Below are 230,686 nucleotides of genomic sequence, written 5' to 3' on the forward strand. Positions count from 1 at the left end.
TCAAGGAAATTTATTTGCATCGGTATTAGGTTTTGTGAAACCTTCACTGCGCTTTTCCTTTGAAGGCCTTCATCAAATTTACGTTTGGTTTCATCCAAATAAATTTTTGTTGTGTTGATAAAAAGTTCTTCCTCAGGCAACACAGGTGAATGTGTAATAAAATTTGTATCTATTGTAGAGAGAAAGTTATTTTCATGACCCGAACTGCTGTCGGCTTGTAAGGATAAATTTAAGTTCTGAGAAATAGACTCCAAGGCTGTAGCTATTCGGTCAAGATGATACTCTAGATTTTTCATAAAAGAGCCTCCTTTTAACTAAGAAACAACTCTTGCTAATTAAAAATATACCACAGCAAAACTTTATTTGCAATGGCAAACATGAATTGGATGAAATGAAAGTATCCTCAACTATTTAAAATGCAGTCTTAGTGAAAGGTGGTAATGAAGTGTCAACCCCAAACTATACGTCAATTATGTGCTTAAAGCTATAAGAAAAATTAATATTGAAGGAGTTCCTTTGAAAAGAGAAACTACAAAATATAGGCTTTTATATGAAGGAAAGTATTATCCGCCCAAATATGTATTCGTTTTTAAAATTATTGAAGGTTCACTTTAATAAAAGTACTCCAGAAATCGAAAACATACTTCTCTATTTATACAGAGGGGATGACCTCTCTAAAACTCCTACTACAATTAATAATGGCTTCAACTTAATAAAGGTGGATTACTCAGGAGGGTTATTTGAAGATAGTAACTACATAGATCTTAATAGATAATAACTCAACTCCCGTACCCCATTGAAAATTGAATAAATGTTTAGTTTACAACGTTCAGCTTGCTTCCCCTAGGCAACTGGGTCCAATTGAAGCCGTTTCTTCAAGAAAACGAGCAACTGATCAAAAAACGTGTCCAAAAACTGCTCGATTTTCACATGGGTAAGTAGAAGTGCAGAAGCATCGTGTCACAGAAAAAATCCAGTAAAATCCAGAGGGATTCGGTGTATTTCATATCTTCTAATTCATCGCAACATGAATAAATAATTTTGGAGGTAACAAGATGACACAAACACTGAATAAGCTAGGTTTAAATGATGAGCAGGCACAAATACTTTACAGTTGGCAATACAGGATAACTGAAAGAGAAATTGAAAATGGGAATAATTACGCAAAAAAAGCATTAAAGAGGGAATGGTTACAAGATTGGGCAGATGCGATCGATTCTATGATAGAAGAACAGAGTAATGGTAAGTTAATTATTCGTAATAAAAAAGATTTGTTGGAAAAGACAAAGTATCTAGAATATAATTGCGGTAATTTTAGGACCCCATTGTTTTTAATATTATTCGAAGCAACCTTATTTACAGCATATTTCCCAGTGAATCCTAGCGACATGAAGAAATATAAGAAAATTAAGTTTAAAAGTAATTCGAAAGAAGTAGAAAATGAATTAATAGAAATGGCTCGCGCTTTAAAATTGGACAAAAAGTTGCCAAAATCTTATCAAGCATCATTCAAAAAATCTGTAAATTCGATATCTGGATTATATAAGAATTTGGTCATTGGAGGAAGTGCGGGTGCAGTAGCAATAGCATTAACCGCTGGATTTGCTACACCTTACATAGCAGCACTGGCTGCTCCATCGGGCTTGGCGGGAGCGGCAGCAGTAAACGCTGGTCTAGCGACTCTTGGTGGAGGAGCAATAGCAGCGGGAGGCACGGGTATGGCTGGAGGTATCGCAGTAATCGTTGGTGGAGGAGCGGTGATTGGGGGTCCTACAGGATTAGCTGCTGGAAAAATGCTGAGTAAATCATCTGATCTAGCATTGATAGAAAGCGCAAAAATACAAGTAGTAATGAAAGAGATTGTACTATTAAGTCAAAAAGATGTTCGTTTTGCTCAAGAATTAATTGCGGAGCAAAAGGAAGCAATAAAATTATTGGAAATCGAATTACATGAGATGAAATCGAAAAACGAAAAAAACTCTAATGATATAGTAACTTTACGAAAATCAATAAAATATATGAAAGAATCATATAAGTACAATGAGAAAATGTTGGAATTCTAGTATGGCTCTATTTGAGAGGGAGATGTACATTAATGAAAAAAAGAATTGATTTTGATAACGATCTAGAATCAATTAGAACTTCTGTCAATTCACTCTCCGACAATGTAAGCTCGACATCAACTGAGATGAATGAGCATGAAAAAGAGTTAGATGATTTATTTAGAGAGCTTAATGAACTAATAGGCGCAAATATTAAAACTGTAGAAAAACAAGAAATCAATGTAATAGAAGAGAATAAGATATTTTTAGAATTAACTAATCAATCGCTTGATTCCAAATTAACTAAAGAAATTCAAAGTAATAAATATTCTTTAAATAAATTAGATCGGAAAGTAGTAATAATAACATCACTCGTTAGTGTGATAGTAGAAATTTTAATTGTTCGTATACCCCGGGATATAAATTACATAAGTGAATACAAGCAAGCAGGAAGTGCGATAACTGAAAAATTAAAAAGCATAGGCAGCAACGAAGATTTGAAATTTTCTAAGGTGATGGCTTTTTTAGAAAAAAGAATGAAAGTTCCCTATGATTGCAGTATAAATAATGTTCAAAAAGGTGTAGATGTTGAAGGACTGACACCAAGAACTCATAGAATGATGAATCCGGCACATGATCCTCTGGTAGGTATGATATTTGCTATAGTTGACACTGTTAATGGTCAAACATCACTCATTGATTCTAAAGGTAAAATTAACACCATAAAAACGTTTGATGTACCTCTTGCAGAAAAAATGTTATCTCCACTTATATGGTTGGGTCACCTACTATCAGATATTTCCTCTAAAATGGGGTTGCCTGCTCCAGGATGGGGATTTACTCAACTTCTACAATTCGGAGAATTAGGAGATAAAAATAGAAATATAGCAGAGATTGCTAGGTTTATGTATTTAAAAGGGTATGATTTGAGGCATTTTGCAACGATGTCATTAGTACCAGGAATTATTGAATTAACTATTCGTGGGTACTACTACTTAAGTAAAATTAGACCAGAAAAATTGACATTAAAGATTGATGAACCACTTTTTGAAAAGGAAATGGAGAAGGTAGAAAATGCAGTATTACTAAATAAAATGCTATTATTTTCTCATTCTATAGTTTCAACTGGAAACGCAATAAAACTAATAATATATAGGAGAAATCCTCTAGCTATTAATTATCCTCAGTGGTTGGCTCTATTAAAAGAATCATCTAAGTCAGCAAAAAGATTATGCATAGATAGTTATGGAGAAAAAATTATACGGAATAGAATAACAATTGATGAAAGGTGGAGTGATTTAGGGTTTTGAATTAATTCGAAAAAATAAGTTGATTTTTGGAGTTGTTGGTACCGGCAATACGTTTTTTGAATTTTAGGGTAATCCCCAGAGGAGGAGATTCAGTTTTTCTCCTTGCTTACGGTATTGTTATTTTTAGACTAGACAAAAAATCAAGTATATTGAGTTTTAGATCATTATATAGGCGTTAAGGTTTTAACGATTTTATTTTAGGAAAAGTCTAATCCAAAAAAACCTTCAAATAAAATTTAAAATTTGAAGGTTTTTTGGATACAGTCAATCTATGTTAAACATATTGTTTTCTCTCATCTATTTCAAAAGAAAAACGACTCTTAATAGTATTATTGATAGCCTTTGTCGAATCAACAAAGCTAAGGTTTTCCTTAATGAACTGAAAGTCATAATCATTTAATAGCTCAACAAAAGCACTATTGATAAAAGAAGAATTTAAAGCTTTAATATCTTGGAAAGAAACAGAAACTTTGTTGGAATTCTCTAATTCATTTTTTAGTATTTGATAAATAACAACCCCGTCATCATTCGAATAAACTTGATCAACATAATCCTTAATGTGAAGTTTTACTAATCGTCCCATGAAAATCCCTCCTCTTCGATATCAAAGATATCTTCCGCATTTGTTTTGAAAGCTAATTCAATGAGTGTCCCTGGATAATGACCAAAAGCATCATTAGTTTTATATTGAATACTATTATTTCCATTTTGACAAGATAAAATACCATTAAGTGAGTGTATGTAAACGCTTCCTTTTCCGTTTAAAACAACATTAGAAATTAGGTTGTCTAAACCAAATCCCCTATTGTAAGGCTGAGTTTGAGTTGAAAATCCTCTTTCTACAGCTTTTCGAATTGCTTCTTTTTCCGTAAGTTCGGGATGTTTTTCTTGTACATTATACGGGATTCCGACACCGAAATCAGATATAGAGATCAACACCTCATGATTGCCAGGGATAAATTGAGCAAAAACGCAACCCGTAGTATTATCAGCATGATCTTTAATATTATTCAGAATTTCTTCCATACATACCTGTATAGTGGCTAAACGATTAGGAGGTACACCCAATTGTCTGGATAGCCAAGGAGTGAATTTATAAGAAAGCCATCCCGTTGGATCTTTAGCATTAACATGCTGTAAAGGGAGTGTGGTAACTCGTACCTGTGAGTATTCATTTAACTTTTCCCCTAAATGTTGTTCAAAAAACATCGAATCATCGAGAAATTTATTAGGGCTATCTTCCCAACGACTGACTTCTCCTGGAAGAATGTCTACTGTAACACCTCTGTTTTCTAGCCAGTGTATGAGGTTGCTTAAAATAGTCACACCGCAAGGTTCAATAAATTTAGATAAAGTACTGAAATTTAGCACAAGTTCATCCGAAACCGGATTACGGTCTCTAGTAATAACTTTTTGAAGTAAAGTGTACATTGAGTCTCTATTTAATCTTCTAGGTAAATCTATTTTCATACCTTACCTTTAGCCCCCTCTAACCTACTAATAATTATATATTATACCATTTTTTTGAACTTTTGAGGATCATATTGTTTATTTGATAGAACAATTGTAGGCTTACAAGGATACTTTCTCTCATCTGTAATGTTGGTAATAAATGGAGTAAGGGTAGTATAATTATTATAGATAGAAACGTGAAGAAAGGTGGAGTTTAAGATAGCAGTGCATAGTATTAATATTGAATACAATATTAACGGTATAGGGGTGGTAACACCCGTGATATACCCGTTTGTTAATAGATTGTATAGTAATAGTAAACTACAAATTGAACCTAGATTAAAAGACATTAATCAACTAGGAGCAATAAAATATATTCATAATGGAGCACACTACACAAGGTACGAGTACGTGTTGTTGCAATTTATGTTGATCAATTTTATGAAAAATAACAGTGAGTGGGGGCTAGGGTCAAAGTTCAATTTCTCATTTTTAGAAAACCCAGTATTATCTTATGAAAATAAGATAACAGGGGGTGAAATCTTAGAATTAATAGTTTTGTTTGGAAACATTGGTCATTTTAGAGAGACGTTTTCAAGTAATAAAGTGTGGTTTCATTACCTGTTTACAAACAAACATGATTTAAGAAATTCTTTAAAAAAAGGATTGAAAAGTAACGGGAAGACTTTATTAGATGAAATGTTAAATAGTGCTAATTCCTATAAGATCCAATGGATTAATACATTGTTTATTTTATCTAGATCTGAGAAGTTAAATGATTATAGACTAATATGTGAGAGGGTTTTCGATAAAATATTATCCAATAAAAGCGATAAATGGTTGGATCTATATTATAAGATCAGAAAAGTATCATACGTAGTTTTAGATAGTCATTATTCTCACATTCCTATTTCCATTAGTCTACAGAATGTGTTATTCAACGAAAATCTTTTCGTTGATGAATTAAGTAAATATAGCTCTGGATTAATGGGGGCTTTTGATAGAGTAAATGATTTATTAGAAGACACCCTTTATCTAGAAAACAACACTTTGTTAATGGGTACATATAGAAGTATAGATATATATACTAAAGTGCAGAAATTTTTAGAAAATAACCAAAATACTAGAGCAATTTCTAAAGTCAATATGTTAATTAACGATGAAAATACATCTCCTTTTTATAAGGATTTCAAAATTTCGGATGGTGAAATACCATGGGATAAAGAAAAGAATTTGAGCATTACTTTTTTTGTAAAGCATAGAGACCATTTCCCGAGAGATGTATTCCAGAAAGAGATAGATATAGGGCGGAAATTAGGAAGAGAATGTTATATAGCATTTAATTTCTCCCCTAGTTTTTCAAAGTATAGAACAGTATATTCGATGAATAAAGGTTTAGATCATAATAAGAAGATTATAGTGTGTTTGAAAATAATACGTGTAGCATTGGAAGATTATATGTTGTACCGTAAGTATTCTTATGACGATGTGAGTAATGGTAGACTTGAAGAAGTGGCGATAAAAAAAATAATTACATATTTCTTTAGGAATTTACTTGCAGATGATTACTTTTGTGAATTTGAGTACCCTAAGAATACATCACCTTTTATCGTTGAGAATGGATGTAAAAAAACAATAAAGAAGGTTGACGATTATATTGATTATTATGAATTACACCATCCAAATGATAAAGATGCTATACATGAATTAAAGGCTGTTAGGGCAAGTTTAGAATCAATAACTTATAAAGGACTAATAATTGTTTACTTGGGTTCCCTTAGGTTTATCAACAATGACAAAAAATCAGTTTGTGAATTAGATGGTTTAATCTTCACACCCAAGCATAAGGATGAAAATATTCGAGTAATTGAAGCAAAGAATTTAAGGAAAAAACAAAAAAGGTACGTAGTGGCTGCTAAACAATTAGAAAAGCAATTTATACCTTTGTTACCAAATTTTTTGACAAATAAAATTGTAACAGAAGAGATTGAAGGTTTTGGAGCGCAAACAAAAATCGGAAAATAGAAAATCACTTTCATTTTTGGAAACTTCCTATTAAATGACATACGTTATGACATACTTTTAGATATATACACTTATTCCCTATTCTTATTTAAATTGAGTACACACCATTTAACATAGCTTTATATCAATCTCACAGGCTTTATTTTTCTTTATTTATCTAGGTGAAACTATGGGCGGCATGATGTGATAGCCCCCAAACCCCTTTCATTATAGGGTTTGAACACAATTTGACTGGTTTTTAAAATCGTCTACTAAAATTAAAAGCCTCTCAAGAGTTTATCAACTTTTGAGAGGCTTTTCTTTTATCCTTATATAGGAGATGCATGTGGCAAAGGGATGATTTTGAGTCTTCAAGTATAGGGTAGTTTAGTTCAAAATCAATATTAAACAAATGTATAATATAATTAATTGCATTTTAGGAGATGTTACAATTTGGATTTCTTAGGTTTTATTACACTAATAATAGCGGGATTCACTGCTTGTGCTGAGTTTACTTCCTACGCTTTAGTACACCCTATAATCCGTCAATTACCTCAAAGGCAACACATACGTTTTGAACAAGGTTCACTGAAAACCTATGGACTTATTATGCCAATATTTATGCCTCTAAGTGTTATTCTAACTTTGTCTTTCGCATTATTTACTAATGAACTTGGGAGTATCGAGCTGACAAGTCGTTTTTCCTCTGCTGGAATGTTCATTTTAGCAACAATAATAACTATTAGATATAACGTTCCTATTAACAAGGCAATCAAACAGTGGGATGCAGACAATCCACCCGCTGATTGGAAGAAGATAAGAAAACGGTGGATGTTTTTTCAATCTATTCGTTCTTGGTTGCTTCTTATTGGCTTCGTGTTACTTTGTTTCTCAGTTACAATTTAATTCATCTATATACTAAGGATTAGACTTTTTATACATTACTTTATTACACAAACGGGTGCGTCAGTTAAATTTAAATAAACTCTTCAGGTAAAGTAGGGCGATTATTCAATAACGTAATCGCCCTTTATTTATACAAGAATTGGGAAGGGCAGGGGCTGTTAACCCAGATTGAGATAAAAAGAGTTTAGAGTTAAACGCTAACACTATTATATTAAATTAGTTTTGAGTTTTAGTGATAATTGTGAAGGTTACACCGAACATGTCTCATTACATATCCTTGAGCAGGAGTGAATGGATAATGGGTCTTGGAAACTTACAAAGACACGTAGAAGAATCTGATTGGTAAACACGAGACCGGTCCTGTTTTCCCTCCAGAACAAACCCACAACCAGAATAGCACGCTAAATAAGAGAAACAATAGTTTTGTCATAACAAGTGCGACAAAATTAGTTTTCATTGTCATTGAATGCGCCTACATAACTCCTCTATGATGAAATTAAGAAGTTATTATTATTATTTATATTGAAAGGAAGAGTTTAATGGCTCAATCAAATATTAAAGTTGCAGTACAGAAGTTCGGTAACTTCCTCAGTTCCATGGTTTTACCGAATATTGGTGCTTTTATTGCATGGGGATTAATCACTGCGTTATTTATTCCTACTGGTTTCATTCCAAATGAAAACCTTGCCCAACTAGTTGGCCCAATGGTTACCTATCTACTGCCACTGTTAATCGGTTATACAGGAGGAAAATTGGTTCATGATCAGAGGGGTGGCGTAGTAGGTGCGATTGCAACGATGGGTGTTATCGTTGGAGCACCCGATACGCCGATGTTTATGGGTGCCATGGTAATGGGGCCGCTCGGGGCATTCGTCATAAAGAAATTCGACCAGGCGATCGATGGAAAAATAAGATCTGGCTTTGAGATGCTTGTTAACAACTTCTCTGCAGGTATCATCGGTGGGATTCTCGCTATTCTTGCATACTTAGGTATAGGGCCGGCTGTTGAAGGTTTTACAAAGGTGCTTGTTATAGGAGTAGACTGGTTAGTTGGAGCTGGATTACTACCTCTAACCAGTATTCTGATCGAGCCTGCTAAAATTCTATTCCTAAATAACGCGATCAACCATGGTGTCCTATCACCAATCGGACTGGATCAAGCACAAGAGACTGGGAAGTCGCTCCTTTTCCTTTTAGAGGCAAATCCAGGGCCTGGTCTTGGTGTGTTGTTGGCTTTCATGCTGTTTGGAAGAGGAACTGCCAAGCAGTCAGCTCCAGGAGCTGCGCTCATTCACTTTCTTGGTGGAATTCACGAGATATACTTCCCGTACGTGTTAATGAGACCTATGCTGATTCTATCTGTAGTTCTTGGCGGAATGAGCGGCGTCTTCACGCTTGTGCTTTTAGGCGGAGGGCTTGCAGCGCCAGCATCCCCGGGCAGTATCTTAGCGATTTCAGCTGTTACCCCTCCAGAAGGTATGGTTTATGTGGCAAACTACGCAGCAGTTATCGTAGCTGCGGCCGTTTCCTTCATCATTTCTGCTGTCGTGCTCAAAACGGGCAAGCAAACGGATGAAGATATTAACGAAGCGACGAAGAAGATGGAACAAATGAAAGGTAAGAAAAGCTCTGTTGCCGGGAATGTAACTGGTGAAGCAGCGGTTAATAGCGGTGAGTTCCCTCATGAAGTCAACAAGGTTATTTTTGCCTGTGATGCTGGTATGGGATCAAGTGCCATGGGAGCTTCCCTGCTTAAGAAGAAAGTAAAAGAAGCTGATCTCGATGTAGCGGTTACAAATACAGCAATCAGCAGTATCCCGGCTGATACGGACATCGTAATCACTCAGGAAGAATTAACACCTCGTGCGAAGAGCAAGATGCCAAATGCTTATCATATTTCAGTGGATAATTTCTTATCAAGCCCTGAGTACGATAAGTTGATTGCAAGCTTGCAAAATAAGATTACAGAAGAGCAAGCGGAACTTGTGGAAGAGTCTGAAACCGACGCTATAGATGTAGAACCTGACATGCAAGAAGATGATGATTTACTGCTGGAAGAAAACATCTTTATCGGCAAGGAATTCTCTACAAAAGAAGAGGCTATCCGTTTTGCGGGAGAGGCGTTAGTCAAAGCTGGTTACGTCAAAGACAGCTATGTGGATGCGATGGTTGAACGTGAAGAGATTACATCTACTTATATGGGCAATAACGTGGCAATCCCTCATGGTACAGAAGAAGCGAAAAAGGCCGTACTCAAATCCGGGTTTACGGTTATCCAGGTGCCGAATGGGGTGAATTTTAACGGAGAACAAGCGAAAATGATCTTCGGAATCGCCGGAAAAGATGGCACACACTTAGAAATTCTTTCAGGCATTGCAGTAATTTGTTCCGAACAGGAAAATGTTAACCAGATGGTTCAGGCCAAAACTGCAAAAGAAATAAAGGATATCATCAATAGCAAATAAGCAACTTAAATAAGAAAGGCGGGTTTATTCCTGCCTTTCTGTTCTGCTTTTCATGCTTTTTTTCTCTTGAAAGAGGGACATTTTAATAATTGAAATGAGTGAGAAGAATGTTTATTACGTCGAGGGAAAAGTCCATTATTGATTTGATCGTTCGAACATCGGGTAAGCATACCGTCCACTCTCTAGCTTCATTCTTAAAAGTTAGCGTGAGAACTATTCAAAGAGACCTGAAATCAATCGAAAAGATCTTACAGCAATTTAATTTGGAGTTGAACCGTAATGCGAACGATGGTCTTTTTATCGATGGTAAAAATGAAAATATTTTCAGGCTCATACAGGAACTGACCGGTGTTAATCCGACTGATGAAACACCGGAAGAAAGAAAGCTGAGATTACTTATTACATTGTTGCACGAAGGTCCTTCTATTAAACAACAGGTGCTCGCCAACGAGCTTGGGGTAAGCGGGACGACATTATCTGCCTATTTGGATGATCTGGCGGAATGGTTAAATAAATTCTCGATCATCCTTACAAGAAAAAGGGGAGTAGGAGTCGAACTGATCGCAGAGGAAGCTAATAAACGGCATGCACTTACCAGCTACTTCTTAGTCTATTTCTATGAAGAGTTAATCGAAAACTTGTACTTGCTGGAACAAGGGGAAGAGCTGAAGGGGAAAATACTCGGATATTTTTCACCTCAAAACTTAATAGTGATAGACAGGCTGGTTAATCAAACAATCAATAAAGGGCAAACAAGATTATCAGACAGCGATTACATCGGGCTTATCCTGCATATTTGCCTTACGCTCCAGCGAACCCAAAATGGTTTTATGCTGAAGGAATATAAATCAGAAAATGAAGCTACTAGTGAATTTCAATTAATGAAAAACATATGCGAAGAACTGAAAGAAAAACTTTCAATTCCGATTACAAATAGCGATGTTCATTTCTTAACAATTATCTTAAAAGGCTCAAAATTTCATGATGCGGAGGTTGCCTATTATGACAGCGTACAGCTTGGAAAGTTAATTAAAAATATCATCCACGGTGTTTCTTCCATGCTGAATGTTGATTTGTCCAATGACTTCTCTTTGTTTCAAGGATTGCTGGCACACATGGAGCCTTCGATTTTTCGATTAAAACAACAACTGGAGTTATTTAACCCTTTGACAGAAGAAATAAAAAGAAAGTATCCGTTCTTATTCATGGCGGTTAAGAAAAGCATGGAAAAAGAATTTAAAGATATCGACTTTCCAGACGATGAAATTGCCTTTATCGTCCTTCATTTTGGTTCAGCCCTGCTGATGCATGAAGAGAAAGTAAGAATCAACGCCGTCGTCGTATGCCCGACAGGAATCGGTGCTTCTAAGATGCTGGCAAGCCGTATTCAAAAAGAACTGTCAGAGATAACGAACGTTGATATTCTATCGATAAAAGATTTCGAATCAGCAAACCTGGATAAATATGATCTCGTAATTTCCACTGTCCGACTTCCTTTTACGGATGTTGAATACATTCTCGTCAGTCCGTTGTTAAGTGAGAAAGATATCGGGTTTATCCAGAATTACCTGCAAAATAATCTGGAAAAGCTGACAAGAAAAAATCAGTATTTGAACTCGAAGGAAAAGCAGGATACCCTGCCTGTAACCAGTCAGCAGGATGTAAAGGATCTCTTGCAGGAAATAAAAGACGTTCATACCAGTATGGATTCCATCCTTCAGAATCTGAAAGTTTATCAAACGCAAACTGTCAGAGATCATTGGAAGGTCCTTAAAGAGATGATTGAACAGGCAGAACAGGAGGGACTTCTCACAAATTCCCCTAATGTCATGCAACAGTTGGAGGAACGAGAGAAGAAAGGCGGTCTTGGGATACCGAATACAAACATGGGTCTTTTCCATTGCCGTGATGACAATGTCCGGGAGCTCATCTTTCGTGTATCTCATTTAGATCATTCATGTAAGATAATGGGGATGGATGGCCAGGAAATGCAAATGAAGAATCTCCTCTTAATGCTGGCGCCTGAGAACATGAGCAAGCGGGAGCAGGAGATCCTTAGCATCATCAGTACAAGCTTGATCGAAAGTGACGTCGCAATGATGATATTCTCCTCATCCAATGAGGCAATAATCCGAAAAAAATTGGAAGATTTATTTTTAGACTATCTGAAAAATAATTTGATAAAGGAATGATGATAGTGAAGCAAACCGTACATTTTGGAGCAGGAAACATTGGCAGAGGATTTATTGGAGCGCTATTTTCTAAGTCAGGTTATCACGTAACATTTGTGGATATCGCAGACCAGATCATAAATAAATTAAATCAAGAGAAAAGCTATCAGGTTAAATTAGCGACCGAACAGAGAGAGACCGTTACGATTGAAAATGTCTCTGGGTTAAATAACATGAGTCAGGAAAGAGAAGTTATGGAAGCGATAAAAAAAGCAACCTACCTGACCACAGCGATTGGCCCTGACATATTGCCAAGGATTGCACCATTGATTGCCCGTGGGATTGCTGAGCGCGTGGCTGATACTGATGAAAAGCTCTATATCATTGCGTGTGAAAACCAAATTGGAGCGACAGAGATTTTAAAAAGTCATATATTCGGTAATTTTGATGAAGAAACGAAGGGAAAAATTGAAGGAAGAGTATACTTCTTTAATTCAGCTGTTGACCGCATCGTCCCCATTCAGGACCAGGATTCCCTGGATGTACTTGTAGAACCTTATTATGAATGGGTCGTGGAAACAAAAGAAGATATCCCGACGGTAGAAGGAATGAAAATTGTAGAGGACCTTGATCCTTTTATCGAAAGAAAATTATTTACGGTTAACACGGGGCACGCGGTCATTGCTTATCTTGGTTATATTGAAGGTAAAGAAACGATCGATCAGACGCTTTCGGATGAGGAAGTTGCCAATCAAGTCAGGAAGACACTTAAGGAAACTGGCTCCTATTTAATTAAAGAATATGGTCTGGATGAAAAAGAACATCTAAACTATATCAACAAGAATATTGAACGCTTCAAAAATCCATTTCTTAATGATGGTGTTACAAGAGTAGGTCGTGCGCCAATGAGAAAACTGGGTCCTGAAGACAGATTGATTCGCCCAGCAACGCAGGCCCAAAAAGCAGGATTATCTTATACGAATCTGGCTAAAGCAATCGCAGCAGCGTTATTGTTCGATCATCCAGAGGACGAAGAAGCAATGAAAATCCAGCAAATGATTAAAGAGCACGGACCTGGATATGTTCTGAACACAGTAAGTAATCTGGATGAAAATAGTGAGATCACAAAAGAAGTCGTCCGGCAGTACGAAGAACTAAAAAAATAATTACCATCTTATTAAAAAACACGTTCATCTATTGAGTAATTAAGACTATTCCCTTTTATAAGGAAATAGTCTCTTTTTTGTTTATAGTAATGCTTTAGCTTGATAGCATGCCCAGGTCAGGAACCGTAATCCGGGCTTACGCTTTTGTTTATTAAAATTCGTGTTACACAAATTTTAAAAGAAAGGTTGGCAAGGGGGAGTGAGTTGTGTAAAATAAAACACGTACATTATAAGTTATATATTTATTAACGTTCGTATTTTTAGGTGGGAGGAGTAATGACATGAGTTTAAAACAAAGTATAAGTAGTTTAATTGGGATTGTGATCTTAGTTTTCATGCTTACGGGTTGTGGGGATCAGTCAGAGGCTACAGGAGCAGCTGATAAAGGGGAAGAAAATGTAGTAGGGATCATAGGTCCAATGGAAGTGGAAATCGACATTCTTCATTCTCATATGGAAGTGGAAGAGACAACTGAAAAAGGGGAATTAACCTTTTATGAAGGAAATCTAGAAGGCCAGCCTATTGTACTTGTTAAGTCTGGAATAGGGAAAGTGAATGCAGCTTCCGCAGCTCAAATGCTCATCAGCGATTTTGATGCGGATGTATTGATTAACTCCGGAGTTGCAGGCGGTATTCATCCTGATCTGGGTCTTGGAGACATCGTTATTTCTACAAAGACCGTGCATCATGACATGGACGAAACGGCTAAAGATTATAAACCAGGACAAATCCCATACATGGACACAAGGTATTTTGAAGCGGACCAAGAACTGATTAAGCTGGCTAAGCAAGGTACGAAAGGTCTTCCTGATTACGTTGATGTATTCAAGGGACCGATTGCAACAGGAGACCAATTCATTGCAAGCAAAGAAAAAACGAACTGGATTTATGAAACGTTTGATGCGTATGTAGTTGAGATGGAAGGAGCGGCTGTTGGCCAAGTAGCCTACTTAAATGAAATCCCGTACGTAGTCATCCGCTCAGCTTCTGATGATGCAGGGGAAGAAGCTGCTGGTATTCAAGAAAACTTTGTAGAAGAAGCAGCGAAGAATTCCAGTCATGTGATTGAGGAAATGTTAAAAAGTATGTAGGAATAGGAAAGAGTATACTGATTACCGGCAGTGGATATATTGTTCACTGTTATTGGAAGATGGCGAGCGATTGCTCGTCATCTTTTTTGAAACTGAGTCTTCCAGTATAGGGCAGTTTTCTTTGGAATATTAATTTAGAGATATTAGAGTGAAGCCATGTTAAATTGACCTTGAATAATGGGACAGCCCTTACGTTACATCTCGCAATCTCAATCGGTTCCATACATAGGTAACCTATAGTCAAACTTCCTTAAATCTTCGTGATTCTACCCAATTCCATATTTACCGTATTTCAGAAAGATTATAGTACTAGGTGTACGCCTTAAACACCATCTCTTGCTTTTTTGCCCATGCAGCAAATTAATTTATTTCATACGATAACTATAAGAAAAGGAGTTGAAAAACATGGCACATAGAAGAATGATAAACAGTAGCTGCTGTCCTCCCTTACCAAAAAGCTTGAGGTCTGACTGCGACTGTCCACCTGGTCCTATGGGGCCTCAGGGACCCCAAGGTGAAACTGGGGATATTGGCCCTCAGGGTCCTCAAGGTGAACCAGGGCCCCAAGGCGAGCAGGGACCTCAAGGGTTACCCGGTTCCATTGCTATCATTCCGTATGCATCCGGTACTACTCCCGCTGAATTAACTACTCTTGGAGATGGACTGATCGGGACTTCAAGTCTTGTAGGGTTTGGAGATTCTGTTAGCGGGGTGGAAGCTATAGAGGGGCAAATAAATCTAGAAAACGTTGGAGGGTTGCCTAACTTCGCGTTTTCGGTCCCTCGTGATGGTGAAATTACATCCATTGCTGCATTTTTTAGTACTACAGCAGGATTAAACCTCATCGGATCAACAGCAACGGTCACAGCAGAATTATATATTGCCCCTCAAAATAGCAATATTTTTAGTCCTACAGGGGCCTCTGTAACATTATCTCCGTCCTTCTCAGGTATCATCAATATTAATGATACTAGTAGCGGAATAAATGATACGTTGTCCTTCCCGGTAACTGCAGGAGAACGCCTATTAATGGTTTTCTCTGTTGAAATTACGGATGGAATTCCACTTGCAGTTACTCTCACAGGTGCAGCGAGTGCAGGCGTTTCAATTAGTTGATTAAGGGTTTGCTGGATTAGGTAGGTACTTCCTTTAATTTGACTGGATATAGTGGATTAATATTGATATGCTACTTAACGTCGCTCTAATTCTAAAAGGTTTAAGCACCGATCGTATGGGGTGTTTTGGGCTTTATATTTAAGTATTGCATTTATTCAGTGAATGGGCTGCATGATATAAAGATTTCCTTACAAAGCCCTTTTATGTGGAAACTACCAAACTAAAGAGACTGCTTCCTTTTATTGGGAGGTAGTCTCTTTTTTGTTTTTAATACTATTTTAGCATGATAGTGGTCCGAGGATAAGTTATCCATCTAATGTTAAATCCTTAGAAATTATTCTTAATCATTTACTACACAAAAACAAAAAAGCCTACATATATAGACTGTTGTGACATTGTGGTTTTTCAATTTATTGTATTTTCTAAATTATTTTAATTTTTTAACATTTGTTCCGTATAGAGAAATCTCAACCTTATCTTATCAAATGCATGCCAATATAATAGGTTTACTGTTAGGAAGGAGTGAGGTGATACCTATTATTAAAAGAGGATAATTATTGTTTTTTCAACACAATAGCACTTGAAAAGTTTTAAAAATCTTTTAATGGAAAGAGGAGATGTGTATGGCAAAAGTAAATCCAGATCAAATTATTGGTGACAGTAAATTTAACCGCTTACATTTAAGTCTATTCTTATGGAGTTTTTTTATAATTTTATTCGATGGATATGATTTAGCTGTTTATGGGACAGCTTTACCACTCATAATGGAAGATTGGGGGTTAAATGCTGTTGAAGCAGGATCAATAGCAAGTTATGGTCTCTTCGGAATGGTGTTTGGAGCCATTATCTTTGGTATACTGGCGGATCGTATCGGAAGAAAGAAAGTTATTATTATCAATGTACTTCTATTTAGCTTGTTCACTCTACTATGTGGTTTGGCAAGCTCAGCAGTGACTTTCTCTATTTATCGTTTTATCGCAGGGTTAGGTCTCGGAGGCATTATGCCGAATATTGCCGCTTTAGTTTCGGATTATGCTCCTAAAAAAATGAAAATTAAGTTAGTATCTTATACATTAGTTAGCTTTGCCATTGGTGGAGCACTTGCCCCGACTGTTGGAGTTCTGTTAATTGAGGGATTTGGATGGCGGTCTGTTTTTATGGTTGCGGGCCTGCCGCTATTAGCCATTCCTTTTATGATGAAGCAACTACCGGAATCTTCTAAATATCTTATCCGTACTGGTAAAAAAGAAGAACTATTTTCCACTCTTGCCAAAGTAAGTCCTGGCTCAACATTCAAGATTACTGATGAAATTGAGGAAGTAAAAGCAACTCAAACGAAGGTTCCTGTTGCAGGATTGTTTAAAGAGCATCGTGCTTTCAGTACTATCGGATTCTGGATAGCATTCTTCTGTGCTCTTTTAATGGTATATGGATTAAATACTTGGTTACCCAAGCTAATGATCGAAACTGGTTATGGATTAAATTCAAGTCTGGGTTTCCTGATTGCGCTTCAAGGCGGAGCTATCATCGGGATTCTCGCTCTTAGTAGTCTTTGTGAAGAATATGGTTCTAAAAAGGTTATTATGGCATCTTATATTTCCGGAGCTATTGCTTTAGCTTTACTAGGATTTGGCGGGAGTACATTCTATATCTTCATATTAGTAGCAATTGCAGGTGCTGCTACAACAGGTGCTCAAGTTTTGATTCAAGCTTATGTTACATCGTTCTACCCTTCAGAAATGAAATCAACAGGTTTAGGGGTGGCTTCAGGAATTGGTCGATTCGGCGGTATGACTGGACCGATTTTAGGGGGATTCTTGTTGACCTTAGCTTTACCTAACTTCATGAATTTCCTCGTATTCTCCATTGTTAGTATTGTCGCTGCAATCGGGTTATTATTAATCGCTGATAAATATTCAGCTTCTAATATAAAGGCACGAGCAACTACTCAAAATACTAGTCTATCCAGTAAAGGTGAAATACGTGAAAAAGGAATCGGCTGATTCCGCTCAGATGGGTACGAGCCTTCTTGAACATCTTCTTCGAGATTAACACTTATTTGGCATTATTAGAAAGGAGATTATATGGAAGAGAATCGTTTTCCGACAAATCTAAAAGAGCTACCTCAGAATTTGAATATTAATGCCATTAGTTCGGGTTTAGTCGCAGCCATTTTTGGATGCACTGGGCCTGCATTAATTATCATCGGAGCGGCAACGAATGGTGGATTAACGTATACACAAGCGATCAGCTGGATTTTTGCTGTTTATTTTTTTAGTGGATTACTCGGTATCTTTATCGCATTAAAGTACCGCCAACCTATTTCCGTAGCCCATACAATTGCTGGAGCTGTATTAATGGCAGGGTCCTTAACTCACTTTTCTATCCATGAAGCGGTTGGGGCATATATCATTGCAAATATTCTTGTTATCCTTCTTGGTTCTACCGGCTTAATTGAAAAAGTCTTGAAATGGATTCCACTTCCGATTGTTATGGGTATGATTGTTGGTGTGATGATCCAATTTGCGATAGACATGATTACATCGATAACTCTCGCACCATTACTCGCAGGCTCAGCGATCCTCGCGTTTTTACTTTCATCACGATACCTTAAAAAGGTTCCACCTGTGTTGTCGGCGTTAATCGTTTCGGTAGTTGTGGCGACCTTTACAAATGCTTTTGAATATCCAGCCGCTCAGAGTATGTTTGTTCTTCCAGAACTCGTGATGCCCGCATTTAGTTGGGAGGCGATTGTGTCGATTAGTATTCCACTTACACTCTTGATTATCTGTGCAGAAAATGCTCAAGCGACAGGGATACTAATGGCTCAAGGTTACAAACCGCCAACGACAGGCATGGCGGTATATGGATCTTCCGTTGGACTATTCGCTTCACTGTTTGGAGGGCATGCCATCAGCATTGCTGGACCAATGACGGCCATCTGTTCTGCAGACGAAGTCGGTATAAAAGATAGCCGCTATGCAGCATCGGTCATGAACGGCGTGTTCTTCGCAAGCTTTGGCCTATTTGCAGCGGTCGTTGTTCCATTTGTCACTGCCATGCCGAGTGTCATCGTTACGGTCATTGCCGGCTTAGCTATGCTAAGGGTTCTCATCAACTCACTCAAAACAGCGTTCTCCGATACTAAGTTTCAAATGGGTGCATTCTTTGCCTTAATCATCGGAATGTCAGGAGTGAAGTTCTTCAATATCGGTGCACCATTATGGGCCATTATCGGAAGTCTGTTTGTCTCCTTACTCGTTGAAAAAAATCACTTCGCATTTAACAAAAAGAAAGAGGTCAAAGTGAGAAAAGAAAGAATAGAAACAAGTGCTTAATCTAATCATCCAAAACCAGGTTTATTGGAAACCTGGTTTTTTAGTATAAAATTTAGTGCCTGACACCCAGGGCGGTAACGCTTTTGTGAAATGGGTGTCAGGCTACAATTTTTCAGTAGTAATCAAATCCCCGAAAATTACACTAAAAGTACGGCAAATAAAAGTTATTATAATGCTAATGGGATTTTCTCATGTATAGTTAAAGTATAATGCAGGAAGAATGAACGCAGCCCAAACTTAACCAAGGGGGAAATAGAATGCGAAGGATAATCTTATCGACCGAAAGCGGAGCCGACTTACCGGGTGATTTAGCTGAAAAGTACGAGGTTCAAGTAGTTCCCATGCACATTATTATGGATGGAAAGGATTATTTAGACGGTTCTTTGCCAGTCCAGGATATTTATGACTATTACAGACGGACGAAGAAGATACCCTCTACTACCTCCACCAACGTTCATGAGTATCAAGAGTTTTTTGCAACTATAAGAGAGAATTTCCCAGATTCCATCATTATTCATATTGGTTATACATCAAAAGCGTCTTCTTCTTTTCAAAATGCCGTCATTGCTGCGGAAGAATTTGAAGACATTGTTCTGATTGATGCTCTGAACGTTACTGGCGGGTTAGCTGCAATTGTATTGTATGCCGCTGAGTTATTAGAGAAAGAACCAGGCATGGAACCGGAACACTTCGTTGAAAAAATAAAGGCAATCGTTCCTAAATCAAGGCTGGCTTTCATCCCAGGTAACCTGGAGTTTCTTAAAGCGGGAGGACGGGTAAGTAATATGGCTTCTCTGATAGGAGCTCTGTTGAAAATAAAGCCATGCATAGAGCTGAAAGATGGGAAGCTTATGTCTACAAGGAAATACCGCGGGAAAATGAGTAGTGCTACTGAAAAACTCTTGAGTGATTACTTAAATGAATATAACATAGATCGACAGCAGCTTTATTTTATCTACTCCATCGGACTCGATGAAAGGATCAAGCAGCGGATGGATGAGGTTGCCAAAGAAAACGGATTCCAAAATATAAGATGGATCCAAGCTGGAGGTATGATTTCTACTCATTCTGGATCCGGAGGTTTTGGGGTAGCAGGATTAGAGCAATAGTACGGGTTAGAAATCAATGAATAGGGACGTAGAGAGCGGACTCGTTTTCTCTGGAGCAAAAGTCCACGAAATTAAGCAAATCCTTCCTGTTAAACAAATCATAGATAAAATTATAGCAGAATATGTTAAAGCAATAACGTGGTGGGGGAGCAGGTATCTTAAATTCTTTCCTGACAAAAAAAGAGAGAAAAGCACAATTGTACTTTTCTCTCCTGGGATAAGATTTATTACGAAATAGAAAAACTTTTTTCTTCCTTAACTCCACCATATTCCTCTTTAAATTCATCAAGCAGGGCACGTACTTCATCGGTGGATTTTGTATTCATCAGCTGATTTCTTAACTCACTTGCTCCCCGGAATCCGCGGACATATATCTTGAAGAAACGGAGGAGCGGTTTGAAGAGACGCGGCTCGAGTTCTTCGGAATATTTATCATGAAGATCAAGCTGCAGGCGAAGGAGGTCGAGCAGTTCTTCGCTTGTGTGCTCTTTTTTCTCTTTTTCAAAAGCGAATGGGTTATGGAAGATACCGCGGCCGATCATTACGCCGTCCACGCCGTATTTTTCCACGAGTTCAAGCCCTTTCTGACGATCAGGAATATCCCCGTTAATCGTAAGAAGCGTATCAGGTGCCACTTCATCGCGAAGTTTCTTGATCTCGGGAATCAGCTCCCAGTGTGCCGGGACTTTACTCATTTCTTTTTTCGTACGGAGATGAATGGAAAGATTGACGATATCCTGTTCCAGCAGGTGCTTCAACCAGTCATGCCATTCATCCACTTCCGTATAACCGAGACGGGTCTTCACACTGACAGGAAGTCCTCCCGCTTTGGCAGCCTGGATAAGTTCCGCTGCGACATCGGGACGGCGGATTAGGCCACAGCCTTTCCCTTTCGTTGCGACATTGGGGGCGGGGCAGCCCATGTTGATATCGATGCCTCGATAGCCCATCTCTGCCATGCCGATACTCATTTGACGAAAGTATTCGGGCTTGTCACCCCAGATATGGGCGACAATCGGCTGCTCATCTTCCGTGAACGTCAGACGTCCCCGCAGGCTGTCTTTTCCTTTTGGATGGCAGTAGCTTTCCGTATTCGTAAATTCTGTAAAAAACACGTCAGGTCTTGCTGCTTCACTCACGACATGACGAAAAACGACATCCGTCACTGCTTCCATTGGCGCCAGAACAAAAAACGGTCGCGGCAACTCATGCCAAAAGTTATCTTTCATACTATATCTAAACCTTTCCTTAAGGAACGCAGTCGTTCCAAAATTAAAAAGTGAAAATGTTTTTGCTTTCTTATCTATATCCACTTAGGCTGGATTTCAACCAATATATACTTTAATGGTATCAAACGAAAAGTGCAAGAGAAAGTCGACGTGAAGAGCACTGGAAATGAGTGGTGCAGGTTCTTGAGCTTCATAACCTAAAGAATAAACGTGTAAATTTGAGCCGATCCGGGAACAAGAAGAAAAAGATAGAAGGTTTACTGCTTTGATTTTTTGGAATAGGAGAGCAGTAGCTGATAACGATAAGGAGGGAAATATAAATGGCAAACCAAACTTCAGAAAACCAGGAAACCATCAAGAAGATTAAGGACTTGATTAAAGATGAGAAAGTGGCAATGCTGACTACGTTAACTCCAGAAGGCAAGCTGATGTCCCGGCCGATGCGTACCCAGGAAGTAGAAATGGACATGGATAAGGAAGAAATCTGGTTCATTACCGAAAAAGATACCGAAAAATATAGAGATATCGAACGTAATTCTGCCGTTAACCTGGCATACGCAGGCAATTCCTATGTATCGATCAGCGGCTCTGCGGAATTTGTTCAAGATGAAGATAAAAAGAAAGACTATTGGAATAAGATACTAGGACGATTATTGAACACTTCTCCCGATGATCCGAATGTTGTACTGGTCAAAGTGACACCCGAAATCGCTGAATACTGGGAGTCCGGCGTGAACGTCAAGACCGTTAAAGAATTTGTGAAAAAAATGACCAGCAGTAAATCATTAGATGATAGCAATGATTTAAAAGATACGGTCCACTTTAATGAAAACACAAGATAACTTATAATCTGAGCAAAACGAAGGAAGCAGGAACCTATGCAGGTCCCTGCTTTTTTGATTTGTTAAAAAGGTAAATGAGTATTTTACCTCCCATTCATGATTCACTTATAGTATAATAGGTGGGAATGTATGTTCTTAGAAATGATGTTTTATCTTCTCAATTCAACCCCCGGACATCTCTTTCAAATACCCTTATCACCATACCCCCCCCTTTATTAATTTTTTATTGCACCTCAACAGTCATTCATCGAAAGGAGTACGAGGATGTGGCAAAAGTAGTCATCTTAGCGGAAAAACCCTCGCAGGCAAAAGCATATGCCGAAGCGTTTACGATACAGGAGAAGACAAAGACATACATCCAGCTTAAGGCAGACGATACGTTCCCAAATGGGGCGACGATTACGTGGGGAGTAGGACATCTTGTGGAATTGAAGGAACCCCACGATTATAAACCCGAGTGGAAGAAATGGAAGCTGGACCAATTGCCGATTGTTCCGGAACAGTTCCTGGAAAAAGTGGCGAAAGGCAAATGGGAGCAATTCCAATCGGTCAAGAAGCTGTTCCAACAGGCGGATATCATCGTCAATGCGGCGGACGTCGATCGGGAAGGATCGAATATTTTTTACAGTATCCTTAAGCTGACTGGAGTTAAAGGAAAGCCGATTCAACGCCTGTGGATCAACTCGCTTGAAAAGGATGAAGTGCGGAAAGGGTTCAGGCAGCTGCAAAGTAACGAGAAAGATTTACGTTTATTTGATGAAGCGAAAGCCCGTCAAATCAGTGACTGGATGGTGGGGATCAATGCAAGTCGGCTGTTCACCCTCCTGCTTCAAAAGAAAGGGTATGGAAGTTACCTTACCATCGGACGAGTACAGTCGCCGACAGTTTATTTGATTTATCAACGCCATAGGGAGATAGAGAACTTCAAGCCGGAACCGTTTTATCAGATCGAGGGACTGTTCAATGCCCAGGCAGGTACATATAAAGGACTGGCTGAGATAAAGGAAAAGGATAAAGCGAAGGTCAAGGCCGTGCTGGACAAGCATCAATTGCAGGAGAAGGAAACTTACAAAGGTATTGTCGAGCGGCTGGATAAAAAAACGAAGCGGATAAAGTCACCGAATCTCCACTCCCTTTCCACGTTGCAAAGTGTCGCGAATCGTCGTTGGAAATATTCTCCGTCGCAAGTACTCAAAACGATGCAGAAGCTCTATGAAAAGCGTCTTGTCAGCTATCCTAGAACGGATTGTAATTTCATCACCGACAGCGAGTTTTCCTATTTGGTTAAGAATTTAAAAGGGTACCAGCAAGCGTTGAATGTTTCTTTTACAGCATCGTCCTTGAAACCTAGCAAGCGGTATGTGGACAGCAGCAAGGTGCAGGAGCACTACGCGATCATTCCAACAAAGTCTGTTCCAACCGAAAAGAAGCTGAGTGGTTTAAGCCGTGAAGAGCGTAATATTTACAATGAAATTATGGCGACGACCCTTGCGATGTTCCATAAGGATTATGTTTATGAGGAGACGACGATTTTTACCCATGTGCATGACTTACCGTTCAAGTCTACCGGAAAAAGAGATGTCGACAGAGGGTGGAAGGAACTGTTTCCAAAGCCGGTGAAGTCGAAGCAGGAGAAAGAAGCTGATCTTCCAGGGGTTCAAAAAGGAGAGCAGGTAGACGCCCAACTTCATATTAAGGAAAGTATGACCCAGCCACCTAAGCCGTACACCGAAGGTCAGCTGATCAATATGATGAAGACATGTGGGAAATTGGTGGATGATGAAGCGGATGTCGAGATTTTGAAGGAAGTCGAAGGGCTCGGGACAGAAGCCACCCGCTCGAGCATTATTGAAACAATCAAAGCGCAGAAATATATAGAAGTGAAGCGGAACAACGTGGCTATCACCGAGAAAGGGATCATGCTCTGTGAGGCGATTGAAGGAACGCTCCTATCCAGTCCCTCGATGACAGCCAAATGGGAGTCCTATTTAAAGAAAATCGGAAGTGGCGATGGCTCGAAGCAAGTCTTCATCATGCAAACCCGCCAATTCATAGATAAATTGATTCAGGAAACGCCGGATGTCATCCAACAGGTAAACGTCAGGAATACTGGGGAGCCTGAGAAACGTAAGTGGAACGAACCGATTGCCCAATGTCCAGCCTGTGAGAATGGATCGATTGTCGACCGTTATAAATTCTACGCTTGCTCGGACTACAAAAAAGAATGTACAGTGACTTTCCCAAAGAAGCTGGCAGGGAAGACACTGACGCAGAATATGATAAAGACATTGTGCGAGAAGAAGCGTACCAAGGTTTTGAAAGGATTTAAAGGAAAGAAAAGATTCAGCACGGCACTAGTATTGGATGAAAACTATAAAATCACATTTGATTTCGCAAAGAAAACGTAAATTTTTACATTGACTCTTCATTAAAATTATTTCATACTATTCTAATAATATAGAAAATTAATAAGTAAAGATGTAAACAGATAAAAAAGCAGATTCATTGCCTGAAAGATTTTACAGCCTGCATGTGATAAACCGTATATGAAGGAAGTACTGGTGAGACAATGCTCTTCTGTCCCTTGTAGAAGGGGCAGAAGGGCGTTTTTTACACTTTAAGAAATTTGAATACTGTTAAAGGATAAGAAAATCCGAATGCTTTCGCCATAAACAGGCGACAAGCCAAGTTTTCTAACAAGAATTTGGGTGGTGAATGGAGAATGAACAAACAAAGGATCGTTGTCAAAATAGGTAGCAGCTCTTTAACAAATGCAAATGGGGGACTAAGTAGTGAAAAGCTGTGTGAGCACGTAGGTGCGCTGGCACATTTAAAGAAGCTTGGGCACGAAGTGATTTTGATATCATCCGGGGCAGTTGCGGCCGGCTTTAAGGACCTCGGTTATTCCTCACGTCCGGTAACGATTCCTGGTAAACAAGCAGCAGCAGCTGTGGGCCAAGGACAATTATTGCAAGGGTATACGGAAGAGTTTAAAAGACATGGTATTGTGGCGGCCCAATTACTGTTAACGAGACAAAACTTTCTGTACAAAGATCAATATCAAAATGCCCATGCCACCTTATCTGAACTTTTAAAGCGTAACGTCACACCGATTATCAATGAAAATGATTCTGTGGCTATTGAAGAATTAACCTTTGGCGATAACGATATGTTATCCGCGCTCGTTAGTGGACTTGTGCACGCTGATTTCTTAATGATACTCACGGATATCAATGGCATATATGATCAAAATCCAAACACGCACCCAAATGCAAAAAAGTATAACTTCCTTCAAGAGGTAGATGATGATTTAGTAAAAGGTGCTTCCGGAGCCGGTTCAAAAGTGGGCACAGGCGGGATGAAATCGAAAATAGAGGCAGCCCGCACAGCGTTAGCTTTAGGTGTGAAAGTATTTATTGGATCTGGAACAGGGCATGATAAACTGGTTGATATCCTGGCTGGGAAAGGCGATGGCACATATATCGGCAGCAGTTCACAGACCAGTATGAAGAATTCTAAACAGTGGCTGGCCCTACATTCTATACCTAATGGCAAAATAGAAGTGGACTATGGGGCTGAAGCGGCTATAGTAAGACATGGTAAAAGTCTCTTGCCTGCAGGTGTAACCAACATCATTGGTAACTTTAGAGCCAATGATGTAGTAGAGGTAGTTAACGTAAAGGGGCAGCTTATTGGAAGGGGCAGTGTGAACTTTTCTTCTAATCAACTGTTAGAAATTAAGGGATTATCCAGCACAGAGGCAATGAAAAAAGCCAATAGTAATCAAAAGGTTGTTATTCATAGGGACTATTGGGTAAGTCATCATAATAAAATATGATTAAAAAGTGAGGAGTTATGATTTTGAAGAAATCAAACAACAACCACTTGTCGGAAGAAGAAAAAAGAGCGATTTTACGAGCAGCCGATGAAATTATAGCAGCAGGAGGACGAACGCTTCTTGCTAAGATTTTGAAAGGATCACGTGAGAAAAAGGTATTGCAATTGGAATTGGATAAGTGTCCAGTATACGGCTATTTTAAATCAGAAAAACTGGAAGAGGTCCAGAATAAAATTGATTGGATGTTTGATTACGATTTTCTGGATATACAATACAGTGGAAATTTACCGATGATTGTTTTTACGGAAAGAGGTTGGCAGATTGAGCGTGACCAGCGGGCCGATGAATTTTTGCGGGAATGGCAGCAGTGGGCAGAGCAAGGGATTAGTCAACCAGACATGAGTTATTTAAAAGATCGTAATCGAGAAATGATTTTGTTATTTCTTGAAAAAGTGAAAGAGACACAAGACAAAAGGTACATACCATACTTGAAAACTTGGGCTGAAATTGATTACAAAAAGGTGAAAGCTAAAATTCAGGAGATTATCAAAGCACTAGCATCAAATGAACCAATTGATCATCAACTGAAATTAAAAAGAGAAGAATCAATGAAAGAAATGTTGAAGGGAGAGGCCCCCCAGGATCTCCTATTAAAATGTTATGAATGTGGGGAACGCTTCCTCTTTACTGTAGGGGAACAGAAATTTTATAAACAAAAAGGCTTTGTATACCCAAAAAGATGTAACGAGTGTCGAAACCAAAGAGATGAAGAAGAATTCTTATGGTAATTCTGAGAGAAGAAGTACCATTAAAATTCGGTGCCTGTCCCCAAGCGTGATAATGCTTTAATAAAGGGGGCAGGCGCCTTTTTTGTATTTAGTCCTTTGATAATATGAAATGATTAAAAACGCTTAAAATACCGTTCATCATACCCCAATCGTTCAGATGCCTCTTTTCCAGCTTCCATCACTTTTTTGGCGATATCCGGTATTTTTTTTTCTTTCATCCGCTGGATCGGTCCAACAACGGTAATTGCACTGACCACTTTTCCCTGATAGTCCCGTATCGGGGCAGCAACAGACTTCGTTCCTTCTGTTAATTCCTCTGTACTTACCGCGTATCCTTTTTCACGTATCGATGTCAGTTCCTCTTGAAGGAGGTCAGGGTCCGTGATGCTGTTCTCTGTATAGGGAACTAACCCCTGGTTGATGACAGCTTCTACCACATGATCTTCGCTAAAAGCGAGTAATACTTTTCCTGAACTTGTACAGTAGGATGGGTTTCTCCTTCCGAGGTGTGTAAGAATGCGGACAGGATGATTGCATTCCTCTTTATGGATATAAATCGTATCCAGTCCGTCCATGATCGCTAAGTGTGCCGTTTCCCCGGTATCACTGACCAGTTTATATAGAACAGGAGCGGATTCTTTATGGATTTCCAGATTGTTGGTCACGATACCTCCGAGCGTGAGGACGGACATACCTAATCTATAGGCATTGGTTTTTGGATCTTTAATGACAAACCCTTCACTGGCAAGTGTGGACAGTAATCGGCTGACGGTGCTTTTTGCCAGGCCTAAGGATTCTGCCAGTTCGCTCACTTTTTTCGTAGGCTCATAGGTGGAAAAGCTTTTTAAAATAAGTAATGCATTTTTTACAGAAGACAGTGTTTGCGGCTGCTTCTTTTTTGGCATGTTTTTCACCTCTATTAAATCGAGTTCTTTATAAGGGAACGCTTCTGTGAAGTGGTTGATAGTTAATTATAAGCTAATTATATAGAATAATAGTCACTTTCTAAATAGTAATCGTAGAAAATTTTGATTATTTTCAATTTTGTTGCGTATAGAGGAACAGTAATCTTTTTAAAATTCTGTATGGTTTCTATAATGAACCTGTGCTCAACAAAAAGGATTTTTTGAAAGATTATTGTTATCCATTTATCGGAACCTGTGTTTAGGTTTCCGTAAAATTAAGGAGGCTTTCTATATGCAAACGACAAAAACAAAAGCGATTGATTGTACCCATTTCATTGATGGTGCTTATGTGCAGTCAAACAATGGGAAAGCGTTTGAGAATGTTAATCCGGCAACAGAAGAAGTGCTGGGTACTGTGGCAGAAGGTGGGAAAGAAGAAGTCGATAAGGCAGTATGTGCTGCCAGAAAGGCGCTTAAAGGTGAATGGGGCAATATGCCTCTAAAAAAACGATCAAATATCATCCGTAAAATCGGTGATTTGATTTTGGAGAGAAAAGAAGAACTCGCCGAGCTTGAATCTTTGGATACGGGTAAACCACTATGGCTTTCTAATAAAGTTGATATTGATCGGGCAGCCAATAATTTCTATTTCTTTGCTGACTATATGACTACTGTTGGCACGGAGGCTTACCAGCAAGATGATATCGCCATTCATTATGCCGTGCGCCGCCCTGTCGGTGTTGTGGGGCTCATTAATCCTTGGAATTTGCCACTCTTCCTCATGACCTGGAAATTGGCTCCGGCTCTAGCAGCAGGCAATACCGCTGTCATGAAACCATCTGAAGTGACTCCAATGACAGCAACTGTTCTGGCTGAGATTTGTAAGGAAGCTGGTGTGCCGGATGGCGTGGTCAATATGGTTCATGGTTTTGGTGAAACAGGTGCTGCTCTGTCTTCTCATGAAGATGTGGATGCCATCGCCTTTACTGGTGAAACGGTAACTGGTACTGCCATTATGAAGGCTGCCGCACCGACATTGAAGAAACTATCCTTTGAACTTGGCGGTAAGAACCCGAATATTATTTTCGCCGATGCCGACCTGGATGATGTCATTGAAACTACGATTAAATCCAGCTTCATTAATCAGGGGGAAGTTTGCTTATGCGGTTCAAGAATCTATGTAGAACGTTCTGCTTACGATGAGTTCCTGGAAAGGTTTGCAGAGAAGACGAAAGAACTTAAGGTTGGCGATCCTTTCGATCCGAATACAAACGTCGGAGCATTGGTCAGTGAAGAACACTATAACAAAGTGGTCAGCTACCTTGATATTGCCAAAGAAGAAGGCGGAACATTCCTGACCGGCGGTAAGCCTGCGGAAGGCTTTGATAAAGGATTCTTCGTGGAACCGACGATTATTACAGGGCTGGGAAGTGATGCCAGATGTGTACGCGAAGAAATCTTCGGACCGGTGGTAACCGTTGTTCCGTTTGATACCGAAGAAGAGGTACTCGAACAAGTGAATGATACGCATTATGGTTTAAGTGCAAGCCTTTGGACGAGTGACATCAAACGTGCTACCCGCTTCAGCGGACAAATCGAAGCTGGTATGGTTTGGGTGAACACATGGTTCCTGAGAGACTTACGTACACCATTCGGAGGAATGAAGCGTAGTGGTATTGGCCGCGAAGGTGGCGCTCACAGTTTTGATTTCTACTCTGAATTAACTAATATCACGTTAAAAATGTAGGAGGATGACAGTGAAAACAGATAACGTAACGAAAAAGGAAACTCATGCGAAGCACTTGTTAGATGCGTGGAGTAAAGGGGAAGGGGTCCAGCCGATTACGGAGCTGGATCCTGAGATCTCCCTTGATGAAGCTTACCAGGTGCAATTACAAACGGTAGACCAAAAAGTAAAACAAGGGCAGCGGATAACAGGGAAGAAAATCGGCCTGACATCCAAGGCCATGCAAGAATCGTTAGGTGTCAACGAACCGGACTATGGCCATTTATTAGACGAAATGGAATGTCCGAACCGAGGTGAGATTTCCTCCAAGCAAGTGTTACAGCCAAGAGTAGAAGGGGAAATCGCCTTTATCTTAAAAGAAGATTTAGTGGGCCCCCATGTAACGTCATTAGATGTATTAAAGGCAACGGATGTTATTGTTCCGGCACTTGAAATCGTAGACAGCCGTATTAAAGATTGGAACATCACGTTAGCGGATACCGTAGCTGATAATGCCTCTTCCGGAATGTATATCCTCGGAGGAAAACCGAAAAAAGTGGAAGACGTAAACCTGAAACAAATGGGAATGGCGCTCTATAAAAATGATGAATTACTGAACACAGGTGTTGGTGCCGCGGCCTTAGGAGATCCGGTAAAATGTGTGGCCTGGCTCGCCAACAAACTGGCTGATTATGATATTACATTAAAAGCAGGGGAAATTATTTTATCAGGAGCATTATCTGCAGCCATGCCTGCTGAACCTGGTGATCATTATTACGCAAAATTTGCCGAGTTGGGAGAAGTGCATGTTTCATTCACGGAGTAAAGGAGGGGTATAATTATGGATAATAATCAAATCAAAGAGCTTGCTGATTATGTACATCGTGCAGAAAAAGAAAAGCGTGAAATAACAAAAATTACGGCCGATTTATATCCGGAACTTTCTATTGATGAAGGGTACATCATTCAAGAAGAACTGATCCGCCAAAAAATTGCTGAAGGCCATCAGATCATTGGTCCAAAGATGGGAATAACCAGTGAGGCTAAGATGAAGCAGATGGATGTAGATGATCCGATCTATGGATATGTATTCGACAATATGGTCGTCGAGGATGGAGATTCCATTTCCATCTCTGATTATATTCATCCCAAAGTCGAACCGGAAATCGGCTTTATTTTAGCAAGGGACCTGGAAGGACCAAACGTGACCGCATTGGATGTGCTGCGAGCGACAGAATATGTATTCCCGGCAATAGAGATTATCGACAGCCGATATGAGAACTTCAACTTTACACTGCCGGATGTTATTGCCGATAATACCTCTGCAGCTGGTGCTGTATTTGGAACCTATTTTAGAAAACCTGATGAATTAGACCTTGATGTAGTCGGTGTGACGTTATCGATAAATGGAGAGATTCAATCATTGGGAGCAGGAGCCGCTGTGCTTGGAAACCCAGCCAATTCAGTAGCCAGACTCGCCAATATGTTAAGTAAAAAGGGAGAAAAAGTAAAAGCGGGACAGCCGATTTTAACCGGGGGTGTCACCGCAGCGGTTCGACTATCTCCTGGTGACTTTGTCCAAGCCGAATACGGCGGGTTAGGTAACGTCTCATTTTTCGTGAAAGAATAATTGGAACTCTTTAAAGGTGGTGATGGATGTGCCGATTATCAATGTACAAATGATGGAGGGAAGAGATCCCGAACAAATTGAAACATTGATGAAGAACCTGACTGACACTGTCAGTGAGTCACTGGGTGCTCCCAAAGAAAATGTACGCGTTCTTGTCAACGAAGTGCCAAAAACGCATTGGTCCATCGGTGGTACAAGTGCCAAAGCATTAGGAAAATAAGAAAAGCACAGAGGCGATTCTCTGACTTCCAACCTACTTTAAGTGTTTGGAAGCTGCAGAATCGTCTCTGTGCTTTATTAGGCCTCTGTATATTTGTGGTTGATGATGGAGTAAATGATTTTTTTAGCCAGACTCTCGATGCGGGAATTATTGCGAAATTGAACGTACACATGATTAGGTATATTATAAATTTCATCGATTTCCCGGACTTCCACTTCCTCTTCATATCTCCTATCAACTCCCAATTTAGGGATAATACCTATCCCAATTTCATTGGCCACAGCATTCAGGAGCATTTCGTTATTATCGACATCCATGCGGGTAATATTCTGGGCGCCATTAAGTTGTTTATCAATTAAATTCCATAGGGTGGAATTTCTTCTATAACTGATGATTGTTTCTCCGCTTAAATCTTTTACACCCAGAGATTGTTTTTGACATAACGCATGCTCTTTAGGCATGACAACCACCAAATTATTTTCAAATAAGTATTCGGAAGTAATGTCTTGATTATTTGATAGTGCATTTCTAGTAAAGATTAAATCAACTTCTCCTGATAAAGCCCGCTCATTTAAGCTGACAGAATCATATCCTTCTATCACTTGAACATCGATATCTCCAATCGATTTAATTGTTTTTAAAAGTTCTACAATAAATGAATGCGAGTATCCGGGAGAGAAGCCAACTTTGATGATAGGATCTTTAACCATGTTGGGAATCTCTTTGGAATGATTGATATATAATAGAATGTTTTTTGCGTATTCGATGAACAGATTTCCTTCTTCTGTCAAGTATATTTCGTGTCCAATTCTTTTAAAAAGCTGGCATTGTAAGATTTCTTCTAAAGCCTTTATTCGTGAGGTAACGGTCGGTTGGGTCACATCAAGAACTTCAGCAGCTTTTGAATAGCTTTTATATTTCACAATGGTAAGAAACGTATTCAATTGGCATTCATTCATCTGGTTTCCTCCTAAATCTAAAGGGTCTGAATGTTAACGGAAACAACTTATCTGAGTCTTCATATAAAGGAATATTAACTGTTTCACTGAGACTATAAAAAAAGGGTGGTAAATCGGAAAGCGCTTTCAAATATGGCTAAACCATTAGAGTTGAAAGTAATCACCTTGGTTACAAGGCAGAAAATGGAGGATTCATTATTCTGGAATCTACTAGTTAATGGGGAAGGTCCCCTCAGAAAATAAGCATACGATGATTATATTTTTAATGAAGATAACTTGTCAACTGTGATTACAGATAATTCTGTATTTTAAAAACTATTGTATAAATTATTTTTTGATATTAGTCGCAAACCAAAGAAATATTCGATTGGTATCTAAAAATTCTGACTTTTATAATAAAAAGTAAGCAATTTAAACAACATGAATTTAGTGATAACCAGCTAAGGAGGAAATGAGAAAAATTGTGTAAGTGTTTACAAGGTGTAAGTGAAAAAAGGAAGCCTTAATTTGGAAGACAAGGTCAACAACTTTCGAAGAAATGCAAGCGCTAACAAAAACGGGAGTTAAATACTACACCTGCGATCTACACTATGCTTTGGAAATCTAAAAATGAGGTGAATAAAATGGAAGAATTAATCCGGGATAATCGGGAGAAAAATGAATTTCTTGTTCATCGAAGTGTTTTTACCGATAAAGAAATGCTGGCAAGAGAACGTGCGGAAATTTTCAATAAATGCTGGTTGTTTATTGGCCATGAAACGGAAGTTCCTGAAAAAGGGGATTACAAAAGGAAAAAAGTAGGTGGACGTAACTTACTGCTTGTCCATAGTCAGGACGGTGAAATTAGAGCCCTGTATAATACATGCCCACATCGCGGTGCACTTGTCGCCAGAGAAAGTGAAGGTAATTCAAGGGTGTTTCGTTGTTTCTATCATGCCTGGAGCTTTAAAAATGATGGCCAATTGAATGGTATGCCGGGTAAAGATGGGTTCCCTGATGATTTTAACTGCGATGGCGAGAAAGACATGAAAGCGGTTAATCGATTAGAAAGCTATCGTGGGTTTATATTTGTGAACTTTGATGATCAGGCTATTTCCCTGGATGACTACTTAGGGGATGCCAAGGAATATATTGACCTGGCAGCAGATCAATCCGAAGCAGGATTGGAAGTTCTCGGAGGAGTACAGGAATACAGTGTCCGGGCAAATTGGAAGCTGCTAGCTGAAAATAGCGTCGACCTCTATCACGGCATGCCTACCCATAAGACTTATTTCGATATTAAACAAGCCCAGGATCCCGGTTTAAAACGCGTGAAGCTGGAAGGAAGGGGCAAAGACCTGGGTAACGGTCACGCTGTTATGGAATATGTGGCACCGTGGGGAAGACCGGTTGCTCAGTGGACACCTATTTGGAGCGAAGATTTAAAACAAGATATGGAGAGAATGAAAGAAAAATTAGTGGAAAGGTTCGGAGAAGAACGTGCCGATAGAATCGCGAACTACAACCGGAACATTATCATATTCCCTAATTTGGTTATCAACGACATTATGGCGATTACAGCAAGAACGTTCTACCCGTCGAGTCCAGGATATATGGAAGTTTCCGGCTATTCCTTAGCTCCTGTAGGAGAAGATGAAGAGCATCGAATGGCCAGAAATAATAACTTCCTTGAATTTTTGGGACCGGGCGGATTTGCTACTCCGGACGACAACGAAGCATTGGAACTATGTCAGGAAGCCTATAACAATAACGAGGAAGTTCAATGGAATGATATCTCCAAAGGCATGGTCAGAGGAGAAGAAAATGCCATGGCAACCGATGAACTCCAAATGAGGAGTTTCTGGAGGCAGTATAAGGTCAGAATCGAGGAATCCATGAAGAAGGAGGTTGCACAGCCATGACAGTAGTAGCGCTAACACGCCAAAATGTGGTTGATTTCCTTTATAAAGAAGCCAAATTACTCGATGAATGGAAGCTTAAAGAATGGGCGGCATTATTTACGGATGATGGCACCTATAAAGTTCCACCAATAGGCAAACCTGAAGCCAGCCCAACGGAATCGCTATTTTATGTGCATGATAATCGTTCACGACTGCAAGAGCGGGCAGAACGCCTGTTGAAGAAAGAAGCCCATGTGGAATATCCGCACTCCACCACACTTCGAAATTACCATAACATTCTGGTTAGTGGTGTCGAGTCTGATGTGATTACAGTGGAGTGCAACTTTACAACACACCGGACCAAAAGAGAAGTGTTAGATACGTTTGTTGGTAAACACAAATATGAAATTGTTCAGCAAAATGGAGAACTTGCTATCAAAAGTAAAAAAGTGATCTTACATCTCGATAGTTTAAGGCCGCACGGAAAAATCAGTTTAATTCTCTAATAGTTTCCTAAGGAGAGGTGGTGAATGGTATGAGTAATCAGCAAGAAGTATACGACATTACCATTGTAGGCGGTGGTCCAGTGGGTATGTTTACTGCTTTCTACGCAGGTATGCGCCAGGCGAGCGTCAAAGTTATTGAGAGTTTACCTCAACTAGGCGGTCAACTAGCTGCGTTATACCCGGATAAATACGTCTATGATGTCGCTGGATTTCCTAAGGTAAAAGCGAAGGATCTAGTCAAACAGTTAAAAGTACAAATGGACCAATTTGAGAATGAGGTTTGCCTTGGTGAAGAAGTCACAGAGGTCTCAAAAGAAGATGATATTTTTACAATCAAGACAAATACTCAGACTCATTATTCAAGGACGATTATTGTAACGGCCGGGAATGGTGCCTTTAAACCGCGCAATATGAATTTAGAAAGAGAAGAACACTATACAGGGAAGAACCTTCATTACAGTATTGAGGATATTAATGATTTTAAAGATAAAGATGTAGTGGTGTGCGGCGGAGGAGATTCTGCGGTAGATTGGGCGCTCATGTTAGAGAATATCGCTACCTCCGTGAACATTGTCCATCGAAGAGACAGATTCAGAGCTCATGAACATAGCGTCAATTTATTAAAAAATTCGTCTGTTAATATTCTAACTCCGTATAGTCCCTGTGAATTATTGGGAGAGGAAAAAATAGAATGTGTAAAACTGAAAAAAGCCAAAACGGAAGAATTTATGGAATTAAAGGCAGATGAATACCTGGTCAATTATGGATTTATATCCAATCTGGGTCCTATTAATGATTGGGGCCTTGAGATAGAAAAGAATTCTATTCTAGTAAACTCAAGAGCTGAAACTAATATTCCTGGAATTTATGCAGCAGGAGATATTTCAACCTATCCAGGCAAAGTCAAATTGATGGCGACCGGTTTTGGAGAGGCTCCGATTGCTGTGAGTAACGCAAAAGTTTATATCAATCCAGACGAATCCTTACACGCTGCTCATAGTACATCGATCATGAGCAGGAAGGATAAGAAGAAGAAAGAAAAAGTAGTCACTTAATACAAAAAGGGCTGTTTTTATAAAAGAGGAGGAACATAATATGTCAAAAGTAAAAGAAGATATCATCAGTAAGGAATCAGCACAGGAGAGGCTGGAAGCTTATTTACGGACTGTTGCCCATATCGGCCATGTGGAAATCAGTGTAACCCATTTTGAACAATCGCTATGGTTTTTTACCGAAGTCATGGGCCTTGTATTGACTGAGACGGACGGTGATCGTGCTTACCTAAGGGCTTGGCAGGACTTTGACCACCACACGCTCGTACTGAAGGCTTCAAATACTTCAGAAGTAAACCGTATGGGCTGGCGAGTTAGCACAAAAGAGTCCCTGGAGCTATTCGAAAAGCAATTGCAGGTAATGAATATTGACTATAACTGGGTAGATGGCGGACAAAAGAAAGCGTTGGGAGACACGCTCCAGTTTAAATCCCCTGCTGGAATACCAGTTGAATTATATTGGGAAAAAGAATTGTTTGTAACGGATGATCCTGCTTTGAAATCAAACTTGCCAAGTCATCCAAGTAAGTATATGGCTAAAGGTGTCTCGCCTCGTCGTTTCGATCATGTCAATCTGATGGTTAATGATGTTGCAAAAGAACAACAATGGTGGACGGACTTGCTCGGTATTCACCATCGTTATTATATTCAAAACCAGGAAGATGTCCGTTTAGGGTCATGGTTGAGCCGAACGAATATCGCACATGAAATTGCATTGATGAGAAACTCCAATCAAGATGGGGCAGCTTTCCACCATTTAGCCTATTACCTGGATTCCCCGGATGAACTTCTGCGTGCTTCCAATATAATGGCTGAGAATGGCATTAAGATTGAATGGGGTCCTGGTAAGCATGGTACTAGTGGTGCGCAATTCATCTATGTGTTTGAACCTTCTGGCCACCGCGTGGAAATCTGGACTGGCGGCATCCTTATGTTCTCCCCTGATTGGGAGCCGATCAAATGGTCTTCTGATGTTGGTCAGCTAGGTCTGGAGATGTGGGGAAGCACACCGCCGGAATCTTATCTGACTTATGGAACGAAAATAGGAGAGTAATAGAAATGAGAGACTAGCTTGCTAGTCTCTCTATTCCGAAACTATGAAGGTTGGGAGAGTTCAGTTGTGAAACCAGACCTAAACATTGATTTTCATACACATATCATTTCCGAGGAATTTCTGAATTTGGCCGAAAAATATGGCGATGACCGCTGGCCTGTGTTAGAGAAAACGTGTGATTGCGGTGCCAATATCATGATTAAGGGTAATAAATTCAGGGAGATAACGGACCAGACCTGGGATGCAGAAAAGCGGCTGAGTGACATGGACAAAGAAGGTATTGATATTCAAGTTTTGTCCCCGATTCCAGTTACCTTCAGTTATTGGGCAGGTCCTGAGCAAGGCTTGGAAATGGCAAGGTTCCAGAATGATTTCATTGCATCCGTTACACGTGAACATCCGAATAGGTTCATAGGGTTAGCTACAGTCCCCCTGCAAGATGTTGATTCAGCTATAAAAGAAATGGACCGAGCGGTCAATGAGTTGGGGCTGAAAGGTATTGAAATAGGAAGTAACGTGAATGGAAAGAACCTGGATGATGACTCATTAGAGCGATTCTTCAAAGCGGCAAATGATCAGGAAGTACCATTGTTTATCCACCCTTGGGCAACATTAGGAAAAGAACGGATGCCACGGCATAACTTCATGTATATGGTGGGGATGCCTTCCGAAACCGCCTTGGCAGCAGGGAGTATCATTATGAGCGGGATGCTGGATAGGTATCCAAACTTAAAGTTATGTTTTGCCCATGGCGGTGGTTCTTTACCTTATTTATTACCAAGAATGGATAAAGGCTGGAATGTGTGGCCGCAGATCAGAAAGACGGAAAAGCCGCCAAGTCACTATGCGAAATTACTATATTATGATTCCCTGGTTTACGATGAAGATAATTTGCAATTTATGATTGAGAAATTTGGAGTCGATCAAATCATAGCAGGTTCTGATTACCCTTTCTTATTACGTGAAGCACCATCGGGAGAAGTTGTTGATCGATTGTCGACATTAAGTGACGCAGAAAAAGGAAAAATTCTCGGGCTTAATGCTTTAGATTTTTTAAATCTGAATAAAGAAGAATATACGAAGGCAGTCAAAGAGGAATTTAGTACGAAGTGAAAATAGATGATTAAGACAGATTTGAAATGCTGCATCAAAACAGAGAGAAAAGGAGAGGATCATCTTGGCTTTTGTAATAACGTCTCCGTGCCGTCATGAAAAGGCAGCAGAGTGTGTGGACGTCTGCCCGGTCGATTGTATTGAAAAAGGAGAGGATCAATATTTTATTGACCCGAATACTTGTATAGATTGTGGCGCTTGTGTTGCAGCTTGCCCGGTCGATGCAATCGTTGATGAGCATGAGTTATCACCCGACCAGGAAGAAATGCTGGAAAAGGCGGAAAGCTTTTTTGCGTAGGGAGAGTGTGATTGGCCTTTTGCTTTTAGTTTTTTGCGATATTCGCATGGTAACTCATTTTAAATAAAGTGTATAAAAAAGCTGTCATCAACTTAGGATGACAGCTTTTTTTAATGTCAGGAAATTATAAAATCTTCTTTTCGTGGATAACTTTACGTGGTGGGTCTCCTCCAGCTCCAGCGCCTACCCCCTCGAGGTCTTAAGTAAATCCTCTCTGTGATTAGAAAAACTTGGCTTATCGCCAATGGTTTATGGCGAAAGACTTAGTTTAACTTATACTTTAATCCTTCATAAAATGAATCAGTCTAAAAGTACAAAAAACGTCACGCCGAGGCTTTTCTTAAGCTTGTCGGGGGTGAGCAAGGCGCTTGCGCTTTTGTTCTAATGGTATTATTCCAAACCTTCTTTAATAGTCTTTATGTTTGATTCCATCATAGAAATATACGTATCGCCATTTTCACCGGGTTTGGCCAGAGAATCTGTAAACACTGTACCCCTGATCGGGACATTGGTTTCAGCAGCGACTGCCTCCATACTCCGCGGATCAATGCTGGTTTCTAAAAATAGACCGGTGATTTCTTTGTCGTTGATGATATCTACAATTCTTGTAATTTGATCGGGAGTTCCTTGGTTTTCCTGGTTGATCTCCCATATATATTCAGCCTGAAATCCATACGCGTCACTGAAATATTTGAATGCTCCCTCGCTTGTCACAAGTACACGTTCTTCTTCAGGAATTTGGTTGAATTCTTCTACAGCACTGTCGTGGAGTTCTTTCAGTTTCGTAATATACTGTTCGGCATTTTCTTTATAGACTTCTTCGTTTTCAGGATCTACTTTAATGAGGCCATCTCTTGCATTTTCCGCATATTTAATCCCGTTACGAATGTCCAGCCATGCATGAGGATCTTCCTCACCCTGATTACCTTTCGATGTTAAGTACATCGGATCGACCCCTTTACTCATAAGGAAAACAGGAGCATGATCTCCATTTTTTCCGGTTGTTTCCATCAGGTTGTCAAACCATGAGTTTCCTGCTTCGAGGTTTAAGCCATTATAGAAAACAGCATCTGCATCCGTTGTTTTCTTAACATCCTCAGGAAGTGGGTCATATTCATGAGGGTTAGATCCAATCGGTGCAAGGCTGTGAATCTCCACTAAGTCCCCGCCTACATTTTTTACAATGTCGTATACGATCGAGTAGGTCGTAACCACTTGAATCTTTCCATTATTATCCTCGGAATTCCCGGTGGCTTCCTCGCCACCGCAGGCAACCAACATCATAAGCGTTAAAATTGAGGCTGTTAAAAGTAAAATCCTTTTCTTGAACATTTATTTTTCTCCTGTTTTCTTTTATTTCACACTAAATAAGTGAGGCTCGCTTCTTTTTGACTCTTAACATCTTCCATAACAATCCATGCTTTGGAGAGAATAGGAAAACGAGAACGAAGATGGCGGTTGCTGAAATGACAATTGTTGCTCCTGATGCCAGATTGTATGTGAAACTGAAGTACAGACCAGCAATAGAGGAGATGACTCCGATTCCAGACGCAAGAAAAATCATCATCCATAAACGATCCGTTAAGAGATAGGCAGCCGCTGCTGGCGTGATTAACATCGCTACCACCAGAACAATACCTACAGTTTGGAGAGAAGCAACTGTGACCATAGTCAGCAATGTCATAAGAAAGTAATGAATCAACCGGACTGGCAGGCCATAGGCCGCTCCCATTGTTTCATCGAACGATGTAATCAGTAGTTCTTTATAAAAGAGATATACAGCTGCTAGCACGACAACCCCGATGGCAAGGGTGATCCACATATCTGATGAGCGTACAGCAAGCACGTTCCCAAACAGAATATGGTATAAATCCGTACTACTCTTTAGCAAGGTTATGATGATTATTCCGGCTGCAAAGGCTGCTGTGAACATAATGCCGATTGAAGTATCATGTTTAATTCGACTGTTTTGACTGACAAATCCGATTGCGATGGCTGTAACCACACCACTGAAAACAGCCCCGAAGAAGAAATTGATGCCAAGCATATACGAAATTGCAACGCCTGGTAACACCGCATGAGAGATGGCATCGCCCATAAGCGCCATACCTCTGAGAATAATAAAACAGCCAATAACACCACAGATAACTCCTACCATAATCGAAGTTAATAACGCTTTTTGTAAAAATCCGTATTGCATAATCGCTTCAATAAAAGCCATCCCTTACACTCCCATCTCTTTCATAAAAGCAAACTGGCCTTTATATGCTTTTTCAATGATATCGGCTTGAATTACTTCGTTAACTTCGCCGAAGCTGATCAACTCTTTGTTTAACAGGATGAGTTGGTTGAAATAATCGTTTGCCTTACTAAGGTCATGGTGCACGACAATGACCGTCTTTCCTTGCAGGCAAAGCTCTTTCAATATGGTTACAATCGTTTCTTCACTGGAAGCATCCACCCCGACAAAAGGTTCATCAAGGTAGAATAATTCGGCTTTTTGGGCTAAGGCGCGGGCAAGAAAGACACGCTGCTGCTGGCCGCCGGACAGCTCACCGATTTGTCTCTTGCTGAATTCTTCCATGCCGACCCGCTGAAGACACTCCAACGCCCATTCTTTTTCTTTTTTCTTAGGGCGCCTGAATAGTTGAAGGTTCGGGTAAGTGCCCAGAAGTACCGCATCGAGTACGGTAATCGGGAAATCCCAATCAATATCATTGCGTTGTGGCACATAGGCAATCTTTTTCCTTACTTCTTTTACGGTTTTCCCAAATACTTTGATATCACCTTTATCCTTTGGGATCAGGTTCAGCATCGCTTTTAAAAGCGTTGATTTCCCAGCACCGTTAGGGCCGATAATCCCAACCAGATTTCCTGGTTGTACGGATATGCTAACTCCTTTTATTGCTTCATTTCCATAATAGGAAACATGCAAATCTTTGATAGAAATAGCCTCTTTCTCCATGGCTCCTCCTCCTTTTAGTGATTCATGTACTTTAATAAATCACCTGTAGAATTTTAGCGTTCAACCATAAAAGTTTAAATTAGGAATATAATTTTCCTTAGTGCAACTTTTTGGGTAAAAAAATATTTCTTTTAGTATATAGGCGTTCTAAATAAAGGTGACTGATTTTTCCTTACACTTAAAAAGTTTCCTTAACGCAAAATATATACCTTTAATCACAATATGTCAACAGTAGGAGTAGGAAAAAATAAAAGGCATGAAATCGTACATAGAAACGATAACCTGCCTATCCGGTGACTGCACCGGAAACGAACCCTACTATAAGATTTTTTTCATACGAAAATTGGTAGTATAAATTGTCCTAATAATAATTTAACGATGCTCATCTAGAACAGCTTATTGTTAACGCTTACATGTTTTGCTTGACATTCTCTATCTCGCCAATTACTCTGAAAGTAATTAAAAATTTAAGATAGGCGGATGACCGTTGTGGGAGAGGCAGAAAAATGCTGCCGCCGAAGGAGCAAATTCCAAAAGATCCCTTGGAACCAATCTCTCAGGTACACAGAACCATAGCGGGACGCACCTCTGGAGAGCGCGTATAATTACGAGTACGCCACCAAAGGGGAAGACTTCACATGAATAGTGAGGTTAAACTCTCAGGTTAAAGGACAGAGAAGGGTAGTAGCACTGCCTTTTTCTGTCCTTTTTTGTATGCAGTAAAACAATTAAAAAAACATGGAACGGAGGAAGAATATTGTCTGCAAATAGTGATAGAGCAAGATTGTTAATTACTTGTCCTGAAAAACCGGGTATTATTTCAGCGGTGACAAGTGTACTGACGGATCATCACGCTAATATCGTAAAGTTTGATCAACACACCACGGACCCACAAGATGGCGTTTTCTTCATGCGGATTGAATTTGAATTGGATGATTATGAAGGTTCTTATGAAAAACTAACTGAGGACATACATGTAATAACGGAAGAGTATCCGATGGATTGGCATTTAAGCAGTAAGAAAAAACGAAAAAGAATGGCAATTTTCGTTTCAAAAATGGACCATTGCCTTATGGAGCTTATCTGGCGTTGGCGCTCAAACGAACTCCCGGTAGATATCCCGATGGTCATTAGTAATCATGCCGATTTAAAAGATGAAGTCGAATCCCATGGCATCCCTTACCACCATATCCCGATAACAAAAGAAACAAAAGGACAGGCGGAACAACAAGCTTTGGAATTACTGGAAGGGAAAGTGGATTTTATTGTCCTGGCAAGATATATGCAGATTCTATCTCCTAATTTTGTTTCCCAATTTCCTGACCAGATCATTAACATCCATCATTCCTTTTTACCGGCATTTGTGGGAGCCAATCCTTATGCAAGAGCATTTAACCGAGGGGTCAAATTAATTGGAGCGACTGCTCACTTTGTAACCAATGATCTTGATGAAGGACCGATAATTCATCAAGATGTAAAGCAAGTGGATCACCGCTATACGGTTGAGGACTTAAAAACTTCCGGGCGTCATGTAGAAAGAAGTGTTCTTGCCCAAGCTGTATCTTGGCAACTAGAAGATAGAATCACCGTCCATGGCAATAAAACAATCGTATTTACCTAAATAATAAGTGCCTGACCCTACGATACGCTATAAGTAGGGTCAGGCACTATTTTTTCCTATTAAAGCTGTTAGGCTTATGTCTTACGTCTCTGTCTTTATTTTACCCATTCATCAATCAATTCCTGATTTTCCTCCACCCATTTTTCAGCCCCATCAATAGGCTCTTCGGCACTTTCTACATATTCAATCAGTTCGCCGATTTGCTGATCATCCATCTTCCAATTTTTAAACCATTCGCTTATTTCTGGGTAATCTTTTTCAAACCCTTGTCTGGTAGCATGGTGAATTTTTTCTGTATCACCGAATGTGTTTTGTGGATCTTCGAGGAATTTCAGGTCGTACTTGGAGAATACCCAGTGCGGGCTCCAAAGTGGTGCCACGATAGGCTCCTCATTTTTTACTGCTTCTCCAATTTCAGCTATCATGGCAGATTCCGAACTTGGCAGCAGTTGAAGTTCAAGGTCATAGTCCTCAATTGCCTGTTCAACAATTTCCATTGTACCAGCGCCAGGATCAAAACCAACAATTTGGTTATCGAACAATTCTTTATGGTCATTTAAGTCTTCTATGCTATCCACTTCTTCTAAATATTCCGGAACAACAAGTCCTACTTTTGCATTGTCATACCAGGTAGCATCTGAGAAATTAACCGTGTCCTGATATTTCTCTAAGTAATTAGCATCCTGAACTGGAAGCCATATTTCTAGGCTGGCATCCAGATCACCACTATCTAACGCACTCATCGTAGCACCCATGTTCAAATTGTTTAATTTAACGTCATATCCTTTTTCTTCTAAAATCACTTTCCACATATTTGTTATGGCAATATTTTCAGCCCAGCTAATTTGACCAATGATTATTTCTTGATCACTTTCTTTTGATTCTGTCTCTGATTGGTCACTGCCTGATCCTCCACTAGTGTTTCCGCATGCTGTCAGTACAACAACCATTGTAATGGCGAAAATAAAGCTAAGACTTTTTTTCCAGTTGCTCATGTTGAAAAACTCCCTTTTTATTTTATATATTAATCCTTAATACATTCAAAAAGTTAAATGTATTAAGAATTTATTTAACGTAAATGCGTGAAGAAGCCAACTCTTTCAATAAAAAGAGTGGTACAACCAGGTAGTCGACGCTGTCTTTTCATAGACTACCTGATAATCGCTTCTCTGCTTAATCTTGTTGATCTTTCGGTAAGAATTCGAATATCTCACCACTTCTTATACTTTCTACTAAGTCTTCCAGCCAATGATAGTAGGTTTTAGATTCTTCTAATTGATCATAGTATCCCTTTGCTTGCGCAACAATTTCTGGTGTGCTGCTGGAATCTTTTATAACATCGATGAAATCTTCCTGCGCTTCTTCAATTGCATCCAAATTCATTTTTGCTTCGCGTTCCCACATCTGGCAATAGAAAGCCATAAACGAACGGAAGAAATTTTTTTCCGCTGCATACGTATGTTTCCTGGAACCCCGTGTAAATGTTTTTTTCACCATTTTTATTTCCTGGAGCCTGCGGACACTGGTGCTCATGCTTGGTTTACTCATTCCCAGTTCCTCACGCATTTCATCAAGCGTCATCTGATCTTCAAAGTACATCGTTGCATATAAATTGGCTGCGGCTGGTGTTACCCCGTATAAATCCATTGTCTCAGCAATGGCGCCAATAACTTTATCTTTGGCTTCTTCTATTTTGATTCTTGATTTTTCCGTGGATTCACTCATAAGGTCGCTCCTTCAGTTTAAAGTAAACCAAATTAAAAAATAATTAAATATTTTGTACAAACTTTATGTTAACGTCTTCAGATGAAATGTCAAATAGGAATTTTAATTTATTTTCAAGCAAATACCCGCTACATCACTCATCATAACCATTCCGGTTCCTGTTAATTCTTTTCGGAGTTTTTGTTTTGAAAGTATTTTTGACAACCTTTAAAAGGCGTGTTAGTGTTTTAAACGTTAAATAAATTCTTAATAAACTTAATTACTTCGAAAATGGAGTTGATAGATTTGGATTTAAAACTACAACAATACATTAATGGTAAATGGGTTAATGCGAACTCAGAGAATACGCGTAATATTATCAATCCATTTAACCAGGAAATCATAGCTGTTGTTCCGGAAGGCGACGAATCCGATACGAAAGCAGCCATTGCTGCAGCAAGAGAAGCATTTGATAACGGAGAATGGGCTTCTACCCCAGCGACTGAGCGGGGAGCTGTCGTAAGGAAAATTGCTGAACTGATTGAAAGAGATAAAGAGGAACTGGCTCATTTAGAATCATTGGATACTGGAAAAACAATGGAAGAAAGTCGCGGAGATATGGATGATATCGCCGGAGTGTTTCGTTATTATGGAGAACTTGCAGATAAAAATGGCGGGGAACTGATCGATTCTCCGGTGCCCGACTCTATCAGTAAAGTGGTTCATGAACCGGTTGGTGTTTGCGGGCAAATTACACCGTGGAATTACCCGTTACTTCAAGCGTCCTGGAAACTGGCTCCAGCCCTTGCGACTGGAAATACATTAATCATGAAGCCAAGTGAAATCACACCACTTACTACAATAAAAGTATTTGAACTGATGGAAGAGGCTGGACTACCTGCGGGTGTTGCCAACCTGGTTCTAGGTGCAGGTGATACCGTCGGTGCAGAGCTGTCCCGTAACACGGATGTAGACCTTATTTCTTTTACAGGTGGCATTGTTACCGGGAAAAAAATCATGCAAGCGGCAAGTGTGAATGTGAAGAAGCTCGCACTGGAGCTTGGCGGGAAAAACCCGAACATCATCTTTGCTGATGCTGATTTTGAGACAGCAGTCGACCAGGCATTAAATGGCGTATTCTTTCACGCTGGGCAAATCTGTTCTGCTGGTACAAGATTGATTGTAGAAGAGAGCATGCACGATGATTTCGTTAACGCCCTTGTGGAACGGGTGAAAAACTTCAAGCTGGGAAGCGGGTTTGATGAGGAAACTCAAATGGGGCCGCTTATTTCAGCGGAACACCTTGCGAAAGTCGAAAAGTATGTGGAAGCAGGTGTTGAAGAAGGGGCTACATTAGCAGTTGGTGGTAATCGCCCGGACGACCCTGAATTGGAAAAAGGATTTTTCTATTTACCTACGATTTTCACCGACTGCACAACAGCCATGAGCATTGTACAAGAGGAAGCTTTTGGTCCAGTTATCACGGTTGAGAAATTCAAAAAAGAAGAAGAAGCCGTAAAGCTTGCCAATGACTCGATCTACGGACTTGCTGGAGGCGTTTGGACAAACGATATTGCAAAAGCGGAACGATGTGCCGCGAAGATGCGTATGGGTACGGTCTGGATTAATGAATTCAACCTTTACTTCCCACACGCACCATGGGGCGGTTATAAGCAGTCTGGTATTGGTCGCGAACTAGGCAGACTGGGCATAGAGGAATATACAGAAACAAAACATATCTTCCAAAACCTGAAACCTGAACCGATGAACTGGTTCTAAGCTGACAATCTATTAAAAAATCCAGAAATAAATGAAGAAGGGTTTCTAATGCCTGAAGCCCTTGTTTCAACTTCGACATCAAGGAGGAACAGAAGATGACTGAATCATATGATATTGTAATCGTTGGCGGCGGGAGTGCGGGTTCTGTACTCGGCAACCGTCTAAGTGAAGATGGGAAAAAGAGTGTACTTGTTTTAGAGGCAGGGCGCAGTGATTATTCCTGGGACTTATTGATCCAAATGCCGGCAGCTTTGCCGTTTCCATCCGGCAAAAGCCTCTACGACTGGAAATACGAATCGGACCCGGAGCCATATATGAATGGCCGGCGTATTAAGCATGCCAGAGGGAAGGTGCTGGGCGGCTCCAGTTCCATCAACGGCATGATTTATCAGCGCGGAAATCCTAAGGACTATGAACGCTGGGGAGCGGACCCTGGGATGGAATCGTGGAATTTTGCGCACTGTCTTCCATATTTCAAACGATTGGAAAACGCACTAGAATCACCGGATGACGATCTTCGCGGTCACGACGGACCTATCAAGTTGGAGCGAGGACCTGCAAAAAATCCTTTATTCCAGGCTTTCTTTAACTCAGCTGTAGAAGCTGGTTATTCAAGAACCCCTGATGTGAACGGATTTCGCCAGGAGGGATTCGGACCGTTTGATAAGCATGTATACAAAGGTCAGCGGTTGTCCGCTTCACGTGCTTATCTCCATCCGGTCATGGACCGGGAGAACCTGACAGTGAAGACCCGTGCCTTCGTTACGAGTATCGACTTCGATGGCACTAAAGCCAAAGGATTGACGTATAAGCGAAATGGAAAGATTCATCAAGTGGAAGCCGGTGAAGTCATCCTCTCAGGTGGTGCCATCAACACGCCGCAGCTCCTTCAACTATCAGGAGTAGGAGACGCCGAGCACCTTCGCTCACTTGGTATTAAACCGGTCGTCGACCTTCCGGGTGTAGGGGAAAATCTTCAGGATCACCTGGAAGTTTATGTCCAGCATGCTTGTCCACTTCCTGTTTCCGAGCAGCCGAACTTGAATAAAGCGCGCATGCCTTGGATCGGTTTGCAGTGGATGCTTGGACGCACGGGACCGGCAGCGACCAACCATTTTGAAGGCGGAGGTTTTGTCCGCTCGAACGATGAGGTCGACTACCCGAACTTGATGTTCCACTTCCTTCCGGTGGCGGTACGGTACGATGGGCAAAAAGCGCCAACGGATCATGGATTCCAAGTGCACATCGGGCCGATGTACTCCGATGCCCGCGGTTCATTAAAGATACGTTCAAAAGATCCGAAAGAGCACCCAAGCATGGTCTACAACTATCTTTCTACAGAACAGGACAAACGCGAGTGGGTGGAAGCGATCAAAATTACTCGTGAAATCATGTCTCAACCAGCCATGAAACCTTATAATGCCGGAGAAATCTCTCCTGGTCCTACTGTTCAGACAGACGAGGAAATTCTGGATTGGGTGAGAGAAGATGCGGAGACGGCTCTTCATCCATCTTGTACGGCAAAAATGGGGCCGGAATCAGATCCGATGGCTGTCGTAGACCCGAATTCGATGAAAGTTCACGGTCTCGACAATGTACGAGTGGTCGACGCATCCGCTATGCCTTACGTTACAAATGGTAATATTCATGCACCTGTACTGATGCTGGCGGAAAAGGCTGCGGACCTTATCCTTGGACGCAAGCCGCTGGATCCAATCGATGCTGACTACTATCGTCATGGCGAACATCCAGCTGAGGCAGGTACTGTATCCGAATAATGCTCACTGATAAGAAGAGTTTCGCTCGTGGAATAGAAATGTAAATCAATAAGATAGGCCTGTCCCTGTGAAACAACCACACTCTACGTGGTAGGGGCAGGCCATTTTTATGTAGGTGTGATCTTATGGGGAACTTCACCAAAAGAGGGGAGTTCTTTTATGTTAACTGGTTGTTTTACTGCTAACTGTGGCTAGTATATAATGGAGTGTCAAGGATAAAGAAAGATGGGAAGTGCCTATGAATAAACGAAAAAATAAAGGATATAGAGATTCAGGAAAAAAACGCCAGGATAAGAAGGACAAGAAACAGAACTTCTCGCGGGGAAGTCAAAAGGGTGGTAAACCTATAGGTAAGCGGAAAACGGTAACCGCGAAGGTAACCTGTTCCGGTCTTACCAATGATGGCAAAGGCATTGTCCAGTGGGAAGGTAAACAGTTGGAGGTAGCGAACCTCTTGCCTGGGGAAACGGCTGAGGTTACCGTGTCTCAAAGAGGAGGCTTTGTAAACGCCGAGCTGAAGCAGGTGGTTACCCCTTCGAAAGACCGGGTAACCCCGCCGTGCGAGTATTATTATCAGTGCGGGGGATGTCAGCTTCAGCATATGAATGAAGAGAAGCAAATGCGTTTCAAGCAGGAAACGGTAGATGCGCTCATGAAGCCGTTCGGTAAGCCGGAAGCGATTATGACCATGGACCATCCGTATGATTACCGGAACAAGAGCCATACGACGTTCGGACTGAATCAGAATCGTCAGGTAATTGGCGGGCTGTACGCCCAGCACACGCATCAGATCATACCGATGGAACGATGTCTCATTCATGATCCGAAAGCGGACGAAATCGTGCATACGATCAGGGGCATCCTTCAAAACTCTAAAATGCAGCCGTACAACGAAGATACTGGGCAAGGGTTCCTAAGGCACGTATTGGTGAAAGTCGGCAAAGTCAGCGGTGAAATCATGGTGGTGCTGGTAGTGGCGTCACCGGTGTTCAAAGGCAAGAATAATTTTGTGAAAGCTCTTCGAAAGGCTCACCCGGAGATTACGACCCTCCTGATGAACGTCAATAACCGGGACACCAGTATGGTCCTGGGCGATCAGGAAAAAGTGTTGTTCGGCAAGGGGACGATTACGGACACTCTCTTTGGACTTAAGTTTGAAATCTCGGCGAAATCCTTTTATCAGATCAACCCTGTTCAGACCGAAAAGTTATATGGAAAGGCCATAGAAATGGCAGAGCTGACGGGTAAGGAAACTGTAATAGATGCATATTGCGGAATTGGTACCATCAGTCTGATCGCCAGCCAAAAAGCAGGGAAGGTAATTGGTGTAGAGCTGAATAAAGATGCCGTCCGTGATGCGATCCGCAATTCCAAACGCAACGGCATAAAGAATGCCAGGTTCTATCAGGGAGATGCCGGAGAGTTCATGGTACAGATGGCAGCGCGTGGGGAGAAAGCCGATGTGGTAATTATGGACCCGCCGCGAAGCGGGAGTGACGAAGCGTTCTTATCCAGTGTAGTGAAGCTGAAGCCAAAGCGGGTAATCTATGTATCGTGTAACCCTGAGACACAGGCACGGGATATGAAGTACCTGACGAAGAATGGATATAAGGTAGAAGGTATTCAGCCGGTGGACATGTTCCCCCAGACCCACCACGTAGAAGCTGTCGCAAAACTAGTGTTAAAAGAAGAAGCAGGTAACCGGTAAAGGGTTCCTGCTTTTATTTTTTACTTTAAAAATTTTGGCGATAAGCCAAGTTTTTCTAATATTATTTTTTCCCTTCAAGTTCTTCTCGGTCAGCAATTCTTGCTCGTTCCTGGGCTCTTGCAGCATCTACATCTGTAAATGTTTCCTTGCTTTCTCTTTCAGGCAGGCTTTCTGTAGGTGTCTGATTGTTTGTTAATGCACCATCTCTTAATGATTTTCGTTTCATTTGATACCCTCCTTCTTTCCGTTATCTTTTGTTATAAATTGATATAAAATCCTTAGTAAAAATATCCTTCATTGGTGCTTGAGATCTTTTAAAGTATAATAGGAATCGACTGAATGAACGCAGACATATATGAATGAGGAATGGGAACAAATAAAACACGGAGCCGGAAGCGGAAAAATTATATAAAATCTGAAGGTCTCTTGGTAGCCCTTATGATGAAGGTATGCTGTTAATTATGTAATTTTATTGGAGGTTTCTAAATGGATAACAATGATATATTAATTCGATTAAGGTATGCGTTAGATATAAAAGATCAGGATATGGTAGAGATATTTAATCTTGGGGGAGAGGACTTTACAAAAGAAGAAGTGGCAAAGATACTCACCAAGTCAGACGACAGTTACGAGGAGGAAGATGAGAACGCCTCGGAGAATGATGATCATATAAAATGCACAAATAGTATGTTGGAGTCATTTTTAAATGGCTTGATTACGTTCAAAAGAGGTCCACAAGAAACAAAACCCGGACAGCCTAATAAACCAGACAGGTCCATTAAAAATCATGCTAGCGTGAATAACGTGATGCTGAAAAAAGTGAAAATAGCATTGAAGTTAACAAGTGAGGATATCATAGAGATTTTAGATGAAGCTGGAGTGACGATAACAAAAGGGGAATTAAGTGCGTTATTAAGAAAAGAAGGGCACAAAAATTATAAAGAGTGCGGTGATAAGTACGCACGGAATTTCTTAAAAGGGTTAACGATTAAATATAGAGGATAGAAGTCTTGGTGAACTCACTTTTTACCCTGATATAAACTGCTTTCTTAGATTCGAATTCCCGAGGTTGTTCCCTTAACCGTCGAACACCAGTTGTTTCTAGTAAGCGAGATTATCTTCTAGTAAACAGCAGTCACTGTCTAGTTAATTCCAAAACATTTCTACTGAGGTTGTGAGCTAGGGAGAAGCGTATAAAGAAAATTCCCCCTACTTAAGCCCTTCCTATCAACAGCAACTTTTCTATCATTTTTTGTCAAGGCGGGCAGTTATCTAATAACCTGCCTTTTTCGTATGCTATTATAACTATAATCATTCCTATCAAAGGAGGGTACTCTGCCATGTCTATGCTGAGTAAAGCGATCTACATGCGCCTGGAGGATATTCAGGAGGAGAAGAAGCAGCTCCGGGAAATGTTGAACCAGCTTACCAAAGAGCAGCAGGAACTTATCGCTCGACTTGAACGGTTAGAGGAGAAAAGGGAAAATGGCGATCCTTCTGCTGTTATAGCGGAGTTAGGGAAGAATGATAGCGGATGGAAGGATATTAACCTGGATGTGCCGGCAGACAATGGGAAAGAAAAAACGGTGCGCCAAAAGAAAAGTCCGTTACCAAACGCAGCGGCAAAAAATGATTATATTCTCCCCACAGATCCCGAAGCAGTTTCCGAGGATGGAACGAAGCGAATGAGTTATAAGGAACTGACACGGATATTGATTGATTTTGCGAAGGAACATAATAACCAGGTGGACCACGAAGCGTTTGAGCAATATCTGATCGATACCTATGATTTCACTCCGAAGAATTTTTCCCAAATCATTTGGCGAGCAAGAAAAGAGGATTCACGGTTACGAAGCTTGATCAGTGGGAGCCGGAAAATTACTGTGTTGGATACGAGCATGGCAAAGTAAAAAAGCTCTGTGATCACTAAGACCAAGAGCCGCTTCGCTAATACTTGAACTTATATTTGTTTTTTATCTTTTGCGAGGCTGCGAAGGAGGGGGCTGCTCTTTAAATGGCAGTCCTTTTTTCTTACTTTTTCTCTATCGTAATATCCCCAACGCCCATATCAATATCAACCTCCATGATGACGTCCGCTCCATTTTCGTAAGCTTCATTTACAAAGGTATCGTCGCCTTTGGTGATGAAGTCCTTGATATTCAAATTCCCAACTCCGTTATCAATCTTTATTTTTACTCCGATTCCCTCAGGCAGGTATACTTTGGTATCCCCGACCCCAGAATCGATTGAGACATCAAAGCTTTCTTTTCTTTCTCCGGAGAGGTCTAAGGTCACATCTCCTACGCCTGTGTCGATATCCAAGTCGGTTAAGTTCAACCCTCGTAAATCCAAGCTGGAGTCGGAGACACCAGTCTCGACCTCCAGTTCAGTTGGGATCTCTTCGTTCAGTTGGATATTCCAATCACTTTTCTTGTTGAATCCGAAGATGCTTACCTGAAACCATCTTCGTTTCTCGCTGATTTCTAAATGCCCTTCTGTGCCACTTCGTTTATAGGTGACCACGGGTTCTTTTCGGGAATGATCATATTCGAATTGAGCTTCCATCCATTCTTTAGAACCAGGAGAAACCTCGAGACTTCCGACACCCATATCCAAATCTACTGATAAAAATTCCGCATCATCCCGTTCGACCACTTCCTTACTTTTTCCCTGTTTAGCACCTGCCATCTGGTATCCCGTAAACAACAAAACCAATCCGGCCATCACCGCAACAGAGAATAAAACCACCCTTTTCATAACCATCGCCCCCCTTAACCATCTACCTACATTATAGCGCTTAGAAAGAAAATAAATAACGTCTTTTGGTGTAAATGTTCCTAAGCCCCAAGACGTATTTTTCAGTTCCCTTTAATTAGATAGTGCTAAAAAGCGAGTGGTTTTCCTTCCCTGCTTTTATGGGAAGAATGAATTTTCAGAAACCTTGTTAGATAATCTGACAAATCAATTGTGACGCCCTTTCATCCATAGTAACTTAATAACTAACATTTAATGTTACAAAAACTAACATGAAAGGGAGAGGATTAAATGGAAACAGTTTTGATGGATAATTTGTGGGTGATTATCGGTACATTTTTAGTATTTCTCATGCTGGGAGGATTCATTTTGCTGGAGGCCGGATCTACCCGAATGAAAAACGCCGGCCATATTGCCGGTAAAACCATTTTCACCGCTGGAATCGGATCATTAATGTTTTGGGCGATCGGATGGGGATTCATTTATGGAGAAGGTAATGGCTTTATAGGTCTATCGGATTTCTTCTATGGCGATGCTTCCTTCAGTGGCGAAGGGCTATCTCCAGCGGTGGATTTCATGTTCCAGATGATGTTTGCGCTAGTGGCTATGACGATTGCGTTCGGTGGATTTGCGGAACGCGCGAAATTATCAGCTTATGTTATTTTCGCCGTACTATTTTCGGCTGTCATCTATCCGGTTGTAGCTCATTGGATCTGGGGCGGCGGCTGGTTAGCTGACCATGGGAAGCAGGACTTTGCTGGTTCGACAGTTGTTCACTTGACGGGGGCGATGGCTGCTCTTGCCGCAACCATTGTTTTGAAGCCTCGTATCGGAAAGTATAACAAAGATGGTTCTTCCAATGATCTTGCCGGTCATAACCAGGTATATACAGCGCTTGGTGTATTGCTGCTGTGGGTGGGCTGGTTCGGTTTCAATGGGGCAAGTACATTTGAAGTAGCAGATGCATTCTTCGGGTTTGTCATGCTGAATACACAATTAGCAGCTGCGGCTGGCGCCGTTTCGGCGATGCTGGTTGCCTATGTATGGACTGGTAAAGCGGACGTTCCGACGACTTTAAATGGCGCGTTAGCAGGACTTGTTGCCATAACCGCTCCTGCCGGTTTTGTTGCACCATGGGCAGCGGTGATCATCGGTCTTATTGGCGGGGTGATTGTCGTCTACAGTATGAAGTTGTTTGATCGAGCGAAAATTGATGATCCGATTTTTGCTTTATCCGTCCACGGTACCGTTGGTGTCTGGGGAACGCTTGCTAATGGATTATTCGCCGTACCTGCCTTCTCGACAGAAATCGGGTGGGGTCAAGCAGGATTATTCTATGGCGGCGGTTTTACCCAATTAGGCGTGCAGACGGTGGGGGTTGTGGCAAGTGGTCTATACGCCTTCGTTGTAGCATTTATTATCTTGAAAGTAATGGATAAAGTGATGGGCGGTATCCGTGTATCAGAAGAAGAAGAGATTGTCGGTCTTGACTTGAGTGAACACGGAGGCTATGGCTATCCGGAAAACATTCCTCATCCGGAAAAACAAAAGGGTGCATAATCAATGGAACGATTAGTTGGAACGGAGGGGTCTACCTTGAATAGCTACGAAGAAATCAGAGATTGGCGGCAAACATATATAAAAGACGTTTCAACTGATCATGACAAGCTGAATAGTTTTCACGATGAAGTCATCACAGCAACTGTGAAATGTGCTTTGGATTACGTGCAAAGAGAGCGGGGGAATCCTCCTGCTCCCTTTGCCTTCTTTTTAATGGGGAGTGCAGGAAGGTTTGAACAGTCGGTGTTTAGTGATCAGGACCACGGCATTATTTTTGCTGGGAGTCAGGGGTTCGAAGACTACTTTTTAACTTTAGGATTAGAAATAACGGTGGGCTTGGAAGTAGTCGGTTATCAGCGCTGTGACGGCAAGGTAATGGCGTCTAATCCATTGTGGTGCCAATCTCTAAGCAACTGGAACCAGCAGGTGAACGATTGGCTGACCGAAGCGAACTGGACATCGCTGCGTCACTTTTCTACTTTTTTTGATTCCCGGGTATTGATTGGTGAAGATAGTTTTCTTGAAGAAATCAAACGGGAAGCTTTGAGAATCATTCATGCCCGCCCGGAATTGTTTATCCGATTAGTAGAAAATGTAGATTTCATTAAAAAAGGAGTCGGTGTTTTCGGTCAATTGCTTCCGGGGGCGCACGGGGAGCAATCGGGTAAACTTCATGTGAAGCAGACCGCTTTCTTTCCTTATGTCAATGCTATGAGGCTGCTCGCCTTCAAAGAAGGCATATTAGCTCCTTCTACGTTAACGAGATTCAAAGAAATAAAAGCTGACTATCCATCGATGCATCGCTTTGAGGATTATTTCATGAAACTGTTGGATTTTCGACTTCGTTTTCAGCAAGACGTAGTAAGCTATGACGAAGCGCATCTGATTGCTATGGCACAGTTGACGAAAGAGGATAAGAAGGAGCTTAAGTTACTAATGAAGAAAGGCTATGAGCTTTTTTCTGAGATAAAGAAAGTGATAGATAATGAGTGTTCGGCATGGTCATGAATCACATGCTGCAATTCATCAGACAAGTGTCAGGCCGTCTTCATCCGGACGCTTCTGCCTCTGTAGCCGACCCTGGACAGCTTGCTTATATAAGGAACCTCCACCGGGAGATAAAAAAACAGGATGTACTGAATACCCCATTTGATGAATTAAGTGTCGTTGTTTTTGATATTGAAACAACCGGGTTTTACCCTTATAAAGGAGATCGTATGTTGTCAATCGGAGCAGTGAAGGTACAAGGTGAGCGAATGTTAGAAGAGACGTTTTATTCCGCCATTCGTAGTGACGCCGAGCCTTCAGAAGAAGTTCAAAAACTGACAGGCATTACGGTGGAACAGTTGAAAGGAGCGCCTCTGCTGCCTGACGTGTTAAAGAACTTTTATCAATTTGTGAAAAGTGATACGCTCGTCGCTCATCATTCCAGCCATGAGAAGCAATTCATGAAGCAAGCGAACTGGACTGCATTGAAATCCGATTTTCAGCATCGCATTATTGATACATCATTCCTGACAAAGATTGTGGAGCCTGATTCCGATTTATTTACCCTTGATGACTATTGTGAGCACTATGGTATTTGCAATCATCAAAGACACCATGCCTTGTATGATGCACTTGCAACGGCGCATTTATGGACGGAAAGCATTCACCATATCAAAAGGTTAGGCTACGACCACTTGAACGATGTGTATGCCCATATTGCCAAATTAAAATGAGGGAGGGGAGGGGATGTGAGTGATGATATTCCTCATCATGTCCAGACGTTTCCGATCAGTGTGGTGAAGAATGCTACGAAATTAACGGCAAGGCAAATACGTTATTACGAAGAGCATGGATTAATCAAACCGAATCGAAATGAAGGCAATCAGCGTGTTTACTCGTTGAACGACATTCAGCAGTTGAAAGAAGTGAAACTGCTTATCGAACAGGGGATTAATATTGCCGGCATTAAAAAGTTAATAAAGAAAGAATTTTGATTAAAAAAGCCTCTCAAACCCGGTTGGGTGCTGAGAGGTTTTTTTGGTTTATAAACCTTTGAGCAGCCTTGCGTCTAGTTCTCTGACTTTATCATAGGAATCAAGCAATTCTTCAGGAGCCAGGGTTCTGCCATATTCCCACGCATTTGTTTCAATTTCATTCTTTAATGCTTCTACTTCTTCATCTTCCCCATACATCAGTGTCCGTAAGTCATGCTTATGTTTTTTGAACGTAAGATAATAGCCGAGTTCGTGATAGATCATAATTTTCACCAGATTTTCATCGGATTCTTTAATTTTCATTTTACTGATATAACCGTTCACTTCCAGGTAATTGAATGTAAGTGTATTGGTCGATACGTTGAAACTCATGGGTGATGAGAGCTGGTTGTTCGCTTCAGAGTGGATGTCTAATTGGTTTTCATTTTTGGTCTGCTCGATGATCGTTTCAATATCCCAAATATATAACATCTGCCAGATCACGATCCTTTGTTCAGGTATTTTGTCTGTCTTGTTGGATAGTTAATTTTATTTAATCAAAATTAGCTATGTTTGCAAAGGTATTAGACTGTTATTCTTCTATTTTTTGGATTGGAAATATGGAATTAAATAGGAAGGTCACTTATTTCGAAGTTCGTTATAATTTATAGTTTTGGGGTAATGGGAAAGGGGAACCATTACGAGGCGAGAGAAAAATAGAGGAGGATTCGATGAATAAAAAGAAGCTGATTGACTACTCGATATTTGTACCATCCTTGTTAATTATCATAGCGATCAGTATTCCATTTGCCTTATATGAAAAAGAGTCCTTGGAACTACTAAATGCTATCTTTGATTATATTGTAGAAGTGTTCAGCTGGGGATATCTCTGGTATGGCATCATTCTGGTTGTCGCAGGACTTTATCTATCTTTTTCCAAATATGGACAAGTGGTACTGGGAGATCCGAACGAAAAACCACGGTTCAGCCTGTTTGAATATGCATCCATTTTGATAGCAATGGGTGTTGGGTCCACTATTATGCGGACGGGGATGCTGCAATGGACATCTGTAGCAAACGACCCGCCTGCAGGTGTGGATCCTGGATCAGCAGAAGCGCTGCTATGGGGTAACTCCTACAGTATGTTTTTGTGGGGTTTCCAGGTATTTGCGATATTCGTAATGGCCGCACCGGCGATGGCTTATATCCTGCACGTAAAGAAGCGTCCGTTGATGAGGATTTCCGAGGCTTGCCGGGATATTTTCGGTGACAAGTTTACGGACGGTATCGGCGGTAAATTTCTTGATATCTTATTTCTGATCAGTATTCTGGCTGGTGCTGCTGTAACATTAGGGCTGGGTGCACCAATCATTACCCATAATTTATCCAGTCTGCTTAATATGGACGTTACATTTACGATGACGATCATCGTCACTATCATTTGGGTATTCCTGTTCTCACTAAGTGCCTACTTAGGAATTGAGAAGGGGATTAAACGATTGAGTACCTGGAATATGTGGTTAGCCGGTCTGTTTGCTATCTTTATTCTGATAGCTGGTCCGGGCGTATTTATCCTGAATTACTTCTCGGATAGTCTTAATTTTCTCTTATCCAACTATCTGAACTTTTCTTTGAACACAGAATCCGTGTATGAAGGTTCTGCTTCTCACGTTCAGAGTAACACCGTCTTCTGGTTTGCTTACAGTGCGACGTGGGCGATGCTCCATAGTGTCTTCGCTGCTAAGATTTCCAGGGGACGTACTATTAAAGAAATGATTTTGACATACTTGTTGGCACCTACCTTGATCTCCTGGATTGCTACCGGGGTACTGGGTGGTCTCGGGGTCAACAGATATTTAGAAGGCGACCTGGGTATTCTGGAGTTTGTCGAGAATGAAGAAAGGATGGCGGCAATCCCGGAAATACTGAACACACTGCCATTAGGCAGTATGGCGATTGTCATCTTCATTATCGTTGCGCTTATCTTCCTGACGACCACTCTGGATTCCACCACCTATACGGTAGCGGCTTATACCAGTACCAGGGATATGAGTAAGTTCGAGCCTCCCAAAACACTGCGTATAATCATAGCGGCAGTTATTACCGGGCTTGCGCTTGTTCTGATGCGTATTGGCGGACTTGCTCCACTTGAGGTTATTTCCGGTCTGATGGGGCTTCCAATCATTGCCCTGCAATTCCTGCTGATTTATGCAGCTAAGCGGATGATTGATAAAGACCAGGCGTGGAAGCATAATATACGAAAACCATAAAACTTATAAAAAATCTCTCATCCATTCGCAGGTGAGAGATTTTTATAGGAATTAGAGTGGTGTCTGTTTGGGATGAAGTTTATTCTGCTGCAATCACCCCCCGACATATCAAAAAGATGGAAATTTTCTATAAATTTGTTATAATGTCAGAAAACATCATACTCATTATTGATGGAAAGGATGTTAGCTATGGAAACTCCAGAAGGTCACGAAGCAAATATTGGAGATATAATTTCATTTAAATTGAATGGTGTTGACGCGAAAGGGAAGGTAGTTACATCTTCCTGCCAGCGTTGTGTTATGGTGGACCTTAGTGTGATGGAGAACCTGGAAGATACAGGGTTCGAGCACACCCATACCGTAGTAGGTCCGGGAAAATACAAAGTAATTGAATCATCGAAATAATAACAACAATAATCTATAGAAAGAAGTCTGACTCAGTCCTGTGCTGGGTTCAGGCTTTTTCTTATGAAAGGTTGCCTGAGTGCTATAAAATTGTGACATAAACATAAAGTAGGATAGGTGAAAAAAATGAGTTATGTTGGTGAAATCCCTGGAAAGCTATCATTGTTGGATACATTAAACAGTATTGGAGAAAATGTATTAATTGCAGATACAAATTATGATGTGAAGTGGTTGAATAAGAATGCTGTAAAGCTGTTCGCCGCAATCGCCCCGTTGTTTAATTTGGATCGTGCTGAAGATTTCATCGGAATGAATATGGATCATTTTCACAAAAACCCCGCCTATCAGCAGGAGAAAATGGTGAACTTGACTGAGACGCATCGCGCCCGTATCAATATCCGTAATCAATTTGTCGCAGATATTGTAATTACGCCTGTTCAGGATGAAGCAGGTGAGGTGGACGGCTATGTGGTCATGCTGATGGATGTGACGACAAAAGCGGAAGAGGAAAGAAGGAAAGACAAGCTGATCGAGGAGCTCTCGACGCCACTGATCAAGGTTTGGGATAAAACGATAGCAGTGCCATTAATCGGTACTTTTGATCGAGAGCGTTCCGAACGCTTGACTTCGTTTGTTTTGAAAGAATGTGCATCTGCGGATATTGAGCATGCTTTAATCGATTTAAGTGGTATTCACACGTTTGATGAAGGCATCAGCCACCAGGTTCAGCAGTTGACGGAAACCTTGACGCTCGTTGGCACGGAGTGCATCCTTGTCGGCATCACGCCTCAGCTGGCCATGAGTTTTGAGTATCTGGATAGTGAACTCGCCACGTTCCGGAATGCCCATGCCGGGCTGGAACATATTATTGAAAAATCAAAGCGGACCTGAGTTTGCAGTTTCATTATAAAAATAGCATTGGCGTAGTCCTCCCGGATAGGCGACACGTCAACGCTATTTCTATGAAATGCAAATTTTACGAGACAATCCTGAAGCATGCTGGAAACTTTAACTGTTAAATGGACATTTCTATTAGTTTAGTAGACACACGCCACATTTATTAGATAACAGTTCTTAATAAATGCGGGATTATACTGGGTGGTTCTTAGCTGCATATTTGGGCTGGCGCTTGGCCTGGTACGTATAGAAAAGGCCGATTAACACGAGTACGACTACAGCGCTGATAAGATATAATTGCTGGAATCCTGCTTTTGCTACCACTAATCCCCAAATGAAGGAACCGGCAGCGATTCCAGTATCATAGAACATGAAGAAGGTAGCGGTCGAGTGTCCGCTTCGAGTAATTGGCGCTGATTGGACAGCCATAGTCTGGAAGCCTGGCAGCAGTGTCCCATAGCCGAGCCCTATTATAGCTGCGGAAACGAGCAGCATCCAGGCCGTACTTGTGAAGCTGATAAATACCAGTCCGAAAGCGAAGATGAATAAACACGGGATAATGACAAACTTCGGTCCCTTGATGTCATAGGCCCTTCCTAAATATGGCCGTGAGAGCAGCATGGCCATCGCGAAAACGAGGAAGAAATAGCTGGCAGCTGATGATAGCCCGGTTGCATCAGCATAAACGGGCAGGAATGAAAGGATGCTCGAATAGGATAATGCAGCCAGGCTGCTGATCAAAGCGATCGGCACTGCCTTTGTCTCGATCAAATCATGCAGAGATAATTTAAACGTGCCCGTTTTCCGGATCGCTTCGGTTGCCTGAGGTACCTTAACCAGAAAAGCAGATAGAGCCCCGCTGATCATAAATATACTTAACAGGATAAAAAGCACTTGGAATGGGGCAAACTGTAGGACCGACAGCCCGATAAATGGGCCGACAACGACGGCTAGGTTCATAGCCATAGCGAAATATCCGATACCTTCCCCTCGGCGTGACTCTGGGACAACATCGGCAGCGATAGCTCCGCTCACCGTAGTGAACAGGCCGAATGACAAGCCGTGGAATAGTCGCAGCCATAACAAAGGTATAAATTCTGTGATTCCTATATAAAGGAAGGTAGTCATTGTAAACACCATAATGCTGACGAATAATGTCTTCCTTTTGCCGATTACATCTATTAGCTTCCCTGAAAAAGGCCGGATGAGAATAGCTGCTACTAACATGGCAGTGACCGTCAAGCCGCCTTGGGCTTCTGTTCCGTTCATATCCTGAATCACATAAATAGGCAGGGTGGTCAAAAGGGCGTAAAAAACCAGGAAGACCGTGAATTGTGTCAATGAGATACTGATGAAACTCTTCGTCCAAATCGGTTCTCGCTTTCTTTGTTCCATGATGCATTACTCTCCTTCGGTGGCACCTAATTTCCTTAGTAAATGTTTTAAGTGTTGGATTTCCTCGCTGGAAAGCGGATGTGCCATTTCCTTTTCAATTTGATCGACCGCTTCATTGACAGCTGTAAACTTTTGTTTAGCGGCGTCCGTCATTTCGATGACGCGCTCCCGCTTATCCTCACCTTGCTTTCTTATAATCCAGCCGTTCTTTTCCATTCGTGATAACGTGCGAGTGACTGTAGGGGCTTCCACGTTCAAATACTTCCAAATTGCTGTTTGCGTCATCGGGCCGAATTGATCCAGACAAAAAATAATGGACCATTGGGAGTGGTATAACCCATGGTCGCTCAATACGTTGTTTACTTCTTTTGTGATTAGCCTTACCCGTTGGTTCAATAGATGAAATAATTCGCGGGTTTCGGTATTAATCAATGGATTCACCTCAAATATTTACCTAGCTAAGTAATTTATTGCTTTAGTTTAACGCTTTTCATAAAAAATGTAAACAAAAAGAGAAGCTTCTCTTGTGAAAAAGAAGCTTCTCTGGCGTCATTTAAATAACTTCCGCATAATTTTTCCGGTCGCTTTTCCTGCTGCCCTTCTTCCGACTCTGCGTCCGATTTTTCCTTTCCTGACCGCATCGACATCGTTCCAAATCCGCAGCACTTTGTAGATCGTGGATTTTACACTCACCCAGTTCTCTCCTTTCTGAATAATGGAATTACGTATGCTCTGATTACCCTAATAATATAACGGATGGCTTTGTTTTGAAAAGGTTATAAAAATGTCAGCGCGTTAAGTTAGAAGAGTGCTGCGACAGGACAGAATCTCACATTCTGGTAAATAAAATAATAACAATATTATCCCGTTCTCTCCTTATGAAGCAAATCAATAGAAGAATCCCTCTGTTAAAAGGTATTTTGATAGATCGACATTCGAGTGGTGCTTTTTGTCCCATGAGTCAGGATATAGTATAGTTGAAATATACGGAAAATTTAAATTTCCAGGAGTTATAGAAGGTGAGAGGAGTCGACAAATGACCCAGCAACTGTCCTTATACGAACCAAAAATATCGGAAGTAATGAAAAATGTGAATAAAGTAATGGTAGGAAAAGAGGAGGTCACCCTCCTTAGTATGGTAGCGCTGTTGGCGAAGGGCCATGTCCTGTTAGAAGATGTGCCAGGTGTCGGAAAGACAATGCTGGTACGGGCGATTGCAAAATCACTGGATTGTGAATTTAAGCGGATTCAGTTTACACCTGATTTACTGCCATCTGATGTGACAGGTGTTTCCATTTATAACCCGAAAGAAATGGCGTTTGAATTCCGGCCGGGGCCGATTTTAGGGAATGTCGTTCTGGCTGATGAGATCAACCGGACTTCACCGAAGACTCAGTCTGCCCTGCTGGAAGGTATGGAAGAGTCCAGTATAACGGTCGAAGGTTCGCCGGTGCCATTGAAGGAACCTTTCTTTGTCATGGCGACGCAGAATCCGATTGAATATGAAGGTACTTATCCATTGCCGGAAGCGCAGTTGGACCGGTTCCTGCTGAAGTTGAATATGGGTTATCCGACTGCTCAGGAGGAACGAGAAATGCTTAGCCGTACTTCCGGTGACCATCCGTTAACGAAAATACGGGATGTGATGACAAAAGACGAGCTTCTCGATATTCAAAACAGTGTGAAAGAGGTCTATGTCGATGATACGATCCGTCATTATATTGTGGATGTTGTGGCAGCGACGCGGGACCATGATAGTGTCTATCTTGGGGTCAGCCCTCGTGGCTCGATCTCCTTGATGAGAGCTGCGAAGGCCTATGCGTTCATCCAGGATAGAGATTATGTCATTCCCGATGATATCAAATACCTGGCACCATTCGTCATGCCGCACCGGATTATTTTGACCTCTGAAGCGAAATTTGAAGGATACACAGCAGAAGGGATTACTCAAGAAATTCTGGAGCATATTTCTATCCCTGTGCAAAGGAACAGGCATGAATGAAGCGCTGGGTAAGCTTTTCGCTTAAGCTATCGTTGATTGTGCTGCTGTTCGCAGTGATTTTTTCTTATGCCATGTTTCAGGGAGGCTTTGTCAGCTGGTTTTTGTTTGCTGCGTTTCTCCCCTTTCTGATCTATATGCTGCTGCTTCTGCTCTATCCGCTTGATAATTGGAAAGCTTCCCGGCAGTTATCCAAACGGATTGTGCAAGCGGGAGAATCTGTGGATGTCGAAGTTACGTTGAAACGGCGGATGCCTTTCCCGCTTTTTTATTGTGTACTCGAAGAATATTTTCCTGTGTCGTTAGCAAAAAGAGATACGCACCTGGAGAAGTTCAAGTGGATGAACAACCCGGAGAACATGCAGATGGAAAGAGTGATGAAACGAGTCGCTTTCCCGTGGTTTCAACGCTCCATCCATTACCGCTATGAACTCGATCATATCCCGCGAGGGGAACATCATTTACGGGCGTTACGAATCAGAACAGGAGATTTTTTTGGATTCATAAAAAAAGAGCACGTGTTCGAACTGGATAACCTGTTGGTAGCCTATCCTTATCGCCGCCAGCTGCAATTCAAAGAGCAGGCGTACAGCTATCAGCAGGGAGCCAGTCCCTCGTTATCTCTCAGCGATAATAATACAAGTATTGTAGCTGGTGTTCGGGAATATATGCCTGGCGACCGTCTTCAGTGGATTGATTGGAAGACGACGGCACGTAAAGACGCGATTATGACAAAAGAATTCGAACAGGAGAAAAGCATCGATATGCTGGTGGTACTTGATGCCGGCAGCCATGCCTCGCGGAATATGATTGCTTTTGAAGGTGCTGTCGAATTGACCGACTCGCTGCTGGCCAAGCTGCAACAGAAATCATCACAATTAATGCTGAAAACATTAGCGGATCGTACGGCTTCGTTCTCATTCCAGTTGAACAAAGCGCAGATGGATAATATCCGGCGGCACCTTTCCACCATCATGCCGGCGGAACATCAAACATTTTCCAAGCAATTAGCGCAGGAACGGCACAAGCTTCCGGCAGGGCTGATTACGATGGTAGTGACAACGAGCATGGATGAAGGTTTGCTGGAAGCGCTCATTCAAATGCAGCATAAAGCGAAGCGGGTGATTTTATTTTTCATTGCTCCTTCCAACCGGTTGACGCCCGAAGTACGGACATTGTTAAAACAATTGGATTACCGGGGGATCATGGTGAACGTGTTGGCAGAAGCTGAGCTGAGTAAGAAAGAATTCGAGGTGAAGGCATGAGAGGAGAAAACCGACAACAATTTTATTATCAGCTGATTCTGTATATCTGTGGGTTTCTGTTGTTTTGGGAATGGATGAGGCCGCTAGAGAAAGTTACGGACACGCAGAACATTACGGTTTTCATTATTTTTGCAGCCTTTAGCTTCTTCATTTCTTTTTTACAGGTCAGCTGGTGGCTGTCGATGCCTTTGAAGATGCTGGGGCTTGTTTTTATTTTAGATGGGCTGTTCCTGTATGAGCGATTATTTAGTAAAGAATGGTTCCTGATTATTTATCAGCAGTTCGCATATAATATCGATCTAATTTTGGCCCAGCAATGGGGAGAAATGACGGCGTTCTTCCGAAGCTTCTTATTCCTTGTTCTGCTTTGGCTGATGAGCTATTTGCTGTATTTCTGGTTTGTCATTGCCAAACGTATTTTTCTGTTTGTACTGATGACATTCTTTGTCATCACAATCATGGATACGTTTACGGAATACAACGGGCAGTGGGCAATCGTCCGAACCTTCATTATTGCTATGATCGCCCTGGGGGTATCCAGTTTTTCGAGAGAAATGGAGAAAGAGGGAATTTCTTTCGGGGGTATGAAGCGTATTCACCGTTGGATTCTTCCGATGGCGGCAATCGTCTTGTTTTCGACCGCTATCGGATATGCGTCCCCGAAGCCCGGACCGCAATGGGCGGATCCTGTCCCATATATTGAAAGTGCTGTAGGTGACTCTGGCGGCAACGGACCAGGTGGTGGAAGTATTCAGAAAATCGGCTATGGTGAAAATGACTCCGAGCTTGGCGGTGCGTTCATGCGGGACGACACACCGGTTTTTCGAGTGGCTGCCAAGAAAGAAAGTTATTGGCGGGTAGAATCGAAGAACCATTATACCGGTAAGGGATGGGAGGATACTATGGAAGAGGATATCCGGGTGGCTAATGGTGGCGACCTGGGGATTAGAACCTTTACCGATGAAGTGGAAACAGAAGAACAATACACCCTTGTAAATTTCAATGATGACGTGCAACTGAATAAACTGGTTTATCCGTATGGTGCAGCAGAGGTTGTATCTTATCCTGAACAGTTTCAATTTCTTGTTCATCAGCCAACGGGCGAAGTAGAAACGCAAGTTAATCAGAAAGCCCGTCAAATCCCCGGCTACCGGATGCACATCGATGTCCCTTCCTATGAATATGATCAATTACGAGAAGCGGGCGACGACGACCCCCGGGAAATCCGTGATGAATACTTGCAGCTTCCTGATGATCTGCCAGGAAGGGTCGGGAATTTGACCGAGCAGATTATTAAAGATGAAGACAATCGTTATGATCGGGTAAAAGAAGTGGAAAATTACTTTTCAACGAGTGGCTTCGAATATAATACCGAAGATGTAGCTGTTCCGGGAGAGAGCGATGACTATGTGGATCAGTTCTTGTTCGAAACACAGCAAGGATACTGTGATAACTTCTCGACATCGATGGTAGTCATGCTTCGTTCTGTCGGCATTCCGGCTCGATGGGTGAAAGGTTTTACCGGCGGTGAACTGGAAGATACGGATATCGAACTGCAGGACGGGGATTCCTATAACTTATACCAGGTGACAAATAATAATGCCCATTCCTGGGTGGAAGTACATTTTCCTGGAATCGGCTGGGTACCATTTGAACCCACCAAAGGGTTCTCCAACCCGACAGACTTTTATGTAGATACTGACGATTTAGACAGCAGTTCTGAGGAAGATAATTCCGAAGAAACGGACACACCAGAAACGGAATCGCCTAATCAGAAGCAGGAAATAGAGGAAGATTTTGATTCTGATGAAAGTGGTGGTGCTTCGGAAGAGGGAGGTAACTTCTGGAATTATATTGGTTTAGCGGTAGCTTTAGCAGGGATAGCTATTGTTTTGTATGTGACCCGATTCCGTTGGATGTCCGCCTTTTTGAAACGACGATACAAGCAAAGTGAAGATCCGGCTACTTATCAAAATGCCTACCATTATCTGTTGAAAGTTCTTGATAATAAAGGGCTGAAGCGGAAGCCGAACCAGACGTTACGTGAATATGCCAATGATGTTGACAGGCATTTCCAGACCAATGATATGAAAGTATTGACCCATCATTATGAACGGATGTTATACAGAAATGAACAGCAATCCGATCAATGGAGAAAGGTCACAGAATTATGGGAAAATTTAATCAACAAGGCATTGTCTTGATTCTTGTTATGTGGGTTGATAGAATTAATGAAAATTACACATGCTGCACCTTCATATATCCTCGATAATAGGGTTCGAGAGTCTCTACCGGGATGCCGTAAATATCCTGACTATGAAGGCGGATTTCCTGTTTTTTCAGTGGACTTCTGCCTTCCTGTGTTCAGGGGCAGAAGTCTATTTTATTACGGTGAGAAATTATATTTCTGTATAAAGCATGAAAGTGTAACAGAAACGAAGGTTTTCGCCGTAAGTGTTGGCGGCAATTCGGGCGTTTCTAATATTACAAGGTTAAGCTTTGGGAAAAGGGAGCTGAAGATATGAAACAGATCGATGATTTTATTCTAGTATTGGATTTCGGAAGTCAATACAACCAGCTGATTACAAGGCGGATCAGGGAGTTCGGTGTTTACAGTGAATTGCATTCTCATAAATTGACCGCTGATGAAGTGAAAGCGATGAATCCAACCGGTATCATCCTCTCAGGAGGACCGAACAGTGTTTATGGGGAAAATAGTTTTCGCTGTGACGAAGAGATTTTTGAACTGGGCATTCCTGTTCTGGGGATTTGTTATGGCATGCAGCTGATGACCCACCATTTTGGTGGTACGGTAGAACGTGCCAACGAACGGGAATATGGAAAAGCTGCGATTACGTTGAAGGAGCATGAACCTGTGCTGTTCAAAGATACCCCTCTTGTCCAAACAGTCTGGATGAGTCACAGCGATAAGGTGATCGAATCTCCGCCAGGGTTTACCACTGATGCTACCAGTCCTTCCTGTCCGGTAGCTGCAATCAGTGACGATGAACGGAAAATGTATGGTGTCCAGTTTCATCCGGAAGTACGCCATTCCGAATATGGCGATAACCTTTTAAAACAATTCGTGTTTGAAGTTTGTACATCTAAAGGCGACTGGACGATGGAAAACTTCATCGATATGGAAGTAGAAAAAATTCGTGAACAAGTTGGTGACCAGAAGGTATTATGTGCATTAAGCGGTGGTGTCGATTCTTCTGTTGTGGCTGCCTTGATTCATAAGGCGATTGGCGACCAGCTGACGTGTATTTTTGTCGATCACGGACTCTTGCGGGAAGGGGAAGCCGACAGTGTCATGACCACCTTCCGTGATGGCTTCAACATGAACGTCATCAAAGTGGATGCCAAAGAGCGGTTCATGAGTAAACTGGCTGGCGTTTCTGACCCGGAGCAAAAGCGGAAAATTATCGGCAATGAATTCATCTATGTGTTCGATGATGAAGCCGCTAAGCTGAAGGATACTCACTTCCTTGCGCAAGGTACGCTTTATACGGATATTATCGAGAGCGGCACCGATACCGCGCAGACGATTAAATCCCATCATAATGTTGGCGGGCTGCCTGAAGATATGCAGTTCAAATTAATCGAGCCATTGAATACGTTGTTCAAAGACGAAGTGCGTGTTCTAGGTTCAGAGCTCGGGGTTTCCGATGAAATCGTTTGGAGACAGCCGTTCCCTGGGCCTGGTCTGGCTATCCGCGTACTAGGGGAAGTGACCGAGGAAAAGTTGAAGATTGTTCGTGAATCTGATGCCATCCTGCGTGAAGAAATCAGCAACGCGGGTCTTGACCGTGACATTTGGCAATACTTCACGGTATTGCCTAATTTCCGATCTGTGGGTGTAATGGGAGATACACGCACCTATGATCATACCATCGGCATCCGGGCTGTCACTTCTGTTGATGGGATGACTTCTGACTGGGCTCGCATTCCTTGGGATGTTCTGGAGAAGGTTTCCACCCGTTGTGTCAATGAGGTTGAACATATCAACCGGGTTGTTTATGACATTACGAGCAAGCCGCCTGCTACGATTGAATGGGAATAAACGAACATTACCATTTTTTTAAATTTAAATGTTCGTCTTTTTGGTTGACAATTGCGAGGAAGGCTCGTACGATATAAGAGAAATAAATATAGAGACACCGTCGTATAATTTCGGGAATATGGTCCGAACGTTTCTACCAGGCTGCCGTAAATGGCCTGACTACGTTGGTGGATTGGACAGGCAGGGAAGATGTATATCTTTCTGCGTGTTCGAATTCCCCGCGTCAGTTCAGCACTCCTGGAGAAATCCATGGAGTGCTTTTTTGTAGATAACAAGAAGTGGGTTACATCCAGCTCCAGCGCCTACCCCCTCGAGGTCTCAAGTCAATCCTCTCTGTGACAAAAAACGTCACGGCGAGGCTTGCCTTAAGCTTGTCGGGGGTGAGCAAGGCGCTTGCGCTTTTGTACCTTTTATCGATGGTTAAATATAGAGGGGGAGAATCACCATGAAGAAGTATTTTAGATTTGAAGAATTGGGTACGAACTACCGTACCGAATTCATGGCTGGAATGACGACATTCCTGGCTATGGCTTATATTTTATTCGTTAACCCGGCTACTTTGGCCCTTGTAGGTGTTGAAGAACTGCCAGAAGGCGTGACCCGTATCGACCAGGGTGCTGTATTTACTGCAACTGCGATAGCGGCTGCTATCGGGACATTGATTATGGGTCTGTTCGCCCGTTACCCGATCGCTTTGGCTCCGGGTATGGGGTTGAATGCTTTCTTCGCTTACACGGTTGTCCTGGGGTATGGCATTCCATGGGAAACCGCACTTGCTGGGGTGTTAGCATCTGGACTTATTTTTATCATTTTAACGCTGACAGGACTTCGTGAACGAATCATTAATGCTATTCCAGCCAATTTGAAAATGGCTGTCGGAGCTGGTATCGGGTTGTTTATCGCCTTCATCGGATTTCAGAGTTCCGGAATCATTCAGGCTAATGAAGCCACACTGGTCGAGCTGGGCGACTTGACTTCGCCGACTGTTCTGCTTGCCATCTTTGGGATTGTCGCATCGGTTATTCTGTTGTCACTGGGTATCAAAGGCGGAATTTTCTACGGAATGATCCTGACGGCAATTGCTGGCATGGTCGTTGGGTTGATTGATCCTCCAAAAGGAGCTGGCGATATTGTTGGCAATGTACCAAGTGTCGCGCCTACTTTCGGACAGGCCTTTATCCATTTTGGAGATATTTTCACCATAGAGATGCTCGTTGTTATTTTGACATTCTTGTTTGTCGACTTCTTTGATACTGCTGGTACATTGGTTGCTGTATCCACCCAGGCAGGTTTTATGAAAGATAATAAGCTGCCGCGAGCAGGTCGTGCGTTGTTATCTGACTCTGCTGCTACTGTGGTTGGTGCCGCGGTTGGAACATCGACCACTACTTCTTATATTGAATCGACAGCGGGTGTAGGTGCCGGAGGACGAACTGGTTTCACTTCTGTTGTAACGGCAGGGTTCTTCTTATTAGCGTTATGGTTCTCGCCGCTGCTGGGAGTTGTGACGGCTGAAGTCACCGCTCCAGCATTGATTATTGTTGGTGTGTTGATGGCATCTTCTTTGAAAAATGTCGACTGGGACCAATTCGAAATTGCAGTTCCTGCCTTTTTCACTATTATCGCCATGCCACTGACGTATAGTATTGCGACAGGAATTGCTCTAGGTTTCATTTTTTATCCGATTACCATGATCATGAAAGGGCGGATCAAAGAAATCCACCCGATTATGTATCTGCTATTTGTGATTTTCATTCTTTACTTTATTTTCTTGTCCTAAAGATGATATTAAAATAACCAATGCTGCAGCTTGGTCAGCATTGGTTATTTTATCAACTGAGGGATCAGTCTTCTTCCAGGTTAGTAATTTGAATGCGGTTCTTTTGATTGGCATCTGAAATTAGGCGGTAAAGCTGTACGACGAGCAGGCCCTGTTTATAGGATGCCTGGATTTTATCGCTGCGGACCGGATAAGGCAGGTCAACTTGGCGGTCAAATGTGCCTTCCATGATTTCGCCTTTCACCTGCTGGCCGCCTTTTTGGTTGATCTCGACGATGCCTCTGATTTCCAGGGTGGCGTGGTTCACGTAGACATCCACCTTATTCAAATCTTTTAAACCTGGAATGTTAAAGATACAAAGCAACTCATTATCGTATTGATATAAATTCATTTGGGGCAGCGGGGGCTTGACCAGTCCTTCAAAATCTCCCCAGAAATCATGGCCGAAAAAACGATCTAAATTCTTTTTCCAATCATCGAATTGATTCATAGCAATTCCACCCTCTACCTTAAAATGTAAAAAAGTTATTGTGCAGACGATTCTTCCTGTTATATAGTGTATGCATATCTTTCACCTGTGTGAATGCCTATAACTGCAGGGGAGATGATAAGCTATAAAGGTTTGGAGGGGCTGCCATGCTGGATAATGCTTTGGTTATGATCGCTATCATCCTGGTCATCAACATTGTATATGTCTCCTTTTTTACGATCCGGATGATTCTGACGCTGAAAGGACAACGTTACTTAGCAGCTTTTATCAGTATGTTTGAGATTGTTGTGTATATCTTAGGTTTAGGGTTAGTGTTGGAAAACCTCGATCAGATTCAGAACGTCATCGCCTATGCGGTCGGGTATGCACTTGGTGTCATTGTCGGGATGAAAATTGAAGAAAAGCTCGCACTTGGCTACATTACGGTGAATGTCATTTCCTCAAGCCCGGACATTGAGTTTACGCGTAAGCTTAGAGATAAGGGCTACGGGGTAACGAGCTGGTTTGCTTATGGAATGGAAGGAGACCGGCTTGCCATGCAGATTCTGACACCGCGCAAGTATGAATTGAAATTATACGAAACAATTCGTACACTTGACCCGAAAGCATTCATCATTGCTTATGAACCAAAACAGATTCATGGCGGATTCTGGGTTAAGCAGGTGAAGAAGGGAAGGTTAAGTAATGGCGAAAAACAAAAAAATGCGCTTTGAAGTCCAGGAAGGTGAAACTATTGATCAATGCCTGGACCGTATGAAGAAGGAAGGCTACACACCGGTTCGACGAGCAGAAGAACCGATCTTCCAGGAAGTGAATCGAGACGGTGAGAAAACCTATGACCCGGTTGGACGGAAGATTGTGTTTCAGGCGGTTAAAAACGAACGATAATTTCTTTGTGGTTTTACAATGTTCGTTTTTTAACGTTGACACCTCTTTGGTGAAATTGTTATGATGAACGTAGTTAATTGAATAAAGCACCTCATATAAGACGGGAATATGGCCCGTTCGTCTCTACCCGGCAACCGTAAATTGCTGGACTATGAGGAAGATGAACCATTGTTGTGCAGCGATGGTTGTGTTCGGTATCCGCAAAAAGCGTCTGCCCATCTTCTCTCATAGTTGAGAAGGTGGTGCAGGCGCTTTTTTAGTTATTAGTGTGGGCGCGAAAATCCGAATAAAGGCGCTGAAAAATTGAAAAGAGCGCGGAAAACAAAATTGTTGCGCGAAAACAGCTGTTAACAGCTCGAAAAATTTAAAATAGGCGCGAAACCGTAATTTTAATGAAAAGAGGGATTCGATGGCTCAGGTAGGAGTAATCATGGGAAGTATCTCCGATTGGTCGACGATGCAGCATACATGTGAAGTACTGGATGAACTTGAAATAGTCCATGAAAAAGAAATCATCTCCGCACATCGCACGCCGGAAGATATGTTCCGCTATGCTGATGAAGCGAGAGAGAAAGGCTTGAAAGTGATTATTGCCGGTGCTGGCGGGGCCGCACACCTTCCGGGGATGGTTGCTGCAAAGACAACACTACCGGTTATTGGAGTCCCGGTCGAATCCAAGTCCCTCAAAGGGATGGACTCCTTATTATCAATTGTCCAAATGCCTGGCGGAGTCCCGGTCGCGACGGTAGCTATTGGAACAGCAGGGGCTAAGAATGCCGGCCTTTTGGCAGCTGAAATACTGGGGAGCTTTGACGAGGCGATAGCTGATAAACTAGCAGACTATCGATCCCGTATGAAAGAAAAAGTGGAAGAAATGAGGGGTGAGCTTCATGGCAGATAGACTCATACCGGGTGAGACAATTGGAATTTTAGGAGGCGGACAGCTCGGACGGATGATGGCTGTAGCAGCAAAACATATGGGTTATCGAGTCGCGGTCCTCGATCCGAAGCCGGATTGTCCGTGCACCCAGGTTGCAGATTACCATATCGAAGCAGCCTACGATGATCTTGAAGCAGCCCGGAACCTCGAAAACATCAGCGATGTAATCACATATGAGTTTGAAAATGTCGATCTGAATGTGGCCGATATGCTCGAAAAGGCTGGAAAGCTGCCGCAAGGAGCTCTGCCTTTAGAAATCACGCAAAATCGACAAAAAGAGAAACAAATCGCTGTCGAAACAGGGTTGAATGTGCCGAACTACGAGATTGTTCAAACGTTTGATCAAGTAAAAACAGCTATTCAATCGATCGGATACCCGGCGATCCTCAAAACAATTACCGGGGGATATGACGGAAAAGGTCAGGTTAAGCTGAATAAGGAAGAGGACCTGGCGGAAGTGGAAAGTTTTATCGCACCCGATTCTACTTACATTATCGAAGCCTTCATCGACTTTCAAAAAGAAGTATCAGTGGTGTTCACACGAAGCCAAACTGGAGAAATAACATATTTTCCTGTGGCAGAAAATACCCACAATAACCAGATTCTCCACCGGACCCAGATACCGGCAGCAATCAACGATAACGTGGCAGCGCAGGCTAAGGCGGCTGCAAAGCTTTTAGCAGAGCATTTACAAGTGGTCGGCACCTTCACTGTCGAACTTTTTGTGAAAGATGACCAGGTGTATGTCAATGAAATGGCGCCACGCCCGCATAACTCCGGTCATTACACGATTGAAGCGTGCAATGTCTCTCAGTTCGAACAGCATGTCCGGGCGATTTGCGGGCTGCCGCTATTAAAAGTCCAATCGTTTCCGGCAGCTGTCATGCTCAACATTCTCGGGAAGCATCGGGAGGAACTCTTTCAAAACCTTGCCCGTATTCAGGACTTTCACCTCCATGATTACGGTAAAGAAGAAGCGAGGCCAGAGAGGAAGATGGGCCATATCACGATAATTGGCACAAGCTTAGATGAAATTTTTCAACGGATGGAAGAAAATCAGCTTCCCACGTGGTAAAGTGTTGGGTGGGACAGTTTTAGGAGGAGTAACATGATTGAGCGTTACACACGTCCAGAAATGGGAGCCATCTGGACAGAAGAAAACAAGTACAAAGCCTGGCTTGAAGTCGAATTGCTTGCCTGTGAAGCTTGGAGTGAGCTTGGCATCATACCAAAAGAAGATGTCGAGAAGCTGCGCCAGCATGCAGCGTTTGATATCGAGCGCATCTATGAAATTGAAAAAGAAACACGGCATGATGTCGTCGCCTTTACCCGTGCGGTTTCCGAAACAGTGGGTGAAGAGCGGAAGTGGGTGCATTACGGTCTCACCTCCACGGATGTCGTGGACACCGCCCTTTCTTACTTATTGAAGCAGGCGAATGAAATTATCCGCAAAGATTTGGTCAACTTCATCGACATCCTGGCCGATAAAGCCCTGGAACATAAGCACACTGTCATGATGGGACGCACGCACGGCGTCCATGCGGAACCGACCACATTCGGTCTGAAACTTGCGCTTTGGTATGAAGAGATGAAGCGGAACCTGGAACGTTTGGATCTTGCCATCGACCATATCGAAGTCGGGAAGCTATCCGGAGCAGTCGGAACCTATGCCAACATCGATCCTTTTGTAGAAGAGTACGTTTGCCGCAACCTTGGTCTGAAGCCGGCACCCGTATCAACCCAGACGTTGCAGCGTGATCGCCATGCGCACTATGTTTCTGCATTAAGTTTGATCGCCACTTCCATTGAAAAAATGGCAGTCGAAATCCGCGGCCTGCAAAAAACGGAAACCCGCGAAGTAGAAGAGTTTTTCGCAAAAGGTCAAAAAGGATCATCAGCAATGCCGCACAAGCGTAACCCGATCGGTTCGGAAAATATGACAGGCATGGCCCGTGTCATTCGCGGTGAAATGATGACGGCATTTGAGAATGTTGCCCTCTGGCATGAACGGGACATTTCCCATTCATCCGCGGAACGTGTCATTTTGCCAGATGCAACGATTGCCATCAATTATATGTTGAACCGGTTTGGCAGCATCGTCAAAAACTTGACGGTATTCCCGGAGCAGATGGAAGCCAATATGAAGAAAACGTATGGGCTTATCTTCTCTCAGCGGGTACTGTTGACCCTGATTGATGAAGGCATGGTTCGTGAAGAGGCTTATGACCTGGTCCAGCCAAAAGCGATGGAAGCCTGGGAGAAAGGGATTCCATTCCGTGAATTGATTGAAGCAGACGAAAAAATTACATCAACACTGTCCCCTGAACAAATCGAACAATGTTTTGATTACACCCACCACTTGAAAAACGTGGATCGTATTTTCGAACGGATTGGATTGTAGTCAGCAGGAGGGGAGGAGCATCGTATGTTCCTCCTTTTACTTTTACTAAAAGAGGTGTTCTAAAAATGAAAGGCTCCCTATTATATGAAGGTAAAGCAAAGAAAGTCTATCATGTGGAAGGCAAACCGGAACAACTAGTCCTCTCCTATAAAAACGATGCTACTGCTTTTAATGGAAAGAAGAAGGATCAATTTGAAGGTAAAGGCCGCTTGAATAACTTGATTACCAGCCGAATTTTCGAACATTTACACCAGCAGCATATTCCCTCGCATTTTTTGAAGTCGCTGAACGATAATGAACAACTTGTTCAAAAAACAACAATAATTCCGCTTGAAGTGGTTGTTCGTAACATTGCCGCAGGAAGCCTGACAAGGCGCCTGGCGATACAGGAAAAAACAGTACTTCAACCTCCCATTATCGAACTTTTTTATAAAAACGATGACCTCGATGATCCACTCATCAATGATGATCATGCGAAACGGTTAGCGAATGTGACCGAGCATGACCTGGACAATATAAAAATTCTTGCACTTAAGATCAATGAAATATTAAAACGGTTATTTAAACAGGCTGATTTGGAGTTAGTAGATTTCAAATTGGAATTCGGCCGTTTGCATGACGGCAACATCGTCCTGGCTGATGAAATTTCGCCAGATACATGCCGTCTATGGGATGCAGCAACTGGAGAGAAGATGGATAAGGATGTCTTCCGGGAAGATATCGGCGATTTAATAGCAACCTATGAAACTATTTTACAACGACTGGAGGAGAGCATATGCGCAAAGTAAAAGTTTATATCACATTGAAAGAAGGGGTTCTGGATCCTCAAGGGAAGGCTGTCAAAAACTCTCTCAACACATTAGATTACGGCAACGTAAATGAGGTAAGGGTCGGAAAGTATATGGAAGTCATGATGGAAGAATCCGAGAACCTGGAAGCTCAGGTGGAAGAAATGTGCGATAAGCTGCTTGCCAACCCAGTCATTGAAGATTATTCCTACGAGATTGAGGAGGTCATCGCGTGAAGTTCGCCGTTGTTGTGTTTCCTGGGTCGAATTGTGACCGGGACATGTATCATGCCGTTAAAGAAGGGTTGAACGAAGAGGCGGAATTAGTCTGGTATCTGGACGCTGACTTATCTTCTTATGATGCGATTTTGCTTCCTGGAGGATTTTCATACGGTGATTATCTCCGTTCTGGATCGATCGCTTCTACCTCCCATATTATTCAGCAAATCAAAAAAGCGGCGGCTGACAAAAAGCCGGTCTTAGGGGTTTGCAATGGGTTTCAGATTTTACTGGAGTCCGGGCTATTGCCAGGTGCCATGCTGGCAAATCGTGATTTGAAATTCATGTGTCACCAGGAAGAATTGCGTGTAGAAAATAATAAGACGATGTTCACCTCTGAATACCAAAAAGACGGACTAATCCATCTGCCGATTGCCCATGGTGAAGGAAATTATTACTGTGACGATGCTGCTTATCAACAACTGAAGGATAATAAACAGATTGTTTTTACGTACGCGAATAATCCTAATGGCTCGACAGGAGATATTGCAGGTATCGTTAATGAAACCGGAAATGTACTGGGGATGATGCCTCACCCGGAACGCGCGGTCGAAAGCCTGCTCGGAAATGCGGACGGACTTCGTTTGTTTCAATCCATTTTAACGTATTGGAGGAATAACCATGCCATCCATGCTTGAAATCAGTCCTGATCAAATTGAACGGAATCGACTATATGCAGAAATGGGACTCAGCGACCAGGAATATAAGCAGGTTGTCGAACTGTTGGGCAGACGACCGAACCATACGGAAATCGGCCTATTTTCGGTTATGTGGTCCGAGCATTGCAGTTATAAAAATTCTAAGCCTTTGCTGAAAAAATTTCCTACGGAAGGCCCGCAAGTATTGCAGGGTCCTGGGGAAGGTGCCGGAATCATTGATATCGGCGATGATCAGGCTGTCGTATTCAAAATCGAAAGCCATAACCACCCGTCAGCCGTTGAGCCTTATCAAGGGGCGGCGACAGGTGTCGGAGGTATCATTCGCGACGTGTTTTCCATGGGAGCCCGTCCGATTGCTCTGTTGAATTCACTTCGTTTCGGTTCGTTGAAGCATCCGAGAATCAAATATCTGTTTGAGGAAGTAGTACGTGGAATTGCCGGCTATGGCAACTGTGTCGGCGTTCCAACAGTCGGAGGAGAAGTCCAGTTTGACGATGCTTATGAAGGAAACCCACTTGTCAATGCCATGTGTGTCGGTCTGATTGATCACAAAGACATTCAAAAAGGGATTGCAGCCGGAGTCGGAAACACGGTCATGTATGTGGGAGCTAAAACCGGGCGTGATGGTATACATGGTGCTACATTTGCTTCCGAAGAATTATCAGAAGAAGCGGAAAGTAAGCGCCCATCAGTCCAGGTGGGTGATCCATTTATGGAAAAACTGTTGATTGAAGCGTGTCTGGAGGTCATCAATCATGACGCCCTTATCGGGATACAGGATATGGGAGCGGCCGGACTGACCTCATCTGCCAGTGAAATGGCGAGTAAAGCCGGTACAGGAATGGAAATGAATTTAGATCATATTCCGCAGCGGGAGCTGAATATGTCGCCATACGAGATGATGTTGTCCGAATCCCAGGAGCGGATGCTGCTAGTCATTGAAAAAGGACGCGAGCAGGAGATTCGTAAGATTTTTGAAAAGTACGATCTGGAAGCAGTGGCAGTCGGGGAAGTCATTGAGGAGCGCCGTTTCCGTTTATCCCATAAAGGAAAGGTGGTCGCGGATGTACCCGTAGACGCATTGGCAGAAGATGCCCCTGTCTATCATCAGCCATCCCGTGTACCGGAATATTTTAAAGAATTTCAGGAGATGGAAGATTATCAGCCTATCATTAAAGACTATGAAAAAACCTTGATTGACCTCTTGAAGCAGCCGACAATTGCCAGCAAGGAATGGGTCTATGACCAGTATGATTCCATGGTGCAGACTAATACGGTAGTCACCCCGGGTTCTGATGCAGCCGTGCTTCGTGTTCGTGGCACAAAGAAAGCACTCGCGATGACGACGGATTGTAATTCTCGTTATATCTACCTTGACCCGGAAATGGGCGGTAAGATTGCTGTAGCAGAAGCCGCGCGGAATATCGTCTGTGCAGGTGCCCGTCCGCTAGGTTTGACGGACGGTTTGAATTTCGGCTCTCCGGAAAACCCGGAAATCTTCTGGCAGATGGAAAAGAGTGTCGATGGTATGAGTGAAGCATGTGAGCAGCTTGAAGCACCGGTCATCAGTGGAAATGTATCGCTTTACAACGAATCATATGGGAAAGCGATATACCCAACGCCGATTGTAGGGATGGTCGGTCTGATCGAAGATACTGACCATATAACACGTTCCGATTTCCAGCGGTCCGGAGATTTGATTTATGTGATTGGAAAAGCACAGGCGGACTTCGGTGGGAGCGAGCTGCAAGGTATATTGGAAGGTCGTCATTTTGGCAAACCTCCTCATATCGATTTAGGAGTGGAAAAAGAGCGCCAGAACCATTTGCTGGCTGCCATACAGGCAGGGGTTGTCCAATCAGCTCATGATATTTCTGAAGGTGGGTTGGCAGTGGCGCTGGCAGAGAATCTGTTTGCGCAACAGTTTGGTTGTAAAGTGGAGTTAGAAGGAGATACTGTGGCAGAGCTTTTCTCTGAAACACAATCCCGATTCATTATCTCTGTGAGTCCTGAAAAACAGAAAGAGTGGGAGCAGTTAATGACAGAGGCAGTTCTTATCGGGCACGTAACAGATGATGGGGAATACCGTTTAAACGTCAACGGTGAGCCGATCATTCATACGGCGACGAATAAATTGAAGGACGCCTGGAAAGGAGCCATTCCATGCTTGGTGAAATCAAAGGCCTGAATGAAGAATGTGGCATCTTTGGTGTATGGGGACATGAAGAGTCAGCACAGATTACGTATTACGGACTCCATGCCTTACAGCATCGCGGCCAGGAAGGAGCCGGAATTGTCGTCAGTGATGGAGAAGAGTTGAAACTGGCCAAAGGGCTTGGGTTAGTAAACGATGTTTTCCAGCAGGATATGCTGGATAATTTAGAAGGCCATGCCGCACTTGGTCATGTCCGTTATGCCACGCAAGGTGGTGGAGGTTATGAAAATGTCCAGCCGTTATTGTTTCGCTCGCAAAAAAGCAGCATGGCACTTGCTCATAACGGAAACCTCGTGAATGCCCAGGCGCTGAAAATGCAGCTGGAAGCACAGGGAAGCATTTTGCAGACGACCTCTGACACCGAGGTGATCGCTCACTTGATTAAAAGGAGCGGCCACTTGAATATGGAAGAGGCATTGGTACAAGCTCTTACAATGATTAAAGGGGCTTACGCATTTGCTGTCATGACGGAAAAACAATTATTTGTCGCCCAGGATCCGCGCGGCTTGCGGCCGTTATCGATCGGCCGGATCGGCAGTGCTTATGTCGTCGCTTCAGAAACTTGTGCGTTTGATGTCGTCGGAGCTGAACATGAACGGGACGTCGAGCCGGGAGAGTTATTGATCATCGATGAAAACGGCATCGAATCGAAGCGATTTTCTGCACCGATTCAACGGACACTATGTTCCATGGAGCACGTCTATTTTTCCCGTCCGGACAGCAATCTGGATGGCATCAACGTCCATGCATCAAGAAAGCGGATGGGAAAAGTGCTTGCTGATGAAGCACCGGTAGAAGCCGATGTCGTCACCGGTGTGCCTGATTCCAGTATATCCGCAGCAATCGGTTATGCAGAAGCTTCACGAACACCATATGAACTTGGGTTGATAAAAAACCGCTATGTCGGCAGGACATTTATCCAGCCTTCCCAGGAATTGCGGGAGCAGGGTGTGAAAATGAAGCTGTCCGCCGTTCGCGGCATTGTTGATGGGAAGCGCGTCGTCATGGTCGATGATTCCATCGTCCGGGGAACAACCAGCCGCAGAATCGTAAGGCTTTTAAAAGAAGCAGGAGCTATTGAAGTCCATGTCCGGATTGCATCACCACCGATAAAGAACCCTTGTTATTATGGCATTGATACTTCTACAGAGGGTGAACTGATTGCGGCTAATCATAGTCTGGAAGAAATGCAGGAGATCATCGGAGCTGACAGCCTTGCATTTTTATCTGTGCAAGGGTTGGAGGATGCCATCTACCAGGATGGCCAATCCCTAAACCACGGTCCCTGTGCTGCCTGTTTCACAGGCAACTATCCGACAGAAATCTATCCAAACACAGTGCCGCCCTACGTTAAAGCTTAATAGTCAAATACAAAAAAAGTGAGGGTTCATAATGAGCGAGCAATATAAACAAGCAGGTGTCGACGTTGAAGCAGGTTATCAGGCAGTTGAACAAATGAAAAAGCATGTGACACGGACATTACGCCCGGAAGTAGTCGGTGGTCTCGGTGCCTTTGCTGGTATATTTGATATCAGTCAATTTAATTACAATCATCCCGTACTTGTCACTGGCACGGATGGAGTCGGTACCAAGTTAAAGCTGGCATTCGAGATGGAAAAACACGATACCATCGGACAGGACGCTGTGGCGATGTGTGTGAATGATATTGTAGCTCAAGGGGCAGACCCGTTATTTTTCCTAGACTATATCGCTTGCGGAAAAAACAATCCGGATCAAGTTGAACAGATTGTCAAAGGGATCGCTGATGGTTGTGAAGCCTCCGGTTGTTCTTTGATTGGCGGCGAAACAGCTGAAATGCCTGGGATGTATGATCCGAAAGAGTATGACCTTGCTGGTTTCGCTGTTGGAATTTCTGAAAAGGAAGAGCTGATCACTGGAGAAGATGTACGTGCTGGCGATGCGGTAATCGGTCTTGCTTCCTCCGGTCTCCATTCCAACGGTTTCTCATTAGTACGGAAAATCATTGCAGAACAAAATTTAAATTTGAAGGATACCTACCCTGGATTACCGGAACCTCTGGGGGAAGTCCTTCTAACACCGACCAGGTTGTATGCCAATCAAGTTCAAATCATGAAAACACAATCGACCCTAAAGGGCGTTGCGCATATTACCGGCGGTGGTTTCTATGAGAACATCCCGCGCGCATTGCCGGATGGTTTTGGCGTCGAAATTGACCGCAACTCCTGGAAACAGCCGGCTATATTCCCATTCCTGCAGCAACAGGGGAATTTATCTGATGAGGAAATGTTTGGTGTATTCAATATGGGTATCGGCATGGTCGTCATCATATCGGAAGCTGTCAGGGAAGAAGTCATGAACCACTTGGAACAAGCTGGCGAAACTGCTTATCATATTGGTATGGTTACGGCCCAGGAAGGGATTCAATGGCTATGATAAAGGCTGCGGTTTTTGCCTCAGGTACAGGTAGTAATTTTGATGCCATTGTAAAGGCTTCAGAGGCAGGCGGCATTCCTTGTGATATCCAGCTGCTTGTGTGCGACCGAAAGGATGCTGTGGTTATTACGAAAGCCGAACAGAAAAATATCGACACGTTTGTGTTCTCTCCCAAAGAATTTGACGGAAAGGATGCGTATGAACGTCAGATTCTATTAGAATGTAGAGAGCGGGGGATAGAATGGGTATTTCTTGCCGGGTACATGCGTTTAATCGGCCCCGTCCTGCTCGAACCATTTAAGAACCGGATTATCAATATCCATCCTTCACTTTTGCCTGCTTTTCCCGGCAAAGATGCGATCGGCCAGGCTTTTGAAAAGCAAGTGAAGGTGACAGGGGTGACCATCCATTATATCGACGACGGGATGGATACCGGTCCGATCATCGAACAGGAAGCTATCCGTATAACGGCGAAAGACACGAAAGAAACGCTGCAGCAAAAAATCCAGGCAGTTGAACATTCCCTATACCCTAAAGTGATCCAATCATTATTAGTCGAGGAGGAAGTACATTGAGTGAGAAGAAGCGAGCATTATTGAGTGTTTCCGATAAAACAGGTCTGGCCGATTTTGCAAAGAAGCTAGTAGAGAGCGGGTATGAACTGGTATCTACCGGAGGTACGAAAAAAGCCATTGAGGAAGCTGGTATCCCGGTGCTTTCCATTAGTGATGTAACTAACTTTCCGGAGATTATGGATGGTCGTGTCAAAACGCTGCACCCTGCTGTCCATAGTGCCCTATTAGCAAAACGGGACAACGAAGTACACATGGATCAGCTTCGCAAATTAGAGCTGGATACGATCGACATGGTAGTCGTCAATTTGTATCCATTCCAGAAAACGATCGCGAAGCCTGATGTGACAGAAGAGGATGCGATTGAGAATATAGATATCGGAGGACCTACCATGCTTCGCGCGGCAGCTAAGAACTTCCAGGACGTCATTGTCGTCGTTGATCCGGCAGATTATGACATGGTTGCTGAAGGGTTGCAAAATGACGGACTTAGTGTCGATGTACGTAAACGTCTTGCCGGTAAAGTTTATCGTCATACCGCCAATTATGATGCGGCGATCGCAGCGTACTTTACAGAGATAACCGAAGATGATTATCCAGAAACCTACACCGCTACTTTTGAAAAAGTCCAGTCGCTTCGTTATGGAGAGAATCCTCATCAGACAGCGGCTTTTTATAAGCAGGAGAATGCGGAAGGGACGTCGCTTGCCAATGCCGAGCAGTTGAACGGCAAGGAGCTTTCCTACAACAATATTCAGGATGCCAATGCTGCTCTTGAAATCGTGCAGGAATTCAAGAAGCCAGCGGCTGTCGCAGTCAAACATATGAATCCTTGTGGGGTTGGAACAGGAAGCGGCCTGGCCGAAGCATACCAGAAAGCTTACGAGGGAGATCCGGTTTCTATCTTCGGAGGGATTGTTGCTGTTAATCAGGAAGTGGATATGGTTACTGCTGAAAAGATGAAAGAGATTTTCCTGGAAATCATCATTGCTCCGAAATTCAGTAAGGAAGCATTAAAAGTGCTCACCACGAAGAAGAACCTGCGCCTGCTGGAAGTGGATATCACAAAGCCGAAAAAGACAGCTCAAAAGCTTACTTCTGTCAGCGGCGGGCTGCTTGTCCAGGATGCCGATACGGGAAGCATCGATGGCGTAGAGTTAGAAGTAGCGACCGATCGTGAACCGACAGCCCAGGAATTAGAAGATTTGAAATTAAGCTGGCAGGTTGTTAAACACGTGAAGTCTAATGCGATCGTTGTCGCAAAGGCAGATCAGACGCTTGGAATTGGTGCTGGCCAGATGAATCGTGTCGGTGCAGCCAAAATCGCATTTGAGCAGGCAGGAGATAAAGCCAAAGGAGCCGTGATGGCTTCGGATGCCTTCTTCCCTATGCCGGACACCGTGGAAGCAGCTGCCGAAGCTGGAATCACCGCTATCATCCAGCCTGGCGGTTCGAAACGTGACCAGGACTCAATTGACGCCTGTAATCAGCATGGAATCGCAATGGTTTTTACTGGAATGCGACATTTCAAACATTAATTCAGACGGGAGTGGAAAGCGATGAACGTATTAGTAATCGGTCGCGGCGGTCGGGAGCATAGCCTTATCCAGAAAATCCACGAAAGCCCTCAGGTGGAGAAAGTCTTTGCAGCGCCTGGGAATGGCGGCATGGAAGCTTTAGCGGAACGAGTTGCCTTGAATGAGACAGATAGCGAGGCATTGGTTCAGTTTGCTAAAGATAATGATGTCGGCCTGACCATTGTCGGCCCGGAAAATCCGTTGACGGCTGGCATCGTAGATGTATTCCAGAATGCCGGACTAGCTGTTTTTGGTCCCAATCAAGCGGCTGCCCAAATAGAAGGCAGCAAGCACTTTGCCAAGGCGCTGATGGAGAAATACGATATTCCGACAGCTGCCTATCGTGTGTTTACGGATCCTGACACGGCAAAAGCGTATGTAAAAGGTCAAGGGGCGCCCATTGTCATCAAAGCGGATGGATTAGCTGCCGGTAAAGGGGTAGTGGTCGCTGAAACCGTAGAAGAAGCAGAGCAAGCAGTGGAAGCAATGTTAATCGACCATAAATATGGCGAAGCCAGCAAGGAAATCGTCATCGAAGAATTTCTGCAAGGGGAAGAGTTTTCACTCATGGCTTTTGTCAATGGAGAAGAGGTTTATCCAATGCTTCCATCGCAGGATCATAAACGAGCATTTGATGGCGATCACGGTCCCAACACAGGTGGTATGGGGGCTTACGCGCCGGTACCATTTTTATCAGGACAGTATATCGATACAGCGGTGTCTGCTATTTTGAAACCCGCCGCCAAAGCGATGGCAGCAGAGGGTACACCATTCACGGGAATCCTTTACGCCGGGCTGATTCAGACACAGGATGGACCGAAAGTGATCGAATTCAATGCCAGATTCGGGGACCCGGAAGTCCAGGTCGTCCTGCCGCTTCTTCGTAATGACCTGATACAGGTGATTAGTGATGTGCTTGAGGGAAGGGATCCTCAGCTGCAATGGAAACAAGGCTATTGTGGTGGTGTTGTTGTAGCTTCTGAAGGATATCCAGGCAGTTATGAAAAAGGAAAATTGCTGCCGGGATTGAAAATGGAAGAGGATGTAACCATAGTACATGCCGGCACGCAAAAGCAGGGGGACAGCTTTGTCTCAGATGGCGGACGTGTCCTGCTTGTACACGCTGTTGCGGATACATTAGATGAAGCGATGAACACGGTTTACCAGAACCTTGAAGTGTTCCAGGATTCTTCGGATTTTTTCTATCGTACGGACATAGCTGGCCAGGTCTTACGTTCTGCGCTTGTTCATAAAAACAAATAATAGCGCGATAATACTCCCGATAATGACTGCCAGGACAAATGTCGTATCCGTTAAATATTCCATTATATTCATGTGCCTTTTCACTCCTATCTAAAATAAATTCTATTTGAATTCACAGCTTTTGCTTAAGAGTGGTTTCGTTACTTATACGGGGAGAAAAATGGGGACTGGGAAATAGCTCGCTTTCCGCGGGGAAGACGGCAAGCCTCCTCGAGCTAAAGCTCTGCGGGGTCTTGCCAGTCTATCCTTTCCCGCAGGAGTCTCGCCATTTCCCAGTCCCCATTACTATGAATAGAATAACGAAACCATCTTCATAAATTATATTTAAGGCATACTCCAACATACATTTTGAAATAAAATCTTCGACTTTACAGCCCTTTATTTGCACCTTTTAAATTTGTTCAAGAGAGTCTTAAAGGAAACATCCAAGGCTGTCCTATAAGTCTGTACCGGACTTTCTAAGGGACAGCTTTTTGTTATGGATTCATAATACCTGAAAAGCAGGGCTGAGATTAAGAAGGATTGATGGCCTGGTCTTTCTCCTGATGGTCATCTTCTTGCATCGTTTGCTGTACGATTGCAGTGACTGGACAAAAGCGGACAATTCCTTCCGCAATCTTCATCGCTCCGATGATGATCCATAACACATTTGTCTCCGAGTACGGGCGTTTCAAGGCGCGGATGGTGCAAAAACTTAACATTGTTAATCCGGCAGTAATCCTTACTAAAGCATTTAAAATGCCGATATTAGGTTTGAGACGTTTGAACATAATGAACAAGCTCCTTTACTGTCATATTTTTGTCAAATAATACTTCAAAACGTTACTGCGTGAAAACGCTTCCTGTGTTAAGATAGAAAGAAACTCCAAACTGGGGGAAGGATAATGAATGAAAATCGTTTTCGCTGGCGCAATCGGCAGCTCAGGGAACACGCTGCCATCATCGATGGAAAACTCGCGCCTACTAAAGTAATCACAAACGCAACTTATTTGAATGTATATATGAAACAATGGATGGAAGGAAATATATGGATTGACAATGACCGAATTGTTTATGTTGGCGAAGCTATGCCGGACAAAACAGACGGGACGGAAATGATTGACGCTTCGGAAAGCTACATTGTCCCAGGGTATATTGAGCCCCATTCTCACCCATTCCAACTATATAATCCCCAAAGCCTGGGGCTTTATGCAGCTCAGACAGGGACCACTACCCTTATTAATGACAACTTGATGTGGCTTTTTTTATTGGATGAAAAGAAAGCGTTTTCTTTGCTGGAAGAATTCGTAGAATTGCCTTGTTCCATGTTCTGGTGGGGTCGTTACGACTCACAATCAGTGCTGCAGGAAACAGATCAGGAGGAATTCCAGGAAAAAGTAGTACCTTGGCTGAATCACGATGCTGTCATCCAGGGAGGGGAATTGACTTCCTGGCCGGAAGTGCTGAAGGGTGATGACCAGACCTTATACTGGATGCAGGAAACAACACGGCTTCGTAAACCGGTGGAAGGCCATCTGCCAGGGGCGTCCGAGCGCACGTTGACGAAAATGAAATTGCTCGGTGTCGATTCTGACCACGAAGCGATCTCGGCCGATGAAGTATTGAGACGGCTGGCGCTTGGATATAATGTCGGTCTCCGCAATTCTTCCATTCGCCCGGATCTGTACGGCATGTTGAAAGAACTGGTAGACCGCGGCCATAATCAATTCGACCATTTCATGATGACGACCGACGGATCTACTCCTGGTTTTTATGAACAAGGAATCATGGATCACTGTGTGAAACTAGCATTGGAAGCAGGAGTACCGACGATTGATGCCTACTTGATGGCTTCGTATCAGGCCGCCAGACACTTTGGCATCGAACACCGTGTTGGAAGTATCGCACCAGGACGCACCGCCCACTTGAATTTCCTCCATTCACCAGAAGAGCCAAGCCCCCACTCGGTCCTGGCAAAAGGAGAATGGATGAAACGGGACAATGAAACATACACTGTCGAGAAGCCGATTGATTTTCCAAGTTTCGGGGTGACACCGCTACAAATAGATTGGGACTTGAATGAGGAAGACCTCCAATTCTCTATGCCGCTCGGAATGAATATGAAGAGCTCTGTCATCATGCAGCCGTATGCACTCAGCAGCGATGCCTCGCGAGAAGAGCTGCCAGAGGGAAATGATGAATCCTTTTTAATGCTGCTTGACCGTGAAGGGGAATGGCGAGTCAACACGGTTTTGAAAGGCTTCACGAATCGATTGGGCGCTCTGATCAGTTCCTATTCGAATACGGGAGATATCGTACTGTTAGGGAAAAACAAGCAGGATATGAAGATAGCCTTTAACCGGATGAAAGAAATAGGGGGAGGCATTGTTCTTGTACATGATGGTGACATTATCTATGAAATGCCGCTGAAACTCGGCGGGGTCATGTCTGATGAAAAAATGGAAACAGTCATACAGAAGGAAAAGGAACTGCGCGAGCATTTGAGGAGCTTCGGATACCGCCACGAAGATCCTGTCTATACCTTATTGTTCTTATCCTCTGTTCACCTGCCATACATTCGTATTACCCCGGTAGGAATTTTGGATGTGAAAAAGAAAGAGGTACTCTTTCCTGCAATAATGCGTTAAAATGTTAATATAGAGAAATAATGATTTAAGGGTGGGACTACGTGAAAAAGATTATACTGGGGATTCTGCTGCTTATGATCTTGTTGCTGGCTGCTTGTACGAGTGAATCGGGTAAAGGGAAACAACCGGGAGATACTCCTGAATCCAACGATGCAGGTGAGTCAGAGAGCAGCAGTGAGGAAGAAACGGCGGAAGATACATATGCCAATGTATTTCCTTTTACGGGAGAGCCGACTAATGATCCGGTGGACCATCGGGCCCTCGCTGTGATGGTAAACAACCATTCAAAAGCAAGGCCGCAAACAGGGCTCAGCCAGGCGGACATCGTCTATGAATTATTGGCTGAAGGTGAAATCACTCGATTTTTAGCAGTTTTTCATAGTACAATTCCGGATGAAGTAGGGCCGGTGAGAAGTGCCAGGCCTTATTATTTCAATCTTGCCAAAGCCCATGATGCTATTTATACCTATCATGGAGCGGCTAATTTTATTGATGAACAAATTAGAAATGATGGCCATGACTACCTCAACGGAGCAACATACGATAATGATGGGCGCTTGTTTAAACGGGATAACACCAGGAAAGCTCCTCATAATTCCTACTTGCTGACGGAGGGGGTTGCATCAGTCGCTGACAGAAAAGGCTATGAAAGCAGCCGAAACATCGCCCCTTTTACTTTTACTAATGAGAAAACAGCTCTGAATAGTGGCGGAAAAGAAGTTTCTGATCTGAAGATTATCTATTCGGAACGTTTTGATAGCACTGTTTCTTACGCGTATGATTCAAAAGACGGGAAGTACATGCGTTACAGTGATGGCAAGCGAACCGAAGAGCGCGATGATAACGTGCCAATCAAGCTTGCTAATGTATTGATTATAGAAACAAGTCACCAAGTGATTGATTCTGCTGGCCGCAGGGACATTGATTTGATTTCCGGTGGTAAAGGGTACTTGCTTCAGGCAGGGAAGCTTCGGGAAATCACCTGGAAAAATGAGTCCGGCCGCATCATTCCATATGCAGGGGATGAAAAAGCGGGAATGCTTCCAGGGCGCACGTGGGTGAACGTGATTCCATCCAGCCCTGGACTTGAACAGTCTGTATCTTACCGGGTAACAGGAGAATAGGAGGATGAATGTTAATGCAAATCGATAAATTGCGGGGGAAAACCCTGGATCAACTTTTTGAGGCGATACTCGCATTAGAAAATGTAGAAGAATGCTATCGCTTTTTTGATGATCTGGCTACAATGAACGAAGTGCAATCGCTGGCCCAGCGTCTGGAAGTAGCCCGGATGCTACGCGAGGGTTTTACTTACCATAAAATCGAAACCGAAACAGGAGCTTCTACAGCTACCATTTCCCGTGTGAAGCGTAGTTTGAACTATGGTAATGACGCCTATCAGATGGCACTTGATCGTCTGACCGCACAAAAAAATAAATAAATGATATAAAATCGCGCCCGTATGATACGGAGCGCGATTATTTTTTCTGAAAAAAGACTGTTCGCGCCTAAATATGCTTTTTCGCGCATACCTCAGGATAATTCGCGCCTAATTTCAAACCTCCGCGCCCAAATATAAAAATTCGCGCTGGATTTTTGATTTTCGCGCTACATATCGGAAGCGGCTGTGCTGGTTCCTTTCTGGTACTAGTTTTTGCTATAATGAAATAATGGATTACAGGAGAAATTGGAGGACAGAATCGTGTACAATGTGAACGAGTGGCAGCATGTATTCAAGCTCGATCCGAATAAGGAAATTACAGATGAAGATTTAGAAAAAGTGTGCGAATCAGGGACAGATGCTGTCATCGTCGGTGGAACGGATCATGTGACCCTCGATGATGTATTGAATCTGCTGGCGAGGGTACGTCGGTATTCTGTACCATGTGTGCTGGAGATGTCGAATCTTGACGCGATCACCCCTGGTTTCGATTTTTATTTTATTCCGATGGTGATGAACAGCCGGGATAAAAAATGGATGATGGATATCCAGCACCAGGCGGTCAAGGAGTACGGAGACATCATGAACTGGGAAGAACTTTTGGTCGAAGGATACTGTATCCTTAATGAGGAAGCCAAAGCTTTCCGCTATACCGATAGCATCCTTCCATCGAAAGAGGATGTCATCGCCTATGCACGGATGGCGGAGCACATGTACAACCTGCCGATTTTTTATATGGAATATAGCGGTCTCTATGGAGATGCCGATCTCGTCAAAGAAGTAAAAGACACGCTTGAGCATACGTGCCTTTTTTATGGCGGCGGTATTACTACCACAGAACAAGCTAAGGAAATGAAACAGCATGCCGATGTCATTGTCGTCGGAAATATCATATATGAAGATTTGAAAGCTGCCTTGAAGACGGTAAAGGCAGCTAAAGGATAAATTAACAAAGGATGGTGTCAATATGGCCCAGGCAATTAACGGGTTATTAAAAGGCCTCAACGAACCCCAGCGGAATGCAGTGACACATACAGAAGGACCACTTTTGATCATGGCAGGTGCCGGAAGTGGAAAAACACGTGTACTTACCCATCGGATTGCTTATTTACTGCAGGAAAAAGAAGCATCCCCACGCAGCATACTGGCCATTACATTTACCAATAAGGCTGCTCGTGAAATGAAGGAAAGGGTGGAAGCGCTCGTCGGCCAGGAAGGCGAATCCATCTGGATGTCGACCTTTCACTCGATGTGTGTAAGAATCCTTCGCCGTGATATCGACCGTATTGGTATCGATCGTAACTTTTCTATTCTGGATTCCAGCGATCAGCTATCAGTCATCAAACAAGTGTTGAAACAGCTGAATCTTGATCCGAAAAAGTGGGATCCGCGTGCGATGCTCGGGGCAATCAGTGGGGCGAAAAACGAACTGATGTCGCCGGACGATTACACCCAGCAGGCGGGAAGCTATTATGAAGAGCAAGTAGCAGAGGTATACAAACGCTATACCAAAACGCTGCGAAAGAATCAGTCACTCGATTTTGATGACTTGATTATGCAGACGTTGAACCTGTTCGACCGGGTGCCGGAAGTGTTGGAATATTACCAGCGCCGGTTCCAATATATCCATGTTGATGAGTATCAGGATACCAACCATGCACAGTATCAGCTAGTCAACCAGCTCGCGAGCCGTTACCAGAATCTTTGCGTCGTGGGGGATTCTGACCAGTCGATCTATCGCTGGCGCGGAGCCGACATTCAGAATATCCTGTCGTTCGAAAAGGACTACCCGAATGCAAAGGTCATCATGCTGGAGCAGAACTATCGCTCGACGAAATTGATACTGGATGCAGCCAATAAGGTGATCGAAAACAACCCGGGACGTAAACCGAAGCGCCTTTGGACAGACAATGATGGCGGCGAAAAAATCTACTATCACGCAGCGGCTACAGAACGGGAAGAGGGATTGTTCGTCACCAATAAAATAGAAGAGATGGTGCATGACCATAAATGTCAGTATAAAGACATCGCGATTCTTTATCGTACCAATGCCCAGTCCCGTGCGATCGAGGAAACGTTCGTAAAAGCAGGCGTTCCTTACCAGATGATCGGTGGAACCAAGTTCTATGACAGAAAAGAAATCAAAGATATGCTCGCTTATTTGCGTCTGATTGCCAACCCAAATGATGATTTAAGTTTTACCCGAGTGGTCAACGAACCGAAACGCGGTGTCGGGAAAACTAGCATTGAAAAAATGCAGGCCTATGCGGCTGATCATGATATTTCTCTTTTTGAAGCAGCTGCAGAAGTCGATTTTGTCGGGGTGAGTGCCCGGGCAGCAAAGGCGATTATGGCGTTCCGTACCATGATTGATAATTGGACCAAACAGCAGGAGTTTTTATCCGCTACTGATATGGTTCAGGAAGTTATCGATAAGACAGGCTATGAGGAAATGCTGAAGAATGAAAAAAGCATTGAAGCACAAAGCCGTCTGGAAAACATTGAAGAATTCAAATCCGTTACTAAAAACTTCGAAGAGAACAGTGAAGATAAAACCTTGATCGCTTTCTTGACAGACCTTGCATTGATAGCTGATATCGACCAGATGGATGAGGATCCAATGGGAGATAATAAAGTAGTATTGATGACGCTTCATTCAGCGAAAGGACTGGAGTTCCCGACTGTCTTTCTGATCGGAATGGAGGAAAATGTATTCCCGCACAGCCGATCAATTATGGATGAAGAAGAAATGGAAGAAGAACGGCGACTTGCTTATGTGGGGATTACACGTGCGGAAAAACAGCTGTACATGACTCATGCAAAAATGCGCACGTTATATGGAAGAACGAACATGAACCCGGTTAGCAGATTTATCAACGAAATACCGGAAGATATGATCGAAGGCAAAGCGGAAAAAGACAACATCCCGTTTTTCAATAATCAAAAGCAACGGACCACAGGCTTTGAAGCTCCTGCCCAGCCAAAACGTGCTCCTCAGAAGCTGAAGCAAAAGACAACATCCGGGGGAGAAAAAATTACCTGGCAGGCTGGTGATAAAGCCCAGCATAAAAAGTGGGGCGTAGGCACTGTCGTCAAGGTGCAAGGTGAAGGAGAAGCGATGGAGCTTGATATCGCGTTTCCGGCACCGGTTGGCGTCAAGCGCCTGCTGGCCAAATTCGCACCAATCACAAAAGTATAAGGTGAGGTGTTCCCATGAACGAAGCAGAAGCTAAACAAAAACTTGAATCATTACGCGAACAACTAGACCGTTATAATTATGAATATCATGTCGAAGACAAGCCGAGTGTTTCGGATTATGAATACGATATGAAAATGCGGGAGCTGATCGAACTGGAAGGAAAGTTCCCGGAATTGATCACTCCTGACTCTCCGTCCCAGCGTGTCGGCGGGCCTCCACTGGATGCATTTGTGAAAGTCCAGCACAATGTACCGATGTTGAGCTTAGGCAATGCCTTTAATGAAGAAGAGCTTCGCGACTTTGACCGCCGTGCTCGTGGGGGAGTGGAGGAAGACATCGAATACGTCTGCGAACTGAAAATCGATGGACTTGCTGTATCACTGACTTATGAAGAGGGCTTGTTCGTGCGTGGAGCTACGCGAGGGGATGGGACGACTGGAGAAGATATTACGAAGAACCTGCGGACCATCCGTAATATCCCGCTCCGGCTTAAGGAAAATCATTCGCTTGAAGTCCGCGGTGAAGCTTATATGCCGAAAAAATCATTCCTGGCGCTGAATGAGGAAAAAGAAGCAAATGGAGATGAGCCATTCGCCAATCCGCGTAATGCCGCCGCAGGATCCTTACGTCAGCTGGATCCTAAAATAGCTGCGAAGCGCAACCTTGACATATTTTTATATGGAGTCGGTGAATGGGAAGACAGCCCCCTTGAATCGCACAGTGAAAGGCTGGAGAAATTGGAGGAACTCGGTTTAAAGACGAATCCAGAATGGAAAAAATGCAAGGATATCGAAGAAGTGATTGACTATGTCAATGGCTGGGTCGAGCATCGGATGAACCTCGATTATGAAATTGACGGCATCGTCATTAAGGTTGATCGTCTTGATCAGCAGGACGTATTAGGCTTCACGGCGAAAAGCCCTAGGTGGGCGATCGCCTACAAGTTTCCTGCAGAAGAAGCAATCACCCATTTGAAGGACATTGAACTCAGTGTCGGCAGAACGGGTGCCGTCACACCGACGGCGATTCTTGAACCAGTTAAAGTGGCCGGTACCACGGTACAGCGCGCCTCGCTTCATAATGAAGACTTAATCAAAGAAAAAGATATTCGTATCGGTGACACCGTAGTTATCAAGAAAGCCGGTGATATTATTCCGGAGGTGGTCCGTGTCCTTACCGAAGAACGTACCGGGGACGAGGAACCTTACGCCATGCCGGAAGAGTGCCCGGAGTGTGGCAGCGAGCTTGTCCGTTTAGAAGAGGAAGTCGCGCTACGCTGTATCAATCCGAATTGCCCGGCTCAGCTGCGGGAAGGCCTGATTCACTTTGTATCAAGAAACGCCATGAACATTGACGGACTTGGCGAAAAGGTCATCGCCCAGTTGTTCAAAGAGAATTTGATAGCAACGATTGCTGATCTTTATAAACTGGACCGGGAAGAATTGCTGAAGCTGGAGCGGATGGGAGAGAAATCTGTAGATAATCTGCTGCGTGCCATTGATGCTTCTAAAGATAATTCCTTAGAGCGACTGCTATTTGGTCTCGGCATCCGATATGTCGGTTCCAAAGCGGCAAAGACATTGGCGGAAGCTTTTGAGACAATGGACAATCTCCAGGAAGCCAATTATGAAGACCTGACTGCCATCAATGAAATCGGAGAGAAAATGGCCGATTCCATTTACCGTTACTTTGACGAACCAAAGGTTCAGAGTTTACTTGCTGAGCTAAAAGAACTTGGTTTGAATATGGAATATAAAGGCCGGAAGAAAAGCGATCAGCCGAGCGACTCGCCATTCATGGATAAAACGATTGTCCTTACCGGTAAAATGGAAAACTATACGCGATCCGAAGCGAAAAAGTTAGTTGAGGAACTTGGCGGGAAAATTACAGGAAGCGTCAGCAAGAAGACGGATTTATTGATCGCTGGGGAAGACGCCGGTTCGAAGTATGATAAGGCAAGAGATCTTGGAGTAGAGATTTGGGATGAAGAAACGTTCAAACAAGCATTGAATGCTTAGGGAGTGGAAATATGAGAAAGCTGCACGCATTATGGATGAGTACTCTCCTGGTGCTGACCGCCTGTATACCGGTTTATGATAATGACGAAGAAATAGTACAGGAAAACACGGAAGATAATAAGAATGAAACTGCGATCGTCCCCCGTCATAATATCTCCGAAGAACATTATAAAACAATTTTAACGGAGGACGGTCCAAAACAAGCGAAAGCTCGTGGGACGATAACCAGACAGCTGAACAATCGACTGGATATTGACGAGATGGAAACGGGCCTGCAACGGCATTCCAAAGAATATTTTGAGCCTGGCTCTCACTTTTATCAAGCAGGGCAATATTTAGAAAGAGATACTGTCCTTGGGTTGATTGATGGATTGAACCCAGACCGTGACAAGTTAGAGTCAGAAGACGACCATCGCGAAAATCCCAGAGTGCTTTCCCATATCCTGGAACAGAATTATTTGAAAGAAGAAGAGGAGGGTGTCGTTAAGCTGGCTGGCATTTCGATCGGATTGGCATTGAAGTCCACCTATTCCTTCCAAACAGAAATAGGAGGACCTACTTACGATGAAGATATTTCTGCGCAGGAAATTATTGAAATGGGACAGCGTGCTGCCGACCAGGTGATAGAGGAGATACGTAACACAGAAGGTCTTGAGAACGTACCGATCATGATTGCTCTTTATCGTGAGGAAGATTCCGGTTCCGCTGTTCCTGGTAATTTTATTAAAAAAGCGTACGTGAAAGGCGGAAGTACCAATTCTCCTGATTGGAAAGATGTTAACGAGGACTTCATTTTGTTCCCTTCTGGAGAAGCGGAAGAAAAACATTACCAGGATTCTCAGCTGCTAGGAGAATTCCGTAATGAAGTGTCGAAGTATTTCCCTAACTTTGTAGGGTTTGTAGGAGAAGGTTTCTATGTTAACGATACATTAGAAGAGGTATCGATAGAAATCCCGATCCAGTTTCAGTCGAAGAATGAAGTGGTCGGGTTCACCCAGTATGTATATGGTTTTGTAATGGAAATGTTCAATGAAGATTATGAGATAGAAGTGAAAATCAATAGTAATAGTCAGCCGGAAAGTGTCATCGTTAAAGAGCGAGGCAAGGAAGAGCCCTACGTCCATATCTATTAATCTCACACCCCACCCTGAGACATATCAGGGTGGGATTTTTAGTTCCCATGTTGAATTACAGTTAAGCTCATTTGAAGATTCAGCTTTAAGATAAGTTGTTTCCGTTTTGGTGTGAGCGTTTGGAGGGCCGGGAAATCCTCGCTTTCCATGGGCGTACGGTGAGCTTCCTCCTGCGGGTTCCCTCCCATAGGATAAACAACAAAAACATTTAAAAATCCTAAAGCTACTGTACTGGAAAAATAATTCAGATGTTAGATTTGAACAGTTAGTAGAGATAAGATAGAATATGTTATGGAAGCGCTTTAATAAGGTTACATAAGTGAGACGAAAGCGGGCTTCTATTTCTATTTCCCAAGGAGGCGTTTTAGAATGGTAGTACCTTACAAGCATGAACCCTTTACAGATTTCAGTGTTGAAGAAAATCGCAAGGCAATGGAAGAGGCGATTGCGCAAGTGGAATCTGATTTAGGTAAAGAATATCCACTGATCATTGGTGGCGAGCGTATTATGACAGACGATAAAATCGAGGTCGTCAACCCGGCCAATCGGAAAGAAGTCATCGGTTATGTGTCGAAAACAAATAGAAACCTTGCTGAAAAAGCGCATAATATTGCGGACGAAACCTTCGAATGGTGGCGCAAGACAGACGCGAGCTTCCGTGCAGATATTTTGTTCCGTGCAGCTGCAATTGTCCGTCGCCGCAAGCATGAGTTTACGGCTCATCTTATTAAAGAAGGCGGTAAGCCATGGAAAGAAGCGGATGCTGATACGGCAGAAGCAATCGACTTCATGGAATTCTATGCCCGCCAGATGCTGAGGATTGATGGTGGGGTAGAGATCAATTCCCGCCCAATTGAAAATAATCGCTTCAATTATATTCCGTTAGGTGTCGGGGTTGTCATTTCTCCATGGAACTTCCTGTTTGCCATTATGTGTGGTACGACCGTAGCTTCAATGGTTTCCGGAAATACTGTTCTATTAAAACCAGCAAGTGTGACACCAATCATTGCTTATAAGATGATGGAAGTTCTGGAAGAAGCGGGGATGCCTGCAGGAGTTATCAACTATGTACCTGGAAGCGGAAAAGAAGTGGGTGACTATCTGGTTGACCACCCACGCACACGTTTCATCAGTTTCACTGGCTCTCGTGAAGTCGGAACGCGTATCTTTGAACGCGCAGCCAAAGTACAGGATGGACAAAAATGGCTGAAGCGTACCATCATTGAAATGGGTGGTAAAGATACCATTGTTGTCGACAATGAGTCTGACCTTGAGCTTGCGGCGGATGCCATTACCTATTCTGCGTTCGGCTTCTCCGGGCAGAAGTGTTCTGCATGTTCCCGTGTTGTCGCTCATGAAGATGTTTACGATGAGCTGCTTGAACGAGTGGTTGAAAAAACGAAGAATGAAGTGAAATATGGCGATCCGACTGACCATGGTTCTTACATGGGGCCGGTCATCGATCAGGGCGCTTATGATAAGATCCTTGGGTACATTTCCAAAGGTAAAGAAGAAGGTCGCCTTGTCCATGGCGGTAAGGGGGACAACAGCAAAGGATGGTTCATCGAACCGACTATTTTTGCAGATGTTGACCCGGAAGCTGTCATTATGCAGGAAGAGATCTTCGGACCAGTGGTGGCATTTACAAAAGCTAAGTCATTTGATGAAGCCATTGAAATCGCCAACAATACCGAATACGGACTGACTGGTGCCGTAATTACAAATAACAGACAGCACCTGGAACAGGCCAGAGAAGATTTCCATGTTGGAAACCTTTACTTCAACCGTGGCTGTACAGCGGCGATTGTCGGCTACCATCCATTTGGCGGATTCAATATGTCCGGTACTGATTCAAAAGCTGGCGGACCAGATTATCTGCTGCACCATATGCAGCCGAAAACAACTTCTGAAATGCTTTAATCGTTTAAAAAAATCCTCCAATAAAGGAGGATTTTTTTTATGAAGACGGATATAATAAAAGCGCATACAAGCAAAGGAATATTTGTAAATATTTGTATAGGTAGATAGTAGTACCCACCTGAAACAGGTCCTGTTTAAATTTATTAAATTTTTTTTTATTACCTTTTATGAATATATATCGCATATAAAAAATATATGACGGTATATATAGTGTTTAAATGTATAATCATACATCCATTTGTCGATGATATAATTTTTGCAATGTTCAAATCATTTGTATATGATATAGTTGTACCTGCGTTTGTGTTTTATCACTCCTGTTACTTTTGAATCATAATTTTAAATTTTTAAAAAATTGCATGGGAGTGTATAACGGAGATACGGAACAAAAAATATGGAGGTGGAAACATGGAAGAATTCGCACTATCCGGGGCAACATGGTTCTGGCTGTTTGTCCCTATGCCAATATTAATCCTACTATCCGTCATTACTTTATTTACTGAAAGGAGCGAATAACAAACAATGGGTACAGCAACGTTAATAACGTTTATTATTTATTTATTAGGTATGCTGGGCATCGGTTTTGCCGCATACAAAATGACAAGCAATTTATCTGATTATGTATTAGGAGGCCGCCGTTTAGGTCCAGGTGTCGCAGCATTAAGTGCCGGAGCATCTGATATGAGTGGTTGGCTATTATTAGGTCTGCCTGGTGCTATTTATGCAGCAGGTCTTGGAGAAGCATGGATCGGGGTCGGACTTGCCATCGGTGCTTACTTGAACTGGCAATTCGTCGCTCGTCGTCTACGTGTTTATACGGAGGTTGCAAATGATTCGATCACGGTCCCGGATTACCTGGAGAACCGTTTCCACGATAATTCACACATCTTACGAGTAATTTCAGCACTTGTAATCCTTCTATTCTTCACCTTCTATACTTCATCCGGTATGGTAGCAGGTGCCAAACTTTTCGAAGCGTCCTTCGGATTGTCGTACACACAAGCACTATGGATTGGTGCAATCGTGACCATTTCTTATACTTTCTTGGGTGGTTTCCTTGCAGTAAGCTGGACGGACTTTGTCCAGGGTATTTTGATGTTCGCAGCATTGATTGCCGTGCCGCTCGTAGCTATTACGGAAATCGGCGGTTGGGATGCAACTATTAACGCTGTTGGTAATATTGAAGCCAGCAACTTGAACATGGTAAGTGGTGTAGGCCTGTTAGCAATTATCTCCTCCATGGCGTGGGGACTTGGTTATTTCGGTCAGCCGCACATCCTTGTCCGTTTCATGGCACTACGTTCACCTAAGGACGTGCCAAAAGCGCGTTTCATCGGTGTTACATGGATGGTTTTAGGACTATATGGTGCGATTTTCACAGGTTTAGCAGGTCTTGCTTACATCAATTCACAGGATGTTGGCATGTTGAGTGAATTTGGTATTACATTGATCAATGAAAATGGCGTTCAAATGCTGGATGACCCGGAGAAAGTATTTATCGCATTTTCCCAAGTATTGTTCCATCCTGTCATTGCCGGTATTTTATTGGCGGCAATACTGTCTGCTATCATGAGTACGATTGACTCTCAGCTGCTTGTATCTTCTTCAGCACTTGCGGAGGACTTCTACAAAGCGATTTTCCGTAAACAGGCGACTGAGCGCGAATTGGTTTGGGTTGGTCGTATTGCTGTTGCAGGTATCGCATTGATTGCCGTAATGCTTGCACAAAATCCAGACAGCACAGTGCTTGAGCTCGTGTCTTATGCTTGGGCAGGTTTTGGTGCGGCATTCGGCCCGATTATCATCTTGTCTCTATTCTGGAAAGGCATCACCCGTAACGGTGCACTTGCCGGTATGATCGTCGGTGCTGTTACTGTAGTTGTATGGGCTGATTTCTTAAACGGTGGCATTTTCGATCTTTATGAAATCGTTCCTGGTTTCATCTTGAACTTGATTGTTGCTATCGTTGTCAGTCTTGCCGGGCCTAAGCCTTCTAAAGAAATTATTGCTTCCTTTGAAGAAGCTTCCCGTCGTTAATGGTTAAAAAAACTCTTTCCTGTAACGCAACAGGAAAGAGTTTTTTTGTTGAATATTTTACAAAGCGACGGAGTTTTGAATCTTTTTCTTCTGGCGATACTTGTTGATGAAGTTAATGGCTAACTCGTTGAACTTGTCCGCTTGTTCAATGTTACAGACATGTCCGCATTCGGGAATTTCCACTAATCTTGCTTGTTCTATTTTCTCAACCGCCTTTCGCACATCTTTAATGCAAAGGTGATCTTGCGTCCCGGAAATATATAGTTTTGGAACTTTAGCCGCCCGGTGGATTTTTTCTAATGTCTTTTTCGGATGTCTCGCTACCTTGTACCAGGCCAGGAAGTCTTTTCGCTTCATTTTTTTCGCTTCGCGGACGAATGCTTCACGCCCCGACTTGTGGTTGGATCTTGGCATGAGAATTTGAGCGAACAACTTATAAAGGGTATGGTAGGGCATGAAGTTCTTAATTGATTCCCCAAACACCAGCAGCCCCTTTGATATCGCGTTCATCCTGACAATGGATCCGCCAAGAACCGTGGATCTAACACGTTCAGGGAAATGAGAGATTAAACTTTGAATCACCATTGACCCTAACGAAATGCCGACAAAATGTGCTTTAGGAATTTTTAAATGGTTCATTAAAGCGATGATCTCTTCGTTTACTGTTTGGAAAGTCATTTTTTCTGAATAAGACGTCGTGCTTGGGGATTTGCCATGACCAGGCAAGTGGATAGAAAGCACATTGAATTGCTTTCGAAAAGCCTTGATCTGTTTATAAAATATCCTGGAGTTTCCTCCAATTCCATGGACAAAAATAACATACTCAGATGTAGAATCATTTGTTTTCAAAACGTAATCTAGCATTGATGAACTCCTTTGTAACAGCACATTCAACATTACCCATACACCATTGGCAATAAACCAGGGGTGCGGTTTTATGTGCTGGTTATGAAAACAGGTGTACCTTGGGTATTATAGCATGTTTTTGGGTGAATTTCCTCCGGTAATGCCTTCCTTCCTATTTAATAGTTTCTGATGAGTCATCCGGTGTTTTATGTTAAGATAGGAAAGGTGAAAAAACTTGAACGTTGCTTATTGAATCAATCATTTGGTATCATCTAATATTATGTGAGTACGAAAACTCGATGGAGGGTTAGTTATGTCTAGAATCAGCAAGGAAGAAGTAAAGCACGTCGCCAATTTGGCGCGTCTTGCGATTAGTGAAAAAGAGGCGGACATGTTTACCAAACAGTTGGACGATATCATTACGTATGCCGAACAGTTGAATGAATTGGATACTACCGGTGTCGAACCGACGACGCATGTATTGGATTTGAAAAACGTCATGCGTAAGGACGAACCTAGAAAGTGGCTGGAGAAGGAAGATGTTCTGAACAACGCTCCAGATCATAAAGACGGACAATTCAAAGTTCCATCTATATTGGAATAAAGGAGGTACACTAATGTCATTGTTTGACTATACATTAAAAGAGCTTCAAGAGAAGCTACATAATAAAGAAATCAGTGTCACGGAGCTTGTAGAAGAATCCTATCAACGCATTGAAGCGGTAGATGGCGAAGTAAAAGCTTTTTTGACATTGAATAAAGAACAAGCATTGAAACAGGCGGAAGAATTAGATGCTGCCCGCGGATCGGATGATACAGAAGCATTGTTCGGTCTTCCTATTGGTGTGAAAGATAATATTGTCACAAACGGATTGCGTACGACATGTGCCAGTCAGTTTTTGGACAATTTTATAAATCCTTTGTATGATGCCACGGTCGTGGAAAAATTAGCAAATGCCAAAGCTGTGACGATCGGCAAACTCAACATGGATGAATTCGCTATGGGATCTTCTAATGAAAATTCTAGCTATTATGCAACTCGCAACCCATGGAATACCGACTATGTCCCAGGTGGTTCCAGTGGTGGTTCTGCAGCAGCAGTAGCCGCTGGAGAAGTGTTTTTCTCCCTTGGTTCTGATACAGGGGGGTCCATCCGTCAACCGGCAGCTTTCTGTGGCGTGGTAGGTTTGAAGCCGACATACGGCCGCGTATCCCGTTTCGGACTGGTTGCATTCGCATCTTCTCTTGACCAGATCGGCCCAGTTACAAGAACGGTAGAAGACAATGCTTACTTGCTTGAAGCCATTTCCGGGCATGACAAAATGGACGCCACTTCTGCTGATGTGGACGTACCAAAATTCACAGAAGCATTGACTGGCGATGTCAAAGGTTTAAGAATTGCAGTTCCTAAAGAATACCTCAGTGAAGGTGTTTCTGAAGAAGTAAAAGAAGCAGTCATGAGTGCTTTAAGAAAATACGAAGAGCTTGGAGCTACATGGGAAGAGGTTTCCCTGCCGCATTCCAAGTATGCGGTAGCCACCTACTATCTGATCGCTTCCTCGGAAGCGTCTGCTAACCTTGCCCGTTTTGACGGCGTACGCTATGGTGTCCGTACACAAAATGCGGAATCCATGCTCGATATGTTCAAGCGTTCCCGCTCTGAAGGTTTTGGTGATGAAGTCAAGCGTCGTATTATGCTTGGAACATTTGCGTTAAGTTCAGGCTATTATGATGCTTACTATAAAAAAGCACAGCAAGTGCGTACATTGATCAAGAACGATTTTGAAAAAGTGTTGGAAGACTACGATGTCATCATCGGACCAACAACGCCGACACCTGCTTTCAAAGTCGGTGAAATTGTAGACGATCCACTTACGATGTATGCCAACGATATCCTGACCATCCCAGTTAACCTGGCAGGTGTACCAGGAATCTCTGTGCCATGCGGATTCTCTTCTGAGGGTCTGCCAATCGGTCTGCAAATCATCGGTAAACACTTTGATGAAAGTACTGTCTACCGCACCGCACATGCGTTTGAACAGGCGACAGACTTTCACAAACAACGCCCATCCCTTGGAGGTGCGCAGTCATGAATTTTGAAACAATCATAGGCCTTGAAGTACACGTTGAATTGAAAACTAACTCGAAAATTTTCAGCCCGTCTCCGAATATGTTTGGGGATGAGCCGAATACGAATGTAAATCCAATCGACCTCGGCTATCCAGGAGTACTTCCTGTATTGAACGAGGAAGCTGTCAACTTCGCGATGAAAGCTGCTATGGCACTAAATTGCGAAATTGCTACCGATACGAAATTTGACCGAAAAAACTATTTCTATCCGGACAATCCAAAAGCTTATCAAATTTCCCAATTCGATCAGCCAATTGGGGAAAATGGCTACATCGATATCGAAGTAGATGGTGTACAGAAGCGTATCGGCATCACTCGTCTTCATTTAGAAGAAGATGCCGGTAAACTGACGCACAGCGATGAAGGGTATTCCCTGGTTGACTATAACCGTCAGGGAACTCCGCTTGTAGAGATCGTATCGGAACCCGATATCCGTTCTCCGCAGGAAGCCTATGCGTATCTTGAGAAACTGAAGAATATCATCCAATATACCGGTGTATCGGATTGTAAAATGGAAGAAGGTTCTTTGCGTTGTGACGCTAACCTGTCACTCCGACCTATTGGGCAGGAAGAGTTCGGAACTAAGACAGAGTTGAAGAACTTGAACTCATTCTCCTTCGTTCAAAAAGGTCTTGAGTTTGAAGAAAAGCGCCAGGCCCAGGTGTTGCTAGCTGGCGGAGAAATTTTGCAGGAGACACGCCGCTACGATGAACAGACAAAAGAAACACTCCTGATGCGTGTCAAGGAAGGCTCGGATGACTACCGTTACTTCCCGGAACCGGATTTGGTACCACTATATATTGATGAAGACTGGAAAGAGCGCGTACGTGCAGAAATTCCTGAGCTTCCAGATGCACGGAAGAAGCGTTATATTGAAGAACTTGAGCTTCCGGAATATGATGCAATGGTGCTGACAAATAACAAAGCGATGTCCGACTTCTTTGAAGAAACAATCGACCATGGCGCAGATGTTAAACAGGCATCCAACTGGCTGATGGGAGAGGTATCTGCTTATTTGAATAAGCAGCAGAAAGAATTTGATGAACTGGCCTTGACTCCTGAGTCGCTTGCCAAGATGATTAAGCTGCTTGAAGATGGTACAATTTCCTCTAAAATCGCCAAGAAAGTTTTTGCTGAGTTAGTGGAAAAAGGCGGCGACCCAGAGAAGATCGTTAAAGATAAAGGCCTTGTCCAGATTTCTGACGAAGGTCAGCTGACGGAAATCATCACGAAGATCTTAGATGAAAACCAGCAGTCCATCGAGGACTACAAGAATGGGAAAGACCGTGCACTTGGCTTCCTTGTTGGTCAGGTAATGAAAGCGACCAAAGGACAGGCAAACCCGCCGATGGTCAACAAGATTATCCTTGCAGAAATGGAAAAACGGTAAACGATATTTTCAAAAAACACGGCCCTGCAAAAGCACGCAAAGGACTGCGTGCTTTTGTATGTTTGTAAACAGTTTCCATATACTATATTAATGGCGAAATAACAGTAAACAAGCTATGATAGATAATGGTAGAAAGCCTGGATGAGGGGGAGACCTTATGAAACGTGCTCGGATCATTTATAATCCGACCTCCGGAAGGGAAGTATTCAAAAAAGTATTGCCTGACGTGCTGGTTCGCTTTGAGCAGGCGGGGTATGAAACATCGGCGCACGCTACGACCTGTGCGGGAGATGCGACCGAAGCTGCTACTATAGCCGTGCAGCGTGGTTTTGACATTGTAGTAGCGGCAGGCGGCGATGGCACCATCAATGAAGTGATCAACGGCATAGCAGAACAGGAAAACCGGCCGAAACTTGGTATCATTCCTGTTGGCACAACGAATGACTTTGCCCGTGCGTTAAGTGTACCACGGAATAATATCCATAAAGCAGTCGATGTCATTCTTAATGATCATTATGAAGCTCTCGATATCGGAAGGGTAAATGATCAATACTTTATGAATATCGCCGGTGGAGGAAAACTGACCGAACTTTCTTATGAGGTGCCCAGCAAGCTGAAAACAATGCTGGGGCAGCTGGCCTATTACTTGAAAGGCATCGAGATGCTCCCTTCCCTGAGACCAACTTGCGTAGAAATCGAATATGACGGCAAAGAATTCAAAGGGGAAATCATGCTATTCCTCGTCTCTAATACGAACTCAGTCGGCGGCTTTGAGAAGCTGGCTCCCGGGGCGGAAATGAATGACGGCTTGTTCGACTTACTAATAATCAAAAAAATGAATATCGCAGATTTTATTCGAATTGCGTCCATGGCAACACAGGGTAAGCATTTGAACGACCCGCATATCATTTATACGAAGGCAAGCCTGATCAAAGTTCATACAGAAGAGAAAATGCAGTTGAATATCGACGGGGAATTTGGCGGATTATTGCCCGGGAAATTTGTCAACTTGTATCGACATATCGACTTTTTTGTCCCGAAGGGTAAATTTGTGGCGGAAGAGAAGAAGCTGGAAGACATTGATATGAAATAAACTGGCTGGAAAAGGGTTGTAGATATAATTATCTGCAGCCTTTTTTCGCTATCCATATCGGCATGTGTTAAACTTTGGGCAAGGAACTTAGGTTTTTCTTGAAATTCGGCGTTAGTCCCCTGAAACTAAGCGTGCAAAATGATCGTATTTATTTAGATAAAACTAAGAAAAAGGACGATGTAAAATGGCTAAATCAAAGCCGCCTGTACAAAAGAATCAACGGGTGGAACTGACTTTTGAGGATTTGACCCATGAAGGAGACGGTGTAGGGAAAATCGACGGCTACCCGCTGTTTGTCCCTTATGGACTGCCGGGTGAAAAAGCAACAGTGAAAGTGATAAAAGTGAAGAAAAACTTTGGTTTTGGAAAGTTGCTCGATCTTCATGAAAAAAGCCCGGAGCGGGTAGAGCCGCCTTGCAATGTCTTTTTCCAATGTGGCGGATGCCAGATCCAGCATATGAGCTACGATATGCAACTCGAAATGAAACAGAAGCAGGTCAAAGCCGCTATGCGGAAAATCGGTCACTTGGAGCATGTCCCTGTCCACCCGGTAAAGGGAATGAAGGATCCATGGCGATATCGCAACAAGGTTCAGATGCCAGTGGGAGAACGTAATGGACGTCTGGTTGCTGGATTTTATCAAAAACGAAGCCACAATATCATTGATATGGACACATGTGTCGTTCAGGACGAATCAAATGATCGGATGGTTGAAGCAGTGCGCCGTATCGCCGAGCGATACGGAACCCGGGCCTACGATGAAGAAAACAACCGTGGTGTGTTGCGCCACATCATGGTACGTACCGGACAGAACACCAAGGATGTTATGGTTGTACTCGTTACCAGAACGGAAAAACTTCCGAATCAGGATGAGATCATAGATGAAATACGTGACGCTTATCCAAGTGTGAAATCCATTGTTCAAAACGTAAACCCAAAGCGTACAAATGTCATATTGGGTAACGATACAAAGGTTCTTTACGGGGAGGAATACATCTATGATACGATTGGTGATATCACATTCGCCATATCGCCTAAATCGTTCTATCAGGTCAACCCGACCCAGACAAAGACGTTATACGATCAAGCATTGGAGTATGCTGCGTTGACAGGGAAAGAACAAGTCATCGATGCTTATTGCGGTATCGGGACTATATCGCTTTTCTTAGCTCAAAACGCCAAGAAAGTTTATGGAGTCGAAGTGGTGCCGGAAGCCGTAGCGGATGCCAAAGCAAATGCAAAACTGAACCATATCGATAACGCAGAGTTCTATGTCGGACAGGCAGAGAAAGTGATGCCATGGTGGAAGTCGCAAGGGCTGGATCCAGATGTCATTGTTGTTGACCCGCCACGAAAAGGCTGCGACGAGCAACTATTGCAATCCATGATGGAAATGGAACCGGAGCGTATCGTTTACGTATCGTGTAACCCATCGACCCTGGCACGTGATTTAAGAACACTGGAAGATGGCGGCTATGAAACGAAAGAAGTTCAGCCAGTCGATATGTTTCCCCAGACATCTCATGTAGAATGTGTCTCATGGCTGGAGAAGAAATAAGTAATGCGTTACTATTAAAAAGAGATGGCTGACTCCCGAAGTATACAGATATCGGGAGCAGTCATCTCTTTTTAAAATGAATTTAATGCCTGGAAGCCCAGTTTATTCTTACGTATTTTTTAACTTAATCCTTACATGTTTTTGCTTTGCTGAAGAAGTTTAGATTCTCCAGTACGTTCCCATTCTTCTACAGTTTCGTAGGCTTTTTCTGGTGAATATCCTTTTCCAACAAGCAAACCCATTAGAATAAATTCTTGAAGAATGTGTGTTGGATTGATCCCTCTTTTTACATCCTCTAATCCTTCATTCACTAAAAATTCTGTGTGCTGGATCCATTGATCTGGAGTTTTGCCAAAAACGATTGTTTCTCTATTATGCTGAGCATAACCCAAAAAGCCTGCTTCATCATTTGAAGAGTGAACAGAATTTACACGGTTTACATGAGCTGATTCATAGGGAAAGCGCGAGTAACCAGGGTGCCTTTCATAGTTATAGAATGGCACATTAGCATAATACGGAGCTTGATATGGGTATCCATAAGGAGTATAGTACATGCCCTCATTCCCTTCACAGTTTTTCAAATTATCCTATGTATCTTCGGTCAGAGTGTACTCGAATTAATTTTCTATTGCACTAGTAAAATCGGACATAATCATTGGAGCAGCAAATAATAAACTGTTATTTATGAAAAATACCCTGCCTGATGCCCACAGCGGGAGAGTTCGCTGTAGGCATCCTGCCAGGGTTTGTTCATAATATATTATATAGACAATGTGGATTCCTGTTTTCTTTTAAGATCGAAGCGATCGGCGTTCATGACTTTTACCCAGGCGTTGACGAAGTCACGCACAAATTTTTCTTTGTTGTCGTCTTGTGCATATACTTCTGCCAGAGCACGAAGTTCTGAATTTGAACCGAAGACAAGGTCCACGCGTGTCGCTGTCCGTACAACTTCACCGGTTTTACGGTTGCGTCCTTCGTAAAGGTTATAATCTTTTGGCTTCCATTCTATGCCCATATCCAGGAGGTTTACGAAGAAGTCGTTAGTCAATGTGCCGACATGATTTGTGAATACACCATGGTCTGTTCCGCCATGGTTTGTACCAAGCACACGCATCCCGCCGATCAGCACGGTCATTTCCGGTGGAGTGAGGCCGAGCAGCTGAGATTTGTCTACCAACAATTCTTCCGGACTTAAGGTATAGGCTTTTTTCTCATAGTTGCGGAAGCCATCTGCCATTGGCTCTAATACATCAAAGCTTTCCGCATCTGTCATTTCTGCATCAGCATCTCCGCGTCCTGGAGCGAATGGAACGGTTACATCAACGCCGGCATCTTTTGCAGCTTTTTCTATTGCTGCGCCGCCACCCAGGACAATCAAATCTGCGATACTCACTTTTTTATCAAGCTGGTTTTGAAAATCTTGATAGACAGATAGCACGTGTTCCAGTTTTTCCGGCTCGTTCACTTTCCAGTCTTTCTGAGGAGCAAGGCGGATGCGGGCTCCATTCGCACCGCCACGCATATCAGAACCCCGGTATGTGCTTGCTGAAGCCCAGGCAGTTGTAACCAGTTCGCCGATTGTTAATCCAGTATTAAGGATTTTCCCTTTCAGCTCGGACACTTCCGCATCTGTCAATGTATAATCTACAGCAGGGATAGGGTCCTGCCAAATCAAATCCTCTTCTGGAACTTCAGGTCCCAGGTATCTTGATTTAGGGCCCATGTCACGGTGAAGCAGCTTGAACCATGCGCGGGAGAAAGCGTCTGCAAATTCATCAGGGTTTTCATAGTAATGGCGTGAAATCTTTTCATAATCGGCATCCATGCGTAATGCCATATCAGCTGTTGTCATAAAGGTAGGGACTTTGATAGCTGGGTCTTCTGCATCCGGAGCAAGGTCATCTTCCTTCGGGTTGACCGGAGCCCATTGGTTCGCGCCGGCCCGACTCTTCGTCAGCTCCCATTCATAGTTGAATAGCAGTTCGAAATAGCCGTTGTCCCATTTTGTTGGGTTGGAAGTCCACGCGCCGTCTACACCACTGGAGATCGTGTCACGACCTTTACCGCTTCCGTGAGTGCTTTCCCAGCCTAACCCTTGTGCTTCTATATCAGCTGCTTCTGGTGCAGCGCCGACCTCTTCCGGGTCACCTGCGCCATGGGCTTTACCGAATGTATGACCGCCGGCGATCAGGGCAACGGTTTCTTCATCATTCATGCCCATACGAGCAAATGTTTCACGAATATCGCGAGCACTTGCAAGCGGGTCCGGTTCACCGTCAGGTCCTTCAGGATTTACATATATCAATCCCATTTGCACGGCAGCAAGCGGGTTTTCAAGCTCGCGGTCGCCTGAATAACGGTTGTCAGCCAGCCATTCCTTTTCAGTGCCCCAATAAACGTCTTCTTCTGGATGCCAGATATCTTCCCGTCCTCCACCAAATCCGAAAGTTTTCAAGCCCATATCTTCCAGCGCGACGTTACCAGTTAATACAAGCAAGTCGGCCCAGGAGATCATGTTTCCATACTTTTGTTTAATTGGCCATAACAAGCGTCGTGCTTTATCAAGGTTTACGTTATCCGGCCAGCTGTTAAGAGGGGCAAAGCGCTGGTTCCCAGTCGCGCCTCCGCCGCGTCCGTCGCCAGTACGATATGTTCCGGCAGCATGCCACGACATACGGATGAAGAGCGGGCCGTAATGACCATAGTCAGCAGGCCACCACTCCTGACTGTCTGTCATCAGTTCACGAAGGTCCTGCTTTAGTGCATCATAGTCCAGCTTCTGAAATTCTTCTTCATAATTAAATTCTTCTCCCATTGGGTTCGATTTGTTATCATGCTGGCGAAGAATGTGTAAATTCAACTGGTTCGGCCACCAGTCCTTATTGGTTGTCCCAACCTTGGCGGTAGTGACTGCATTTTCTTCCTCGGTTTTATGGCCGGTTACAGGACACTGCTCAGCACTGGCTTTACTTTCATGCATTTCGTTCTTGTCCATTTACAACTCCCCCTCCTGGATATGGTGATAAAATATTATAACCGTTCTCAAATTATAATTATAATAAAAAAATACCTTAAATGAAAGCGATTTCACACAAAATTCAGAAATCAAATTTAGACAAAATAATACATAAGCAGGAAAATAGTATAGGAGATTCAATCAACTAGTATTTTGTGAAAATTCCAGTATATGATGGACTAATATCAAGGGGGAATTCTCGTGTCATTGGTACGATAGCTGGACAATTTGTTATGCTGATTTTCAGAAGGGTGGTTGTAAAGCAAATAAAAAGTGGGTTGCTTTACCAAAAGATATAAGAAATAAGCTTATTCAAAATGTGTTTTGTCCCCATTGTTTAGATACCGTTACTATAGTGGAATTTGTCATTGTTGATGATCCATCTGGTGTTCTTTTAGAAGGAAAGTGCAAGAATTGCAGGAATGAGGTTGCGAGAGTGGTTGAAGTGGATGAATGACAATAAGGAAATAGAGGAAGGTTATAAGCGATCAAAATAGTAAGTATGAAATATCCGGGTGAAAGTGTTTAACTGTATTCCCGGAAAGTGAAGACTCAAAAGTTAACCAAAAGGGCATTCTATTCTTTAATTAAGGAGGAATGCCCTTTTATAGAGACTATATCATACTACTAAGTATTCGATTTGTCTCCATCACTCCCCGAAAGCTTCCGGAAGCATCTTGAACCCTTCAATCTCCGCATCTTCTTCTACTTCGATCATGATATATCGTTTCCCCTGATGATTGACCTGCTTGACAAACTGCAAATCCTGGGGACTGATCGCAATATTAGCTACCTTCGTATTGATTTTAATCGACTTTGACTTATACTTTGGAACAATGCTGCTTGCTTTTAGTTCGTAGGCTCCATCATCGGTGATTTTTTGAAACGCGTCTTTTACTTTTTCAGCTTCCACTTGTGCGCCGCTTCGAGTCAGCACCCGTTCGACATCATTGTAATCAAGCTTCGGCACTTCTCCTTCTTCATTTTCCTCTACGACATTATTAATTTCTCCATAGACAGTAGCCAGAGTAGAAGGAGGGAGCTGATCTCCGACAACATCTCTGATGACTTCTTCAAATACCGCTTTGTCTTCTTTGGCTGTCATGATTTCTTCGCCATTCAATACTTCTTCGATAAATCGGTAGTCAGGCTCGTTTGCTTTGCCTGCACTATAAAGGATATGGTTCACATCAGCTGAATTGTCTGTAAAGCACGGAAAAAGAAATCCTGCCATTGGGGAGTTTAGATCAATGACGGGATCCACCTCAATGTTGTACTTGAATTCCTTTTCAATATAGTCGAATTGCCATTCTCTTTTGGGTTCCTGGGTTTTATTGATACTGCAGAGAATAAAGGGATGAGAATAGACCGCATCCCGTTCACTTTCTTCAGCTTCTTCGTTGCGTCGCTTCATCGGTTTCATATATTCAGCACGGATGAAAGAGATGACTACATCTTTTTCATAAGGATTGTCTTTAATAATCTTTTCTGTCATCTGCAGCATTTGGGCCTTCCACTCTTCCAGTTCGCTGCTAAGCAGCCCTCTATGTAATGTGAGTTGGGTGTGGTTGTCAGCATCCCGCTGAAATTTCAACTCGAACAGTTTTTCATCCAGCTGTCCTGTCAGTACTTTCTTGAAATTATTCATGAACAGCTCCTGCTGATCTCTATCGAGCATTTCGAACGGCTGACTCTGATGATGAAAAATTTCTGTCGTTTCTTTCATGATATATACGTTAAAAAGGTCAGAAATCTTCAATAAGTCATTATCCACTTTGAACTGCCTGCGAATACCGGCAACATCTTTTTTATCCATGTATTATTCACTCCTAAGTTCCATTGGTTATCCCTTGAAACGATTCCTTTATTTTAACATAAGGTACAATCCGCAAGGACAGGCTTTATTTTATTTAGTATGCTTTTCTGAATAAAACTGGCCATTTCGGGTAATGAAAAGTAGAAGAAAGATGATTGCAGAGTGGAGGTTTTACTTGTGGATAATAATAAAATGAATCGGGGCATTTTGACAGCACTGACAGGAATTGGCCTCGCACAAGGGTTGAAGATTTTAACGCACAAACGTTTGGCAGGAAAATGGGACTGGAAGCAGGTTTTTACGACAGGCGGTATGCCAAGCTCCCATTCCGCGGGAGTTTCAGCGCTCGCTACCTACATAGCGGCCAATAGAGGATCTCGCCATACGGAAACAGCATTAGCGGTTGTTTTTGGAGTGATCGTCATGTACGATGCCCAGGGTATCCGCCGTCATACAGGGGAGATTGCTAAACTGGTAAATGAGTTAGAAGACAGTTTTGCTACGATATCAAAAGACTTTCCGAGCCTGGAATTCGTGCAGAGGGAAAAGGAATTGAAAGAACTCTTGGGTCACCAGCCATTAGAAGTGTTAGGTGGAGCACTTTTAGGAACTGCATTAGGACTGATTTCAGCAAGATATGAAGATCGAAAATAAATCATTTCCACACAAAATAGCAACCTATAGGGAGGTTGCTATTTTTGTATGTTCAGTCATACTTCAGGATGCTTTACATGGACTGCCAGCCATTAAAAGAACGAGCTTCCCTTCTAAAGGAAGCTCGTTTTTGGGTTATTTGTTATCATCATTATTAAATTCATAGTTCTCTTCAATGTGATCGATAACCCGCTGGTGGCGTTTTTCTTCTGCTTGTTTCTCTGCTTTTCTGCGAGCATCTTTATAATCTTCCCGTATCGATTTCAAGAGGGAGATAGCGGCTACGAACAGGACGATTGAAAACGGTAATGCCCCGATCAGGGAAGCGGTTTGCAGTCCTTCCAATCCAGCGCTGATAATCAAAATGATCGCAAGTGAGGCGATAAGAGAGCCCCACACTACTTTTACAACAACAGAAGGGTTTGTATCCCCATTCGATGTCATCATACCAAGTACGAAAGTTGCGGAGTCGGCGGACGTTACCAGGAAGGTAAACAGCAGGCCGATAGATAGTACCGATAGTATGGTACCTAATGGTACGTTTTCTAACATCGCAAACAATGCGGTTGTTTCATCTTGAGCAACGGCCCCGGCAATATCCGTACCATGAAAGAGGTCGAAGTTGATCGCCGTCCCACCGAAGATACCAATCCAAATTAGACCGATAGCCGGAGGTGCAACCATTACTCCTAGTACAAATTCCCTGACCGTGCGTCCTTTCGAGATACGGGCAACAAACATTCCGACAAACGGAGCCCAAGCAATGGTCCAGGCCCAGTAATAGACGGGCCAATCCTGCACCCATGTTCCTTGTGTATACTGATCAAGTCTTAAGCTAGCCTGGAAGAAATTCTGCAGGTAGTCACCGACGCCCATGGTAATCGTATCTAGAATAAAGCCGGTAGGACCGATGAATAAGACGGCAACCATAAGCACAAGAGCCAGTCCTAAGTTAGCGTTACTTAAGTATTTAATCCCTTTATCAAGACCCGATATGGTCGATACCATGAAGAAGACGAACATAGCCCCTACGATGATGAGCTGTGTCGTGGTACCAGAAGGAACGTTAAAAACATAGCCAAGACCTCCGTTGATCTGCAGTACACTTAATCCAAGTGTAGTTGCTACACCCATAACTGTAGCAATGACTGCTATGATGTCGATCGTATTCCGGAGCGGCTTTTTCCCTTTATCGCCGATTACCGGGTTCATGGTATCACTGATCAGGCTTCGTTCATCCTGGCGATAAATAAAGTACGAGAGTGCCAGTCCGACAAAAGTGAAAGAGGCCCACTGGTGTATGCCGTTATTGAAAAATGCATTCCACATCGCTTCTCTTGCAGCCTCTGCTGTTCCAGCTTCGATACTGGGGTCGAAGGGAGGCGGTGTTCCGAAGTGGGTCATCGGTTCAGCAACACCCCAGAAGACGATACTCACACCAAAACCGGTACTAAATAACATGGCGATCCAGGTAAACAAAGGGTATTTGGGTTTGGTGTTTTCTCCACCAAGTTTGATTCTCCCATATTTACTGAATGCTAAATAAAAGTTGAAAATAATTATAAAAAGCACGAACGATAAATAAAACCAGCCAAACGTATTGGCAATAAACCCGTAAATGACTTCAGCCTGGGAAGCCAATATCTGAGGAGCAACCGCCCCCCATAAAGCAAAAAGAAAAATAATGGTGAATGAGACCCAGAAAATGCTGTTCATAAATTTGTACTTTTTCTTTTTATTCCCCATAGTCCATCTCCTTTACTACTATGATTTTACACTCCTTTTTTTATGTACCCGGTGAGTGTAGTAAGTAAGCTAGTCATTTTTAAGTAATTTAACATTATTATGCTTTTAAAAACAAATATCTATTATTTCGGGTAACTAAACATTGATTTTCAAGATAATTTGAGTTAAAATTTTTGAGTTACTTAAATAGGAAAGAAGGTATATTGTGGAACAGACAAAGGAAGAACCAATCAATAAAGTTCCATTAATGATCGTATTGTTATCAGGCGCATTTGTCGCCATTTTGAATCAGACACTATTAGCAACAGCTATTCCACATATTATGCAGGATTTGAACCTGGACGCGAATACCGCCCAGTGGCTGCAGACGATTTTTATGCTGGTAAACGGAATCATGATTCCTATCACTGCTTTTTTGATTGAACGTTTTACAACCCGGGGGCTATTTTTGACAGCTGTCGGTACCTTCGCGATAGGCACATTAGTATGTGCCATTGCTCCGAATTTCGGTATATTATTATCAGGAAGAGTCCTGCAGGCAGCGGGGGCAGGGATTATCATGCCATTGATGCAGACGATTCTGTTCTTAGTCTTTCCCGTTGAAAAACGTGGGTCGGCTATGGGGATGTTCGGTCTCGTGATTGCATTTGCGCCTGCCATTGGTCCGACACTGTCGGGGTACCTCGTTGACCACCACCATTGGCGAAGTTTATTTTATGTTATCTTGCCTATCGCAATCATCGATATCATTGTCGCTTATTTTATTTTGAAAAATGTAACGAAGCAGACATTCCCGAAAGTCGATGTCTTGTCGATCATTCTATCGACCGTCGGCTTTGGCGGTATATTATATGCGTTTAGTGTGGCAGGCAGTGGTGGATGGCTCCATACAGAAGTGCTGGGATCTTTAATTGTTGGTGCCGTTACACTCGTATTATTCATATTGAGACAATTGAAACTTGAACAGCCGATATTGGAATTCCGGATCTTTAAAAACACTACCTTCACCCTCACTACGGCAATCGGGATGGTATCATTTATTGCGATGATCGGGGGCGCGGTCATCCTTCCGATTCTGATGCAGGATATGTTAGGGTTTACGGCATTAGAATCAGGATTAATGCTCCTTCCTGGGGCGGTACTCATGGGACTGATGAACCCGGTCACAGGCCGGCTTTTTGATCGGTTTGGCGCGCGTTGGCTGGCTATTATCGGCTTGTCGATTCTGGTAATCACTACCTTTATGTTTTCGAACATAACCATGGAAACGACATTTGTTTATCTGGCAACCGTTAATGCAGCTCGTATGTTCAGTATTTCCATGATCATGATGCCAGTCACAACGGCAGGACTGAATCAGTTGCCGAACCAACTTATGCCGCACGGTTCAGCGATGAATAATACGATGCGGCAGGTAGCCGGAGCGGTCGGCACAGCCTTGCTGGTATCTGTAATGACCACCCAGGCAGATCCCGCAGAAGGGATTACCGGACTGATTCATGGGGTGAACGTTTCATTTATTGTTGCGGGAATCATAGCGATTGCCGGGCTTGTCATGTCATTTTTTATCAAAAATTCACGGCCAGGCGTTGCCTGAGCTTTATAAAGGCGGAAACCTTCTTCAAGAAGTTTTCCGCCTTTACCTTTATGAAAGTTGTAGAGGTCAGGGGGCTGCTATCAACGTGAAAATATGAGCTTTCCTGGTAAGTATACATGGCGTATGGGGGGAAATTGAGAAGTTAACTTTGTTTGCATACTATATAGGCACTTTAATTGAATAGAGTGGGGTATAGGTTTAAACTTATTTATTTATAAGGAATTTATTTATGAATTAGAAAGAGATGAGAGCATATGTCTAAACCACTTACATACACGCTGCTTTTTTTCGTCATGATGATCTGGGGATTCAATGTCATCGCGATTAAAGTTCTGGTGGAAAACTTTGCGCCTGTGACTATCACTGCTTTTCGGATTCTGCTGGCAGGTATTGTTGTCATGCTTATTTTAGGAATCAAAAAGGAATTCCGAAAAGTTACCAGACCTCAGCTTATTTATATTACGATTGGCGCATTGACCGGGATTTTAGGCCACCATTTCTTTTTATCGGTAGGTCTTACAGCTACCAATGCTTCTAATGCCGGTCTTATCCTGGGTTTGGTTCCGCTGATGACGGCGTTAGCTGCAATATTATTTTTAGGAGATAGGCTGACGGTCCTGAGGATGATCGGCATTGTGTCTGGTCTGATTGGCGTTTCGTTCATTGTGATGAACGGAGAAGGAAGTGTAGGGAGTATTTCCCGTGGTGATCTTTACATTTTTCTTGCCGTCGTAACCCAGGCTGTCAGTTTCATTGCCATCAAACGGGCGACCGAAACGATGGATGCCCGGCTGATGACGGGATGGATGCAAATTGCAGGGGCTTTTTTCCTGTTCGTCGTAAGTGCTCAACTGGAGCCTGATGGCCTCTCCTCATTGACGACAGGCACTCCTCTTGCCTGGGGCGTGTTTTTAGCCTCGTCTATATTGGCAACCGGGATTGGCCACATGGTCTATAATAAGGCAATCCACCAGATTGGTGCTGGAGAAACAGCCATTTTCATCAACCTTACTCCGTTCTTTTCCTTGACGGGTTCCTATCTGTTTTTAGGAGAGAGGATTATGGCGGAGCAGTTGTTCGGATTCTTGTTCATTGTTACTGGAGTAGTGCTGGGGACAGGAGCGCTTGAGCAATCGATTCGTAAAAACAAGAAAAAGAGAATGGCCAGTTAAATAAGTAAGGAAAAACGATTCATCTTCAAAAGGGTGAGTCGTTTTTTTTACTGCTTTTCATCTTTCCCCTCTGCTTTATATAAAAGCACAAATGGAAGGAATAAAAGGAAGACAACAAATGTATACAAAATGATCTGAGCCAGCCAGTCCACTAAAAAGAATACCAATATAAAAAAAACAGTTACCATCATTAACGGAATTACATATGCCAAAATCACGTGTGTCCCTCCCATTTCCAACTATTCAATATGCTCCCCGTACAGGTATAAATTATTCCATTTTGCAAAGTACTAAAGAGATGAACGACGTATATCAATAAGGAGATTTCGAATGTGGAAATGGAAGAAAGATAAAGGTGACGAATTTCCAGCGCAAAATGAAACAATTAGGGATATTATGAAGCAGCTGAAACAATCAAAAGACTTCGTCACCTATCCAATTGATGGTGAGACGAAGTGCGTTTTGGTTTATTTTAAAACAATGGTAGAGCCGAAGATTATCAATGATAGGATTCTTCCGGCCCTGAAGCAAAACGCTTTGCATTCTCTCGAGGAAATGAAAGACATTATTTCAGTAGAAGGACTTACCGTCACGGATGATATTAATGATTTCAGGCAACGGGTTATGCAGGGGCATGTGATAGTGCAAATGAAAGAAAATGATAAGAAGTTTTTGACGATCCCTGCTGTCATTGCTGAAAAACGGGAAGTCAGCATTCCGGAAGTAGAATTCAGCGTGGTGGGACCGAAAGAGGCATTTGTAGAATCGTTGGATACGAATATCAATTTGGTACGTAAACGGTTAACCCTACCCCAGCTTATGGTGAAGGAATTGAGTATTGGAAAGATGACGAAAACCCGCGTCGCTATATTATTTGTCGATGGGATAGCTAATAAAGAGAATGTCAATACAGTCATGCAGCGACTGGGGGATATCGAATACGATCAGATTAATGACAGTTCCTATATCACGCAGATGATAGCAGATAACTCCAATTCCCCGTTTCCCCAGCTGTTGGATACGGAACGGCCAGATCGTGTGACTGGTTCGCTTGTAGAGGGGAAGATAGCCATATTAGTGGATGGTTCTCCCCATGCTTTAACATGCCCGACGACTGTCGTTGAGTTCTTTTCAGCCTCGGATGACTATTTCCTGCCGTGGCATCTGGCATCGGCATTTCGTGTCATCCGATTATTCGCGGTCATTTTTTCAGTACTCAGTACACCCTTGTATGTGGCAATATTGACTTATCATCATGAAATGATTCCCCAGGATTTGCTGGCGACTATTGTTTCCTCCCGGGCGGATATTCCGTTTCCGCCGATTCTTGAGGTAATCGTATTAGAATTGACGATCGAACTATTGAGAGAAGCTGGAGCCAGGCTACCGACAAAGGTCGGTCAGACAATCGGTATCGTTGGCGGTATCGTAATCGGGACGGCTGCGGTAGAGGCGGGTCTTACTAGTAATGTGTTATTAATTATTGTCGCCTTAGGTGCCTTGGCTTCCTTTACCACTCCTGTTTATCAAATAGGCAACACCATTCGATTGGTCCGATTTCCTTTTCTGATTGGTGCTCAGTTATGGGGGCTTGTAGGTGTTTCCATGGTAATGGCTTTCTTTATTGCACATTTAATCCGATTGCAATCGATTGGCAGGCCATTCTTTGCCCCAATTTATCCGCTGAGGTTTCGGGATCTGAAGGATGCGTTCATCCGCCTTCCTTTTAATAAACAATCCAAAAGGCCGATACAAACCCGGCCTGTAGATTCCAACCGTTTTAACCAAAAGCGGGCTAATGAGAAGAGGGATGTCGATGAATAAAGCCAAGCATAATGTTCCCATACCGGAAAATTTATTGATCACCTCGACGATGGTTTTCTTTTTGATTCATTCGATGCAAGTGGGAGTAGGACTTCTGGGCTTTGAAAGATATATTGCTATGGCAGCCGGCTATGATGCATGGATTTCCATTTTAATAGCCGGTCTTGTCATTCATCTGCTATTATGGATGATCTATCGAATTTTGGAACTGAGCGGAGGGGACCTTGTTTCCATTCATGAATTTGTGTTTGGGAAGTATATCGGCAGTTTGATGAATATGGTATTCAGCCTTTACTTTCTATTATTGAGCTTGACTGTATTGCGTACATTCATTGAGGTTATCCAGGTTTGGGTATTCCCCCAGTTGAATGTTTGGTGGTATGCACTGGCATTTTTGGTAATGGTTTATTATTTCGTGGAAGGCGGGCTGCGGGTGATCACTGGCATGTGTTTAATCAGTGTCCTCTTAGGGTTGCCATTATTACTGTTCAAATTTTTCCCCATACAGCTTGGACAAGTGGATAATCTTTATCCATTAATCGATCATTCGCTCATGGACCTGCTGGCCTCTGCCAAAACAACTACGCTCAGCTTTTTAGGGTTCGAGTTGTTATTGATGTTTTATCCATTCCTTAAAAATCAGCAGGAATCCAAAAAATGGGCACATTTTGGCGCTTTTTATACAACTATGATTTATTTAGCCAGTGCACTGGTTGCTTTTGTTTATTATAGTGAGGAGCAGCTTCAATTTGTTACCTGGGGAACAATATCTATGTGGAAAATAGTAGATTTCCCTTTCCTGCAGAGGTTTGAATATGCAGGTATCGCATTATGGGCCTATGTTGTTTTGCCTAATATTTGCATTGGCTTATGGGCAGCGAGCAGGATACCAAAACGGATGTTTAAAAAAATAAAACAGAGATATGTTATCTGGCTATATAGTCTGATTCTCTTAGTTGCTTCTGCCCTACTCGAAACTCGCAGCATGATTGATCAACTGAATACAATAACCAGTCAAATTGGCTTTTATGTCCTGTTATATATTCCCTTCTTATTTGTAATGATGCTGTTTATGAAAAAGGTGATGAAACGCGATGAAAATTAACATAGCCTTACCCTTACTTTTAATTGTTTCTATTCTTCTTACCGGATGCCTACCTCACGAAAGTGTAGAAGAAGTAGCCCTGGTCAACCTTGCCGGTGTTGATTACGTGGATGAAGAATATAAGAAAGGTACGGTGGCCATCCACCACTATGGACGAACCAAGGAGGAAATCCCCAGTGAGCAGTATTTATCCTACACTGCCAAATCACTCAAAGAGATAGCATCAGGTCTGGAAAGTAAATCACCGAGACCAATTCGTATGGGGAAGCTTTCCTTTTCATTGTACGGGGAAGAACTGGCACGAAATGATTTATCCGACAGCATTGACATGTTAGCCCGGGACCCTCATATCGGAAGGGACGTTTATTTAGGTATTGTTGCAGGTGACACCCAGGAGCTGATGGAGAAAAAATATAGTGAAAACGAAACTACGGCACGATATTTAATCGGACTTATGGAGCAAAATGAAAAAAACAACTTCCCAACCACTAATCTGCACAGGTTTCTCTTTGCCTATTATGGAAAAGGGATGGACGGGTTTCTTCCCTATTTAAAATCAGAGGGAGATGAAGTGAAAATTGCTGGGGTTGCCTTATTTAAAGAGGCCCTAATGGTTGATGTGATTCCTTTCACGGATGTATTTACATTCAAAATGCTTATCGAGAATTTTAATCAAGGAGTGCAGGCAATTGAGTTCAAGGACAAAAATGTCGTCATGGAAAACATTGGTTCGCGAGTGAAGTACAAATTGGAAGGAAATAACAACAAACCGAAATTCATCATCAATATAAATATCACTGGAATCGTCAGTGAAATATCTGACGTTGGGTCTCTGGAGGCTAAAACACTTACACCAGAGTTTGAAAAAGAGTTCTCTAAATACTTTGAAAGAAATGGTAAGAAAATGCTTGCAAAGTTCCAGGAAGGGAAAATTGATCCTTTAGGGCTCGGCAAAATATTGAAGAACCGCAGAGGCAACTTTGACAAAAAAGTGTGGGAACAACAATATCCAACCGTTCCTATAGAATTGAATATAAAAGTGAACATTGTGGAATCAGGAATTTCCGCATAAGAAAGATGGTAAATAATAATGAAAATATTATGTATTGATGGCGGGGGCATTCGGGGGGTCATGCCGATTGCAGTCTTAAGAGCCATGGAAAAAGATATCGGGAGTTGTGCTGCTGAAAAGTTTGATTTAATTGCCGGGACGAGCACGGGTTCGATCATAGCAGCCTCTGTCATGATGCGTAAGGATATGCGCGAATTGCTGAGTTCCTATCAGAAATACGGTAAGAAAATTTTTATTCGTCAGGCTAAAGTCGGATTGTTCAAGAGTGTTTATAGTGACCGCTACCTGCGCCGTCTGTTGAAAGAAGCATTTGAAAATAAGAAGCTTGGTGAATTGAGTGGTCCTTTGCTTATTCCTGCGGTGGATGTCACTCATGGCAAACCCTATATCCACCGCTCTCACGCTGTCGAGTCAGAGAATGATGATCTATCGATCCCGCTATGGGATGCTGTTTTGTCTTCATGCTCCGCTCCAATTTATTTTCCACCGAACAATGTTGATAATGATTACTTGTCGATCGATGGCGGCCTATGGGCGAACAACCCATCGCTTGTCTGTATAACCGAAGCAATCCATTATTTTGAAGAAAGCTTGCAGGACATACAAATCCTTTCCTTGGGTACGGGAAAGCAAAGCATTGATTTCACGATTGACCACGATAAGTTTTGGGGGATAAAAAAGTGGATGCCATTTCAGCTTCCGGCGATGAAAGTCACCCCGAAGCTGCTGGATCTGGCCCTTAATTTATCCTCGGAATCCGTATCCTATCACTGCCAGCTGCTCTTACAGGACAATTACCTTCGTATTAATGAAGAGCTGGGAGAAGAAGTGCCATTTGATGAAGTAACGTATACTGAAGAGCTGATCCAACTTGGTGAACAGGTTTATGCAAAAAACAGGGAGAGGATATTAAAATTTATCAAGTAATAAAAGTAGAGGTTAGACGATTATCTCTTAATAAAAAGGGGTATTTTCCCAATAGTTAAACCTTCTGAAAGCTTGATATATGCGATTTTTCATATGTAACCGTTATCAAGACAAAATACGACAAAACATTTCAGAAAATTAGCATAAAAACAATTGTAATCAAGATAAGAACATTTTATGCTAGTAATACAAGTTCACTTGAAAGGCTTTGAAATCAACTAGAAGGGGAGTGGTAGATTGTTAGATTTTACTGCTTTAGAGCATGACGTTTATTTATTCCACCAAGGAAACCTCCGATACAGCTACGAACTTCTCGGGGCACACCAAGATACACAAAATGGTACTCCAGGCACCCGATTCATGGTCTGGGCGCCGAATGCACAGCAGGTCAGTGTCGTCGGCGACTTCAATGAATGGGATGGCAGGGAACACCCGATGAAGGAATTGAACGAAAATGGGATCTGGCATACGTTCATCCCTCACCTTGAACAAGGGGAAATTTATAAATATGAAATCCTCACTCCCCACGGACATCTGCAGCTGAAAGCAGATCCTTACGCATTTTCCAGTGAGCTGCGGCCGAACACAGCCTCGGTCATCTATCCTCTCGATAATTACCAATGGAATGATGATCTATGGATGAAGCGCCGCGAAGAGATGAATTTCTATGAATCTCCTATTTCTATCTACGAATTGCATTTAGGGTCATGGAAAAATATCGAAACTGAAGTCTATTATAATTACCGCGATTATGCAGAGGAAGTCATACCCTATGTCAAAGAGCTGGGATATACCCATATCGAGCTGCTTCCGATAGCGGAGCATCCGTTTGACCGCTCCTGGGGTTACCAGACTACGGGGTATTATGCCGTGACCTCCCGCTATGGGACACCGGATGACTTCCGTTATTTTGTCGATCAATGCCACCAACATGGTATCGGTGTCATTCTCGACTGGGTACCGGGTCATTTCTGCAAAGATGCCCATGGTCTTCGCCGATTCGACGGAGAGGCACTCTACGAATACGAAAATCCCTTGAAAGCGGAGAAGCCGCAATGGGGGACCTTAACGTTCGACTTCGCCCGTAATGAAGTGCAAAGCTTCCTCATTTCAAATGCAATTTACTGGCTGAAGGAGTTCCACCTGGATGGCCTCCGTGTCGATGCGGTAGCAAGTATGCTTTATCTTGATTTTGGCAAGGAAGACGATGAATGGGAAACGAATGAGCATGGAGGCAGGGAAAACCTTGAAGCCATCGCATTCATTAAAAAAATGAATGAAGCGATTTTTGAGGAAGTGCCGAATGTATTGATGATGGCGGAGGAATCCACGTCTTATCCGCTTGTCAGCGCGCCGACTTACATTGGTGGACTCGGTTTCAATTATAAATGGAATATGGGCTGGATGAACGATATGCTCCGTTATATGGAAATGGATCCGGTGCACCGTAAATACAATCATAATCTCATTACGTTCTCGTTGTTCTATGCTTTTTCCGAGAATTTCGTCCTCCCGATTTCCCATGATGAAGTCGTTCATGGCAAGAAATCATTGTTGAATAAGATGCCGGGAGATTACTGGCAGAAATTTGCCAATTTACGGGCATTTTTGGCTTTTATGTACGCCCATCCTGGTAAAAAGTTGTTATTCATGGGCTCGGAATTCGGTCAGTTCGACGAGTGGAAAGACTTGGAGGACCTCGATTGGGAGCTGTTGGATTATGATTCCCATGCATCGGTACTCGACTATGTAAAACAGCTGCATCAATTTTATATGGATATGCCTGCCTTGTGGGAACTGGATCATCATGAAGATGGCTTCTCATGGATAGACCCACATAATTTCGAGCAGAGCATCATATCTTTTATACGTTGCAGCCGGACACCGAAAGACCAGCTGCTGGTTGTCTGTAATTTTACTCCGGTAGTTTATCACGACTATAAAGTCGGAGTACCGCAGCCCGGGTATTATGAGGAGATATTCAATAGCGACGCGGAACATTTTGGCGGTTCCGGCCAAAGAAACGGATTAAAGGCTGCATCTGTCCCAGAGCCATGGCAGGGGCAGAATCACCATATAAAAATGACGATACCGCCACTAGCGGTAACTTTTTGGAAACGAACCAATGGACCGAAGGGGGACTAAATCATGAAAAAAGAGTGCGTAGCTATGCTTTTAGCCGGAGGCCAGGGAACGAGACTTAAATCACTCACCAAGCAGATTGCAAAGCCTGCTGTCTATTTTGGCGGGAAATACAGAATCATTGATTTTCCATTGAGTAACTGTACCAATTCGGGAATTGATACGGTAGGAGTCCTCACCCAATATGAACCATTGATTTTGAATAACTATATTGGAATTGGAAGCGACTGGGATCTCGATCGTAAATACGGTGGAGTCTCTGTTCTGCCACCATATGTTCAATCCGAAGAAGGGGGAGGCTGGTATACAGGAACAGCTAATGCTATCTATCGAAATATCAAATTCCTAAATCAGTATGACCCCGACCATGTCCTTGTATTATCGGGAGACCATATTTATAAAATGGATTACAGCGATATGCTTGATTACCATAAGGCGAGCGGTGCGGATGCTACGATTTCAGTCATAGAAGTACCATGGGAGGAAGCGAGCCGGTTCGGCCTTATGAACACCAATGACTCGGGTGTAATCACGGAATTCGATGAGAAACCGGAATACCCGAAGAGTAATTTGGCTTCTATGGGTGTCTATATTTTCCGGTGGGACATCTTGAAGCGCTATTTGATCGATGATGCCAATAATGAAAATTCTTCAAATGACTTCGGAAAAGATATCATCCCCGCGATGCTCGGCGACTACAAAAAGATGATGGCCTACACATTTGATGGCTACTGGAAAGATGTCGGGACGGTTGCGAGCTTATGGGAAGCCAACATGGATTTACTGAAAGAGAAACAGGAGCTTGAGTTGAATGATTACTCCTGGCGCATTTACTCAAAAAGTCCGAACCAGCCTCCGCAGTATATCTCGCATGAAGCGACCGTTCATAATGCCCTGATTAATGAAGGCTGCCGGATTCACGGAACTATTGACCATTCTGTTATCTTCTATGGGGTCCATGTCCAGGAAGGTTCAATTATCCAGGATTCGGTTATCATGCCGGAAGCTAAAATCGGAAAAAATGTGACCATCAACCGTGCCATCATCGCAGCTGGGAGTGTCATCGAGGATGGGGCCGTCATCGGCGACCCATCACCTAAAAGCGATATTACGTTAGTTGCAGATGAAGACAGTGTGTTAGCGCAAAGTTATTTGGAGCAAATTATAAAATAGGAGGATGGTAGTCGATGGATCGTATAGCAGGAATCATAAATCTAGACCATGAACAAGATGTGTTGGATGAACTCACTTATTTTCGGTGCAGTGCCGCTGTTCCATTTGCCGGACGTTACCGAATGATTGACTTTACCATATCCAATATGAGCAATTCCCGAATCGAGTCGATTGCTGTTTTCGCCAGACGGAAATACCGTTCGCTGATGGATCATTTGGAGCAAGGGAAAGCCTGGGATCTGGATCGTAAGCGTGGCGGATTGTTCATTCTTCCTCCAGACTGGAATGATCCGACGGATATATCAAAAGGGGACCTGCAGCATTTCCATAATAATATTGACTTTATCACCCGTACGCTTGCCGACTATGTCGTCGTCTCCGGGACACAGAATATCTGCAACATAAACTTCCGTGAAGTACTGGAGGAACATAAAGCGTCCGGTGCTGATGTAACAGTTGTCTATAAAAAGGTGGAGGAGCTGTACCCGGAACATAAGCGCGCCCATAAGCTGACTATTGATGAAAGTGGCCGGGTTACCGATATCCATAATGATCAACGGAGTAACAATGTCTATATGGATATGTATATCCTGGAGAAGAACTATTTATATGGGATGATTGAAGACTGCATCGCTCATGGCTGTTCTCACTTTTTCCTTGATGGCATCAAAGCCAGGCTGCCGCAAATCCATATGCATGCTTATGAATATGAGGGAGCGCACGCTCTTATCAATTCGGTAGAAAGCTATTATCGGCATAGTGCGAGCCTGCTGAATGGGGCTAACCATGATGATTTATTCAAAGAGGAAGCACCTATATTTACAAAGGTGAAAAATGAGCCTCCGACAAAGTATTCTCAGGATTCAAACGTTACGAATACTCTTGTCGCCAATGGCTGTGTCATTGACGGACAAGTGGAGGACAGCATTTTGTTCCGTGGAGTGAAAGTGGCAAAAGGGGCAGTAATCAAAAACTCGATCATTATGCAGCGTTGTGAAATCGACAGCAATGCAGTTTTAGAAAATGTCATCCTGGATAAGGACTGTCGTATTTCTAATAGCCGGACATTGATTGGAGTCCCTGAGAAGCCTTATGTCGTAGCAAAACGTGTGTCCATGTAGGAGATTGCCTATCACGGCAATCTTTTTACAATTTCTACATGTGATGAAATGAACAGGTAAAAGGAGTGAACAGAATGGAAATATTGATGGTAGGATCCGAATGCACCCCATTCATCAAAACAGGCGGACTTGCAGATGTGCTGGGTTCACTTCCGCAGGCACTTAAGGAGCAGGGGGATGATGTTCGTATTGTCCTCCCGAAATATCAGGAAATAAGTGATGAATGGAAGTCGCAGATGAAGCCGCTATTGGAATTGAATGTGACACTTGGCTGGCGCAATCAATATGCCGGGGTGGAATACATCGAACAGAATGGTATAACCGTCTACTTTATTGATAATGAATATTATTTCAAGCGTTCGAATTTGTATGGATATGGGGATGAAGCGGAACGGTTCGTATTTTTTAACCGTGCCGTAATGGAAATGATTAAAGCACTGGACTGGACACCTGATGTCATCCATTGCCATGACTGGCAAAGCGGTCTGATCCCTGTCTTTCTCCACACGCATTACAAGGATGATCCAATCTTTGAAAGTATGAAAACAGTCTTTACGATTCATAACCTGAAATACCAGGGGATATTTTCAGAGGCGGTTTTATATGACTTAATGGAGCTGGACGAGCGCCTGTTGACGCCGGAAGGGCTCGAATTTTTCGGGGACATCAACTTCATGAAAGGGGCATTGAATTTTGCTGACCGTATTACAACTGTCAGTGAAACTTATGCAAAAGAGATTCAAACGCCTTATTATGGGGAAAACCTAGATGGAGTATTACGGAGCAAATCCGATCGAATGATTGGCATCGTTAATGGCATTAATATCAAAGATTATGATCCGATGAAAGATGAGGCGCTCGCTTTCCCTTACCGAAGTTCACTGACGAAAAAGTGTCATAATAAACTCTGGCTGCAAAAAGAACTTGGCCTGCCGGTGCGGAGTGATGTCCCGATGATCAGCATCGTTTCCAGGCTTGTTGAGCAAAAAGGTTTCGATTTGATTGCCCGGATTATCGATGAGCTGCTGGCTACGGAGGATATCCAGTTAGTCGTGCTTGGCACAGGAGAATACGATTATGAACAAATGTTTCAATGGGCACAATCAAAGTATCCAACGAAGATGTCCGCGAATATCTTATTCAGTGAATCCTTCTCCCGCCAAGTATACGCGGCGAGCGACATGTTCCTGATGCCGTCCCGATTTGAACCATGCGGCATCGGACAATTGATCGCCCTCCGTTATCTGGCTGTGCCAATTGTCAGGGAAACAGGTGGTCTTGCTGATACGGTTCAGCCGTACAATGAACAAACAGGGGAAGGGAACGGCTTTACATTTACGAATTATAATGCCCATGACATGCTGTTCACCATCCGTCGGGCACTTGAATTTTATCAGGATAAAGAGCTCTGGAAACCGCTCATAAAAAATATCACAAAAAGTCAATTCCCGTGGAAGTATTCTGCACGCCGGTATCGTGAGGTGTACGCGCAGGCAATGGAATAGGGCTGTATGAATTGGAGGAAACCGTAATGTTGTTCAGCGACAAAGAGGAATTCAAACAGGCATTTTCCCAGAAGCTCGAGGCTAAGCTAGGCAAAACAGTTGAAACCGCTACAGAGGTGGATGCATATAGAGCTCTTGGTTCGCTGTTGCGGGAAAGAATCGGAACAAAATGGCTGGAGACGAACCAGCGCTATGAACGAGAGAAGGAAAAGCAAGTCTACTATTTTTCCATGGAGTTTCTGATCGGCAGATTGATGGGGAATAATCTCCTGAATATGCAAATAGTCGATGTTGTGGCAGAAGGTTTGAAAGACTTAGGTTTTGACCTGGGTGAACTGGAGGAAGAAGAGAACGACGCAGGCCTGGGTAACGGGGGGTTGGGACGACTTGCTGCCTGCTTCCTGGATTCCCTTGCCTCATTAGGGCTGGCCGGCCATGGCTATGGTATCCGTTATAAATACGGTATGTTCGACCAGCAGTTCATCGATGGCAATCAAGTCGAATTTCCTGACTTATGGCTGTCACGTGAATTTGTATGGGAAGTCCGTCGCCCGGAAGAAGCAGTGGAAGTCCGTTTCGGCGGTCATGTATCTTCGAGCAAGGATGAAGATGGCAACCTGCATTTCGACCACCATGATTATGAGCAGGTCCAGGCTGTCCCCTACGATGTCCCGGTCGTCGGCTATAACAGTGATACCGTCAATACGCTGCGTCTCTGGTCTGTAGAAGCGAACCTGGATGATACGATCAAAAAAGCATCAAGGCTGAATGAGTTCGGGAATTTCCTCGGCCACAAGCGCTCCCTTGAAGCGATTTCGGAATTTTTATACCCCGATGATTCCCATGAAGAAGGGAAGCAGCTGCGACTGAAACAGGAATACTTTTTAGTGTCGGCAGGGGTTCAGAGTGCCGTGCGTGCTTTTGAACAGCTGGAACTGCCCTGGTCCGCCTTTCCTGAAAAAGTCGCTCTCCATATTAATGACACCCATCCTGCGATGGTGATTCCTGAACTGATGCGGGTTTTGATGGATGAAAAGCAGCTGGGATGGAAAGAAGCCTGGGACATCATTCAAGCCTCGGTTTCCTATACCAATCATACGACCCTGAGTGAAGCGTTGGAGTCCTGGCCGGTGGATATGGTGCGGCAACTGCTGCCAAGAATATTTATGATTATTGAAGAAATAAACGAACGGTTCTGCCAATCGTTATGGGAGCAGTATCCTGGAGAATTCGACCGAATCGCTGAGCTGGCTATCATTGCTGATGGGCAAGTGAAAATGGCTCATCTGTCGATTGTCGGCAGCCATAGCATCAATGGGGTGGCAAGGCTTCACACAGAGATTTTGAAAAAGCGGGAAATGAAAATTTTTTATAATACATTTCCTGAGCGGTTCAACAACAAGACGAACGGTATTACCCACAGACGCTGGCTGATGCATGCCAATAAGCCGCTTGCCGGACTTCTTACAGAAACAATTGGTGAAAATTGGATAAATGAACCTGGGCGACTGACAGACCTGCTGGCTTATCAGGAGGATGCAGGTGTATTGAATAGCTTGGGCAATATCAAGCAAGCGAACAAAGAAAAGCTGGCTTCCTGGGTTTACGACACGAAAGGAATTTCCCTTGATCCGCAATCGATATTCGATGTCCATATCAAGCGTCTCCATGGATATAAGCGTCAGCTCTTGAATGCGCTGCATATTATGCATCTATATAATAAAATCAAAACAGACCCTTCGCTGGAGATGGCACCAAGAACCTTCTTTTTCGGTGCGAAAGCGGCACAGGGCTACCATTATGCCAAAAAAATCATCAAGCTGATCAATACGATTGCTGACGTGGTGAATAATGACCCGGTAGTAGGTGATAAGCTTAAAGTTGTTTTTCTGGAAAATTATTCAGTTTCCCTTGCCGAACGAATCATCCCGGCAGCCAATGTGAGTGAACAGATTTCAACGGCTAGTAAGGAAGCTTCCGGCACCGGAAACATGAAGCTGATGATGAATGGGGCGTTGACACTTGGTACCATGGATGGCGCCAATGTGGAAATCCATGAACTTGTCGGGGATGACAATATTTACACGTTCGGCTTAAGCTCGGAGGAAGTTTTGGAATTTTACCGATCCGGTGACTATTCCTCGAAGCAGGTGTACGAAACAAACGAAGAGGTTCGACTTACTGTCGATCAGCTGATTCATTACAGTCCTTTTTCAAAAGGTGATACAGAATTTCAGGAAATCTATGACTCGCTCGTGCACCATAATGATGAATTTTTCGTACTGAAAGATTTCGCAGCTTATATAGTTGCCCAGCAGCGGGTAAGCTTCGACTATCAGCAGAAACAGGCATGGAACAGAAAAAGCCTGATCAATATTGCACATGCTGGGAAGTTCTCCAGTGACCGTACGATTCAGGAGTATGCCTCGGACATCTGGCGGATTGCCCCAGTAAACACGCTCAAATGATCATTGAATGGAGGAGGACGTACGATGAAATCAAACGACGTTTATCATAACAGCTTCAAATCACAATACCGCGAGCCTTTTGGTGCTGCACCTAAAGGCTCCAATGTGACACTTACCATTGATATCCATAACCGCTACCGCATTTCAAGCGTCATCCTTCATTATATTTTGGATAAAACGGACCAAGAACAAACGCAGGAAATGGATATCTATAGTGAGCAGCATCAATACTCCGGCTATGAAACTACCATCACCATGCCAGAGGAACCACAGCTGGTCTGGTACTACTTTGAAATCCAGCTGGAAGATGACAGTTTTTTTTACGGACGTAGGAATATCGAAGAAAGCGGTGATGGGCTTGTGTATGCTCATGTTCCCCCGTCCTGGCAGATTACCGTCTATGATTCTGCCTATGAAACTCCGGAATGGTGGAAGCATGGGACCATCTATCAGATTTTCCCTGACCGGTTCTATGCAGCTGGGGAACGTGAGCTTGCCAAAGCTCCGAAGACAAGCCTGATGCACAGCCACTGGGAAAATGATCCGATTTATATCCGTGATGAAAATGGCGCTGTTGTCCGGTGGGATTTTTTTGCGGGGAACATCCAGGGAATAATCGAAAGGCTCGACTATATAGCATCGCTCGGTGTTACGGTGATTTATCTGAATCCTGTATTCGAAGCGGAAAGCAACCACCGCTATGATACCGGCGACTATCATACGGTCGACCAGCTGCTTGGGAGTAATGAAGATTTGGCAGAACTTGTTCAGAAGGCTGGTGAACATGGGATTGAAATTATGCTCGACGGTGTCTTCAACCATACCGGCAGCAACAGCATCTATTTCAACCAACGCGGCCAGTATGATTCGATCGGAGCCTATCAATCGAAAGAATCGCCTTACTATTCCTGGTATCTTTTCCATAACCACCCTGATGAATACGAGTCCTGGTGGGGTGTCGGGACACTTCCGACCGTAAATAAAAACGATGAAAGCTACCAGAACTTTTTAATCCATGATAAGGAAAGTGTCCTGAAATTCTGGCAAAAACACGGCCTGAAGCACTGGCGTCTCGATGTCGCTGATGAATTGACCGATGATTTGATTAAGCAAATCTACCAGCAGCTGAAAAAAGAAGATGAATCAAGCGTGTTGCTGGGAGAAGTGTGGGAAGATGCCACAACGAAAATCGGCCATGGCAAACGCAGGGAGTACTTCCTTGGCGGTGTATTGGATTCGGTCATGAATTATCCGCTTAGGGGACTTATGCTGGCGTTCATGAGTGGCGATGCTGATGCCCATGACGTGGAACGCCGGTTGTTGACTTTGAGCGAACATTATCCGAAGCACTACTTTTATGCCCTGATGAATATGTTATCCAGCCATGATGTTGAACGGATCAAGACGATGCTCGATCAGTTTTTGCCGGGAGATATGCTAGTTGACGACAAAGCTGTAATCATTGATGCCCAGGTGAAAGCCCTTAGTTTGTGGCTCTATACTTTCCCGGGAGTACCATCGCTTTACTACGGGGACGAAGCAGGCTTGACCGGGGGGAGCGACCCTGATAACCGGAAGCCTTACCCGTGGGGAAGAGAAGATGATAGCCTGGTAGAATGGTATAAGATGATTGGGAAATGGCGCCGGGAACATCCGGCATTACGGACCGGCTGCTGGAAATCCCATTCGCTTCATCATGATGTGTATTCTTTTGAGCGGTGGATTGAAAATGGCGTTGATAATTTTGGCGGGAGTGCCAGTGATGAGCATATGATTTATTTGTTCAACCGTCATATTCATGAAGACCGGGAAGTTACATTGATGGTGAGAAAAGGGAAATGGCAGCATATGGAGAATAAAAAGCGTATATTTAAAGCAAAAGACGGCGAGCTCACGCTAACACTCGGGCCTTCGGAAAGCATGCTGCTCCGTCATATGCATTAATCCAAGATCACCCTTGCTCTGATCGCGAGCTAAGGGTGGTCTTTTTGTTGTAAAAAAGGGCCTTTTATGAGACAATCTTGCAGTTTATGAGAAAGCCTGGTGCATATGAGTGATAAAATGGAACGAAAGATAGACAATTTCGAGAATAAGATAGACACTTTTGAAAATAATAGAGACAGATAAATGATATAAGAGAAAATATAGCGCGTTAGGAGACAATAAATACACAAAAGGCAGCGAGTAAATCGCTGCCTTTCGTAGTTAATAGACGTTAAAATATCTGGCCTCGGGATGAGCGAATACGATGGCGGTGACGGAGGCTTCCGGTTCCATCATGAACCCATCGGTCAACTCGACGCCGATTTGTTCCGGTTTAATAAGTTGGAATAATTTTTCCTGGTCCTCTAAATCCGGACAGGCCGGGTAGCCGAAGGAGTAGCGCTGTCCTTGATATTTAGCCGAGAACCGTTGCTGCATCGTAAAATCAGTTGGGTCCGGGAATCCCCATTTATCACGCATCAGTTGGTGAACATGTTCGGCCAGGCCTTCTGCAGTTTCGAGTGCCAGTGCCTGCAAGGCATGGCTTTCCAGGTATTCTCCTTGTTCTTTCAATGTCTCTGCACGTTCGCGAATTCCTTTTCCGGCGGTGACGGCGAAGAACCCGACATAGTCCAGTTCTCCACTGGATACAGGACGGAGATAGTCTGCCAGACAAAGGAATGGCTCCCGTGGCTGACGCGGGAAGGTGAACCGCTTGATTTCTGTTTTTTCATCAGCTGGATCATAGATGATGACATCGTCCCCATCCGATTGGGCAGGGAAAAATTGATAGAGAGCAGATGGTTCAATCCAGCTCTCTTTTTTAGCTTTCGTCAACAAATCGTCAACTACACCCTTCAAATGGACGGCTTTTTCATTATTCTCAGCTATCAATCTGGAAAACTTGCCTTTCAGTCCAAGGTGGTGACCGATCAGCATCTGCATATTGATATAGGGTTCTATATGGTCGACCGAATAATTCCGGAGTACATGCTGTTTGTAATCCTGGGGCTGATAGACAGGTACCTCAGTAGATACAGCAGACTTCGGTTTAACAGCCACAGCAGTAGCTCCTTGAGATTGCTCCCGATCAGCATTTTTAGCCAAAGCCGCCTGCTGTTTTTCATGGAGCTCGCCTACCAGTGCTTCCAGCTCTTCCTCATTACTGAGGCGATTCGATAATGCCAAACCATCCATCGCATCTTTCGCGTAGAAAACCGGCCCTTCGTATTGAGGCAGGATTTTCGTCAAAGTGAATTTACGGGATAAAGCAGCTCCGCCTACAAGAATCGGAATGGAAATCTTTTGCTGGGTCAGATCCTGTGCTGTCAGTACCATCTGCTGGGCGGACTTGACGAGCAGACCGGACAATCCGACAAAATCAGGATTTTCCTGAGTGATTTGATTGATCAGTTCTGAAGGAGTGACTTTAATGCCAAGATCGACCACTTCAAAGCCATTGTTACTTAGAATAATCTCGACAAGGTTCTTTCCGATATCATGTACGTCGCCTTTGACAGTAGCGAGCAGGACTTTCCCTTTTTTATTAGTAGTATCAGCTACTTCCATGTGGGGTTCCAGAAAGGCGACAGATGCCTTCATTACTTCGGCACTTTGCAGGACTTCTGCTACGATCAGCTGATTATCGTTGAACAGGCGTCCTACTTCAGCCATACCCTCCATAAGCGGTCCATTGATCACCTCAAGTGGAGCAGGGTACTCTTCAAGTGCCTGTTCTAAGTCAGGAATCAGTCCCTCTTTCGTCCCCTCCACGACATAATGCGCAAGCCGCTCGGCAAGTGTCATCGTCTCGGTAGGAACTTTCGTCTCTTTTTTCTTGCCGCGGTAAAATGCAGTGAACTCTGCCAGTGTTTTGTCATTTGTATCAAACAGCAATTGATTGGCTTGCTCGATTTCTTCTTCCGGGATCGAAGCAAACCTCTCTAACTTCTCCGTATTTACAATCGCGTAATCAAGACCTGCCTTGGTACAGTGATAGAGATAGACGGCATTCAACACCTCACGTCCTACTGGAGGCAGACCGAACGATACGTTGCTGACACCAAGTACCGTCTGGCATTCCGACAAATCTTCCTTGATAAGACGAATCCCTTCAATTGTAGCCTCGGCAGAACCGATATACTGCTCATCACCGGTACCCACAGGGAAAACAAGTGGATCGAAGATGATATCGGATGGATCAAGCCCGTATTCGCCAACGAGGATATCGTAAGAGCGTTTGGCTACCTGAAGCTTTCGTTCCGCAGTGACTGCCATCCCTTCTTCATCAATGGTGCCGACAACAACGGCCGCACCGAATTTTTTCACGACTGGCAGTACTTCTTTGAAGCGTTCTTCTCCATCTTCAAGGTTGATCGAGTTGATGATCGCTTTTCCCTGGGAATATTTGAGTGCTTTCTCAATGACCTCTACATCTGTCGAGTCAATGACCAGGGGAACCTTCACTTTGTTGACGACTTGCTTCATGAAAGCTTCCATATCCTGCGTTTCATCACGGTCAGGATCGGCAAGACAGATATCAATGACCTGAGCGCCTTTTTTTACCTGGGCCCGCGCAATTTCCGATGCTTCCTCAAACTTCTCTTCGGCAATCAGACGCTTGAATTTACGGGAGCCGATGACATTGGTCCGTTCACCGACAAGGATCGGCCGGTCATTTTTGTCATCATATAGGAATGGCTCGATTCCGGAAACAGCATGGGGATGGGAGTCCGGGGCGTTCCGTGGTTCCAGACCTTTCACAGCTTCCGCGATCGCTTTAATGTGGTCCGGTGTCGTACCACAGCATCCTCCGACAAGATTCAGCCAGCCTTTTTCAGCAAAACCGGCAATTTTTGCTGCGAGTGACTGTGGTGTTTCGTGATAGTTTCCTTCTTCATCCGGAAGGCCAGCATTCGGATAACAGCTCGTTGCAGTTGTCGCCAGATCAGACAGGGAACGGAGATGGTCACGCATGAATTCCGGTCCGGTGGCACAGTTCAAACCGACGACAGCGGGGTTCATATGTTCCAGTGAAATATAAAAAGCTTCGATGCTTTGGCCGGCAAGTGTCGTCCCCATCGGCTCAATTGTCCCTGAAATGATTAGCGGCAGTTCAGTGCCAGTGGTTTCAAAAGCGTTTGTAATTCCAAGGAAAGCCGCTTTTACATTCAGCATATCCTGGGATGTTTCTAAAAGCAGTAAGTCGACACCGCCGGTAATCAAGCCGCGCGCCTGTTCTTCATAGGCTTCTGCCAAGGCATCGAATGTTGTTCCGCCTGTAACAGATAACGTCTTAGTTGTCGGGCCCATCGCTCCAGCTACATATCGTGGTTTTTCTGCATTGTTAAAAGGTTCAGCTGCTTCTTTAGCAATTTGTGCCGCTTTGATATTGATTTCCTCAGCTAAGTGGCCAAGGTCATATTCATCCAGGACAAGGCTGGTTGCTCCGAAAGTATTAGTCTCGATAATATCAGCGCCAGCTTCCAGATATTCGGTGTGAATCCGTTCCAGTACATGGGGAGCAGTAATGTTTAAATATTCGTTGCATCCGTCGTAGGCTTCCCCGCCAAAATCTTCCGGTGTCAGGTCGGCCTGTTGAAGCATCGTCCCCATTGCACCATCTAATACTAGTATTCTACTGGCCAGGTGTTCCTTAAATGATGTTGATGCCATTGGAAATCTTCCTTTCCTGCTTTGCGGTTTGTTGTTTGATGTATTCCGTCAATTCTACCGTCATTTCATAACGTAGAAAAGGGGTGATTAAATAGATGCCATTAAACAAATCAAGCGCCGCATCAATCAATGATTTGGCGATGGCAATTCCTTCTTCCTGGGAACGTTCTTTGTCATGGCTGTGTTGTTCCATGCTCTCCCGTATTTCAGGTGAAAGCTTGATGCCTGGAACTTCATGATGCAGAAATTCCGCGTTTCGTGAGCTGGTCAGCGGCATAATACCTATATAAACCGGTGTATCGAGATGCTTCGTAGCTTCATAGACTTCCACGATCTGCTTTTCGCAGTAAACCGGCTGACTGATGAAGTAATCAGCCCCATAAGAAATCTTTTTCTCTAATCGGCCGACTGCCCGGTTCAAATTACGCACATTCGGGTTGAATGCAGCAGCAACAGAAAAATCAGTTTTTTCTCCTAGTGATTTACCTGAGAAAGAGATGCCTTCATTAAGCTGCTTGATGTAGTGAATCAGGTCGAATGACGATAAATCATACACGGAGGTGGCCCCTGGAAAGTCGCCGATTTTCGTAGGGTCACCGGTGACAGCAAGCACCTCGCGGATACCAAGTGTGTGAAGCCCCATCAGGTGTGATTGCAGGCCAATCAAATTCCGATCACGACAGGCGATGTGGACGAGCGGATTGATTTCATATTCCTGTTTGATGATTGTCGCCATCGCTGTATTGCTGATACGGGGAGAGGCGAGAGAGTTGTCTGCCAGTGTTACGGAATCGACACCGGCGTCTCTTAAAGCCTTTGCCCCGCGCAGATATTTTTCTGTATTCAGCTTTTTCGGAGGGTCCAGTTCGACAATAATGGAACGTTTTTTCTTTGCGATTTCATGAAGATGTGCTTCACGGTTGCTGTCATCAACCTGCTTAGGCACAGGTGGCTGTTTTATAGGTACTACTTTCTCGGTAATCGGCTTTCTGCCTTTTACTTCTTTAGCGACCGCAGCAATATGTTCGGGAGTAGTCCCGCAGCACCCTCCGATCAGTCGTGCACCCTGCCGGTATAAATCCAGGGCGCTTCTTTGAAAATAATTCGGGTCATTGGGATAGATTAATCTTCCATCCTCGTAATCTGGCAGACTGGCATTCGGATATGCAGAAAGCACTGCTTTTTCCGGTAATGGAATGTCCTCCAGTGCTTGAATCATATGATAAGGGCCAAGCCTGCAGTTGACGCCGACCACGTCAGCACCTTTTTGTTCCAACAGGTGAAGCGCATCTGCAAGCGGTGTGCCATTTTGCATAACGCCTGGCTCATGCATCGATACTTGCGTAATTAATGGAAGATCAGTTTCTTGCCGGGCAATCTCTAAAACGGTGGTGAGTTCTTCCAGGTCATAGAAGGTTTCAAAAATCAGTCCGTCTATGTCTTCCATCAGCAGGCAGTAAAGCTGCTCACGGAAACTGCGTTTCAATTCGTCCATCGTCGGTATCTCTTTTTGAATATCCCGGATGCCTCCGATGGTGCCTACGACATAGGCATCTTCACCGGCGGCCTCTTTTGCCAGGCGGACGGCTGCAGTATTGATCGCTTTCACGTGATCTTCCAGCCCATAGCGGGATAGTTTAATATAATTGGCTCCGTACGTATTGGTCTGAATAATGTCAGCGCCAGCACGGACATACGCTTTGTGAACGTTCCGTACTTCTTTCGCATGGGACAGGTTCAATTCTTCAAAACAGCGGTCAACCCCGTAAGAATAGAGCAGGGTACCCATCGCGCCATCGCCGATTAATGTCTTTTCCTGCAGTGCTTGATCTAATTTCATTCGTTATCCTCCTAGTTCGACTTCCAGGCTGTTAATTTGTTGCAATGCCCGGTCAAAATCTTTGATGATATCTTCGGGTTTTTCCAGACCGACAGAAAGACGTAACAGTCCATCGGTAATTCCGCGTTTCAGCCTTTCCAGTTCAGGCATGGAAGCATGAGACATTTTCGCAGGGTAAGAAAGAATAGACTCCACAGCTCCCAGGCTCACCGCAAACACCGGAATTTCCACGTGTTTAGAAAATTCACGGACGGCAGCTGCATCTTTAAGCCGAAACGAAAGGACAGCACCGGGACCGTCTGCCTGATAGTTATGGGTCGAATAACCCGGATGAGTGGTAAGGCTTGGGTGATATACTTCTTCCACCAATGGATGGTCGTCTAGATATCGTGTGATTTTGATCGCTGATTCAGTTGACTGTTTCAACCGGCAGTCCAGTGTCTTCAGTCCGCGTAAAACGAGCCAGGAATCATGCGGGCCAAGAATCGAGCCAAAAGCATTCTGTAAATATGGAAGCTGTTCGGCGATCTCCGGATGGTTCGTAACAGCAAGGCCAGCTACAACATCACTATGACCCGCGATGAATTTAGTAGCACTGTGCAGGACCAGGTCGGCACCAAGTTCTAATGGCCGCTGCAGGGCTGGGGTCATGAATGTATTATCGACAAATGTGTAGCAGCCGTGCGCTTTTGCCAGTTTGGCGACAGCGCTGATATCGGTTATGTTTAAGAGCGGATTAGCTGGTGTTTCGATGTAGACAACTTTGGTATTCGGCTGAATGGCTGTCGCTACTGCATGCAAATCCGTCATATCGACGAAAGTATGCTCGATCCCGAACCGGTGCAGGACCTCGTGGACGAGTCGGAATGTCCCACCGTAGACATCTTCCGTAATGACCACGTGATCGTTTTTGGACAACATCATGAACGAGGTGGAAATAGCAGCCATACCAGATGCGAAAGCAAGCCCTTTATCGCCGCCTTCAAGCCTGGCGATTTCCTCTTCCAAGGCTTCTCTTGTCGGGTTGCCGGAGCGGCTGTAGTCATATTTTCCTGGATTATCAAAGTCTGCTTGATGAAAAGTTGACGCCTGCTGGATCGGCACGCTCACCGCACCTGTGGTTGGGTCGAACTTATGATTACCGTGAAGCACGCGTGTTTGAAAAGAATACGAATGATCGGTCATGTACAATTCCTCCTCGTTGAAAAATCATAGGTAAATATAAAAAAAGTCTTCCCATAAGAAGAAGACTTTTGAATAAATAAGTTCCTCTCCTTATCTTCCAAGCTGCATCACACAACTTGCTGGAATTAGCACCTTTCTGGTTATACCAGTGGTTGCTGAGGCTTCGACGGGCCAGTCCCTCTGCCTCTCTAGATAAGAAATCATCGAGTTAGTATTTTATTGGTTCTCACTAACTTACACTAAAGCGATGAATTTTACAAGGGGAAGAAGTGAATTTTTCGAATTTTCTAGTAGAAGAGAATGATTGACAATGACGTAATCGGGGAAGGTAAAATAAAAGAAGCACTTATATCGAAAAGGAGAATTAGAGGATGAGTGAAGAAAAAAATTATAATAAAAAACTGAAGAATTTCAATCCCGCAAAAGCAGTGGAAGCCGGGCGTAAATATTTTTCTGAGAGTAAATTTTTTGCGAAGATGGGCCGCTATGCATTATTGCTCGGCTCCAAGATCGCTTACTACAGCTTCCTTTTGTATTACACATTCAAGAGCCCAAAAACCCCGAAGAAAGACAAGCTTACGATTGCGGGTGCACTTGGTTACCTGATATTCCCAGCCGATGTCATTCCTGACTTCATTCCGATCATTGGTTTTGCAGATGACAGCCTCGCTATCATCTATGCCATATACAGTGTTGTGTCCCATATCGATGCGTCGATCAAAGCACAGGCCCATGCCAGCATGGCCAAGTATTTCGGCGAAAACTTCAGTAAAGCTGGTATCGATGAAAACCTTATGTTTGATCAGTCTGATGATGATGACGAAAATCATTCACAAGCGCAATAAATTACGGGTCAAGGCGCTAATATATTGAGAAAAGTCGCAAATAAAATTCAGGCTGCCCTCTTTAAAATAATGCAGATTTTAATCCCCTCCAAAAGCGAGGGGATTTTGATTTGCTGTCAGCGTACATTTTGTTATAGGATAGAGCGATAAGATAAAGAATAAACTAACAGTAACACATGTAAAGGAGATTATTATGGCTGAAACAACACACCAACACCTACGAAAATTTCAAGAAGCAAATAAAGATAAAGGACGACTGCTGATCTGCTGCCCGGACCAGCCTGGGATCGTAGCAGCTGTTTCTAATTTCCTTTTTCAAAATGGAGCCAATATTATGGAGTCCAGCCAGTATACTACGGACGCATATGAAGGCACATTTTTCTTACGGATTGAATTTGATTGTCCTGGACTGCTGGGAAAAGAAGAAGAGATGAAGAGCAAGTTTCAAGCGGTAGCAGAAAACTTTAACATGCAGTGGGATATGAAATTTGTCTATCAACTGAAGAGAACCGCAATCTTTGTATCCAAACAATTGCATTGTCTGCGTGAACTGCTATGGGAATGGCAGAGCGGTGACTTAGTAACCGATATTGCGGTTGTTGTCAGCAACCATGAGGATGCCAGGGACTTGGTAGAATCAGTCGGTATCCCGTTTCACTATATTCCAGCCAATAAAGATATCCGTCAAGAGGCAGAGGCGAAGCAACTGGAGCTTCTGGAAGATTACAAAATTGATCAAATCGTCCTTGCCCGTTATATGCAAATTCTGACCCCTGACTTCGTAGCTGCTTACCCATCACAGATCATCAATATCCACCATTCGTTCCTGCCGGCATTCATTGGAGCGAATCCTTATGGCCGAGCCTATGAGCGAGGGGTAAAACTGATCGGTGCGACCTCCCATTATGTAACCAATGATTTGGATGAAGGACCGATCATTGAGCAGGACATCATGCGTGTCGACCATCGTGATAATGCGGAAGATTTGAAGAAAATAGGACGCAAAGTAGAACGAAGCGTGCTTGCTCGCGGTGTGAAATGGGATTTAGAAGATCGCATTCTCGTGCATCAAAATAAAACAATCGTATTCAATTAATATATGTAAAAACTGGAGGCCACGGGGTGTTTTGACTAATACCCGGGGCCTCCAGTTTTTTTGGAAGTTGCTTTAATTTGGTTCTCGGTTATCAGCATAAACAGCCATGGCATCTGCCATAAATTGAGCCAGGCCATCACCGAACTGATCGATATTTTTAGTAAAACGTTCGTCGACGATATACATTTGTCCCAAACCCTTGAAAGCCTCTAAAGAATAGCTGCCGATTTCATTTAAGAACACATACCATTTAGCGATTGTTTCTTGTGCTTCATTGGAGGCCGGGTCTTTGTCCCGTATTGCCGCCAGTCCCCGGTATAATTCATTGAGTTCCTCCTGTTTTGCCTCACTCATTCCTTTGGCCTTTTCGTGAGCCTCATCTACTGCCTTATCTCCCCAGCGTTCTCTTGCCTCTAGTTCATAAGGATTGTGACTGAAATCAAATCCTTTGAATTTATCTTCCGCAGTCATACCAATGTCTCCTTTCCAATGTTGTAACGTTTTTTCAACCGTATTAATCACCTGATCCAGGCGTCGTCGTTTTTCCAGCAGCATTTTTCGGTGCATTTCCAGTGCCTCTTCACGATTGAAGGAAGGGTCCTCGAGGGTAGCTTTGATGCGTTTCAGCGGGAAATCTACTTCTTTAAAAAACAGAATCTGCTGCAATGTTTCGAGGTTGGCATCGGAATAAACCCTGTAGCCGGCATCTGTAGTTGTATCTGGTTTAAGTAATCCGATTTCATCATAATGATGAAGCGTGCGCACACTGATTCCAACAAGGTCAGCAACTTCTTTTACTCTCATGTTTGGATCCCTTCCTTCAGATACACTATAAGCTATCACGTAACGTGAGGGTCAATACCTTTTATCAAAATCAAGGGGAAGGTTTATATTATCTGATTTAACACGCGCCCAGGGACGGTCATCATCCCATTCAACAGCTAATGGAAGTTCAAAGGTTTGTTGCAAATTTTCCCTGGTTAACGTGCTATATTTTTCTCCACTAGCTACTATACTGCCGGCATGAAGCAGTAAAGCATGGGAGATAGACGGAATGACTTCTTCGATATGATGAGTCACGTATATCAATGTAGGCCCATCAACAGCACGATTCATATGATCGATGGTCTGAAGCAGCTGTTCCCTGGATAAAATATCCAACCCGCTGCAAGGTTCGTCCAGAATCAATAGTTCGGGAGATGCCATCAATGCCCGTGCGATCATGGTTTTTCGTTTTTCCCCCTGGGAGAGAGAAGAGAATTTTTGCTCGGCAAGATCTAAGATTCGAAATTGTTCTAAAAGGTGTTTGGCCCGGCTCTTATCATTCGGTGTGATTTCATCATAAATACCAATGGTAGCATGTTTTCCACTCATAACTACTTCTATGGCAGTTTCTCCGCCATGATGCTTGTAGCGTTCTTCCAAAGACGTGCTCACCCAGCCGATGGATTTCCGCAGTTCCAATATATTTGTTTCACCAAAACGATGGCCTAATACGTTAACTTCTCCATTTGTCGGCCATTGGTAACCGGTAATCATATTAAGAAGTGAGGTTTTACCCGAACCATTCAACCCCAACAATGCCCAATGCTCACCTTTTTCTATATCCCAGGAAACATTAGTTAAAATTGTCTTTTCCTTTTGCTTCCACTCAATACCGTTTAGCGAAATAATTTTTTCACTCATCCCTGTACCTCCTAGACGTGTGCGTTAAATTAAAACATTCTCGATAAGGTAGTAAAATCCTTTTTCTTAAGCAACAAGGATATTAATGGAAAAATCGAAGGCGATATATGCTAAAGTATTAAGTGAAGAAAAGGAAGATATGAAAGAGATGGGGTTATCGGAATAACTCCAGTATTAAATACCTCGTAAATGAACAAATAATCTGGTAAATTACATAAAATGCACAATAGTTGCAAAGGAGAAGGCGAATATGAAACTTGTAAAACATAATCAAAAAGCATGGGATAAAAAAGTAGAAGAGGGCGTCGTCTACACAAAACCGGTGAGCAGCGAAACCATTGAAAAAGCGAAAGCTGGAGAGTGGGAAATAACAGTTACTACAGAAAGGCCAGTACCACGCTCCTGGTTTCCATCCTCTTTAACAGGAGTGAAAATCCTTTGTTTAGCTTCCGGGGGAGGACAGCAGGCACCTGTGCTGGCTGCTGCTGGAGCTGATGTATCGGTGGTCGATATATCCGATATGCAATTAGCACAGGATAGGCTTGTGGCTGAGCGGGACGGGCTGTATCTGGAGGCGATACAAGGCGATATGTCTGACATGCATTTCTTTAAGAATGACTTATTCGATATCATCGTGCATCCGGTTTCGAATGTCTTTGTGGAAGACATTTTGCCTGTATGGAAAGAAACTTCCCGGGTTTTAAAGACAGGTGGTACGCTAATATCAGGATTTACCAATCCCTTGCTATACCTTTTTGATGATGAACAGGAAGAGAAAGGCATTCTCGATGTGAAACACTCGATCCCATTCTCTGGTTTATCGGCAATTTCGGAAGAAGAATTACAACGTCACTTGGATAATAATCTGACGATCGAATTTGGACATACATTAGAAGATCAAATCCAAGGCCAAATTAATGCTGGGTATGCAATTACTGGTTTTTATGAGGATGATTTTGGGGGGAAACGGTTAATCGACCACTTTATCAAAACATTTATCGCTACGAAAGCTGTCAAAATGTAATAACAAAAAGAGGATCTCGCATCGAATTTGAAAATTATTGCGCGGGAAATAATTGATTAAGTCGGTAAATTGGTGGGTTTGTCGAAGAGGGGGCGGGTGATTTTTATGGGTCGCCACACTCCGTATCGAGTAGCGATATGGACATCATTAAAAAGAGAACATAGAATTATATGATAGAGAGGCTGAGAGCAATGATTGAACTTCAATATTTCACTCAGGATGATTTTGACCAGCTGATCCGATGGGTAGATTCTGAAAAATTCCTTATTCAGTGGGCTGGCCCTTCTTTCAGCTATCCATTAGATAAAAGTCAATTGAACGACTATCTTGGAGGAGCCAATGATGACCATGCGGATAAACTAATCTACAAAGTCGTACATACAAAAACAGGTACCGTGGTTGGGCATATTTCTTTGGCGCGTATTGATAGAGAGAATCGTTCTGCCAGAATCGGCAGAGTGCTGGTCGGTGATCAGAGTTATCGGGGGCAGGGAATCTGTAGACAAATGATTGAAAGAATAGTAAGAATCGCATTTGAAGATATAGAGCTTCACCGTGTCAGTTTAGGTGTGTTCGACTTCAATGATTCGGCTATTTCTTGTTATCAAAAGGCGGGATTTAAGAAAGAGGGACTGCTTCGTGATTACAGAAAAGTAGGGGATGAATATTGGAGCCTGTGGGAGATGAGCCTGCTTGAACACGAGTGGTCGGCTCGCAATAACTAGAAAATCTGGAAATGGGGGTTATCTATATGCCGGTGTGTGATCATTGTAAGAAGAAATGGACATGGAAAGAGACGGTTTTCAGTAAGTTGATGTTGAGCAGTAGTGCACCATGTCCTTACTGCGGAGAAAAACAGTATGCATCTGCAAAGACACGGAAGCGGGGAGGCATTATGGTTTTATCTGTCATAATACCGATGTTTATCGTGTCATTATTTGATTTTTCCATGTTGTTTTATATTTTATTTGGGTTGATCGTATTCTTTATTGTCATGGGACTATCTCCATTTTATTACGAGCTTAGCAGCAAAGAAGAATCATTGTGGTAATGCTACGACCAAATACACGAGCTGCAGCAAATGATTATTTTGATAAGCAACTGCACCAGAATTTGAAGAAGTACTTATGGTTATTAAGATTTCCATTACAAAAAAGCGGAACACAGTTAGATGTAGCTCCGCTTGAATTAAAGGATGAAATACCATCATGCAAGGTCGTGGTATCTTTTTTCATTGGATCGCCAGCTGACCCAGCCGTATAAAGCTCCGGCAATCAGACCGATGACAATCCGCTGTACGACATAATCGAATGTAATGCTGTCTTCCCGGAATGCCTGGAACAAAAGGGAAACAAGTACAAATATGCCCCCGAATCCAAGTAATCCATAAAGTGCTATGTATTTTCCTTTACCCGTTTGTCTTGTTTTTTCCCACTTAGCTTTTTTGCGATCTTCTGTCATTTTTTCACCACTCTCTATGGTTTTTCTACCTACGCCTGTTTCTATAAAATAATTATACCAAAATGGTAAAGTGATATAATAGGATGAAGTTGTTGCTCATCCCGAAACAATATTGGATGGTTAGGCATAAAAAATTTAGCGCAGGGCAGGTGGTCAGATGTATTTGACGATCCAGGAAACTGCTGAATACCTGGATATCCCGGTATCTTATATTCACAAAATGGTGCTGGAAAACAAAATAAAAACGATTGATGATGGACAGCAGGTATTAATCAATAAAGATCAGTTTTCGAATTATTTCGAGCAAGTGGAGAAGTACCGTTCTACGCTTCAGGAATATTTAGGCGAGCCGCTTCCACCTGATCCGGACATTAAAGATGAAGACTGAAAAGCAGAGCCACCGTGCACTGCTTTTTTGCTTACAATGCATCAATTCCAACTTTCGCTTAATTGGAACTTTATCACATTAACGCGAAAAACTAAGGATAAGCAAGCATAAGCCATGTTATTTAACATAGAAGAGGTTATAACGGAAATGTTACCGCTTTATTGGCGTTTGAGAAATAATCACACATCCTTAATAATCAGAATAATCAAATTTAAAGGAGTGGTACATTATCAGCATGACAGTCGAGAAAGAAAAAGTTATTTATTCTGTAGCAGGAGAAGAAGCAATCGGTTCATTTTCCTTGATGTCTCAAGAAGAAGTAGATCAGGCAATAAAGAAGGCTAGTAATGCCCAACAAGCCTGGGCTGATACAGAGGTATATAAACGAGCGGACATTTTACATAAATGGGCCGATCGTTTACTTGAACAACAAGAAAAAATAGGGACGATGATTTACAAGGAAGTTGGCAAAAATAAAGCTTCTGCAATGAAAGAAGTCAAACGAACGGCCGATTTAATTCGCTATACTGCCGAGGAAGGCTGCCGTATCCATGGCGACATGCTCCGTGGAGATTCTTTCCGAGGTGGAAGCTCTAATAAAATAGCGATGGCGGACCGCGAGCCTCTTGGTGTAGTTTTAGCAATATCCCCATTTAACTACCCAGTTAACTTAGCCGCATCAAAAATTGCCCCAGCATTGATTTCTGGAAATGCAGTGGCCTTCAAACCAGCATCCCAAGGTGCTTTAAGTGGCCGTCTCATGATTGATGCTTTACTAGAAACGGAAATTCCTGAAGGTATTGTCCAACTGGTCACAGGGAAAGGCTCAGAAATTGGAGACTTTATTGTCACCCATCCAGAAATAAGCATGATCAGTTTTACTGGAAGCACAGAGGTCGGTCAATCTATTTCTGAAAAAGCGAAAATGATTCCAGTGGTGCTCGAATTAGGTGGTAAAGATCCAGCAATCGTTTTGGAGGACGCTGATCTTGATCTGGCTGCTGACCAAATCGTCAGCGGAGCTTATTCCTATTCCGGTCAGCGCTGTACAGCCATCAAGCGCGTTCTGGTCGCTGATGGTGTCGCCGATCAGCTTTCTGAGAAAGTTAAACAGAAAGTTGAGGGACTGACCGTGGGAAACCCGGAAGACGACGCAGCTGTTACTCCGCTGATTGATGACAAGGCAGCGGACTTTGTTCAAGGCTTGATTGATGACGCCCTTGAAAAAGGTGCGACATTAGTAACAGGGAACAAGCGGGAAGGCAAATTGATTCATCCGACACTAATTGATGATGTTACTTCTGATATGGACATCGCCTGGGAAGAGCCATTCGGCCCAGTACTTCCGATCATCCGAATCACGGATGATAAAGATTTCGTCACCCTTGCCAATGAATCTCAATATGGCTTGCAGGCGAGTATTTTCACAGCCGATGTCCAAAAGGCAATGGAAATCGGAAGAAAGCTGCATGTCGGTTCTGTTCAGTTAAATGCAAAAACCGAGCGCGGTCCGGACCATTTCCCGTTCATCGGGGCCAAAAACTCCGGACTAGGTGCACAAGGCATCCGTCGGAGTATCGAATCCATGACCCGAGATAAGCTATTTGTGCTCAATATGTAAAGTAAGAAACGCCAGTCGTGGTAATCTCACGGCTGGCGTTTTTTACAATGTTTAACGATTCTGCCATGTAACTTGTGCAGCATTTTTCCGTGGCCGTGCCGCTTGATACCAATGGAGGCAAAGCAGAAAAATGATGACGGCATCGATCATATCACCACCGTAATACATTAGCTTTCCGCCTGCCTGCGCCTGGTCAGCTGCTATTCCTGCAGGGGGATTGGCATAAATATACTTTGATAATATCCCATGGCCTGCGACAGCAGTAACCAGCACTATCCCTCGGTAAAGGTAGCTGTGCCGGTGCGGAGTCGGATCGATGTAAAGGATAGAAATGGTAAATAAATATCCAGCTAAAAACACATGAATGTGTATGAAGACATGTAATATCAAGCTGTGATGCATCAGCATATATAAATCCGTCGCGTATAATAGCCATAGACCGCCTATGTTTAATATCGTCGCTGTTATAGGATTGCTAAGGACACGGACCGGCTTGCTGCGGAGCAATTTTGTCAGTCGCCGAGCGTTTTTTACAGGCAACGTTCTCAGTAGTAGAGTCATGGGAGCGGCCAGGGCCATTAATAAAGGTGCCAGCATTCCTAAAAAAAGGTGGCCAAGCATGTGTGCGGTGAAGTCAACATGTGCACGTTCTGCTAGAGGGCCTGCCACAGAGAGGATGGCAAAAGACGTTCCAATCCCCCATAGAACACTGCGATAAAATGGCCAACGTCTGTGGCGGCCGTTGGAAAGAAAAACTGCCCCCATGTAAAGCCCTAGTAACAATAGAAAGGGAACACCTAATAGGAAAGCTGCAATCGTATTATTCATTGGAAAGTGGGTTAGTCACTCCTCCCGTACCTGCCTGACGTCGTGTCTTAAACAAAATAACAGAACCGGCAATGAACATTAGAATCGCAGTGATATTCCACACCAGGTCATAAGGCAGAATATTGACATTGTAGCGGATTTGGTGCAGCTGCAAAAGTTTGTGCTGGACCGTCCCATCATACAATTGGAAAAAGCCCATCCCAAGTAGTACGCCGCCCAACCACCTTGTTTTCCATAGCGCCTGCCGGCGACGGAGATCGGCATACATGAATAGCCCGCCAATCGTTGCAAACCAGCTGAATGCATGAAAAAAGCCATCCGATACAAGCCCCATTCGGGTAGTTGATTTATCATAAAAATGGTGCCAATTCAGGAGCTGGTGGAAAACAGCTTCGTCAAAGAAAGCCACGAGTCCAAGTCCAAATAAAACACCTGACCATAAATTGCGAGCATAATATGGTTTTCGAGCACCGTTAGCCATACAATCCTCCTTCTAAAGATATTTGTAATGGTTTATATCCTAATAATGAAAAGATGAAACAATTCCCCGAGAGAATGGCATGACAACTTCCGTATATCTGTGGTGTGCATATACTTTTAGGAGAGTGAAGTTGAAGGGGGAGGAGACAGTAAAATGTATCCGATTTATTATCCATATGCCCCATATTATCAGGGGGGATATGGTTATTTTCCTTATATTCCGAGAAGGTATCCGGAGGACCCGGCCTATCCACCGGTGGATTCCACTATGTTTTCTGATTCTGCTGCAGCTATGGAAAAATTACTGGATGAGGCCAGCCTTGTCCTGCATCGTCTTGCGGAATCCGAAACATTCGCTCATGACGTGATGGAGGCCGCTCAGGTTAATGATATGGAAAAAGTCGATGCTCTTTTGAAATCGACAGGCATCCATTCTGGTGTTGAAACAAAAGTGAATCCCGATGGTATCAATCTGCAGCTTTCCTCTGCAGTAGAAGGAATTGAGTGCTGTCATTTGACGATTGCACTCAGGTGGAGGGTTTGACTCAGAGAGGGGCCAGGTTGTACGGCTGGTTCCTCTAAGCTTGATAAAATCTATTAGAAAAATTTGAAACTTTTCTCCAGGAAACTCGTATAACATATGGACAAGCTTTTGTAACATGGTAGAATTTAATTGAGTACATAAAAGGGAGTAATTCATATGAAGCTCTGGTTTAGAAAAGTTTCTGTCGTATTAGTTGCAATTCTTACACTTGGTTTATATATACCGCCGACTTATGCGGATGCGGAGACTCCTGCGAAAAAAGAGGTAGCATCTCCTAAGGAAAAAGAAGATACTTACATACCGACTGAGGCAGTCATCCCGGAGGAAGAATTAACCCTCGAACCACAGTCGAATGATTACTTGATCGATGCTTTGACTGAGCGTGCCAAGGAGCAGGCGGTTACAAAGCTTGGACCTAAAATCGCAACTAAAGTGGAAGATGAATTTGCTGCAGTTATCCTGCCTGGAATTGAAGAAGTGATAACAAGCCTTTTAGAAGAAGCAGAAGAGGAAGTACCATATTATGAAATATCAGAGCAGCCGGCTGCAGGATATGGAGAGAAGATTTTCCATCTTTCTGATTACCGGACCAAAGAAGAGATTGCCAGATTTGATGTACGCCGGGAAAAACGGCCAGGTGAAGGATACTGGTTTAATTTTCACTATCATTTAAGTAAGGACGGATTTGAGAAACATCATGAGATTGGTGAGCTTTATTGGGATAAAAATACACCGCCAAAATGGATGGCCTGAACACCTTCTTTTTAGAGGGGGTTTTTATTAACCTGGGCTGGATATGATTTCTATATAAATCGTTTAATAAAAGTATTTATCGCCTAATACCAACGAATAAGCAAATGAAAAGCCGAGCCCATAGGCTCGGCTTCATTATTTTTCTTTCACGGCAATCGCTTCGATTTCCACTTTTGCGCCTTTAGGGAGTTTGCTTACTTCCACAGCCGCACGAGCAGGGTAAGGCTCACTCAAAAAGCTGGCATATACGTCATTAACGACTGCAAAATCATCCATGGAATCAAGGTAGATGTTCGCTTTTGCGATATGGCTGTAATCAAGTCCTGCTTCTTTCAGGATGCCTCCTAGATTTTTCATTACCTGCTCCGCTTGCTCTTTCACATCGTCTGAGACGAATTCCTGCGTAGATGGGTCGAGTGGGATCTGGCCTGAAATATAGATGACATCCCCGACATCGACTGCCTGTGAGTAAGGGCCGATAGCGGCGGGGGCTTTATCTGTAGCGATTGGTTTGAACATGAATCGTCACTCCTTCTATGTATGATTATTTCTATCCTAACATGAGTAATGAAAATTCGGAATCGATTGCCTTTGGTCCTTTAAACTCTTGTAGTAAGAAGAACGAAATGATATTTTCATATACAATAGTGTGTTAGGAAGTGATGGTGTGACAAAAGAAAAACGTACATATAATAATGGCTACACTTCAAAAGATAAACCGTTTTGGATGGCGCTTATCGCACTTGCAGCAGCTTCGATTATGACATTTTCGAACATTTATATGCTGCAGCCAATCCTGCCGATATTCACCAGGGAATTTGACGTATCGCCGACAGCATCCAGTCTATTAATCTCGCTGACAATCGTTTCCTTGATTATCGGGCTGCTTGTGTTCGGTTTGATGTCAGATCGCTGGGGACGGGTGAAACTGATGAAAGTCACGATGCTTTTATCGATCATCCCATTATTCATCATGCCTTTCGTCGAGTCTTTCGCGCTGCTTTTGGTCTTACGATTCATCCAGGGGTTTTTTGTTGCTGGATTGCCGGCCGCAGCAATTGCCTATATCGGTGAAGAATTTGAACAGCGCAGCGTACGAATTGGGATTTCTTTTTATATCGCGAGCAACGCTGTCGGCGGCATGTTCGGCAGAGTATTCGTGGGTTATATATCGGAATATGCTTCCTGGCAGATGTCTTTATGGCTGCTGTTCGTGTTAGAGGCGTTATTTTTTATAGCGTTTCTAATACTCCTACCAGCATCGAGGAACTTTCATACGAGTGAACTTCCTATCAAGGATGACCTGGCGGGCATGTTCATCCATTTGAAAAATAAAAATCTGATTCCGGCATTCTATATGGGAATCGTCATCCAGTTGACTTTTACTGGTGTCTGGACGTATCTTCCTTTCTATTTGAGTGACGCACCGTTCTACTTGTCGATCGGTACCATTACGTTTGCTTATTTTGCTTATGGGCTAGGACTCGTCAGCTCACCGGTCGCCAGTAAACTCTCGCTTTCGTTCGGGATGGGGAAAATTGTAATAACGAGCGTTTTCGTTATGCTTACAGGGATCCTGTTAACTGCGATTCCGGTAGTAGTACTTATTTATCTAGGAGTCGGCCTGATGTGTCTCGGCTTCTTCGTGGTTCATTCCATGGTGGCAGCTTCTGTCAATCAGACCGCTACCCATCACAAGGGTGGTGCCTCCAGCATTTATCTCGTAAGCTATTATATCGGGGTGGCAACAGGCGGAACATTGACTGGTTTTCTCTGGGGAGCAATAGGCTGGCTCGGAGTTATAGCGCTGGCCGTGCTGCTGATCCCCGGGGTATTGTGGGGGAGGCAGACCTACTTACGGACCGTTTGAATTTTTAATATAACATCTGGTTTAAATGCTCAGGTAGTAAGCCTGAGCATTTTTGTATTGACCAGATAATTGCGATTATATATAATTGATATCGGATTTCGTTATTGGAATTCGATATCGGGAGGGATAAGCAGATGGATAATAAAGTATTGAGGAAGTTATTTTTAGGATTCATTCATATTCATATCCTGCATCATGCCAAAGAAGAAGCCATTTACGGATCATGGATGCTTGAAGAACTTCGGGAGCATGGCTATGATATCAGCCCTGGGACCTTGTATCCGATTCTTCATCATATGGAGCTCGATGGTCTGTTAGATAAAGAAGAAAAAAATGTGAAGGGTAAAATCAGAAAATATTATCGAATAACTACACATGGAGAAACTATTCTCGAAGAGGCCCGTGCGAAGGCGTATGAATTGTTTAAAGAAATCAAGTGATAGGAGGGGGCAAAGGCCGATGAAAAGACTTCTGGAAATCTTAGCAGTTTCAACTAAACTTGGACTCACTTCCTTCGGGGGACCAGTAGCCCATCTGGCATACTTCAAGGATGAATATATCGACAGAAGGAAATGGCTTGATGATAAAACATATGCCGATATCATTGCCTTGTGCCAGTTTCTGCCGGGACCGGCAAGCTCGCAAGTAGGTATTGCCATCGGCATGTTACGGGGAGGCATATTAGGGGGCGTCGTCTCCTGGTTTGGTTTCACGGTGCCTTCAATTATAGTATTAATTATTTTTGCAATGATGTATCAGACATTCGCACTGGGAGATGCCGGTTTCATTCACAGTCTGAAAGTCGTGGCAGCCGCAGTAGTGCTTCATGCGTTGATCGGATTAGGGAAAAAGCTGACTCCAGATAAAGCTCGAATAGCAATCGCACTTGTGGCAGCGGCAGTCATGTTATTATATCCGTCCGCATGGATGCAGATCTTAATAATCCTAGCAGCTGGATTACTCGGGATTAGGCAGTTCAAAGACAAATCAGAACCTAAAGTGCAGACGTTCAACGTGAATATTTCTAAAAAACTAGGCATCACCTCACTTGGCATTCTGGTATTTACCCTAGTGATGCTGCCACTGTTAACAAAAATGACAGACAATCCACTCTTAAGTATCTTTGACACCTTTTTCCGTGTTGGTTCCCTCGTATTTGGGGGCGGTCATGTCGTACTCCCGATGATTGAGCGGGAAGTTGTACCTCAGGGGTTGATGACAGCGAATGAATTTCTGGCAGGCTATGGTATGGCTCAGGCTGTTCCAGGACCTTTATTCACCTTCTCCAGCTACCTGGGAACGATGATGGAAGGAATAGCCGGTGCCATCGTAGCTACCATCGGAATTTTCTTGCCATCTTTTCTATTAATTATTGCAGCGTTGCCATTCTTAAATGAATTGCGCAGCAGAAAATCATTCCAAGGCGTGCTTATGGGTGTTAATGCCAGTGTCGTAGGGATATTGTTAGCTGCTTTCTATGATCCTGTTCTTAAAAGCTCTATATTTACTGGAGCTGACTTTGCATTAGGAACGATTCTATTTGCACTGTTGAATATATGGAAAGTACCAGCCTGGCTGATTGTGATTTTAGGTGTTATTGGTGGGTATATCTTCAGTTTTATTAGTTTTTAAAGGCTGCAGTAAACTGCTAACTAGTGCCCTCTGTCTGATTTTTTGGACCTTCCCTTCATAGAATGATAGGAGAAAATATCTTGATGGAGGGTGCACTCATGCATTTTATTATGGTCATCAGATGCCATTGCGTGTCCTACTCTATAAATGTTAAGAGACTGAAAAAAGTACATTCTTTTAAAAAGGATGATGTACTTTTTTTATGGCTCAAAAGGAAATCAATAAAAGAAAGTTGAAATTAAATATACTTTGAAATTTATAGAGGAGGAATAATTATCGGTTATGAATTGAAAACAAAAGAGAATGATAGCAGCGTGATCGAATTTATTGAAAGTGTGGAGAATACGAAAAAACGAGAGGATACCTACAAGCTTCTGGATATTTTCACAGAGACGACAGGGTATGAGGCAAAGATGTGGGGGAAGAGTATTATCGGATTTGGCAGCTATCATTATAAGTACGCTTCTGGACATGAAGGAGATGCGGCACTTGTCGGATTTTCCCCGCGTAAAGCTAACTTCAGTTTGTATTTTGCTCCTGGAGATAATAACGAAGAACTATTGAATAAATTCGGTAAGCATAAGAAAGGGAAAGCGTGTGTTTATATTAACAAGGTAGCAGAAATTGATGAGGATATCTTACGACAATTGATTGAGCAATCAATCATATTTTTAAGAAAAACGTATCCCGGGCAGGAATAGCGCTCGGGATTTTTTATGAAAATTTAGCGTTAAAGAAGAATGTCCTCACGTTAATTCACAATAACTAAGGGTAACAAGGCAAACGCTTTAGTTTGACAGGAAATATTGTACGTATTATATTTATCTTGAAATCGAAATAATTATAGAGCATAAATAGATAATTCTTCTAGGAGGTAGCAAGATGAATCACTTGAAAGGTATCCACCACGTAACCGCAATTACCAGCAGTGCTGAAAAGAATTATGATTTTTTCACTTATGTCCTGGGAATGCGACTGGTGAAAAAGACTGTTAACCAGGATGATATACGCACCTATCATTTGTTCTTTGCGGATGATAAAGGAAGCCCGGGAACCGATATGACGTTTTTCGACTTCCCTGGCATCCCGAAAGGCACTCATGGTACCAACGAGATTTCCAAAACATCATTCCGTGTACCTGATGACGCAGCATTAGATTACTGGGTTAAGCGGTTTGATCGTTTGGATGTGAAACATGAAGGTATCAAGGAACAGTTCGGCAAGAAGGTACTTCCATTTGTGGATTTTGATGATCAGCAATACCAATTGATTTCGGATGAAAATGATACTGGTGTGGCTCCGGGGACACCTTGGCAGGATGGGCCAGTTCCATTAGAATACGCCGTTACGGGGCTTGGACCGCTGTTTGTCCGAGTTGACAATATAGACTATTTCAAAAAAATGATGGAACAAGTGCTTTTATTTAAAGAGATTGATCAGGACGGCTCCTTTCATTTATTCGAAGTGGGAGAAGGTGGCAATGGCGGACAAGTGGTTGTCGAATATAACTCTGTACTGCCACCGGCTCGTCAAGGATTCGGAACGGTCCACCACGCTGCCTTCCGTGTCGAAGATCGCTCGGTATTGGATGAATGGCAGCAACGGATGGAAAGCTTCAATTTCAGGACTTCCGGTTATGTGAACCGTCACTTTTTCGAATCGTTGTATAGCAATGTCGCTCCCCAAATTCTGTTTGAATTCGCCACAGATGGCCCTGGGTTCATGGGGGACGAACCGTATGAAACCCTTGGGGAGAAATTATCCCTGCCGCCATTTCTGGAACCGAAACGGGAAGCAATTGAGGCTAGAGTTCGACCAATCGATACAGTGAGAAGCACCAAAGCTATTGAAAAAGAATATGAGTGACCAAAGGCGCCTTCTAGAAATAAGAAGGCGTTTTTTTGCAGGAATTGAGCGGAAAAAAGCGAATTTATATAGTAAGCTAATAAAAAATTTAATAGGGAGATGGTGTAGTTGAGCAAGAGCAAGTGCCCGAAATGCAGCGGAACTAAACTTGTAGAAGGTACAGATTACACACATGTAAGGCCTTTAGGGAAACCAATGAGTATGGGGTCCAATAAGATTTATACATTCTGTGAGAATTGCGGAGAGATTGTGTCCATCCGCATCGAGTACCCGCATAAAATTGGCTGATAGCACGTTATCTTGTTCAACTTAAGAGAAATGGAGGTGAAGGTTTTTATACCCAGGCGAAACAGGAACCGCCAGCACGATTTAGTTGCATGCAAAAAAAGAAAACAACTAACATAGATGTAAACAACGGAGGATTTGTATGGGGATTTTGCTGTACATAGTTTCAATATTTATTTTTTATTTGGTCATTAAAGCTGCTGTCCGTGATGGAATTAATAGTTCCCGGATTGGTGAGCGGCTGGAGAAAGAAGAGGAAACAAGGAGGACCACCAATAAGGGGTTACTCCAGGACGACCTGGATAATTAATCTAAATAACCACAACTAGAAATTAGAGAGCAGAGGTGTGTTTTTAATGCAAATTTATACAGAAAGAAGATTGGATGTCCGCTCGTATCAACAGGAAGATATGGATTTTTTGGCAGATATGCTGGCTGATCCTCAGATGGTCCGATATATTGGTGAGGGCACACCAAAGAATAAAGATGAAGCGAAAGAGTTTTTGCAATGGATCTACCGTACATATGAACACGGAGAGGATATGGGGTTCAAGGTGCTCATCCGAACGGAAGATAATGTACCTGTCGGACACGCCGGATTAGTCCCACGCGAACTCGATGGTAAGCAGGAAATTGAAATCGGTTACTGGATTGCCCGGGAATATTGGGGCAATGGTTATGCTACGGAAGCAGCCAAGGCTTTCCTTGATTACGGCCACTATCAATTGGGGATCAAGAGGTTCATTGCCATCATTCAGCCCGGCAATATGGCTTCCCGGCAGGTTGCCCAGAAAATCGGCATGCAGCTTGAAAAGCGGATGGTGCTGGCCGGCCAGGAAGTATATGTTTACGCGAAGGATTAGAAAAGTAAGTGTGAAGCAGGTGAACGGCAGTGCATACAGAAGTCAATGAGCTGAAAGATTTTTTAATCGATAAGGTGCAAGGCGGGCGTTTTGTATTAGGAATTGACGGGTTAAGCCGTTCTGGAAAAACTACCTTTACGGAAGAATTAGAGAAAAGGCTTGAAAGAGAGAATATCCCTTTTCGAACCTTCCATATCGATGACCATATCGTAACACGAGAGAACCGGTATGATACTGGTCAGGAAGAATGGTATGAGTATTATAGTCTGCAATGGGATATAGAGGGTTTGCGAAGGAAATTATTTGATAAACTCAAGTATGCTTCTGAGGTGGCCTTGCCTTTTTATGATAAGGTATCAGATACACACCAATTCCACACCATCAGTCTCCCGGAAAATAGTCTCTTGATAATAGAAGGGATATTCCTTCAACGCAAAGAGTGGAAACATTTCTTTGATTATATCGTGTATCTGGATTGTCCGCGCGAGAAACGGTTCCTCCGGGAGAAAGAGGAAATCAGAGCAAATATTTCGAAGTTTATCAATCGCTATTGGAAGGCTGAAGAATACTACTTGGACAGCGAACAGCCGATAAAAAATGCTGATATGGTGGTGGAAAGTTAATAAGCGATAAAGAGCGTTTTGAGTTTTTATATACCCAAACGCTCTTTTTTTCTTTTTGCTTTTTTAAAACAGTCTTATGAAAAATTATTAAAGAAGTGCGAAAGTAAGTGTTCTTTTAGATGAAAGGAGGAAGAATATGAAGCGAATAATGGTAATTGGCGTTTCGGCAGGTGCTGGAAAGTCCACCTTTGCAACAGAGCTCGGGGAAATTTTGCGGATTGATGTCTATCATTTAGATGCTTTGTACTGGAGACCTCATTGGATCGAAGCACCATTCGAAGAATTTGAGGAAGCTCAGAGGGAAATTGCTGAACGGCAGACATGGATAATAGAAGGGAATTATAGTAAGACATTCGGTGTGCGGGAATATCGTGCGGATACTATTATTTATTTAGAGCTTCCGCGTTATGTCTGTGTGTATCGGGCACTGAAAAGGTGGGTGATGAACCTAGGAAAGACAAGGCCTGATATGGGTGCAGGCTGCAAAGAAAAAATGGAGTGGAAGTTTCTGAAATACATAGTTACAACCTATAAAGATCGAAGAAGAAAAATGTATAAACGTTTTAAGCTCTGGAATGCGTCAGGTAAGGAGGTGATTGTATTAAAAAGTAAACAAGAGATACGATCTTACCTGCAAGATTTAAAAGCTAAACAAAACCAACTCAATAAACAGTTATCTTGACGGTGCTATCTCAGCATCGTTTTTATTTTTGGTCATTGTTCAAAATAATTTTTTACTTTCCAGTGTAAATTGTATTTGATATAGGTGTTCAACTTCGAAGCTAAGAGTTTTGCTTCCTGGTAATCTTCAAAAACCTTATCTGTATGGTCAAGTGGATTTTTTAATGTCTCGTTTTGTTGTGCAGTATTTCTAACAAGTTTATACATCTATACACTCCCTTTTTCTAACTAATGTTTAATGTTTGTATAATATAAGTATAACCTATAGGAATAAAAAAGCAAATGTTACGTGGAAGACATTTATGAATATATGACTCCTTCCTTTCACCGTATTGCAGTGAAGAAAATTGTTTCTTTACTTAATAAAGAACGAAGTGAGATTGAAACAACCATAAAGGAAGAAAAACAAACGATTGACTTTCTGAATCGAATAATTGATGTATTTCTAAATGTATAAAAGGCATTGATATTATTTGAGGTATTTTCTTTTTTGAAGCTCCATTAAATAGATATCGAGTTGCTGACTTACTTCCAATGTTTTTTTGTTCCTTAGACCTTCAGCTAAACCGTATTTAACCATTTGGCTTCTCAGCTTATTAATGATGCGAAGTAGTTCACAATCAGATAGTCTGCAATTAATCGGGTATTTCGTACTCATTCGTATTCACGCCCTTTTTCATAAGTGTATATACGATTTATTGTCCTCCTATCATTAATGGGCCGAATAGCCTATTACTAAAATTATAACTGATATGGTGTAATAAAATTGTGCCTATTCAGCAACATTCTCCTATTGGAGGGGAGGACAACTTATGGAAAGACGCCATTGGCTGATTAAGTTAAGAAAAATACATCAATTAACCCAAGAGCAAGTAGCTGCCAGAGCATTTATCGAGAGATCTTATTACGCACAATTAGAATATGGTACAAAAAATCCAAGTAAGGAAGTGGCAAAAAAACTTGGGAAGGTTTTAGGATTTCATTATTCCAGCTTTGATCTGGAGGGAAACCCTTTTAGTTTTGCGTTGCAGCATTCCCCGATGGTTATTGCTCATTGTGACTTGGAACTCCGTTATACTTGGATTTTTAACCCACACCAGGATTTTGAACCAACTGATGTCATTGGGAAAACAGATCAAGAGATTAATGAGAATGAGGGAACACTTGCGCTTATGGAATTAAAGAGAAATGTCATAGAAAAACAAATCCCAATTAGAAGGAAAATCACTTTTCCTCTTTCCGAGGGGAAAATCACCTATGATGTTTTTGGCCACCCTTTATATGACGACGAAAGTGAATTGATTGGAGTCGCCACCGCATCTACAGAATGGAGCAAAAAGGACTAATAGTATCAAAGACTATATGATGGACATCAGCCCTGCCGAAAAATATGGATGATCGCGCACGCAAAATCATAGAACAGACTATATTGCGAGACAGCTGAAAGGAGAAGTAGATGAAGCCTGTTGATGCAGCTTACAAATTTATTGAGGCTCATTACCCTGATTGTCAGGGTGCTTTATTAGCCGGGAGCGTCGTCCGTGGTGAAGCTACTGAAACATCTGATTTAGATATTGTTATTTTTGATCAGAAACTATCCGCTTCTTATCGCCAGTCCTTACTTGAATTTGGCTGGCCGATTGAAGTTTTTGTACATAACATGATATCCTATAAAGAATTTTTTAAGAATGATTGCGAGCGGGCAAGGCCTTCCATGCCGCGAATGGTTTCGGAAGGTATTGTCCTGAAAGATACTGGAATCATCCGTGGTATCAAACAAGAAGCTGATGATTTGTTGGATAAGGGGCCAGAAACTTGGAGTGAGGAAGCCATCACAACCAAGCGCTACTTTCTTACGGATACACTCGAGGATTTCATCGGTGCTTCAGACCGGGGGGAAGCATTGTTCATTGCTAATGAGTTGGCGTCCTTAACGAGTGAATTCGGTTTACGCACGAACCAACAGTGGATTGGTAAATCCAAATGGACAGTAAGGGCACTGAAAAATTATGATGAAACTTTTGCCGGAGAGTTCATCCAGGCTTTCGACAAGTTTTATACAACTGGTGTAAAAACGGAGATTCTATGCTTAGTTGACAGCATTTTAGAGCCATTCGGCGGAAGGTTATTCGAAGGATTCACTATAGGGAAACATAAATGATCATTTTTTAATTACACGCCTAACTGCTGGGAGGCGTTTTTTTATTGACAAAAATATTGTGTTAATCTTCTGAATTTGAAATAATTGGTACTAAGTTTTCCTTTCGTGGAAATACATACTGTTTTTAGAAAGAAGGAGAAAAATGGACGTTCGTATAGAAACAGCAACCTTGGATGATGTTTCTGCTATTTATGACATCCAGGTTAAAGCCTTTACCCCGTTATTAGAAAAATATAAGGATTTTGATACAAATCCTGCAAATGAGCCCCTCGAACGAGTGGTATCCAGAATAAACAACCCAGATGGCGATTTCCATAAAGTTTTATATGAAAACGTACTGATAGGTGCTATTTATGTGTTCTGGAAAGAAGAAGAGTATTGGATCAGCCCGATGTTCATTTTGCCAGCTTATCAAGGAAAAGGTATTGCTCAACAGGCTCTTTATGCAGTCGAGCATTTATATCCGGATGCGGCTAGCTGGGAGTTGGCGACCATATTGGAAGAAGAACGAAATTGTTACTTTTATGAAAAAGCAGGATACAAAAAGACAGGAAGCATCGAACGGTTGAATCAGTATACAACCATAGTCTTTTATAAAAAACCGGTGGATAACCAAATGAGGAGTAAATAACTTATCATGATAGAACTAGTTGGAGACAAGATTACATTGACAGAAGCAACAACCAGACACATCGACGAGTTGTATTATTGGAAATTCGAGGAGAAAGAACAAGCAGCTAAAAAGTGGAACGGCCCCTATATCCCAGAACCGGAAAAGACTATGGAGGAGTATAGAGAAAGCTGGGAAATGAACTACTTCATCACAGATCAAGTGCCTAACACGCTTGTCATTTTAGCCGGTAACAAGTTGATTGGAACGGTCGGCTCCTATTGGATTGATAAACATACCGACTGGCTGGAGACCGGCATCGTCATTTATGACAAACGTTACTGGAATGGCGGTTATGGAACCGAAGCATACAAACGCTGGATCAGTTATTTGTTTCAGGCTACGGACATTCACCGGCTTGGTATGTCTACATGGTCCGGGAACAGCAGGATGATAAAAGTTGCCGAAAAGGTTGGTATGAAAGAAGAAGCAAGAATCAGGCAGGCCCGTATGGTTGATGGAACTCATTATGATGCGATTAAGATGGGGATCCTCAGGAAAGAATGGGAGCATCTTTCAAACCCCGGATTCTATGAAGTTTGAATTTAAAAGGGCTGGGTTCTGGCTGCGATTTTGGGCATGTTTATTGGAAGAAGAGAGAACAGATTTAGAAGAATGAGGCAGCGAGGTGCTGCCTCTTTTATTTACTTTAAGAAAATTCAACTATATTAAAGGATTAAAGTATAAGAAAAGACTAAGGCTTTCGCCATAAGTACTTGGCGACAAGCCAAGTTTTTCTAATTGGAAAGAGAATGAGTGAAAAATAAAATTTTGGCGGGGCAACCCAACACAACTTCGCCAAGCATTATAGCATGTCTTCGAGCTCTGTGTCCGTATACTGGGCGATCAGTACGACCGCCGTTTCATCCTCGATATTCTTGACAAAGTGGGGGACGGACGCATTCCAGCTAAAAGAGTCCCCTTCTCCCAGGGTGTAACAATCTTCCCCCTGCTGTGCATAAATCTTCCCACTTAATACGAGGTGGACCTCTTCACCATTGTGGGCATGTCCTTCTGCTGTAGAGGAGCCAGGAGGAATTTCCACCCGTTTCATTTTAAGTCCGCCTTTAGAGGTCAAATGCTCGACCTTCAACTGATCTTTATTATGAGTTGTCACTCGGCGCTCGTTTTTTCTGACCACGTTCATACGCTGGTTTTTTTCTAATAACAGGTAGGGAAGTGGTATTTCTAAGAAATTAGCTACTGTCTGCAATGTAGAAATCGAAGGGGAAGTATTATTGTTTTCCATATTGCTGATAAATCCTTTTGACAGGCCAGTTCCCTCACTCATTTTGGCGATCGTAATCTTTTTTCTTTGCCTGATTGTTCGAATTGTGGATCCTATATCCATGTTCATTCACTCCGGTTGTTTTCTTTTATGAAACATATATCTATATTAACAAAAAAACAGTTGACAATCCAGAGGGTTCGTTGTTAATATATATGTAACTAATATTCATATTAGGAAACAAAAACAGCGAAGGGGAGGTGAAGTAACGATATGATGCCGTCTTATTTTGTAGCGCATGGGGCACCGTTACTTGCCCTTGAAGATAATCAGTACACAAATTATTTGAAAGAATTAGGGGAAGCATTGCCGCAGCCAAAAGCGATTGTACTTTTCTCAGCTCATTGGGAATCAGGGGTTCAGCAGGTAGGCGATGTAGAAGAATACCGTACTATTTATGATTTTGGAGGATTTTCGGAAGCTTTATATCAAATTGAATATCCAGCCAAAGGGTCTTCAGATGTAGTACAAAAAATAAAGGAAGCTTTTGCACAGCAGGAGATACCTTATGAGGTTGATAAAACAAGAGGATTGGACCATGAGGCCTGGGTGGTTCTGCGTATGATTTATCCAGCAGCAGATGTGCCGGTGGTTTCTATGTCGGTCAATCCCCATTTGACCCCACAGCAACAATATGAAATCGGGAAGGCTCTGGCTCCCTTAAGAAAAGAGGATGTATTGATTATAGGAAGTGGAGGCACTGTCCATAATCTTGGAGTTGTTAAGCTGCATCAGGACAACGGACAGACAGATGCCTGGGCAGTTGAGTTTGATGACTGGCTGGAAGAGCAAATGACCAAGTGGAATCTTGAATCCTTATACAATTATAAAAAAGAGGCTCCTGCTGTTGATTTAGCAGTCCCTCCTTATGGAAATGAGCATTTTATTCCGATTTTTTATGCGATGGGAGCAGCCGATGAGGAAAAAAGCGCTAAATTAACTCATAGAAGCTACCGATATGGAAATCTAAGTCACAGTGTCTGGCAGTTTGGGAAATGATAAAAAATTACATTGGGGGAAATGATAATGAATAATAAATATGCATGGAGTCAAGTGATATTACGTGTTGTATTAGGGCTTACCTTCTTCATCCATGGCCTTGTTAAGTTCCAGGATGGAATAGGTAATACGGCTGGCTGGTTCGATAGTATCGGATTGCCTGGATTTCTCGCTTATGCTGTAGCCTTACTTGAATTAGTTGGTGGGCTGGCAGTATTGTTTGGATTAGGCACAAGAGTCATTTCAGGCCTGTTTGTGGTCTTAATGGCAGGAGCAATCTTAAAAGTGAAACTCGCTGGAGGTTTCTTGGGAGATGGGCAAGGAGCAGGGTATGAGCTTGACTTGGTGTTACTTGCTATGTCACTTTACTTCCTGATTAATGGAAGCAAAAGCTTTGCGTTGGATCAGGTAATATCCAACTCCAATGAGAAAGATAATGAAACCTATCGTTCTGCATAAAAACTAAACAAAGCCTGGGAGCCATTTACTTGCTTCCAGGCTTTGTTATATTTTACTGGTGAATACGTTCCGGGTGCGAATAAACGTTGAAGGACCCGCCTCTAATGAAGCCGACTGCAGTGATGTTCAAGTCATGAGCTAAATCAATCGCTAAATCAGTTGGAGCTGATTTAGACAATACGATTCCTACTCCAATCTTCGCCGCCTTCGTCATGACCTCCGAGGAAATCCTCCCGCTGAAAACAAGCACCTTATCCCGCACGGAAATTTGATTCAACAAGCAATGCCCATATAGTTTATCCAGTGCATTGTGTCTGCCAATGTCCGCACGTCCGACAATCATTTCATCGCCTGTGCAGATTGCCGCATTATGAACACCGCCTGTACCTTTGAAGACGTGGCTGGTTGCCTGCATCATATCCATTAATTTAATGCATTGGTCAGCAGTTATCGTCGTTTTTGAGGTGGAGGTTTTTGTGGTCTGGACATCATTTTGAAAATAAAATTGTCTGCTTTTTCCGCAGCAGGAACCGATAAACCGTTTGGAAAAATCACGCTGGGTATTGATTTTACCTTCAATCTCAATGTAGGCAAAGCCTTGCTCTTCATCGATTTTAAAGTTTTTGATTTCACGTTGGAAACGGATGACGCCTTCAGAAGCCAGAAATCCGATTACCATTTCTTCCAGGTGGGCCGGAGTGCAGACCATCGTTGCGAATTCTTCCTCATTTATATAAATCGTCAGTGGAAATTCAGTGACAATATCATCTTCCACTTGTGTCATTTCTCCATGATTAAATCTTGTTATCGTTCTCCTGATGGTTTTTTGATCTCTCATCTCAATCACCTCACTTTGGAACCGCTTATAAAAATCTCGTTATTAAAATATACCGACTCATCTAAATAAAATACAAGCAATAAGAATCGGTCGATGTAAAATTTAGAAAAAATATTGAAATTTCAGCTAAAAACCGCTATCATAATTTATGTTCATAAAATTGTAACATTTAAGATGCGAGATAGCGATCCTGTCGTCGATTTTAAATGTCGTCAACTATTGCAAACGATTACTTTGGTGTACAAGTAGTGAGCCTGCTTGTAGCTAACACGTCGTCATTTGCTTTTGCATGGAAAAATTCTGCAAAAGTAAAGTGAGGGCGTTTTTTATTTTTTATAAAGGGAGTGAAATAGCTTGAAAAAAACAAAAAATCGTTGGCTGATTGCGTTAGCTGCTGTAGGGATTCATATTTCTATCGGCTCCGTGTATGCCTGGAGTGTGTTTACGAATCCATTGATCGAGGAGTATGGCTGGAGTCTTAGTAGTGTATCGCTGACTTTTAGTATCGCCATTTTATTTCTAGGGTTATCGGCAGCATTTATGGGACATTTCGTGGAAAAGTATGGCCCGCGTGTATCAGGGATGGTGGCAGCTGGCTTTTTCGGTATGGGAATGATTGGTTCAGGTCTGGCTACAACATTAGAATCGCTTTGGGTTTTATATGTTACATATGGTGTTTTAGCAGGAATAGGGCTTGGTATTGGGTACATTACTCCTGTATCCACACTGGTAAAATGGTTTCCTGACCGCAGGGGGCTGGCCACAGGCCTCGCAATTATGGGGTTCGGTTTTGCTGCTATGATAGCCAGCCCGGTGATGGCTAACTTAATCGATTCGGTCGGTATTCCAGCTACCTTTTTTATTCTGGGTGCAGCCTATTTTGTCATCATGATGTCATCGGCACTGTACTTGGAAAGACCGCCAGAAGGATACATGAGAGAATTCAGCCAGGACAATAAGAAAACCCCGGATCTTTCTCAATTGACTGCCAATGAAGCAGTCAAGACACGCCGGTTCTGGTATTTATGGGTTATGCTGTTTATCAATGTCACATGCGGAATCGCAATACTGTCTGTTGCTTCCCCGATGGCACAGGAAATTGCTGGACTTAGCGCTGCAGCAGCAGCGACAATGGTCGGCCTGATGGGATTTTTCAATGGTGCAGGCCGGATAGCCTGGGCATCAATTTCTGACTATATTGGGCGTCCAAATGTATACACAATGTTTTTTATCATACAAGTTGTTGCATTCTTTGCGCTTCCCGGAATTACTCATGCCATCCTGTTCCAGGTAGTCGTTTTCTTGATCATCACATGTTATGGCGGAGGATTCTCATCTATCCCAGCCTATATCGGAGATTTGTTTGGAACCAAGCAGTTAGGTGCTATCCATGGTTATATCCTGACCGCATGGGCTGCGGCCGGTCTGGCCGGGCCGATTTTAGCCTCCTGGATCAGGGAAGTGACTGCGAGCTATGCTTTGACCTTATCAATTTTTGGCACCATGTTTGTGGTAGCACTTATTGTTTCACTAATCATCCGCATCGATATGAAACAGCTGAAGCAAGCCCAAGGTTCCACGGCTTCTTCACAGAAACTTTCTAGTTGATTTTTGGTCTCCATACAACTACTATTTAAGGAGTATAATAGAAAAGGTTGAAGCAACGATGAATAAATACGAAGCTGAATTCAGCAATCTAGTAAAAGCTTTTCGGAAACGGCATATGGGAAAAGGACCGAGTAAAATCAGTACCACCTTTTGCAAGAACTGGGCCATATGCGAGATGGAAGGCAACCTGTCACCTGTAGAAAAGTTCATTGCCAATGAGGAAGAGGGCAAGCAAATGGTACGTGCAGCCCGTACGGAAATGGTCAAAAATATGTACCGGCAAAATCACCCTGTGGAAATGGAAGAATTCCTGCAATGTGATTTCGTAGATTTATTTGTTGATATCGATATAGAAAAAGACTTCGGGATGTCGATTTTCGTTTTTAGTGAAGATTTAGAAAAGAAATTTTCATAATAGAATGGTTTGGTACTTCGCAGCGAACCTGCCAAAGGCTTAACCACCATACTCCTTTGTACGTGACAGCACAAGCAGAGGATTATGGTGGTTTTTTCTTTGTTTATAGCCAATGGGAATCGCTGCATGGCGTCAGCTATTTTGCTCTTTGAATTAAAAATAGTAAGGAGAATATATATGGGACAAACCAAACACCAAGGACCGATGAAAAAATCTAAAATACCTGCACCGAAACACTGGGTGAGCCCAATCCCGTTCGGTCTGGGAAAGGTAAAGCCTAAGCATATCCGGGATACGATGAAAGTCGCCTGGGATAACAAGGATAACTTAAACTATGCCAAGAACATCATTACCAAAGGTGTGTGTGACGGCTGTGCATTAGGCGTTTCCGGTCTTTACGATCAGACATTGACCGGGCCGCATATATGTACGACACGATTGAATGTGCTTCGTTTAAATACAATGCCTGCTATTAATGAAGAGGTCCTGCACGCCGATATAGAGGAACTTCGCCAGTATTCCAGTACAGAATTAAGGGAGCTTGGCAGAATTCCGTACCCGATGATCCGCAGAAAAGGAGAGCGGAAGTTTTCCCGTCTGGCCTGGGCAGATGCCATGGAAATGATTGCAGATAAGATGAAAGCTCTGGACCCGAAGCAGTATGCTTTTTACCTCACCTCTCGGGGTATCACCAATGAATCTTATTATGTTGCGGGAAAAGTAGCCCGTTTTCTTGGCACCAATCACATCGACAACGCTTCCCGTATTTGTCACTCGCCTAGTAAGACCGCATTAAAGCGTTCAGTGGGGGTAGGGGCTTCTACTGCGAATTATCAAGACTGGATCGGCACAGATGTCCTGTTATTCTGGGGCAGTGTTGCCTCCAATAGTTCACCAGTTTCGACTAAGTATATGCTCGAAGCAAAGAAAAAGGGGACAAAAATCATAGTTATCAATCCATACCGTGAGCCGTCGATGGATCAATACTGGATTCCATCCAATCCAGAGTCGGCCTTGTTTGGAACTAAAGTAGCTGATGACTTTTATCAAATCAATATTGGCGGGGATATTGCATTCATGCATGGTATTATGAAGCACTGGTTCGAAATGGAAGAAAAGCAGCACGGTGCTGCCATTAATCATGAATTTGTTGAGGAGCATGTTAATGGATATGACGAATTAAAACAACAGGTTATCTCCCAATCCTGGAATGCCATCACCGAATCGTCGGGAGTTACAAAAGAACGAATTATCGAGCTTTCTGAACTGCTTGCGAATAGCAAAAATGCTGTCTTTGCCTGGGCGCTTGGTTTGACAATGCATTCCTTTGCGACGGATAACATTTCCCAGGTAGCGAACCTGGCATTGCTTCGTGGTTTCCTTGGGAGAGAACATAATGGGTTGATGCCTTTTCGCGGTCACTCCAGTGTGCAGGGGAGTGGTGAAATGGGCGCCGATCCATTTGTGCTTCCTGGCGGAGATTTCAAAGGTGATAATGTTGAAAGAATTGAAAAGCTATGGGGGTTTGACCTTCCTGAATGGCAGGGAGATGTCGTCGGTGTGACGCTTGAAAATATCCTGCTTCCGGAGGATCATGAACGGAAAATCAAGCTGTACTATTTATCCGGTGGGAATTTCCTAGAAACCATGCCGGATCCTGATTTTGTTGAGCAGGCATTATCGGAGCTTGATATCCGCGTCCATCAGGATATCATCCTGAATACTTCCACACTTGTCGATGCGAAAGAAGCGGTGATTGTATTACCGGCTAAGACCCGATATGAACAGGAAGGCGGCGGTACATCTACTTCTACAGAACGTATGGTTTATTTTTCACCGGAAATTGAAGGGAATAAAAATAAAATCCAAGAAGCCCGTACCGAATGGAAAATCTACATCGACCTGGCCAAGCGAGTCAAACCAGAATCCGCTCATTTGGTCGATTTTAAGGATGGTCAGGCCGTCCGTGAAGAAATAGCCAAAGCCAACCCGAATTATGATGGCGTCCAGCATTTAAAAAAACAGGGGGACGTCTTTCAATGGGGAGGAGCCTGGTTATGTGAAGGGGGCGTTTGCCCGACACCAGACGGGAAAGGGAGCCTGATTCCGGTAGAAATACCTGATTTGAACAAAAAGCCAGGTGATTTTTATCTGACAACACGCCGTGGCAAGCAGTTCAATTCAATGGTCTACAAGGAGACCGACCCAATTAATGGAGCTGAACGTTATGATGTCTTGATCAACCGTGAGGATGCGGAAGATAATCGGATACATGATGGAGAAGCAGTGGTTTTATATAACCAGTACGGAATTTTCCAAGGGAGAGCCAGGTTTGCCAATATCGCAAAAGGAAACCTTGGGGTGCATTTCCCGGAAGGAAACTTCTTGTTGCCAAAAGGCCGCTATGAACAGTTTGCTAAAATTCCAGACTATAATATTGGTGTAAAAGTGGAGAAGGCAGAGAAATTCAATGCCAGAAAAGACACCCAGTATTTGGAGAGAAGAATTGATGATTTAGAAGAAACACCTGGGGCCTGATGTAATGACCTCGGCAGGATAACAAATCCTGGCCGGGGTTTTTTCATTTTTTTGTGAAAAGGAGCGAAAAAATAGAGTTATGAGTGAGCAAATAGATGGATTTACGATCAATAAGCAGACAGGTACAAATAAAAGGCCTGCCCCCTTAAGTCTTTAAAATACTTAGGGAACAGCCCCCCTGCTAAAATTAGTTTGTTGAATCGGCAAGTTTTACAAGAACATGCGCCATATGCTTCCGTTCTTCTTCGTCGGCAAACTTCCAAAGTTCATTCAGTAATTTTTCTTCGCGGTTTCTTGGATCTTCGTTCTTAGCTAGGTAATCCCCCACACGCTTGGCGCCTTTTGTAAGTCCCTCTTCGCCAAGTCCAAGTTTTTCACCTTTATTAACCTGGTCACCTAAATAATCCTTGAAGTTCTGGAAATTCTGCATGATGTCGTCTTTTTTATCTTCACTCATATTAGCTGCTGCGTCACGAGGATCTTTCATTATATCAAGCTCCCTTTCCATGTAATGGTAGACAATACCACCTAAGGAAGAAAACTAAACATTTTGTTTAATAGTTGTACAATTTTTTTATAATAGATTATTAAAGGAATCACAGGAGGCGAGCTGAAAAAAGTCAGCAGGGCTAATACTGCTCGCTATCTTCCACTTTTATAGGTGGATTCCTGTAATGGGAAAATGACCGTTACGGATGGATGAAGACACTGGTGCCAATAGGAATTGTTCTTGCCAGTTCCTCCACATCCTTGTTATACATTCGGACACAGCCACGAGAGACTGCTTTTCCAATGGAGCTTGGATCGTTGGTGCCATGGATGCCATAATGTTGTTTTGAAAGACTCATCCACATGGTGCCGTAGGGTCCGCCAGGATTTGGGGCTTTATTGATGACTACATAATTTCCTATGGGAGTACCATGAAGGATCCTGCCTACCGCAATCGGATATTGTTTTTGCTGAACCCCATTCCTTAATAGGCGAAGCGTTCGGTTATTGAGTGAAATATCAATGCTATAAGGAATGGATGCCGGGTTAGGTAAGCCGGGGATATTAATCCCTTGCCCGGGATAGATGAGATCAGGGTTGATGGTGGGGTTAGCCTGAATTATTTGAGCCAATGGCTTCCGGTAATCACGAGAGATCTGTGTCAGTGTTTCGCCGGGTTTGACAGTATGGATCATAGGTTGCTACCTCCATCACAGTTTCTTCTATATTATGTGTATCACTGTGGTTGGTGTGTATGTAACTTGAAATGCCGGTTTATGAGACAATTTATTATTATACGAGACAATCTATAACCTATGAGAGGAAAAAGAGGAAGTAAGAGAGACAATATTAAAATTATATGAGACACTTTCGAGAATAAGGGAGACAAATTTTAAAAAAAGAGAGAAATAGCAACAGGATATGAGACAACTCAATGACGAGACATACCAGTAGCTTAAAGGGGGGAAGGAGTTCATGAACAATGTATGGAACACCATTTATATGATTTTATTAGGGATTGTAGCTATTTTTACAGGGGAAATTGTTACTTTTATTATGCTTGGGTTTGTACTGGTCACCTTGAATAATATACATACTACATTGAAAAACATTTATAAAGTGACTGCGGATCGAGAAGCTCGTAAATATTGGGAGGTGGATTGAAATCGCTCTCATGGTAAAATAGACTGCAAATAGATTTTACATCAGGAGCGTGAATGAATGCTTGATATATTAGAGGATTACCGGGATGGAATATTAGAGACGATTTTCGGTAATGTCAATCATAGTATTGTCGTCGTGGATCGCAATGGTTTTGTTTCCTATATGAATGATAGTTATTGTGATTTTCTCGAAGTAAATAAAGAGGGTGTCCGCGGGAAGCATGTGACCGATGTGATTGAGAATACCAGGATGCATATCGTTGCGGAAACAGGAAAAGAAGAACTTGCGGACCTGCAGTATATTCGCGGTAATTATATGATCGCCCATCGAATTCCACTCCGGGCAGATGGAGAAGTGGTCGGCGCGCTTGGTATGGTGCTGTTCCGGGATACGGAGGAATGGCTGAAGCTGAACAGCCATATTAAAGATTTGTTCCTGGAGCTGGAAACGTACCGTAATCAAATGAAAAAACTGAACGGAGTTTCCTATTCTCTTCATGATATCATCAGCAATTCTTCGGAGATGCACATATTAAAAGATAAAATTAAAAAAGTGGCTCCAGGAGATGTCTCTGTGCTGCTCCGTGGTGAGAGCGGAACAGGAAAAGAGTTGTTCGCCCATAGTATCCATCACTTGAGTGAACGTAACACGAAACCATTCGTCAAAGTAAACTGTGCGGCAATTCCAGCTGACCTTCTCGAGTCAGAGCTGTTCGGCTACCAGGAAGGTGCATTTACTGGTGCCAAGAAAGGCGGCAAGCCAGGGAAGTTCCAGATGGCAGACGGCGGGACTCTTTTCCTGGATGAAATCGGGGATATGCCGCTCCAGGCTCAGGTGAAAATACTCCGAGTCCTGCAGGAGGGGGAAGTCGAAGCAATCGGATCGGTTAATCCACAGAAAGTTGATGTACGGATCATTGCTGCTACCAACCAGCCACTCGAGGAGTTAATAGCACAGCAGAAGTTCCGGGAAGATTTATTTTACCGGATTAATGTTGTCCAGATTGATATTCCACCGCTTCGGAAACGACCGGAGGACCTCCGTGTGCTGGCAAAATATTTGCTGGAAAAAGTAACTGAACGGATTGGCAAGCGGGTCGTCGATTTTGAACCGCACGTGTATGACTGCTTCCTTGAGTATCACTGGCCGGGAAATGTCCGCGAGCTGGAAAATGTCATCGAGGCAGCTGTCCACCTGACGAGCAATGAAATGGTTGAATTGGATGATCTGCCGGATCACATTAAGCCGGACGCACTGTTAGTGGATGAGGATCGAAGCTTGAAGGCGATTATGGAAACGGCAGAACGCCAGGCGATTGAACGGACATTAAAAAAGGTTCATGGAGACAAAGGGAAAGCGGCGGTAATGCTTGGCATCGGAAAATCAAGCCTGTATGACAAAGTGAAAAAGTATAACTTATAAGCCATTCCGGAAATTCGGAAAAACCATTCCAATTATATGGAATGGTTTATTTTTGTTGTGCGAGAAAGGGTTTTCATTATTAATATGATAGGATGATAGTTAATTTTCCAGAAACTCGTAATTTCATTGTTAGCGCTTTCAATTGAATTCCCCTTCATTATTGAATTTTCATTCAGTATAAAAGTTGGCACGGTTCTTGCATTATAAAAAGGTGAAGGGAGTGTAGCATGATGAAAACTATTTATACATCATTTGAAGAAGCAGTAAAAGATATTAAAGATCACTCAACTATCATGGTTGGAGGGTTTGGACTGGTAGGGATTCCGGAGAACCTGATTCTGGCATTAGTAGAATCAAAGGTGAAGCATTTGACAGTTATTTCCAATAACTGTGGTGTGGATGACTGGGGGCTTGGATTGCTCCTTGAAAATAAACAGATTGATAAAATGATCGGCTCTTATGTTGGTGAAAATAAAGAATTCGAACGCCAGGTGCTGGCAGGAGAACTGGAAGTGGAACTGACGCCGCAGGGGACGCTGGCGGAACGTATCCGCGCCGGTGGTGCCGGAATTCCGGCTTTCTATACACCAGCAGGCGTAGGAACACCAATCGCGGAAGGGAAAGAAGTACGTAATTTTGATGGGAAAGACTATCTTATGGTGACAGGTTTGAAAGCGGATTTCAGTCTTGTCCGTGCTGCCAAAGGCGATCGCCTTGGAAACCTTGTCTATAATAAGACGGCTCGCAACTTCAATCCTGAAATCGCAGCAGCCGGTGCGACGACAATTGCAGAGGTGGAAGAACTGGTAGAAGTCGGCTCGTTGGATCCAGATAACATCCATACACCTGGTATCTACGTACAGGGATTAATCGAAGGCAAACAGGAGAAGCGCATTGAACGTCTCACTTTGAGAAAAGAAGCACAATAGGAGGGAAACATCATGGCAGTGAACATGGATAAAGCACTAGTAAGAGAAAAAATTGCAAAACGAGCGGAGCGCGAAATTGAGAATGGTTTCTACGTCAACCTTGGTATCGGGATGCCGACAATGGTCGCCAACTACATCCAGGAAGATAAAGAGATTGTGCTTCAGTCTGAGAATGGATTGGTCGGAATTGGACGTTCCCCATACGAGGTTGAAGTCGATCCAGACTTGATCAATGCCGGAAAAGAAACCGTAACGGCGGCACCTGGAGCATCATACTGCAGCAGTGCAGAATCTTTCGCGATGATTCGTGGCGAGCATCTGGACCTTGCCATTCTTGGCGGTATGGAAGTCTCAGAAACTGGCAACCTCGCAAACTGGATGATTCCTGGAAAAATGATTAAAGGCATGGGCGGAGCCATGGATATTGTGCATGGCGCGAAGAAAATCGTTATCATCATGGATCATGTCAATAAACATGGAGAGTCGAAAATTCTTAAGGAATGCACATTGCCGCTTACAGGTGAAGGTGTGGTTGACCGTATCATCACCGACCGTGCCGTGATTGATGTGACGGATGATGGGCTTCTTTTAGTGGAAGTCGCAGAAGGATGGACAGTAGATGAAGTAATTGATTCAACTGGCGCAGAGTTGAATGTCAGCGAAAATCTATTATCGGCAACATTTTAATTTTTTAGCAGGGGGATGAAGTTAATGGTAGAAAACAAAGTAGTTTTCATTACAGGAGCGGCAAGCGGGATTGGCCACGAAATCGGAGTAGAGTTTGCCAAAAATGGCGCTAAAGTAGCTTTTAGTGATATCAATGAAGAAAAATTGCAGGAAGCTGTGAAGAAGCTTAGTGATGAGGGATATGAGTGCATCGGCGTTAAATGTGATGTCACGAAAGAGGAAGAGCTGCAGCAGGCAATCGACCAGACTGCAGAAAAATATGGACGTCTTGATGTGCTGATTAATAATGCCGGACTTCAGCACGTAGCCTCCATAGAGGATTTTCCAACGGAAAAATTCGAGTTCATCACAAAAGTTATGTTGGTTGCCCCATTCATGGCTACCAAGCATGTCTTCCCAATCATGAAAAAGCAAGGCTTTGGCCGTATTATCAATATGGCTTCAATCAACGGATTGGTCGGTTTTGCAGGTAAATCTGCGTATAACAGCTCCAAACATGGTGTCATCGGCCTGACAAAAGTCACAGCCTTGGAAGGCGCAGAACACGGTATCACCGTGAACGCAGTTTGCCCAGGCTATGTTGATACGCCGCTTGTCCGCAACCAGCTGGAGGACCTGGCTGACAATCGGAACGTCTCGTTAGAAAAAGTATTGGAGGAAGTCATCTATCCATTAGTGCCACAAAAACGTTTGCTTCAGGTACAGGAGGTAGCTGATTATACATTATTCCTTGCCAGTGACCAGGCAAAAGGGGTAACCGGGCAGGCAGTTGTTATCGACGGCGGCTATACCGCTCAATAAAAGGAGGAAAGCCAACATGGAGAATGTTTATATTTTAGAAGGAGCACGAACAGCATTTGGAAGCTTCGGCGGTTCACTGAAAGACGTTGACCCGACCGTTCTTGGGGTGACGGTAAGCGAAGAAGCGATCAAGCGAAGCGGCATAACATCTGAGGATATTGATTTGACGGTAATGGGGAATGTCATCCATTCCGCGAATAACGCCCCATATATGGTAAGGCATATTGCATTGAAATCCGGTGTGCCGATGGAAAGCCCGGCACTTACGGTTAACAGACTGTGTGGATCCGGCCTGCAATCTGTCGTATCAGCAGCCCAGTCCATCAAGCTCGGGGAGGGCAAAGTCGCCTTGACTGGCGGGGTGGAGAATATGAGCCAATCCCCATATGCCATGCGGGGCAGCCGTTTCGGTACCAAGCTTGGTACACCGAAAGTAGATGATATGCTGTGGGCTACTTTGACGGACGAATATATTGGCAAAGGCATGGGTGTTACAGCTGAGAACCTTTCTGAGAAATACGAGATTTCAAGGGAAGAGCAGGACGCCTATGCAGTAGAAAGTCACAAACGAGCAGCAGAAGCTCGCAATAGTGGCAAGTTCGAAGAAGAAATAGTTCCGGTGGAAGTGAAAACACGTAAAGGAACTACAGTTGTAGATACTGATGAACATATTCGTGAGGACACTACGCCTGAAGGGCTGGCAAAACTAAAGCCTGCCTTTAAAAAAGACGGCACGGTCACTGGTGGGAATGCAAGCGGTATCAATGATGGGGCTGGAGCAGTCGTACTCGCTGGTGAAACTTTTGTAGAAGAAAAGAACCTGAGCCCGCTTGCGAAAATTGTATCATGGGGTGTAGCAGGCGTCGATCCAGCATACATGGGCATCGGACCAGTTCCGGCCATCAAAAAAGCACTGGAGCAAACGGACCTGTCAATGGAGGACATCGGTTTGATCGAGGTTAATGAAGCATTCGCCGCTCAATACTTGGCAGTAGAAAAAGAGCTCGGTTTAGACCGTAACAAAGTCAACGTCAATGGTGGTGCCATTTCACTTGGCCATCCAATTGGTGCAAGTGGCACTCGTGTCTTGTATACGGTCATTAAAGAACTGAAACGCAGAAACGAAAAGTACGGCATCGCGTCCTTGTGCATCGGGGGAGGCCAGGGCATCGCCATGCTGGTAGAAATCGTGTAACGATAGAAATAATAGAGGTTTGGGAGAAACTATTTTATTAGTGGAGGAATCAACATGCTTGGAATATTATTAGGTCTCATCGTGTTGATGGCACTGGCCTATCTCGGCTGGTCCATCATCTGGGTGGCCCCGATCGCTGCAGGTGTTGTAGCGGTCACGGGCGGCCTCGATCTGTTAGACGCCTATAAAGATACGTATATGGGCGGGTTCGTTGATTTTGCTAAAGCATGGTTCCCTGTCTTCATGCTTGGTGCTATTTTTGGGAAATTGATGGAAGACACTGGCATGGCCCGGTCTGTCGCTGTCGCATTGACAAAACTGATTGGAACAAAGCGCGCGATTCTTGGGGTGCTGGCATCTGCAGCAGTTTTGACTTACGGGGGCGTCAGCTTGTTCGTCGTCGTTTTCGCCGTCTATCCACTGGCACTATCCTTGTTCCGCGAGGCGAACATCTCTAGAAAACTAATCCCGGCAACCGTCGCGTTAGGAGCATTTACCTTTACGATGACAGCCATTCCGGGAACACCGCAGATTCAGAACCTGATCCCGATGCAGTATTTCCAGACAGACGCTATGGCAGCACCTGCGATGGGGATTATCGCTGCTATCATCATGGCGGTCGGAGGATATTTTTATTTGAGGTGGCAGGAAAAGAAACTGACCAACAGAGGGGAAGTCTTCACCGAGCCAAATGATAAAAATATGATGGAAGTGGAAGAAGAGGACGACCCGAACTTTCTTCTTTCTGTACTTCCACTATTAACTGTACTTATTACATTGAATGTATTTGGCTGGGATGTTGTCGCAGCGTTGATCGCTGGTATCCTTTTGATTATGGTATTGAACCCGGGTAAATTCAAACGCTTCATTTCATCGATGAACAAAGGGGCAAACGGATCTGTCATCGCTATCATCAATACAAGTGCGGCAGTCGGTTTCGGTACTGTTGTTCGTGAAGTGCCAGGATTCGAACGGCTGACAGAATTACTAATGGGAGTCAAAGGACATCCACTCATTTCAGAAGCCATCGCCGTAAATATTTTAGCCGGTGCTACCGGTTCCGCATCCGGGGGGATGGGAATCGCACTGGAAGCACTCGGTTCCAAGTATTATGAAATTGCCCAGAATACCGGCATCAGTCCGGAAGCCTTTCACCGGATCGCATCCCTGTCATCCGGCGGCCTTGACGCACTGCCGCATAATGGTGCCGTGCTGACGTTATTCGCTATCACAGGTATGACACATAAAGACAGTTACAAAGACATTTTCGTTGTAGCCGTCCTGATTCCAATCATCTCTGTCGCATTTGTTATCTTGCTGGCATCAATTGGAATTCTATAAAAAAGAAGAACCAGATCTAGCGCTTTTGCGCCTGGCCTGGTTCCTTTTTTATACAATATTTGAACGGTATTTCTGAATAAAAAAAGCAGAAGGGATCTCTCCCTCCTGCCTAACTTAATTAGCTTAATTCCGAACTCATATTTACTGGCAGCAATCCTGCCTCTTCATAAACACTGTCCAGTTTTTCCTGGAACTGGTCAAAGTTTTCCTGTGCTCCTGATAAGTCTGCTTCTTCAGGCGCTTCTTTTAACGCGCTTTGTGCTTCATCATAATAAGCTTTCAGTGAATCAAGCGCACTGTTGTATTCCTCTTTCATGGTTTCAGGCAATTCCTCACTGACTTCAAAGCTTTCTACCGCGCTCACAGCTTCTCCTGCTGCAGCTTGCGCTTCCTCACCAGCTGCCTGCAACTCTTCTTCCTCTGGCTGATTTTCTTCATCCGCTTTCATGGCTTCGTAGCCAGCAATCTTTGAATGATGCGGGCGAAGCTCCTCAGCAAGGTTCATTTGAGTCTTAAGCAGAGCGGACTTTACTGCTTTTTCATCTGCGTCACCATTATTTTCAGCGCTTTCATTTTCTTGTGTTTCCTGACCGTTAGATTCATTTTCCTCGTCAGCGCCTGATTGAGAACAACCGGCTGCAACAAGGGCGATGAGTAGTCCTGTTATTAGAAAAACTTTTTTCAACATTCTTATCTCCCCTTCCATCTCTAGCATTGTCATTTTATAGGAAAATAATTGGATGGTAAATACAATTGGTTATAATGGTAAAATTGGAAATAATCAGTATTTTCCCCTTCGAATTTTGCTTGCGCCCAATTTAACTGGTTAGCGGGTACATTTCCGCCCATATAACATAACTTGTTAGTGAATAAAGGAAAGGGGGAGGGCCAATGGCGCCCAAGAAAAACAACCTGCCGAATTTGTTCGACGAAAGATTTTATGATTTCCTCCGCTCCGTTGATACCTTCTTCGATAAAACGATGAAGCAGCTGAAGCCTTTCTTCAATTCCGCAACAATCCCCATAAACATCCAAGAAACTAAAACAGAAGTTATTGTAAAAGCGGAGCTCCCGGAATTTGATAAAGACCATGTGAGAGTAGAAATATCAGGAAATCAATTGTGGATATCTGCAGAGAAAAAGGAAATTATCGAAACAATCGATGAAGCTAACAATCATTACCATAAAGAACAGTCCGTACACACAGCAGAGCGATCTATTACACTGCCTTTTTTGATTTCACAAGAAGAAACTTCCACTTATTTTGAAAATGGTATATTGACAATCGTGACTCCCAAAAGGAAACATATGGAGTTGCCGAGTGATTATTTCTGGATGTAAGGAAATAGATGAAATTTAACTGGCGAAGCCAGTTGTTTTTTTATACAAAGTATAATAGAATAACTTACAACATTAAAACACAGTAATTTTATATGAATTAATGGGATTGGGGGTTGGCAATTGAGTGATCATGCGATTCAAATCAGGAATTTGACGAAGAGTTTTCTAAACAAGGGTACAAAAGATGAGGTATTAAAGAATATCAATGTCGATATTGAAAGAGGAGAAACAATTGCGGTCATCGGACAAAGCGGGTGTGGAAAGAGTACACTGCTAAATGTAATTGGCGGGTTCGAAACCCCGGATAATGGAAGTGTTTTATTTGAAGGAGAGAAAGTGAGCAGTCCCAGTAGAAGAAGTGTCATGCTTTTTCAGAATTATGGCTTATTACCATGGAGATCGGTGCAAAAGAATGTGGAATTAGGTTTGGAAGACACTAACCTTTCCTCAGCAGAGCGAAAAGAAAAAGCTCTTCACTATCTTCAAATGGTTGGCCTCGAGGATAAATGGGATCGCTTTCCACATCAGTTATCGGGTGGAATGCAGCAGCGGGTAGCGATTGCTAGAGCTTTGGCAATCGAGCCGGAATTGCTTTTAATGGATGAACCATTCGGAGCATTGGATACCTTCAATCGTTATTACCTGCAAGACGAGCTCCTTAAAATACAAAAAGAGTCCAACACAACGATAATATTGGTTACCCATGATATTGATGAAGCGATTTACCTGGCTGATCGGGTCTTCATTATGAGCACCAACTCCGGTGATATCCAACGAGAAGTGGTAATCAACGCTTATAAACCAAGAGACAGAAGTGGAAGAGACTTTCAATATTTCAGGAAATTGATACTGGAAGAATTCCAATTGAGCAGTGCAACTCCTTCTTTGGAATATAATATTTAAAAGTAATCGGAGGACTGATTATTATGTTTGCAAAAAAAATGCTATGGATAGCTTCATTCTCGGTACTGCTTCTCGTCATGAGTGCATGTGGTTCGGATTCGGAAACCGACGGAGATGGTAAGCCGACAATCAAGCTGGGATACTTACCGATTACCCATGCCGTCCCTTTATATATGGAAAAGCATTTAATAGAAGAACAAGATAAGAATTTCAATATTGAGCTGGTGAAATTTCCGTCTTGGCCAGATTTGATGGACGCATTAAATACGGGACAAATTGATGGAGCCTCTGCTTTAGTAACCGTTGCGATGAAAGCGAAAGAACAAGGAATCGATTTGAAAGCAGTAGCATTGGGACACCGGGATGGTAACGTTCTGGTTACCGATAACGAAATAGAAAGTGTTCAAGATTTAAAGGGAGAAACGTTCGCGATCCCACATAAATTTTCCACACATAATATTCTCCTGTACCAAATGCTGAAAAAAGAGGGATTAGCCTATGAAGATGTGAATGCTGTGGAAATGCCTCCAGCTGAAATGCCTGCCGCCCTTTCCGAAGGCAGAATTGCGGGCTACGTGGTAGCAGAACCTTTTGGTGCCCAGTCTGTTGCGTTAGGAAAAGGTAAAGTCCTCTATCAATCTGATGAATTATGGACGGATTCTGTGGATTGTGCATTGATTTTACACAATGATTTTATCGAGAAAGATAAAGAACTGGTTCAGGAATTCATGAATAGCTATGTGGAAGCTGGTAAAGAGGCAGAGAAAAAAGACCAGCATGTTCATGACGTAGCTTCGGAATACATGAAAGTAAACGAAGAAGTGATGGACTTGTCCTTAAAATGGATTTCTTATGATGATTTAAGAATTCCTGAAGATTCTTACCAGGAGTTGAGCAGCTACCTGCAGGAGATGGGGTTGTCAGAAAATCCTCCTTCTTATGAAGAATTTGTAGATAATACTTTCATAGATAAGGCGAAGTGATTGAATGAAAACGCTACGGAAAACTACTAATATTTTCATAGGCATAAGCATCATTATAGTAATCTGGCAATTGACGACAATGCTGTTTGATTTCGAGGAAGCATTATTACCTCCGCCACTTATGGTAGCGGAAGGTATCGTTTCTTTGATTGCGGATGGGACATTTTTTGAACACTTGAAGGTAAGTATGTATCGCTTTTTGGTCGGCTACCTTTCAGCTGTAATCGTGGCTGTATTGCTCGGCTTGCTGTTAGGAAGGATGACGAAGCTATGGGATATTTTCGATCCGATTGTTCAATTGTTAAGACCAGTAGCCCCAATTGCGTGGTCACCATTCATCGTGTTATGGTTCGGTATCGGTAGTGCTCCGGCGATTGTCATTATTTTCATTGCTGCCTTCTTCCCCGTTCTTTTATCAACTGTCTCAGGGGTTAAAAAGGTGGATGGAACTTATTTGAAGCTGGCCAGGAATTTAGAGATCAAACAGCCACAGTTAATGACGAAAATCATTTTCCCGGCGGCTTTTCCAGCTATCGCTAATGGACTTCATATCGGTCTCGGAACTGCGTGGATTTTCCTCGTTTCTGGTGAAATGGTAGGGGCGCAATCGGGACTTGGATACCTTATAGTAGATGCCCGGAATCTGCTGCGGCTGGATCTCGTGCTTGCCGGGATTATTTTCATCGGTGTATGTGGGCTGCTGCTGGATAAAGCAATTCGTTTGTTTGAACGTTGGATTGAAAAGCAATGGGGAATTGTACCGAACGACTGACTGAAATAAAAAAGACAGGGCCAGGTCCCTGTCTTTAATCTACTTCCACCACGGAAAGTTCATTAACATTCTCGTTACAATGAGAGCAGTAGTACGTGATGTCAACTTCATGGTTACATTTATCGTGGATGATTTTCTTATAACATTTATCGAGGTGCTGTCGTCCCCATAGGATAATAGAATTGAAGACATCCTCAAGATCTTTTCCGCTATCTGTCAAATTATAAGCGTAGCGAGGGGGATGATCGCTATATAGGGAGGAAGCGACGAGTCCGCTTTCTTCCAAATATTTCAGGCGATCTGACAGTAAGTTGGATGAAATCCCATTCAACGCTTTTTTGATCTCAGTGAAGGTATTGTTACCAATGAATATTTCGTGAACGATTAATAGCGTCCATCGATCGCCGATGATGTTTAAAGTTTGTGCTATATTGCAAGGTAAATCATAAGTAGCTTTCATGTTTTTCCCTCCATTGATTTTCGTAATTTGATGATAACATAATTTTTTTATAATACTAGGTTGATTTTTTGAACTTAGTATCATAAACTAACAATATAGTTAAAGTTGATTAAGTTTATCGGAATAATTATTTTATGAGGAGAGGATAAGAAATGGCGTTATATTTAGTAGAATCCACGTTAAAAGAAAAAATATCTGATAAAGAAGAGTTTGAAGGATCCGTCGAGAAATTAAAAACAAGTTTAGAACAAAATAATGTCAATCTGATCGAAGTACAGGTTTCCAAAGATTTCGAAAGAGTCTTTTTCATCTTTGAATCAGAAAGTGCTGATACCCTAGAAAAGGCATTGAAAGATGAAGGTGTAGCAATCGACTTGATCAAGGAAGTACGGATTGTTGGAAAAGAACTGGAAGAAGTGAAAAAGCAGGCAGATAAAGTGAACTATCTAGTCGAGTGGAATCTTCCTGAAGATCTCACAATGGATCAATACCTGGCACGCAAGAAAAAGAATTCCGTACATTATGCGGAAGTACCAGAGGTGTCTTTCTCGAGGACGTATGTTTGTGAAGATATGACGAAATGCCTCTGCTTTTATGATGCACCAGATGAAGATGCGGTGAAACGTGCCCGGGAAGCAGTAAATACTCCGCTCGATTCGATTACTGAAATCAACAATGATTAACTTGTATTAGTTTATGGAAAGGGGCGCTGACCGGCTATGATAACCGAAGGGAATGCGGATCAACATAATATAATAGCCCCATTGATCAAAGAAAAATTGAAACCATACGTTAAGAAAGTGGATCTCGACGCCTTTTATGCGGAAGATTATCTGCTAAGTCTGGGGAAGGCTGGCTTGTTTCAGTCGCCAGGTCACATAGAAGACAAAGTCGTTTACAATGAGATGCAGCTGGTCGAAGAAACAGCGAAAACATGTATGACAACGGCTTTCAATCTGTGGTGCCATCTCGCTTCATTGACTTACCTGCGCTGCAGCGATAAGGAAACGCTTAAAAGAGAATTGCTTCCTAAGCTGGAAAATGGGGAGACACTTGGGGCAACGGGGTTGTCCAACCCAATGAAAAACTATGCCGGCCTGGAACCCCTTCATTTGCAGGCGGAAGGAAAAAAGGAAGGCTGGATCCTATCCGGTAACTTGCCTTCTGTCTCTAACCTGGGAAAAGGTCATTGGTTCGGAGCGGTAGCCAATACCAATGAGGGGAAGCACCTAATGGCATTTGTTCCGTGCGAGGCTGAAGGTCTAAAGTTCAAAGAGAAAGCGGATTACCTCGGGGTTAACGGCAGTGCTACTTTTGCCTGCCAGTTCAACGATGTCTTTATTCCTGAGAAATGGATCATCTCCACCAACGCTCAACAGTTTATTAAAAAGATTCGTCCGTATTTCGTACTTTATCAGGTACCTTTAGGATTGGGGATTATTGAAGCTTCAATTGAATCCATTCGAAAAGCATCCAGGAAACAAGGCGGAGCGAATTGTCATTTGACTGTTCAAGCTGACGAACTTGCCGAAAAACATGCATATCTTCGCAATAAATTATACACGTTGGTCACTGGACAAGAATGGACAGAAATTCTTAAAGTTCGTTTAGCCGTAGCCAAGCTTGCACTGAAAGCCGTCCAGGCGGATATGCTGCATAACGGCGGAGCGGCTTACCTGCAAAAAAGCAATCCAGCTAGAAGGTTGAAAGAATCATATTTCATGGCCAACCTGACCCCGACGATCAGACATTTAGAGAAACTATTAAATAATTAATTTACAAACCTATCCTAGGAATATATCCAGGATAGGTTTTTGGTGTGTACAAGTTAATATAAGGGAATACTACGGATAAATATTAAGAGCAGGTGATCCTAATGAAAAAGTTATCAGCAGGGTTAATACTGTCAAATGGAAAAATGTTTCTTGGCTGTCACTCTACAGGCAATTGGTTCTACGACTTGCCAAAAGGAGAGGTAGGGGAAGAGGAAGACCCAAGGTCAACCTCACTATCATTAATAAATTTTCTATTATTCTACCTGAAAGCAAAAAACTGCTGGAATTCCAGCAGTTTTTTATATAATTAATTCTGTACAACAGGTTTATTCTCCACAGTTTGATGAGGTTTTTCTTTAGATAAGAACCAGCCTCCAATACCAATGGAAAGAAGGACAGACCAGAAGGTGATTTTCCAGCCGGCACTTTTAGCAAAGCCTTCTGCAAGGATGGCGAGTTCTGGATGGGCCAGGGTATAGACGGCGAGCTTAACACCAACCCAGGCGACGATCAAATAGGCAGCGGTCTCAAGGCCAGGTCTGCGGTCGAGCAGGCCGACAAAATAGCTGGCTGCAAATCGCATGATTACAAGGCCGATGATTCCTCCAGCAAGGATGACAGCGAAGTGACCGCCATCCATTCCACCAATTTCAGGCATGCTAGTCATTGGTAATGTAACTGCTAAGGCAACAGCAGCTAGAATGGAGTCGACGGCAAATGCAATGTCTGCCAACTCTACTTTAATAACAGTTGCCCAGAATCCTGATCCCTTTTTCACTTCTTTTACAGCTTTCATCTTAGGTTTCAGTACATGCTTTTTCAATAGGTGATAGACAGCGATGCCGAACAAGTAGAGTGCACCGATCGCCTGAACTTGCCAAATGTGCACCAGGTAGGAAATGATGAACAAAGATCCGAAGCGGAATACGAATGCGCCAGCTAACCCATAAAATAATGCTTTTTTTCTTTTTTCTGCCGGCAGGTGTTTGACCATCGTAGCAATAACGAGGGCGTTATCTGCTGCCAAAATACCTTCTAAGCCAATGAGAATCAATAGTACCCATCCATATTCCATCAATAAAGAAATGTCCAATTCATGTTCTCCTTCAAAATAGTTATTTTTTAATTCCTAACGATGATTTCGTCATGGTCAAAACTTTTGGCATCATCCTTAAAAACAATCTTTGTTCGTAAGCGGTAGGTAATGGAATCTGTGGTAGGTGGAAGTTCTTCCGGTAACTGATAATGGAAAGGGACTTCCGTTTTATCATTCGCTTCAATAGTTTTTGACATTAATACCGTGGTTACGGGCTCGACGAATTCTGGTTTTCTGCCAGTTTGTTCTTTCACCAAGTCGCACTCCAGCCGGTTCACCCTCTGGCTTACCCAGCCGCCATGTAAATGAAAGGAACCGGAGACGGTGCTGCCAGGGGTGAGCTCGTTCCTATTTAAGATCAAATCCACTTTAGGTGATCCGATTTTCAGCTTGCTTAGCACTTTGGTAATCATCGTTGTTACCTCCTTGATCTAATGTTGACATAAAGGATGTTTTACTTTGCTATACACATTTTTGAAGTGATAGATATAAAGATTAAATACTGTTCTCCCCCTTACGGGCTATAAAAAAACCTTTACCAACGATGTGGTAAAGGTTTGGTGAAGTCAATATAGATACCTTTACCGCATTGGGCAAAGGTCTCGCAAACAACATAATGTTGCCAGTTAAGCCGGTGATCAATAATCACGTATTGTCGACATAACTGTCAGCTACTCCCCTTTGGAGTTTTATTCAGTTTGATAAAGCTGAATCTGTATATATATAATAATATAATTTTTGGAAGCCGTCTATCATTTTTTTCCTTTAAAAAAGTTTTTTACGTGTTATTTCCAGGAGAACGGTGTTTCCTGATATACATAGTAATTCAGCCAATTATAGAACATCAAATACGCATGAGAACGCCAGCGGTTTAATGGCTTCTTCTCTGGGTCATTGTCGGGGAAATAGTCAACAGGTACATGGGGCTCTAGCCCTCTATTTGTATCCCTGTGGTATTCGTCTCCTAGTGTTTCGGCATCATACTCAATGTGGCCGGTGATCATTACGTGTTTTTGATCCTTCGAAAGGATAGTACATGGGCCAGCTTCCTCTGAAGAAGATAAGAGAATCAGGTCATCGTGTGCCAGGATTTCTTCCTCACAAACACTGGTATAACGGGAATGAGGCACCACAAATTCATCATCACTGCCTCGGGCAAGCTTAATATTGTTCTGCAGTAAGCGATGTTTAAACACTCCGGTCAACTTTTGAGGCAATTCATATTTACCAATACCGTAATGGTGGTAAAGTGCAGCTTGGGCACCCCAGCATATATGCATGACGGAAGTGACATGGTCTTTTGTCCATTCCATGATTTCCGTAAGTTCTTCCCAGTATACAACTTCTTCGAACGGCAACTGTTCAATTGGCGCGCCGGTCACGATCATGCCATCAAAACGCTGGTGTTTGATATCTTTGAAGCTTTTATAGAATTGCTGCAAGTGTGACTTGCTCACATTTTTCGACTCATAAGTAGCGGTATGTAAAAACTCGACATTTACTTGAAGTGGAGAGTTACTGAGCAACCGCAGCAATTGAGTCTCGGTCCGTTCTTTTTCTGGCATCAGGTTCAGGATCAGTATGTTCAAAGGACGGATATCCTGGGTTTTCGCCCTTTCTTCGTCCATCGTAAAAATGTTCTCTTCTGAGAGAATTTCTCCTGCTGGCAGGTCTTTCGGGATATTGATAGGCAAACCAAGTTCCTCCTTCGAAAAAAGAATAATATATTTATTATAGCGACGTAATTTAACGAGGGCAATGGAGATGCGAAATAAAATTCATTCTATTCGGAAGTATTTGAAAGTATGAGGGCTAAATAGTCAAGTTAACTAAAAAAGAAGCCCCTCCATAAGGGCTTCTTTTTTAGTTAACTCTTTGGAACCGGGTTTCCTCTGCAATCCTTATGGTTATAAGCTCCATATAGCAGTTTCGGGCGAATGCCTATAAAAAGGATGGACGAGCATCCATCCTTTAGGCTAATTAGAACCATTGAAGTGGTTGTGGATTGGTATTTTCAAAAACATGTTTCACTTCGGTATATTCTTCAAGGCCCAGCTTTCCAAGCTCCCTGCCGATTCCGGATGATTTGTATCCGCCCCATGGAGCCTGGGCGAAGTAAGGATGGAAGTCATTAATCCAAACGGTTCCCATTCGCAGTTCGCTTGATACTCTCTCTGCCTTTCTAATATCCTTTGTCCAAACTGCCCCGGCCAGTCCATACTTGGAGTCGTTCGCCAGCTGGATTGCCTGTTCTTCTGTTTCGAAGCGTTCAATTGTCAAGATAGGGCCGAACGTTTCTTCCTGCACAATTCGCATAGAGGTGTGGCAATTGGTAAAGATGGTCGGTTCAAAAAAGAAACCTTGCTGAAGGTCTGCACCTTTGGGGCGTTTCCCGCCGATTTCCAGCTCAGCTCCTTCATTGATGCCGATCGTAACATAATTTTCTACTTTTTCACGATGTTCTTCAGAAATTAATGGTCCTGATTGTGTCGTATCCTCAAACCCATTTCCTAGCTTGATTTGTTTTGTGCGTTCAACCAGGGCAGCAACAAACTCATCATGAATAGTTTCTTGTACTAATAACCGGGCTCCGGCAGAGCAAACTTGTCCAGAATGAAAAAATATTGCATTCATCGCCTGGTCGACTGCGGTATCAAACTCAGCATCATCAAAAACTATATTAGGGTTTTTACCTCCCAGCTCCAAGGCGATTTTTTTAAAGTTGGAGGAAGCGGCTGTCATTACCTTGCGGCCTGTTTCAATTCCACCGGTAAAGGAGATAAGATCAACCAGGTGACTTTCAGCCAGCATTTGTCCTGTCTTAGCTCCACTTCCTAAAATCAGGTTGGCGACTCCGGCTGGAACACCGGCTTCTTCTATTAATTCTGTCACCTTTATGGTTGTAAGGGGAGTAATCTCACTAGGTTTGATTATCAGTGTATTGCCTGCTGCTAATGCCGGTGCTATCTTCCAGGCTGCCTGTAATAAAGGATAATTCCATGGGGTGATCTGTCCACAAACACCGACAGGTTCGCGGACAACTTTGCTTCTTGAATCAGGGATAGGTGACTCGATGACTTCTCCGCCATCTTTATCTGCGAGCCCCCCATAGTAGCGAAAAACTTCCGCAATATCCTCCATATCAGCTATACTTTCTGTTAACGTTTTCCCCGTATCAAGTGTTTCAAGCTCTGCTAATTCTTGTTTGTCGCGTTCTATCAACTCTGCAATTTTCGATACCAGTTTTCCTCGTTCCAGTGCGGGAGTATGGCGCCAGTCTCCTTTGTCGAAGGCTTGTCTGGCAGCATCGATGGCATATTGGGTATCCTTTTCATTTCCCTCAGCTACTTCAGCGATTACTTGCTGGTTGAATGGATTGATGATGGTTCTTGTTTGGCCGCTTTCGGCAGATAACCATTGGCCATTAATGAACATCTGTTTTTGGTTCATATGGGAAACCTCCTACCTTTTAAAAACTATTAATTAACACACCTAATGTTCCAGAGATTATCATGACCCAAACCGGCGAGATGTTTTTCACCAAGAGTACAATTGAGAGAATTAAAATGAAATAAGGCGAATATTCCCTTGAATAGGTGAACAAGCCGGTTTGCAGTCCCATGCGGACTCCTGCATACAATATGAGAGCCACAATCACAGGATGGATTCCATTCAAGCTTTGGAAAAGGTACTTTGGCTGAGAACGGAGCGTCAGCAGTTTGGTCAATACCATTACCATCAAAAAAGAGGGAAGCAAATTACTGATAACTGCTATGGCTGCTCCTATTATTCCAGCCGTCTGATATCCAATGAACAAAGCTGAGTTCGTCGCTATTGGTCCCGGTGATGATCCGGATATTGCGATGATGTCTGTAAATTGTTCCAGTGATATCCATTTATGTTTCTGGATTGCCTGCTCCATTAGCGGAATCATCGCGTAGCCCCCGCCAAAACCGAATAATCCTATTTTGAAAAATTCAATGAACAGGTTCAACAACAGCATGTATGATCACCTTCTATTACTGATGCTTTGATAAATGACACCAGCCAATCCCCCGCCGATTATCATGAGAAAAGGGGAGATGGCAAGAGTGAGAAGCAACCCGGCTGCTAATAAAAAAACGACCATGGTAAAACGATCATGAATGGCTTTTTTTCCAATCTTATAGGCGGTGAACATAATGAGCCCCACAATAGCAGGCCGAATCCCCTTAAATGCATCTTGTATCAGTGACAGCTCCTGATAGGTCATATACATATAAGTCAATATGATAATAATTACCGCTGCCGGGAATATCATTCCAAAAACTGCCGAGATAGCCCCCGCCAGTCCTTGCAGGGTATAGCCAATATAGATAGAAGTATTGATTGCAACGGAACCTGGCGAGGATTGAGCCACTGTAACAATGTTAGGAATATCTTCTTTTTTCATCCACTTTCTTTTTTTCACGATTTCGCTTTCTATATAAGGCAAAATCGCTATTCCTCCTCCGAAGGTGAAAGGACTTATTTTCATAAACATCAAAAATATCGAAATGATATTTAGCTGCTGTCTCCCCTCTGTTTCATTATTTTCATCGATGGAGAAGTTCATGATCCGCTTAACACGCTGGTGCTATGAGGGGGCTGGACTCTTGTATCAGGGTCAATGAAATGCTTGGCTTGGCTAATGGCCGTAGGGGCCTCACCGAATCCTGATGCAATGAGTTTTACTTTCCCTTCATGCGTGGTGATATCACCGGCTGCGTAAATTCCGGAGATGTTCGTCTCCATTTTCTGGTTAACAATAATGGAGTTCTTATCAAGCTCTAAACCCCATTGTTTAATAGCCCCAAGACTGGAGAGAAAGCCATGATTAACGATCAAAGAATCGATGGTCAGGTTCTCTTTATGATCGCCTTTATTTTCCTTTAAGGTTATGGTTTCAATACTTTCTTTTGTACCAATCAAATCTTCTATAATCATCGGTGTCTTGATATGAATAGTAGATGCTTTTAGTTGATTGACACTATGTTCATGAGCTCTGAATTTTTCGCGTCGATGGACAAGTGTCACCTCATCTGCAATCCCCTCAAGCATCAGGGCCCAGTCCACAGCAGAGTCACCGCCTCCAGCGACACAGACCTTTTGTCCTTGGAAGGCATGCAGGTCGGTTACTGAATAGAAGAGGTTTTTCCCTTCATATTGCCAGGCGGATTGGTGCTTAAGCCTTCGAGGCTGGAAAGCTCCTGCGCCACATGTAATAATTACGGTTTTCGAATAATGGACCGCTTTCGTTGTGGTCACTTTAAAAAGTTTTTCGTCTAATTTTTCTACTTGCTGAACATTTTCCTCCAGGCAAATTTCAGGATCGAATTGCCGGGCTTGTTCTTCCAGCTGGCTGACGAGATCCTTGGCAAGAACTTTAGGGAAGCCGGCCACATCATAAATGTATTTTTCCGGGTACAGTGCCGACAATTGGCCGCCAAGCTGTGGCAGGCTGTCAATCAATTTCACAGACATCTGCCTCATTCCGCCATAGAAAGCGGCAAATAATCCTGTCGGGCCTCCACCAATAATGATGGTATCGACCACCTGATCGTTATGGTTCATCTTAAATCACCTTCTTGCTTCTTTATTTATAAACAATGACACTTTCATCTTCTACCCGTACTTTAAAGCTCGGGATCTTCTTGCTTGGATTAGCAAGCATTCTTCCTTCATTTTTGATAGAAAATTCTCTTCCATGCCATGGGCAGCGTATTACTTCTCCTTCATGGCAGTAATCATACGAGCCAGGTTTACTTTTATCAGTTGTAGCCCCGCAGATCATCCCTTTATCGAGGGGGGCTCCCTGGTGGATGCATTGGTTCATAAAAGCGTAAAATTCCCCGTCAGGCGTCCTGCATACCAACACACCCTGTCTTCCAAAACTAGCCTCTTTCATTTCCCCTGGTTGTATATCCGAAGTTTTACAAACTACTTGCTCTTTCATTGTTAGCCCTCCTTTTTTTCGGCAGTTTCGGGTAAAATGCTTTTGCGTTTTCCGCGAATATCTTCTGCTTTAGCTCAGCATCCAGGTTAGGTAAGGCGCGATAGGGTGAATCATAATCCCAATGTGGATAGTCTGTTGAGAAGCACAGCATTTCATCTGTCCCCATTTGCTCGATCAGCGACATGAATTCTTTTTTGGTCAATTCTTCCGCAGGTTGGGTAGTGAATCGAACTTGCTCTTTCATAATCTGGCTTGGCTTCCTCTTCAGCCACGGTACTTCATGGCGTAAATCCCGATATTGCTGGTCCATTTTCCACATTAAGTGAGGGATGAAGGTAAACCCTCCTTCAATCATCATCAGCCCGAGATTAGGGAACTTATCGAAAACCCCATTGAACATCATGCTGGTGATTTGTTTCATATGAGCCGTTGGGATCAGCGTGTGCCATTCAATGAAATATCTTGGCCACTTCCCATAGTAGACAGGGGGTTCATTATGGTGCATGCCGATCATTAAGTTATGTTTTTCAGCAGCTTCAAAAATTGGATGGTAGAAGGGATCTCCCCACATAATGTCATCGATAGGGAGCAGGACCTGTACCATCTTTGGATGGGATCCGACTCTTTCAATCTCTTTAATTGCTGCGTCACGATCTTGAGCTGCGATATGAACAGATCCATATAACCGTTCATCTTTCTCCAGCCAGTTTTCAATCTGCCAATCATTATAGGCAGACGCCAAAGCAACAGCCATTTCGTGCCAGCCATGCATGGAAGAAGGTGACGGGTCTAATGCACTGGTTAAAATTCCGATTTCATGACCAATATCATCCAACAGTTGTTCTTGCATGAACTTCAGGTCAGAGCCTGCAGGGCGTCCATCCGGAACGATAGCGTCAGCGCGATCCACTCCGGCTACCGCTGGCTGGGTGTAAGGCATATGTTTTTCTTGTATCCAATGGCAATTCGTAATGTAGTGTTTATAGGGTTCATCCAGGTACTCCAGAATATCTTTATATTGGACTCGTTCGTGTATATCGGTATCTACAATTGGAATTTGGTATTTAGGCAAAGCGTATTCCTCCTTTTTCTTGTTTTGCGCATGTGTTATATCGTATCAGCAGCTTGAAAAAGTCTCCAAACCTGCTAAAAAGGGATGAGTGTAAAATAGATATTTCAGTGAAGCTCAGTGAAGCTCAGTGACGTTCAGTGACATTTTTTTAATTTTTAGAGGAATTTGCAATTAAACTGAAATCTATGTAATATATGAAACTGTTGCTGTCGCCCACTTGCAAAAAAAGTTTTTTATCAATATACGGAGAGGTGATTATATGAAAAATGCAACAACAGTTTTTTGGTATGGTCTTGCTGTATGTGGATTATTTGTGTTGTGGGGTGTAGTGGCACCCGAGCACTTGAAGACTGTTACTTCCGAAGTAACCGGGGCAATATCAACACGATTTGGATGGTATTACTTACTAGTCATAGTAGTAATGCTAGTCTTTTGCGTTTATTTGATTTTTTCTCGATTTAATCATATAAAGCTGGGTAAAGAGGAGGACAGGCCGGACTTCAATCTCCCAACCTGGTTTGCCATGCTGTTCAGTGCTGGGATGGGGATGGGGCTGGTTTTCTGGACAACTGCAGAACCGATTTCCCATGCGTTCGGCAAAAGTCCGGTTGCGCCTGAAGGATCTCCTGAGGCTATTAAACAGGCACTCCAATATTCGTTTTTTCATTGGGGTATCCATGCATGGGCAGTTTATGCTATTGTAGCGCTCGTATTGGCCTATTTTAAATTCCACAAAGGTTATCCGGGTTTAATCAGTGCCACACTTGTTCCGTTGTTCGGGGAGAAGCAAATGCAAGGGATTGCTGGGAAATTGATCGACATTTTAGCTGTAGTAGCAACAGTTGTAGGTGTAGCGGCGACACTCGGATTTGGTTCTGCTCAAATTAATGAGGGGTTAGCTTTTCTATTTAATACTCCAAGTAATTTCTCTTCTCAATTAATCATTCTTATCATATCTACGGGTCTATTTATATTTTCAGCCTGGTCCGGACTCAGTAAAGGGATTAAATACTTAAGCAACATTAATATGATTCTGGGTTTTGCTCTCATGGTTCTTTTATTAATCGTGGGTCCGACTATATATATTCTTAATATGTTCACCAATTCTCTGGGGGGTTATATCACTAACTTTTTTGATATGAGCTTTCGGATAGCTCCTTTGAATGAAGGAAACCGAGCCTGGATTGACGGATGGACGATTTTCTACTGGGCGTGGTGGATCTCCTGGTCACCTTTTGTAGGAATTTTCATTGCAAGAATTTCTAAAGGTCGGACTATAAAAGAATTCATGTTGGGGGTATTATTTGTACCGGCGCTCGTATGCTTCATATTCTTTGCGGTATTCGGGGTATCGGCACTCAACATTCAGCAACAGGGAATCGATGTCATTTCAAATTACTCGATGGAGACAGCAACATTTGCTACTCTCCAGCATTATCCAGTGGGAGAATTCATGTCCCTCCTGACTATCATTGTCATCGCTATTTTCTTTATTACTTCTGCGGACTCTGCCACTTTTGTTTTAGGGATGTTAAGTACTTCAGGTTCATTGAACCCTTCTGGTTCCGTGAAAATCCTATGGGGGTTATGTTTATCAGCAATGGCAGCTATTATCGTTTATTTTGGAGGTACTCAAGGACTTCAAAATGTATTGATTATAGCAGCTCTTCCTTTTTCCGTCGTTATATTAATGATGGGGTACTCCTTCTTCCTTGCTGCTAATAAAGAAGTTGTATCTAAACGAAGTAAAAAGAAGAAACAGTCGAAAGCAGTGACAAGCCCCCCTCGTACAGACTCACTATAAATAGTAAAAACCAGACCTTTTTTAGAGGTCTGGTTTTCTTATATTATGATTTCGCTGTTTGTTTCGAAATATCAACGTTACTACAATCAATACGACCTCTGCAATCGGTAGTGCTATGATGACACTATTAAAATCAAACGGTTTGGCTAGAGGTATCTCCAAGGGTATCATTAAGAGCTAAAAAAAGAAATCCTTAAAGGGCTTCTACAATTATTTTAAGTGAGAATCTCCTTCTACTCTTTTTATCCCGCAGTCTTCCAGCGCTTGATGAAGACTTGCAAATGTCTTAATCCCTTTGAAGTTGATCCCTAATGAAGTGATAGTTTGGGCTATTTTCGGACGGATTCCGCTGATTCGTGTGTCGATGCCAAGGAGACTCAATGAATTGATGATTGTGAACAACTCATTACTTACCATAGTATCTAATACAGGAACGCCAGAAATATCAAATATCACTTCTTCGAGCCCGAGACGATTGGCTTCTCTCAATGCAACTTCATTGATTAAAGCGGCGCGGCGGGTATCGATGGCCCCGACAAGCGGGATGACGGCAAGGCCTTCCGCTATCGGTACCATCGGAACCGACAGCTCTTCCAGGGCACTATGGGCGGTGTCGGCAATCATCTGCTGGTGTTCCTCATGTACTCTGCCATATACGCGAGTTACGATATCGACAAGCCGGTCAATTTTCCTGGAGATTTCAATGACGGTTCTTGGACCAATATGTTCCTGATCTAATTCCTCCTGAAAAAATTCCCAGATAGTGGGTTGAAAAAAGGAGATGACCCGAAGAGCCTGTGTCAGTGAGACATTATATTCGATTGTTCGCTTAGCAGCTACTTCTGCCCAATCATAAACCTGCTGCTGCACTTCTTTTTCATCTTTATATAAAACTTCCCCGAAGGACTTGAATAAATCCGCTCGAATTTTATGATATTCTGCTTCGGGCATACCAGTTTCAGCGAAATTTTCCGGAAATACTTTCATTACTTCTTCATTAAAGGTTTCTGTCAATTCATACCGGTGATTTACTATTTTTTCCCCGATATATTTGAATTCCTTCTCCATCAAATTACTCCTCTAAGTCCGACTTATGGTTGAAGAAGACGATAATAATTAATCCATTATATAATACCAAATAATTGGAGATATACAAATGAAGAATAAACAGCACAGCAAATGGATGTAATCGATTTCAATTACTGCTTGACAATAGATAGAAGCAATTATACGATAAACGAAGAGAAACTAGTAGAGGTCGTAGTTTGACCTTGTTATTTTTTTGACTATTTGTGCAATCGATTGCACGTTCGCTATATATGAAAATCAGGTTAGGAGCAGGATATTATGAGGAGAAAATGGTGGAAAGAAGCAGTAGCATATCAAGTATATCCGCGAAGTTTTATGGATTCAAATGGAGATGGAATCGGCGACATACAGGGTGTCATATCCAAGCTGGATTATCTGAAGAATTTTGGAATAGATGTGATTTGGATTTGTCCGATTTACAGCTCGCCGAATGATGATAATGGTTATGATATCAGTGATTATAAAGGTATCATGGAGGAGTTTGGAACAATGGCTGATTTCGATCAGCTGTTGAAAGAAGTTCATAAACGCGGAATGCGCCTGATCATGGATCTTGTCATCAACCATACATCTGATGAGCATCCATGGTTTATCGAATCCCGCTCTTCCAAAGACAACCCCTATCGGGACTATTATATTTGGCATCCTGGAAAAGACGGCAAGGAGCCGAACAACTGGGAATCAATTTTTGGCGGGTCGGCATGGGAGTTTGATTCGAAGACCAAGGAGTATTACATGCATGTGTTTTCCCGGAAACAGCCTGATTTAAATTGGGAGAACCCGGAAGTACGTGAAAATCTTTATGAAATGGTCAATTGGTGGCTCGATAGAGGTATTGACGGATTCCGAATCGATGCGATTTCCCATATTAAAAAAATACCAGGCTTCCCTGATCTGCCTAACCCGGAAAACAAGAAGTATGTTCCTTCCTTCGAAGGTCATATGAACCGTGAAGGCATTCAGGTTTTTCTGGAGGAATTGAAAGAAAAGACATTCGATAATTACGACATTATGACTGTTGGGGAAGCGAACGGTGTTAAAGTCGAGCAGGCCGAAGAATGGGTTGGCGAGGAAAACGGCAAGTTCAATATGATTTTCCAATTCGAGCATTTGGATCTCTGGGGTAAAAGTACTGATGGCGAACTTGATATCCACGCTCTAAAAGAAACATTGACCAAGTGGCAAAAGGGGCTGGAAGCCAGTGGTTGGAACGCTTTATTTCTGGAAAATCACGACCAGCCGAGATCTGTTTCGACCTGGGGAAATGATAAGGAATTTCTTGATAAGTCTGCGAAATGCCTGGCGACCATGTACTTTTTGATGCAGGGAACACCGTTCATCTACCAGGGGCAGGAAATCGGGATGACCAATACAAAATTTGAATCAATCGAGGACTACAATGATGTAGCCATTAAAAATATGTACTACAACGAATTAGAAGAGGGAAAATCTCACAAAGACATTATGGAGGTCATTTGGAAAAATGGCCGCGATAATTCACGGACGCCAATGCAGTGGAACGATACCAAGAATGCCGGGTTTACAACCGGGACGCCGTGGCTGAAGCTTAATCCGAACTACACAGAAATCAATGTTCAAAAAGGAATAGACGATCCAAACTCTATCTATCATTACTACAAGCAGTTGATTGAATTAAGAAAAGGCAGCGACGTACTCATTTATGGCAGCTATGACCTTGTATTAGAAGGTCATGATAGTATTTATGCTTATACTCGCACATTGGAGGATGAGGTTATATTGGTTGTCACGAATCTTTTTGGAGAAGATGCTGATTTTGAGCTGCCGGCAAACATACAAGACGAAGAGGCAGAGCTTTTGCTCAGCAACTATGAAATTGATTCTGAGGAGAGTATAATATCTGCAACGTTCAAGCCATATGAGGCTCGCGTTTATAAACTTATATAAACACTGAAATGCATCTGTCAACGAAACTGATAGATGCATTTCTTCATTTGAGAAGGATTGAAAATGAAATTAAAGCGAAAGCTAGAGGTTGAGGTGATAAAAGTGAAAAAGCAGGCGAAAAAGAATTTTAATATCCCTACGGAAGCAAATGGTACAGGCGAGATAGGCATGCAAAATACGGTAAAGTCCAATCAGCCGTTTGACGCCGAGGACAGCCTTTCTGGAGACTCAGTGGATGAACATAAGAAAATAAAATCTTTCAATGAAGACCAGGCCGCTAAAGAAATTGGTCAGGTTTATAATAATTCCTGACAACCACACAATAACTCAACCACAACTATGTGGTCGAGTTATTTTTTTCTAATAAGAAAGCATACTGGTGCTTAACTCACATAATAAATTAAAAAGAATGGGAAAGGGATTTCCAAACATACATATAAGTACAAGTCTTTCTGGTAAGGGGTGTGTGTTTGAAAAAGTCATTGATCGATTGGCCGTTCTTTCTCGTGGCGTTTTTGTCCTTGTTAATCCTTTGCAGCGTTGTTTTTTTCTTTCCTAATGTCACGCATACCTGGTTGGAACAGATGCATGTGCAATTAACGGATATGACAGGAGTCCTGTATTTATGGATCGGTTTTTCTTCTTTAATTTTTTTAATATGGGCGGCTTTTAGCAAGCATGGGCAAATCAGGCTTGGCAAAAAGGATGAGTCTCCGGAGTTTTCTACATTCAGTTGGATTTCCATGATTTTTTGTGCTGGTATCGGGTCGGGAATCATGTATTGGGGAGCGATTGAATGGGGATATTATTATCTCGAGCCTCCGCTGGGTCTCATTCCTGGTACCCCGTTTGCAGTGGAATGGAGTGCGGCCTATGGCTTGTTTCACTATGGACCGACAGCTTGGGCGATCTATTGTCTGCCGGCATTGCCCATTGCTTATCTATATCATGTGAAAAAAGTGCCAATACTTAAAATCAGCGAAGCTTGCAGGCCTGTGCTGAATCATCATACGGATGGCTTCGTGGGAAAGTTGATTGATATGTTTTTTATGATCGGTTTACTGGGAGCGTCCGGGACAACGCTCGGAATCAGTATACCGCTGATGGCTGAAGGAGTGAAGCGGCTTACCGGTATACAGCATACATATTTCCTGGATATTTTTCTGCTCCTCATCTGTACAATTGTGTTTGCGGTCAGTGTTTTTGCTGGAATGGAAAAAGGGGTGAAACGCCTAAGCAATATCAATGTTTATTTAGTTTTCTTTTTGCTCCTGTTTGTCACCATCCTGGGACCGACTTTTTTTATTTTGGAGATTTCGACCAATAGTGTTGGACTGGTACTGAACAATTTCTTTCGATTGAATACATGGATGGATCCGATTGCGCAATCAGGATTTCCGGAAAAGTGGACAATCTTCTACTGGGCCTGGTGGATTGTCTATGCTCCTTTTATCGGTTTATTTATTGCTAAGATTTCCAGGGGCAGAACAATCAAGGAAATGATACTGGGGACGATTATTTTTGGCCCTGTCGGCTGCTGGCTGTTTTTCTTTGTACTCGGAAATTATGGCCTTTACCTTCAGAACACGACGCAATTAGACGTAGCTGCTATGATCAAGCAAGGTCATTCAAATGAAGCAGTGATTTCTATTATTCATTCGCTTCCTCTCGGTGATCTTATTCTGGTCTTATTTTTACTCCTGTCAGTAATTTTTGTAGCTACCACCTATGATACTTCCTCTTATATGCTGGCTGCTGTTACACAGCGAGAAATAGAAGGAGAGCCTATCCAGTGGAATCGGTTGTTTTGGGCCTTCTCCCTTGCACTTCCGCCTATGGCCCTATTAATAATCGGTGGATTGACATCCTTGCAAGCTGTTACACTGCTGGTGGCCATACCTTCTTGTATCATTATGGTATTGCTGTCCCTGTCTTTTTTAAAATTGGTATAGTCCTACTATTAGCTTTCATTATCAGCTGGTAGTTGTATTTTATATAATGGTTTATGCCAATGGCAATTAAGATGGAAAAATCAAGTTCTTGCACGCAGCTTATTTCTATTGTAAAGTGTGAAATTAGTGAATGAGAAAACCTTAAAAATATATAGAGTTCTTATCAAGAGAAGCAGAGGGACTGGTCCTATGAAGCTTCAGCAACCTCCTGGATAGGAAGGTGCTAATTCCAGCAAGTTTTGCACTTGGCAGATAAGCAGGAATATAAACAGTAACTTCTTGTGTCTGCAAGAAGTTTTTTCATGCTCAAAATTACAGCAGGTATGGGCATAATAAAAGTGGAGGTTTTTATATGCAAAACGAAAAAATGACAGGGAATCCGCTCGCGCTGATTCCGTTTGGTATATTCATTTTATTATTTATCGGATCTGGTCTTATTACAGGTGATTTCTATCAGATGCCGGTGCTTGTGGCGGTGTTCGTCTCTATATTTGCAGCCTTGTTTATGAACCGGAAAGAAACATTTCAAACAAAAGTAATGCAGCTTGCGGAAGGGGGCGGTCATCCTAACATCATCCTGATGGTCATCATCTTCTTATTAGCAGGCGCATTTGCTTCTGTAGCGGAAGGGATGGGAGCGGTTGACTCGACGGTGAATTTGGGTCTTTCAATACTGCCACAAAGCCTGCTTGTCGTTGGGTTGTTCGTAATCGGCTGTTTCATTTCAATTTCCATGGGGACGTCGGTTGGGACGATTGTGGCGCTGGCTCCAATTGGACTTGGAGTTGCCGAACAGACAGGTGTCCCGGCGGCGTTCGTAATGGGCGCTATTATCAGTGGAGCGATGTTCGGGGACAACCTGTCGATCATTTCTGATACGACAATTGCGGCTGTTCGGACACAAGGAACAAAAATGAAAGACAAGTTTAAAGCAAACTTTTTTATTGTTTTACCCGCTGCCGTAATAACTGCTGTCGTTTTCGGTGTGTTAAGTGCCGATGCAGCAGGTTCTGTTGAGGAAAACCATCCATTCAACTTCGTCAAAGTGCTGCCGTACCTTGGAGTACTTGGATTTGCTATCGCTGGTGTCAATGTAATCTTTGTGTTGATTGGCGGTATCATTTTTGCTGGAATTGTCGGCCTGGCACTTGGAGAATTTGCCGTAATGGACTTTGTGACGTTGATCAGTGAAGGCTTTACTGGTATGCAGGAACTGACAATGCTCGTCATCTTGCTTGGCGGATTGGTTGAGCTGATTCGGAGAAATGGCGGTATTGAATTTTTGTTAGAAATGATCACGAAGCGAATCAAAAGCAATAAAGGTGGGGAATCAGGGATTGCTGGTCTGGTCTCAGCAGTGAATCTCGCAACAGCGAATAACACGATTTCCATTATTACAGCAGGACCGCTTGCCAAACAAATTTCTGAACGATTTGCTATCGATAACCGTAGGTCGGCAAGTCTCCTCGATATATTCTCCAGCGCAGTACAGGGATTGATTCCTTATGGTGCTCAAATTCTTGCGGCTGCCGGGGTAGCGAAGATTTCACCGATAGAAATTGTTCCTTACAGCTTTTATCCGCTACTGCTTGCGTTGTCTGGTATACTGGCCATTGTTTTCCGATTTCCGAAGTTTACCAGGACATCAACTGAAAAAAAGGAAGAAGTAGAGATCAGAACATAAGGTTCCGCGGAGAGCGGAACCTTTTTTTATCTTACACAAAGAAAATTGGATAATTTTGAAAACTTTTGCCAATCTCATACGTACATATAGAAAGGCGGAAAAGGCGTGGATTATTTTAAACAAAGCAAAAAGAATTTACAGTAACGTGGTAACCATGTGGGTAGTGATATGGACAGAGGTGTGTTGTTTTTTCAATGAGCTTACTTTTTGTCTCATAAACAGCCTTAATTTCTCTCTTTTTTTAAAAATTGTCTCTCTTTTAGCGAAATTTGTCTCTCTTATTTTCAAAAATGTCTCATATAATTGGTGCGGTTTCACTCATATAACATGTTCTGTCTCAATTACCATGGTTTTGTCTCTCATATTTACAAATCTGGCAATTGTCTAAAAGAGGAAGCGCTTTTTCCAGATGACCTGAACTGACATGACATGGTGATTAAAGGAGTAGCAATATTATCAAACCACCGACAAGAAGTAGTATGGAGCCCGCTAAGAGGGCTATTTTGGTAGGGCGGTTTGCTTTATGAAATATACGTGGGAGCATTTTCAACACCTCATTCCTTAGATTATTTCTTACAGTATGTATACGAAATAGTTGTTTCAAAAGCTTCATAATTTCATTAGAAAAACTTGGCTTTTCGCCAAGTACTTATGGCGAAAGCCTTAGTTTTCTTTTTCTTGTATAAAAAATACACCCGAAAATCGGGTGCAGGTTCAATCATCGTTATCTTCATTAAACCATAGCGGGGAATCATTTTCGGTTTCGCCATTATAGTTGATGAAGATTTCTTCTCCAGCTTTTATATCCTTGAAAGCGTAGAAATCAAATGAATGATTGTCAAAATTTATTTCGTAAAAAGCGTTGGGCTGGTAGGAATGGTTGAAGAACATGCCATATCCTAACAGAAATGCCGTGTGGTTTTTGCCATACTCGAATACATAATCGCCAAGGTATGTTTTCTCAATATGCTCATGTTCTTCATTCGGGTAAGGGAGTACTGGTGCCTGGTGAAGCAGTTCACCTTCTGCTATATCTTTTGTAGCAAATACGCCTTTATCATGTTCGTCATCTGAAATGGTCGATGTTTTTACTTCTATCAAATTTTCACCGTCGCCTTCTTTTTTTCGTTGGATATAACTTCCCCAGTCTGACAGGTCATATTCAAGAATGCAATGGTTGAACACAAAAGGGAGATGCTTTTATTGAAAAAATTAATAACAATCACCGCCATAATGTATTTCATACTTGCTGGATGCAGCCCTCAAAAAATGCATACCTACGATACCTCCAATGTGGGGGAAGCAGTGGATTCGTTAAGTTTTGATCCCCAGGTGCCAACAGAAATACCATTCGAACCTAGTGATATTCAGGTCGATACTCCGGAGATAGGACAAGGGAAAATGCTTGCTATTCAATATACTAGTGAAGGTAATGAATCTTTTTTATTTCGGGCCATTAATGAAAACGAAAATGCCCTGGATTTTACAACAGAGGATATAGAGATCAGTGAATCTCAACAGGGGCGATATGGTAAGAATGGTGATTTGAAAACGTTAAGATGGGAAAATGATGAGGTGAATTATGAAGTGTTTGCGAACGATGATATGAGTAAAAATCAGTTATTAGAGATAGCGAGAAATACGGAACCTTTGGAATAGCAGTTAATAGTGAAAGGAAGGCTTCATATGAATGTGTTATTAGAGATGCTGGGAAGTTTCTTGTTGATTCTCGGCTGGTTTACAACCGGTATAGGAGCATATTTTTAAATATTATCGTTTGCTGCAGGTGGCATGCTGATCGCTGCCAGCCTATGGTTGCTGGGAATTCTGTGTATATTCACTTCAAAGCAAATAGATAAACATATACCTGCTGCATAAAACAAATAAAGCGATGAAACCAGCATCATGGTTTCATCGCTTTTTCATTTACTTAACCAGCGGCTGTCACTTTATACGGTGGCAGGTTTTGCTGCAAAGTATTGATTTCTTCTGTTGTCAATGGGACCATCGGAAGACGAACGTCGCCAACGTGGATGCCCATCAGGTTTAAGGCTGCTTTTACTGGAGAGGGACTTGGCTGGGCAAACATTGCTTTCATCACCGGAAGGATTTCCTGGTGAATGATTGCTGCGCGTTTGACATCTCCATAATTATAGCAGTTGACCATTTCCTGCATTTCATTACCAAGGATATGAGCAGATACAGATACAACTCCTGTCCCGCCAATCGCTAACACAGGCAGGGTCAAGCCGTCATCACCACTGTATAAGGTGAAATCATCACCGGTTTTTGTGATGATTTCTGTCATCGCATCCAAATCACCGCTTGCTTCTTTTACAGAAACGATATTTTCTATTTCAGATAAGCGGATAATTGTTTCCGGTGCGATTTTCGCTGCACTTCGTCCTGGAATGTTGTAAAGCATCACAGGTAATGAGGTTGCTTCAGCGACTGCTTTATAGTGCTGGTACAATCCTTCCTGGGAAGGCTTGTTGTAATATGGGGTTGTAAGCATGACCGCGTCGACACCAGTCTGTTCTGCTTGTTTTGTCAACTCGATGGATGCTCGTGTATTATTGGAACCGGTTCCTGCAATGACTGCCGCTCGTCCCTCTGCGACCTGGGCAACGAAGCGGAATAACTCAAGCTTTTCAGAGTCTGTCAATGTAGGGGATTCACCCGTCGTCCCCGCTACTACTAAACCGTCCGAACCGTTAGAAATTAAGTAATTGACTAATGTACGTGTAGCATTGAAATCGATCTCGCCATTCTGATCAAATGGGGTAACCATAGCGGTTAATACCTGGCCGAAATTCATAGCTTTTCACACCCTTTTGTAAAATTTTAAATAAGAGGCGTTTTATAGAGCCATTCCCATTTATCGCATTAAAAAAACAACAACGAGGGATCGCTGTTGCAGTAGAAACGTGTAAATTCCGTTCCTTTGCGTAAGATAGCCCTCCATATAGTCGCCTATATGACAGTCCTGTATTTATTCAATAGCAGAACCAACGTTGAGAACATGAGTTTCTCTTCGCTTCGGCGAATTCCCCTTTCCACAATTCTCGCTGGACCTCATGATCCTCCTATTGTGTACTAATGGTCTTCGCACCTCTATCCCGCTTCAACTTATTGAAGCAAGAAAATATTTAATTGACTGTACTTTAACAAAAATTCGCTTTAATTACAAGGGTATAAGAGAATTTTTTATTAAATAGGGATGTAAGTACCATGACTAGAGAAAAACTTAAGTAACTAAGGCAGGGGCGTAGTAATGGAGTAAATTGGTTTGTGTTAAAATTAAACTACTAAAAAACATGACCGGAGGAGGGGCGAGATGGACATACAGGCCCGCGCCCATAAATATGAATATAAACTTAATGATACCGATGATGAAATTATCGAATATATTGTAAAAAATAAAGAATGTGTGATTAAAATGTCGATTCAAATGCTGGCGAAGAAATTCTATACAGTACCCAATACTATTACGAGATTATCAAAAAAACTTGGCTACGATGGTTTCTCCCAATTGAAAAACACGTTGAAAGAAGAAGTTCAGGGAGAAGTACGGGAACAGGATTCCACGCTTCAGTACAATATGAAACGAACCCTGGATTTAGTTGACCGGGAGATGCTGCGAAAAGTTGCTGACAAGCTTAAAGATTCTCGTCATATATATATTTTTGGTGTAGGGGATACAGTGCCTTTTTGCGAAATATTATCAACACATATAAAAATTGGCGGAAAGTCAGCGGAATATTTCTTACATCGGCATGACGCCGTTTATGCGATGAACCATGCAAAAAGTCAAGATGTTTTAATCTTAATCAGTATGTCAGGTGAAACCAGACAAATAATGGAGATGGCTGGTTTAGCGAAGGAAAAAGGGGTCACTATTGTTTCTCTTACGCACTTTACCCGTAATTCATTAGAAAGTGAAGCTGATATGAGATTGTTTTTTTATTCTCCTAAAAAAATGCTTGAGAATTATAATATCTCTGATAAGACACCGGTCATGATGATTATGCAGATGTTATCTAATACTTTTTGGGAAACAGAATAATGTGTATAAATACACATGTTAGCGCTTTCTGTTTCGCATCCTGTGTAATTTTATAAAGAAAAGCAAACGCTTACTTTTACTGTGCTAGGATGGGGTCAAGTTGAACCATCCTATTTTTTTGTGAGGAGGAAGTAAAGTGAAATTACAAAATCTCACTACCGTTGACTTAATAAGTACGGATTTAACTTTTTCAACAAAAGATGAAGTGATCCGGTATTTAGTCAATCAATTGAGTGAAGCTGGTAAATTACATTCCGAAGAAGACTTCTATCAAGCTGTAATAGAACGCGAGACATTATCTCCAACAGGGTTCGAAGGAGGTCTTGCCATCCCGCACGGCAAATCTTCTGCTGTTAAGGAAGCATCGTTTGCGGTTGCTACACTTCGAAAGCCTTTGGAGGATTGGGAGAGCATTGATGAAGAAAACAAGGTGGAACTGGTTATGCTCCTAGCCATACCGGAAAATGAAGCAGGATCGACCCACCTTTCTTTATTATCTGAATTGATGACGCGATTGGCAGATCCGAAGTATAAATCACGGTTGGTTCAGGCAAGTTCTAGTGAAGCATTATATGCAGCCCTTGACCAGGAGCAGGAAGCTGAACAGCAAACAGATAATCAGCCAACTAAAACAATCTTGGCTGTAACTGCCTGCCCTGCCGGGATAGCCCATACGTATATGGCAGCGGAAGCACTTGTACGGGCTGGTAATGATTTAGGTGTGAATGTTTTAGTGGAAAAACAAGGTGCAAATGGGATAGAGGATAAAATTTCCAAAAAACAAGCGACTAAAGCAGATGCGATCATTTTTGCTGCTGATGTTTCTGTTAAAGATAAGGAAAGATTCGCTCAGTTGCCTAGCATCACTACTTCCGTAGCGGCTCCCTTGAAAAACGCAGAGGGATTATTGCAGCAGGCGTTAGAAAAAGCGAAAAACGGACCTGTAAAAGAAAATAGAGATGAAGAAGAAGAGGAAGAGGCGGAAGAAGAAAGTTATAAAAAGCCATTCAAGATGGAAATTAAAGATTCAATTATGACTGGTATATCGTATATTATTCCAATAATCGTCGCGGGTGGAATGACACTGGCTTTTGCAGTGCTTGTTTCCCAGGCATTTGGACTTCAGGAAGTCTATGAAACGGAAGGCTCATGGTTATGGCTGTTAAGACAGTTAGGCGGGAACATGCTGGGAACTTTGATGGTTCCGATATTATCCGCTTACATGGCATATTCTATTGCTGACAAACCTGCACTAGGACCTGGGTTCGCTGCCGGGATTTCAGCCAACTTAATTGGCAGTGGATTCCTGGGCGGTATGCTGGGAGGATTTCTAGCTGGTTATATCATTAAGTATCTCAAACAAAATGTACAGACCTCTGGAACATTTTCTGGATTTGTAAGTTTCTGGCTTTATCCTGTATTAGGGACTCTTTCCGTTGGGTCCATTATGCTCTTTGTTGTTGGTGAACCGCTTGCTGCCATAAACAATGGATTAATAGGGTGGCTTGAAGGACTCTCAGGTGGCAATGCGATTTTACTTGGAGCTATCATCGGAGCGATGGTGTCCTTTGATCTTGGCGGTCCTGTCAATAAGGCTGCCTATACCTTCTGTATCGGTGCGATGGCGAGTGGTAACATTATGCCTTACGCTGCCTTTGCTTCTGTAAAAATGGTTTCGGCCTTTGCAGTTACAGGAGCGACAATTATTGCTAAGCATTATTTCACGAAGCCTGAACAAGAAGTTGGTAAACAAACGTGGCTGCTTGGACTGGCGGGGATTACGGAAGGGGCGATTCCGTTCATGATTAATGACCCGCTTCGTGTGATTCCATCATTGGTTGCCGGTTCTGCAGTAACAGGTGGAATTGTAGCCTATTTCGGTATTGGACTTGCTGTACCAGGTGCAGGAATCTTCTCACTTGCATTAGTAGAAGGACCATCGCTAATCGTAGCAGCTGGTGTATGGCTCGGGGCTGCTCTCTTAGGTGCCTTTATTTCTATGGTTCTACTAATCGTTTCACGTAAAAATAAGCTGAAAAAGCAACAGGATAGTGTTAAAGAGCAAGAGAAAAAACAAATGGAAGCAGCAATAAACTAATTATTTTTCGTAAGGAAGGGATTTAGCTATGAAGCAAGTGCACATCGTACCACATATGCACTGGGATCGTGAATGGTATTTTTCAACAGAAGAATCACGTATTTTATTAGTGAATAATATGGAAGAAATCATGAATCGTTTAGAAACGGATCCGGATTATCCATATTATGTTCTAGATGGGCAAACTTCCATTTTAGAAGACTATTTTGCAGTAAAACCTGAAAATAAAGAAAGAGTAAAGAAGCTCGTTCAGGATGGAAAATTAATCATCGGTCCATGGTATACACAAACGGATGAAATGGTAGTCGGCGGTGAGTCGATTGTCAGGAATCTTCAGTATGGAATAAAAGACAGCAAGGAATTCGGAAGCCCGATGATGATCGGCTATTTACCGGATTCTTTCGGGCAAAGTGCGCAGATGCCGCAAATTTTGAATGGGTTCGATATCAAGTACACAATTTTTTGGCGAGGAACATCTGAACGTCATGGTACGGATAAGACAGAATTCTATTGGGAGTCTGATGATGGATCAAAGGTACTTGTCCAATTGCTTCCTCTAGGGTATGCGATAGGAAAATACCTTCCAGAAGAGGACGGCGCATTAAAAGAACGTATGGAGAAGTATTTTCCGGTGTTGGACCGTGGAACTACAACAAATCACCTGTTACTACCAAACGGTCATGACCAAATGCCGATTCAGAAAAATATATTCCAGGTAATTGAAAAGTTAAAGCAGCTTTATCCAAACCGTGACTTTTTCCTTAGTAAATATGAGCATGTATTTGCTGAAATTGAGAAGCAGAATGATTTGGCTACTTTAAATGGAGAATTTTTAGATGGAAAATATATGCGTGTCCATCGGAGCATTTACTCGACCAGAATGGATATCAAGGCAGCTAATACACGAGTGGAAAACAAGCTGACAAATGTTCTGGAGCCGCTGGCTTCTATGGCATACGACCTGGGATTTGAATATCATCATGGGTTGATTGAGCTGATATGGAAAGAAATCATGAAGAACCATGCCCATGATAGTATTGGATGCTGTTGCTCGGATAAGGTCCACCAGGAAATTGCAAACCGGTTATTTATTGCTGAGGAAAAGACAGATCGCCTGATTGATTTTTATAAGCGGCAAATTGTCGATGCTATTGATACAGAAAATGATGCAGACAGATTAACCCTATTCAATTTTCTTCCTTACAAACGGAAAGAAGCAGTTACGGCTGAGCTTATTACAAAGTATGGGTCCTTCAAGCTTATCGATGAAAATGGAAGTGAGGTACCATTTGAAGTGCTGGAGGCAGAAGAGATAGACCCAGGGCTCATTGATCGTCAAATCGTGCATTATGGAAACTACGATCCTTTTATTAAATATCAGATCCAGTTAAAAGCAGAACTGCCTGCAACAGGATATCGTACCTTGTTTGTAGAACAAGTAAGTGAAAATACATTCAACCATGCTAAACAGACGAAGGAAATAGATAATGACTTCTATCGAATCACTGTCAATGGGAACGGGACAGTGGATATTTTCGATAAGAGGCTGGACCAAACCTTTGAACAAGTTCTTCTCTTAGAAAATGGGGGAGATGATGGGGATGAATACGATTACTCTCCAATTGAAGGTGAAACATTACTGTATAGTGATAAGGTAGAGGCTGATATTTCACTCACTCAGAACGCTTATGCCGGTGAAATTGATATTCGTTATACGCTCGAAGTACCAGCTGATCTAGAAAGCCGTAAAGAAGGAAAAATCAATAGCTATGTAGATGTTCATTTTAACCTTCATATTCCTAATCATAAACCACTAATCGAGGTTAATTGCGAGCTGGACAACCAGGCTAGAGACCACCGTTTGCGTGCATTAATCCCAACGGGGCTGGCATCATCCTTGTCTATTGCAGATAACCAATTTGGTTTTATTAAAAGGGGTGTCTATGATTCCGCGATGGATGTTTGGGAAAAAGAGAATTGGAGCGAACGTCCGGATGCAATCTACCCGATGCTGAATTTTGTCGGATTATCAGATCAGGATTATGGAGTGAGTGTACTGACCAACAGTACCAGGGAGTATGAAATAGTTGGTCAAAATTATGATACGATTGCCCTGACATTATTCCGGAGCATTGGTTATTTAGGGAAAGCAGAGATGGTCCGAAGACCGGGCAGACCATCCGGAATCAAATTACCGACCCCGGACTCCCAAATGATCGGAAAACTGTCCTTGGACTTTGCTTTGTTCATCCATGAAGGAACCACACTACATGCGAATGTTGGACAGATGGCGAAGGAATATTTAACTCCTGTTCATACGTACAATAAAATTCCTCACAATGCCATGAAGCTTAATCCATCAGCGAATAAAACACCGCTGTCCTATCAATTATTAGAGGAAACCGAAAAAGAAGTGGTGTTAAGCACGTTGAAAAAAGCAGAGCATGAGGATGCCCTGGTGATACGAATGTACAATCCTACGGAACGAGACGTGGAGGCATCCTACCGACTTTGTAGCGATTTTGATGAAGCTTATGAGGCAAATCTTAATGAAGTACCGCAAGGGAAGAGTGAAGTAGAAGGAAAAGAAATACAAACATCCATCCATTCTAATCAGGTGAAAACGATTATAATAAAACGATAATAGATAATGTGGTGCCCGAGAGACAACATACTGTTTCTCGGGTGCTATATTTTATAATAAATTTTGTAGGAGGCAGGTATGAATATTGTATTGGCACCAGACTCATTTAAAGGTAGTTTATCATCCATACAAGTAGTGGATATAATGAGTAAGGCAATTGAATCTGTAGACCCCGGAATTCAATCAGTATTGAAACCGATGGCTGATGGTGGAGAAGGAACGTTAGAAGCATTATTAAAGGCTGCCAGTGGGGAGAAGATATTTTTCTCATGTACAGGTCCTCTTGGTGAACGGTCAGAAAGCTGGTATGTGGAATTAGAAAACAAAACTGCTGTAATCGAATGTGCGAATATTGCAGGGTTACAGCTTGTTTCTGAAGGATCCCGGCATCCTGATTACACCACTACTTATGGGCTTGGAGAGGCTATCCTGAAGGCGATAGATCGTGGCAATAAAGAACTTATCATAGCTATAGGAGGAAGTTCCACCAATGATGGTGGACTCGGCATGCTTCAAGCTCTCGGCATGAAAGCCTGGAACAAAGAGGGTGCAGAAGTTGGGATATACGGAAAGGACCTTTTTCAAGTTGAAAGATTGGATGTCTACTCTATTGCCCATAAAATAAAGCATGTGAATATCTCTGTAGCCTGTGATGTCGACAACCCGCTTACTGGGCAGGAAGGAGCGAGTCATGTTTATGGTCCGCAAAAAGGGTTGAGCAGCTCTGAAGCTTATGACTATGATAAAGCGCTTGAAAATTACGGACGTTTGATGGAAAAAATATCAGGGAAACAAATAATGAATATTCCTGGGGCTGGAGCAGCTGGAGGACTCGGTTTTGCATTAATGGCTATTGGGGCTGAGCTTAAATCAGGGGCCGGATTAGTTGGAGATGCAATTGGATTGAAAGAGACTATAGAAAATGCGGATCTTGTTTTTACAGGAGAGGGTCAGAGTGATGAACAAACCTTATATGGAAAAGCGCCAGGTTATGTTGCCGAAATTGCAACTGAATTAAATAAACCGATCATTTTGTTATCAGGAAGCTTAGCTGGTGATTTGTATATATGGGAGAAAAATTTCAGCGGGTGTTTTTCTATTTTACAGCGTCCGGGTTCACTGGCTGATTGTATAGAAGAAGCTGAAGATTTATTGTACCAATCCACCCGACAATTAACTAAGCTTGTTCACTATTTTATAGATGGTTAGAACTTCCGCAATCTCTCGCAAAACATTGACTTGTGACACCGTGTCATATATTATTGTAGTATAGCATGACATAATGTCACATTGAGGTGCATACACATATGGAAATCAAACCTGTATATGTAGAGAGACTGAAGAAGCTGGCTTTTGATTTACGTGGTAAAGGAATAGATGTTAAACTTTGTAAAAAACCAATGATTAAGGAACTGGCGCAAAGGGAAGATTGAATAGTACATTCATTTCTTATCCTTTACCAAAGTTTAATTTTGTTAAAGGATTAAAGTACAAGAAAAGGGGAAATCATATGAATTTTTCCATGACGGATATGCCGAATTCTGTCAAGCAAGAGGTGGAGGAGTTAGAGAGAAACCTATCTCCTGTTACTAAAAAAGCAGCTAAATATGTTTTCTTGTCTTTCCCTTTAATAGCAATTTCAGTAGTGAACTTGCTGACAGTGTTATTTATGCTGCCTGACGAACAGGTTAACTGGATCTCTGTAGGTATTTATGCTCTAATTGGAGCCGTTGGCATGGCATTGTCCAAGGAAGCAAAGCATAAACAAATTGAAATCCAGGAGCGCAGCGTCAGTTACATTGTGGAACGCATCCGGAGAAGCGATGTTGCCACCGAACAGGCCAAGAAGGATTATACAGATCAGGTGAAATCCCAGCCGATTAATGCAATGAAGCATTTTGTAGCGTTTTTAGAAGAAGAAAAGAGACAGGAAAAACTTAATTTATATAGAGGGTTTTAGAAAAAGAAACACCACTTGCTGGTGTTTCTTTACATAGAGAATGGTGGGAGTACATTGCCGAGACAAACATTTTTTAATTTGCCGGAAGAAAAGAAACAGATTCTGATACACTCAGCGGAGAAAGAATTTTCCCGTGTCCCATTATTTGAAGCCTCGATAGCAAATATCATCAAAGTTGCCGGAATACCACGCGGCAGCTTTTATCAGTATTTTGAAGGGAAAGAAGACATCTACTTTTACCTTCTCGACAAAATGGCGAAGCAGCGGAAGGACAAATTCATCGTTTTTTTGCAAGATCATGATGGTGACCTGATTGAAGCGATGGTTGCCATGTTCGAATGTATGCTTCATGAGGAGGAGCATATCAACTTCATGAGGAATGCGTTTCTTAATATGACACACAAGGTTGAACATAGTTTTCTTGGGATTTTCAGCGATGAGGAAAGTATCGATGACTTCAATGAAGTCAGTGCTCAAATAGATAAACGTAAACTCAATATTGCGGGGGACCAGGAGTTATATCATATCATGCAGATTCTCACTGCGGTCACCTTTCGCAACTTCGTAGAGAAGTTCGCCCAGGGGTTGTCTGAAGAGCAGGCAATAGAGACCTATCAAATGGAAATGAATTTATTGAAAAAAGGAATATATATCGGTTAATCGTAAGACTGCCTCCTAAACGGTGTGAGGCAGTCTTTTTTGGAAATAAGCTGGTCCTCTATCCAAGGTCATCGGTCTAATAGGAGAAAGGTTCTGTTTTACTATGGAAAATGGTTGGAAGCTGAAAAAAGTAGTAGAATGAAAAGAATGTAACTGTTATTAAGAAGAGGTGATTTGATGAATCGGCTTTCATCATGGGGGACAGCTGCTGCATCACTGCAGTGGTTGTTTTTCATTTTTGCAAATACGGTAGTGGTACCGATTTCGGTAGGGGCTGCTTTTGGATTGCCTCAAGAAGAAATTGCCTCCATCCTTAGAAGCGCACTGATTTTTACAGGAATAGCTTGTGTATTGCAAGGGTGGATCGGTCACCGCTATCCACTTATGGAGGGGCCTTCTGGCGTCATATGGGGGTTGATATTGAACCTTAGCGTTGCGGCATCAGCAATGGGGATGAGTTTGACTTCCATTGGCGGCGGCATTGCTACAGGTATGATTCTTGCAGGTGTTGTCGTGCTTTTATTGGGTTTATTCAACTTGCTTACTTTTATCCAGCGGATATTTACGCCGATGGTGATGAGTGTTTATTTGTTTTTATTGACCTTCCAACTGATACTTATCTTCTTTGAGGGCATGCTGAAAGTGGGTAACGAAGATACTCTTAATATACCTGTCAGCTTGTTTTCTTTTGGAGTTGTCATTCTTGTCAGTCTGCTGAAGATAAAAGGTAAGCCTACCGTCAGTAATTTTGCAATTTTAATTGGAATGGTTGCTGGATGGGTGCTTTATCTGATGCTTTTCCCTTCTGAACAGGGAACTGCCATTCAATCGAATGGTGGGTTGCTGTTGTTCCCGTTCGGTTCTCCTAACCTTAATATAGGGATTATCCTGATTACCTTTTTAGCCAGTATGATTAATCTAAGCAATACGATTGCTTCCGTTCGTGCTGCTTCTCAGTTATTAGGAAAAGCCCCGACTGATAGACAGTTCCTCCGATCTTACATGCTTACCGGGAGCTATTCGGTGACAGCGGGTGTGTTCGGGCTTGTATCTTATGCCCCATTTGCATCGTCGGTGGGATTTTTGGAAAGCACCCGCATTTTTAATCGTAAGCCGTTCCTGATTGGGGGAGGACTGATGTCATTATTAGGTATCATCCCTGCCCTTGGTGGGGTGTTGGCAACTTTGCCGATTACGGTTGGAAATGCGGTATTGTTTGTCGCTTATTTGCAACTTTTCGGCACTTCCCTGAAGAGCCTGGGCGGATATCAGTTTAACTCGGTTACGATTCATCGCCTGGCAGGACCGGTACTTGTAGGTGTAGGGATCATGTTTGTTGATCCTTCGTTGTTTAATCAGCTCCCAGTATTATTACAGCCGCTCGTCTCGAATGGTTTTATCGTTGGAGTACTGGTGGCCATCCTGTTAGAGAAGTTAATAAATTGGGAAAAGTACGAGGAAAGTTCACAAGAGCTGCAGGCTATGAAAAGAAGCAGCTGACTCTTCTTTAATTACCAAAGAGTCTGGATACAAGCTGAGGAGAAGGTTACCCCTTCTCCTTTTTTAATGCCTAGAAAATTTTTGTCAATAATTTTACGCGGTGGGTCACATCCAGCTCCGACGCACAGGACGTGCTAGTGCCGATGACGCCACAGGACGTGGCGTTTTCATCGGCCAGCGCCTACCCCCTCGAGGTCTTAAGTCAAACCTCTCTGTGATTAGAAAAACTTGGCTTATCGCCAATGTTTTATGGCTAAAGCCTTAGTTTTACTTATACTTTAATCCTTTATAAAATAATCGGTCTAAAAGTACAGGAAACGTCACGCCGAGGCTTGTCTTAAACTTGTCGGAGGCCTGCAGGATGCAGGTCAGTTCGACGTTGGCACAGGACGTGCCGATTTTAGTCGAACGTCATTACTAGCAAGGCGCTTGCACTTTTGTGCTGCCAAAATTTAACTTGTGCGTCTCTTTCACATGAACGATACGTATCTTTGCCATACTATCCGTGGGAGGATGCCTATGCTGAATGTGATAGTAACAGTTTTATTTTTTATACAACCAATGGCTTATGATGAAGATTTAACGATAACCCACGATGATGAAGTGATTCAGCACATCAACCGTCATCAATTTATTGAAAACGAACTGCTTGATCCTTTTTTTAACTTCGAAAAAATTGAGCAACTGGTCATACAGGTGGAGAGAGAGGTACATGAACAGGCAAGAAATGCCAAAATCGAGAAGGACGGGAATATTAAGCAGGAGAAAGTTGGACGCCAGTTGAATCGTGAGAAATTCATTGAAGGGTTGTTCAGCTATTTGTACGGGAGTGGAAGTTCGAAAATCGAGGTACCGGAACTGCCTGTTCATCCAAAAGTGGACAGTGAATTGCTGGCAAATATCCGAACACAGGAAATTGGAAGTTATGTCACCTATTTCAACCCTAAAAACAAAGAGCGGTCGCACAATATCCGGCTTGCTGCTGAAGCAATTGACAGCCATGTGGTTTTTCCGGGAGAAACATTTTCTTTCAATGAAGTGGTTGGCAAACGAACAAAAGAGAAAGGGTATAAGCCTGCCCCTGTTATCGTCAAAGGGGAAGTGACAGAAGGGATAGGCGGAGGGATCTGTCAAATTTCGTCCACAATGTATAATGCAGTGGATAATGCCGGAGTGAAGATTCTTGAGCGCTATTCCCACAGCAAGCGAGTCCCTTATGTTCCTGAAGGAAGAGATGCTACCGTAAGCTGGTATGGACCAGACTTCACCTTTAAAAATGTGTACAACCAACCATTGCTGATCCGGACAAACGTGATAAATGGACAAGTGAGTATCAAAGTTTATTCTTCTGATGTAGTGGATTTCGAATCACGTAAAATTCCTGGAGCAACAAAGAAACTGCCGCAAGAAATTGAGCTGGATTCTCTAGATTAAAAAAGGAAGGGTGAGACTATGGAGTGGGATATAGCATCACTGACGGAAGAGCAGACAAGAAGGATTATGGAACTGGAAAGTGAACTAGGTTATGTTTTAATTGCCTACGATGATGGGAAACACGGATTTACGACTTCTGATGAAAAAGTTGATTATTATGCGATGCTGCACGGAAGTGTGGAAGAATAAGGAAAGCTGACAGGAGACCAACTGTCAGCTTTTTTCTTTTCAAAAAGGGGAAATGCGATGCATGTCGAATTAATTATGTGAGCATGTCTCGTAATAACAGAAGTGATACTATTTAATTTTAAAAAATGGAGGATTTTCATGGGCAAAGTTTTGTTTGAGAAAGATGGACATCTCGGCCGGATTACTATCAATCGGTCGGATCAATTGAACTGTTTTGATTATGAAACGCTTGTATTGCTAGGAGAAATTGTAGAAAGCCTCCAGGCGGATAAGGAAGTTCGGGCGGTTATCATCACAGGAGCAGGAGAGAAAGCCTTTAGTGCCGGAGCTGATTTGAAAGAGCGCCGGACACTCTCCGAAAAGGAGGTACGCCGCAATGTCCGGGCAATAAGGGAAGTTTTTACAGCGATTGAGGAACTTCCACAACCCACAATCGCAGCCATTAATGGTTATGCCCTGGGAGGCGGTCTTGAACTAGCGCTCGCTTGTGACTTCCGGTATGCCGTTTCTGGTGCTGTCATGGGGCTAACCGAAGTAAGCTGGGCGATTATACCTGGAGCTGGGGGAACACAGCGATTATCAAGGCTCGTTGGAACGTCACGGGCAAAAGAACTGATCTTGACCGCTCGCAAAATCGATGCAGAGAAAGCGTTGGATATCGGGCTGGTTAACGAGGTATATGGTCAGAAGGACTTAATAGAGGGGGCGACTTCTCTCGCTCAGGAAATTATGGGGAATGGGCCATTGGCTGTCACCCAGGCTAAGTACGCGATTAATCATGGGAGCAATGTAGATATACATACAGGCCTGGCGATCGAGGCGAAGGCTTATGAAGTAATCATTCCGACAGAAGATCGCATCGAAGCACTGGAAGCATTCAAGGAAAAGCGGCCTGCCAATTTTAAAGGGAAATAGACAAAAGGGTTGCCCTCTCTGGGACAACCCTTTTGTGCTTATCAATCGAACGTAAAATAGGCGTGAATGATCATCTCAAGCATGTCTCGAGACATGTGAAGGTGTCTCGTACCAGTGCCGCTAATCAACCGTTGGGTATTATCATCTTCAAACGTGATATCACTGGCCAGATAAACTTTGAATGTATCAATCATATCATTCAATTTTTCTTCTTCTGGACTAAGTTCATAATGCCGATGGTCATCTACCGTAGTTAATCGGTGGAAACCCAACGCATCCTGGAACAGATCGAGCACTTCAGTGTTGGTCGGAGGGTTTGGATTGGTAATATTATAAATTCCGTATGGTTCTGCTCTCGTCAATCCAAGCGCTAATATCTCTGCTACATAATCGACTGGGACAAAATTCGAGGTGCCAGCTGGATTAGCGACAACTCGATAGGTCGTTTGCCGATCATCCTCTTTTTTTCTGTCCATACGACGCTTGAAAATTTCCAACGCCCGCATAAATCCATAGAGGGTGAACTCCGAATCCGCTTCCCCTGTTTTTGAATCTCCCACAATGATAGAAGGTCGGAAAATCGCAACCTCCATATCATTGCCATAGCTGAAAACCAGATGTTCAGCCTTTACTTTACTCTCTTCATAAGGGTTATGATAGCTGTTATCTTCTGGATACAGATCCTCAACCCCTCTATGGCGTTTTCCTACCGTGTAAGCGGTGCTTACATAGAAAAATTTACGGACAGAAAGTTGGTTAGCGAGCTCCAATGCATGCTTCGTACCATCATAATTGATGGCAAATAATTCATTGCGCAGTGCTTCATCGAATTTCACCAAAGCTGCAGAATGGTAAATACAGTCTATTTTTCCTGTCAGATAGTTTACCATATCAGGTTGTAAGCCAAAGTAAGGCAGCGTGATGTCGCCGGTAATAAGATGAAGGCGATGCTGATCTTCCTCCTGGAAGACGGCTTTCATTCGTTCTGCTTTTTCAAGGTTTCTTGCGAGGATATATAGATGATGGTCTGTCCCGTGGATTAATTCTTTCATAAGTTTGCCGCCGAGAAAACCGGTGGAGCCAGTCAATAGAATGTTCAAACTTGTTCACTCCCGAAATTCAATTCCCTTAATCATTCCCTGTAAAAGGTACCGGTGAAACTTTGTGTACCTGCTCCGCTTAAAATACTTTATTTTTACGACAATGTCAAAAGCTATTGCGTACAAGTTTATATCTACCCAAATCGTAAGCTGGTAAGGAATAATACAATAAGTAATCGGTATTAATTTCAGAAAATTCGAAAATAACATTGACTTTCCATTATTTTAACGGTAGATTTATTGTTAAATAACATTATATATGTATGTCGTGTTTTTTACGTTATATTTAATAGTCATTTGTTGGAGGGGAGTTTTGGTTCTAATTTTTAAAAAGGGAGAGATGGGGCATGATTTTGCACGAAATTGAAAGCGCTTCACAAAATGAAATGAAGGAACTCCAATTAAAAAGGCTACAGGAAACTGTTACTCGTGTTTATGAAAAGGTGCCGTTTTTCAAAAAGAAGTTTGATGAAGCTGGTTTAGTGCCGGAAGACATCCGGTCGCTCGACGATATGACCAAACTGCCATTTCTTGAAAAAAAGGACTTGAGAGATAATTATCCATTTGGGTTATTCGCGGTAGACCGAAGCGAGCTGGTCAGATTACATGCTTCTTCAGGAACAAGCGGAAAACCTACTGTTGTCGGGTATACCAAAAATGATATTTGTATGTGGTCCGAATTAGTGGCACGTGCTATCACGATTGGTGGCGGCATGCCAGGGGAAGTGCTTCATAACGCCTATGGCTATGGATTGTTTACTGGTGGCTTAGGTCTGCATTGTGGCAGTGAAGAACTGGGTATGGCAACTGTGCCGATTTCAGGAGGAAATACTGAGCGGCAGATCACTTTGATTGAAGATTTCAAACCGACAGTTATATGCGGCACCCCTTCATACTTGTTGAACATAGCGGAGCATATGGAGCAGGCAGGGAAAGACCCTCGTTCCACTTCATTAAAATATGGGATATTCGGGGCGGAACCATGGTCGGAAGAAATGAGGAAGACTTTGGAGGATAAATTCAACATTAAGGCTTGCGACATTTATGGTTTGAGCGAAGTATTAGGACCAGGGGTAGCGATGGAATGCCATGAAGTGCAGGACGGGTTACATATTGCCGAGGATCATTTTTTGGCTGAAGTCATTGATCCAGACACCCTGGAGCCAGTACCAGATGGGGAGGATGGTGAGCTGGTGTTTACCAGTTTGACCAAGGAAGCATTCCCTGTAATTCGCTACCGTACTGGCGACATCGCCTCCCTGGAGCGTGGAAAATGTGCATGTGGAAGAACTACTGTGAAAATGTCCCGAGTAAAAGGCCGTATTGATGACATGCTGATTATTCGTGGCGTTAATGTGTTTCCATCTGAGATTGAACATTATCTTCTGACGGTGGACGGAATCGTCCCGCATTATCAGCTTCATGTCTTCAAAAAAGGAAGCATGCAGCATGTAGAGCTTCAAGTGGAAGTGGAAGAAGCATTCTATGCCCGTATCCAGGAGGATTTGACGCACCCGGATGTGCGGAAATTGGGCAAGTACATTCAGAAAGTCATGAAAAATAATTGCCTGATTTCCGTAGATGTCAAAGTGCTTGGTCCTAAATCAGTTCCCCGCTCAGAAGGTAAGGCGGTGCGGATTGTGGATCGGACTACAGATGCAATCGAAGTTTAAAGAGAAATACATGATGAATATATACGATTGGTTATAAAAATGTAATATAAAAACGGGTGAGGAGATGGTTCAGTGGCAGATTCGGTGCAGTTTTTAATTTCAGGCTTAACGATAGGAAGTATTTATGCCATTGTCGCACTTGGGTTTGTTACGATTTACAGCGTGACCAAAGTCATCAATTTAGCCCAGGGTGAATTTGTTATGCTTGGCGGGATGATCATGTTTTCTTTATTGAAACTTGGAATCCCATATTTGATTGCCTTTTTAACGACGATTGCGATAGTAATCATGATCGGATGGTTGCTAGAACGGACAATTGTCAGAAAAGCGAAGGGGGCAGATGCTTTAAGTCTTATTATCCTTACTATCGGAGCAGCCATATTCATACGTGGTATTGCCAGTATGGTTTGGGGCAAAGGTTCTGTAAAAGTTGATTCGTTTGCAAGCAATGAGCCCGTATATGTAATGGGCGCGACAATTACCCCTCAAAGCATTTGGGTGATGGTATTTATGCTTGCGATAGTTGCTGGTTTATTCCTGTTGATTGAGAAAACAATGTTAGGGAAAGCATTTCGTGCTTGTTCGGTGAACCCGGTCGCTGCCAGGCTGATGGCGGTGAGTCCTAAGAAAATGTCCTCCTTTTCATTCGCGCTTAGTGCAGGTTTAGGGGCCTTGGCAGGACTTGTAATAGCTCCTATTATTTTTCCTGCTTATGACATGGGAGTCATGCTGGGGATCAAAGGTTTCTCAGCTACAATCCTGGGCGGGCTTGGGAGTGCGCCAGGTGCAGTACTCGGTGGATTGCTGCTTGGTGTGATTGAATCACTTGGGGCTGGTTTCATCAGTTCTGGAATGAAGGATGCGATCGCATTCGGTTTCGTGTTGATGCTTCTATTAATTCGCCCCTATGGATTGCTTGGCGAAAAGAATGTTGGAAAAGGAGGTCTGTAAGTGAAACGTAAAGGAATACAACAGATGAGCTGGAAGGGGATAGCTGCCTTTACAGTGCTGATACTTATTCTCCCATTCCTGCTTTCCACCTCCTTGATGATTACAAAAGCAACTTTTGCGGGCATTTATACGATTGTCGCAGTCGGGCTTGGTCTTTTGATGGGGTTTGCTGGTCAAATTTCGTTAGGACAAGCAGCTTTTTATGGAGTTGGTGCTTATTCGACAGCAATATTGACTGCTACTTTCGGACTTAGTCCATGGTTGTCTCTCCTGATAGCGATAGCAGCTCCGGCATTGATCGCCTATATATTAGGACATACGATGGCAAGACTTCATGGATATTACTTAGCGATGGCTACATTGGCATTTGGAATAGTCATCCATGTTCTGCTTGTTGAATGGAAAGGGTTCACAAAAGGCGCTTCTGGTTTTTATGGCATTCCTAAGATTGAGTTTTTTGGCTTCACTTTTACTCAGGGGATAAGCTATTACTACCTGGTGTGGGCTTTTGCGTTACTTGTCATCGTATTATCCCTGAATATCATTCACTCCAGGATAGGAAGGGCATTACGGTCAATTCATGATAGTGAAGTCGCTTCCAGTTCAATGGGAGTAGATACGGGGCGTTATAAGATGCAAGTGTTTATTATCAGTGCCATGTTTGCAGGGATTGCAGGGTGGCTGTTCGCTCATATGTCCTATAGTATTTCGCCTGGATCATTCGGTCTCGATGGGTCGATTTTATTTTTGACGATGGTTGTACTTGGAGGTTCGACAAGTGTATGGGGAGCGGTTTTCGGTGCTTTATTAATTACCGCTATCAGCTCTTTTGTACAGGCTTTAGGCTCTAAGATATCGTTTATAACCAGCGATTTTGAACATGTGCTTTATGGACTGATATTAATGCTTGTCGTCATATTCCTCCCTCAAGGATTGTTTCCTGCGATTGCAGCGAAATTGAAGCCGCTTCTGGAGTATGCAGGCAGAAAAAAGAAAGCAGGCAATATCACTGCTGTAAAGGGGGATCAACGTGCCTGATTTATTAGAAGTGAAGAATGTGACCAGGAAGTTTGGAGGAGTAGTTGCCAACAAAGGAGTGTCCTTTTCTTTTGAATCTGGAAAGGTTATTGGATTGATTGGCCCTAATGGTGCAGGGAAAAGTACGTTGTTCAACATGGTGTCCGCTATTTTTCCGCCGACAGAAGGAGAAATTTGGTTTGCAGGGAAAAGGATAGATCGTCTGCCTGCCTTCAAAGTTTCGCCGCTTGGTATCGCCCGGACTTTTCAAAACCTGCAGGTATTCAAACGAATGACAGTATTGGAAAACGTCATGGTCGGATTACATACCAGTACATCATCCGGAATTTTATCCGCGGCGTTTAAACTACCAAAAGCAAAGAAAGAAGAAGAGACAATCTATCAGCAGGCATGGGAAGAGATAGAATTTGTCGGGTTAGAGGATGTAGCAGCGGTAGAGGCTGGCAGCCTTCCATTGGGAAAACTGCGTTTGCTGGAACTTGCCAGGGCACTTGCTACCAAACCCCAATTGCTCCTGCTGGATGAAATTGCTGCTGGATTAAATCACCAGGAGACAGCAGAAATGAGTGATTTGATTTTTAAAGTCCGGGATCGGGGAGTTTCGATTTTCGTAGTCGAGCATGATATGGATCTGGTGATGCGGGTCAGCGATCGGATTATCGTCTTAGATCAAGGCGAGAAAATAGCTGAAGGTACACCAAACGAGGTACAGAATGACCCGCGAGTCATTGAAGCCTACCTCGGTAACGATGAAGAGAAGGAGGAGGCAACGGTATGAATCAGCCGCTCTTAGAAATTAAAGGGGTCTCATTCAGCTACGGTCCGATTCAAGCCTTGGATGATCTCCATCTTCATGTCGACCATGGCGAAATTGTCGCGTTGCTTGGTGCCAATGGCGCAGGGAAGACAACTTTGCTGAAAAATATAGCAGGTCTCCTGCAATCTGACAGTGGACAAGTTTTATATAGGAATAGAAATATTGAACGGATGGAAGCAGAAAAAATTGTCCAAAATAAATTGATTTTGGTGCCTGAGCACCGGCAAGTATTCGGGACGATGTCCGTATTGGATAATCTATCTCTAGGAGCTTATCATCACTATAAAAAAACCGGAAAAAAAGAGGTTGCCAGAGAGATAGATAAGGTGTTTGCATTATTTCCTATCCTGGAAGAACGCAAAGAACAGCTGGCAGGGACACTTTCTGGCGGGCAGCAGCAGATGCTTGCAATTGCGAGGGCAATCATGGCTAAACCTGATTTACTGCTTTTAGATGAACCATCACTTGGGCTTGCACCATTGATTGTCAAAGAAGTGTTGAACTACGTCAAACAGTTGCGGGATGAGCTTGGTGTCACTATTTTGCTGATCGAACAGAATGTAAGTGCGGCTTTGAAAATTGCTGACCGGGGTTATGTAATGTCTCACGGCAGTATTGTAAAAGAAGGGAGAGCAGACGATCTGCTTCATAACCCAGAAGTGAAAGAAGTTTTCTTGGGCCACACGGTTGGATGAATTGTACACTAAAAAAAGCGAGGGGATTTTATGAAAAAATGGGTAGGTTTCTTGCTGATGATGGTAGTTGTTCTCGGATTGGCAGCATGTAGTGACACGGAGGCTCAAGGCGATGCGGACGTATACAAGATTGGTGCTATATATTCTAAAACAGGGGCAGGCAGTCCACTAGGAGAACCTGAATGGAATGCTACGAAGCTGCTTGAAAAGAAAATTAATGAAGAGGGCGGCATTGATGGCAAGAAAGTTGAAATTGTTTTAGCAGATGACGAATCAACACCGGAAAAAGCAATGGAAGAAATGAATCGAATGATTCATGATGAAAACGTTGTAGCTGTACTTGGTTCTACAACCAGTGGTGCAAGTCTGGCAATGAAAGGAATTGCAATGGATAATGAGGTTCCTTTAGTTTCTGCAGGTGCTGCGGTAAGCATCATTTCTCCTGTTGAAGAAGCGAAGTGGGTATTCAAAACCCCACACTCAGATGCACATGCTGTTGAGCGTATCTACATGCATCTTCAAAACGAAGGAATGAATAAAATTGCTATTTTAGCAGATTCCAATGCATTCGGAGAAAGCGGTGTAGAACAACTGGAAGCTCTGGCAGGAGACTACGGCATGGAAATTGTAATTAAAGAGAGCTATAACACGGATGACCCAGATATGAAAACGCAATTGACGAAGATCGACAGCTCTGATGCGGAAGCGATGATTGTCTGGGGAACTAACCCTGGACCAGCAATCATTGCGAAAAACAGTAAAGAACTAGGGCTGGATATCCCTTATATCGGGAGCCATGGGATTGCGAACCAATCATTTATCGATTTAGCAGGTGAAGCAGCAGAAGGGGTGACGATTCCGACTGGTAAATTATTGTTCCCGACACAAATACCTGAGGACGACGAGCAATACGACGTGATTTCCAGTTTTTACGATGATTATATGAGTGAATATGATAGCGCACCTACCAACTTTGGTTCCTATGGGTATGATAATTTAATGTTGATCGTTGACGCTCTTGAATCTGGAGCAACGGATAGAGAATCTATTCGAGAATACTTAGAGAATGATGTACAAGGCTATGTCGGTGCCACTGGTATTTTCACCTTTAGTGCAGACGACCATAATGGCTTGGAAGCGGACAGCATGGTATTGGCGGAAGTATCTGCTGGTGAATGGACATTAAAAGAATAATTGAAATGGGAGGGGCCTCGTAAAGCGTGGCCCCCTCGTACTATAGGGGGGATAAAATGAAAGAAGCAATTGTAGAGCGTGTATCCAAAGATCCCTATGCCCGTTTTCTAGGGATAGAAATTGATCGAGTGGGGGAAGGGGAAGCGGAAGTTTCTATGAGAATCACCGAAAACATGATGAACTTTCACGGAGCAGCCAATGGTGGAGTCTTATTTTCCTTGGCAGATGTAGCGTTTGCTATTGCCAGTAATTCCTATGGGCAGACTGCGGTAGGTATTAACGTCAATATGAATTATATGCGGGCGGGTATGCTTGGGGACAAGATCATAGCCGCAGCTTCAGAGGAATCGAAAAACCCTAAGCTTGGTCTATATCGGATGATCGTCCGGAATGAAGCAGGGGAACTATTAGCAACTGCCGATGGTATGGTTTACCGTAAAAAAGAGATATTCGCGTAAAAGACGGACATGTGCATGTCTGTCTTTTTTTGCGAGTAATGGCTAAGGGAGAACTTGATTGAGTTAAGTAAGAAGTTTTGCGCGTTAGGGCAGAACATAACAAAGTTAAGTAAGAAGGTTAACCCGTTAGGGAAGAACACTCCCGAGACACGTCAGAACAGTGCTGAGTTAAGTCGGAAGACAGCATACGCACTTTTATATGGTAAATAATCAGGAATAACCATTTCCACTTCCTTGGAAGATAAGGTAAACTAATTATAGTCAGAAAATTCAATCGAATTATGGGTAAGGGGGAGGACTATGAAGGCAGCTTACATAAAAGAAGAACATGAAATTTTGCGAGAGTCGCTGCGAAAATTTTTAGAAAAAGAAGCTTATCCCTACTTTAATGAATGGGAGCAAGACGGACTTATTCCACGATCGTTTTGGAAAAAGATGGGGGACCTGGGGTGTCTATGTCCGTGGCTGGATGAGGAATATGGAGGGTTTGGGGCTGATTTCGGCTATTCGGTTGTTATCAATGAGGAGCTGGAAAAAGTGGGAACCGGGCTGATCGGTATCGGTCTGCATAATGATATTGTGGTACCGTATCTAGAACAATATGGGACAGCGGAGCAAAAGAAACGGTGGCTCCCTAAATGTGCCTCGGGGGAAATAATTACCGCTATTGCAATGACAGAGCCTGGTGCTGGCTCCGACCTGGCTGGTATCAAAACCTCTGCTCTCCGTGATGGAAAAGACTACATAGTAAATGGAGAAAAAACGTTCATTACCAATGGCATTCAGGCTGATTTGGTGCTAGTGGTCTGTAAAACCGACCCGAAAGCTGACCCTGCTCATAAAGGAGTCAGCCTGTTAGTGGTAGAAAAGAATACCCTCGGATTTACCAAAGGGAAAAAGCTTAATAAAATCGGCCTGCATAGCCAGGATACAGCTGAATTGATATTTGAGGATGCAAGGGTTCCAACTGATAATTTAATAGGTAAGGAGGGCGAAGGGTTCTATTACTTAATGAAAAACCTGCAGCAGGAAAGGTTGATTGTCGCTATTGGGGGGATAGCCGCTTCAGAGAGAATGCTGAAAATCACTACCCAATATGTCAAAGAACGAAAAGCATTTGGCAAAAGTATCGCTTCCTTTCAAAACACTCAATTCAAATTGGCAGAGTTGGAAACAGAGGTGGAAATCGGGCGGACATTTCTCGATCGTGTAGTAGATTCACATATAAAAGGAGAAGATGTCGTCAAAGAAGTGTCGATGGCAAAATGGTGGATCACCGATCTGACCAAGAAAGTAGCGGCAGAATGCATGCACCTTCATGGCGGGTACGGGTATATGGAAGAATATGAGATTGCCAGAAGGTACCGTGATGCTCCGGTGTCAGCAATTTACGCGGGATCCAATGAAATTATGAAACAGATCATCGCTAAAAAGATGGGACTGCAATGATGGAGAAGATGTTGAAGGGGATACGAGTGCTCGATTTCTCCAGGTATTTGCCGGGTCCATATGCAACGTTACGACTGGCTGAAAAAGGAGCGGATGTCGTGCTGGCAGAGCCGCCTGATGGTGAACCGGCGAGAAGTTTGAACCGTACGGTTTTTGCGGCCAATAATCGAATGAAGCGAAGCGTTACGCTGGATTTAAAGAAAGAACTAGATCGGAGGATGGCAATTGAACTTGCTGCTAAAGCGGATATTCTTGTTGAAAGCTATCGTCCTGGGGTGATAGACCGGCTCGGACTCGGCTATGAAGCGGTCAAAAGACAAAATCCAGCAATCGTTTATTGCTCTATCTCTGGATATGGACAGGATACAGATGGGATGCACCATTTGGCCAGTCATGATTTAAACTATATGGCACTCACCGGGATGCTCTCCCAGCTGAAGGATGAACATGGAAAACCGGTACATCCTTCGATTCAGATCGCTGATTTTCTAGGAGGATTGACAGCCTCGGAAATGATACTGGCTGCTCTAGTGCACCGCTTTCGCACAGGAGAAGGAGCTTATCTTGATGCAGCTTTGACCGACGGCCTGTATGCGATGATGAATACCAACTATGCGATTTCAAAAGAAAACGGTGGTCACAAAGGAATTAAAGAAATCAGTGGAGAAAAGGTATGTTATCACCTCTATGAAACAATGGATAGACGTTACGTCACCCTTGCCGCACTGGAACCTAAATTTTGGCGTGCTTTTTGTGAGTTTGCCGGGAGAAAAGATTGGCTCAGCCGCCAATTTGTCCGAGCGGAAAAGGGTTTTCCTATCTACGAACAAGTAAGCGCTTACTTCCTATCTAAACCATTGGAAGAGTGGATGGAAATCTCACTGCAGCTCGACTGCTGTTTAACCCCGGTGATGGAAATCGGTGAGCTGGATCAATATCCATTATGGAAGCAGCGAGCAATGACCATCCGGAACGGCAGTCAGTTGGCCACAATGTATCCAGTGCCAGAAAAAATATCAGAGGCACCAAAACAAGGAGAACACCAGACTGATATAGTAAACGAATGGCTCCATCAGGGAGTACATACAACAGGAGGAGATAAGCGATGAGAGAAGTAGTGATTGTAGAAGCGGTTCGCAGTCCGGTAGGGAGAAGGAAAGGTCTGCTCAGTGAAAAACGGCCCGATGAGCTGTTAGGAGATGTACTAAAGGAGCTGATGGACCGGGCGCAACTTGATCCGGGAGTCGTGGAGGATGTTATAGCAGGCTGTGTATCGCAGGTCGGAGAACAAGGGATGGATATTGCACGCACAGCATTATTGATTGCCGGATTTCCAATAGAAGTACCCGGTGTCACCATCGATCGCCAGTGTGGATCGAGCCAGCAGGCGGTCCATTTCGGAGCCCAGGCTATTGCGAGTGGAGACATGGAGACAGTCATTGCCTGTGGGGTCGAAAACATGACTCGTGTCCCGATGTTCTCTAATATTCAAGGGACAGAGCATAGTCGGCGTCTAACCGATAACTATGAAGTCATCAACCAGGGATTGTCAGCCGAACGAATAGCAGAACATTGGGGTTTTTCTAAACAGGAACTCGACCAGTTCGCTGTGGAAAGCCATGAAAAAGCCTTAACCGCTATTAAAGAAGGGCGTTTCAAAAAAGAAATCATGCCAGTCAAAGATAAAAATGGAACGGTGAATTTAATGGATACAGACGAAGGTCCCCGTCCAGGAACCTCACTGGAAACCTTGGGAGAATTAAAGCCTGCATTTAAAGAGGGCGGGTTAATAACAGCAGGAAATGCCAGCCAAATCAGTGACGGTGCCTCCGCTGTCCTGCTGATGTCGAGGGAGCGAGCGGAGCAGTTAGGGTTAAAACCACGCTTCCGAATAGCTTCTCGTTCCGTGGTTGGCTCGGATCCGACATTCATGTTGACAGGGCCGGTGCCTGCCACCTATAAAGTCCTGCAAAAAGCCGGACTTAGTCTAGAGGATATGGACTTGTTTGAAGTAAATGAAGCATTCGCCCCGGTACCGTTATTCTGGTTGAAAGAGACAGGGGCAGACCCCGCTAAATTAAACGTCAATGGAGGAGCTATCGCGCTAGGACACCCACTTGGTGCGACCGGAACAAGGCTGATGACTACCTTAGTCCATGAATTGGAGCGGACGGGTAAGCGGTTTGGCCTGCAGGCGGTATGTGAAGGAATGGGCATGGCAAATGCTACTATCATTGAAAGATTGGAGGAGTAAGGAAATGAAGTTGGAAAACATTATTGCAGTCGTGACCGGTGGAGCTTCTGGACTTGGAGAAGCTACCGTCAGAAAAATTATAGCAGCAGGAGGAAGAGCGGTGATTGCGGACAGAAATGAGGAGCGTGCCGCAGACTTGGCTCAGGAGTTAGGCGACCGTTGTCTTTTCCATCCGACGGATGTCACTTCAGAAACCGAAATTAATCAGTTGCTCGATTTGACTGTTGATCAATTTGGCAGCATCAATGCAGTCGTCAATTGTGCGGGAATAGCAATTGCAGAGAAGGTGGTCGGGAAAGGTGGAGCCCATGATTTAGGGCGATTTTCAAAAGTGATCGAGGTCAACTTAATCGGTACCTTCAATATGATCCGCCTTGCGGGAGAGCGAATGCAATCGAATATGGCAAACGAGGATGACGAACGAGGCGTAATCATCAATACAGCTTCCGTGGCTGCTTTTGAGGGACAAATTGGACAGGCTGCCTATAGTGCTTCCAAAGGAGGCGTAGCCAGTATGACGCTGCCTGTGGCGAGGGAGTTTGCCAGGCACGGCATCCGGGTCATGTCGATTGCTCCAGGTTTGTTCGAAACACCAATGTTCGCTACATTACCGGAGTCGGCACGTGAAGCGCTTGGCAAAATGACGCCTTTCCCGAGCCGATTAGGAAAGCCGGCAGAATATGCGGAACTTGTTTCAAGTATCATAGGAAATCCGATGTTGAACGGGGAGGTGATCCGTTTAGACGGAGCGATTCGAATGCAGCCGAAATAAGGATGTATTTTAAAGGCGATTGGTAATCAACTTTAAAAGGGGAGATGAATCGATGGGACCAACCTTGCGTAGTATGTTCGAACAGACGGTAGCGAAATATCCAGATAAAGAGGGCTTGGTGGATGTAAAGTCAGGTAAGCGATGGACATATCAGGAGTGGGATGAAGAGGTCAATTGTCTGGCGAATACATTGAAAGATGCCGGAGTGGAAAAAGGGGATAAAGTCTCGACTGTCTTGTTCAATACGGCAGAATTTGCAACCACCTTGTTCGCCTGTATGAAAATAGGCGCAGTGTTCAATCCGATTAATTTCCGGTTAACCGGAAAAGAAATAACCTTCATTCTTCAGGATGCGGCACCGAAAGTTGTCATTTTTGAGAATGCGACACATCAGCAGGTGGCCCAGGCAGCGAAAGAAGTACGTGGTGTACAGTTTTGGTCAATCGATCAGCATGAACTGGACTTTGCCGTTAACTTCCAAGGTCAAATCGAAGGAGCATCGCGAGACAGGCCTGACTGCGAGCTGGATGAGAATGATGTCTATGCCATTATGTACACATCAGGGACGACTGGTCTTCCAAAAGGTGTGCTGCATACGCACCGTGATATGATCGATCAGGGCCTGATTATGGGAGCTGTGATGCAGGTGACGGATAAAGAGAGGGGGCTCAGTGTGGCTCCAATGTTTCATTGTGCCGAGCTGCACTGCGCCTTTTTCCCGCGGCTGATGATGGGGGGCACTAATATCATCATGCATCATTTCGAGCCTAAGCCGCTTATTCAGACAGTCAAAGAAGAAGCGATCACCACTTTTTTCGCCGCTCCCACGATGTGGAATATGATGCTCCAGGAGGATTTATCGGACGCGGACTTTACATCTCTTAATAAAGGACTGTACGGCGGGGCTCCGATGGCTCCTGCGTTGGTGAAAAAACTTCATGAACAGCTCGGCATTCGTTTATTCGAGGCTTATGGCATGACAGAAATGGGTCCTGCAATCACCGTTTTAACGGAAGACGAACAGCTGGACAAAGCAGGTTCAGCCGGGCGGGCTCTAATCAACCACGAAGTCAGAGTTGTGCGAACACGGGAGGATGGGCCGGCTGACCCGGAAGATATTTGTGAGCCTGGAGAACTTGGAGAGATCATTGTCCAGGGACCGAGCATGATGCCTGGCTATTACAACCGTCCCGAAGCTACCGAAGAAGCAATGTATAAGGGCTGGTACCACTCCGGTGATATCGGTTCCTTCGATGAAGAAGGCTACCTTTGGGTAAGCGACCGGGTCAAGGATATGATCATTTCCGGCGGCGAGAACATCTACTCTAGAGAAGTCGAAGATGTGTTATTCGATCATGAAAAGGTGATGGATGCTGCTGTCATCGGTGAACCAGATGAAATGTGGGGAGAACGTGTCGTCGCCTACATTGTTAAAAAAGATGGATCTCTTACCGACAAAGAACTGGATGAATTTTGCACCGCTACGGAACGCCTGGCCCGCTATAAACGGCCCAGACGCTATGAATTCGTTGAAGAATTACCACGTAACGCGAGCGGGAAGCTCCAGAAGTTTAAGTTAAGGGAAAAGTTGAAACACGTATAAGGTAATGTGCAGTCAGAGGCAGGGCGACTTTGCCTCTTGAATTATCATGAAGTAAAAATAGGCCAGTAACCTTCCAGGCATCCTATACATATACATATGGTATACGCCCAAGCATAGGAAGTTAATATTTATGGGAGGTTACGGTATGAATAAAAATAACATGGGGGATCCGATTCAGCTCCAGCAGAAGATCATTCATTTCAAAGCAGAGCTGGCAAAGTATAAAGAAAAGGTAAAAGATTATCAGGAAAACTACCATTATGCGCAGCTTGACGACCTGAAAGAACAAAATATCCAGCTGCTAGAGGACAAAGCCGCATTGGATTACCAGGTAGAAAAGATGGAGCAGGAGCTTCGTGCCGCCGAAGAAATCATCGCAGAACAACAAAGTGACCGTTCACGACTGCAAATCAAAAACAAATCATTGCAAGAGCTGCTTCAAAAGCAGGAGAGCGAATTCCGCGTTCAGAAGGAAAATCTCACTTTTAGAATTGAACACCTCTTAAAAGAAAAAGAGAAAGTCCAAAACAAACTCATCGAGTTGGAGCAATCCAATCGTGCCCTTAACGATAAGAATACGAAAATCACCAAAGAGCTCGAAGGTAAAAGAAATTCGAAGAAAGATAGTAAAGAATGGGATAAATGGAAGCAGGCAAAAGAAGAAACAATTGAAGCGCTGACCCAGGATAATATGATTTTGAAAGCTCAAGTAGAAAAATTAAAGCAGAAGCTGGAATCCAATTAAAAATAGCCAAAAAGCAGTGGGAAAATCCACTGCTTTTTGGCGTTTTTGAAATGTAAGCGGTTAATTAGAAAGAATACATAAAATTTTCAGAAAAGATGTTGTTTTTTGTCTAATTCCGTTATAGAATACTTCCTATCACTCGATTTGAAGGGAGGCTCAGCGATGCTTACATTTGTTGCATCCATCGCATTATTACTTACAGGTTATTTCGTTTACGCAAAGGTGGTCGAACGAATTTTCGGCATTGACGACCAACAAGAAACGCCAGCATACAGAAACAATGACGGCTTCGATTACATGCCGATGAGCTGGTGGAAGGCAAGTTTGATCCAGCTGCTGAATATCGCTGGGCTTGGTCCGATTTTTGGAGCAATATTGGGAGCGTTATATGGTCCCGTTGCATTTATCTGGATCGTAGTGGGCTCGATTTTTGCAGGAGCTGTACATGACTATTTTTCAGGCATGTTATCACTTCGGCATAATGGAGCACAGTATCCGACTCTCGTTGGAAAATATTTAGGAAAACATGCAAAATCTATTATTAATCTACTATCCATAGCTTTAATGATTCTGGTAGCTGCCGCTTTTACAGCAGGACCGGCTCAACTGATGGCGGAAGTTACCCCACTGGGATTCCTGGCTTCCTTATTGATCATTTTCGCTTACTTTTTAATCGCGACAGTTTTGCCGGTGAATAAAATCATCGGTAAAGTCTACCCTGTTTTTGGTGCCGTATTGATTTTCATGGCAGTGGCAATCGGAGTTGGCTTATTCTTTTTCGATAACCCGGTACCCAACTTGACAGTAAGCAACTTTCACCCGGACAATCTGCCAGTTTGGCCTTTACTGATGGTTACTATTTCCTGTGGCGCTATTTCCGGTTTCCATAGTACTCAGAGCCCGATCCTTGCCCGTACACTGAAAAAGGAAAGTGAAGGCCGTAAAGTATTCTACGGTGCCATGATCGCTGAAGGGGTCATCGCCTTGATATGGGCAGCAGCAGGTATGGCTTTCTTCGGGAGCACTGGTGGGCTGCAGGAAGCATTGTCAGCAGGCGGACCTGCTGGTGTAGTCAATGAAATCAGCACAACTACTCTTGGAACATTGGGCGGCATACTGGCCATTCTTGGCGTTATCATCCTGCCAATCACAACAGGGGATACAGCGCTTCGTTCTTCGCGGATGATGCTGGCTGATCTGTTGAAGCAAGTAAGTAAAAAAGAATTGAAAGGAAACTGGGCTAAAATCGGTCTCGTCTTCCCTGTAGCGATTCCGACGTTTTTATTGACACAAATGGACTACAGCTTCCTGTGGCGTTATGTCGGCTGGTCCAATCAGGTTGTCGCTACCGTCATGCTATGGACAGCGGCGATGTATTTGCTGCAGAGCAAAAAGTTCCACTGGATTGCCAGTGTACCGGCGTTATTTATGACTGCTGTTGTCAGTACGTATATCTTTTATGCTCCTGAAGGCTTCGGGTTAGCTTATTCGACATCCATGATCATCGGTTCGGTAATCTGGCTGGCAGTAACTGCCTGGTTTGTCGTTCAAATCATAAAACATAAAGGAATGCTTAATAAAGAAATAGCTGCTAGAAAAGCAAGCTGATTATACAAAACCCTGATCCTTTGTTAGCAGGATTGGGGTTTTTCTGTACTAAAAAGTTATCGGAATCCGGACAAGGTCCTGAATGCTGTTGTCTTTGGCACTTCTGCTATATACCCCCACTTCCCCCGTACTGCTTGTTGGCTGCCGGTCAAAAGGAAGCGTGCTGCTGAAGAAACCGTAAGCAGGCGCCCCCTCGGAAGCGGTAGTGAAGCGTTCCCGGGAAACGACTATATTATTATTGTCCCTTACTTGATGCTGGACGGAAGCCTCAAACACCCTGGCATATCCTTCTACTCGCTGCCCGCCCCTAATTTTGTTTCCTGGAAGCGGCGTAGTAACAAATATATTTGTAGAAGTAGGAAGAGGAATAACAATATGATAGCCAGGCCATATGATGTCTCTCTGGAAACCAGGCCTGTCACTGTTTGCCTTTTCAATCGCCTCGATAGTTGTACCAAATCGAGTG

The 230,686-nt window shown here is 43.0% G+C and carries 212 protein-coding genes, 2 pseudogenes and 7 riboswitches (2 of these 221 only partly in view); of the genes and pseudogenes, 158 read left to right on the forward strand and 56 right to left on the reverse strand.

What is annotated here, in order from left to right; translation table 11 throughout:
- Positions 1-296 carry the 5' portion of a hypothetical protein gene (locus FHS45_RS15545; RefSeq protein ID WP_062440397.1) on the reverse strand. 511 nt of this gene lie to the left of the window's left edge, so 296 of the gene's 807 nt are visible here — the first part of the coding sequence; its start codon is at positions 294-296; the stop codon falls past the left edge of the window.
- Positions 297-1,055: 759 nt separating this feature from the next.
- Here FHS45_RS15545 and FHS45_RS15550 point away from each other — a divergent pair.
- Both FHS45_RS15550 and FHS45_RS15555 read left to right on the forward strand, forming a co-directional pair.
- Complete coding sequence (locus tag FHS45_RS15550) at positions 1,056-2,063, forward strand: hypothetical protein (protein ID WP_062440396.1); 1,008 nt, start codon at positions 1,056-1,058, stop codon at positions 2,061-2,063.
- Between the two features lie 32 nt (positions 2,064-2,095).
- Positions 2,096-3,352, forward strand: a complete 1,257-nt coding sequence (locus FHS45_RS15555) for a hypothetical protein (RefSeq protein WP_062440393.1) — start codon at positions 2,096-2,098, stop codon at positions 3,350-3,352.
- A gap of 274 nt (positions 3,353-3,626) precedes the next feature.
- Here FHS45_RS15555 and FHS45_RS15560 read toward each other — a convergent pair whose 3' ends face one another.
- A complete protein-coding gene (locus tag FHS45_RS15560; RefSeq protein ID WP_062440390.1) occupies positions 3,627-3,935 on the reverse strand; it encodes an STAS-like domain-containing protein in 309 nt (102 codons plus the stop codon).
- Positions 3,923-4,822 (reverse strand): ATP-binding protein, encoded by a 900-nt coding sequence (locus tag FHS45_RS15565; protein ID WP_062440387.1) that lies wholly within the window; start codon positions 4,820-4,822, stop codon positions 3,923-3,925. Before FHS45_RS15565 ends, FHS45_RS15560 begins: the two co-directional genes overlap by 13 nt.
- Before the next feature lie 285 nt (positions 4,823-5,107).
- On the opposite strand from FHS45_RS15565, the gene FHS45_RS15570 reads away from it, so the two are divergent.
- The 11 genes and pseudogenes from FHS45_RS15570 to FHS45_RS20535 form a co-directional block, all read left to right on the forward strand.
- A complete protein-coding gene (locus FHS45_RS15570; protein ID WP_166761429.1) occupies positions 5,108-6,829 on the forward strand; it encodes a hypothetical protein in 1,722 nt (573 codons plus the stop codon).
- A gap of 432 nt (positions 6,830-7,261) precedes the next feature.
- Positions 7,262-7,714 (forward strand): anthrone oxygenase family protein, encoded by a 453-nt coding sequence (locus tag FHS45_RS15575; protein ID WP_062440382.1) that lies wholly within the window; start codon positions 7,262-7,264, stop codon positions 7,712-7,714.
- Between the two features lie 539 nt (positions 7,715-8,253).
- Complete coding sequence (locus FHS45_RS15580) at positions 8,254-10,179, forward strand: PTS mannitol transporter subunit IICBA (RefSeq protein ID WP_062440379.1); 1,926 nt, start codon at positions 8,254-8,256, stop codon at positions 10,177-10,179.
- Between the two features lie 107 nt (positions 10,180-10,286).
- On the forward strand, positions 10,287-12,371 hold the full coding sequence (locus FHS45_RS15585) for a BglG family transcription antiterminator (protein ID WP_062440377.1): 2,085 nt from the start codon (positions 10,287-10,289) through the stop codon (positions 12,369-12,371).
- A gap of 5 nt (positions 12,372-12,376) precedes the next feature.
- Complete coding sequence (locus FHS45_RS15590; protein ID WP_062440373.1) at positions 12,377-13,516, forward strand: mannitol-1-phosphate 5-dehydrogenase; 1,140 nt, start codon at positions 12,377-12,379, stop codon at positions 13,514-13,516.
- A gap of 281 nt (positions 13,517-13,797) precedes the next feature.
- Positions 13,798-14,607, forward strand: a complete 810-nt coding sequence (locus tag FHS45_RS15595) for a 5'-methylthioadenosine/adenosylhomocysteine nucleosidase (RefSeq protein WP_082411916.1) — start codon at positions 13,798-13,800, stop codon at positions 14,605-14,607.
- Between the two features lie 492 nt (positions 14,608-15,099).
- The gene (locus FHS45_RS20240; RefSeq protein ID WP_268233636.1) at positions 15,100-15,723 is read left to right on the forward strand and encodes an exosporium glycoprotein BclB-related protein; all 624 of its coding nucleotides are present in this window, start codon (positions 15,100-15,102) and stop codon (positions 15,721-15,723) included.
- A gap of 623 nt (positions 15,724-16,346) precedes the next feature.
- Positions 16,347-17,726, forward strand: a complete 1,380-nt coding sequence (locus FHS45_RS15605) for an MFS transporter (RefSeq protein ID WP_062440367.1) — start codon at positions 16,347-16,349, stop codon at positions 17,724-17,726.
- Positions 17,727-17,807: 81 nt separating this feature from the next.
- Positions 17,808-19,061: a benzoate/H(+) symporter BenE family transporter gene (locus FHS45_RS15610; protein ID WP_062440364.1), complete on the forward strand. Its 1,254-nt coding sequence runs from the start codon at positions 17,808-17,810 to the stop codon at positions 19,059-19,061.
- A gap of 257 nt (positions 19,062-19,318) precedes the next feature.
- Entirely contained in the window at positions 19,319-20,170 is an 852-nt protein-coding gene (locus tag FHS45_RS15615; RefSeq protein ID WP_062440360.1) for a DegV family protein, read from the forward strand.
- A 13-nt stretch (positions 20,171-20,183) separates the two neighbouring features.
- Positions 20,184-20,306, forward strand: a pseudogene (locus FHS45_RS20535) (nitronate monooxygenase); the annotation flags it as partial.
- 91 nt (positions 20,307-20,397) lie between these two features.
- On the opposite strand, the gene FHS45_RS15620 reads toward FHS45_RS20535, so the two are convergent.
- On the reverse strand, positions 20,398-21,399 hold the full coding sequence (locus tag FHS45_RS15620; RefSeq protein WP_062440355.1) for a tRNA dihydrouridine synthase: 1,002 nt from the start codon (positions 21,397-21,399) through the stop codon (positions 20,398-20,400).
- Between the two features lie 320 nt (positions 21,400-21,719).
- Here FHS45_RS15620 and FHS45_RS15625 point away from each other — a divergent pair, with 320 nt between their 5' ends.
- From FHS45_RS15625 to FHS45_RS15640, 4 genes are all read left to right on the forward strand, one after another.
- Positions 21,720-22,241: a pyridoxamine 5'-phosphate oxidase family protein gene (locus FHS45_RS15625; protein WP_062440351.1), complete on the forward strand. Its 522-nt coding sequence runs from the start codon at positions 21,720-21,722 to the stop codon at positions 22,239-22,241.
- Positions 22,242-22,507: 266 nt separating this feature from the next.
- The gene (locus FHS45_RS15630) at positions 22,508-24,649 is read left to right on the forward strand and encodes a type IA DNA topoisomerase (protein ID WP_062440346.1); all 2,142 of its coding nucleotides are present in this window, start codon (positions 22,508-22,510) and stop codon (positions 24,647-24,649) included.
- A gap of 314 nt (positions 24,650-24,963) precedes the next feature.
- The gene (proB, locus tag FHS45_RS15635) at positions 24,964-26,079 is read left to right on the forward strand and encodes a glutamate 5-kinase (protein WP_062440342.1); all 1,116 of its coding nucleotides are present in this window, start codon (positions 24,964-24,966) and stop codon (positions 26,077-26,079) included.
- A gap of 23 nt (positions 26,080-26,102) precedes the next feature.
- On the forward strand, positions 26,103-26,867 hold the full coding sequence (locus tag FHS45_RS15640; RefSeq protein ID WP_258953958.1) for an RQC-minor-1 family DNA-binding protein: 765 nt from the start codon (positions 26,103-26,105) through the stop codon (positions 26,865-26,867).
- 113 nt (positions 26,868-26,980) lie between these two features.
- Here FHS45_RS15640 and FHS45_RS15645 read toward each other — a convergent pair whose 3' ends face one another.
- Positions 26,981-27,772, reverse strand: coding sequence for an IclR family transcriptional regulator (locus FHS45_RS15645; protein ID WP_062440336.1), 792 nt, complete (start codon positions 27,770-27,772; stop codon positions 26,981-26,983).
- Positions 27,773-28,064: 292 nt separating this feature from the next.
- Here FHS45_RS15645 and FHS45_RS15650 point away from each other — a divergent pair, with 292 nt between their 5' ends.
- The 4 genes from FHS45_RS15650 to FHS45_RS15665 are packed head-to-tail and all read left to right on the forward strand — an operon-like array spanning position 28,065 to position 31,348.
- Positions 28,065-29,519, forward strand: coding sequence for an aldehyde dehydrogenase (locus FHS45_RS15650; RefSeq protein WP_166761430.1), 1,455 nt, complete (start codon positions 28,065-28,067; stop codon positions 29,517-29,519).
- 10 nt (positions 29,520-29,529) lie between these two features.
- Positions 29,530-30,324, forward strand: a complete 795-nt coding sequence (locus FHS45_RS15655; RefSeq protein ID WP_371872051.1) for a 2-keto-4-pentenoate hydratase — start codon at positions 29,530-29,532, stop codon at positions 30,322-30,324.
- Positions 30,325-30,339: 15 nt separating this feature from the next.
- Complete coding sequence (locus FHS45_RS15660) at positions 30,340-31,128, forward strand: 2-keto-4-pentenoate hydratase (protein WP_062440326.1); 789 nt, start codon at positions 30,340-30,342, stop codon at positions 31,126-31,128.
- Between the two features lie 28 nt (positions 31,129-31,156).
- Positions 31,157-31,348: a 4-oxalocrotonate tautomerase gene (locus FHS45_RS15665; protein ID WP_062440323.1), complete on the forward strand. Its 192-nt coding sequence runs from the start codon at positions 31,157-31,159 to the stop codon at positions 31,346-31,348.
- 77 nt (positions 31,349-31,425) lie between these two features.
- On the opposite strand, the gene FHS45_RS15670 is transcribed toward FHS45_RS15665, so the two are convergent.
- The gene (locus FHS45_RS15670) at positions 31,426-32,307 is read right to left on the reverse strand and encodes a LysR family transcriptional regulator (protein ID WP_062440320.1); all 882 of its coding nucleotides are present in this window, start codon (positions 32,305-32,307) and stop codon (positions 31,426-31,428) included.
- 623 nt (positions 32,308-32,930) lie between these two features.
- On the opposite strand from FHS45_RS15670, the gene FHS45_RS15675 reads away from it, so the two are divergent.
- From FHS45_RS15675 to FHS45_RS15700, 6 genes are all read left to right on the forward strand, one after another.
- Positions 32,931-34,208, forward strand: coding sequence for an aromatic ring-hydroxylating oxygenase subunit alpha (locus FHS45_RS15675; protein WP_082411921.1), 1,278 nt, complete (start codon positions 32,931-32,933; stop codon positions 34,206-34,208).
- Positions 34,205-34,693, forward strand: a complete 489-nt coding sequence (locus FHS45_RS15680; RefSeq protein ID WP_062440298.1) for an aromatic-ring-hydroxylating dioxygenase subunit beta — start codon at positions 34,205-34,207, stop codon at positions 34,691-34,693. The genes FHS45_RS15675 and FHS45_RS15680 overlap by 4 nt, the downstream gene beginning before the upstream one ends.
- Positions 34,694-34,722: 29 nt before the next feature.
- Positions 34,723-35,748, forward strand: coding sequence for an NAD(P)/FAD-dependent oxidoreductase (locus FHS45_RS15685; protein ID WP_062440295.1), 1,026 nt, complete (start codon positions 34,723-34,725; stop codon positions 35,746-35,748).
- A 40-nt stretch (positions 35,749-35,788) separates the two neighbouring features.
- Positions 35,789-36,799, forward strand: coding sequence for a VOC family protein (locus tag FHS45_RS15690; protein ID WP_062440293.1), 1,011 nt, complete (start codon positions 35,789-35,791; stop codon positions 36,797-36,799).
- Positions 36,800-36,865: 66 nt separating this feature from the next.
- Positions 36,866-37,912, forward strand: coding sequence for an amidohydrolase family protein (locus FHS45_RS15695; RefSeq protein ID WP_062440290.1), 1,047 nt, complete (start codon positions 36,866-36,868; stop codon positions 37,910-37,912).
- A 64-nt stretch (positions 37,913-37,976) separates the two neighbouring features.
- A complete protein-coding gene (locus FHS45_RS15700) occupies positions 37,977-38,210 on the forward strand; it encodes an indolepyruvate ferredoxin oxidoreductase subunit alpha (protein ID WP_062440287.1) in 234 nt (77 codons plus the stop codon).
- A gap of 390 nt (positions 38,211-38,600) precedes the next feature.
- On the opposite strand, the gene FHS45_RS15705 is transcribed toward FHS45_RS15700, so the two are convergent.
- From FHS45_RS15705 to FHS45_RS15715, 3 genes are read right to left on the reverse strand one after another with little or no spacing between them, the layout of a single operon-like run.
- A complete protein-coding gene (locus FHS45_RS15705; protein ID WP_062440283.1) occupies positions 38,601-39,542 on the reverse strand; it encodes a metal ABC transporter solute-binding protein, Zn/Mn family in 942 nt (313 codons plus the stop codon).
- Positions 39,543-39,573: 31 nt separating this feature from the next.
- Complete coding sequence (locus FHS45_RS15710; protein WP_062440280.1) at positions 39,574-40,431, reverse strand: metal ABC transporter permease; 858 nt, start codon at positions 40,429-40,431, stop codon at positions 39,574-39,576.
- 3 nt (positions 40,432-40,434) lie between these two features.
- A complete protein-coding gene (locus FHS45_RS15715) occupies positions 40,435-41,175 on the reverse strand; it encodes a metal ABC transporter ATP-binding protein (RefSeq protein WP_062440277.1) in 741 nt (246 codons plus the stop codon).
- 480 nt (positions 41,176-41,655) lie between these two features.
- Positions 41,656-41,758, forward strand: a riboswitch (glycine riboswitch).
- Between the two features lie 174 nt (positions 41,759-41,932).
- On the opposite strand from FHS45_RS15715, the gene purU (FHS45_RS15720) reads away from it, so the two are divergent.
- Positions 41,933-42,796 (forward strand): formyltetrahydrofolate deformylase, encoded by an 864-nt coding sequence (gene purU, locus FHS45_RS15720; protein WP_208416494.1) that lies wholly within the window; start codon positions 41,933-41,935, stop codon positions 42,794-42,796.
- 95 nt (positions 42,797-42,891) lie between these two features.
- On the opposite strand, the gene FHS45_RS15725 is transcribed toward purU (FHS45_RS15720), so the two are convergent.
- Positions 42,892-43,791, reverse strand: a complete 900-nt coding sequence (locus tag FHS45_RS15725) for a glycine betaine ABC transporter substrate-binding protein (RefSeq protein ID WP_062440270.1) — start codon at positions 43,789-43,791, stop codon at positions 42,892-42,894.
- Positions 43,792-43,969: 178 nt separating this feature from the next.
- Entirely contained in the window at positions 43,970-44,521 is a 552-nt protein-coding gene (gene cudC / locus FHS45_RS15730) for a choline uptake/conversion transcriptional regulator CudC (protein ID WP_062440267.1), read from the reverse strand.
- Positions 44,522-44,791: 270 nt separating this feature from the next.
- Between cudC and betB (FHS45_RS15735) the strand changes: the two genes are divergently transcribed.
- The 3 genes from betB (FHS45_RS15735) to rlmD (FHS45_RS15745) all read left to right on the forward strand — a co-directional run bounded on the left by betB (FHS45_RS15735) (position 44,792) and on the right by rlmD (FHS45_RS15745) (position 49,765).
- On the forward strand, positions 44,792-46,279 hold the full coding sequence (betB, locus tag FHS45_RS15735; RefSeq protein ID WP_229717923.1) for a betaine-aldehyde dehydrogenase: 1,488 nt from the start codon (positions 44,792-44,794) through the stop codon (positions 46,277-46,279).
- 95 nt (positions 46,280-46,374) lie between these two features.
- On the forward strand, positions 46,375-48,057 hold the full coding sequence (gene betA, locus FHS45_RS15740; RefSeq protein WP_062440262.1) for a choline dehydrogenase: 1,683 nt from the start codon (positions 46,375-46,377) through the stop codon (positions 48,055-48,057).
- Positions 48,058-48,295: 238 nt separating this feature from the next.
- Positions 48,296-49,765, forward strand: coding sequence for a 23S rRNA (uracil(1939)-C(5))-methyltransferase RlmD (gene rlmD / locus FHS45_RS15745; RefSeq protein WP_062440258.1), 1,470 nt, complete (start codon positions 48,296-48,298; stop codon positions 49,763-49,765).
- Between the two features lie 61 nt (positions 49,766-49,826).
- Here rlmD (FHS45_RS15745) and FHS45_RS15750 read toward each other — a convergent pair whose 3' ends face one another.
- Positions 49,827-49,991 (reverse strand): hypothetical protein, encoded by a 165-nt coding sequence (locus FHS45_RS15750; RefSeq protein ID WP_166761431.1) that lies wholly within the window; start codon positions 49,989-49,991, stop codon positions 49,827-49,829.
- Positions 49,992-50,251: 260 nt separating this feature from the next.
- Between FHS45_RS15750 and FHS45_RS15755 the strand changes: the two genes are divergently transcribed.
- Together FHS45_RS15755 and FHS45_RS15760 are read left to right on the forward strand one after the other, a co-directional pair.
- Positions 50,252-50,770, forward strand: coding sequence for a YehS family protein (locus FHS45_RS15755; RefSeq protein WP_062440255.1), 519 nt, complete (start codon positions 50,252-50,254; stop codon positions 50,768-50,770).
- Between the two features lie 335 nt (positions 50,771-51,105).
- Complete coding sequence (locus FHS45_RS15760; RefSeq protein ID WP_062440252.1) at positions 51,106-51,675, forward strand: hypothetical protein; 570 nt, start codon at positions 51,106-51,108, stop codon at positions 51,673-51,675.
- Positions 51,676-51,796: 121 nt separating this feature from the next.
- Here FHS45_RS15760 and FHS45_RS15765 read toward each other — a convergent pair whose 3' ends face one another.
- Positions 51,797-52,522, reverse strand: coding sequence for a toast rack family protein (locus tag FHS45_RS15765; RefSeq protein WP_062440249.1), 726 nt, complete (start codon positions 52,520-52,522; stop codon positions 51,797-51,799).
- A 288-nt stretch (positions 52,523-52,810) separates the two neighbouring features.
- Here FHS45_RS15765 and FHS45_RS15770 point away from each other — a divergent pair, with 288 nt between their 5' ends.
- Genes FHS45_RS15770 through FHS45_RS15785 form a run of 4 tightly spaced genes read left to right on the forward strand, consistent with a single transcriptional unit; the run spans position 52,811 to position 56,061 of the window.
- Positions 52,811-54,079 (forward strand): ammonium transporter, encoded by a 1,269-nt coding sequence (locus FHS45_RS15770; protein ID WP_062440245.1) that lies wholly within the window; start codon positions 52,811-52,813, stop codon positions 54,077-54,079.
- Between the two features lie 3 nt (positions 54,080-54,082).
- A complete protein-coding gene (locus FHS45_RS15775) occupies positions 54,083-55,087 on the forward strand; it encodes a DUF294 nucleotidyltransferase-like domain-containing protein (RefSeq protein ID WP_062440242.1) in 1,005 nt (334 codons plus the stop codon).
- Positions 55,078-55,800, forward strand: a complete 723-nt coding sequence (locus tag FHS45_RS15780) for an exonuclease domain-containing protein (protein ID WP_062440240.1) — start codon at positions 55,078-55,080, stop codon at positions 55,798-55,800. Before FHS45_RS15775 ends, FHS45_RS15780 begins: the two co-directional genes overlap by 10 nt.
- A gap of 15 nt (positions 55,801-55,815) precedes the next feature.
- The gene (locus FHS45_RS15785) at positions 55,816-56,061 is read left to right on the forward strand and encodes a MerR family transcriptional regulator (RefSeq protein ID WP_062440236.1); all 246 of its coding nucleotides are present in this window, start codon (positions 55,816-55,818) and stop codon (positions 56,059-56,061) included.
- Positions 56,062-56,109: 48 nt separating this feature from the next.
- Here FHS45_RS15785 and FHS45_RS15790 read toward each other — a convergent pair whose 3' ends face one another.
- Positions 56,110-56,544, reverse strand: coding sequence for a hypothetical protein (locus FHS45_RS15790; RefSeq protein ID WP_341829892.1), 435 nt, complete (start codon positions 56,542-56,544; stop codon positions 56,110-56,112).
- A gap of 227 nt (positions 56,545-56,771) precedes the next feature.
- Here FHS45_RS15790 and FHS45_RS15795 point away from each other — a divergent pair, with 227 nt between their 5' ends.
- The 3 genes from FHS45_RS15795 (at position 56,772) to FHS45_RS15805 (ending at position 59,606) form a co-directional block, all read left to right on the forward strand.
- Positions 56,772-58,310: a BCCT family transporter gene (locus FHS45_RS15795; protein WP_062440231.1), complete on the forward strand. Its 1,539-nt coding sequence runs from the start codon at positions 56,772-56,774 to the stop codon at positions 58,308-58,310.
- Positions 58,311-58,499: 189 nt separating this feature from the next.
- A complete protein-coding gene (locus tag FHS45_RS15800; RefSeq protein ID WP_062440227.1) occupies positions 58,500-58,715 on the forward strand; it encodes a DUF2187 family protein in 216 nt (71 codons plus the stop codon).
- 126 nt (positions 58,716-58,841) lie between these two features.
- The gene (locus FHS45_RS15805; RefSeq protein ID WP_062440224.1) at positions 58,842-59,606 is read left to right on the forward strand and encodes an STAS domain-containing protein; all 765 of its coding nucleotides are present in this window, start codon (positions 58,842-58,844) and stop codon (positions 59,604-59,606) included.
- A gap of 198 nt (positions 59,607-59,804) precedes the next feature.
- On the opposite strand, the gene FHS45_RS15810 is transcribed toward FHS45_RS15805, so the two are convergent.
- The 3 genes from FHS45_RS15810 to FHS45_RS15820 all read right to left on the reverse strand — a co-directional run bounded on the left by FHS45_RS15810 (position 59,805) and on the right by FHS45_RS15820 (position 61,700).
- Entirely contained in the window at positions 59,805-61,007 is a 1,203-nt protein-coding gene (locus FHS45_RS15810; RefSeq protein ID WP_062440221.1) for an MFS transporter, read from the reverse strand.
- Between the two features lie 6 nt (positions 61,008-61,013).
- Complete coding sequence (locus tag FHS45_RS15815; protein WP_062440665.1) at positions 61,014-61,436, reverse strand: MarR family winged helix-turn-helix transcriptional regulator; 423 nt, start codon at positions 61,434-61,436, stop codon at positions 61,014-61,016.
- 120 nt (positions 61,437-61,556) lie between these two features.
- Positions 61,557-61,700 carry a hypothetical protein gene (locus FHS45_RS15820; RefSeq protein ID WP_166761432.1) on the reverse strand — a complete coding sequence of 48 codons (144 nt, stop codon included), beginning with the start codon at positions 61,698-61,700 and terminating at the stop codon, positions 61,557-61,559.
- Positions 61,701-62,043: 343 nt separating this feature from the next.
- On the opposite strand from FHS45_RS15820, the gene FHS45_RS15825 reads away from it, so the two are divergent.
- The 5 genes from FHS45_RS15825 (at position 62,044) to FHS45_RS15845 (ending at position 70,114) form a co-directional block, all read left to right on the forward strand.
- On the forward strand, positions 62,044-63,009 hold the full coding sequence (locus tag FHS45_RS15825; RefSeq protein ID WP_062440218.1) for an AAA family ATPase: 966 nt from the start codon (positions 62,044-62,046) through the stop codon (positions 63,007-63,009).
- Positions 63,006-64,271 (forward strand): DUF58 domain-containing protein, encoded by a 1,266-nt coding sequence (locus FHS45_RS15830; protein ID WP_062440216.1) that lies wholly within the window; start codon positions 63,006-63,008, stop codon positions 64,269-64,271. Before FHS45_RS15825 ends, FHS45_RS15830 begins: the two co-directional genes overlap by 4 nt.
- Positions 64,268-66,475, forward strand: coding sequence for a DUF4129 domain-containing transglutaminase family protein (locus tag FHS45_RS15835; RefSeq protein ID WP_062440212.1), 2,208 nt, complete (start codon positions 64,268-64,270; stop codon positions 66,473-66,475). The genes FHS45_RS15830 and FHS45_RS15835 overlap by 4 nt, the downstream gene beginning before the upstream one ends.
- A gap of 31 nt (positions 66,476-66,506) precedes the next feature.
- A riboswitch (purine riboswitch) is annotated at positions 66,507-66,608 on the forward strand.
- A 184-nt stretch (positions 66,609-66,792) separates the two neighbouring features.
- Positions 66,793-68,334, forward strand: a complete 1,542-nt coding sequence (gene guaA / locus FHS45_RS15840) for a glutamine-hydrolyzing GMP synthase (RefSeq protein ID WP_062440209.1) — start codon at positions 66,793-66,795, stop codon at positions 68,332-68,334.
- Between the two features lie 80 nt (positions 68,335-68,414).
- Positions 68,415-68,516, forward strand: a riboswitch (purine riboswitch).
- Between the two features lie 263 nt (positions 68,517-68,779).
- Positions 68,780-70,114 carry an NCS2 family permease gene (locus tag FHS45_RS15845; RefSeq protein WP_062440205.1) on the forward strand — a complete coding sequence of 445 codons (1,335 nt, stop codon included), beginning with the start codon at positions 68,780-68,782 and terminating at the stop codon, positions 70,112-70,114.
- Positions 70,115-70,178: 64 nt separating this feature from the next.
- Here FHS45_RS15845 and FHS45_RS15850 read toward each other — a convergent pair whose 3' ends face one another.
- Positions 70,179-70,604, reverse strand: a complete 426-nt coding sequence (locus FHS45_RS15850; RefSeq protein WP_062440202.1) for an Hsp20/alpha crystallin family protein — start codon at positions 70,602-70,604, stop codon at positions 70,179-70,181.
- A gap of 146 nt (positions 70,605-70,750) precedes the next feature.
- On the opposite strand from FHS45_RS15850, the gene FHS45_RS15855 reads away from it, so the two are divergent.
- The 14 genes from FHS45_RS15855 (at position 70,751) to purD (ending at position 84,600) form a co-directional block, all read left to right on the forward strand.
- Positions 70,751-71,317, forward strand: coding sequence for a DUF2179 domain-containing protein (locus FHS45_RS15855; RefSeq protein ID WP_062440198.1), 567 nt, complete (start codon positions 70,751-70,753; stop codon positions 71,315-71,317).
- Positions 71,289-71,492 carry an NETI motif-containing protein gene (locus tag FHS45_RS15860; RefSeq protein ID WP_062440194.1) on the forward strand — a complete coding sequence of 68 codons (204 nt, stop codon included), beginning with the start codon at positions 71,289-71,291 and terminating at the stop codon, positions 71,490-71,492. Before FHS45_RS15855 ends, FHS45_RS15860 begins: the two co-directional genes overlap by 29 nt.
- A 71-nt stretch (positions 71,493-71,563) precedes the next feature.
- Positions 71,564-71,664, forward strand: a riboswitch (purine riboswitch).
- Positions 71,665-71,901: 237 nt separating this feature from the next.
- Complete coding sequence (gene purE / locus FHS45_RS15865; protein ID WP_062440191.1) at positions 71,902-72,393, forward strand: 5-(carboxyamino)imidazole ribonucleotide mutase; 492 nt, start codon at positions 71,902-71,904, stop codon at positions 72,391-72,393.
- Positions 72,383-73,507, forward strand: a complete 1,125-nt coding sequence (purK, locus tag FHS45_RS15870) for a 5-(carboxyamino)imidazole ribonucleotide synthase (RefSeq protein WP_062440189.1) — start codon at positions 72,383-72,385, stop codon at positions 73,505-73,507. Before purE ends, purK begins: the two co-directional genes overlap by 11 nt.
- A 33-nt stretch (positions 73,508-73,540) precedes the next feature.
- On the forward strand, positions 73,541-74,833 hold the full coding sequence (purB, locus tag FHS45_RS15875) for an adenylosuccinate lyase (RefSeq protein WP_062440186.1): 1,293 nt from the start codon (positions 73,541-73,543) through the stop codon (positions 74,831-74,833).
- A gap of 65 nt (positions 74,834-74,898) precedes the next feature.
- Positions 74,899-75,621, forward strand: a complete 723-nt coding sequence (gene purC / locus FHS45_RS15880) for a phosphoribosylaminoimidazolesuccinocarboxamide synthase (RefSeq protein ID WP_062440183.1) — start codon at positions 74,899-74,901, stop codon at positions 75,619-75,621.
- A complete protein-coding gene (gene purS / locus FHS45_RS15885) occupies positions 75,609-75,857 on the forward strand; it encodes a phosphoribosylformylglycinamidine synthase subunit PurS (protein WP_062440179.1) in 249 nt (82 codons plus the stop codon). Before purC ends, purS begins: the two co-directional genes overlap by 13 nt.
- On the forward strand, positions 75,854-76,537 hold the full coding sequence (gene purQ, locus FHS45_RS15890; RefSeq protein WP_062440176.1) for a phosphoribosylformylglycinamidine synthase subunit PurQ: 684 nt from the start codon (positions 75,854-75,856) through the stop codon (positions 76,535-76,537). Before purS ends, purQ begins: the two co-directional genes overlap by 4 nt.
- Positions 76,521-78,746, forward strand: coding sequence for a phosphoribosylformylglycinamidine synthase subunit PurL (purL, locus tag FHS45_RS15895; protein ID WP_062440173.1), 2,226 nt, complete (start codon positions 76,521-76,523; stop codon positions 78,744-78,746). Before purQ ends, purL begins: the two co-directional genes overlap by 17 nt.
- Positions 78,722-80,134: an amidophosphoribosyltransferase gene (gene purF / locus FHS45_RS15900; RefSeq protein ID WP_062440170.1), complete on the forward strand. Its 1,413-nt coding sequence runs from the start codon at positions 78,722-78,724 to the stop codon at positions 80,132-80,134. The genes purL and purF overlap by 25 nt, the downstream gene beginning before the upstream one ends.
- A gap of 31 nt (positions 80,135-80,165) precedes the next feature.
- On the forward strand, positions 80,166-81,188 hold the full coding sequence (gene purM / locus FHS45_RS15905; protein WP_062440166.1) for a phosphoribosylformylglycinamidine cyclo-ligase: 1,023 nt from the start codon (positions 80,166-80,168) through the stop codon (positions 81,186-81,188).
- Positions 81,179-81,763 (forward strand): phosphoribosylglycinamide formyltransferase, encoded by a 585-nt coding sequence (gene purN, locus FHS45_RS15910; protein WP_371872052.1) that lies wholly within the window; start codon positions 81,179-81,181, stop codon positions 81,761-81,763. The genes purM and purN overlap by 10 nt, the downstream gene beginning before the upstream one ends.
- On the forward strand, positions 81,760-83,298 hold the full coding sequence (purH, locus tag FHS45_RS15915) for a bifunctional phosphoribosylaminoimidazolecarboxamide formyltransferase/IMP cyclohydrolase (RefSeq protein ID WP_062440163.1): 1,539 nt from the start codon (positions 81,760-81,762) through the stop codon (positions 83,296-83,298). Before purN ends, purH begins: the two co-directional genes overlap by 4 nt.
- A gap of 21 nt (positions 83,299-83,319) precedes the next feature.
- The gene (gene purD, locus FHS45_RS15920; protein ID WP_062440159.1) at positions 83,320-84,600 is read left to right on the forward strand and encodes a phosphoribosylamine--glycine ligase; all 1,281 of its coding nucleotides are present in this window, start codon (positions 83,320-83,322) and stop codon (positions 84,598-84,600) included.
- Here the strand turns inward: purD and FHS45_RS20485 are convergent.
- Positions 84,568-84,672, reverse strand: coding sequence for an EYxxD motif small membrane protein (locus FHS45_RS20485; protein ID WP_341829893.1), 105 nt, complete (start codon positions 84,670-84,672; stop codon positions 84,568-84,570). The two genes, purD and FHS45_RS20485, sit on opposite strands and share 33 nt — an antisense overlap.
- Positions 84,673-85,112: 440 nt before the next feature.
- Positions 85,113-85,370, reverse strand: a complete 258-nt coding sequence (locus FHS45_RS15925) for a YgaP family membrane protein (RefSeq protein ID WP_062440156.1) — start codon at positions 85,368-85,370, stop codon at positions 85,113-85,115.
- Between the two features lie 114 nt (positions 85,371-85,484).
- Between FHS45_RS15925 and FHS45_RS15930 the strand changes: the two genes are divergently transcribed.
- From FHS45_RS15930 to putP, 9 genes are all read left to right on the forward strand, one after another.
- On the forward strand, positions 85,485-87,227 hold the full coding sequence (locus FHS45_RS15930) for an adenine deaminase C-terminal domain-containing protein (RefSeq protein ID WP_062440152.1): 1,743 nt from the start codon (positions 85,485-85,487) through the stop codon (positions 87,225-87,227).
- Between the two features lie 41 nt (positions 87,228-87,268).
- On the forward strand, positions 87,269-88,351 hold the full coding sequence (locus FHS45_RS15935; RefSeq protein ID WP_062440148.1) for a DUF3048 domain-containing protein: 1,083 nt from the start codon (positions 87,269-87,271) through the stop codon (positions 88,349-88,351).
- A 14-nt stretch (positions 88,352-88,365) separates the two neighbouring features.
- Positions 88,366-88,668, forward strand: a complete 303-nt coding sequence (locus tag FHS45_RS15940) for a YerC/YecD family TrpR-related protein (protein WP_062440137.1) — start codon at positions 88,366-88,368, stop codon at positions 88,666-88,668.
- Between the two features lie 261 nt (positions 88,669-88,929).
- On the forward strand, positions 88,930-89,613 hold the full coding sequence (gene pcrB / locus FHS45_RS15945) for a heptaprenylglyceryl phosphate synthase (protein ID WP_062440135.1): 684 nt from the start codon (positions 88,930-88,932) through the stop codon (positions 89,611-89,613).
- A gap of 22 nt (positions 89,614-89,635) precedes the next feature.
- On the forward strand, positions 89,636-91,867 hold the full coding sequence (gene pcrA, locus FHS45_RS15950; protein WP_062440131.1) for a DNA helicase PcrA: 2,232 nt from the start codon (positions 89,636-89,638) through the stop codon (positions 91,865-91,867).
- A 14-nt stretch (positions 91,868-91,881) separates the two neighbouring features.
- A complete protein-coding gene (ligA, locus tag FHS45_RS15955) occupies positions 91,882-93,885 on the forward strand; it encodes an NAD-dependent DNA ligase LigA (protein WP_062440129.1) in 2,004 nt (667 codons plus the stop codon).
- Positions 93,886-93,896: 11 nt separating this feature from the next.
- Positions 93,897-95,018, forward strand: a complete 1,122-nt coding sequence (locus FHS45_RS15960) for a CamS family sex pheromone protein (protein ID WP_062440126.1) — start codon at positions 93,897-93,899, stop codon at positions 95,016-95,018.
- Between the two features lie 369 nt (positions 95,019-95,387).
- Positions 95,388-96,938 (forward strand): L-glutamate gamma-semialdehyde dehydrogenase, encoded by a 1,551-nt coding sequence (gene pruA, locus FHS45_RS15965; protein WP_062440123.1) that lies wholly within the window; start codon positions 95,388-95,390, stop codon positions 96,936-96,938.
- A 522-nt stretch (positions 96,939-97,460) separates the two neighbouring features.
- Positions 97,461-98,975: a sodium/proline symporter PutP gene (putP, locus tag FHS45_RS15970; protein ID WP_062440119.1), complete on the forward strand. Its 1,515-nt coding sequence runs from the start codon at positions 97,461-97,463 to the stop codon at positions 98,973-98,975.
- A 57-nt stretch (positions 98,976-99,032) separates the two neighbouring features.
- On the opposite strand, the gene FHS45_RS15975 is transcribed toward putP, so the two are convergent.
- Entirely contained in the window at positions 99,033-99,839 is an 807-nt protein-coding gene (locus FHS45_RS15975) for an alpha/beta fold hydrolase (protein ID WP_062440117.1), read from the reverse strand.
- Positions 99,840-100,134: 295 nt separating this feature from the next.
- Between FHS45_RS15975 and gatC the strand changes: the two genes are divergently transcribed.
- The 5 genes from gatC to rlmD (FHS45_RS16000) all read left to right on the forward strand — a co-directional run bounded on the left by gatC (position 100,135) and on the right by rlmD (FHS45_RS16000) (position 105,992).
- The gene (gene gatC, locus FHS45_RS15980) at positions 100,135-100,425 is read left to right on the forward strand and encodes an Asp-tRNA(Asn)/Glu-tRNA(Gln) amidotransferase subunit GatC (protein WP_062440114.1); all 291 of its coding nucleotides are present in this window, start codon (positions 100,135-100,137) and stop codon (positions 100,423-100,425) included.
- A gap of 13 nt (positions 100,426-100,438) precedes the next feature.
- Positions 100,439-101,914 (forward strand): Asp-tRNA(Asn)/Glu-tRNA(Gln) amidotransferase subunit GatA, encoded by a 1,476-nt coding sequence (gatA, locus tag FHS45_RS15985; protein WP_062440112.1) that lies wholly within the window; start codon positions 100,439-100,441, stop codon positions 101,912-101,914.
- Entirely contained in the window at positions 101,911-103,341 is a 1,431-nt protein-coding gene (gatB, locus tag FHS45_RS15990) for an Asp-tRNA(Asn)/Glu-tRNA(Gln) amidotransferase subunit GatB (protein WP_062440109.1), read from the forward strand. The genes gatA and gatB overlap by 4 nt, the downstream gene beginning before the upstream one ends.
- A gap of 157 nt (positions 103,342-103,498) precedes the next feature.
- Complete coding sequence (locus FHS45_RS15995) at positions 103,499-104,434, forward strand: diacylglycerol kinase (RefSeq protein ID WP_062440106.1); 936 nt, start codon at positions 103,499-103,501, stop codon at positions 104,432-104,434.
- A 184-nt stretch (positions 104,435-104,618) separates the two neighbouring features.
- The gene (gene rlmD / locus FHS45_RS16000; RefSeq protein WP_062440103.1) at positions 104,619-105,992 is read left to right on the forward strand and encodes a 23S rRNA (uracil(1939)-C(5))-methyltransferase RlmD; all 1,374 of its coding nucleotides are present in this window, start codon (positions 104,619-104,621) and stop codon (positions 105,990-105,992) included.
- A 131-nt stretch (positions 105,993-106,123) separates the two neighbouring features.
- On the opposite strand, the pseudogene FHS45_RS20540 reads toward rlmD (FHS45_RS16000), so the two are convergent.
- The 3 genes and pseudogenes from FHS45_RS20540 to FHS45_RS16015 all read right to left on the reverse strand — a co-directional run.
- Positions 106,124-106,348 (reverse strand): annotated as a pseudogene (locus FHS45_RS20540) (cupin domain-containing protein); the annotation flags it as partial.
- 404 nt (positions 106,349-106,752) lie between these two features.
- On the reverse strand, positions 106,753-108,990 hold the full coding sequence (katG, locus tag FHS45_RS16010) for a catalase/peroxidase HPI (protein ID WP_062440099.1): 2,238 nt from the start codon (positions 108,988-108,990) through the stop codon (positions 106,753-106,755).
- Positions 108,991-109,660: 670 nt separating this feature from the next.
- Complete coding sequence (locus FHS45_RS16015; RefSeq protein ID WP_062440096.1) at positions 109,661-110,827, reverse strand: DUF4317 domain-containing protein; 1,167 nt, start codon at positions 110,825-110,827, stop codon at positions 109,661-109,663.
- A gap of 192 nt (positions 110,828-111,019) precedes the next feature.
- On the opposite strand from FHS45_RS16015, the gene FHS45_RS16020 reads away from it, so the two are divergent.
- Positions 111,020-111,481 (forward strand): divergent PAP2 family protein, encoded by a 462-nt coding sequence (locus tag FHS45_RS16020; protein WP_062440659.1) that lies wholly within the window; start codon positions 111,020-111,022, stop codon positions 111,479-111,481.
- Between the two features lie 135 nt (positions 111,482-111,616).
- Here FHS45_RS16020 and FHS45_RS16025 read toward each other — a convergent pair whose 3' ends face one another.
- On the reverse strand, positions 111,617-113,227 hold the full coding sequence (locus FHS45_RS16025) for a BCCT family transporter (RefSeq protein ID WP_062440093.1): 1,611 nt from the start codon (positions 113,225-113,227) through the stop codon (positions 111,617-111,619).
- A 247-nt stretch (positions 113,228-113,474) separates the two neighbouring features.
- Here FHS45_RS16025 and FHS45_RS16030 point away from each other — a divergent pair, with 247 nt between their 5' ends.
- Positions 113,475-114,824 carry an MDR family MFS transporter gene (locus tag FHS45_RS16030; protein WP_062440657.1) on the forward strand — a complete coding sequence of 450 codons (1,350 nt, stop codon included), beginning with the start codon at positions 113,475-113,477 and terminating at the stop codon, positions 114,822-114,824.
- A gap of 254 nt (positions 114,825-115,078) precedes the next feature.
- On the forward strand, positions 115,079-115,996 hold the full coding sequence (locus FHS45_RS16035) for a DMT family transporter (RefSeq protein ID WP_062440090.1): 918 nt from the start codon (positions 115,079-115,081) through the stop codon (positions 115,994-115,996).
- A 47-nt stretch (positions 115,997-116,043) separates the two neighbouring features.
- Here FHS45_RS16035 and FHS45_RS16040 read toward each other — a convergent pair whose 3' ends face one another.
- Positions 116,044-116,214 carry a hypothetical protein gene (locus FHS45_RS16040; protein ID WP_157620143.1) on the reverse strand — a complete coding sequence of 57 codons (171 nt, stop codon included), beginning with the start codon at positions 116,212-116,214 and terminating at the stop codon, positions 116,044-116,046.
- A gap of 112 nt (positions 116,215-116,326) precedes the next feature.
- Between FHS45_RS16040 and FHS45_RS16045 the strand changes: the two genes are divergently transcribed.
- The 10 genes from FHS45_RS16045 (at position 116,327) to FHS45_RS16090 (ending at position 131,277) form a co-directional block, all read left to right on the forward strand.
- Positions 116,327-117,820, forward strand: a complete 1,494-nt coding sequence (locus FHS45_RS16045; protein ID WP_062440087.1) for a spore germination protein — start codon at positions 116,327-116,329, stop codon at positions 117,818-117,820.
- Entirely contained in the window at positions 117,813-118,925 is a 1,113-nt protein-coding gene (locus FHS45_RS16050) for a GerAB/ArcD/ProY family transporter (protein ID WP_062440084.1), read from the forward strand. The genes FHS45_RS16045 and FHS45_RS16050 overlap by 8 nt, the downstream gene beginning before the upstream one ends.
- Positions 118,915-119,997, forward strand: coding sequence for a Ger(x)C family spore germination protein (locus FHS45_RS16055; protein WP_062440081.1), 1,083 nt, complete (start codon positions 118,915-118,917; stop codon positions 119,995-119,997). Before FHS45_RS16050 ends, FHS45_RS16055 begins: the two co-directional genes overlap by 11 nt.
- An 18-nt stretch (positions 119,998-120,015) precedes the next feature.
- Positions 120,016-120,924, forward strand: a complete 909-nt coding sequence (locus FHS45_RS16060) for a CBASS cGAMP-activated phospholipase (protein ID WP_062440078.1) — start codon at positions 120,016-120,018, stop codon at positions 120,922-120,924.
- 237 nt (positions 120,925-121,161) lie between these two features.
- A complete protein-coding gene (glgB, locus tag FHS45_RS16065; protein ID WP_062440075.1) occupies positions 121,162-123,069 on the forward strand; it encodes a 1,4-alpha-glucan branching protein GlgB in 1,908 nt (635 codons plus the stop codon).
- Between the two features lie 3 nt (positions 123,070-123,072).
- Positions 123,073-124,239 (forward strand): glucose-1-phosphate adenylyltransferase, encoded by a 1,167-nt coding sequence (locus tag FHS45_RS16070; protein ID WP_062440072.1) that lies wholly within the window; start codon positions 123,073-123,075, stop codon positions 124,237-124,239.
- Positions 124,240-124,253: 14 nt separating this feature from the next.
- Entirely contained in the window at positions 124,254-125,360 is a 1,107-nt protein-coding gene (gene glgD, locus FHS45_RS16075) for a glucose-1-phosphate adenylyltransferase subunit GlgD (RefSeq protein ID WP_062440068.1), read from the forward strand.
- A 74-nt stretch (positions 125,361-125,434) separates the two neighbouring features.
- Positions 125,435-126,865, forward strand: a complete 1,431-nt coding sequence (gene glgA / locus FHS45_RS16080) for a glycogen synthase GlgA (protein WP_062440065.1) — start codon at positions 125,435-125,437, stop codon at positions 126,863-126,865.
- A gap of 29 nt (positions 126,866-126,894) precedes the next feature.
- Positions 126,895-129,333 carry a glycogen/starch/alpha-glucan phosphorylase gene (locus FHS45_RS16085; RefSeq protein ID WP_062440654.1) on the forward strand — a complete coding sequence of 813 codons (2,439 nt, stop codon included), beginning with the start codon at positions 126,895-126,897 and terminating at the stop codon, positions 129,331-129,333.
- A 24-nt stretch (positions 129,334-129,357) separates the two neighbouring features.
- Positions 129,358-131,277 carry a glycoside hydrolase family 13 protein gene (locus tag FHS45_RS16090; protein WP_062440062.1) on the forward strand — a complete coding sequence of 640 codons (1,920 nt, stop codon included), beginning with the start codon at positions 129,358-129,360 and terminating at the stop codon, positions 131,275-131,277.
- A 261-nt stretch (positions 131,278-131,538) separates the two neighbouring features.
- Here FHS45_RS16090 and metH read toward each other — a convergent pair whose 3' ends face one another.
- From metH to metC, 3 genes are read right to left on the reverse strand one after another with little or no spacing between them, the layout of a single operon-like run.
- Positions 131,539-134,991: a methionine synthase gene (gene metH / locus FHS45_RS16095; RefSeq protein WP_062440058.1), complete on the reverse strand. Its 3,453-nt coding sequence runs from the start codon at positions 134,989-134,991 to the stop codon at positions 131,539-131,541.
- On the reverse strand, positions 134,972-136,831 hold the full coding sequence (locus FHS45_RS16100; protein ID WP_062440055.1) for a bifunctional homocysteine S-methyltransferase/methylenetetrahydrofolate reductase: 1,860 nt from the start codon (positions 136,829-136,831) through the stop codon (positions 134,972-134,974). Before FHS45_RS16100 ends, metH begins: the two co-directional genes overlap by 20 nt.
- A 3-nt stretch (positions 136,832-136,834) precedes the next feature.
- Entirely contained in the window at positions 136,835-138,016 is a 1,182-nt protein-coding gene (gene metC, locus FHS45_RS16105) for a cystathionine beta-lyase (protein WP_062440052.1), read from the reverse strand.
- Positions 138,017-138,103: 87 nt separating this feature from the next.
- Positions 138,104-138,215: riboswitch (SAM riboswitch) on the reverse strand.
- 172 nt (positions 138,216-138,387) lie between these two features.
- Between metC and FHS45_RS16110 the strand changes: the two genes are divergently transcribed.
- Both FHS45_RS16110 and purU (FHS45_RS16115) read left to right on the forward strand, forming a co-directional pair.
- A complete protein-coding gene (locus FHS45_RS16110) occupies positions 138,388-138,861 on the forward strand; it encodes a YkvA family protein (RefSeq protein WP_082411908.1) in 474 nt (157 codons plus the stop codon).
- 193 nt (positions 138,862-139,054) lie between these two features.
- A complete protein-coding gene (gene purU, locus FHS45_RS16115) occupies positions 139,055-139,957 on the forward strand; it encodes a formyltetrahydrofolate deformylase (protein ID WP_062440049.1) in 903 nt (300 codons plus the stop codon).
- Between the two features lie 72 nt (positions 139,958-140,029).
- On the opposite strand, the gene FHS45_RS16120 is transcribed toward purU (FHS45_RS16115), so the two are convergent.
- Positions 140,030-140,761, reverse strand: a complete 732-nt coding sequence (locus tag FHS45_RS16120; RefSeq protein WP_062440046.1) for a MerR family transcriptional regulator — start codon at positions 140,759-140,761, stop codon at positions 140,030-140,032.
- A 51-nt stretch (positions 140,762-140,812) separates the two neighbouring features.
- On the reverse strand, positions 140,813-141,643 hold the full coding sequence (locus tag FHS45_RS16125; RefSeq protein ID WP_062440042.1) for an ABC transporter ATP-binding protein: 831 nt from the start codon (positions 141,641-141,643) through the stop codon (positions 140,813-140,815).
- Positions 141,644-141,893: 250 nt separating this feature from the next.
- Between FHS45_RS16125 and FHS45_RS16130 the strand changes: the two genes are divergently transcribed.
- From FHS45_RS16130 to FHS45_RS16140, 3 genes are all read left to right on the forward strand, one after another.
- On the forward strand, positions 141,894-142,667 hold the full coding sequence (locus tag FHS45_RS16130) for a class I SAM-dependent methyltransferase (RefSeq protein ID WP_062440038.1): 774 nt from the start codon (positions 141,894-141,896) through the stop codon (positions 142,665-142,667).
- Between the two features lie 191 nt (positions 142,668-142,858).
- Positions 142,859-143,392 (forward strand): GNAT family N-acetyltransferase, encoded by a 534-nt coding sequence (locus FHS45_RS16135; RefSeq protein ID WP_062440035.1) that lies wholly within the window; start codon positions 142,859-142,861, stop codon positions 143,390-143,392.
- Between the two features lie 11 nt (positions 143,393-143,403).
- Complete coding sequence (locus FHS45_RS16140) at positions 143,404-143,718, forward strand: TIGR04104 family putative zinc finger protein (protein WP_082411907.1); 315 nt, start codon at positions 143,404-143,406, stop codon at positions 143,716-143,718.
- A gap of 155 nt (positions 143,719-143,873) precedes the next feature.
- On the opposite strand, the gene FHS45_RS16145 is transcribed toward FHS45_RS16140, so the two are convergent.
- Positions 143,874-144,128 carry a hypothetical protein gene (locus FHS45_RS16145; RefSeq protein ID WP_062440027.1) on the reverse strand — a complete coding sequence of 85 codons (255 nt, stop codon included), beginning with the start codon at positions 144,126-144,128 and terminating at the stop codon, positions 143,874-143,876.
- Positions 144,129-144,285: 157 nt separating this feature from the next.
- On the opposite strand from FHS45_RS16145, the gene FHS45_RS16150 reads away from it, so the two are divergent.
- Together FHS45_RS16150 and FHS45_RS16155 are read left to right on the forward strand one after the other, a co-directional pair.
- The gene (locus tag FHS45_RS16150; protein ID WP_062440024.1) at positions 144,286-144,516 is read left to right on the forward strand and encodes an excisionase family DNA-binding protein; all 231 of its coding nucleotides are present in this window, start codon (positions 144,286-144,288) and stop codon (positions 144,514-144,516) included.
- 235 nt (positions 144,517-144,751) lie between these two features.
- Positions 144,752-146,137 (forward strand): NADP-dependent glyceraldehyde-3-phosphate dehydrogenase, encoded by a 1,386-nt coding sequence (locus FHS45_RS16155; RefSeq protein ID WP_082411906.1) that lies wholly within the window; start codon positions 144,752-144,754, stop codon positions 146,135-146,137.
- Between the two features lie 51 nt (positions 146,138-146,188).
- Here the strand turns inward: FHS45_RS16155 and FHS45_RS16160 are convergent, their stop codons facing one another.
- Both FHS45_RS16160 and FHS45_RS16165 read right to left on the reverse strand, forming a co-directional pair.
- Positions 146,189-146,965 (reverse strand): cytochrome c oxidase assembly protein, encoded by a 777-nt coding sequence (locus FHS45_RS16160; protein WP_062440018.1) that lies wholly within the window; start codon positions 146,963-146,965, stop codon positions 146,189-146,191.
- Positions 146,958-147,446 carry a DUF2243 domain-containing protein gene (locus FHS45_RS16165; RefSeq protein ID WP_062440016.1) on the reverse strand — a complete coding sequence of 163 codons (489 nt, stop codon included), beginning with the start codon at positions 147,444-147,446 and terminating at the stop codon, positions 146,958-146,960. Before FHS45_RS16165 ends, FHS45_RS16160 begins: the two co-directional genes overlap by 8 nt.
- 153 nt (positions 147,447-147,599) lie before the next feature.
- On the opposite strand from FHS45_RS16165, the gene FHS45_RS16170 reads away from it, so the two are divergent.
- Together FHS45_RS16170 and FHS45_RS16175 are read left to right on the forward strand one after the other, a co-directional pair.
- Complete coding sequence (locus tag FHS45_RS16170) at positions 147,600-147,989, forward strand: YuzC family spore coat inner layer protein (RefSeq protein ID WP_062440013.1); 390 nt, start codon at positions 147,600-147,602, stop codon at positions 147,987-147,989.
- Between the two features lie 156 nt (positions 147,990-148,145).
- On the forward strand, positions 148,146-148,742 hold the full coding sequence (locus FHS45_RS16175; protein ID WP_062440010.1) for a YpjP family protein: 597 nt from the start codon (positions 148,146-148,148) through the stop codon (positions 148,740-148,742).
- Positions 148,743-148,877: 135 nt separating this feature from the next.
- On the opposite strand, the gene FHS45_RS16180 is transcribed toward FHS45_RS16175, so the two are convergent.
- Positions 148,878-149,261 (reverse strand): RidA family protein, encoded by a 384-nt coding sequence (locus tag FHS45_RS16180; RefSeq protein WP_062440007.1) that lies wholly within the window; start codon positions 149,259-149,261, stop codon positions 148,878-148,880.
- A 118-nt stretch (positions 149,262-149,379) separates the two neighbouring features.
- Here FHS45_RS16180 and FHS45_RS16185 point away from each other — a divergent pair, with 118 nt between their 5' ends.
- The 10 genes from FHS45_RS16185 to FHS45_RS16230 all read left to right on the forward strand — a co-directional run bounded on the left by FHS45_RS16185 (position 149,380) and on the right by FHS45_RS16230 (position 157,019).
- Positions 149,380-150,612 (forward strand): MFS transporter, encoded by a 1,233-nt coding sequence (locus tag FHS45_RS16185; protein WP_082411905.1) that lies wholly within the window; start codon positions 149,380-149,382, stop codon positions 150,610-150,612.
- A 134-nt stretch (positions 150,613-150,746) separates the two neighbouring features.
- Positions 150,747-151,052, forward strand: coding sequence for a PadR family transcriptional regulator (locus FHS45_RS16190; protein WP_062440000.1), 306 nt, complete (start codon positions 150,747-150,749; stop codon positions 151,050-151,052).
- Between the two features lie 19 nt (positions 151,053-151,071).
- The gene (gene chrA / locus FHS45_RS16195; RefSeq protein ID WP_229717925.1) at positions 151,072-152,244 is read left to right on the forward strand and encodes a chromate efflux transporter; all 1,173 of its coding nucleotides are present in this window, start codon (positions 151,072-151,074) and stop codon (positions 152,242-152,244) included.
- Between the two features lie 287 nt (positions 152,245-152,531).
- Entirely contained in the window at positions 152,532-152,945 is a 414-nt protein-coding gene (locus FHS45_RS16200) for a DUF1801 domain-containing protein (RefSeq protein ID WP_208416500.1), read from the forward strand.
- 181 nt (positions 152,946-153,126) lie between these two features.
- The gene (locus tag FHS45_RS16205; protein WP_062439990.1) at positions 153,127-154,110 is read left to right on the forward strand and encodes a ring-cleaving dioxygenase; all 984 of its coding nucleotides are present in this window, start codon (positions 153,127-153,129) and stop codon (positions 154,108-154,110) included.
- Between the two features lie 427 nt (positions 154,111-154,537).
- The gene (locus tag FHS45_RS16210; protein ID WP_166761433.1) at positions 154,538-154,705 is read left to right on the forward strand and encodes a hypothetical protein; all 168 of its coding nucleotides are present in this window, start codon (positions 154,538-154,540) and stop codon (positions 154,703-154,705) included.
- A gap of 46 nt (positions 154,706-154,751) precedes the next feature.
- The gene (locus tag FHS45_RS16215) at positions 154,752-155,258 is read left to right on the forward strand and encodes a GNAT family N-acetyltransferase (RefSeq protein ID WP_062439987.1); all 507 of its coding nucleotides are present in this window, start codon (positions 154,752-154,754) and stop codon (positions 155,256-155,258) included.
- A gap of 29 nt (positions 155,259-155,287) precedes the next feature.
- On the forward strand, positions 155,288-155,881 hold the full coding sequence (locus tag FHS45_RS16220) for a kinase (protein ID WP_062439984.1): 594 nt from the start codon (positions 155,288-155,290) through the stop codon (positions 155,879-155,881).
- A gap of 136 nt (positions 155,882-156,017) precedes the next feature.
- Complete coding sequence (locus FHS45_RS16225) at positions 156,018-156,563, forward strand: P-loop NTPase family protein (RefSeq protein WP_062439981.1); 546 nt, start codon at positions 156,018-156,020, stop codon at positions 156,561-156,563.
- Positions 156,564-156,851: 288 nt separating this feature from the next.
- Entirely contained in the window at positions 156,852-157,019 is a 168-nt protein-coding gene (locus FHS45_RS16230) for a hypothetical protein (protein WP_166761434.1), read from the forward strand.
- A 12-nt stretch (positions 157,020-157,031) separates the two neighbouring features.
- On the opposite strand, the gene FHS45_RS16235 is transcribed toward FHS45_RS16230, so the two are convergent.
- Positions 157,032-157,220 carry an aspartyl-phosphate phosphatase Spo0E family protein gene (locus FHS45_RS16235; RefSeq protein WP_082411903.1) on the reverse strand — a complete coding sequence of 63 codons (189 nt, stop codon included), beginning with the start codon at positions 157,218-157,220 and terminating at the stop codon, positions 157,032-157,034.
- 154 nt (positions 157,221-157,374) lie between these two features.
- Here FHS45_RS16235 and FHS45_RS16240 point away from each other — a divergent pair, with 154 nt between their 5' ends.
- From FHS45_RS16240 to FHS45_RS16255, 4 genes are all read left to right on the forward strand, one after another.
- Positions 157,375-157,908, forward strand: a complete 534-nt coding sequence (locus FHS45_RS16240; RefSeq protein ID WP_062439980.1) for a helix-turn-helix domain-containing protein — start codon at positions 157,375-157,377, stop codon at positions 157,906-157,908.
- 110 nt (positions 157,909-158,018) lie between these two features.
- Positions 158,019-158,723 (forward strand): nucleotidyltransferase domain-containing protein, encoded by a 705-nt coding sequence (locus tag FHS45_RS16245; protein WP_062439978.1) that lies wholly within the window; start codon positions 158,019-158,021, stop codon positions 158,721-158,723.
- Between the two features lie 142 nt (positions 158,724-158,865).
- On the forward strand, positions 158,866-159,354 hold the full coding sequence (locus tag FHS45_RS16250) for a GNAT family N-acetyltransferase (protein ID WP_062439976.1): 489 nt from the start codon (positions 158,866-158,868) through the stop codon (positions 159,352-159,354).
- A 6-nt stretch (positions 159,355-159,360) separates the two neighbouring features.
- Positions 159,361-159,936 (forward strand): GNAT family N-acetyltransferase, encoded by a 576-nt coding sequence (locus tag FHS45_RS16255; RefSeq protein WP_062439973.1) that lies wholly within the window; start codon positions 159,361-159,363, stop codon positions 159,934-159,936.
- Between the two features lie 262 nt (positions 159,937-160,198).
- Here the strand turns inward: FHS45_RS16255 and FHS45_RS16260 are convergent, their stop codons facing one another.
- Positions 160,199-160,744, reverse strand: coding sequence for a helix-turn-helix domain-containing protein (locus tag FHS45_RS16260; protein WP_062439969.1), 546 nt, complete (start codon positions 160,742-160,744; stop codon positions 160,199-160,201).
- Between the two features lie 150 nt (positions 160,745-160,894).
- Here FHS45_RS16260 and FHS45_RS16265 point away from each other — a divergent pair, with 150 nt between their 5' ends.
- Positions 160,895-161,680: a dioxygenase family protein gene (locus FHS45_RS16265; protein ID WP_062439966.1), complete on the forward strand. Its 786-nt coding sequence runs from the start codon at positions 160,895-160,897 to the stop codon at positions 161,678-161,680.
- Positions 161,681-161,707: 27 nt separating this feature from the next.
- Positions 161,708-162,139, forward strand: a complete 432-nt coding sequence (locus FHS45_RS16270; RefSeq protein ID WP_062439963.1) for a DoxX family protein — start codon at positions 161,708-161,710, stop codon at positions 162,137-162,139.
- Between the two features lie 52 nt (positions 162,140-162,191).
- Here the strand turns inward: FHS45_RS16270 and fdhD are convergent, their stop codons facing one another.
- Positions 162,192-162,977, reverse strand: coding sequence for a formate dehydrogenase accessory sulfurtransferase FdhD (fdhD, locus tag FHS45_RS16275; protein WP_062439960.1), 786 nt, complete (start codon positions 162,975-162,977; stop codon positions 162,192-162,194).
- Positions 162,978-163,331: 354 nt separating this feature from the next.
- Here fdhD and FHS45_RS16280 point away from each other — a divergent pair, with 354 nt between their 5' ends.
- The 3 genes from FHS45_RS16280 (at position 163,332) to FHS45_RS16290 (ending at position 167,538) form a co-directional block, all read left to right on the forward strand.
- On the forward strand, positions 163,332-164,585 hold the full coding sequence (locus FHS45_RS16280; protein ID WP_062439957.1) for an L-lactate MFS transporter: 1,254 nt from the start codon (positions 163,332-163,334) through the stop codon (positions 164,583-164,585).
- Between the two features lie 58 nt (positions 164,586-164,643).
- Positions 164,644-165,000, forward strand: coding sequence for a Na-translocating system protein MpsC family protein (locus FHS45_RS16285; protein WP_062439954.1), 357 nt, complete (start codon positions 164,644-164,646; stop codon positions 164,998-165,000).
- Between the two features lie 177 nt (positions 165,001-165,177).
- Positions 165,178-167,538: an FdhF/YdeP family oxidoreductase gene (locus FHS45_RS16290; protein ID WP_062439950.1), complete on the forward strand. Its 2,361-nt coding sequence runs from the start codon at positions 165,178-165,180 to the stop codon at positions 167,536-167,538.
- A gap of 187 nt (positions 167,539-167,725) precedes the next feature.
- On the opposite strand, the gene FHS45_RS16295 is transcribed toward FHS45_RS16290, so the two are convergent.
- Together FHS45_RS16295 and FHS45_RS16300 are read right to left on the reverse strand one after the other, a co-directional pair.
- Positions 167,726-168,025 carry a DUF3243 domain-containing protein gene (locus tag FHS45_RS16295; protein WP_062440651.1) on the reverse strand — a complete coding sequence of 100 codons (300 nt, stop codon included), beginning with the start codon at positions 168,023-168,025 and terminating at the stop codon, positions 167,726-167,728.
- Between the two features lie 202 nt (positions 168,026-168,227).
- Positions 168,228-168,722, reverse strand: a complete 495-nt coding sequence (locus tag FHS45_RS16300; RefSeq protein WP_062439947.1) for a L,D-transpeptidase family protein — start codon at positions 168,720-168,722, stop codon at positions 168,228-168,230.
- Between the two features lie 280 nt (positions 168,723-169,002).
- On the opposite strand from FHS45_RS16300, the gene FHS45_RS16305 reads away from it, so the two are divergent.
- The 7 genes from FHS45_RS16305 (at position 169,003) to FHS45_RS16335 (ending at position 175,566) form a co-directional block, all read left to right on the forward strand.
- Positions 169,003-169,191, forward strand: coding sequence for a hypothetical protein (locus FHS45_RS16305; protein ID WP_062439944.1), 189 nt, complete (start codon positions 169,003-169,005; stop codon positions 169,189-169,191).
- Between the two features lie 57 nt (positions 169,192-169,248).
- Positions 169,249-170,613: a sigma-54 interaction domain-containing protein gene (locus FHS45_RS16310; protein WP_062439940.1), complete on the forward strand. Its 1,365-nt coding sequence runs from the start codon at positions 169,249-169,251 to the stop codon at positions 170,611-170,613.
- Between the two features lie 230 nt (positions 170,614-170,843).
- The gene (locus tag FHS45_RS16315) at positions 170,844-171,542 is read left to right on the forward strand and encodes a CoA transferase subunit A (protein WP_062440649.1); all 699 of its coding nucleotides are present in this window, start codon (positions 170,844-170,846) and stop codon (positions 171,540-171,542) included.
- Between the two features lie 12 nt (positions 171,543-171,554).
- Entirely contained in the window at positions 171,555-172,229 is a 675-nt protein-coding gene (locus tag FHS45_RS16320) for a 3-oxoacid CoA-transferase subunit B (RefSeq protein WP_181949516.1), read from the forward strand.
- A 24-nt stretch (positions 172,230-172,253) separates the two neighbouring features.
- Complete coding sequence (locus tag FHS45_RS16325; RefSeq protein ID WP_062439928.1) at positions 172,254-173,030, forward strand: 3-hydroxybutyrate dehydrogenase; 777 nt, start codon at positions 172,254-172,256, stop codon at positions 173,028-173,030.
- 16 nt (positions 173,031-173,046) lie between these two features.
- The gene (locus FHS45_RS16330) at positions 173,047-174,225 is read left to right on the forward strand and encodes an acetyl-CoA C-acetyltransferase (protein WP_062439925.1); all 1,179 of its coding nucleotides are present in this window, start codon (positions 173,047-173,049) and stop codon (positions 174,223-174,225) included.
- 54 nt (positions 174,226-174,279) lie between these two features.
- Positions 174,280-175,566, forward strand: a complete 1,287-nt coding sequence (locus tag FHS45_RS16335) for a GntP family permease (RefSeq protein WP_062439921.1) — start codon at positions 174,280-174,282, stop codon at positions 175,564-175,566.
- A 118-nt stretch (positions 175,567-175,684) separates the two neighbouring features.
- Here the strand turns inward: FHS45_RS16335 and FHS45_RS16340 are convergent, their stop codons facing one another.
- Complete coding sequence (locus FHS45_RS16340; protein ID WP_062439918.1) at positions 175,685-176,254, reverse strand: hypothetical protein; 570 nt, start codon at positions 176,252-176,254, stop codon at positions 175,685-175,687.
- Between the two features lie 203 nt (positions 176,255-176,457).
- Here FHS45_RS16340 and FHS45_RS16345 point away from each other — a divergent pair, with 203 nt between their 5' ends.
- The 4 genes from FHS45_RS16345 (at position 176,458) to FHS45_RS16360 (ending at position 179,565) form a co-directional block, all read left to right on the forward strand.
- Positions 176,458-176,907: an Hsp20/alpha crystallin family protein gene (locus FHS45_RS16345; RefSeq protein ID WP_062439915.1), complete on the forward strand. Its 450-nt coding sequence runs from the start codon at positions 176,458-176,460 to the stop codon at positions 176,905-176,907.
- 120 nt (positions 176,908-177,027) lie between these two features.
- Positions 177,028-177,810, forward strand: coding sequence for an ABC transporter ATP-binding protein (locus FHS45_RS16350; RefSeq protein WP_062439912.1), 783 nt, complete (start codon positions 177,028-177,030; stop codon positions 177,808-177,810).
- Positions 177,811-177,833: 23 nt separating this feature from the next.
- A complete protein-coding gene (locus tag FHS45_RS16355; protein WP_148349980.1) occupies positions 177,834-178,793 on the forward strand; it encodes an ABC transporter substrate-binding protein in 960 nt (319 codons plus the stop codon).
- Between the two features lie 4 nt (positions 178,794-178,797).
- Positions 178,798-179,565 carry an ABC transporter permease gene (locus FHS45_RS16360; RefSeq protein ID WP_062439910.1) on the forward strand — a complete coding sequence of 256 codons (768 nt, stop codon included), beginning with the start codon at positions 178,798-178,800 and terminating at the stop codon, positions 179,563-179,565.
- Positions 179,566-179,599: 34 nt separating this feature from the next.
- Here FHS45_RS16360 and FHS45_RS16365 read toward each other — a convergent pair whose 3' ends face one another.
- A complete protein-coding gene (locus FHS45_RS16365) occupies positions 179,600-180,025 on the reverse strand; it encodes a winged helix-turn-helix transcriptional regulator (RefSeq protein ID WP_062439907.1) in 426 nt (141 codons plus the stop codon).
- A 152-nt stretch (positions 180,026-180,177) separates the two neighbouring features.
- Between FHS45_RS16365 and FHS45_RS16370 the strand changes: the two genes are divergently transcribed.
- Together FHS45_RS16370 and FHS45_RS16375 are read left to right on the forward strand one after the other, a co-directional pair.
- Positions 180,178-180,708, forward strand: a complete 531-nt coding sequence (locus tag FHS45_RS16370) for a DUF4242 domain-containing protein (RefSeq protein WP_062439904.1) — start codon at positions 180,178-180,180, stop codon at positions 180,706-180,708.
- A 36-nt stretch (positions 180,709-180,744) separates the two neighbouring features.
- Positions 180,745-181,800, forward strand: a complete 1,056-nt coding sequence (locus FHS45_RS16375; protein ID WP_062439901.1) for an acyl-CoA dehydrogenase family protein — start codon at positions 180,745-180,747, stop codon at positions 181,798-181,800.
- 307 nt (positions 181,801-182,107) lie between these two features.
- Here the strand turns inward: FHS45_RS16375 and FHS45_RS16380 are convergent, their stop codons facing one another.
- From FHS45_RS16380 to FHS45_RS16420, 9 genes are all read right to left on the reverse strand, one after another.
- Positions 182,108-182,893: a TerC family protein gene (locus FHS45_RS16380; protein WP_062439896.1), complete on the reverse strand. Its 786-nt coding sequence runs from the start codon at positions 182,891-182,893 to the stop codon at positions 182,108-182,110.
- A 29-nt stretch (positions 182,894-182,922) separates the two neighbouring features.
- Positions 182,923-183,309, reverse strand: a complete 387-nt coding sequence (locus FHS45_RS16385) for a sporulation protein (RefSeq protein WP_062439894.1) — start codon at positions 183,307-183,309, stop codon at positions 182,923-182,925.
- Between the two features lie 372 nt (positions 183,310-183,681).
- A complete protein-coding gene (gene metA / locus FHS45_RS16390) occupies positions 183,682-184,590 on the reverse strand; it encodes a homoserine O-acetyltransferase MetA (RefSeq protein WP_062439891.1) in 909 nt (302 codons plus the stop codon).
- Positions 184,591-184,876: 286 nt separating this feature from the next.
- Positions 184,877-186,346, reverse strand: a complete 1,470-nt coding sequence (betB, locus tag FHS45_RS16395; RefSeq protein ID WP_062439888.1) for a betaine-aldehyde dehydrogenase — start codon at positions 186,344-186,346, stop codon at positions 184,877-184,879.
- 19 nt (positions 186,347-186,365) lie between these two features.
- Positions 186,366-186,899 (reverse strand): chromate transporter, encoded by a 534-nt coding sequence (locus FHS45_RS16400; protein WP_062439885.1) that lies wholly within the window; start codon positions 186,897-186,899, stop codon positions 186,366-186,368.
- A gap of 6 nt (positions 186,900-186,905) precedes the next feature.
- Complete coding sequence (locus tag FHS45_RS16405; protein WP_062439882.1) at positions 186,906-187,490, reverse strand: chromate transporter; 585 nt, start codon at positions 187,488-187,490, stop codon at positions 186,906-186,908.
- The gene (locus FHS45_RS16410) at positions 187,487-188,488 is read right to left on the reverse strand and encodes an NAD(P)/FAD-dependent oxidoreductase (protein ID WP_062439879.1); all 1,002 of its coding nucleotides are present in this window, start codon (positions 188,486-188,488) and stop codon (positions 187,487-187,489) included. The genes FHS45_RS16405 and FHS45_RS16410 overlap by 4 nt, the downstream gene beginning before the upstream one ends.
- Before the next feature lie 22 nt (positions 188,489-188,510).
- Positions 188,511-188,870, reverse strand: a complete 360-nt coding sequence (locus FHS45_RS16415) for a Rieske (2Fe-2S) protein (RefSeq protein WP_062439876.1) — start codon at positions 188,868-188,870, stop codon at positions 188,511-188,513.
- On the reverse strand, positions 188,848-189,942 hold the full coding sequence (locus FHS45_RS16420; protein ID WP_062439873.1) for an amidohydrolase family protein: 1,095 nt from the start codon (positions 189,940-189,942) through the stop codon (positions 188,848-188,850). Before FHS45_RS16420 ends, FHS45_RS16415 begins: the two co-directional genes overlap by 23 nt.
- Before the next feature lie 259 nt (positions 189,943-190,201).
- On the opposite strand from FHS45_RS16420, the gene FHS45_RS16425 reads away from it, so the two are divergent.
- The gene (locus FHS45_RS16425; RefSeq protein WP_062439869.1) at positions 190,202-191,746 is read left to right on the forward strand and encodes a BCCT family transporter; all 1,545 of its coding nucleotides are present in this window, start codon (positions 190,202-190,204) and stop codon (positions 191,744-191,746) included.
- Positions 191,747-191,956: 210 nt separating this feature from the next.
- Here the strand turns inward: FHS45_RS16425 and FHS45_RS16430 are convergent, their stop codons facing one another.
- Positions 191,957-192,814, reverse strand: a complete 858-nt coding sequence (locus tag FHS45_RS16430; RefSeq protein ID WP_062439866.1) for an STAS domain-containing protein — start codon at positions 192,812-192,814, stop codon at positions 191,957-191,959.
- 279 nt (positions 192,815-193,093) lie between these two features.
- Between FHS45_RS16430 and FHS45_RS16435 the strand changes: the two genes are divergently transcribed.
- The 4 genes from FHS45_RS16435 to FHS45_RS16450 all read left to right on the forward strand — a co-directional run bounded on the left by FHS45_RS16435 (position 193,094) and on the right by FHS45_RS16450 (position 198,397).
- Positions 193,094-194,761, forward strand: coding sequence for a glycoside hydrolase family 13 protein (locus FHS45_RS16435; RefSeq protein ID WP_062439859.1), 1,668 nt, complete (start codon positions 193,094-193,096; stop codon positions 194,759-194,761).
- A 63-nt stretch (positions 194,762-194,824) separates the two neighbouring features.
- The gene (locus FHS45_RS16440; protein ID WP_062439856.1) at positions 194,825-195,073 is read left to right on the forward strand and encodes a hypothetical protein; all 249 of its coding nucleotides are present in this window, start codon (positions 194,825-194,827) and stop codon (positions 195,071-195,073) included.
- A 158-nt stretch (positions 195,074-195,231) separates the two neighbouring features.
- Positions 195,232-196,713, forward strand: coding sequence for a BCCT family transporter (locus FHS45_RS16445; RefSeq protein WP_082411902.1), 1,482 nt, complete (start codon positions 195,232-195,234; stop codon positions 196,711-196,713).
- Between the two features lie 157 nt (positions 196,714-196,870).
- A riboswitch (SAM riboswitch) is annotated at positions 196,871-196,972 on the forward strand.
- A 93-nt stretch (positions 196,973-197,065) separates the two neighbouring features.
- Positions 197,066-198,397: a Na+/H+ antiporter NhaC family protein gene (locus FHS45_RS16450; RefSeq protein ID WP_062439853.1), complete on the forward strand. Its 1,332-nt coding sequence runs from the start codon at positions 197,066-197,068 to the stop codon at positions 198,395-198,397.
- Between the two features lie 714 nt (positions 198,398-199,111).
- Here the strand turns inward: FHS45_RS16450 and FHS45_RS16455 are convergent.
- Positions 199,112-199,498 (reverse strand): SET domain-containing protein, encoded by a 387-nt coding sequence (locus FHS45_RS16455; protein WP_062440642.1) that lies wholly within the window; start codon positions 199,496-199,498, stop codon positions 199,112-199,114.
- Between the two features lie 102 nt (positions 199,499-199,600).
- Here FHS45_RS16455 and FHS45_RS16460 point away from each other — a divergent pair, with 102 nt between their 5' ends.
- On the forward strand, positions 199,601-200,056 hold the full coding sequence (locus FHS45_RS16460) for a DUF4367 domain-containing protein (protein ID WP_062439850.1): 456 nt from the start codon (positions 199,601-199,603) through the stop codon (positions 200,054-200,056).
- 271 nt (positions 200,057-200,327) lie between these two features.
- Here FHS45_RS16460 and dapA read toward each other — a convergent pair whose 3' ends face one another.
- Positions 200,328-201,215 carry a 4-hydroxy-tetrahydrodipicolinate synthase gene (gene dapA / locus FHS45_RS16465; RefSeq protein WP_062439847.1) on the reverse strand — a complete coding sequence of 296 codons (888 nt, stop codon included), beginning with the start codon at positions 201,213-201,215 and terminating at the stop codon, positions 200,328-200,330.
- A gap of 128 nt (positions 201,216-201,343) precedes the next feature.
- Positions 201,344-201,522, reverse strand: a riboswitch (Lysine riboswitch).
- Between the two features lie 212 nt (positions 201,523-201,734).
- On the opposite strand from dapA, the gene FHS45_RS16470 reads away from it, so the two are divergent.
- The 11 genes from FHS45_RS16470 to FHS45_RS16515 all read left to right on the forward strand — a co-directional run bounded on the left by FHS45_RS16470 (position 201,735) and on the right by FHS45_RS16515 (position 213,863).
- Complete coding sequence (locus FHS45_RS16470; RefSeq protein ID WP_062439844.1) at positions 201,735-202,463, forward strand: MurR/RpiR family transcriptional regulator; 729 nt, start codon at positions 201,735-201,737, stop codon at positions 202,461-202,463.
- Between the two features lie 136 nt (positions 202,464-202,599).
- Positions 202,600-204,561: a PTS 2-O-a-mannosyl-D-glycerate transporter subunit IIABC gene (gene mngA / locus FHS45_RS16475; RefSeq protein ID WP_062439842.1), complete on the forward strand. Its 1,962-nt coding sequence runs from the start codon at positions 202,600-202,602 to the stop codon at positions 204,559-204,561.
- A 28-nt stretch (positions 204,562-204,589) separates the two neighbouring features.
- Complete coding sequence (gene mngB / locus FHS45_RS16480; protein ID WP_062439840.1) at positions 204,590-207,205, forward strand: mannosylglycerate hydrolase; 2,616 nt, start codon at positions 204,590-204,592, stop codon at positions 207,203-207,205.
- Between the two features lie 78 nt (positions 207,206-207,283).
- Positions 207,284-208,414, forward strand: a complete 1,131-nt coding sequence (locus FHS45_RS16485; protein WP_062439836.1) for a glycerate kinase — start codon at positions 207,284-207,286, stop codon at positions 208,412-208,414.
- A 98-nt stretch (positions 208,415-208,512) separates the two neighbouring features.
- Positions 208,513-208,638, forward strand: a complete 126-nt coding sequence (locus FHS45_RS20365) for a hypothetical protein (RefSeq protein ID WP_258953957.1) — start codon at positions 208,513-208,515, stop codon at positions 208,636-208,638.
- Positions 208,639-208,715: 77 nt separating this feature from the next.
- The gene (locus tag FHS45_RS16490; protein WP_062439832.1) at positions 208,716-209,165 is read left to right on the forward strand and encodes a DUF5392 family protein; all 450 of its coding nucleotides are present in this window, start codon (positions 208,716-208,718) and stop codon (positions 209,163-209,165) included.
- A 54-nt stretch (positions 209,166-209,219) separates the two neighbouring features.
- Positions 209,220-209,825: a TetR/AcrR family transcriptional regulator gene (locus tag FHS45_RS16495; RefSeq protein ID WP_062439829.1), complete on the forward strand. Its 606-nt coding sequence runs from the start codon at positions 209,220-209,222 to the stop codon at positions 209,823-209,825.
- Positions 209,826-210,002: 177 nt separating this feature from the next.
- On the forward strand, positions 210,003-211,325 hold the full coding sequence (locus FHS45_RS16500) for a uracil/xanthine transporter (protein WP_062439826.1): 1,323 nt from the start codon (positions 210,003-210,005) through the stop codon (positions 211,323-211,325).
- Positions 211,326-211,844: 519 nt separating this feature from the next.
- Complete coding sequence (locus FHS45_RS16505) at positions 211,845-212,759, forward strand: VanW family protein (RefSeq protein ID WP_166761436.1); 915 nt, start codon at positions 211,845-211,847, stop codon at positions 212,757-212,759.
- A gap of 18 nt (positions 212,760-212,777) precedes the next feature.
- Positions 212,778-212,948, forward strand: a complete 171-nt coding sequence (locus tag FHS45_RS16510; protein ID WP_157620141.1) for a hypothetical protein — start codon at positions 212,778-212,780, stop codon at positions 212,946-212,948.
- A 138-nt stretch (positions 212,949-213,086) separates the two neighbouring features.
- Positions 213,087-213,863, forward strand: a complete 777-nt coding sequence (locus FHS45_RS16515) for an enoyl-CoA hydratase-related protein (RefSeq protein WP_062439821.1) — start codon at positions 213,087-213,089, stop codon at positions 213,861-213,863.
- Positions 213,864-213,904: 41 nt separating this feature from the next.
- On the opposite strand, the gene FHS45_RS16520 is transcribed toward FHS45_RS16515, so the two are convergent.
- Complete coding sequence (locus FHS45_RS16520; RefSeq protein WP_062439818.1) at positions 213,905-214,963, reverse strand: SDR family oxidoreductase; 1,059 nt, start codon at positions 214,961-214,963, stop codon at positions 213,905-213,907.
- 347 nt (positions 214,964-215,310) lie between these two features.
- On the opposite strand from FHS45_RS16520, the gene FHS45_RS16525 reads away from it, so the two are divergent.
- The 14 genes from FHS45_RS16525 (at position 215,311) to FHS45_RS16590 (ending at position 230,220) form a co-directional block, all read left to right on the forward strand.
- Complete coding sequence (locus tag FHS45_RS16525) at positions 215,311-216,636, forward strand: phenylacetate--CoA ligase family protein (protein WP_062439815.1); 1,326 nt, start codon at positions 215,311-215,313, stop codon at positions 216,634-216,636.
- A 72-nt stretch (positions 216,637-216,708) separates the two neighbouring features.
- Positions 216,709-217,587 (forward strand): branched-chain amino acid ABC transporter permease, encoded by an 879-nt coding sequence (locus FHS45_RS16530; protein WP_062439813.1) that lies wholly within the window; start codon positions 216,709-216,711, stop codon positions 217,585-217,587.
- Positions 217,588-218,625 carry a branched-chain amino acid ABC transporter permease gene (locus FHS45_RS16535; RefSeq protein WP_229717927.1) on the forward strand — a complete coding sequence of 346 codons (1,038 nt, stop codon included), beginning with the start codon at positions 217,588-217,590 and terminating at the stop codon, positions 218,623-218,625.
- On the forward strand, positions 218,618-219,403 hold the full coding sequence (locus FHS45_RS16540; protein WP_062439811.1) for an ABC transporter ATP-binding protein: 786 nt from the start codon (positions 218,618-218,620) through the stop codon (positions 219,401-219,403). Before FHS45_RS16535 ends, FHS45_RS16540 begins: the two co-directional genes overlap by 8 nt.
- A complete protein-coding gene (locus tag FHS45_RS16545) occupies positions 219,400-220,137 on the forward strand; it encodes an ABC transporter ATP-binding protein (protein WP_062439809.1) in 738 nt (245 codons plus the stop codon). The genes FHS45_RS16540 and FHS45_RS16545 overlap by 4 nt, the downstream gene beginning before the upstream one ends.
- Positions 220,138-220,167: 30 nt before the next feature.
- Positions 220,168-221,331 (forward strand): ABC transporter substrate-binding protein, encoded by a 1,164-nt coding sequence (locus FHS45_RS16550; protein ID WP_062439806.1) that lies wholly within the window; start codon positions 220,168-220,170, stop codon positions 221,329-221,331.
- A gap of 56 nt (positions 221,332-221,387) precedes the next feature.
- Positions 221,388-221,789: a hotdog fold thioesterase gene (locus FHS45_RS16555; RefSeq protein WP_062439804.1), complete on the forward strand. Its 402-nt coding sequence runs from the start codon at positions 221,388-221,390 to the stop codon at positions 221,787-221,789.
- A 300-nt stretch (positions 221,790-222,089) separates the two neighbouring features.
- A complete protein-coding gene (locus tag FHS45_RS16560) occupies positions 222,090-223,238 on the forward strand; it encodes an acyl-CoA dehydrogenase family protein (RefSeq protein WP_062439802.1) in 1,149 nt (382 codons plus the stop codon).
- Entirely contained in the window at positions 223,235-224,347 is a 1,113-nt protein-coding gene (locus FHS45_RS16565; RefSeq protein ID WP_062439800.1) for a CaiB/BaiF CoA transferase family protein, read from the forward strand. Before FHS45_RS16560 ends, FHS45_RS16565 begins: the two co-directional genes overlap by 4 nt.
- Complete coding sequence (locus tag FHS45_RS16570; protein ID WP_062439796.1) at positions 224,344-225,492, forward strand: thiolase family protein; 1,149 nt, start codon at positions 224,344-224,346, stop codon at positions 225,490-225,492. Before FHS45_RS16565 ends, FHS45_RS16570 begins: the two co-directional genes overlap by 4 nt.
- Before the next feature lie 4 nt (positions 225,493-225,496).
- On the forward strand, positions 225,497-226,264 hold the full coding sequence (locus FHS45_RS16575; RefSeq protein ID WP_062439794.1) for a 3-hydroxyacyl-CoA dehydrogenase: 768 nt from the start codon (positions 225,497-225,499) through the stop codon (positions 226,262-226,264).
- A 52-nt stretch (positions 226,265-226,316) separates the two neighbouring features.
- The gene (locus FHS45_RS16580) at positions 226,317-227,867 is read left to right on the forward strand and encodes a fatty acid--CoA ligase (protein WP_062439791.1); all 1,551 of its coding nucleotides are present in this window, start codon (positions 226,317-226,319) and stop codon (positions 227,865-227,867) included.
- Between the two features lie 145 nt (positions 227,868-228,012).
- A complete protein-coding gene (locus FHS45_RS16585) occupies positions 228,013-228,612 on the forward strand; it encodes a hypothetical protein (RefSeq protein WP_148349976.1) in 600 nt (199 codons plus the stop codon).
- A gap of 162 nt (positions 228,613-228,774) precedes the next feature.
- The gene (locus FHS45_RS16590) at positions 228,775-230,220 is read left to right on the forward strand and encodes a carbon starvation CstA family protein (RefSeq protein ID WP_062439785.1); all 1,446 of its coding nucleotides are present in this window, start codon (positions 228,775-228,777) and stop codon (positions 230,218-230,220) included.
- A gap of 48 nt (positions 230,221-230,268) precedes the next feature.
- Here FHS45_RS16590 and FHS45_RS16595 read toward each other — a convergent pair whose 3' ends face one another.
- Positions 230,269-230,686, reverse strand: partial view of a LysM peptidoglycan-binding domain-containing protein gene (locus FHS45_RS16595; RefSeq protein WP_229717929.1) — the 3' portion only. Its footprint extends 389 nt past the window's final position; 418 of the gene's 807 nt are visible here — the last part of the coding sequence; the start codon falls outside the window, past its right edge — the gene reads right to left on this strand; the stop codon is at positions 230,269-230,271.

The organism is Thalassobacillus devorans, from assembly GCF_011761345.1.
Classification (GTDB): domain Bacteria; phylum Bacillota; class Bacilli; order Bacillales; family Halobacillaceae; genus Thalassobacillus; species Thalassobacillus devorans.

Coding starts and splice junctions, on each gene's coding strand:
- FHS45_RS15550 (WP_062440396.1), top strand. CDS start 1,056: ATGACACAAACACTGAATAAGCTAGGTTTAAATGATGAGCAGGCACAA.
- FHS45_RS15555 (WP_062440393.1), top strand. CDS start 2,096: ATGAAAAAAAGAATTGATTTTGATAACGATCTAGAATCAATTAGAACT.
- FHS45_RS15560 (WP_062440390.1), bottom strand. CDS start 3,935: ATGGGACGATTAGTAAAACTTCACATTAAGGATTATGTTGATCAAGTT.
- FHS45_RS15565 (WP_062440387.1), bottom strand. CDS start 4,822: ATGAAAATAGATTTACCTAGAAGATTAAATAGAGACTCAATGTACACT.
- FHS45_RS15580 (WP_062440379.1), top strand. CDS start 8,254: ATGGCTCAATCAAATATTAAAGTTGCAGTACAGAAGTTCGGTAACTTC.
- FHS45_RS15585 (WP_062440377.1), top strand. CDS start 10,287: ATGTTTATTACGTCGAGGGAAAAGTCCATTATTGATTTGATCGTTCGA.
- FHS45_RS15595 (WP_082411916.1), top strand. CDS start 13,798: ATGAGTTTAAAACAAAGTATAAGTAGTTTAATTGGGATTGTGATCTTA.
- FHS45_RS20240 (WP_268233636.1), top strand. CDS start 15,100: ATGGGGCCTCAGGGACCCCAAGGTGAAACTGGGGATATTGGCCCTCAG.
- FHS45_RS15605 (WP_062440367.1), top strand. CDS start 16,347: ATGGCAAAAGTAAATCCAGATCAAATTATTGGTGACAGTAAATTTAAC.
- FHS45_RS15610 (WP_062440364.1), top strand. CDS start 17,808: ATGGAAGAGAATCGTTTTCCGACAAATCTAAAAGAGCTACCTCAGAAT.
- FHS45_RS15615 (WP_062440360.1), top strand. CDS start 19,319: ATGCGAAGGATAATCTTATCGACCGAAAGCGGAGCCGACTTACCGGGT.
- FHS45_RS15620 (WP_062440355.1), bottom strand. CDS start 21,399: ATGAAAGATAACTTTTGGCATGAGTTGCCGCGACCGTTTTTTGTTCTG.
- FHS45_RS15625 (WP_062440351.1), top strand. CDS start 21,720: ATGGCAAACCAAACTTCAGAAAACCAGGAAACCATCAAGAAGATTAAG.
- proB (WP_062440342.1), top strand. CDS start 24,964: ATGAACAAACAAAGGATCGTTGTCAAAATAGGTAGCAGCTCTTTAACA.
- FHS45_RS15645 (WP_062440336.1), bottom strand. CDS start 27,772: ATGCCAAAAAAGAAGCAGCCGCAAACACTGTCTTCTGTAAAAAATGCA.
- FHS45_RS15650 (WP_166761430.1), top strand. CDS start 28,065: ATGCAAACGACAAAAACAAAAGCGATTGATTGTACCCATTTCATTGAT.
- FHS45_RS15660 (WP_062440326.1), top strand. CDS start 30,340: ATGGATAATAATCAAATCAAAGAGCTTGCTGATTATGTACATCGTGCA.
- FHS45_RS15670 (WP_062440320.1), bottom strand. CDS start 32,307: ATGAATGAATGCCAATTGAATACGTTTCTTACCATTGTGAAATATAAA.
- FHS45_RS15675 (WP_082411921.1), top strand. CDS start 32,931: ATGGAAGAATTAATCCGGGATAATCGGGAGAAAAATGAATTTCTTGTT.
- FHS45_RS15680 (WP_062440298.1), top strand. CDS start 34,205: ATGACAGTAGTAGCGCTAACACGCCAAAATGTGGTTGATTTCCTTTAT.
- FHS45_RS15685 (WP_062440295.1), top strand. CDS start 34,723: ATGAGTAATCAGCAAGAAGTATACGACATTACCATTGTAGGCGGTGGT.
- FHS45_RS15690 (WP_062440293.1), top strand. CDS start 35,789: ATGTCAAAAGTAAAAGAAGATATCATCAGTAAGGAATCAGCACAGGAG.
- FHS45_RS15705 (WP_062440283.1), bottom strand. CDS start 39,542: ATGTTCAAGAAAAGGATTTTACTTTTAACAGCCTCAATTTTAACGCTT.
- FHS45_RS15710 (WP_062440280.1), bottom strand. CDS start 40,431: ATGGCTTTTATTGAAGCGATTATGCAATACGGATTTTTACAAAAAGCG.
- FHS45_RS15715 (WP_062440277.1), bottom strand. CDS start 41,175: ATGGAGAAAGAGGCTATTTCTATCAAAGATTTGCATGTTTCCTATTAT.
- FHS45_RS15725 (WP_062440270.1), bottom strand. CDS start 43,791: ATGAGCAACTGGAAAAAAAGTCTTAGCTTTATTTTCGCCATTACAATG.
- cudC (WP_062440267.1), bottom strand. CDS start 44,521: ATGAGTGAATCCACGGAAAAATCAAGAATCAAAATAGAAGAAGCCAAA.
- betB (WP_229717923.1), top strand. CDS start 44,792: ATGGAGTTGATAGATTTGGATTTAAAACTACAACAATACATTAATGGT.
- betA (WP_062440262.1), top strand. CDS start 46,375: ATGACTGAATCATATGATATTGTAATCGTTGGCGGCGGGAGTGCGGGT.
- rlmD (WP_062440258.1), top strand. CDS start 48,296: ATGAATAAACGAAAAAATAAAGGATATAGAGATTCAGGAAAAAAACGC.
- FHS45_RS15750 (WP_166761431.1), bottom strand. CDS start 49,991: ATGAAACGAAAATCATTAAGAGATGGTGCATTAACAAACAATCAGACA.
- FHS45_RS15755 (WP_062440255.1), top strand. CDS start 50,252: ATGGATAACAATGATATATTAATTCGATTAAGGTATGCGTTAGATATA.
- FHS45_RS15760 (WP_062440252.1), top strand. CDS start 51,106: ATGTCTATGCTGAGTAAAGCGATCTACATGCGCCTGGAGGATATTCAG.
- FHS45_RS15765 (WP_062440249.1), bottom strand. CDS start 52,522: ATGAAAAGGGTGGTTTTATTCTCTGTTGCGGTGATGGCCGGATTGGTT.
- FHS45_RS15770 (WP_062440245.1), top strand. CDS start 52,811: ATGGAAACAGTTTTGATGGATAATTTGTGGGTGATTATCGGTACATTT.
- FHS45_RS15775 (WP_062440242.1), top strand. CDS start 54,083: ATGGAACGATTAGTTGGAACGGAGGGGTCTACCTTGAATAGCTACGAA.
- FHS45_RS15780 (WP_062440240.1), top strand. CDS start 55,078: ATGGTCATGAATCACATGCTGCAATTCATCAGACAAGTGTCAGGCCGT.
- FHS45_RS15795 (WP_062440231.1), top strand. CDS start 56,772: ATGAATAAAAAGAAGCTGATTGACTACTCGATATTTGTACCATCCTTG.
- FHS45_RS15800 (WP_062440227.1), top strand. CDS start 58,500: ATGGAAACTCCAGAAGGTCACGAAGCAAATATTGGAGATATAATTTCA.
- FHS45_RS15805 (WP_062440224.1), top strand. CDS start 58,842: ATGAGTTATGTTGGTGAAATCCCTGGAAAGCTATCATTGTTGGATACA.
- FHS45_RS15810 (WP_062440221.1), bottom strand. CDS start 61,007: ATGGAACAAAGAAAGCGAGAACCGATTTGGACGAAGAGTTTCATCAGT.
- FHS45_RS15825 (WP_062440218.1), top strand. CDS start 62,044: ATGACCCAGCAACTGTCCTTATACGAACCAAAAATATCGGAAGTAATG.
- FHS45_RS15830 (WP_062440216.1), top strand. CDS start 63,006: ATGAAGCGCTGGGTAAGCTTTTCGCTTAAGCTATCGTTGATTGTGCTG.
- FHS45_RS15835 (WP_062440212.1), top strand. CDS start 64,268: ATGAGAGGAGAAAACCGACAACAATTTTATTATCAGCTGATTCTGTAT.
- guaA (WP_062440209.1), top strand. CDS start 66,793: ATGAAACAGATCGATGATTTTATTCTAGTATTGGATTTCGGAAGTCAA.
- FHS45_RS15845 (WP_062440205.1), top strand. CDS start 68,780: ATGAAGAAGTATTTTAGATTTGAAGAATTGGGTACGAACTACCGTACC.
- FHS45_RS15850 (WP_062440202.1), bottom strand. CDS start 70,604: ATGAATCAATTCGATGATTGGAAAAAGAATTTAGATCGTTTTTTCGGC.
- FHS45_RS15855 (WP_062440198.1), top strand. CDS start 70,751: ATGCTGGATAATGCTTTGGTTATGATCGCTATCATCCTGGTCATCAAC.
- FHS45_RS15860 (WP_062440194.1), top strand. CDS start 71,289: ATGGCGAAAAACAAAAAAATGCGCTTTGAAGTCCAGGAAGGTGAAACT.
- purE (WP_062440191.1), top strand. CDS start 71,902: ATGGCTCAGGTAGGAGTAATCATGGGAAGTATCTCCGATTGGTCGACG.
- purK (WP_062440189.1), top strand. CDS start 72,383: ATGGCAGATAGACTCATACCGGGTGAGACAATTGGAATTTTAGGAGGC.
- purB (WP_062440186.1), top strand. CDS start 73,541: ATGATTGAGCGTTACACACGTCCAGAAATGGGAGCCATCTGGACAGAA.
- purC (WP_062440183.1), top strand. CDS start 74,899: ATGAAAGGCTCCCTATTATATGAAGGTAAAGCAAAGAAAGTCTATCAT.
- purS (WP_062440179.1), top strand. CDS start 75,609: ATGCGCAAAGTAAAAGTTTATATCACATTGAAAGAAGGGGTTCTGGAT.
- purL (WP_062440173.1), top strand. CDS start 76,521: ATGCCATCCATGCTTGAAATCAGTCCTGATCAAATTGAACGGAATCGA.
- purF (WP_062440170.1), top strand. CDS start 78,722: ATGCTTGGTGAAATCAAAGGCCTGAATGAAGAATGTGGCATCTTTGGT.
- purM (WP_062440166.1), top strand. CDS start 80,166: ATGAGCGAGCAATATAAACAAGCAGGTGTCGACGTTGAAGCAGGTTAT.
- purN (WP_371872052.1), top strand. CDS start 81,179: ATGGCTATGATAAAGGCTGCGGTTTTTGCCTCAGGTACAGGTAGTAAT.
- purD (WP_062440159.1), top strand. CDS start 83,320: ATGAACGTATTAGTAATCGGTCGCGGCGGTCGGGAGCATAGCCTTATC.
- FHS45_RS20485 (WP_341829893.1), bottom strand. CDS start 84,672: ATGAATATAATGGAATATTTAACGGATACGACATTTGTCCTGGCAGTC.
- FHS45_RS15925 (WP_062440156.1), bottom strand. CDS start 85,370: ATGTTCAAACGTCTCAAACCTAATATCGGCATTTTAAATGCTTTAGTA.
- FHS45_RS15930 (WP_062440152.1), top strand. CDS start 85,485: ATGAATGAAAATCGTTTTCGCTGGCGCAATCGGCAGCTCAGGGAACAC.
- FHS45_RS15940 (WP_062440137.1), top strand. CDS start 88,366: ATGCAAATCGATAAATTGCGGGGGAAAACCCTGGATCAACTTTTTGAG.
- pcrA (WP_062440131.1), top strand. CDS start 89,636: ATGGCCCAGGCAATTAACGGGTTATTAAAAGGCCTCAACGAACCCCAG.
- ligA (WP_062440129.1), top strand. CDS start 91,882: ATGAACGAAGCAGAAGCTAAACAAAAACTTGAATCATTACGCGAACAA.
- FHS45_RS15960 (WP_062440126.1), top strand. CDS start 93,897: ATGAGAAAGCTGCACGCATTATGGATGAGTACTCTCCTGGTGCTGACC.
- pruA (WP_062440123.1), top strand. CDS start 95,388: ATGGTAGTACCTTACAAGCATGAACCCTTTACAGATTTCAGTGTTGAA.
- putP (WP_062440119.1), top strand. CDS start 97,461: ATGGGTACAGCAACGTTAATAACGTTTATTATTTATTTATTAGGTATG.
- FHS45_RS15975 (WP_062440117.1), bottom strand. CDS start 99,839: ATGCTAGATTACGTTTTGAAAACAAATGATTCTACATCTGAGTATGTT.
- gatC (WP_062440114.1), top strand. CDS start 100,135: ATGTCTAGAATCAGCAAGGAAGAAGTAAAGCACGTCGCCAATTTGGCG.
- gatA (WP_062440112.1), top strand. CDS start 100,439: ATGTCATTGTTTGACTATACATTAAAAGAGCTTCAAGAGAAGCTACAT.
- gatB (WP_062440109.1), top strand. CDS start 101,911: ATGAATTTTGAAACAATCATAGGCCTTGAAGTACACGTTGAATTGAAA.
- FHS45_RS15995 (WP_062440106.1), top strand. CDS start 103,499: ATGAAACGTGCTCGGATCATTTATAATCCGACCTCCGGAAGGGAAGTA.
- rlmD (WP_062440103.1), top strand. CDS start 104,619: ATGGCTAAATCAAAGCCGCCTGTACAAAAGAATCAACGGGTGGAACTG.
- katG (WP_062440099.1), bottom strand. CDS start 108,990: ATGGACAAGAACGAAATGCATGAAAGTAAAGCCAGTGCTGAGCAGTGT.
- FHS45_RS16015 (WP_062440096.1), bottom strand. CDS start 110,827: ATGGATAAAAAAGATGTTGCCGGTATTCGCAGGCAGTTCAAAGTGGAT.
- FHS45_RS16020 (WP_062440659.1), top strand. CDS start 111,020: ATGAATCGGGGCATTTTGACAGCACTGACAGGAATTGGCCTCGCACAA.
- FHS45_RS16025 (WP_062440093.1), bottom strand. CDS start 113,227: ATGGGGAATAAAAAGAAAAAGTACAAATTTATGAACAGCATTTTCTGG.
- FHS45_RS16030 (WP_062440657.1), top strand. CDS start 113,475: ATGATCGTATTGTTATCAGGCGCATTTGTCGCCATTTTGAATCAGACA.
- FHS45_RS16035 (WP_062440090.1), top strand. CDS start 115,079: ATGTCTAAACCACTTACATACACGCTGCTTTTTTTCGTCATGATGATC.
- FHS45_RS16045 (WP_062440087.1), top strand. CDS start 116,327: ATGTGGAAATGGAAGAAAGATAAAGGTGACGAATTTCCAGCGCAAAAT.
- FHS45_RS16050 (WP_062440084.1), top strand. CDS start 117,813: ATGAATAAAGCCAAGCATAATGTTCCCATACCGGAAAATTTATTGATC.
- FHS45_RS16055 (WP_062440081.1), top strand. CDS start 118,915: ATGAAAATTAACATAGCCTTACCCTTACTTTTAATTGTTTCTATTCTT.
- FHS45_RS16060 (WP_062440078.1), top strand. CDS start 120,016: ATGAAAATATTATGTATTGATGGCGGGGGCATTCGGGGGGTCATGCCG.
- FHS45_RS16070 (WP_062440072.1), top strand. CDS start 123,073: ATGAAAAAAGAGTGCGTAGCTATGCTTTTAGCCGGAGGCCAGGGAACG.
- glgD (WP_062440068.1), top strand. CDS start 124,254: ATGGATCGTATAGCAGGAATCATAAATCTAGACCATGAACAAGATGTG.
- glgA (WP_062440065.1), top strand. CDS start 125,435: ATGGAAATATTGATGGTAGGATCCGAATGCACCCCATTCATCAAAACA.
- FHS45_RS16090 (WP_062440062.1), top strand. CDS start 129,358: ATGAAATCAAACGACGTTTATCATAACAGCTTCAAATCACAATACCGC.
- metH (WP_062440058.1), bottom strand. CDS start 134,991: ATGGCATCAACATCATTTAAGGAACACCTGGCCAGTAGAATACTAGTA.
- FHS45_RS16100 (WP_062440055.1), bottom strand. CDS start 136,831: ATGAAATTAGATCAAGCACTGCAGGAAAAGACATTAATCGGCGATGGC.
- metC (WP_062440052.1), bottom strand. CDS start 138,016: ATGACCGATCATTCGTATTCTTTTCAAACACGCGTGCTTCACGGTAAT.
- FHS45_RS16110 (WP_082411908.1), top strand. CDS start 138,388: ATGAGTGAAGAAAAAAATTATAATAAAAAACTGAAGAATTTCAATCCC.
- purU (WP_062440049.1), top strand. CDS start 139,055: ATGGCTGAAACAACACACCAACACCTACGAAAATTTCAAGAAGCAAAT.
- FHS45_RS16120 (WP_062440046.1), bottom strand. CDS start 140,761: ATGAGAGTAAAAGAAGTTGCTGACCTTGTTGGAATCAGTGTGCGCACG.
- FHS45_RS16125 (WP_062440042.1), bottom strand. CDS start 141,643: ATGAGTGAAAAAATTATTTCGCTAAACGGTATTGAGTGGAAGCAAAAG.
- FHS45_RS16130 (WP_062440038.1), top strand. CDS start 141,894: ATGAAACTTGTAAAACATAATCAAAAAGCATGGGATAAAAAAGTAGAA.
- FHS45_RS16135 (WP_062440035.1), top strand. CDS start 142,859: ATGATTGAACTTCAATATTTCACTCAGGATGATTTTGACCAGCTGATC.
- FHS45_RS16140 (WP_082411907.1), top strand. CDS start 143,404: ATGGGGGTTATCTATATGCCGGTGTGTGATCATTGTAAGAAGAAATGG.
- FHS45_RS16145 (WP_062440027.1), bottom strand. CDS start 144,128: ATGACAGAAGATCGCAAAAAAGCTAAGTGGGAAAAAACAAGACAAACG.
- FHS45_RS16150 (WP_062440024.1), top strand. CDS start 144,286: ATGTATTTGACGATCCAGGAAACTGCTGAATACCTGGATATCCCGGTA.
- FHS45_RS16155 (WP_082411906.1), top strand. CDS start 144,752: ATGACAGTCGAGAAAGAAAAAGTTATTTATTCTGTAGCAGGAGAAGAA.
- FHS45_RS16160 (WP_062440018.1), bottom strand. CDS start 146,965: ATGAATAATACGATTGCAGCTTTCCTATTAGGTGTTCCCTTTCTATTG.
- FHS45_RS16165 (WP_062440016.1), bottom strand. CDS start 147,446: ATGGCTAACGGTGCTCGAAAACCATATTATGCTCGCAATTTATGGTCA.
- FHS45_RS16170 (WP_062440013.1), top strand. CDS start 147,600: ATGTATCCGATTTATTATCCATATGCCCCATATTATCAGGGGGGATAT.
- FHS45_RS16175 (WP_062440010.1), top strand. CDS start 148,146: ATGAAGCTCTGGTTTAGAAAAGTTTCTGTCGTATTAGTTGCAATTCTT.
- FHS45_RS16180 (WP_062440007.1), bottom strand. CDS start 149,261: ATGTTCAAACCAATCGCTACAGATAAAGCCCCCGCCGCTATCGGCCCT.
- FHS45_RS16190 (WP_062440000.1), top strand. CDS start 150,747: ATGGATAATAAAGTATTGAGGAAGTTATTTTTAGGATTCATTCATATT.
- chrA (WP_229717925.1), top strand. CDS start 151,072: ATGAAAAGACTTCTGGAAATCTTAGCAGTTTCAACTAAACTTGGACTC.
- FHS45_RS16205 (WP_062439990.1), top strand. CDS start 153,127: ATGAATCACTTGAAAGGTATCCACCACGTAACCGCAATTACCAGCAGT.
- FHS45_RS16210 (WP_166761433.1), top strand. CDS start 154,538: ATGGGGATTTTGCTGTACATAGTTTCAATATTTATTTTTTATTTGGTC.
- FHS45_RS16215 (WP_062439987.1), top strand. CDS start 154,752: ATGCAAATTTATACAGAAAGAAGATTGGATGTCCGCTCGTATCAACAG.
- FHS45_RS16225 (WP_062439981.1), top strand. CDS start 156,018: ATGAAGCGAATAATGGTAATTGGCGTTTCGGCAGGTGCTGGAAAGTCC.
- FHS45_RS16235 (WP_082411903.1), bottom strand. CDS start 157,220: ATGAGTACGAAATACCCGATTAATTGCAGACTATCTGATTGTGAACTA.
- FHS45_RS16240 (WP_062439980.1), top strand. CDS start 157,375: ATGGAAAGACGCCATTGGCTGATTAAGTTAAGAAAAATACATCAATTA.
- FHS45_RS16245 (WP_062439978.1), top strand. CDS start 158,019: ATGAAGCCTGTTGATGCAGCTTACAAATTTATTGAGGCTCATTACCCT.
- FHS45_RS16250 (WP_062439976.1), top strand. CDS start 158,866: ATGGACGTTCGTATAGAAACAGCAACCTTGGATGATGTTTCTGCTATT.
- FHS45_RS16255 (WP_062439973.1), top strand. CDS start 159,361: ATGATAGAACTAGTTGGAGACAAGATTACATTGACAGAAGCAACAACC.
- FHS45_RS16260 (WP_062439969.1), bottom strand. CDS start 160,744: ATGGATATAGGATCCACAATTCGAACAATCAGGCAAAGAAAAAAGATT.
- FHS45_RS16265 (WP_062439966.1), top strand. CDS start 160,895: ATGATGCCGTCTTATTTTGTAGCGCATGGGGCACCGTTACTTGCCCTT.
- FHS45_RS16270 (WP_062439963.1), top strand. CDS start 161,708: ATGAATAATAAATATGCATGGAGTCAAGTGATATTACGTGTTGTATTA.
- fdhD (WP_062439960.1), bottom strand. CDS start 162,977: ATGAGAGATCAAAAAACCATCAGGAGAACGATAACAAGATTTAATCAT.
- FHS45_RS16285 (WP_062439954.1), top strand. CDS start 164,644: ATGAATAAATACGAAGCTGAATTCAGCAATCTAGTAAAAGCTTTTCGG.
- FHS45_RS16290 (WP_062439950.1), top strand. CDS start 165,178: ATGGGACAAACCAAACACCAAGGACCGATGAAAAAATCTAAAATACCT.
- FHS45_RS16295 (WP_062440651.1), bottom strand. CDS start 168,025: ATGAAAGATCCTCGTGACGCAGCAGCTAATATGAGTGAAGATAAAAAA.
- FHS45_RS16300 (WP_062439947.1), bottom strand. CDS start 168,722: ATGATCCATACTGTCAAACCCGGCGAAACACTGACACAGATCTCTCGT.
- FHS45_RS16305 (WP_062439944.1), top strand. CDS start 169,003: ATGAACAATGTATGGAACACCATTTATATGATTTTATTAGGGATTGTA.
- FHS45_RS16310 (WP_062439940.1), top strand. CDS start 169,249: ATGCTTGATATATTAGAGGATTACCGGGATGGAATATTAGAGACGATT.
- FHS45_RS16315 (WP_062440649.1), top strand. CDS start 170,844: ATGAAAACTATTTATACATCATTTGAAGAAGCAGTAAAAGATATTAAA.
- FHS45_RS16320 (WP_181949516.1), top strand. CDS start 171,555: ATGGCAGTGAACATGGATAAAGCACTAGTAAGAGAAAAAATTGCAAAA.
- FHS45_RS16325 (WP_062439928.1), top strand. CDS start 172,254: ATGGTAGAAAACAAAGTAGTTTTCATTACAGGAGCGGCAAGCGGGATT.
- FHS45_RS16330 (WP_062439925.1), top strand. CDS start 173,047: ATGGAGAATGTTTATATTTTAGAAGGAGCACGAACAGCATTTGGAAGC.
- FHS45_RS16335 (WP_062439921.1), top strand. CDS start 174,280: ATGCTTGGAATATTATTAGGTCTCATCGTGTTGATGGCACTGGCCTAT.
- FHS45_RS16340 (WP_062439918.1), bottom strand. CDS start 176,254: ATGTTGAAAAAAGTTTTTCTAATAACAGGACTACTCATCGCCCTTGTT.
- FHS45_RS16345 (WP_062439915.1), top strand. CDS start 176,458: ATGGCGCCCAAGAAAAACAACCTGCCGAATTTGTTCGACGAAAGATTT.
- FHS45_RS16355 (WP_148349980.1), top strand. CDS start 177,834: ATGTTTGCAAAAAAAATGCTATGGATAGCTTCATTCTCGGTACTGCTT.
- FHS45_RS16360 (WP_062439910.1), top strand. CDS start 178,798: ATGAAAACGCTACGGAAAACTACTAATATTTTCATAGGCATAAGCATC.
- FHS45_RS16365 (WP_062439907.1), bottom strand. CDS start 180,025: ATGAAAGCTACTTATGATTTACCTTGCAATATAGCACAAACTTTAAAC.
- FHS45_RS16370 (WP_062439904.1), top strand. CDS start 180,178: ATGGCGTTATATTTAGTAGAATCCACGTTAAAAGAAAAAATATCTGAT.
- FHS45_RS16375 (WP_062439901.1), top strand. CDS start 180,745: ATGATAACCGAAGGGAATGCGGATCAACATAATATAATAGCCCCATTG.
- FHS45_RS16385 (WP_062439894.1), bottom strand. CDS start 183,309: ATGATTACCAAAGTGCTAAGCAAGCTGAAAATCGGATCACCTAAAGTG.
- betB (WP_062439888.1), bottom strand. CDS start 186,346: ATGAACCAAAAACAGATGTTCATTAATGGCCAATGGTTATCTGCCGAA.
- FHS45_RS16400 (WP_062439885.1), bottom strand. CDS start 186,899: ATGCTGTTGTTGAACCTGTTCATTGAATTTTTCAAAATAGGATTATTC.
- FHS45_RS16405 (WP_062439882.1), bottom strand. CDS start 187,490: ATGAACTTCTCCATCGATGAAAATAATGAAACAGAGGGGAGACAGCAG.
- FHS45_RS16410 (WP_062439879.1), bottom strand. CDS start 188,488: ATGAACCATAACGATCAGGTGGTCGATACCATCATTATTGGTGGAGGC.
- FHS45_RS16415 (WP_062439876.1), bottom strand. CDS start 188,870: ATGAAAGAGCAAGTAGTTTGTAAAACTTCGGATATACAACCAGGGGAA.
- FHS45_RS16425 (WP_062439869.1), top strand. CDS start 190,202: ATGAAAAATGCAACAACAGTTTTTTGGTATGGTCTTGCTGTATGTGGA.
- FHS45_RS16430 (WP_062439866.1), bottom strand. CDS start 192,814: ATGGAGAAGGAATTCAAATATATCGGGGAAAAAATAGTAAATCACCGG.
- FHS45_RS16435 (WP_062439859.1), top strand. CDS start 193,094: ATGAGGAGAAAATGGTGGAAAGAAGCAGTAGCATATCAAGTATATCCG.
- FHS45_RS16440 (WP_062439856.1), top strand. CDS start 194,825: ATGAAATTAAAGCGAAAGCTAGAGGTTGAGGTGATAAAAGTGAAAAAG.
- FHS45_RS16450 (WP_062439853.1), top strand. CDS start 197,066: ATGCAAAACGAAAAAATGACAGGGAATCCGCTCGCGCTGATTCCGTTT.
- dapA (WP_062439847.1), bottom strand. CDS start 201,215: ATGAATTTCGGCCAGGTATTAACCGCTATGGTTACCCCATTTGATCAG.
- FHS45_RS16470 (WP_062439844.1), top strand. CDS start 201,735: ATGGACATACAGGCCCGCGCCCATAAATATGAATATAAACTTAATGAT.
- mngB (WP_062439840.1), top strand. CDS start 204,590: ATGAAGCAAGTGCACATCGTACCACATATGCACTGGGATCGTGAATGG.
- FHS45_RS16485 (WP_062439836.1), top strand. CDS start 207,284: ATGAATATTGTATTGGCACCAGACTCATTTAAAGGTAGTTTATCATCC.
- FHS45_RS20365 (WP_258953957.1), top strand. CDS start 208,513: ATGGAAATCAAACCTGTATATGTAGAGAGACTGAAGAAGCTGGCTTTT.
- FHS45_RS16490 (WP_062439832.1), top strand. CDS start 208,716: ATGAATTTTTCCATGACGGATATGCCGAATTCTGTCAAGCAAGAGGTG.
- FHS45_RS16500 (WP_062439826.1), top strand. CDS start 210,003: ATGAATCGGCTTTCATCATGGGGGACAGCTGCTGCATCACTGCAGTGG.
- FHS45_RS16505 (WP_166761436.1), top strand. CDS start 211,845: ATGCTGAATGTGATAGTAACAGTTTTATTTTTTATACAACCAATGGCT.
- FHS45_RS16510 (WP_157620141.1), top strand. CDS start 212,778: ATGGAGTGGGATATAGCATCACTGACGGAAGAGCAGACAAGAAGGATT.
- FHS45_RS16515 (WP_062439821.1), top strand. CDS start 213,087: ATGGGCAAAGTTTTGTTTGAGAAAGATGGACATCTCGGCCGGATTACT.
- FHS45_RS16525 (WP_062439815.1), top strand. CDS start 215,311: ATGATTTTGCACGAAATTGAAAGCGCTTCACAAAATGAAATGAAGGAA.
- FHS45_RS16545 (WP_062439809.1), top strand. CDS start 219,400: ATGAATCAGCCGCTCTTAGAAATTAAAGGGGTCTCATTCAGCTACGGT.
- FHS45_RS16550 (WP_062439806.1), top strand. CDS start 220,168: ATGAAAAAATGGGTAGGTTTCTTGCTGATGATGGTAGTTGTTCTCGGA.
- FHS45_RS16555 (WP_062439804.1), top strand. CDS start 221,388: ATGAAAGAAGCAATTGTAGAGCGTGTATCCAAAGATCCCTATGCCCGT.
- FHS45_RS16560 (WP_062439802.1), top strand. CDS start 222,090: ATGAAGGCAGCTTACATAAAAGAAGAACATGAAATTTTGCGAGAGTCG.
- FHS45_RS16565 (WP_062439800.1), top strand. CDS start 223,235: ATGATGGAGAAGATGTTGAAGGGGATACGAGTGCTCGATTTCTCCAGG.
- FHS45_RS16570 (WP_062439796.1), top strand. CDS start 224,344: ATGAGAGAAGTAGTGATTGTAGAAGCGGTTCGCAGTCCGGTAGGGAGA.
- FHS45_RS16575 (WP_062439794.1), top strand. CDS start 225,497: ATGAAGTTGGAAAACATTATTGCAGTCGTGACCGGTGGAGCTTCTGGA.
- FHS45_RS16580 (WP_062439791.1), top strand. CDS start 226,317: ATGGGACCAACCTTGCGTAGTATGTTCGAACAGACGGTAGCGAAATAT.
- FHS45_RS16585 (WP_148349976.1), top strand. CDS start 228,013: ATGAATAAAAATAACATGGGGGATCCGATTCAGCTCCAGCAGAAGATC.
- FHS45_RS16590 (WP_062439785.1), top strand. CDS start 228,775: ATGCTTACATTTGTTGCATCCATCGCATTATTACTTACAGGTTATTTC.